This window comes from Streptomyces sp. RPA4-2 (assembly GCF_012273515.2).
GTDB classification, from domain to species: Bacteria; Actinomycetota; Actinomycetes; order Streptomycetales; family Streptomycetaceae; genus Streptomyces; species Streptomyces kaempferi.
Genome location: NZ_CP050975.2, coordinates 2,349,002 through 2,579,687, shown reverse-complemented (window position 1 = coordinate 2,579,687; position 230,686 = coordinate 2,349,002). Strand labels below are relative to the sequence as shown.

Below are 230,686 nucleotides of genomic sequence, written 5' to 3'. Positions count from 1 at the left end.
ACCCGTCACGGCGGACTTCTCCAGGAACTTCCGGCGGTTCAAAGACATGTCACAGACTCCTCGGGAATCGGTCAACGACGCGCGTAGATTCTGACCCACACATGACACTCCCGAACAGGCCCCGAAGGTTTCCATCTGATGACCGGCCACCCCACGACCCACCCCACGACCACCCTCACGATGACAGAGTGGAACGCATGACCCCCACCGCAGAAGAACCCCAACCCTCCCTGCCCTACGGCACCCCCGAAGCACCCCGCATCGCCGTCCGCGGCGAAGCCCACCTCGAAGTCGACCCCGAAATCGCCCGCATCGGCATCACCGTCGCCGCCCGCGGCACCGACCGCCGAGAAGCCCTCACCGACCTCACCCGCCGCAACACCACCGCCCTCGACCTCATCAAGTCCTACGGCGACGCCGTCGAACACGTCGAGACCGGCACCTACTCCATCAGCCCCGAACTCACCAAACACGGCCGCGGCGAACGCATCCGCGCGTACCACGGCCGCGTCCACATCACCGCCGAACTCACCGACTTCACCGCACTCGGCGAACTCACCACCCGACTGGCCGACCTCGACCTCACCCGCGTCGACGGCCCCTGGTGGGACCTCCGCCCCGACTCACCCGCACACCGACAGGCCCGCCAACAAGCCGTCCACGAAGCCGTCCAACGCGCCCGCGAATACGCCGAAGCCCTCGGCACCACCCTCGCCGCCCTCGTCGAACTCGCCGACATCGCCGCCGAGAACACCCCGCCCTACCCCGCCGCCCCCGGCCGCGCCATGCGCTCCATGTCCTTCGCCGGAGCCACCCCCGAAGAAGCCCCGGCCCTCGACCTCGAACCCCAACGCCAACACGTCCACGCCCAGGTCAACGCCCGATTCACGATGACCCCACCCCAGCTGTAGCCACCGAAACCGTCACACTCGGTGACGGAACGATCCCTCCGCGCGGTCCACCGGGCGGCCGATCCACACAGCACCACCGGGACGCGATACACCCCCGGCCCCTAATCTGCTCATAGGAGCGGCCCCACGCACAATTCAACAGTTGTCAATAGTCCTTCACGCAAAGGTTGTTGAGTAGTCATGCACGGCCAATTCTCTACCCACGGGTAAGGCCTAGGCTCAAACCATGCGCCGAGCAAAAATCGTCTGCACCCTGGGCCCCGCCACCGACTCCTACGACCAGATCAAAGCCCTGGTCGACGCCGGAATGGACGTAGCCCGCTTCAACCTCAGCCACGGCACCTACGCCGAACACGAGGACCGCTACCAGCGGGTGCGAAAGGCCGCCGACGAAACCGGCCGCAGCATCGGACTCCTCGCCGACCTTCAAGGCCCGAAGATCCGACTCGGCCGCTTCACCGAAGGTCCCGTACTCCTTGAACGCGGAGACACCTTCACCATCACCGTCGAAGAAGGCGCCGAAGGCGACCGCCACACCTGCGGCACCACCTACACCGGACTCGCCACCGACGTCACCCCCGGTGAGCGCATCCTCGTCGACGACGGCAAGGTCTGCCTCGAAGTCACCACCGTCGACGGCCCCCGCGTCCACACCACCGTCATCGAAGGAGGCATGGTCTCCGACCACAAGGGCCTCAACCTCCCCGGCGTCGCCGTCTCCGTCCCCGCCCTCTCCGACAAGGACGAAGCAGACCTCCGCTGGGCCCTGCGCATGGGCTTCGACGTCATCGCCCTCTCCTTCGTCCGCACCGGCGACGACATCCGCGACGTCCACCGCATCATGGACGAGGAAGGCCGCCGCCTCCCCGTCATCGCCAAGGTCGAGAAGCCCCAGGCCGTCGACAACATCGACGGCATCGTCGCCGCCTTCGACGGCATCATGGTCGCCCGCGGCGACCTCGGCGTCGAAATGCCCCTCGAACAGGTGCCCATCGTCCAGAAGCGCGCCATCAAGCTCGCCAGGCGCAACGCCAAACCGGTCATCGTCGCCACCCAGATGCTCGACTCGATGATCGACCACTCCCGACCCACCCGCGCCGAAGCCTCCGATGTCGCCAACGCCGTCATCGACGGCACCGACGCCGTCATGCTCTCCGGCGAGACCAGCGTCGGCAAATACCCCATCGCGACCGTCCGCACCATGGCCCGCATCGTCACCGCCGCCGAAGAGGACATCCTCGCCACCGGCCTGCCACCCCTCACCGAACGCAACAAACCCCGCACCCAGGGCGGCGCCGTCGCCCGCGCCGCGGCCGAGATGGGCGACTTCCTCGGCGCCAAGTTCCTCGTCGCCTTCACCCAGTCCGGCGACACCGTCCGCCGCCTCTCCCGCTACCGCTCCCCGATCCCGCTGCTCGCCTTCACCTCGGACCCGGCGACCCGCTCCCAGCTCAGCCTGACGTGGGGGGTGGAGACCTTCCTCGGCCCGCATGTCGGCTCCACGGACGCGATGGTCGACCAGGTGGACGAACTGCTGCTGAAGTACGGCCGCTGCCGGAAGGGCGACATCGTGGTCATCACGGCCGGCTCCCCGCCCGGCGTCTCCGGCACGACGAACCTCGTCCGCGTCCACCACGTCGGAGAGGACGACAGCCCCAAGTAGAGGGGCCTCGTCAGTACTTGGGGCCCACGTGGGCGTCCATGAGGGCGACGGAGGCCTTACGGGCGACGGAGATGTTGTACGGGTTTCCGCCGCGGGTGCAGTGCCTCCACCGGACGCCGAGCGTGTCGAGGGTGTCGGTGTAGAGCCGCCGGATGTCGTCGGACACGTTGGTGAAGAAGTACCGGGGATATTCGTAGCGCTTGCGTTCACCGCCGACCATGCGGGTGGTCCAGTTGGTGATCCGACATCCGTCGGAGTGGACGAGTCCCCGGACGAATTCCCAGGGGTGGGCGCCGACGATCTCCTGCTGCCAGGGTTCGAGGTCGATGGGGCGCTCGTGTTTCTTGCCGGGGCCGTGTTGGGGGAAGAGGCAGGGCCAGTGCCGGCTGTACCCGACGACCGATACGTACCCGACCTCCTGGACCCGGCTCGACTTCCCGCTGGGGTTGGTCGCCTCGACAGCGGCGGTGCACGTCTCGATCAGACCTGGCCAGGCGTCGGCACAGGCGATGCGGAGAAAGTAGCCCGCTCGTCGGTGTGGGCTGATGCACCCGTCACCGAGGTAGAGCCCCAAGAGGTAGCTGTAGGCCGCCGTGTCGGGAGGCGCCATGGTCATCGGGCCGCACCTGGCACACGGAGCGTTCAGCATCCGCGGGAGCGGGTCGAGGCGTGATTGCCACGAACGGATCGCGGACCGGGAGGCCCCGGTCTCCTTGCTCACGGAGTTCAGGCTGCACCCCTGAGCGATCAGCGCCAGAGCTCGTTTGCGTGTGCCCACGTCGTACATGTGGCCACTTTGTGCGAGTGTTTCCGACGGCATGCAGCAAAAAGCGGATGTTCACGAGAATGGGAACATCCGCTTTACGGTGACAACCTTGGAAATGAAGGAAAAGTGCCCCAGGTGGGATTCGAACCCACACTGTCCGCTGTTTGAGAGCGGCCTCTCTAACCGGTTGGAGTACTGGGGCCTTGGAAAGGAAGGATTAGCTCAACCCCTCGGGCCACCACCTTACCGCAGCTAGGTAGGCTCTTGGGAGCAGTACCCGCCCCTGAACGAGGAGCCCCCGTGACCGCCCCCGAGTCGCCCCAGCCCGTCGCCGACGACGACAAGTCGCACGTGCCTCCGCTGACGACCCGTGTCGTCATCGCCGAGGACGAGGCGCTGATCCGTCTCGACCTGAAAGAGATGCTCGAGGAAGAGGGCTACTCCGTCGTGGGTGAGGCGGGGGACGGTGAGCAGGCCATCGAGCTGGCCCGTGAGCACAAGCCGGACCTCGTGATCCTCGACGTGAAGATGCCGAAGCTGGACGGGATCTCGGCGGCGGAGAAGATCGCGGAGGAGGGCATCGCCCCTGTTCTGATGCTGACGGCGTTCTCGCAGCGCGATCTGGTGGAGCGGGCGCGGGACGCGGGCGCGATGGCGTACCTGGTGAAGCCGTTCAGCAAGAGTGACGTGGTGCCGGCGATCGAGATGGCCGTGTCGCGGTTCGCGGAGTTGAAGCAGCTGGAGCAGGAGGTCGCGGACCTGAGTCTGCGGCTGGAGACGCGGAAGCTGGTGGACCGGGCGAAGTCGGTGCTGCAGACGGAGTACGGCCTGACGGAGCCGGCGGCGTTCCGGTGGATCCAGAAGACGTCGATGGACCGTCGGATGTCGATGCAGCAGGTGGCGGAGGCGGTCATCGCGGACGCCGCGGAGAAGAAGGCGTCGAAGGGTTAGTCCCGTCGCGTGCGAGCGCGCGAAGAGGCCCGCGTCCCCACGAGGGGCGCGGGCCTCTTCGGCTGTGGGCGGGGTGTTAGTCCTCGCCGAGGTAGGCCTTGCGTACGGACTCGTCGTGCAGGAGGTCCTGTCCGGTTCCGGAGAGCACGATGTTGCCGACTTCCATGACGTGTCCCTGGTCGGCGAGGGAGAGCGCCGCCTGGGCGTTCTGTTCGACGAGGAGGATGGTCGTGCCGTCGGACTTGAGTTCGGCGATGGTGGCCATGATCTTCTGCATCATGATCGGTGAGAGGCCCATGGAGGGTTCGTCGAGCATGAGCAGTTTGGGCTGGGACATGAGGGCGCGGCCCATGGCGAGCATCTGCTGTTCGCCGCCGGAGAGGGTTCCCGCGGCCTGCTTGCGGCGTTCCCCGAGGATGGGGAAGAGGTCGTAGGCGCGCTGGATGTCCTTCTCGATGCCTGCCTTGTCGGTGCGGAGGAAGGCTCCGAGCTGGAGGTTCTCGGTGATCGTCAGCCGGGGGAAGATGTGGCGTCCCTCGGGGGAGTGGGCGAGGCCCAGGGAGACGATCTTGTGGGCGGGGATGCCGTCGAGGGGCTGGCCGTCGAAGGTGATGCGGCCGGAGGTCGGCTTGAGGAGGCCGGAGAGGGTGCGCAGGGTGGTGGTCTTGCCGGCGCCGTTGGTGCCGATGAGGGTGACGATCTGGCCGGCTTCGACGGAGAAGGAGATGCCCTTGACGGCTTCGATCTTGCCGTAGGCGACCTTGAGGTCTTCGACCTCGAGCAGTGCGGTCACTGGGCGTTTCCTTCCTTGCTGGTGGTGCTTTCCGCGGAGGCGTCGTCCTGGGCGGCTTCCGGGGTCTCGGTGGCGTCGGGGGTTGCCGGGGCGTCGGGGGAGTCCGGGGTTTCGCCGGGTTCCGTGGTCTCCGGCGTTTCCGTGGCCGTTGCCGGTTCGGCGGTCTCCGTGGCCGGTGCCGTTTCCGTGGTCTCCGGCGTGTCCGTCTCTGCGGCCGGTTCCGTGGCCTGTGCGGGCACGGTGGCCTCGGCCGGCGTGGCCGCCGCTGTGGTGGCGCCGCCGGCTTCGGCTGCCTCGACCTCGGCGAGTTCGTCGGCGCCGGGGGCGCCTTCGAAGGGGGTGCCGAGGTAGGCGGCGATGACGCGTTCGTCGCCCTGGACGACGTCCGAGGTGCCTTCGACGAGTTTCTCGCCCTGGACGAGGCAGGCGACGCGGTCGGAGAGGTTGAAGATGAAGCGCATGTCGTGCTCGATGACGAGGACGGCGATGCCGCGGTCGCGGATGGCGAAGACGAGGTCTTCGGTCGCGCGGGTCTCCTGGGGGTTCATGCCGGCGGTGGGCTCGTCCAGGAGGAGCAGGCCGGGTTCGCTGGCCATGGCGCGGGCGATCTCGAGCTTGCGCTGTTCGCCGTAGGGGAGGTTGCGGGAGAGGTGGTCGGCCTTGTGGGCGAGGCCGATGAACTCCAGCAGTTCCATGGCGCGTTCGCGGGAGGTGGCTTCGGCCTTGCGGAAGCCGGGGCCGCGCAGGAGGGCGGACCAGAGGCCTTCCTTGGTGCGGGTGTGGCGGCCGACGAGCACGTTTTCCAGGACGGTCATGTTGGCGAAGAGCCGGATGTTCTGGAAGGTGCGGGCGATGCCGGCGCTGGTGACGAGGTGGGGCTTGGGCGGCAGGACCGTGCCCTTGTAGGAGACCTTGCCCTCGGTGGGGACGTAGAGGCCGGTGAGGCAGTTGAAGAAGGTGGTCTTGCCGGCGCCGTTGGGGCCGATGAGGCCGACGATCTCGCCGCTGTTGACGGTGAGGTCGACGCTGCGTACGGCGGTGAGGCCGCCGAAGCGCATGGTGACGCCGCTGGCCTCGAGGACGGGGCTGGGGGCTGTGGTGGTGGTCATGTGGGTCACGCCCCTGCCTTGGTGACGCCGACGGTGGAGTCGGGCAGGCCCTGTTCGGGGATGTCGATGGTCTCGTCGGTCTCGTGGAACTCGAGTTGGCGGCGACGGTTGGCGATGATGCCTTCGGGGCGGAAGCGCATGAGGATGACGAGCGCGAGGCCGAAGGCGAAGAGCTGGTACTCCTTCAGGAAGCCGAGCTTCTCGGGGAGGAGGTAGAGCAGGGTGGCGCCGAGGATGGGGCCGTTGACGGTGCCCATGCCGCCGAGGACGACCGCGGCGAGCAGGAACGCGGAGTTCGGGGGTACGGAGCCGGCGAACTGGTACGGGGCCGGGTTGACGCTGTAGCCGACGTGGGCGCTGACGGTGCCGGCGAGGCCGGCGAGGGAGGCGCCGAGTGCGAAGGCGATGAGCTTGACGCGGAAGCCGTTGATGCCCATGGCGGTGGCGGCGGTCTCGTCCTCGCGGATGGCGATCCAGGAGCGGCCGATGCGGGAGTCCGCGGCGCGGTTGAAGACGATCACGACGATGCCGGTGATGATCAGCATCAGCAGGAAGTAGTTGGCGAAGCGGCCGAGGGTGAGCGAGCCGATCTCGTGGGCGTTGCCGAAGTTGAACCCGAAGATGTTGAGGTCCGGGATCATCGAGATGCCGTTGGGGCCGTTGGTGAGGTTGGGTCCGGAGGAGCCGTCGAGGTTGTTGACGGTGATGCGGAAGATCTCTCCGAAGCCGAGGGTGACGATGGCGAGGTAGTCGCCGCGCAGTCGCAGGGTGGGGGCGCCGATGAGGACGCCGAAGACGAGCGATGCGGCCATGCCGGTGAGCATGGCGGCCCAGAAGGGGAACTGGACGCCGGAGAAGCGGGAGAACTCGGAGCCGGAGACGAGGGCGGCGGCGTAGGCGCCGACGCCGAGGAAGGCGACGTATCCGAGGTCGAGGAGCCCGGTGAGGCCGACGACGATGTTGAGGCCGAGGGCGACGGTGGCGACGACGAGGATGTTCACGCCGAGGTTGGCGTTGTGTTCGTCGTTCTCCACGAAGGGGAAGATCGCCGCGGCGAGGAACGCCATGGAGGTGGCGAATCCCTTGTGCTGGGCGTTGAGTTGGGCGAAGCGGTCGAAGAGTCCGGCGGCCTGGAGTGCCCAGACGCCGAGGACGACGAGCAGCAGGTAGCCGATGAAGGTCTCGCTGGCGTCGGGGTCGACGCCGATGCCGTAGGTGAAGACGATCAGTGCGACGGCGGTGGCGCCGGTGATGACGAGGCGTTCGCCCCAGGCGGGGAGTGCTGTGGCGGTGGGGAGGTGTTCGGGTTTGGTGACGTAGTCCTTGAAGGTGTCACCGGGCTTGGGGAGTGCCAGGGCGCCGAGGAGGGCGATGAGGGAGGCGACGGCGGCGACGTAGGCGCCGGGGTCGAGGGCGACGAGGCCCTTGAGGTCGACGGCGATGGCGATGGCGCTGAACCAGCTGATGGCGAACGCGGAGGCGGTGGCGAGGACGACCGGTGCGGTGGCGGCGGTCGGGTTGAGCCAGCGCAGTCCGCGGATGCCGTAGTGGGTGAGCGCGAAGAGGAGGGCGAGGGCGCCCGCGACGAGGTCGAGGACCTGGAGGCCGGCGGGGGAGCCGTAGTAGGTGAGGTCGCCGGGGAAGTCGGCCGTGTAGGTCCACGACATGAAGGTGCTGGCGATGGTGCCGATGGCGCCGACGGCGATGAGGACGCGGGCGGCCGTCTGCGGGAGGGCGATCAGGCCGGCCGTGGGTGCGGTGGCCCCGGTGGTGTTCTCTGCGGTGTTCTCGGTGGTTGCCATGGTGCTCACGCCCTGTCCGCGACGCGTTCGCCGACCAGACCTTGTGGTCTGAACAGCAGTACGAGGATGAGGAGGACGAAGGCCCAGACGGAGGACCAGCCGCCGCCGCCGAGCTGCTGCATGCCGGGGATGCCGTCGATGTAGGAGGTGGCCATGGTTTCGGCGAGGCCGAGGACGAGGCCGCCGATCATGGCGCCGTAGATGTTGCCGATGCCGCCGAGGACGGCCGCGGTGAAGGCCTTGAGGCCCATCTGGAAGCCCATGTTGTACTGGATGGTGCCGTAGCGCAGGCCGTAGGCGATGGCGGCCACGGCGGCGAAGAAGCCGCCGATCGCGAAGGCGATCACGATGATCTTGTTGGTGTCGATGCCCATGAGCTGGGCGGTGTCCGGGTCCTGGGCGGTGGCCTGCATGGCGCGGCCGGTGCGGGACATGCGGACGAAGAGGGCGAGGGCCGCCATGCAGAGGGGGGCGGCGATGATGACGAAGACGGAGCCGCTCTGGACGCTGATGGAGCCGAGGTGCCAGGGGCCGAAGTCGAGTTGGGGGAACTTGCGGTCGGTCTTGGCGTTCGGGTACCAGTTGAAGACGGCCTGCTGGAGTGCGAGGGAGAGGCCGATGGCGGTGATGAGTGGTGCGAGGCGTGGTGCGCCGCGCAGTGGACGGTAGGCGAACCGTTCCGCCCCGACGGCGATCAGGACGGCGACGAGGCCACCGCCGATGAGCATCGCCGGAAGGGCTATCCACATGGATGTGCCGTCGGGCAGGACGTAGAGGTAGACCGTGAGTGCGCCGAAGCCTCCGGTCATGAAGATCTCGCCGTGGGCGAAGTTGATGAGCTGGACGATGCCGTACACCATCGTGTAGCCGATGGCGATCAGCCCGTACATCGAGCCGAGGAACAGCCCGTTGGCCAGCTGCTGCGGCAGGGTGTTCACCGCATGGCCTCCATGTGGGTGGGGAGAGTGAACGGGAGTATGGAGCGGGCCGCGCGGTGACGTGTGGTCGAGGCCGCGCGGCCCTGGGGTTGTACTAGCGGCGGATCGGATCCGATGGGATCAGATCGGGTCAGCCGTTGAACGTGCCGCTCTTCACGGCCTTCCACTTGCCGGCGACGACCTGGTAGACGGTGAGCTGCTTGTTGGTGGTGTCACCGAACTCGTCGAAGGAGACGGGGCCGGCGATGCCGTCGAACTTCGTCTTCTGGACCTCGTCGACGATCTTGGCGCGGGCGCCGTCGGGGACCTTGCCGTCCTTCACGACGTTGCCGATCGCCTTGATGATGGCGGTGGCGGCGTCGTAGGAGTAACCGCCGTAGGTGCCGTAGTCGCCCTTGAGGCCGGAGGCCTTGTACTTCTTGATGAAGTCCGCGGCGGAGGCCAGGGAGTCGACAGGCTGGCCGACCGAGGTGACGAGGTCGCCCTCGGAGGTCTTGCCGGCGGTCTGGATGTAGGTGTCGCTGAACATGCCGTCGCCACCGAACACGGGGATCTTGGCGCCGCCGTCCTTGAGCTGCTTGGTGAGCTTCTCGGACTCGTCGTACTGGCCGCCGTAGTAGACGAGGTCGGCCTTGGAGTTCTTGATCTTGGTGACGAGGGCGGAGAAGTCGGTGTCGCCGGTGTTGACGTGGTCCTCGCCCGCGACCTTGCCGCCGCCCTTGGTGAAGCCGGCCTTGAACAGCTTGGCCAGGCCGGCGCCGTAGGTCTGCTTGTCGTCGACGACGAAGACGTTCTTCTTCTTGAGCGTGGTGGTCGCGTACTCGGCCGCGAAGCCGCCCTGGAGGGCGTCGGTGGTGGCGGTGCGGAAGTACGTCTTGAACGGGCGGGACTTCGAGGTCTGCCAGTTCTTGCCCTGGGTGAGTTCGGGCGCCGTGTTGGAGGGCGAGATCTCGACCAGGTTGGCGGTCGCGAAGACCTGCTGCATCTGGGTGGCGACACCGGAGTTGAGCGGGCCGACGACGCCGAGCACCTTGTCGTTGCCGACGAGGGCGGTGGCGTTCTGCTGGCCGCTGGCGGGGATCGCCTTGTCGTCGAGCGCCTGGACCTTGAAGGTCACGCCGGGAACGGTGTTGTTCTTGTTGGCGTCGTCGACGGCGATCTGGACGCCGCCCTGGATGCCGAGGCCGGTGGCGGAGTTCTGACCGGTCAGCGGGGCGTCGACGCCGATGATGATCTCGGTCTTCTTGCCGCTGTCCTTGTTCCCACCGTCGTCGCGCGAACCGCAGGCGGTCAGCGTGAGTGCTCCCGTGGTGAGCACGGAGGTGAGTATGACCAAAGAACGCTGTCGCACGATGATTCCTCTCCCTGGCGCAGCAGCTCGGCTGAGCCGCTGTGAGTCTCGCCGGGCCGTACTGGTGTTACAGATGCCGTGCTGCAGACGCGCCCGGCGGCGCGGTGACTGGCCGTGACTCTAAGCCTGTCTGTGGGCCCCGGCATCGTGGTGGGCTGGCTTGTGACTTTCTTGTTATGACGTGCTGGTTGGTGAGCTTCGAGGAAGGGTGCTCTCGGCCGGTTTGGCGGAATTTCCGCGAAGTCCACATGTTGAGAATTCGCACTTCCGGTTGTGCGTGGGTGAGCGTCCGGGTCGGACGGCGTCGCAGGTCGCGTGGAGGAGCGCGGAAAGATCCCTGGAGTACTGGGCTTCGAGGGGGGAACTCCGGTGCTGTATTGCGCGCGTGTTACGCAGCGTTACGTCGGGCGCGGCGGGGTTCGGCGTCGAGGGGGAGTCCGGAACGCTCGGTCACGGAGGTGTGGACCGTGATCCGGTGGGTTGTCCCGGCGTGCGCGGTAAAGGGCGCGTGCGGTGGGGTCCGGGCCTGAAGTCCGGTGAAGGTGGTGGTGATCCCGTATGCGGTGGATGCGTCGCAACGGGGTTGCGGGTGGGCCGAGTCGGGTGGGGTGGCCTGTGACTCGGTCTCGTCCGGGCGGAGTTGGCGCCCGGCGTGCCCCATGTTCCTTGCGGAGGTGGCGTCTTGAGGGAGTGGCAGACGTGGAGGGGGTGGTCGCGGCAGGGGTGCGGGCGGGGCGCGGGTCCGGCTTAAGCTCCGGGGGGGAGTCGGCGGGGCGGGCGGGGTCGGGGCGGCGGGGTGAGGCTCAACTCCCGCCGTGTCGCGCCGACTCGGCCGCGGTCGCGGCTTAAACCGTACCCGTACCTGTCAGCTACGTCCGTACCTGCGTCGTGCGGGCCTCGCCGTCCACTCGTACGGCCGTCCGCCCGTACAGCCGTCCGCCCGTCCTGTCCGTCCGCCTGCCCACGCGTCCGCCGGTGCGGCGGGCGGGTGGGCAGGCGGGATCATCCGGCGTTCGTGCGCGGTCGCGCGTCAGCCCTGGGAACGCACGTGCTGTTCGTCGCCGGGCTTCACGTCCCGGAGCAGACAGGTCAGGCGTGCGGTGCACACGCGCTTGCCGTCCTCGTCCGTGATGACGATCTCGTACGTGGCCGTGGAGCGCCCCCGGTGGACGGGTGTGGCCACGCCCGTGACGAGCCCGGAGCGCGCCCCGCGGTGGTGGGTGCAGTTCAGGTCGACGCCGACGGCGATCTTGGTGCTGCCGCCGTGCAGCATGGAGCCGACGGAGCCGAGGGTCTCCGCGAGGACGGCGGACGCGCCGCCGTGCAGCAGTCCGTACGGCTGGGTGTTGCCCTCCACGGGCATGGTGCCGACGACCCGGTCCGCGGAGGCTTCGACGATCTGCACGCCCATGCGGGTGCCGAGGTGGCCCGCAGAGAAGAGGGCGGGCAGGTCGACGCCGAGCGCGGCGTACTCGTCGAGGACCTCTTGCGGGAACTTCACGTGGCTCTGCTCGCCCATGGGGGCCGGCTCCGATCGTCGTGGATCTCTCTGGCTGACTTCCTGAGCAAACGCTCAGTCGGTGGCCGATTGTTCCAGACGGACCACGACGGATTTGCTGGCCGGGGTGTTGCTGGTGTCGGCGGTGGCGTCGAGCGGGACGAGGACGTTGGTCTCCGGGTAGTAGGAGGCCGCGCAGCCGAGGGCGGTCGGGTAGTGCACGACGCGGAAGCCGGGGGCGCGCCGCTCCAGGCCGTCCTGCCACTCGCTGACCAGGTCGACGTACGAGCCGTCGGCGACGCCGAGCGAGCGTGCGTCCTCGGGGTTGACCAGGACGACCCGGCGGCCGTTCTTGATGCCCCGGTAGCGGTCGTCCAGGCCGTAGATCGTGGTGTTGTACTGGTCGTGCGAGCGCAGGGTCTGCAGCAGCAGCCGGCCCTCGGGGAGCTTCGGGTACTCGACGGGCGCGGCGGTGAAGTTGGCCTTGCCCGTGGCGGTCGGGAAGCGGCGTTCGTCGCGCGGGGCGTGCGGGAGGGCGAATCCCGCGGGGTCGGCCACGCGCGTGTTGAAGTCCTCGAAGCCGGGGATCACGCGCGCTATGCGGTCGCGAACGGTCGCGTAGTCCTTCTCGAACTCCTCCCAGGGGGTGCGGGAGTCGTCGCCGAGCACGCGGCGGGCGAGGCGGCACACGATGGCCGGTTCGGACAGCAGGTGGGTGCTCGCGGGCTGCAGGCGGCCGCGTGAGGCGTGGACCATGCCCATGGAGTCCTCGACGGTCACGAACTGCTCGCCGCCGCCCTGGAGATCGCGCTCGGTGCGGCCGAGGGTGGGCAGGATCAGCGCACGCGCGCCGGTGACCACGTGCGAGCGGTTGAGCTTCGTCGACACGTGCACGGTGAGGCGGGCGCGGCGCATGGCGGCCTCGGTGACCTCGGTGTCGGGGGAGGCGGACACGAAGTTGCCACCCATGGCGAAGAAGACCTTCGCGTCGCCGTCGCGCAGGGCGCGGATGGCCCGGACGACGTCGTAGCCGTGTTCGCGGGGCGGGGCGAAGCCGAACTCCTTCTCCAGGGCGTCCAGGAAGGCCGGGGCGGGGCGCTCGAAGATGCCCATGGTGCGGTCGCCCTGCACGTTCGAGTGGCCGCGGACCGGGCAGACGCCCGCGCCGGGGCGGCCGATGTTGCCGCGCAGCAGCAGGAAGTTGACGACTTCGCGGATCGTCGGCACGGAGTGCTTGTGCTGGGTGAGGCCCATGGCCCAGCAGACGATGGTGCGCCGTGAGGCGAGGACCATGGCCAGGGCTTCGTCGATCTTCGCGCGGGTGAGGCCGGTCGCGGTGAGCGTCTCGTCCCAGTCGGCGGCACGGGCGGTGGCCGCGAACTCCTCGTATCCGTGGGTGTGCTCGGTGACGAACTCCTGGTCGACGGCGCCCTCCGTGTCCAGGACGAGCTTGTTCAGGAGGCGGAAGAGGGCCTGGTCGCCGCCGAGGCGGATCTGCAGGAAGAGGTCGGTGAGGGCGGCGCCCTTGAGCATGCCCTGCGGGGTCTGCGGGTTCTTGAAGCGCTCCAGGCCCGCTTCGGGGAGCGGGTTCACGCTGATGATCTTCGCGCCGTTGGCCTTGGCCTTCTCCAGGGCGGAGAGCATGCGGGGGTGGTTCGTGCCGGGGTTCTGCCCGGCGACGATGATCAGGTCCGCCTGGTGGAGGTCGTCGAGCAGGACGCTGCCCTTGCCGATGCCGATGGTCTCGGAGAGCGCGGATCCCGAGGACTCGTGGCACATGTTCGAGCAGTCGGGGAGGTTGTTCGTGCCGAGTTCGCGGGCGAAGAGCTGGTAGAGGAAGGCGGCCTCGTTGCTCGTGCGTCCGGAGGTGTAGAAGAGGGCCTCGTCGGGGGAGCCGAGGGCGGTGAGCTCCTCGGCGACGATGTCGAAGGCGCGCTCCCAGGTCACCGGCTCGTAGTGGTCGGCTCCCGCGGGCAGGTACATGGGGTGGGTGAGGCGGCCCTGCTGTCCGAGCCAGTAGCCGCTGCGGCCGGCGAGGTCGGTGACGGGGTGCTCGGCGAAGAACTCGGGGGTGACCCGGCGCAGGGTCGCCTCCTCGGCCACCGCCTTCGCGCCGTTCTCGCAGAACTCCGCCGTGTGCCGGTGCTCCGGCTCGGGCCAGGCACAGCCGGGGCAGTCGAAGCCGTCCTTCTGGTTGACCCTGAGCAGGGTGAGCGCGGTGCGGCGCACGCCCATCTGCTGCTGGGCGATCCGCAGGGTGTGTCCGATCGCGGGCAGCCCGGCCGCGGCGTGCTTCGGTTCGGCGATCTGCGGCGCGTCCTGAACCGGATCGCTCTTGGGCGGCTTGCCGGCCATCGCTGAACCCCTTTCGCGTGCCTGTGTGCGGTACCTGTTCGATCCTCGCACGCGGTGGGGACAACGTGTGCGGCCGGTCCCGGACGGTCCGCGCTGTCAGTGGGGCGTGGCAGGATCGGGGGCGTGGCAGAAACAGCATCGAAGAAGACCGAGAAGCCCGCGGGTACGAGCCGTCCGCGACTGATGCTCATGGATGGGCACTCGCTGGCGTACCGCGCGTTCTTCGCGCTGCCCGCGGAGAACTTCACGACCGCGAGCGGCCAGCCGACGAACGCGATCTACGGTTTCGCGTCGATGCTGGCGAACACGCTGCGCGACGAGGCGCCCACGCATTTCGCGGTGGCGTTCGACGTCTCGCGCAAGACCTGGCGCTCCGAGGAGTTCACGGAGTACAAGGCGAACAGGTCGAAGACCCCGGACGAGTTCAAGGGCCAGGTCGAGCTGATCGGTGAGCTGCTGGACGCGATGCACGCGCAGCGTTTCGCGGTGGACGGCTTCGAGGCCGACGACATCATCGCCACGCTCGCCACGCAGGCCGAGGCGGAGGGCTTCGAGGTCCTGATCGTCACCGGCGACCGTGACTCCTTCCAACTGGTTTCGGAGCACACGACGGTCCTGTACCCGACGAAGGGTGTCTCCGAGCTGACCCGGTTCACTCCGGAGAAGGTCGTCGAGAAGTACGGGTTGACGCCGGCGCAGTACCCCGACTTCGCGGCGCTGCGCGGCGACCCGTCGGACAACCTGCCGGGCATTCCCGGTGTCGGTGAGAAGACGGCCGCGAAGTGGATCAACCAGTTCGGTTCGTTCGCGGAGCTGGTCGAGCGCGTCGACGAGGTGAAGGGCAAGGCCGGCCAGAATCTCCGTGACCACCTGGAGGCGGTGCGGCTCAACCGCCGTCTCACGGAGATGGTGAAGGACGTGGAGCTGCCGAGGGCGGTCACGGATCTGGAGCGCGCGGCGTACGACCGTACGGCCGTGACGATGGTCCTGGACACCCTGGAGATCCGTAACCCCTCGCTGCGTGAGCGCCTGTTCGCCGTCGACCCGGGGGCGCAGGAGGCCGAGGCGGCGGCGCCGGTCGCCGCCGGTGTCGAGCTGGACGGCGCGGTGCTGGGCGCGGGCGAGCTGAAGCCGTGGCTCGCCGAGCACGGCACCGCGGTCCTGGGTCTGGCCACGGTCGACGCGTGGGCGCTGGGCGCCGGCTCGGTGACGGAGATCGCGCTCGCCGCGGCGGAGGGGGCGGCAGCCTGGTTCGACCCCTCGGAGCTGGACGAGGGCGACGAGAACGCGTTCGCGAAGTGGCTCGCCGACCCCGCGAAGCCCAAGGTGCTGCACAACGCCAAGGGCGTGATGCGGGTCTTCGCCGAGCACGGCTGGAGCGTCGAGGGCGTGTCCATGGACACCGCGCTCGCCGCCTATCTGGTCAAGCCGGGTCGCCGTTCCTTCGCGCTGGACGCGCTGTCGCTGGAGTATCTGGGGCGGGAGCTGGGTCCGGCCGCCGCGGCCGACGGGCAGCTGGCCTTCGGCACGGACGACGGCGCCGAGGCCGAGGCGCTGATGGCGCAGGCCCGCACGATCCTCGACCTCGGCGAGGCGTTCGACGAGAAGCTGCCGGAGGTCGGCGCGGCCGATCTGCTGCGGGACATGGAGCTGCCCACGTCGGCGCTGCTGGCGCGCTTGGAGCGGTACGGCATCGCGGCCGACCGGGCGCACCTGGAGGCCATGGAGCAGATGTTCGGTGCCGCCGTGCAGCAGGCGGTGAAGGAGGCGCACGCCTCCGTGGGCCACGAGTTCAACCTCGGCTCGCCCAAGCAGCTCCAGGAGGTCTTCTTCGGGGAGCTCGATCTGCCCAAGACGAAGAAGACGAAGACGGGTTACACGACGGACGCGGACGCGCTGGCCTGGCTGGCCACGCAGACCGACCACGAGCTGCCCGTCATCATGCTCCGCCACCGCGAGCAGGCGAAGCTGCGCGTGACCGTCGAGGGCCTGATCAAGACGATCGCCGCGGACGGCCGGATCCACACCACCTTCAACCAGACGGTGGCGGCGACGGGCCGCCTGTCGTCGGTGGACCCGAACCTGCAGAACATCCCGGTGCGTACGGAGGAGGGCCGCGCGATCCGCCGCGGCTTCGTGGTCGGTGAGGGCTTCGAGTCGCTGATGACCGCGGACTACAGCCAGATCGAGCTGCGGGTGATGGCCCATCTGTCCGAGGACGAGGGCCTGCTCGAGGCGTTCACGTCGGGCGAGGACCTGCACACGACGGTGGCGTCCCAGGTGTTCTCGGTCGAGCGCCCGGGGGTCGACGCGGAGATGCGACGCAAGATCAAGGCCATGTCGTACGGCCTGGCGTACGGGCTGTCGGCGTTCGGTCTGTCCCAGCAGCTGAACATCGACGCGGGCGAGGCACGGGCCCTGATGGAAACGTACTTCGAGCGCTTCGGCGGTGTCCGCGACTATCTGCGCCGGGTCGTGGACGAGGCGCGTGCCACGGGGTACACGGAGACCCTCTTCGGGCGGCGTCGTTATCTGCCCGACCTGAACAGCGACAACCGTCAGCGTCGCGAGACGGCCGAGCGCATGGCACTGAACGCGCCGATCCAGGGCACGGCCGCGGACATCGTCAAGATCGCGATGCTGAACGTCGACCGGGCGCTGCGCGAGGCCGGTCTGAAGTCCCGCATGCTCCTCCAGGTCCATGACGAAATCGTCCTGGAGATCGCCCCGGGGGAGCGCGCGAAGACCGAGGAGCTCCTGCGCCGCGAGATGGCGTCCGCCGTCGATCTCCGGGCTCCGCTCGACGTCTCCGTCGGCTCGGGAGCCGACTGGGAATCGGCGGCGCACTAGCCGCTTCGGCGACCGAGGTTCCGGGTGACCGCGGACCGGGGAGCCTGCACCGTCACCGGACCGGGCCCGGCACCATCTGGTGCCGGGCCCGGTCCGTCGCGGCACCGGCCGCGTACGGCGGCCCCCCCCGGCGCCGAACCTGCCCCCGGCGGTGGCCCATGGAAGACGGCGCCCTGCGTGCCTGACCGGGGACCGGTGCCCGACGGCCAGGGCTCGGGGACCCGCAGCCCAGAGGCCCGGGAACCCGGAGGCCCGGGAACCCGGAGGCTCGTACGCGGCCGGGGCCCGGGGTCCCGGTGGCTCGGGGGACCCGGAGGCAGGGGGCACCGTGTCCCGTTCAACCCCCGGAGGGCCCGTCACTCGCGTGGCCCTCGCAAAGACGCCCCCCGCGCGGGGGGACCGCAAGGATGCGGGCATGGGTATACGCATACTCCACCGCCGCACGGCCCTCCCCGCGGGCGTCGTCCCGGCGCTGTTCGCGCCGGTGCCCGCGGTGGCCGCGAGCGCGAGCACCGCTCAGACGCCCGCGGCCCGCCGTTCCGGCCGCGCCCCCGAGCTCGCCGGGCCCGCGTCCCGTGCCATCGGGGCGGCACCGGCCGCACGCCGGGGCACCCGCGCCCTGCCGGTGCACGCCGCCGGCACCGGCCCGACCTGTGATCTCGCGAGCGAGTGTCAGTACGACACGGAGAGCTTCGCCGAGGGCACCGCCATGGAGACCATGCCGCGGCGGGCGGAGGCGCTCCGGCACACCCTTGACCGGTGGGAGCTCGCCGCCCTCCGCCCCCTGGTCACCGTCTCGGACACCGTCGCGGCCCTGCGCCTGCCGGACGTGGTCGCCGGCTCCCGTTCCTTCCTGCGGACCGGCGTCCACGGCCTGAGCCTGCTCCGCCACGTCCGCGGCGCGGCACGCCGGAGCGGGGCCGCCGGGATGCCGGGCGGTCCCGGTCCGAGGGCGCACCGGGAGAACGGCCGGCCGCCCCGGCCCGCGCGCGGCTGGCGGGTGCACAGTGTCGGCGCGTTCACGGGCACCGGCAGAACCTGCCGCATCGTCGTCCTGTCGCACGACAACCCGACGACGGCGTACGGAGCCCGCACCATCGGGCGCTTCGCCCGCGCCGTCCACCGCGGCCTGGGCCAGGGACGCGGCCGCGTCCGGCACCCCGCCCCGCGGAGCGGGGTCAGCGGGGTGCCGGACGGTTCGGCTCCGTACGCGTGGCTGCCGGGCCGGGACGAACCGGGGCGGGACGCCACACCCTGACGCCGACGGCGTACAGCGCGAGGCCGAGGACGAGACCCGCGCCCGCGCCGAAGCACAGGGCCGGGATCAGTTCCCAGGGTTTCGCGCCGGAGCCCTGGTAGGCCCACCAGCGAGCGGCCCGCTGCGTGCCGGCGACGACCGCGCAGCCGCCGACCACGGCGGCGGCGAGCCACCGGTCGGCACGCGACAGCGCCGGCACCCCCACCGGCTCGCCGTGCGGTGTCCGCCGCAGCGCGACGACCACGAAGAGCGTGATCACCACGGCCGCCGCCATCGAAGTGCCGTACTGCGCGTACGTGAACAGGGGTGTGCCCCCGACGTCCCGCCCCAGCGCGGGCAGCAGGCGCACCCCCCACCGGTCGTGGTGCGTGAACGCGTCCCACACGACGTGCGTCAGCGCGCCGAGCGCGGCCGACGCGTACCACCACAGCGCCAGGGACGGGCTGGGTTCCCGGCGGGCCGTCCCGCAGCGCAGCAGCCCCGCGGGGCGCCCCTGACGGGTCCGCGGCAGCAGGGCCACCAGCGGCTCGCGCAGGACCAGCCAGACGCCCACGAGGGCCCAGGCGATGAGCACGTCGAAGGTGAGGACACCGGTGAACGAGTGCGTGAACTCGCCGAATTCCATCGCTCCGGGTACCGCACTCGCCGCGTAATAGGTCATGTCGGGAGCGAAGGAGCCGGCCACCAGGACCGCCGGCACCAGTCGGCTCCGGCCGCTTCCGTCGCCCCGCACGGCGGGCAGTACGGCCGCGGCGTGGCTGAGAGTGAAGGGCAAAACGTCCCCCTGTGGCTGACGTCGTTCGAAGGCGTCGCCCTCGGTGATCACCGAAGGCCATTATGAGAGACGCGTGAGAAGGTGCGGACGGCCCGCGCGGGGTACGTGTCCCAGCGGACAATCGAACATGGCCAACCGGTGAAAATCGGGCACGAACGGGTGCCCGGGCGACGGAAGTTGTCGTAGGGTCACCTGCGTCACAGTGCCAGCGAACGCGCGGAGCGCGGGCGGTCGTCCACGGGAGGGGTTCACTCAATGGCGGCGCATTTCGGCAGACTGCGCAAGGGAGCGGCGTCCACCGCCGTGGCCGCGGCAGCGGTCGCGGCCCTGTCCGCTTCCCAGGCACCCGGAGTGGCCACCGCGGACCTCGGCAGACAGGCGGCCGGTGCCCAGCCCTCGGCCGACGCGAGCACCGGCGGCGAGGGCGGAGCGACCGGCAACTCGCCCTACTACACCGACCTGCCGCCGCTGAAGAGCCCGAACCCGAGCCCGAGCCCGACGCCGACCATCGGGACACCCGTCTCGGTGGGCGAGGCCGAGGCCGGCATACCGGCGACCGTGCTCGACGCCTACAAGAAGGCCGAGACCTCGCTGCGCGAGTCCAAGCCGGGCTGCAATCTGCCCTGGCAACTCCTCGCGGCCATCGGCAAGGTCGAGTCCGGGCAGGCGCGCGGCGGCCGAGTCGACGCGAACGGCACGACGTACTCGCCGATCCTCGGCCCCAAGCTCGACGGCAACGGCTTCGCGCTGATCGGTGACACCGACAACGGCGCGTACGACGGCGACAGCGCGTACGACCGCGCCGTGGGCCCCATGCAGTTCATCCCCTCCACCTGGGCGTGGGCGGGCCGTGACGGCAACGGCGACGGCAAGAAGGACCCCAACAACGTCTACGACGCGGCACTCGCGGCCGGTCACTACCTGTGCCGGGCCGGCCGTGACCTGTCCGTGCAGGCGCACATGAACGCGGCGATCCTCAGCTACAACAACTCGACGGCCTACCTCAACACGGTGCTGTCGTGGCTGGAGTACTACCGCAAGGGGACCCACGAGGTCCCGAACGGCACGGGCACCCTGCCCTCGCACAACAGCGGCGACTCCTCGGCGAGCCCGGACCCGTCGCCGTCCACTCCGTCGACGCCCGACTCGAAGCCGAGCAGCCCCAAGCCCGGCGGCGGTTCGACGAGCCCGTCCACGCCCGGTTCCCCCTCGACCTCGCCGCCGCCCAAGCCGCCCACGCCGCCCACGGCCACCGAGACGGTGGACCACCTGGAGGACGCGGGCACCGCAAAGCTCACCGCGACGGCGGGCCAGTCCTTCGGCACCAAGGTCGCGGTGCGCACCGAGACCAAGGCGGGCAAGGCGGTCGCGAAGGTCCGCGTCCGGTTCCTGATCGTCGGAGACACGGACGCCACCTTCACGGGCGGCGAGAGCGTCGCCACGCTCGTCACCGACAGCAAGGGCACGGCGACCGCTCCCGCGCTCGTGGCGGGCGAGAAGACCGGCGGCTTCACGGTCCGCGCCACCGTCGTGGGCCGCACCCTGGGCGGACTCGACTACGCGGCGACCGTCACGCCGCGGCAGGCCGACGCCCTGACCCGCACCGGCGACACCCCGCTGACCTGCGTAGCGGGCGGCGAATTCGCCGACCAGGTCCAGCTGAAGGCCACCTACAAGGGCGCCGCCGCCGGGAAGGTCGCGGCCACCGCCACGCTCGTGAAGTCGGCGGTCGACGCGACCGAGAACGACAAGGGCCCGTACTTCAAGGACGCGGACGGCAAGACGGTCCGCACCCTCACGGACCTCACGACCGACGCCGACGGCGCGCTCAAGCTCCCCAAGCTGTACGCGGACGACACGGCCGGCACGTTCCTGCTCCGCGTCACCACCACGGGCGGCGCGACGCTGACGGTCGAACTGACGGTGGCCCCGGCCGCCACGGCCACACCGTCCACCACGGCCTCACCGTCGAGCACGGCCACGCCGTAGTCCGGCACGGCCCTCGTGGTCCCGCCAGGGCCACCAGGGCCATGTGCGGCCCCGCGCCACCAGGGCGCCCCTCCGCTTCCGGCGGAGGGGCGCCCTCGTCGTGTGCGCGACGTGTTCTCATCTCGGCCCGCCGTTGCTACGGTGCCCGACCTGACGATGCATCAGCTCCAGGTTCACGGGAGGCCCCGCATGCGTGCCCTCATCGCCGCCGCGACCGGTCTTGCCGTGGCGCTCGCCCTGGTGTTCACCATCACCGCCATGGGCTCACCGGCCGGCGGGACGTCGCCGAAGCCACTGCTCACCACCGTCCCCAAGCATCCGTAACCAGCCGGGAGGGCCGTCCAGATGCGCCGCAAGGCCAGCCTGATCCTGCTCGCCCTCGCCGTGTTCTGCGCGGCGCTGTCCCCGCTGCTGCGCTGGTACGTCTTCCCGCGGGTGGCCAAGATCCCCGCCGGCCAGTACCAGGACATGGTCCTGGAGGCGAAGGACGCGACCCTGCTCGACTACGGCACCATGAAGGCGAAGAAGGTCCCCGAGGTCACCGTCGTGCAGACCCTCAAGGGCAACGTCGAGGCCTCCGACCGGATCGAGCGGACGGCGGGCCGTGACGTCGTCGTCTGGGACTCCCTGTCCTATGTGCAGGGCCCCGACGGGAAGATGGTCTCCAAGCTCCCCGAGCGCTACATCTTCGACGCCCACACCCAGGAACCCGTCCACGCGACCGGCGAGTCGGTCGACGGCGACCCCGTCCGGCGCGACGGCATCGAGTTCAAGTGGCCCTTCCGGACGGAGAAGCGGGACTACGAGTACTTCGACGCGCAGACCCGTACCTCGGCCCCCATCCACTACGAGGGCACCCGGACCTTCCGCGGCGTCGAGGTCTACTACTTCGAGCAGACGATCCCCTGGACGAAGGTCGCGTTCCCCAAGGTCATGCCCGTCCAGGGCATCACCGCGCAGTCGGTCGCCAAGACCGGTACGACACGCTGGTACACGACCGTCCGCAGGTTCTGGGTCGAACCGGTCACCGGGGCACCCGTCTACGGCGAGGAGATCCACAAGGAGGAACTGCGCGGCGGCACCCTGCTCGGCGGCCGCGCCAAGGTGACCGCCTTCTCCGGGCACGTGAAGATGCGCGAGGACTACATCGAGCACACCGTCGCCCTGGTCAAGTCCAACCGCACCCTGGTCCTGCTGATGACCTCCTACCTCCCCTGGGGCCTGCTGCTCCTGGGCGCGGCCCTGCTGTCCCTCTCCCTCTACCTGGAGGCGCGCGGCCGCCGCCCGGACGATCCCGCCCCCGACCGGGCCGAACGGTCCGAGCCGGTCAGCGCCTGAGCCGCGCGTTCGTATGACGCGTCGGCTCCGCGGCCGCCGGATCCTCGGGCCACGGATGCTTGGGGTAACGGCCGCGCAGCTCGGCCCGGACCGCCCGGTAGCCGTCCTTCCAGAAGGAGGCGAGGTCGGCGGTGACCGCGGCGGGCCGCCCCGCGGGCGACAGCAGATGGACGAGTACGGGCACCCCGGCCACGGCGGGTGACGCGTGGAGGCCGAACATCTCCTGCAACTTGACGGCGAGGACGGGCTGTTCGGGATTGCCGTAGTCGACCCGGATCCTGGACCCGCTGGGCACCTCGATCCGCTCGGGCGCGAGCTCCTCCAGCCGGGCGGCCTCACCGGTGGCCCAGGGCAGCAGCCGCGCCAGGGCCTGCCCGGCGTCGATCCGCGACAGATCGGCCCGCCGCCGCGCGCGGCTCAGCTCCGGCTCCAGCCACTCCGCCACGCGCGCGTGGAGCGCGTCGTCGCCGACATCGGGCCAGGGCGCGCCGAGATGCAGCCGCAGAAAGGCGAGCCGCCGGCGCAGCGCCTCGGCGTCCGGGGACCACCGCAGCAGCCCGAGTCCGTCCGCCCGCAGCCCCTCAAGCAGCGCCTCTCTCACGAGCCCGGGGTCGGCGTTCCTGAGCGGGCGCACCGCCAGCTCCACCGCCCCGAGCCGTTCGACCCGCCGCGCGACGACATCGCCCTCGGACCAGTGGACCTCCTCGCCCTCGGCGGCGAAGCTCGCGGCGGCGCGCCGAGCCGTCCCCTCGTCCACCACCGCTGCGAGCCGCACGCGCGCGTGCCCCGCGCCGACGGGACGGTCGGCCACGGCGACGGCCAGCCAGGGCGCGTCCCGCAGTGCGGAGCCGTCGCCGATGTCGGCGCGGGTCCCGTTCACCATCAGGTACGAGCCGCCCTGCGCCCGCGCGAGGCGCTCGGGGAACGCGAGGGCGGCGACCAGCCCGGCGACGCGGTCGTCCCCGAGGTCGGCCCGGCCACCCGCGACCGTGTCCGGCGGCAGGTTCTTGGGCGCCTTCTCCGCCGCGTCCCTGGTGCCCGAACGCAGTCGGCGCGCCTCGGTGCGCCAGCGCGCCGCGTAGGCGTCACCGCCCCGCCGGGCCGTCCGCCAGGCCGCCGCGAGATCGTCCCCGTACTCCCGCGGCGGCTCCTCGCTCAGCAGGGCGACCACGTCGGCCGCCCGGTCCGCGCCCACCTCGGGCGCCGCGTCCAGCAGCGCCCGCGCCAGCCGTGGGTGCAGGCCCAGCCGGGACATGCGGACACCCCGCGGAGTGGCCCGCCCCGCCGGGTCCACCGCGCCCACCGCCGACAGGACGGACCGCGCCGCCGCCATCGCGCCGGCCGGCGGCGGGTCCAGCAGCGCCAGCCCGGCCGCCTCCGGATCGCCCCAGCAGGCCGCCTGCAGGGCGAACGCCGTCAGATCGGCCACCTTGATCTCCGGTGCGGGAAAGCGCGGGAGACGGGCGTCCTCGGCCTCGGACCAGCAGCGGTACACCCGGCCCGGTGCCTCACGGCCGGCCCGCCCGGCCCGCTGCCGTCCGGCCGCCTGCGCGGCCCGCACCGTGGTCAGCGCGCTCAGCCCGCGCGCGTGGTCCACCCGGGGTTCGCGCGCGAGCCCCGAGTCCACGACCACCCGCACGCCGGGCACCGTCAGCGACGACTCCGCGACGGAGGTGGCCAGGACCACCCGGCGCCCGGTACCCGGCGCCAGTACCGCGTCCTGCACCGCCGCGGGCGCCCGCCCGTGCACCTGGAGCACGTCGATCCCGCCGAGGCCCCCCAACTGACCGGCGACCCGCGCGATCTCGCCCACGCCGGGCAGGAAACACAGCACGTCCCCGTCGCGCTCGGCCAGCGCCCGCCGCACCACCGACACCACGTGCGCGAGCAGAGCGGGGTCGACCCGCATGCCGTGCGGGGGGCGTACGGGCCGGGCCGGAGGCGCCCAGACCACCTCCACCGGGTACGAGACCCCCTGCGCCTCGACGACCGGCGCGCCGCCCAACAGCCGGGCCCAGCCCTCGGCGTCGGTCGTCGCGGACGCGGCCACGAGCCGCAGTTCGGGCCGGAGCGCGGCCCGGACGTCCAGGAGGAAGGCCGCCACCGTGTCGGCGTCCAGATGCCGTTCGTGGCACTCGTCGAGGACCACCACGTCGACGCCCGCGAGCTCCTGGTCCCGCTGCAGCCGCTGGAGGAGCACTCCCGTCGTGACGACCTCCACGCGCGCGCGTGGTCCCACGACCCGCTCCCCGCGCACCGTGTAGCCCACGTTCCCGCCGGTCTGCTCGCCGAGCAGCCACGCCATCCGCCGGGCCGCGGCCCGGGCCGCGATCCGTCGCGGTTCGGCGACCAGCACCCGGCGGGCCGGGCCCCCGCCGACGAGACCGGCGAGGACCAACGGCACGAGCGTCGTCTTGCCGGTGCCCGGCGGGGCGCACAACACCGCGGTGCCGTGCTCCTCCAGGGCGTCGCGCAGCGCGGGCACGGCGGAGCGGACGGGCAGCCGGTCGAGGGCGTCGGTACGGATCACGCCCCCAGTCTCGTACGAGGTCTTGTACGAGCGTCAAACACGCCTCGCGCGCGTATGCACCGCACGCGCGCGTGCGGTGCATACGGACACCTCTGTGAACGGTGCGTACGGACATCCCTGTGAACGGGGGAGCCGGGGGCGAACGGTGGGGGCGGCCTCAGTCCCGCAGGCACACGAAGATCGCGGTCCCCGGGATCAGGTTCCCGCGCAGCGGGGACCAGCCGCCCCACTCCTGGGTGTTCCAGGCGGGCCACTCCGGCTCGACGATGTCCAGGAGTCGGAAGCCGCCGGCCACCACGTCACGCACCCGGTCGCCCACCGTCCTGTGGTGTTCGACGTACACCGCGCGGCCCTCGTCGTCCTGCTCGACGTACGGAGTGCGGTCGAAGTACGAGGCGGAGACCGACAGTCCTTCCGGGCCCGGCTCGTCCGGGAACGCCCAGCGGAGCGGATGCGTCACGGAGAAGACGAAGCGCCCGCCGGGACGCAGGACGCGGCGCACCTCGCGCAGCACCCGCACGGGGTCGGCGACGAACGGCAGCGCCCCGTACGCGGAGCACGCGAGGTCGAAGGAGCCGTCCGCGAAGGGCAGCGCGCCCGCGTCGGCCTCCACCAGCGGCACCGGGCCGCCGATGCGCAGCGCGTGCTGGAGCTGGCGGTGGGAGAGGTCCAGGGCGACGGGGCGGGCGCCCTGGGCCGCCAGCCAGCGCGAGCACTGGGCCGCACCGGCGCCGATCTCCAGGACGTCCTTCCCCTTGAGGTCCTCCGGCGGGCCGAGCAGTTCGGCCTCCACCTCGTCGAGGCCCTCGGGGCCCCATACGAAGCGGTCGTCGCCGAGGAACGTGCCGTGCTCGATCTGGTAGTCGTCCGCGTTCCGGTCCCACCAGCCGCGATTGGCGCGGGAACTCTCCGTGACGTCCGCGTCGCGTCGGGTGGCTTCGGACTCGGACTGCTCGGGCTCTTGGATGATCGGCTCCCTCGTATTAATCTGCGGGCTCGGCCCTTCGGCCCGTCTCGGGGGTGTCACGGCAGGGGCCGGCGAGGGCCCGCGTGGCCTCGTGAGACAGGTCTTGTGCCGGGAATGCGGCGATCCGCCCCGGGTGTGCGCCTTCGCGCATTGACCCTGCCCGGCTGCCCCCGTATGCTACAAGTTGCGCTGCGGGCCTGCGCACCTCAGACGTAGCAGGCTGCGCTCGCATCTGTATGTATGTCCCCTCGGTTTTCGAGGCGCCACCGGTGGTGTTCGGAAGAACACGGCCCGGGTTTGGCGCTTCCTTGGCTGTCCGGCCTTCTGCAGAGCGAAACGGGCTCCTGGCGCAAGCAGTACCTACGACTCACTGTCCGTACCGGAGCCCTTTCCCACATGACGAGCAGCACCGAGACCACCTCTACCACGCCGCAGGTAGCGGTCAACGACATCGGTAACGAGGAAGCTTTCCTCGCCGCGATCGACGAGACGATCAAGTACTTCAACGACGGCGACATCGTCGACGGCGTCATCGTGAAGGTCGACCGGGACGAGGTCCTGCTCGACATCGGTTACAAGACCGAAGGTGTCATCCCGAGCCGCGAGCTCTCGATCAAGCACGACGTCGACCCCAATGAGGTCGTCGCCGTCGGTGACGAGATCGAAGCCCTTGTTCTCCAGAAGGAGGACAAGGAAGGCCGCCTGATCCTCTCGAAGAAGCGCGCCCAGTACGAGCGCGCCTGGGGCACCATCGAGAAGATCAAGGAAGAGGACGGCATCGTCACCGGTACCGTCATCGAGGTCGTCAAGGGTGGTCTCATCCTCGACATCGGCCTCCGTGGCTTCCTGCCGGCTTCCCTCGTCGAGATGCGCCGTGTCCGCGACCTCCAGCCCTACGTGGGCAAGGAGCTCGAGGCCAAGATCATCGAGCTGGACAAGAACCGCAACAACGTGGTCCTGTCCCGCCGTGCCTGGCTGGAGCAGACCCAGTCCGAGGTCCGTCAGACGTTCCTCACCACCCTCCAGAAGGGTCAGGTCCGCTCCGGCGTCGTCTCCTCGATCGTCAACTTCGGTGCCTTCGTGGACCTGGGTGGCGTCGACGGTCTGGTGCACGTCTCCGAGCTCTCCTGGAAGCACATCGACCACCCCTCCGAGGTTGTCGAGGTCGGCCAGGAAGTCACCGTCGAGGTCCTCGACGTCGACATGGACCGCGAGCGTGTCTCCCTGTCGCTCAAGGCGACGCAGGAAGACCCGTGGCAGCAGTTCGCCCGGACGCACCAGATCGGTCAGGTCGTCCCGGGTAAGGTCACGAAGCTCGTTCCGTTCGGTGCGTTCGTCCGCGTGGACGAGGGCATCGAGGGTCTGGTCCACATCTCCGAGCTGGCCGAGCGCCACGTGGAGATCCCGGAGCAGGTCGTCCAGGTCAACGACGAGATCTTCGTCAAGGTCATCGACATCGACCTCGAGCGCCGCCGCATCAGCCTCTCGCTGAAGCAGGCCAACGAGGCCTTCGGTGCCGACCCGGCCTCGGTCGAGTTCGACCCGACCCTGTACGGCATGGCCGCGTCGTACGACGACCAGGGCAACTACATCTACCCCGAGGGCTTCGACCCCGAGACCAACGACTGGCTCGAGGGCTTCGAGTCCCAGCGTGAGGTGTGGGAGACGCAGTACGCCGAGGCGCAGACCCGCTTCGAGCAGCACCAGGCTCAGGTCATCAAGTCCCGCGAGGCGGACGCCCAGGCCGAGGCCGAGGGTGCCAGCACCTCCAGCGCGGCTCCGGCCGCCTCCGGTGGCGGTTCGTACTCCTCGGAGTCGGACGACACCTCCGGCGCCCTGGCGTCGGACGAGGCCCTGGCTGCCCTGCGCGAGAAGCTCGCCGGCGGCCAGAGCTGAAAGGCTCCCCGCTAGGCAGTAGCTGAAAGAAGTGGGCCCGCACCGATTCGGTGCGGGCCCACTTCCATGGGGGGCCGGTTGTCCGGGTCGGGTCAGGGCGTCACCGTGATGTTGGTGAGCCCCTTGCCGCCCGTCACCGTGTTCGACGCATAGACGGTGGTCCTGCACGAGGAGCTGTAGTTCGTGACGTTGACCGCCAGCTGCTTGTCGCCCGACGCGCCCCGCAGGTCCGAGGTGTTGCCGCGGAACACCGTGCCGCAGCCCCAGCCGGACTGCTGGGTGTGGGTCTCGTAGCCGTCGTTCGTGGTGGCGGTGCCCCTGTTGTTCTCGACGAGGACGTCGTTGCCCTTCACGTCGACCCAGGAGTCGTCGAAGTTGGCGCCGGTCAGACCGCTGCCGTCGAAGGTGTTGCCGGTGATGCGCGCACCCGTCGTGCCCTCCTTGATGTCGACGTTCTCGCCGCCCACGTCCGGGCCGATGGTGTTGCCGCTGATCTCGACGCGGTCGCTCTTGTCCGAGGTCCCGCCGGCCGTGCCGACGTAGACGCCCTCGCCCATGCCGCGGCCGTCGTTGCCGGTGTCGTAGATCTTCGAGTTCCTGATCGCGCCGTCCGTGCTGGAGTTGCGGAAGTGGACGCCCTCCATGTCGAGCCCGTGGACGGTGACCGAGTCGACGACGACGCCCTTCGCCGAGTCGATCATGATGCCCTTCTGGCCACCGGTGACGGTGATGCCGCGGACTGTCCAGTACGAGGCGCCGTTGAGGTGCAGCCCGTAACCGCCGCCCGCCGTGAGGACGGCCTTCGAGGAGCCGGTGAGGGTGATGCGGGAGCCGGAGCCCGCGGCCGTCGTCGTCTTGAAGTTGCCGTTGTACGTGCCGTCCGCGAGGTGGATGGTGTCGCCGGGCGCGGCGGAGGTGAGCGCCGACTTCAGCTGGGCGGCCGTGGCGACCTCGATGGTCTGGGCCGCGGCCGCGGTGCGCGCTGACGCCAGCACCCCGCCCGTGGCCAGTGTCGCGCCGAGCAGGGGGAGGAGGAGCGTACGTCGGATACGCATGTGGGGGTGACCTTCCCGTCGGTCCGCAGAAGACTGATTCGTTCGTTCTTGTACGTGAACTTCGGGCGCCCATATGAACGTAAGGGGGTCATGGGTCCGCGTCAAGGTCCGTACCAGGCCGGTGTGCGGGGAGGGAAACAGGGCGGATACACGAGTAACCGCAGCGCTGTAACCGGCCGTTGCCAGGATCCCCGGGTCATTCAAGATCGAGAGGGGAGCCGAAGGCATGGCAGCACAGGAGCGATCGAGTGCGTCGAGCCGGCGCGCGTTCTTGCGCACCGTCGGTCTGACCGGCGGTGCGGGCGCGATGTTCGCCACCATGGGAGCCCTCGGCCTCGCGCCCACCGCGCAGGCCGCCCAGCGTGAACAGCCTTACCGCGCACCGAAGTCGGGGGATTTCACGCTCACCGGGAGAGGTGCCGCGAAGGTCGTGATCGTAGGCGGGGGCATCGCCGGACTCGCCTGCGCGTACGAGCTCGGCAAGGCGGGCTACGACTGTACGGTCCTGGAGGCCAGGGACCGCACCGGCGGCCGTAACTTCACCGTGCGCGGCGGGGACACGACCACCGACCTGTACGGCAACACCCAGACGGCACGGTTCGGCGACGGCCAGTACATGAACGCCGGACCGGCCCGCATCCCGCAGTGGATGGTCACCCTCGACTACTGCCGCGAACTGGGCGTCCCCGTCGAGGTGTTCACGAACACGAACGCGGACGCGTACCTGTACAACGAGTCGTCCGGTATGACCAAGCCGGTGCGCCACCGCACCGCGAAGGCCGACGTGTACGGCTACGTCGGCGAACTGCTCGCCAAGGCCACCGACAAGGGCGCGCTCGACAAGGAGCTGACCGCCACCGACCAGGACCGGCTCGTCGAATTCCTCAAGGACTTCGGTGAACTCGGCGACAGGCTCACCTACGAGGGCGGACCGCGCCGCGGCTACACCACCGTCCCCGCCGCCGCCGGAACCCCGGGCGTGCTCCTCGGCGACGTACCCACCGCCTCCGAGGTCTTCGCCAGCGGCGTCGGCCGCTACTTCTCCTTCGAGTTCGAATTCGACCAGGCCATGCTGATGTTCCAGCCGGTCGGCGGCATGGACCGGATACCGAAGGCCCTCACCCGGGCCATCGGATCCCACCGTGTCCGCACCGGAGCCGCCGTCACCCGGATCACCGACAAGGGGCACGGCGTCACCGTCACGTACACCCAGGGAGGGCGCACCAGATCCGTCGACGCCGACTTCTGCGTCGGCGCCCTGCCGCCCAACATCCTCGCCAAGGTCCCGCACAACCTCGGCTCCGGCGTCCAGAGCGCCCTGGAGGCGATCACCCCGCAGTCCGCGGGCAAGATCGGCCTCGAATACCGCTCCCGCTGGTGGGAGCTCGACCACCGCATCTACGGCGGCATCACCGAGACCGACCAGGACGTCACCCACATCTGGCACCCCTCCTACGGCTACAACGGCCGGCGCGGCGTCATGATCGGCTACTACAACTACGGTTCCGACGCGGACTCGTACGCCAGGCTCAGCCCCAAGGACCGCGAGAAGCGCGCGGTGGCCGCGGGCGTGAAGATCTACGGCGATAAGTACCGCACCGAGCTCGACTCGTCCTTCTCCCACCACTGGCGCCAGACACCCCACCTGGAAGCCGCCTGGCACGACACCCCCGGCGGACCCGACGACCCCCGCTACGCGCCCCTGAACCGGCCCACCGGACGCGTCTACTTCGCCGGCGACTGGCTCAGCTACACCGACGCCTGGCAGCACGGCGCCTTCACCTCCGCCCGCAACGCCGTCACCTCGCTCCACGCGCGCGTGCTCTCGTCGTAACGCTCCACGCGCGCGTGCCGTCCTCGTGACACGCGTGCGCTGTGCCCGTGGCTCCCGCCCGCCGTCCCGTCACCGCGGAGCACCCGGCCGCTCGTGGCGGACGGGAAGAAGCGACGAGACAGCGGTGCGGAGCGCGGGGCGGGAATGCCCGTGCTCCGCACCACGTTGTGGACTAGGAACACGAGGAGGAGCGGTCACAGTGCTTGATCCGCAGGGTTTGTACGCATGGGAGCCGAAGGGCCTGGCCGTGGTGGACATGGCGCTCGCCCAGGAGTCGGCCGGACTGGTCATGCTCTACCACTTCGACGGATACATCGACGCGGGTGAAACGGGCGACCAGATCGTCGACCGGCTGCTCGACTCGCTGCCCCACCAGGTCGTGGCCCGGTTCGACCACGACCGGCTGGTGGACTACCGGGCACGCCGCCCACTGCTGACCTTCAAGCGCGACCGGTGGACCGACTACGAAGAGCCCGCGCTCGACGTGCGGCTCGTCCAGGACGCCACGGGCGCGCCCTTCCTGCTGCTGTCCGGCCCCGAGCCGGACGTCGAGTGGGAGCGTTTCGCCGCGGCCGTCGAGCAGATCGTGGAGCGGCTCGGCGTCCGGCTGGCGGTGAACTTCCACGGCATCCCCATGGGCGTTCCGCACACCCGCCCCGTGGGCCTCACGCCGCACGGCAACCGCACCGACCTGGTGCCCGGCCACCGCAGCCCCTTCGACGAGGCACAGGTCCCCGGCAGCGCCGAGGCCCTCGTGGAGTACCGCCTCATGGAGGCCGGACACGACGTGCTGGGTGTCGCCGCGCACGTTCCGCACTACATCGCCCGCTCCCCGTACCCGGACGCCGCACTGACCGTCCTGGAGGCCATCACGGGCGCCACGGGCCTGGTGCTCCCCGGTATCGCGCACTCGCTGCGCAACGAGGCGCACCGCACCCAGACGGAGATCGACCGGCAGATCCAGGAGGGCGACGAGGAACTCGTCTCCCTCGTCCAGGGTCTTGAGCACCAGTACGACGCCGCGGCGGGCTCGGAGACGCGGGGCAACATGCTCGCGGAGCCGGTGGAGATCCCGTCGGCGGACGAGATCGGGCTGGAGTTCGAGCGCTTCCTCGCGGAGCGCGAAGGCGACTCGTAGGCCGTGTCCGACCCTTCGCACCGGATCGGCGGGCCGCGCCCGCCCGGTGGGAAGGGCCAGACACGGCCCGGCACCGAGCCGGGCCCCGGCACCGCGCCCGGCCAGGGGCGGCCTCGGCGCGTGGGGGCCGCGCCGGTGCGTGCCGGGGGCAGGCCCTAGGCTTTTGGCATGTTGAAGGTGGGCCTGACCGGCGGTATCGGCGCCGGCAAGAGCGAGGTGTCGCGACTCCTCGTCGAGCACGGCGCGGTACTGGTCGACGCGGACCGCATCGCGCGGGAGGTGGTCGAACCCGGAACTCCCGGGCTCGCGGCCGTCGTCGAGGCCTTCGGTACGGAGGTGCTCGCACCGGACGGCAGCCTGGACCGCCCCGGACTGGGCTCGATCGTCTTCGCCGACCCCGGGAAACTCGCGGTCCTGAACTCGATCGTGCACCCCCTGGTGGGGGCTCGCTCCCGCGCCCTGGAGAGCGCCGCCGCGCCCGACTCCGTGGTCGTCCACGACGTCCCCCTCCTCGCCGAGAACTCCCTCGCGGCGCTGTACGACCTCGTGATCGTCGTGGACGCGGCCCCCGGGACCCAGCTCGACCGGCTGGTGCGGCTGCGCGGCATGACCGAGGGGGACGCCCGCGCCCGCATGGCCGCCCAGGCCACCCGCGAACAGCGCCTCGCGATCGCCGACGTCGTCATCGACAACGACGTACCCCTGGAGCAGCTCGAGCGGCGCGTGGGGGAGGTATGGGCGGATCTCGTGCGCCGGGCGCACGCTCGCGAGGAATAGCAGCCCTCGGCGGGGGCGTTGAACCCGTGAAGTGAGGGAAGGACTGAGCCGTGCCCGAGACCAGCGGACCGACCGGACGTACTCCGGAGACGCATGTCATCGATTTCCGTGCCGCCGAGCATCTGCTCGCCGCGCGCGACCCGCGGGGCGCGGTGAAGCTGCTCGACCCGGTGATCGCCGCGCATCCGGAGAACACGGCGGCCCGCCTGCTGCGCGCGCGTGCCTTCTTCGCCGCCGCGCAACTGCGCCCCGCGGAGCTGGAGTTCACGATCGTGCTGGAGCGCGAGCCGGACAACGCGTTCGCGCACTTCGCGCTCGCCCGTACCTATGAGCGCCAGCTCCGCCCCGAGCAGGCCAAGCGGCACTTCAGACTGGCGGCGGCGCTCGATCCGAATCCGCAGTACCTGGAAGCCGCGCGCTTCGACTCCTAGACCGCCGCCACCCGCGGGTGGCGGGCGGGCCTACTGGCGGTGCTCCGGCGGCCGGTACGGCGGGATGTCCCGGCTCGGCTGGTAGTGCGGGCCCTGATGGATGTGCCACAGGATCACGGTCATGTCCACGGTGGCCACGAGCCACAGCACGCCGCAGGCGGCGGCCCACCCGGGCCGTCCGGCCAGCGCGAACGCGGTCGTTCCGAAGATCGCCCAGACCAGGCCCCACGCAGTCAGCCAGAAGCGCATCCGCAGGGCACTGCGCGCTGTCGTCGGTTCACTGCCTGTACGCATGGGGATCACCGTTCCCGGGCCACCATTCCTACTGGAAAACGTACTCTCGTCGTGCACGTTCACCAAAGGGACGAAGGCCGGACCGACGGGGGAGGCGACAGTGCTGCTGGAGGCGCTGCGGGCGGACGCGAGGCTCGCCGAGTGGCTGAGGGACCTGGAGAGCGAGGCCGAGCCCCGGACGGAGGCGGTGCTTCCGGACGCGGACGGGCTGGCGGACATCCTGCTCGACCTGTCCGTGGCCCACGAACACGTCAACGAGCTCGTCGCACTGCGCTCCCGGCTCGCCGCGGACCCGGAGGCGATGACGCTGCTCACGCGGTGCGTCGCCCGCTTCGTACGGGACATGGGGGAGATCGGAAAGGGATGGGAGCCGCCCGCGTTCCCCGCTTCGACGGGGTCCCTCGGGCGCTGCTTCCACCTGTACGTCTTCGTCGCCGCGCTCCCGTACGTCCGCGCCTACCACCGCGGTCGCGGCATCCCCGACGACGTGTCCCGGCGCACCCTCGCCGACCTCGGCCGGCAGGTGGCGGTGCACCGCAGACGGCTCGGCACACCGGGTCTGCTGTTCCCCTGGTGGATCGCCCTGCACTTCCACGGTGAGGTGTTCCAGCTGGGCCGGCTGCAGTTCCAGCGGGCCCGGCTCGGCCGGCGCACCGGCCGTGCCGTCGCGGCGGCGGGCCTCGGCTCCGGACCGGGCGATCCCTGCCTGAGCGTGCACATAGCCGACTTCCGCGGACCGCTGTCGCCCGCCGCCTGCGAGCGCTCGCTCGCCCTGGCGCGGGAGTTCTTCGCCCGGCACTACCCCGACGAGCGCTACGAGGTGGCGGAGTGCCACTCCTGGCTGCTGGACCCGCAGCTCGGGCGGTACCTGCCGGCGGACTCGAACATCATGCGCTTCCAGGAACGTTTCCGCGTCGCGTACCAGGAGACGACCCCGGACGACGGGGTGCCGGTCGGGTTCGTCTTCGGCGATCCCGAGCTGCTTACCGGGGACCTGCCGGGGCGGAGCGCCGTGGAGCGGGCGGTGGGGGACCACCTGCGGGGCGGCGGGCACTGGTACGTCGGGCACGGCTGGTTCGCGCTGCAAACTCCCTCGAACGAATGACGGGACGCAGGAACGAGGCGATGAGGGCTGCCCGTTGGACGGGTATGAGCAGGGAAATGCGTGAAGGACACAAGGGGACCGGACCCGGAGCGATCACACCGGACGGCTGCGCGGTCGAGTTGTACGCGCGTCTGTCCGTCGGGGAGGAGCCGGACATCATCGCCGCGGCGGCGCCCGTGGGAGCACACATCCTGGAGCTGGGCAGCGGGGTGGGCCGCATGACCCATCCGCTCCTGGAGCGCGGGTTCACCGTCACGGCGGTGGACGAGTCGGCCGAGATGCTGGAGCGGGTCCGCGGGGCGCGCACGATATGCGGCCCGATCGAGGACCTGGATCTGGGCGAGACCTTCGACGTGGTGATACTCGCGTCGTTCCTGGTGCACACCGCGGACACCGGAGTGCGGCGAGCGATGCTGGAGGTGTGCGCACGCCATGTGGCGGAGGGCGGAAGCGTGCTGATCCAGCGCGAGGGAGAGGACTGGCACAAGAACGTGCCCCGCGAGCGCGTCGACCCCGCCGGGTACACCGTACGGATCGTGTCGGCCGAGCCGTTGGGCGGCGGGGTGAACTCGGTGCACGCGGAGTACGTGTTCCCGGACACCACGTGGACGCAGACGTTCCGGTCCAGACCGCTGACGCGGGAGCGGTTCGAGGAGGCGTTGGGGGAGGCGGGGCTCCGGGTGGAGCGGTATCTGACGGAGGACGGCGTGTGGGTACGGGCGGTGCGGGCCTGAGGCTCCGCCCTCTCCGGGGTGGCGGAGCCGGTGGGCCGATCGGTCCCGCTCCACGGCGATGAGTTCCGGACACCCGCCCGGTCTATCCCTGTGACAGCACCGCGTACCGCTTCGCACAGGAGACCTCATGTCCGAGACCACCGTCCCCGCCACCCCGGCCGCGTCCACCTCCGCCGACCCGTCGCACTCCCGCGTCCTCCGCGGCCGGGGCGCGCGGATTCCGCTGGGCGCCCTGCAGATCGTGCTCGGTCTCTTCTACGTGTTCGCGAGCGCCCTGCCCAAGCTCATCGCGCACCCGTCGGCGGCCGAGTCCTTCGACAAGCTCGGCTGGGGCAGCACGGGCATGTACCTCATCGGCTCGCTCGAACTCGCGGGTGGCGTCGCCCTGTTGATCCCGCTGCTGTCCTCGGTGGCGGCGGTGGCGCTCAGCGCGCTGATGGTCGGCGCCTTCATCGTGAACGTCACTGTGCTGCACGGACCGTACGTGGCGACCCCGCTCATCCTGATCCTGCCGCTCGCGCTGATCGCGTGGGCACGCAGGAGTCACAACGCCGATCTGGTCCGGCTGGTGCGACGACGGGCGTGACCGCTGTACGTCGTGGAGGGCTCCCCGGCCGCGACGGGGAGCCCTCGACGACGTGAGGGACGGGGAGGGGGCACTCGTGCGACCGGCGACCGGCGACCGGCGCTCGGTCGCGAGTGGCCGGAGGCCGTTGCGGGAACGGGTCCCGCTCGCCAGGGGGCCGGGACCCTTGACGTCCGGGTGTCAGGGCGCCTCGGGACCGCCGAGACCCCGGAGGCGTTCCAGCTCGCGACGGTCGCGCTTGGTCGGGCGCCCCGCGCCCCGGTCGCGGACACCCGCCGGGGCGACGGCCTCGCGCGGTGGCGGCGGCGGACTGTTGTCCACGTAGCACTCGGCCGCGACGGGCGGTCCGACCCGCTTGCGGATCACGCGCTTCACCACGACGATCCGCTCCCGGCCGCCGTGCCGCAGGCGGACCTCGTCGCCCACGCGTACCGCGTACGCGGGCTTGACGCGCTCGCCGTTCACCCGGACATGACCGCCCCGGCACGCGGTCGCGCCCATCGAGCGGGTCTTGACCAGACGCACGGACCAGATCCAGCTGTCGACGCGGACGCTCTCGCCGCCCGCCGGACGCGCGGCCACGGCGGCGGCCACCGTGTCACCGGAAGCCGTTACGCCGTCGTCCGCGTTCTTCTTCTCGTCGTCCCGTTCGACGTCCGCACCCTCAGAAGCCATGCCCCGACTCTAAGGGCTGTCCCCTAATCCCCGCCGGGCGCACGACGACAGCTACGGCACTCCCCCGAGCTCTTCGAGCAGGGGGACCTCCACGCCGCGTTGTCGGATCGCCCGAATACACCCGGTATGCGGACGACCCTCCGCCTTGCGATGCACCGCATCCGACGCCGCGCGCTGATCCACCGGGGATTACGGGACAGCCCTTGGAAGACGTCGCCCGGCCGGGCCGCGTTTCCGTCGGGGGGCCCACCCCGGGCGGCGGGGAGCGCCACCTGCCGGTCGTACGGTGGGGGCATGGACAGAGGCCACACGGACAACGGCGATCTCACCGGTTTCACAGGTCGCGGCGGCCGCGGAGGCCCGGCAGGTCCCGTCGGCCCGGTCGATCCCGCCGCATCGGCCGACTTGGCGGACCTGGCGGAACTGGACGGGAGGATCACCGGGTGCCGGGCCTGTCCGCGGCTGGTGGAGTGGCGTGAGGAGGTGGCCCGCACCCGACGTGCCGCCTTCGCCGACCAGACGTACTGGGGCCGCCCCGTCCCGGGCTTCGGTCCGCCCGACGCGTCCCTGCTGATCGTCGGTCTGGCGCCCGCCGCGCACGGCGCCAACCGGACCGGCCGCATGTTCACGGGCGACCGCTCGGGCGACGTGCTCTACGCGGCGCTGCACGAGGTGGGACTGGCCTCCCAGGGGACGGCCGTGAGCGCGGACGACGGACTGTCCCTGCACGGCGTACGGATCACCTCGCCGGTGCGCTGCGCCCCTCCCGCCAACAAGCCCACCCCCGAGGAGCGGGACACCTGCCGGCCCTGGCTGGTGCGCGAACTGGAACTGCTGCGGCCGTCCCTCCGCGCGGTCGTCGTCCTGGGCGCCTTCGGCTGGCAGGCCGCGCTGCCCGCCTTCGCCCAGGCGGGGTGGGAGGTGCCGCGCCCCCGCCCGGCGTTCGCGCACGGAACCCGGGTCACCCTCACGTCACCCGCGCGGCTCGACCTCTTCGGATGTTTCCACGTCAGCCAGCGGAACACGTTCACCGGACGGCTGACCCCCGCCATGCTGCGGGAGGTGCTGCGCACGGCGGCCTCGGCGGCGGGGCTGACGACCCGGCCGTACGACGGTTAGCCTTCCGCGATGGGCCTGTATCCGGAGATCGAACCGTACGACCACGGAATGCTCGACGTCGGGGACGGCAACCGCGTCCACTGGGAGGTCTGCGGGAACCCGGACGGGAAGCCCGCGCTGATGCTGCACGGCGGTCCGGGATCCGGCTGCGGACCCTGGTTCCGGCGCTACTGCGACCCGGCCAAGTACCGGATCGTGCTGCTCGACCAGCGCGGCAGCGGACGCTCCACCCCGCACGCGAGCGCCCACGGCACGGACATGAGCGTCAACACGACCGCGCACGTGATCGGGGACCTGGAACTGCTGCGACGCCACCTGGGCATCGAACGGTGGCTGGTGTGGGGGGTGTCCTGGGGCTCGGTGCTCGGGCTGCGCTACGCGCAGACGCGTCCGGGTGTCGTCTCCGAGCTGGTGCTGACCGGGCTGGCCACCGGCTCGAACCCCGAAGTGGCCCTGCTGACCCGGGGCCTCGGGAAGATCTTCCCCGAGGCCTTCGAGCGGTTCCTGGCCGAACTGCCCGAGGACGAGCATGCGGGGAATCTCGCGGCCGCCTACAACCGGCTGCTCGAATCGCCGGATGCCGAGGTACGGGCACGGGCGGCGCGGGCCTGGACGGACTGGGAGACGGCGATCGAGCCGGCGCCGCCGCGCTCCGTGCGGCGTTACGAGGACGCGGAGTTCCGTGCGGGGTTCGCGCGGACCGTCACGCACTACTTCGGCAACGACCACTTCCTGGGCGAGGGGAACGACGAGGGCGTGGTGCTCCGGGACGCCCCTCTGCTGAAGGGCATCCCCGGCACGCTCGTCCAGGGCAGCCTGGACCTCGGGAACCTCCTGGGCGTCGTGTGGAGGCTCCACCAGGCCTGGCCCGACAGCGAGTTGACCATCGTGGACGACGTGGGGCACACCATGGGAGCGGCCGGGGTGGTGGACGCGCTGGTGGCGGCGACGGACAAGTACGCCGTCCGCTGAGCGGGTTCCGCGCCCATGGCGGGTCCCTCGCTCACCACGGCCCCTGTGCCGGCGGAGACTTCCTCGCTCACCCCCGTTCCTCCGCCCGCCGGGGTACCTCCTCGCCGCCGAAGAGCTGCCGCACCGTCGAGCGGTAGTTGGTCCGCACGTGGGTGAGGGCGTGGGCGCGGGCGCGCTCCGGGTCACCGGAGGCGATGGCCTCGTACAACTCTGTCCTTGGGACTGACGACGAGCATGGCGGGGGGTTACGCGCGGCCGCTGCCGAAGCGGCGGGACTGGGGGCGGCCGGGGGAGGAGGGGCCGGCGAGCTGACGGTCCCTCACGACAGTGCGAAGCTCAGGGGGCGGTGCTCGAACACCGGCGGGGGTTTACCCCAGAACAGGGTCGGTGGCGAGACCGGTCCGGGTGCCCTGGTCGCGGAGCGAGGCCCCTGCCAGGGCGGGGCCGCGGTGTCAGCGCGGCGTCTCCTGCTGTTCCCACTGCTCCTTGGTGATCTCGTACCGTACGCCTCCATGCTCGGAGCCCTCGACCATCTCCATGTCGGAGGGGGTCGGGATGGTGTCCGTGAGCGTCATGTCGAGCTTCTCCATGATGTTGCGCGAACCGTGGTTCACGGACATCGTCTCGGCCCAGACCGTGCGCACACCGAGCTCCGTGAACGCCTTGCCCAGCAAGGCCCGTGAGCCCTCGGTGGCGTAACCCCTGCCCCAGGCCGCCTGCCGCAGCCGATAGCCGAGTTCCACTTCGTCCAGCGGGCCCTCCGGCTCGGGACGCAGGATGAACCAGCCGATGAACGCGCCGCCGTCCTTCTCGTGCGCGGCGAACAGTCCGAGGTCACCGCCCCACTTCTCGTAGCCGGCGAGGATGTTCGGCAGGTAGCGCTCGCGGACGAGCTCCGGCGCCGTCGGATCGCCGCCGGTCAGGTAGCGCATCACCGCCGGGTCGCTGTCCAGCTCGATCAGCAGGTCCGCGTCATCGGCAGTGAAACGGCGCAGGGCCAGGCGCCCGGTCTCCAAGTAGGTGTCCACGAGCCGATCATGCCTGAATCATGTCGGCCGGCCCAACGGCTTTCCTGGCCGCCGGCTCTGGCCCGGGCACGACGGCGGTCGCCGTGATCTCCACCAACTGCCCGGTGTACCCGAGGCAGGCCACCCCCAGCAGGGTCGACGCGTGCGGGCCGATGCTGAGGCCGGACGCCTCGACGACGGCCCAGACCGCGGACAGCACCGCGGGCTCGCTGGCGACGACGTACACGTCGGTGGACACGACGTGCGCCATGTCGCTGCCGACCGCCCGCAGTTGCTCGTCGAGATTGGCGAGCACCTGCACGGTCTGGCGGACGGGGTCGCCCACCCCGACGATCTCCCCGTCGGCGTCGAGCGGCACGGCCCCGGCGAGGAAGGCGAGCTTCGCTCCGGCCTCGACGACGGACGCGTGCGAGTAGACGGGCGGTGCGAAGAGGCTGGGGACGGTGACGCGCTGGAGCATGGGGGCTCTCGCCAATCTCTCATGTGGGCGGCCGACCTGCCGATGATGCGGGCAGACGCGTCGCAACCGCATGCGAATTTCTCCGGCCGTCCCGCACCGTTCTCGGCCGGGGACGAGCGCCGTCCGACGAGGCGCAGTTCCGCCCATACCGTCTTGCCGGGCGCGGTGGGGCGTGGGGCGACACCCCATTCGTCGGCGAGGGCGTCGACGAGGAGGAGACCGCGGCCCGAGTCGCCGACCGGGCACGGCGTTCCCCGGTTCGGGAGCTTCTCGGCGCGGGTGTCGGTGACTTCGATCCGGAGCGCGCCCCGGTCTCCGTGAGGCGGAGACCGAACTCCGCAGGGCGTCACGTACGTCCGCGACTCGAAGCACAGGACCGGCCCCGCGCTGGGCCTCACCCCCACCGCCTGGACCGAGTTCATAGGATTCGCGGCCGGGGCCCGGCAGGCGGGCGCCGAATAACCCTTCGAAAAGGCCGCGTTGTCACTGCTACCGTCACCGACGTGGCGAAACTCAATCAGATCATCGCAGTGGAGAAGGGCGTCAAGTCCAAGTCCCATCAGGACCTGACGGCAGCCCATCACGGGCTGCAGAAGCCCGCGTTGCTGGCCGGTATCTCGCGGACCTACCAGCCGAAGGACGAGGAGGGCGAGCAGCTGCCGCCCGAGTCCACTCGGGTGCAGGTGCAGGCCGAGGACGTGCTCCGGAACACCGCGGGGACGCTCACGCGGCTGTTCGATGTGACCGCCACCAAGGACTGGGCCAACTGCGCGGCGCGGGCGGACGTGAAGGTGGACGGGCGGGTGCTCGTCGCCGACGTGCCCGTCTCCTACCTGCTGTTCCTCGAGAAGCAGCTCACCGACATCAACACCTTCGTCAGGAAGCTGCCGGTTCTCGACGCCTCCGAGTCCTGGGTGCAGGACCCCTCCACCGACGCGTGGAAGACCGAGCCCGTCCGCACGCTGCGGACGAAGAAGGTCCCGCGCAACCATGTGAAGGCCGAGGCCACCGAGAAGCACCCCGCGCAGGTCGAGGTGTACTACGAGGACATCCCCGTCGGGTACTGGACGACCGTGAAGTTCTCCGGCGCCCTGCCCGCCCGGCGCGTGAACGAACTCCTCGACCGGGTCGAGAAGTTGCAGCAGGCCGTCAAGTTCGCCCGTGAGGAGGCGAACGGCGTGGACGTCGTCGACCAGCGCGTCGGGGACTCCGTTTTCGGCTACCTGTTCGGGTAGCCTCTGAATCTCCCCGGCCACCACGCACCACGGCCGGGGTGCGCGAGGAGCGCAAGCTGAACCTGAAGCTTGTCGTGAATGCACGGTTCCAGTGGAGGTTCGAGCCCTCCCCGCGGCACCCAGCGGCACCTTCCACGGTGCCCACGCGCCGCGGTAGCCCAATTCGGCAGAGGCAGACCGTGATCAATCTCAGACTCTTGCTCCAGACTCAGCATTCGCCGCCGATCGCCGGATCGACCGGGCCCAGGCCCCGGGACGCCGAAATGCCGGTTCAAGTCCGGTCCGCGCAGCTCGATGCGTGGTGGTCCAAAGGCAGGACGCGGCGACATAACGACTGACCTGGGTCCTCAAGCGTGCCGGCGTGCGACATGGGTGGCATCACAGGGTCCGGGGGCCGGCTACGCCCTCGGACCCGCTTCCCTTTCCCGGGTACGCGCCCGGATCCGTTTCCCGTCACCGCGAACGGAGTTGCGTTCATAAAGAACGCCGTTCTCCCGCAAAGCGTCACATCGTCGAAACGCCCGCGCCCCTTTCCGCACGGGCGGACGATCTACCCTGGTCCGTACAGAGCCCGGCCGATGTCGCCCGAAGGCACCCCGCCCTCGCCCGACTGGAGCCCCGTGTCCCGCCTCAGCGCCGCCGTACCGCCCTGGCTCGCCCACGCCCTGCGCACGCAGCGGGGCCCCGTGCCGTGGAGCGCGGTCGTGCGAGGTGCCCTGGCCGCCGGACCCCTCCTGCTCGTGGCCGTCCTGTGCGGCCGTACCTCAGCCGGAGTCGTCGCGGCCCTCGGCGCCATGCTCGCCGGGATCAACGACCGCCCGGGAAGCCGCCGGGCCGCGGTCGGGCGGCTCGGCACCCCGGCCCTCGCGGGAGCCGGTGGGCTGCTCATGGGTTCGTACGCGGGTCAGCATGCCGGGCCGGTGTCGCTCACCCTTCTTCTCACGGTGCTCGGACTGCTCGCCGGAGCCGTCAGCGCGGTCGGCCCCGTCGCGAGCGGCGCGGGGACGCAGCTGCTCGTCGCCTCCGCCATCGGGGCCGGCATGCCGCTGCCCGAGCCCGGCTGGCAGCGGGCGCTGCTCTTCCTCGGCGGGGCCGGCTGGCTGCTCGCGCTGCGGCTCGCCCTGCCCACACCCGGAGCCACCGCCGGCGACTACCGGTTCGACGGAGAGCGGGACGCCGTCGGCGCCGTGTACGAGGCCATCGCCGCGCTCCTCGAAGCGGTCGGAGGGCCGGACGCGCCCCGCCGCCGAGTCGCGCTCACCGCCGCACTCGATCACGCCCAGGACGCGCTCGACGGACCCCGGCTGCGCCGCCGCGCCGGGTTTGCGGCCGAGCGGCGGCTGCACGCCCAGTGCGCCGCCGCACTGCCGCTCGCCGAGGCCGCGACCGCCCTCGCCTGGGCGGGTGACCCGGTACCCGCGCGGGCCGTGCGGGGGCCGCGGCGTCTCGCCGTCGCCGTGCGCACCGGCACACACACCGGCGCGTTGCCCGCGCCCGCCCGCTCCGCACCCGCCCTGCGCGCCCTCGACGACGCGCTGCTGCACGCCGCCGACACCTTCGACAGGGGAGGCCGAGAAGGCGGGGACGGCGGGTCCGGCCGAGGAGACCGGAGCGGTGCCGGAATGCGCCCGTACCTCCGGCGCCGTACCGCCATGTCCCTCGTGCGTACCGCCTTCGGCTCCGGCGGACGGGAGTACGGACTGCGCGTCGGGGTCTGCTTCGGCGCCGGCGTGGCCGTCGCCCAGGCCCTGCACCACACCCGCTGGTACGGCAGCCACCCCCACTGGTACTGGCTCCCCGCCACCGCCGTCTTCCTCGTCAAGCCCGATCTCGGACCGCTCGCCTCGCGGGTGATCTGCCGGGCCGCGGGGACGGTGCTGGGCGCCGTCGTCTTCGCCGGCCTCGCCGCGCTGCTGCCGAGGCCGGCCGGGCTGGTCGCCCTGGTGGCCCTGTGCGGCGCCCTGATCCCCGTCGCCACCCGGCACTTCGCCGCGCAGACCGCCGTCGTCACCGTCCTCGTGCTCTGCCTCGTCATGGTGGGAGGGGAACCGCAGGCCTCCTGGAACCGGATCGGTGAGACGCTGCTGGCCTGCGCGATCGTGCTGCTCGTCGGGCATCTGCCGGCGCTCGGGCAGCGCGGGGGAGGCGTACGGGCCCGGCTCACCCGCGCCGCCGAGGCCGCGCACGCCTACCTCGCCCATGTCCTGGACGACGGCACGACGGACGACCGGACGGGCCGGTGGGCGCTGCGCCGGGAGGCCTACCGCTCGCTCGCCGAGGCCCGCGCCGTGATCGACGTCGCCGCCGCCGAGCTGCCCGCCCTGGCCCGGCACGCCGACGGCACGGACGAGGTCGCGACCACCCTCGAACGGCTGGTCGACACCACCACCGCCTGCGCCGTACAGCTCGACGACACGGGGCGGCTCACCACCCGGCACACCGGACGGGTCGCCGAACTCCTCGACGAACTCGACGAACTCGCCGAACGACAGGCGGACAGAAAAATCTTGGTGGTTCGCCGATGAGTTCCGTCCCCGCCTCCGGTCACCACACCGAAGGCACCGTTCGGTAGGAGGGACACATGACGCTTCCGCGGATCGTCTCGCGCGAGGAGTGGCGCACGGCACGCGAGGAACTGCTGGTCAAGGAGAAGGCGGCCACGCGCGCGCGGGACGCGCTGGCGGCGACGCGGCGCGGCCTGCCCATGGTCACGATCGACAAGGAGTACGTGTTCGAGAGCGGCGACGGGAAGGCGACGCTGCTCGACCTCTTCGCGGGGCGCGACCAACTCGTGGTCTACCACTTCATGTTCGCCCCGGAGTGGGATGCGGGCTGTCGCAGCTGCTCGGCCTTCCTCGACCAGATCGGACATCTCGCGCATCTGCGGGCCCGCGGCACCGAGTTCGCCGCCGTCTCCCGGGCGCCGTACACGAAGATCCTGCCGTTCAAGGCCCGTATGGGCTGGACGCTGCCCTGGTATTCGTCCGGCGAGAGCGACTTCAACTACGACTTCCAGGCGTCCTTCGGGGGTGACGAGCCCTACGAGCGGCCGGGGATCAGCTGTTTCCTGCGGGAGCGCGACCGGGTGTTCCACACGTACTCGACGTACGAGCGCGGTCTCGACGGGCTCGGCTCCACGACCACTCTGCTGGATCTCACCGCGCTCGGACGGCAGGAGGAGTGGGAGGAGCCCGCGGGACGGGCGTCCGCGCTCGGGGCGCCGGCGGGCAGCGAGCGGATCCGGTACCACGACGAGTACGAGGACTGAGCCGGGTACGAGGGCCGGGACCGAGCCGGGTGCGACGGCCGGGACGGAGTCGGGTGCGACGGCCGGGACCGAGCCAGGTGCGAGGGTCGGGCCGGGTACGCGGTCGGGTCGCGTACGAGATCGCGTCGCGTACGAGAACTGACGGGAAACGCGCGTGGAAGGAGAGTTCCCTCACACAAAGCGGTGAACTGGTGTCGGCTACGTCTCAGTACCGTCACTGGGCGAGCCCTTCACCCCGCCTCTGGCGTTTAACTCTATGAGTCGCTCAACTTTTGAAGTACAGCGCTGCATGGAGGTACAGGGTGAACGGGCGAATGGTGCTGGAGCGCTTTCCGGCCGGCGGACCACGCGGTTCGTGGCCCGCCGAGGAGTTCGCGCACGCGTGCCGCCTGGAGGGTCAGGCCGCGGAGGTCGTCATGGACCTCGCGTCGGACGCGTTCCTGGTGGTCGTGCGCGGCGGGGAACTCGTCGAGTAGCGTTCCGCGCCGGATCAACCCGCCTTCGGCGCGGGCAGCTTCGAGGTGAACTGCTCCGCCTGCAGCGAGTACAGCTCGGCGTAGACGCCGCCCGAGGCGAGCAGTTCGTCAGGGCTGCCGGACTCCACGAGACGGCCCTGCTCGAGTACGTGCACAAGATCGGCGTGGCGGACCGAGGCCAGCCGGTGGGTGATGAGGATGACCGTCTGCCCGGTGCCCGCCAGCGCCCGGATCTTCTCGAACACCTCCAGCTCGGCCCGGGCGTCGAGGGCCGCGGTCGGCTCGTCCACGATCAGGATGCGGCCGCGGCGGTACGCGGCCCGCGCGATGCCCAGCCGCTGCCACTGCCCGCCCGACAGCTCGTGCCCGCCGCTGAAGCCCCGGGCGAGGAGCGTGTCCAGGCCGCGGGGCAGGTCGGCGACCACGTCCTCGGCGCCGGCCTCCGCGACCGACGAGGCGACGCGTTCGTCGGTCAGCGGGGCCGAGGCCCGTCCGACCGCGACGTTGACGCGGGCCGTGAACGGCCACCGCTTGAAGTCCTGCGCCACCATCGCGATGCGCCCGGCCAGTTGCTGCCGGTCGACGGTCACCACGTCGACGTCGTCCCACAGGATCCGGCCCCGCTCGGGCGCGTAGAGACCCGCGAGCAGCTTCACCAGGGTCGTCTTGCCCGAACCGTTCTCGCCGACGAGCGCCACGATCCTGCCCAACGGCAGCCGGAGGGTGACATCCGCGAGCGCGGGCCGGGTCGACGCGCCCGGATAGGTGAACGTGACGTTCTCGAAGCGGATCTCACGCGGATCCTCGGGGAGCGGATCGCCGCCCACCGGGATCGCGCGCTCGGCCGCCTCGACGTACAGACGCTGCAGGTCACCGACGAACAAGGCTTCCTCGTGCAGGGAGTTGACCTCCAGGACGAGGGTGTCGAGGCTCGCGGAGCCGGTGCGGATCGCGAGCACGGCCGTCCCCGCCACCGAGAGCGCCATCGCACCCGTGACCAGCAGCGCGCCGAGCGTCGCGTACGTCGCCACCGTGGCCAGCCCCGTCCAGGCCGCCGCGATCAGGCCGGTACGGGCGGACAGGCGTGCCAGCCGGGCCTGTTCCGCCTCCGCGGTCTCCGACATCGAGCGGAAGTGACGCAGCAGGAACGGGCCGACACCGTGTACGCGGATCTCCGGAGCCGCCTCGGGCTCGGTCAGCAGGTTGCTGATCAGATGACCGGCACGCGCGTGCTGCACCCAGGTGTGGAAGGACTCGTAGCGGCGCCGGGCGATGGTCAGGGAGCTCCAGGCACTCGGCAGGGTCATCGTCACGAGCAACGGCAGCAGAGCGGGATGCAGCACGGTCAGCACGCCCGCGGCCGCGGTCAGGGAGATCATCGCGTTCACGACGCGGGTGGCGATCGCGATCATGCGCCGGGCCGACGAGGCACCGTACTGCGCGGTGTCCAGCAGCTTGTGGAAGGCGTCGTCCTCGATCGCGGACAGCTCCACGGCCGCCGCGCGTTCCAGATAGAGCTCGGTCGCCACCCGCTCCACCTTGGGTTCCAGACGTCCGGTGGCGTAGGTGGAGGCCGCCCGCAGCAGCGCGGAGAGCAGCATCACGACGGCGACCGTGATCAGCGCCGGTACGGCACCGCGCAGCCGGTCCTGGACCGGGCCGCTCGTCACCAGTCTGCCCAGCACGTTGTTGACGGCCAGCAGACTCACCGCCTGCGCCGCACCCCGGGCCAGCTCGGCGACGAGCACGATACGGGCGGCGCGGCGGTCCGCCGTCCAGGCGAGCCGGAAACTGGAGGCGAGCAGCGCCGGCAGCCGGGTCACCATCGCCCGGAAGTTCAACTCCAGGAACGCGTCGGAGTGCTGGGACCATCCCATGTCGTAGCGCAGGGGGCCGCCGAAGAGCAGACGTTCCGAGGCGGAGGGCGCCGTCTTGCCGTGGTCGCGCCTCTTCTTCGGCGCCGCTCGCCGCGCCGCCCCGTGCTCCGTCTCCGGCGCCGCCCCGTGCTCCGTTTCCGGCGTCGACCCCTGCTCCGTTCCCGGCGCGCGTTCCTGTGCCGAGTCGGGTGGCGCTTCCTGTGTCGAGTCGGGTGGCGCTTCCTGTGTCGAGTCGGGTGGCGCTTCCTGTGCCGAGTCGGGTGGCGCTTCCTGTGCCGAGTCGGGCGGTGCCCGGCGTGCGGATTCGGGCGGCACTCCCCGCGCGGATTCGGGTGGCACTTCCCGTTCCGCTTCCTGCGCTGCTTCGGGCGCCGATGGGTGCGTCGTCCTCTGCACCGGCTCTCCTGCCGAACTCCCCACCGTGGGCCTCCCCCGGGTACGGACGAACGGTGCCCTCCCCAGGAACGCGCCCCTTCACGCACGGCGGCAACGGGGCGCGGGCGGCGACCGGCGCATTTCGGACCCGCCCGGAAGCCCCCGGTCGCGGCCGTCTACACGCTGATCGGGCGCGACCAGACGGGGGTCGTCCCCGTGATCCGGCACAGGGCCAGATAGAGCGGGATCGGCGGGGTGTACGGCAGGGTGCCGTGCGGTCTGTGGATGAGTCCGGGGGCGAGCGGCGCGTCCGGTACGACCGCGCCGGTGGCGTAGTGGGCGGGCGCGGGCCAGTCCAGGGCCACATCGGACTCGGAGGGCACGAGCCACCACCACTGCGCCCTGTCGGCGTACACACAACCCACGCGGGGCAGCCGCGACAGCAGCAGGGGACCGAACGAGGCGGGTACGGCCACCGCGTCGCACCCCAGCGGCACGGCCATTCCCTCGGGTACGGGGAGACGTCTGAGGGCTCCGGACGCGGCCCGCGCGCGCTTCAGGCGGACCAGTGTGTCCAGGCCCAGGACCTGAGCGGCGGGTCCTGCGGCTGACGTACCCCTCACAACCATTCGGTTCCCGTGGCCCACGACGATTCCGTCCCGGTGCCCCACGATGCCTCGGTCCCCGTGCCCCGCGACGACTCCGTCCCGGTGCCCCGCCCTTCGGACGCCGGCTTCTTCGCGGTCCAGCCGAGGTCGGACCGGGCCGATCCGGCGCCTGTCGAGGAGCAGCGCGGCAGGTCCGCCCAGACCAGCAGTCCCGGCCCGGTGTCCTGGGCGCCCCAGGCCCGGCACACGGCCGCGACGAGTGGCAGGCCCCGGCCGTGCTCCTCGTCGGGACGCTGCGGCGAGGGGCGCGGCTCGCCCGGAGCCCGGCCCTCGTCGCGTACGGCTATCCGCACCAGGTCGTCGTTGTCGTGGAGTTCGCACACCACCCGCCGGCTCGCGCTGTGCAGGATGGCGTTGGTGACCAGCTCGGACACGACGAGGACGGCCGTGTCACAGGTGTCGTCGGACACGGCCCAGCCGGCGAGCCGGGCACGCGTCAGATGCCGCGCCTGAGCGACGGAAGCCGGGTGTGCGGCCAGCTCGAAGCGGAACCGGCGCCCGCGGGCCGCGCGCGAGCGCAGCCCTGCGATGGCACGGAGACCGGAACGGTCTTCGGCGGTGTCTGTTCCTAAAGGCGCGGACGGAGTCACGCTTGCCACTATCGCCCCGCCGTGGACACTTGGCAAGTGTCACTCTGAAAAATGCAGAGTGCCGTGTGACTCCGAGAAGGGTCGTGGCACACTGCAGGCAACAGCACGCCGAGCGGCGCCAGTTGGGATCGTCGAAGAAGACGGACGAAACCCAGGACGGCGCCGCCCGTTCTGTCAGGACTCGGTGTCCGGCCCGGAAGCGGTGTCGCTCGGGGCTCAGTGTCGTTCAGGACTCACAGGACTTCAGTGGAGGTGGGACGTGAGCGAACCGCGGTCCGCGCCGACGGTCGGTCAGGTCGTCCTCGGCAGACGCCTGCTGGACCTGCGCGAACGCGCGGGCCTCAAGCGTGAGGAGGCCGCGCGCATCCTGCGTGTCGCGCCCGCCACGGTCCGCCGGATGGAGATGGCCGAGGTCTCCCTCAAGATCCCGTACCTCCAGCTGCTGCTGAAGTCGTACGGGATCTCCGACGAGGAGGCCGAGGCCTTCGTCCAACTGGCCGAGGAGGCCAACCGGCCCGGCTGGTGGCAGCGCTTCCACGACATCCTGCCGGGCTGGTTCTCGATGTACGTCAGCCTGGAGGGCGCCGCCACCCTCATCCGGTCGTACGAACCCCACTTCGTCCCCGGCATCCTGCAGACCGAGGAGTACGCCCGTGGTGTCATGAAGTCGGGCGCCGTGGGCCAGACCAGACCCGAGGACATCGAGCGCCATGTGGCGCTGCGTATGCAACGCCAGGATCTGCTCACCCGCGAGGGCGCACCCCGGATCTGGGCCGTGATGGACGAGACGGCCCTGCTCCGCGCGGTCGGCGGCCCCGAGGTGATGCGCGCCCAGGTCGACAAGCTGATCGAGGCCACGAAGCTGCCCAACGTCACGCTCCAGGTCGTCCCGTTCTCCACGGGGCCGCACCCCGGCACGTACGGGCCCTTCGTACTGTTTCGCTTTGCCATGCCGGAGCTCCCGGACATGGTCTACAGCGAATACCTGACCGGCGCCGTCTATCTGGACGAGCGTTCCGAGGTGGCGACCCACCTCGAGGTCATGGACCGCATGGCGGCTCAGGCCGCGACGGCACATCGTACGAAGGAGATCCTCCTGGATCTCCGCAAGGAGTTGTGAATGGACAACATCAAGCAGCGGATGCGCAACGAGCGGATCTACAACGGAATGCCGGCCCGTGAACTCGGCAGCGAGGGCTGGCACAAGCCCTGGAGCGGAGGCAACGGCGGCAACTGCCTGGAAGCGATGAAACTCGCCGACGGGCGGATCGCGGTGCGTCAGTCGGCGGACCCGGACGGACCCGCACTGATCTACACACCCGGTGAGATGACCGCGTTCATCCAGGGGGCCAAGGAAGGGGTGGCGGACTTCCTTCTCTCCTGACCCCCTTGCCCTCCTCATGAACTCTGTTGAATGCTGTTGAACCCCCCTAAAACAGTGCTGAATTGACCACTCATCGAGATACGAGAAGAATTCGGAGGCGTGCCGCAGAACCCGGAAGTGTGACGCAGCACCCGGAATTGTGAGGGTGCGGGGCGTGGCCGTCCCGGCGTCCCGGTGACGGCTGATGGTCAACCCGGTGGCAGCGCCTCGCACAACGCCTCCAAGGCCGCCCCGTACGCGTGTTCCGAAGGCGTCGCGTACCCCACCACCAGCCCGTCCGGCAGGGGCGTCGTCGCCCGAGGGTGCCGGAACTCGGCGAGTCCGTCCAGCGCGACGCCCTGCCACGTCGCGGCCTTGACCGCCGACCGCTCGGTCCCGGGCGGCAGTCTCAGCACCGCGTGCAGTCCGGCCGCGATCCCGGTGACCTCGATGTGCGGAGCCCGCTCGGCGAGCGCCTCGACGAGCCGGTCGCGCCGCTTCCGGTACCGCTGCCGCATACGGCGCACATGACGGTCGTACGACCCGGAGGCGAGGAAGTCCGCGAGCGCCAGCTGGTCCAGGGCGCTCGCCCATGCCTCCCGTTCGCCCTTGGCCGCGAGGACGGCGTCGACGTACCGCTCCGGAAGGACCATCCAGCCCAGCCGCAGCGCCGGCGACAGGCTCTTGCTGACCGAGCCGATGTGGACGACCCGCTCCGGGTCCATCCCCTGCAGGGCGCCGACGGGACTGCGGTCGTAGCGGAACTCCCCGTCGTAGTCGTCCTCCAGGATCAGCCCGCCGCGGGCGCGTGCCCAGTCGACCACCGCGGCCCGTCGCGCCGGATGCAGCGGGCCGCCGGTCGGGAACTGGTGCGCCGGTGTGAGCAGTACGGCCCGCTCCCGGTCCAGTCCGTCCACCTGGGCGCCGTCCTCGTCCAGGGGCAGCGGCACGGTCCGTACGGACGCGGCGGTCAGCAACTCGCGGTGGAAACCGAGGCCGTACGACTCGACGGCCAGCGGCCCGCAGGACCTGCGGGAACAGCAGCCGCAGAGCGTGCGCGAACCCGGAGCAGATCACGATCCGCCCCGGCTCGGCGCGTACGCCGCGCGTCCGTGTCAGGTATTCGGCGAGGGCCTCGCGCAGTTCGCGCCGCCCCGCCGGATCACCTGGCCCGAAGGCCTCGTTGGGCGCCTGCTGGAGGGCCCGGCGGTACGAGGCGAGCCAGGCGGAACGCGGGAACGACGACGCGTCGGGTGTGCCCTGCCGCAGATCGTGCCGGGGGCCCCGGGCAGGCGTGGGTGCCTTCTTCGGTACGCGCGCGGCGGCGCCCGGCGACACGGTGTTCCCCCACTGCCGCAAGGGCGTGGCGACCCGGGTGCCCGAGCCCTGGCGGGCGGTCAGCCAGCCCTCGGCGACGAGCTCGGCGTACGCGTCGGCGACCGTGTTGCGCGCCATGCCCAGGTCGGCGGCGAGCGAGCGGTACGGCGGCAGCCGCGTGCCCGGTGCCAGCCTTCCGCCGCGCACGGCGTCGCGCAGCGCCCGGATCAGGGCGGCCCGGCGTCCGCCCGGCCCGGACAGCTCCAAGTGCAGGTCGGCGCCGATCCGTTCCGCAGAATTGACCCATGTTTCCGCCATGGAAATGAACCCTACAACTGGTCTTTCCGCCCCATAGGTTCATGGTCATGACGACGAACACGAGCACGGGCACGAGCACGAACGCCGGCACGGAGGGTGCGGCGGGTGCGGCGGGCGTCCCCGCGGGACCGGCGCCCGCGCCCGCCGTCGCCGGGCCTCCCCGCCTCGACCTCGCGAAGTCCGCCCCGAAGGTCTTCCGGTCCCTGATCGGCTTCGACGCGGCGGCCCGGGAGGGGCTCGACCCCGCCCTCGTCGAACTGATCCAGATCCGCTCCTCGCACCTCAACCACTGCGCGTACTGCCTCCACATGCACACCAACGATGCCCGCAAGGCCGGTGAGAGCGAGGACCGGCTGCACATGGTCCCGGTGTGGCGCGAGGCCCGCCACTTCTTCACCGAACGGGAGTGTGCCGCCCTCGCCCTCACCGAGGCGGTCACCCTGGTCGCCGACGGCGGTGTCCCGGACGACGTCTACGCGCGGGCCGCCGCGGTCTTCGACGACCAGGAACTGGCCCACGTCCTCGCCCTGATCCTCACGATCAACACCTGGAACCGGGTCGCGCTGGCGACGGCCAAGGTCGCGGGGACGGACACCCGCTGAGGGGAGGCCCGGGGCCGTCGTGGGACCCCGGGTGCGGCCGGGAGAGCGCCCTGCGCCGTCGTCCGCCGGTAGCACGGATCCGCCGCCGGTCGCACGGATCCGCCCCCGGTCGTACGGACCCGCCTACGCCGTCATGGGGCGGTCGTACGGACCGATCGGCGACGGCAGGCTGGAGGCTCCGGTCAGTGCGCGGTCCACCGCGGCCGCCACCGCGCGGCCCTCGGCGATGGCCCACACGATGAGGGACTGGCCACGGGCCGCGTCCCCGGCGACGTACACCCGCGCAACATTGGTCGCGAAACCGGCGTCCCGGGTGATCGTGCCGCGCGCGTCGAGGGCCAGGCCGAGCTGGTCGATCAGACCGTCGTGCCGGTCCGGGCCCGAGAAACCGAGGGCCAGCAGCACGAGGTCGGCCGGGAGGGTCCGGCCGGAACCCGGGACGGGGCGGCGCCCCGCGTCGACCTCGACCAGATGCAGCGAGCGCACCCGTCCCCGGGCGTCCCCGGTGAAGTGGAGCGTGGACGCGGCGAAGAGCCGCGCGTCCGCGTGGGCCGTCGGCGCCGTCTCCAGGTCCCGGGCCTCCTCGTGAGCGGCCGAGAGCCGGTAGATCTTCGGATACGTGGGCCACGGCTCGATGTCGTGGTCGCGCTCGTCCTCAGGCTGCGGATAGATGTCGAGCTGGGTCACGGACGCCGCCCCCTCACGCACCGCCGTCCCCAGACAGTCCGCTCCCGTGTCGCCGCCGCCGACGATGACGACGTGCTTGCCGGCCGCGGACAGCGGCGAGACCTCCAGATCGCCCTCGCACACCCGGTCGGCGAACGGCAGATACTCCATCGCCTGATGGATGCCGCTCAACTCCCTTCCCGACACGTCCAGTTCGCGCCAGGCGGTGGCTCCCGTGGCGAGTACGACGGCGTCGTAGCGGGTCCGCAGCTCCGATGCCGTGAGGTCCCGTCCGATCGTCGTCGAGGTACGGAACTTGGTTCCCTCCGCGCGCATCTGCTCGAGGCGTCGGTCCAGGTGGCGCTTCTCCATCTTGAACGCGGGGATGCCGTACCGCAGCAGGCCGCCGATCCGGTCGGCCCGCTCGTAGACGGCGACGGTGTGACCGGCCCGGGTCAACTGCTGGGCGGCGGCGAGCCCGGTGGGCCCCGATCCGACCACCGCGACCGTCCGCCCGGAGAGCCGCTCCGGCGGGTTCGGTGGCGTGAAGCCGTCCGCCCAGGCACGGTCGGCGATGGCCACCTCGACGTTCTTGATGGTGACCGCGGGCTGGTTGATCGCGAGGACACAGCCCGCCTCGCACGGCGCCGGGCACAACCGTCCGGTGAACTCGGGGAAGTTGTTCGTCGCGTGCAGCCGGTCGCTCGCCGCACGCCAGTCCTCGCGGGAGACGAGGTCGTTCCACTCGGGGATCAGGTTGCCGAGCGGACAGGCCTCGTGACAGAAGGGGACTCCGCAGTCCATGCAGCGGTCGGCCTGACGACTGATGATCGGCAGCAGCGCACCGGGGACGTACACCTCGTTCCAGTCCCGCACCCGCTCCTCGACGGGCCGGCGCGGGTACTCCTCGCGCGGAGTGGTCATGAAACCCTTGGGATCGGCCATGGCCGTCCCCCTTGCCTGCGCGTACCGTCACGGAGCCGCACGGGCGTCGGTCACCTTCGGCCACGCCCTTCGGGCGGCACCCCTCTCCCGCCACGATACGACGCCTTCCCGGGCCCTGCCGCTCAGGTGCCGACCGGCCCGCGCCTCGGACGGGGGCCGCCGCGCGCCCCGGGCGAGAGCGCCCACGCCCGCTCGGGATGGGGGCGCCCCGACGCCCCCGCGTGCTCAGGTGAGAGCCAGCGTGTACGAGATCGCCGCGGCGGCCGACGCGACCGCGCGGACGTGGTTCCATCTCGTCCACCCGCGCACGTACGAGCGCCAGTGCACGGCGGCCTCCGGGCTGCCCGGGTCCGTCTTCAGCAGCGCGTCGTTGCGCGGGACGTTCGCGACGACCGTCACCCCGAACGACCCGAACAGATACAGAGAGCTGCCGAGCAGCAGCTCCACCGTCCCGTCCTCGGGCAGCAGCACGAAGGTGACCACACCGAGCACGGCGCACAGTCCGGCCGCCCCGACGAACAGCAGCATGAACGCCGGGCGGACCGCGGACGTGTTGATCGCGTTCATCGCCGCCACACCCTGTGCGGGGGGCAGCTCGGCCAGCCCCCGCATCACGAAGGCCGAGAACCCGTAGAACACCCCCGCCACCAAACCGCAGCCGAGCACCCCCAGCACCGTCAGCACGAGATACGGCCCATCGATCATGACAACCCCCGTGTCGTCGTTCCCCGAAGCCAAAGATCCTGCACGGCGCCCCCTGTCCCCACCAGTGAAATCCCTCGCGGCGACCGCGACCATGGCCGAGGTGCCCGGACACATGCGCGAGCGTCCACGAGCCGTCCACGAGCCGGTCACCGCCGCCGCGCACGCGGCGGAGGCCACCGTCACGCGCCCGCCGAGAGCTCGTCGCGCCACCCCTGGAGCCGTGCCTCCACGGCGGGCGCGATCCGCCGCCGCGCCTCGTGCCGCGGCACGCCACTCATCAGCAGCTGGTCGTACGGCGTGTCCACGTGCCGTACGGACGCCCGGACCGCCGAGGCCACCGCCCCCTCGGACAGCGCGCGGCCCGCCGCACTGCGCCCCACCCGCCCGCTCCCGCGCACCGAGGCGTGCGTGGCGATCTCCCGTGCCCGCTCGGCCGGACAGCCGGGGAACAGCCGGCGTATCTCCCACCCGAACGCGTCCGTGAACCGCTGGTCCTCGGCCTCCCTCCGCCGCGCGTCCCGCGCACGGCGCCGCCGCCGCGCCTCGGTGTCCTCCAGACACCACTCCTCGGCCCGGACGAGCGCCGTCTCCTCGACGAGCACGCCCTGCCGCTCGTACCGGCTCTGTCGCCGGTTGAACCGCACCACCACCGCCGACAGCGCGCTGCCCTCCCGCGATCTCCGCGTCAGCGCGGTGTCGCCGCGCGGCAGGAACACCAGATGCCCCAGGTCCACGCAGTCCACACAGCGCGGCGATCCCTCCTCCAGCACCAGCAGTGCCAGCGGTCCGGTCCGGCACTCGGCACAGTGCCGTTTCCTGAGCGGCTGGATGACGAGAAGTCCGCCGCGGGACGCGGGAGTCGCGATCGGTGCCATACGCAGTTCATTCCCCGGCCCGCCCCGGGACCCACGCCACGACCCGTCGTCTCTCCCGCGGGCCCTCGGCCCCGGGCCGGCCCGCTCACGCCGTCCGGTCCCTCCCCGGGCCCGCGAGTGCGATGCCCGGGCGCGGCATCATGGGCCTGTGCGACTCGAAGCGATCACCTGGGAACGGCTCGGCGACCTCCTCGCCGAGCGCCTGCTCGACCTGAAGCCCGACGACGGCGGTCCCTGGCCGCGGATCGCCTTCGACGGAGCCCCGGCCGCCCGCCCCGGCGACCTCGCGCACCGTGTCTCCGAGGCGCTGCGCATACGCGGCCGGTCCTCGCTGGTCGTCGGCGCCCAGGACTTCCTGCGGCCCGCGTCGCTCCGGTTCGAGTACGGTCACGAGGACGTCGACGCGTACTACGACGGCTGGTTCGACACCGGCGCCCTGTGGCGCGAGGTCTTCGGTCCCCTCGACCCCGGCGGGAACGGCCGCGTCCTGCCCGACCTCTGGGACCCGGCCACCGACCGCGCCACCCGCAGCTCCCGCGTCCAACTCCCGCCGGGCGGGCTGCTCCTGCTCCATGGCCCCTTCCTGCTGCGGCACTGGTTCCCGTTCGACCTGAGCGTCCATGTCCTCCTCTCCCCGGGTGCCCTGAGCCGCCGTACGCCGGAGCCCGAGCACTGGACCCTCCCCGCCTTCCAGCGGTACGAGACGGAAGCGACGCCGGGCACCGCGGCCGATGTGCTCGTCCGCGCGGACGATCCGCGCCACCCGGCCTGGAACGGCTGACGGCACGGCCGGCAGCGCCCTGACGGTGCCGGTTCGCCCGCCCCCGCGGAGCGCGCGCACCGACCCTCCCGGCGAGGATCTCCGGGTGCACATCGCCCGGGACGCGGCAAGAATGAGGGCGCCGGGACTAGCGGTGTGTTCCGCGCCGCGCCGGCCGTCCGGCACCGGGAGGTACTTCATGACCACTGCCGGAGACATCATGCACCGTGGTGCCCAGTGGATTCCCGCCCACGAGACCCTTGACCGCGCCGCTCAGCTGATGCGCGAACTGAACGTGGGCGCACTGCCCATCAGTGACGAGAACGAACGGCTCTGCGGCATCCTCACGGACCGCGACATCGTCATCGGCTGCGTGGCCATGGGCCGCGATCCGGCCCGGATCACCGCGGGCGAGATGGCCCAGGGCACCCCGCGCTGGATCGAGTCGGAGGCCGACGTGGGCGAGGTGCTCCAGGAGATGAAGGGGCACCAGATCCGCCGGCTCCCCGTGATCGAGAACAAACGCCTGGTCGGCATGATCAGCGAAGCCGATCTCGCCCAGCATCTGACGGATGATCAGCTGGCGGGCTGGGTCGAGAGCGTCTACGCGACGAGCATGACCCGCTGACCCTACGGAGTGTTCCCGTCACGCTTCTCGTCCGGTCGGCCGTGCCGGGCGGGAAGCATGTCAGAGCCAGCCGTTGCGCCGGAACCCCCGGTAAAGGACCAGGCAGCCCACGGTGATCACGCCTATGACGAGGGGGTAGCCGAACCGCCAGTGCAGCTCCGGCATGTTGTCGAAGTTCATGCCGTACACCCCGCAGACCATCGTCGGCACGGCGATGACCGCCGCCCACGCCGTGATCTTCCGCATGTCCTCGTTCTGCGCCACGGTGACCTGTGCCAGATGCGCCTGCAGGATCGAGTTGAGCAGTTCGTCGAACGCGGCTATCTGTTCGGTGACCCTGATCAGATGGTCGGAGACGTCCCGGAAGTACGCCTGTATCTCCGGATCGACCACACGGATCGGCCGGGTGGCGAGCTCCTGGACGGGGCGGGCGAGCGGGACCACGGCACGCTTCAGCTCCAGCAGTTCACGCTTGAGCTGGTAGATGCGGCCCGCGTCCGCCCGCGCGCCGTTCTCGGCGAACACATCGGCCTCGACCGCGTCGATGTCCTCCTGAACCGAGTCCGTGACATGTACGTAGTCGTCGACCACGTGGTCCGCGATCGCGTGCAGGACCGCGGCCGGCCCCTTGGCGAGCTGGCGGTGGTCGGCCTCCAGCTCCTCGCGCAGCGGGCCCAGGGAGCCGTGCCGTCCGTGCCGCACGGTGATCACGAAATCGGCACCGACGAAGACCATGATCTCGCCCGTGTGCACCACCTCGCTCGTCGCCGTCAGTTCTTTGTGCTCGACGTAACAGACGGTCTTGAACACCGCGAACAGCGTCTCGCCGTACCGCTCCAGCTTCGGGCGCTGGTGAGCCTCCACCGCGTCCTCGACGGCCAGCGGGTGCAGGTCGAAGAGGTCGGCGATGCCGGCGAACTCCCGGTCGGTCGGCTCGTGCAGTCCGAGCCAGACGAAACCCTCATCGCTCTTGCGGATGCGCTCCACGGTGTCGACCAGGTCGCGGCCGCCCGGAATCCTGACGCCGTCCCGGTAGGCCACGCAGTTCACCACCGCGGAGCCCAGCGGGGACCGGGCGGGGTGACTCAGGTCGACGCGGACGCGCCGCTTGGCCAATCGCGCCACCTTGCGCAGGCCGCCGACCCTGCCGAGGCTCGTGACCTTCCGCAGATTCCCTGCCATGGACATCCGGACCCCCTTGCGTGGATCTTCCCGCGCCGCACTCCGCGCCTTCGTCCGCCAGTCTGCCAGGCACGTCCGATCTCCGGGAAAGCCTGTGGGAACGGAATCTTCCGCTTCGCTTTCGGGAGATCGGGAAGCGTCGTCGATTCCGGACAAGGGGGGCAACTGGGATGATCCCTGCATGACGCGAACCGACGAGTATCTCCTCGACAACCAGCAGACCGAGGCGGGACAGCGCTTCGAGGCCTTCGCCACCCTCTTCGACCCCACGACGTTCCGGCACATCGAGCGCCTCGGCATCGGGCCCGGCTGGCGCTGCTGGGAGGTCGGTGCGGGCGGCACGTCGGTGGTGTCCTGGCTCGCCAAGAAGGTCGGCCCGACCGGAAAGATCGTCGCGACCGACATCGACACGTCCTGGGCTGCCGCGGCGGCCCGAACGCCGGTCGAGGTCCGGGTGCACGACGTGGCCGCGGAGGAACCGCCGGGGGAGGGCTTCGACCTCGTGCACGCGCGACTCGTCCTGGTCCATGTGCCGGACAGGGAGCGGGCGTTGCGGTCGATGATCAAGGCGCTGCGGCCCGGCGGCCGGCTTCTCGTCGAGGACGCCGACCCGGCGCTGCAACCCTTGCTCTGCCCCGACGAGCACGGCCCCGAGCAGCAACTCGCCAACCGGCTGCGCCAGGGCTTCCGCAAGCTGCTCGCCGAGCGCGGCGCCGACCTCGCCTACGGCCGCAAACTCCCGCGCCTGCTGCGTGAGGCGGGGCTGCGCGAGGTGGAGGCCGACGCGTACTTCCCCGTCACCTCGCCCGCCTGCGCCGCCCTCGAGACCGCGACGGTCCGGCAGATCGGGCAGCAACTCGTCACCGCGGGCCTCGCCACCCCCCAGGACATCGAGCGTCACCTGGCCAACGTGGCCACCGGCTCGATGGATCTGGCGACAGCGCCCATGATCTCGGCGTGGGGGCGCAAATAGGCCGCGCGTGTGAGGAGCCACCGGGGGCTGCCCGCGTGAGGGGCTACCGGGCCGGGGGCGCCGCTTCCGGCCTTCCTCCGACCCGCTCCACCGCCATCGCTCCCGCCTCGCACCCGCCCACCGCCGCCGCCTCGGGTTCGGCGCCCGCGAGCAGGGCGGCGAGGAACGCGCCGGTGAACGCGTCACCGGCGCCCGTGGTGTCCCGGGCCGTCGCGGGCGCCGCCGGAACGTGTGCCCGCACGGTGCCCGAGCGGGCCACGAGGGCGCCGTCGCCGCCCAGTTTCGCGACGACCAGCGGAATGCGACGGCTCAACTCGGCCGCGGCGTCCGCCGGATCGGGCAGACCGGTCAGCAGGCACGCCTCGTCGCGGCTGGGCAGCAGCAGGTCGACGTCCTCGGCGAGCGCGAGGAAACGGTCCACGCCCAGTTTCGCGAGGAAGCCCGCCGACGCCGGGTCCAGACTGACCGGTACACCCCGCGCGCGTGCCGACTCCAGGGCCGCCGAGGCCAGCGCCCGGCTCGGTTCGGAGAAGAACAGATAGCCCGACAGATGCAGCCGCGCGACACCGTCGAGCAGCGTGGACGACCAGTCGCCGGGATCGAGCCGCAGCGAGGCCCCGCTGTCCGTGAGGAACGTCCGCTCGGCCGAGGCGCCCTGGTCCACCAGACAGATCACCGTCCCGGTCGGCGCCTCGGGATCGACGACGAGCAGGGGACGTACACCGCAGGCCGACAGCTCGCGTTCGTGCCAGGCGGCGGCATCCGCCCCCACCCGGCCGAGCAGCCGTACGTCCGGACAGCCCCGATGGGCCGCCCAGCAGGCGACGTTGGCACCGGCCCCGCCCGGCAGGGTGCGGACCGCCGCGGCCGTGTCGGTGCCCGCCGCGAGCGGCCCTCGATGCCGGGCGACGACGTCCGTGATCACATCACCGACGACGAGCAGCGCCCCGGGGACATCCGGGTGCGGCCCCGCGCCGTGCCCCGCCCTACTCCGCGCACGTCTCCCCGCATCGACCGTGTTGGACCGGTCGGACCGGTCGGACCGGTCGGACCGGGGGAAGTGGTCGGCCCGGCCGGCTCGGGCGTCGGGCTGAGCGGCGCCGTCGGGACGGTCGGCATCCGGGCCCGGGTCGCCGCGATCCGTCCCGCTCACGCCCCGGCCCAGGCCGCCGCGATCCGTCCCGCGAGTCGTACGTTGCCCCGCACCGCCGCCAGATTGGCGCTGAGCGACGCACCGTCGGTGTGCCGCACCAGGTAGTCGAGCAGGAACGGCGTCACGGCCTGTCCGGTCACGCCCTCGGCCTCGCACGCGTGCAGCGCGTCGGCGAGCACGCGCGCGTGGAGCGCCGGTTCGAGCTGCTCCTCCTCAGGGACGGGGTTCGCGACGATCAGCGCCGATTCCGGTCCGTCCAGCGCGTCCTGCGCGCGCATGACGTCCGCCACCTGACCGGGAGAACCCAGCGTCCAGTCCACGGGATGGCCCGAGTCGGACAGATAGAAGCCGGGGAAGCGGTCGGTGCCGTACCCGGCCACCGCGACGCCGAGCGTCTCCAGGCGCTGCAAGGTCGCCGGCACGTCGAGGATCGACTTCACGCCCGCGCACACCACCGTGATCCGGGTACGCGCCAGCAGGCCCAGGTCGGCCGACTCGTCCTGCGTCGCGGTCCACTCCCGGTGCACGCCGCCGAGGCCACCCGTCGCGAACACCCGTACGCCCGCGAGGGCGGCCAGCAGCGCCGTCGCGGACACGGTCGTCGCCCCGCTCGCGCCCGTCGCCACCGCGAGCGGCAGATCGCGGTGCCCGAGCTTGCGGATGCCGTCCTCGTTCGCGACCCGTTCCACCTGCTCCTTGTCCAGTCCGACATGGGGCCGCCCGTCCAGCACGGCGACCGTCGCGGGTACGGCACCCTCCCGCCGTACGACGTCCTCCAGTTCCAGCGCGACCTGCAGATTGCGCGGACGCGGCAGCCCGTGCGCGATGATCGTCGACTCCAGGGCCACCACCGGCCGGCGCGCGTCGAGCGCCTCCCGCACCTCTTCGGACACCACGATCACGCGCCTGCCTCCTGTCTGTCGCCTTTCCTCATCTCTGGCGGGCGGCGCGCCCGGTCAAACCCTTGCGAGCCGCGGCACACGGCACCAGCCTGGGGGCATGACGGACAACTCGCCACGTCTCGACCATGTCGTTCTCTGGGTACGCGATCCGGTCGCGTCGGCCGACTTCTACGAGAGGTCGGTCGGCCTGGAGCCCCTGAGGGTCACCGAATACGCCGAGGGGAAGGAGTCGTTCCCCTCCGTGCGCCTCAATGAGGAGACCATTTTCGACCTCGCGCCGCTCCCTCTGGCGCCGTACATGAACATGGTCCCCGGGGGTGCGGACAGCGCAGGCCACCCCGTCAACCACGTATGTCTGTCGCTGGGAGCAGACGACTTCGACGCCTTGCGGACGCGCCTGGAGGAGAGGGCCGTCCCCGTCTCGGGCTTCTCCTACGACGCGTTCGGCGCCCGCGGCACGGCCAAGCGCAGCTTCTACTTCCGCGACCCGGACGGGAACGTCTTCGAGGCGCGGCACTACGAGTAGAACGGGAATACGGGAAAACGGGAAAGGGGTGCTTCCCGGACTCGGGGAAGCACCCCTCCCGTACGCCCCGGGTCAGACAGGCCGTACGCCGGCCAGTGCCCCGTGCGGATCGAGTACGTACTTGCGGCCGGCGCCCTGGTCGAACTCGGCGTAGCCGCGCGGTGCGTCCTCCAGGCCGATCACGGTCGCGTTGACCGCCTTGGCGATGTGCACCCGTTCGTGCAGGATCGCCTGCATCAGCCCCCGGTGGTACCGCATCACCGGGCACTGCCCCGTGCTGAGGCGATGACTCTTCGCCCACCCCAGACCGAGCCGCACCTTCAGCGTTCCGGTCCGCGCGTCCTGGTCGATCCCGCCGGGGTCGTCCGTGACGTACAGACCGGGGATGCCCAGCGCTCCACCCGCGCGGGTGATGCCCATCAGCGAGTTGAGGACGGTCGCGGGTGCCTCCTCGGCGTCGGGGCCGTGCGCGCGTGCCTCGAAGCCGACCGCGTCGACGGCCGCGTCGACCTCGGGTTCGCCGAGGATCTGCGCGATCTGGTCCTCCACCGGGCCCGCGGAGATGTCCACCGTCTCGCACCCGAAGCTCCGGGCCTGGGCGAGGCGTTCGGCGTTGAGGTCTCCGACGATGACGACCGCGGCGCCCAGGAGCTGCGCCGACGCGGCCGCTGCCAGACCGACCGGGCCCGCCCCGGCGACGTACACCGTCGAACCGACCCCGGCGCCCGCGGTGACCGCGCCGTGGAAGCCCGTCGGGAAGATGTCCGACAGCATGGTCAGGTCGAGGAGCTTCTCGCGCGCCTGGTCGCGGTCGGGGAACCTCAGCAGGTTGAAGTCCGCGTACGGGACCATGGCGTACTGGGCCTGGCCCCCGACCCAGCCGCCCATGTCGACATAACCGTAGGCGGCCCCCGGGCGGGCCGGATTGACGTTCAGGCAGATGCCGGTCCTGCGTTCCTTGCAGTTGCGGCACCGGCCGCAGGCGATGTTGAACGGTACCGAGACGATGTCCCCGACCTCGATGAACTCGACGTCCGGACCGCGTTCCAGTACCTCTCCGGTGATTTCGTGTCCGAGGACCAGCCCCTCGGGCGCGGTCGTACGGCCCCGCACCATGTGCTGGTCACTGCCACAGATGTTGCTGGCGAGCACCTTGAGAATGACTCCGTGCCGGCACTTGCGACCGACGTTCTCGGCGGCCACTCCCGGCCCGTCCTGCAGTTCAAGCGTCGGATGGTCGATGGTCCTGACCTCCACCGCACCCGGCTTGAGATATGCGACTGCCCTGTTTCCGCTCTCGCTCATGCGTGATCGCCGTCCCTTCGGCCCCCGTGTCTTCGGATGCCGGCGGCTGTGCGCAGGGCGGAGTCTGCTACCGGTCACGCGTTCCGACCACCCTCCGCGCGACGCCTTTCTCGAATGCCCTTAAGGTGACCGCTCATGACCGAGAACAGCCAGGCCACCCCGTCCTTCGCCGTCCACGTTCCCGACGCCGAGCTCGAGCCGGAGCCGCTCGACCCGGGCCAGATCGTCTCCGGCACCCCGGTCGTGACCGGCAAGGTGCTGTGGGAGTCGGCCGACGGCAAGCAGTCGCGCGGCATCTGGCAGATCACCCCCGGAGTGGTGACCGACACCGAGGCGAACGAGCTCTTTGTCGTCGTCAGCGGCCGCGCCACGATCGAGATCGAGGGTGGCGGTCCCTTCGAGGTGGGCCCGGGAGACGCGGCGATCCTGCGCGAGGGCGACCGTACGACGTGGACCGTGCACGAGACGCTCCGCAAGGCGTACCACATCAGCCTGTAGCCTCCGGCTTCTTCGGGCCGCCGCCCGGCGCCCGCCGCCCGGCCGGCCGCACCCCGGCCCGGACTCCGGAGCCCCCGTCCCTAACCCAGGGCCGTGGGCTTCTGGCCTGCGGTGTCCTGGAGGCCCTCCGAGGACCGGTCGTGCCTTCCACGGGTGAACAGCGCCAGCCCGCCCAGCGGGAGCAGCAGACACGCGGCGACGAGGTTCAACCACGCGTAACTCGCCTCCGCGACGATGAGCCCGGCGGTCGCCCCGCCCACACCGGCCGCCGTGTTCATGGTCAGGTCGGAGACCCCCTGCGCGGCGGCCCGCGCGGCCTGGGGCACGGAGTCCGTGAGGAGCGCCGACCCGGACACCAGTCCGGACGACCAGCCCAGGCCCAGGAGGAAGAGGCCCGCGGCGGTCTGTCCGTGGCTGCCGCCCGCCGTGCCCGCGAGCAGTGCGGCGCAGGCGAGCAGGCCCCCGGCGAGCGCTATCCCGGAGAGATGCCCGAAGCGGTCCGAGAGCCGTCCCATGAGGGGTGAGAACGCGTACATGCCCGCGATGTGCGCGCTGATCACCAGCCCGATCAGATCGATGCTCGCCCCGTGGTGCCCGAGGTCGACGGGGGTCATCGACATGATCGAGACCATCGCGGTGTGCGACACGGCCACGGTCACGAGTGCCAGCCGGGCCCGCGGCGAGGCGGCGACGGCGGCGAAACCGGCGCGGATCGACCGCGCGTCGGCGGACCGCTCCCCGGCCGGCGCGAGCGCCCGAGCGGTCAGCAGCGGATCCGGCCGCAGCAGGACGGCCACCAGCAGCGCCGAGAGCAGGAAGACCCCGGCCGCCCAGACGAACGGCCCGGCCGCCTGAGGTATCCCGAGCCCGGACACGCTGCGCCCCGCAGGTGCGGCGATGTTGGGCCCGAGCACCGCTCCGATCGTGGTGGCCCACACCACGTTCGAGATGGCGCGGGCGCGCCGCTGCGGTTCGGCCAGATCGGCGGCCGCGAACCGCGCCTGAAGGTTCGCCGACGAGGCCGCGCCGAACCCCGCCATGCCGAGCAGCAGCAGGGGGAAGCTCCCGACGCGCGCGGCGACCACGACGAGGCAGGCCCCCGACGCGCCGATGAGATACGCGAGGACGAGCCCGGGCCGACGCCCGCGCGCGGTCATCAGCGCGGCCAGCGGCACGGAGAGCACCGCCGTGCCGGTGACCGTCGCGGTGGGCGCGAGACCCGACAGCGACTCGGTCCCGCTGACCTGCTTGGCCAGTACGGTGGCGAGCGCGATGCCGGTGGCGACACCGAGCCCGCCGAGGATCTGGCCCGCGATCAGTACGGCGGTGATCCGGCGCCGCAGCGCCGGTATCCCCTCGATGTCCACGGGTACGGCAGCCTGCCGTCCGACGGCGGTCACCGCGACCACCCGGACGTCGAACAAGCGGAACGAGCCGGGCAGGCGGAAGCGGAGCGGGCTACTACGGGACACGCGTCAGCGGGGTATGCGGCCACGGGGCGTGCGGATGCGGTGGAACGGGCTCGGGTCACCGGCGCAGTGTCCATTCCGCGCCGTGTGCGAACAAGGCCGTGTGTGAACAAGGCCGTGTGCGAACGAGACGGAGCACGCAAGGGTGGCTCGCCGGCTGTCTCCACGGGCGCCGCCACACCCCGCCGGATGAGCGGCGGCTTCAGGAGGGCCGTTCGGGACCGCCGTTCCCGGTCTGCGTTCCTGGTCTCCGCTTCAGAACAGCGGTTCCGGCAGCACCCCTTCCAGCGCCAGCAGCCGCCGCTTCGTCTCCAGTCCGCCCCCGAACCCTCCGATGCCGCCGTCGCTCTCCACGACCCGGTGACACGGCACGACGACCGGCAGCGGGTTCGAGCCCATTGCCACGCCGACCGCCTGCGCCGCGCCCGGCTGCCCCACCCGCCGGGCGAGGTCGCCATAGCCCACGACCGCGCCGTACGCGACGCCGGACTCCAGCTCACGCAGCACCTGGCGGTTGAACCCGGAGATGAGCGACCAGTCCAGCGGCAGCTCGAAGTCACGACGCTCACCCGCGAAGTACGCCCCGACCTGGCGTATCGCTTCGGCCAGGAGCGGAGATGCCGGTGCCTCGACCGGCTCGGTGCCCAAGCGTGCGGCGAGCCGCTCGAGCGCCCTGTCGCGGACCGCGTCCGTGGCGTGGAACACCACGTTCACCAGGCCGTCGTCCGTGGCCGCCAGCAGCAGCGGACCGATGTCCGTGCCGACGACGCTCCACACGGCCCGATGCTCGTCCTGCCCATGGCTGTTCATGAGATCCACCGTACGACGCGCCACTGACAACGCCCGTGGCCCGCCCGTGGTCTCCGGGCGCGGCACGGGCACCGGTCGGCGTCCGTGCCGCGCCCCACGGCCCTCGGGTGGCCGTTAGCTCTCCTGCAGCGCGCTGCGGACCGCATCGGGTTTGTTCGTGATGACGCCGTCCACGCCGTAGCCCGCCAGGCGCTGGGCGGTGTCCGCGTCGTCGACGGTCCAGACGAAGACCTTCATCGGCCTGCCGTGCGGCCCCTTGAAGGCATGGACCGTGTAGACGTAACCGGAGGTGAGGGAGGCGCTGTCCGGGTTGATCAGGTCGGCGAACCGCGCGTACTCGCGCAACTGCGCGTACGTCGGCTTGCCCAGGAAGGCCGTCGTGATCCCGGGACGCAGATCGTGGACCGTTCGCACGCTCCGCGCGCTGAAACTCTGGACGACCAGCCGGTGCCGCAGGTGCTCCGGGTCGAGCCAGCCCTCGTTGCTCAGCAGCTTGAGGGTCTGCCGCTCGATGCCCGGATAGAGGTCGGGGTTCTTGATCTCCAGGACGAGCTTCTGGTGGTTGTGCGAGACCCGCTCCATGTACTGGCGCAGCGTCGGCACGCGCGTACCGACGTACCGACGGCCGTACCAGCTGCCCGCGTCGAGACGCGCGATCTCCGCGGCGGTGAAGTCCTTCACCTTCCAGGGAGCCCGGTGGGGATAGACCTTCTCGACATCGGTCGTGCGCGCCAGTGTGGCGTCGTGGAGGACGACGAGCTCACCGTCCTTGGTGCGCTGGACGTCGTTCTCGACCCAGTGGAAACCCATCGCGGCGGCCTTGTCGATGGAGGCCAGGGTGTTCTCGGGCGCGTACGCGGAGGCGCCGCGGTGCGCGACGATCACGACACCGCCGTCCGGGGAGCCGGCCCGCGTGTGGGGAGCGGGCAGTAATGAGGCGGTGCCCCCGAGAAGCACGGTGCCCCCGAGAATCGCTGTGGTCGTGGCGGCGGCCACGCGCGCGTGCATACGTACTCCTCGCGTCGGTCGATCACGTACAGCTCAAGAGTGACAGCAGGGAGTGACACGTGGGGGAGGTGCGCCGGGCGCGGATCGAATGGAGTTGACCAAGTCCGCTCACCGACAACGCACAAGTGCGGCGAGATCGTGATTCTTTGCCGGAACATCGTTCGACCATTCCGGTGGGGGTCATACTCTCTGCCTCACCCCCGGCCGTTGACGCGGCCTGGAGTGTGGGGGCGTTTCTGGGATTTCCGGTGCAAAAGGGCGGGAAGGACAGCCGTACATGCAGGGCACGATCGACGGCTTCAGCTACGGACTCGTCACACCGGTGGTGGCGTTCCTCATGGCCTGCCTGGGTGGAGCGCTCGGCCTTCGGTGCACCACCAGATCGATGCTGGCCACCCGTTCCTGGCGGACCGGCTGGCTCGCCCTCGGCTCGGCCGCGATCGGTTCCGGCATCTGGACCATGCACTTCATCGCCATGATGGGGTTCTCGGTCGATGGGACCCCGATCCACTACGACAGGCCCACGACGTTCGCGAGCCTGGGCGTGGCCATCGTCATGGTCGGCGTCGGGATCTTCATCGTGGGCTACCGCGGCGCCACCGGCACGGCACTGTTCACCGGGGGCACCATCACCGGTCTGGGCATCGCCTCCATGCACTATTTGGGCATGGCCGGCATGCGCCTGAACGGAAAGCTGGAGTACAACACCCTCACCGTCTCCGCCTCGGTCGTCATAGCCGTCGTCGCCGCCATCACCGCGCTGTGGGCGGCGGGCCAGGTCCGGGGATTCCTCTGGAGCGTGGGCGCCAGCCTCGTCATGGGGCTGGCTGTCAGCGGCATGCACTACACGGGTATGGCCGCCCTCAGCGTCCATCTCCACCACACCTCCAGCACCCCCGCGGGCGATTCGGCCACCTCCTTGCTCGCGCCCATGATGATCGGCCCGCTGGTCTTCCTCTGTCTGGCCGGCGCCGTCGTGCTGTTCGACCCCCTGATGGTGACGGGCGGGCCGGACCGGACCCCCGTGGAACGCATACCCGGCATTCCGGCCCACCCCGGGGGTCTTTATTCAGGTCACAGACCGCAGCGGTACCCCGGCCACGACCGTGCGCACCGGAGCGTACGCACCCCGCAGAGCCGGTGATCGGGCCCCGTTGTCAGTGCGGGGTCGTACGGTGGAACCCATGCGGCCCGTATCAAAGATCGAACGTTCGGTGGCGCCCTTCGAGGTCGTCAGTTCCTACCAGCCGAGCGGTGACCAGCCGGCGGCCATCGCCGAGCTGGAGAAGCGCGTCCGCGCGGGTGAGAAGGACGTCGTCCTGCTGGGCGCGACCGGCACCGGCAAGTCCGCCACCACCGCGTGGATGATCGAGAAGCTCCAGCGCCCCACGCTCGTCATGGCACCGAACAAGACGCTGGCCGCCCAGCTGGCCAACGAGTTCCGCGAGCTGCTCCCGAACAACGCGGTCGAGTACTTCGTCTCGTACTACGACTACTACCAGCCCGAGGCCTACGTCCCCCAGTCGGACACCTACATCGAGAAGGACTCCTCGATCAACGAGGAGGTCGAGCGGCTGCGCCACTCCGCGACCAACTCGCTGCTCACCCGACGCGACGTCGTGGTGGTCGCCTCGGTCTCCTGCATCTACGGCCTCGGTACGCCGCAGGAATACGTCGACCGGATGGTCAGCCTCAAGGTCGGCGACGAGATCGACCGTGACGACCTGCTGCGCCGCTTCGTCGACATCCAGTACACCCGTAACGACGTGGCGTTCGCCCGGGGCACCTTCCGGGTCCGCGGCGACACCATCGAGATCTTCCCGGTCTACGAGGAGCTCGCCGTCCGCATCGAGATGTTCGGCGACGAGATCGAGGCGCTCTCCACGCTGCACCCGCTCACCGGCGAGGTCATCAGCGACGACGAACAGATCTACGTGTTCCCGGCGACCCACTACGTGGCGGGTCCCGAGCGCATGGAGCGCGCCGTCAACGACATCGAGAAGGAGCTGGGCGAGCGTCTCCCCGAGCTGGAGAAGCAGGGCAAGCTCCTGGAAGCCCAGCGGCTGCGCATGCGCACCACGTACGACCTCGAGATGCTGCGCCAGATCGGCTCCTGCTCCGGCGTGGAGAACTACTCGATGCACTTCGACGGACGTGAGCCCGGCTCCCCGCCGAACACGCTCATCGACTACTTCCCGGACGACTTCCTGCTCGTCATCGACGAGTCGCACAACACGGTGCCGCAGATCGGTGCCATGTACGAAGGCGACGCCTCCCGCAAGCGCACGCTCGTCGACCACGGCTTCCGGCTTCCCTCCGCCCTGGACAACCGCCCCCTGAAGTGGGAGGAGTTCCAGGAGCGCATCGGACAGACCGTCTATCTGTCGGCGACCCCGGGCAAGTACGAGCTCTCCCGCGCGGACGGCTACGTCGAACAGATCATCCGACCCACCGGTCTGATCGACCCCGAGGTCGTCGTCAAACCCACCGAGGGCCAGATCGACGACCTGGTGCACGAGATCCGCGAGCGCACCGAGAAGGACGAACGCGTCCTGGTCACCACGCTCACCAAGAAGATGGCCGAGGACCTCACCGACTACTTCCTGGAACTCGGCATCCAGGTGCGCTATCTGCACAGCGACGTCGACACCCTGCGCCGGGTCGAGCTGCTGCGCGAGCTGCGCGCGGGCGAGTTCGACGTCCTGGTCGGCATCAACCTGCTGCGAGAGGGCCTCGACCTGCCCGAGGTGTCCCTGGTGTCGATCCTCGACGCCGACAAGGAGGGCTTCCTGCGCTCGGGCACCTCCCTGATCCAGACCATCGGCCGCGCGGCGCGCAACGTCTCCGGCCAGGTCCACATGTACGCCGACCGGATCACCCCGGCGATGGAGAAGGCCATCGACGAGACCAACCGGCGCCGCGAGAAGCAGGTCGCGTACAACGAGGAGAGGGGCATCGACCCGCAGCCCCTCCGCAAGAAGATCAACGACATCGTGGCGCAGATCGCCCGCGAGGACGTCGACACGGAGCAGCTGCTCGGCTCGGGCTACCGCAAGGCGAAGGACGGCAAGGGAGCCAAGGCCCCGGTGCCCTCGCTCGGTGGCAAGGCGGCCAAGTCCGCCAAGAGCGCCGCGAAGACCCCGACCGACCGCCCCGCGGCCGAGCTCGCCGAGCAGATCGAGGAGCTGACGGAGCGCATGCGGGCCGCCGCGGCGGACCTCCAGTTCGAGATCGCGGCCCGACTGCGCGACGAGGTGTCGGAGATGAAGAAGGAACTGCGTCAGATGAGGGAGGCGGGCCTGGCCTGACGCCCCTTCGACCGCGCCGGACCCCGGCGGATGCGCGCTGTGTTGCAAGACCGACACAAAGCGCGCCGCGGGGTTCGGCACTGTCGGTGGCGCTGCGTAGGGTTCTGGTCATCCGTGGATTCCGCGGCAACAGGGGACAGTTCGAGAGGGGATCAGCGCGTGACGGTCAACATGACCAAGGGTCAGGCCATCAGTCTGCAGAAGAACGACGGGGGCACCCTCACCGCGGTGCGCATGGGGCTCGGCTGGCAGGCGGCACCCCGGCGCGGCCTGTTCGGCTCGCGCACCCGGGAGATCGACCTCGACGCCTCGGCCGTGCTGTTCGCCGACAAGCAGCCGGTCGACGTGGTGTTCTTCCGTCACCTCGTCAGCGACGACGGCTCCGTGCGGCACACCGGCGACAATGTGGTCGGCGGCGTGGGCCAGGGCGGCGACGACGAGGCGATCCTCGTCGACCTCCAGCGCCTCCCCGTCCACATCGACCAGATCGTCTTCACCGTGAACTCCTTCACGGGCCAGACGTTCCAGGAGGTGCAGAACGCGTTCTGCCGTCTGGTCGACGAGACCAACGGCCAGGAGCTCGCCCGCTACACGCTCGCGGGCGGCGGCCAGTACACCGCCCAGATCATGGCGAAGGTGCACCGCGCCGGTCCGGGCTGGCAGATGACGGCCCTCGGCACCCCGGCCAACGGCCGTACCTTCCAGGACCTGATGCCCGCGATCCTGCCGCACCTGTAGGCAGCCCGACCGTAGGCACGAAGCGACACAGGGGGACAAGGGGATGACGGCCGAGCTGGTCCGGGGGCAGAACCACCCGCTCTCCCAGGTCCGTCTTGAGGTCCGCGTATCGGCCGGCCGGCCGGTCGTGGCCGGTGCCACGCTCAGCGACGAGCAGGGCAGGGTCCGGGGCGTCGAATGGGTGGCGCACCCGGGCGCGCCCACCCTTCCCGGGCTCGAGGTCTCCAAGCAGGCGGCGGCCGACCACCGCCTGGCGTTCGATCTCGACGCCCTGCCAGGGACCGTGCACCGGGTCAGCGTGCTGCTCGCGCTGCCGACCGGCGTCGGTCCGGTCCGGTTCGGCGCCGTGGCCGCCCCCTTCGTCGCCGTGACCGGACTCGACGGCTCCGAGGTCGCCAGCTACACCATCACCGGCCTGGACACCGAGTCGGCCGTCGTCGCCCTGGAGCTCTACCGCAGACAGGGCGCCTGGAAGGTGCGCGCGGTCGGCCAGGGGTACGCGGGCGGCCTCGCCGAACTCCTCACCGACCAGGGACTGCCCGAGGCCCGCCGGCTCGCGGACAGCATCAACGAGGCGGTGGCACAGGGGCTGGCCCGCTCGGTGTCGGCGCCCCCGCCCCGCACGCCGGACGCGGACCGCTCACGGCAGGCGGCCGCCTCGGCACCGGGACCGGATCAGCCGTACGCCGGACCGCAGGGCGCCTCAGGGACCGTACCGCCGCTCCAGCCCCCGTCCTCGTCCCCGTACGACACGCCCGGCGGTCAGGGAGCCACCGTGCCGCAGCCGGGGTACCAGGGCGGCGGCACCGCGCAGACCGATCCCTCCGCGGTCCCCCAGCCGTCCGCGGCCGCCACCGGCCCGGTCGACTACAGCCATCCGGGCTTAAGCAGACCTCGGCGCCGCCCCCGCCCCCGCCGACCGCACCGGCCCCCGCCCGGACAGCCCGCGCGGCCCGTCGCGGGCGACGCGACCGGCTGGTCCATGGAGGAGCGCCTCTACAACCAGGTGTGGGGGATGTTCGAGGACCTGGCCCGCACCACGGCCGCCTATCGCAGCGCCGTCGACTTCGCCGACTCGCGCATGGAGCAGGAACTCGACAAGGCCCTGTCCGACCCGCGCAGCCGGATCGGCGGCCAGGGCGACGCCGCCCGCGAGGCCGCCCAGGCCAAGCACGCCGACCTGGTCGACCAGGCCCGCGCGGCGCTCGACCGGGACCTCGCCCAGCTCACCGCCGAGGCGGACGTCGTCGAGCCCGCGCTGCCCGCGGCGTACGCACGCTGGGACAACCCGGTCTGGCACGGCTACCGGGTGCCCATGGAGATCCCCATGGCCGTGCGCCTCGGCGACCTCCATCTGCCCGAGAGCGAGGAGCTGAGCATTCCGATGCTGGTCCGGCTCCCGCTGGAGCGCGGCCTGTGGATCGACAGCGGACGAGCCACTCTGGAGGACTCGCTCGCCGACTCCGACGAGCTGCGCCGGCTAGCGATGGACACGGCGGTGGCGAACGCCGCGCGGCTGCTCGCCGTCTATCCCGCGGGCGAGTTCACGGTGCACGTCATCGACCCGGCCGGTTCCGCGGCGTCGTCCCTCGCACCGCTGGTGCGCTCCGGGGTGCTGGACGGCCGGCCCGCGGCCGGTGCCACAGGCGTGGCCGACGTCCTGGCCCGGCTCACCCGGCGTGTGGACCTGGTGCAGATGGCGGTGCGCGGCGGAGCCGCCGACTCGTTGCCGCCCGGCCTCGACACCGCGGAGCAGTTGCTGATCGTCAACGACTTCCCGCACGGCTTCGACGACCGCGCCGTCACCCAGCTGCGCTATCTCGCGGACGAGGGACCGGCCGTCGGCGTCCATCTGATGCTGGTGGCCGACCGGGAGGACGCCGCCGGTTACGGACCCCTGCTGGACCCTTTGTGGCGCGCGCTGTTGCGGCTCACGCCGGTGCCCGACGACCACCTCGCCGACCCGTGGGTCGGTCACGCCTGGACGTACGAGCCCGCGCTCGTCCCGTCGGGCAGCCAGGTGCTCCAGCAGGTGCTCTCCCAGGTCGCGGCGGCCCGCCGTCCGTGGAACCGCTGACCCTTCGAAGCGCTTCACCAAGTATCAGTAAAGAGCTCTGACCAGCCAACTTGGCATTTCTTTTACTAATCCCTTTACCTCTACTTGGTAATTCGGGTACTCTCGTTCTCACGGAGGGGAGTACTCCCTACCTGCTGCGGCGTACCCGTCAATACGGATCTGGCCAGATCCCGGGGCGTCGGCCCGTGACCGGAAAGCGCACCACGCGCCCGACCGGACACGGGTGGAAGAGACCTCCGGTAGCGACGACGCTGAAATCTGCCGTTACGTACTGCCGGAGGCGCAGTGGATGTTTCCTTGACCCTTTGGGTCCTCACGATCCTGGGCCTTGCCGCCCTCATCGCGGTCGACTTCTTCATCGGCCGCAAACCGCACGACGTATCGATCAAGGAAGCCGGAATCTGGACGCTCGTCTGGATCGCTCTGGCCGGACTGTTCGGACTGGGGCTGCTCGTCTTCTCCGGCGGCCAGCCGGCCGGCGAGTTCTTCGCGGGCTTCATCACCGAGAAGTCGCTGAGCGTGGACAACCTCTTCGTCTTCGTCCTGATCATGGCGAAGTTCGCGGTGCCCTCGCAGTACCAGCAGCGCGTGCTCCTCGTCGGTGTGCTCATAGCGCTCGTCCTGCGCGCGATCTTCATCGCCGCGGGCGCCGCGATCATCGCGAACTTCGCGTGGGTCTTCTACATCTTCGGCGCGTTCCTCATCTACACGGCCTGGAAGCTGATCCAGGAGGCCCGGGCCGACGAGGACGAGGAGGAGTTCGAGGAGAACCGCCTGCTCAAGGCCGCGGAGAAGCGCTTCGGCGTGGCCGACCGCTACCACGGCACCAAGCTGTGGATCCGGCAGAACGGCAAGCGCGTCATGACGCCGATGCTGGTCGTGATGCTCGCGATCGGCACCACGGACGTGCTCTTCGCGCTGGACTCCATCCCCGCGATCTTCGGTCTGACCCAGGACCCGTACATCGTCTTCACGGCCAACGCGTTCGCGCTGATGGGGCTGCGTCAGCTGTACTTCCTGATCGGCGGCCTGCTGAAGAAGCTGGTCCACCTCTCCTACGGCCTGTCGGTCATCCTCGGTTTCATCGGCGTCAAGCTCGTGCTGCACGCGCTCCACGAGTCCGGCGTCCACGTCCCCGAGATATCCATCCCGGTCTCGCTCGGTGTCATCTGCGCGGTCCTGGTCGTCACGACGATCACCAGCCTGACGGCCACCAGGAAGCAGGCGGCGCGGGAGAACTCCGAAGGCACTCGGAAGGACAGCATCGACGTCTGACCACGTCGGGCGCAGGACGAGCGCACCGGGAGGGTTGCGCGGTGAACTGCTGCGCCTCCCTCCCGGTGCTTCCGGTCGCCGGGGGCGGCGCGCCATCGGAATGCGGGGGCCGCCCCCGCCTGCGACGATCGCTGCATGATCGTTCCGCTCCGGTCGCTCGTGACACGGTGGACGGCCGTCGTCCCCGTGGTCGCGGTGGTCCTGCTCGTCCTCACCTGGGGGCGCGACCTGCCCGGCGCGATGGTCGCGCTGGTGACCGTGGTCCTCGCCGGGGCGGTGCTGGCAGCGGTCCACCACGCGGAGGTGGTGGCGCACCGGGTCGGTGAACCCTTCGGCTCTCTCGTTCTCGCCGTCGCCGTCACGATCATCGAGGTGGCGCTGATCGTCACCCTGATGGCGGACGGCGGCGCCAAGAGCTCGACCCTCGCCCGCGACACGGTGTTCGCGGCCGTGATGATCACCTGCAACGGCATCGTCGGAGTGTGTCTGCTCGTCGCCTCCCTGCGCCACGGGCTCGCCGTCTTCAACGCCGAGGGCACCGGGGCAGCCCTCGCGACCGTCGCGACGCTCGCCACACTCAGCCTGGTCTTCCCGACCTTCACCACCAGCAAGCCGGGCCCCGAGTTCTCCACGGCCCAGCTCACCTTCGCCGCGCTCGCCTCTCTCGTCCTGTACGGCCTGTTCGTGACGACCCAGACCGTGCGGCACCGCGACTACTTCCTCCCGGTCACCCGCCAGGGCCAGGTGATCGACGTGGACGACCACGCGGACGCCCCGTCCGCCCGCGCAGCGAGGATCAGCATGGCACTGCTCGCCCTCGCGCTCGTGGGCGTGGTCGGCCTCGCCAAGGGCGTCTCGCCCACCATCGAATCCGGTGTCGAGGCGGCCGGCATGCCGCAGTCCGTGGTCGGCGTGATCATCGCACTGCTCGTGCTGCTCCCCGAGACGATCGCCGCGCTCCGGTCGGCCCGTCGCGACCGCGTGCAGACCAGTCTCAACCTGGCCCTCGGCTCCGCGATGGCCAGCATCGGCCTGACGATTCCCGCGGTCGCGCTGGCGTCCGTCTGGCTCTCCGGGCCGCTTGTCCTCGGCCTCGGCCCCACCCATATGGTGCTGCTCGTGCTGACGGTGGTCGTGAGCTCCCTGACGGTCGTCCCGGGACGCGCCACGCCTCTCCAGGGAGGCGTCCATCTGGTGCTGTTCGCCGCGTACCTGGAGCTGGCGGTCACCCCTTAGCCGGCACTCGGCCGACGCCCGGTGACCGGTGTTCATTCGGTGACGGCCGAGACGGCCAGACGGGGCACCGGCCGGGTCTCCGGCAGCAGCGCGAAGCACCCCAGACTGAGCAGCGCGACCCCCGTCAGATACGCGGCCACGCCCCAGGGAACCCGTTCTCCCTCGGCCACCGCCGTCGCCACGATCGGCGTGAGCGCGCCCCCGAGGACCCCGCCCAGGTTGTAGCCCACGGCCGCTCCCGTGCAGCGCACCCGAGGCTCGTACAACTCCGGAAGATACGCGGCGATCACGGCGAACATCGTGATGAAGGCGAGCAGCGCGACCAGGAACCCGAGGAACATCAGCAGGGGTTCGCCGGTCGACAGCAGCGCGATCATCGGGAACATCCACAGCGCGGCGGCCGTGCACCCCGCCAGGCACAGCGGCCGCCGTCCGTAACGGTCTCCGAGCAGTGCGACCACGGGCGTCAGGGAGCCCTTCACCACCACGGCCGCCATGATGCAGGCCAGCATGACGGTACGGCTCACACCCAGCCGCTCGACTCCGTAGGCGAGCGCCCAGGTCGTCACCGCGTAGAAGACCGCGTAGCCGACCGCGAGCCCGCCGGCCGTCAGCAGCACGAGCCGCCAGTGGTCGCGCACCACCTCGACGATCGGCGCCCGCGAGTGGTCCCGCACCTCCAGGAACCGCGGACTCTCCGGTAGCGAGCCGCGCAGCCACAGCCCCGCCGCCGCGAGCACACCCGAGGCCCAGAACGGCACCCGCCACCCCCAGTCGGCGAACTGCGCGTCGGACAGTGCCGCCGACAGCACCAGCATCACGCCGTTGGCCAGCACGAACCCCAGCGAGGGACCCATCTGCGGGAAGCTGGACCACAGCCCGCGACGCTCGGCGGGCGCGTGCTCGGCGGTCAGCAGTACCGCCCCGCCCCACTCCCCGCCGAGCCCGAGCCCCTGCAGGAACCGCAGCACGAGAAGGAGCGCGGGAGCGGCCGCGCCGAGGGTGTCGTACGTCGGTACAAAGCCGACCGCGACCGTCGCCGCGCCGGTCAGCAGCAATGAGGCGACGAGCACCGGCCGCCGTCCGCGCCGGTCCCCGATGTGCCCGAACAGCACCGAGCCGAGAGGGCGGGCGACGAACCCGACGCCGAACGTCGCGAAGGCCGCGAGTGTTCCCGCCAGTGGCGAGAAGGTGGGGAAGAAGAGTGGCCCGAGGACGAGCGCGGCAGCGGTCCCGTAGACGAAGAAGTCGTAGAACTCGATGGCCGTCCCGACCAGCGAGGCGGCCGCGAGCCTGAGCATGGAGGGAGCCCTTACGGTGCGTACGTCGTGCATGCCGCGTCAACTACCCACAGTGACCAACGGTTACGGGGGGCGTGCGGAAGCGCAGGGTGTGTCAGCAGGTGACGGTGATGCGCCGGGGCGGGGCCGTCGACACGGATCGCTCCCCCCTGGGTGACGACCAGTCGGGGATCGTCGTGCCGCGGGTCCGCGTCGAAGCCGATCGTGGCGCCGGGAGCGTAGCCATGAGGGGAGCGTACGGACGGTCACGGAGGGGTCGCACCGTGATAGACCGGGTTGCGAGCAGCGGTCCTTGACGGGCCGGCAGACCTGGAAGGACCGGAGGAACCGTGCCCCGCACTCTCGCCACCGCCCCGATCATGATTCTCAACGGGCCCAATCTGAACCTCCTCGGGCAGCGGCAGCCGGAGATCTACGGTTCCGACACGCTCGCCGACGTCGAGGCCCTGTGCGCCAAGGCGGCGGCCGCGCACGGCGGCACGGTGGACTTCCGCCAGTCCAACCACGAGGGCGAACTGGTCGACTGGATCCACGAGGCGCGGCAGAACCACGCCGGGATCGTGATCAACCCGGCCGCCTACTCGCACACCTCCGTCGCGATCCTGGACGCGCTCAACACCTGTGACGGACTGCCGGTGGTGGAGGTCCACATCTCCAACATCCACCAGCGCGAGGAGTTCCGGCACCACTCGTACGTCTCGCTGCGGGCCGACGGGGTCATCGCCGGATGCGGTGTGCAGGGGTACGCGTTCGCGGTGGAGCGGGTCGCGGCGCTGGCGGGAACGGGGAGGACGGAGGCCTGACCGAGGCGGCCGCGGTCAGAGCCGTCCCGCCGCCACGATCCGGCGCAGGAACCGCCGGGTGCGCTCCTCACGCGGGTTCCCGAAGACCTCCTCGGCCGTGCCGCGTTCGAGGACCACACCGCCGTCCAGGAAGCACACCTGGTCGGCCACCTCGCGGGCGAAGCCCATCTCATGGGTGGCCAGCACCATGGTCATGCCCTCGTCCTTCAGGTCCCGGACGACGGCCAGGACCTCGCCCACGAGCTCCGGGTCGAGGGCGGCGGTGATCTCGTCGAGCAGCAGCAGCCGGGGACGTACGGCCAACGCGCGGACGATCGCGGCCCGTTGCTGCTGGCCGCCGCTGAGCCGGTCGGGATACTCGCCGGCCTTGGCCCCGAGGCCGAGCCGGTCGAGCAGTTCCCGGGCGTGCGCCTCCGCCTCGGCGCGGCTCGCACCGTGCACACGGCGCGGTGCCAGCGTGATGTTCTCCAGGACCGTCATGTGCGGAAAGAGGTTGTACGCCTGGAAGACCACACCGATGCGACGGCGGACGGCGTCCTGGTCGGCCCGCGGGTGGGTGATCTCCTCCTCGTCGAGCCAGATCGCGCCGTCGTCGATCTCCTCCAGGAGGTTCGCACAGCGCAGCAGGGTCGACTTGCCCGAGCCGGAGGTGCCGATCAGCGCGGTCACCGTGTGCGGGGCGACGTCCAGGTCGACGTCCCGCAGCACCACCGTCTCGCCGAAGGTCTTGCGGACGGACTCCATCCGCAGCACCGGAGTGTCGGTCATATGGCCCCTCCCTGTGCCCGCTGACGGTCCATCCGGGCCGTGACCCAGTCCGTGAAGCGGGTCATCGGGATGGTCAGTGCGACGAAGACCAGTCCCGCGACGATGTACGGCGTGTAGTTGAGACTGCGGCCCACGATGATGTCCGCGGCACGCACCGCGTCGACCGCGCCCCCGATCGACACGAGCCCGGTGTCCTTCTGGAGGGACACCAGGTCGTTGAGGAGCGGCGGGACCTGGCGGCGCACGGCCTGGGGGATGACGACGTACCGCAGGGCCTGCCGGTTGGTGAGACCGAGCGCGCGGGCCGCCGCGCGCTGCGAGGGATGGACGGACTCGATGCCGGCCCGGAACACCTCGGCGACGTAGGCCGAGTACGTCAGGGTGAGCGCCGTGCCGCCGAGCAGCACCGGGTCCACGGTGACGCCCTGCAACCGCAGCGCGGGGACGCCCAGGACCACGATCATCAGGTTGATGATCAGCGGGAGTCCGCGGAAGAAGTCCGTGTACGCGGCTGCGAGCGCGCGCACCGGGAAGAACACCGGGCCGCGCAGGGTGCGGGCGACGGCGATCAGCATGCCCAGCACGAGGACGGCGACCCCGCAGACCAGGAGCAGCCGGACGTTGAGCCAGAGCCCTTCCAGGACCTTGGGGAACGCCTCGCGCGCGTACCGGCCGTTGAAGAACGTCTCCTTCGTGCGCTGCCAGCCCGGCGCGCTGACGACGACGAGACAGAGGGCGGCGCCGGTCACCAGGGTGGAGAGCGCGGCGATCGCCGTCGCACGACGGGCACGGGCCCGCTTGTAGCGCTCCCGCTCGATGCGCCGCCGCGACGGAACGTACGCCCCGGACGGATCGCCCTCGCCGGGGTCCTCCGCCGGGCCCTCTCCCGACTCCTCCTTCGTGACGGTCACTTGAGCACCGGAGCGTCGACGGCCTCGGACAGCCACTGCTTCTCGACCGAGGCGAGCGTGCCGTCCTCGCGCAGGGCGTCCACGGCCTTCGTCACGCACGGGGTGAGCGCGCTGCCCTTGTCGAGGACGAGTCCGAACTGCTCGGGCGCGCCACCGGTGTTCTCGAACTGCCCGACGATCTTCGCGTCCGTCACCTCGGCCGCGGTGATGTAGAAGGCGGTCGGCAGATCGACCACGATGGCGTCGACCTGACCGTTCTTCAGCGCGGACTTGGCCTGGTCGTTCTTGGCGTACGCGGCGGGCTGCCGGTCCGGCTTCACCACGTCGTCAATGTAGTTCAGGCTGGTGGTGCCGACCTGGGCGCCGAGTTTCACGTGCTTGAGATCCGCGAGGCTCTTCGCCCCGGCCGCCTTGGAGCCCTTGAGCGCGATGACGGCCTGGCGGACGTCGTAGTAGCCGGACGAGAAGTCCACGGCCTTCTTGCGCTCGGCACTGATCGACACCTGGTTGATGTCGAAGTCGAAGGTCTTCTCGCCGGGCGCGAAGGCCTTGTTGAAGGGGACGCTCTGCCAGACGACCTCCGACCTGTCGTAGCCGAGCTGCTTCGCCACGGCGTACGCGACCGCCGACTCGAAGCCCTTGCCGTTGGCGGGCTTGCCGTCCTTGAACCACGGCTCGTACGCGGGTTCGTCGGTCGCGATCGTCAGTTCGCCGGACGTCCGGGTGCCCAACGCGCCCTTCGCGCAGGTCTTTCCGGATGTCCCGGTCTTTCCGGAAGCCTTCCCGGAGGCCGGGTTCTCCGGCTGCGGGGCACAGCCCACGGCGACGGCGAGCAGGGCAACGGTGGCGGTGGACGCGGCGCGGCGCAGAGCGCGTTGGGCGAGAGGCATGGCGGGAGAGTGACAGCGCACCATGCCGTCTGTCGAGGTCACAGCGGTAATTGTCCGCATAGTGGGAACGTGTGTTGCAGTCCCGTGAACGCTCGGCGAGAAGCCCGGCCGATCGGTCCGGCGGGGGCTTCGCCGGGGCCGCCGGCCGAGGGCGGGGATCGAAGGCCGGCGGCCCGTTCCACAACAGGAGCCGTCATCCTGTGCGGGGCTGCTTCCAGTGGACTGCACCACCGCGCACGCCGGGAGCGCGCGCGGGGTGCCGAAGCGTGCGTCCGATTCACACGGGGCGCGCGATCGGCGGCTTCACGCCCCCGGCCGGGATTCCGCCGGACGGTCCGCGACGATCACCAGCCGCGCGCGTGCCACTCCGGCAGGTGCGGCCGCTCGGCGCCCAGGGTCGTGTCGTTGCCGTGCCCCGGGTAGACCCAGGTCTCGTCCGGCAGCGGGCCGAAGATCTTCGTCTCCACGTCGTGGATGAGGCTGGCGAACGCCTCCGGGTCCTTGCGGGTGTTGCCCACACCACCCGGGAACAGGCAGTCCCCCGTGAACACATGAGGGTGCCCGTGCGGGTCGTCGTAGACGAGGGCGATCGAGCCCGGCGTGTGTCCCACCAGGTGGCGCGCGGTGAGCTCCACATGCCCCACCCGGATCGTGTCGCCGTCACCGACGAGGACGTCGGTGGGCACCGGGATGCCCTCCGCGTCGTCCCGGCCCGCGTAGGTGCGGGCGCCGGTGGCCGTCACGACCTCGTCGAGCGCCTGCCAGTGGTCGCCGTGCCGGTGGGTGGTGACGACGGACGCGATGCCGTCGTCACCGATCAGCGTGAGCAGCGTCGAGGCGTCGTTGGCGGCGTCGATCAGCAGCTGCTCGTCGGTGGCCCGGCAGCGCAGCAGATAGGCGTTGTTGTCCATCGGTCCGACCGCGACCTTGGAGATCATCAAATTCTGCAGCTCGTGCACTTCGGCGGGTCCGCCGACCTTCACCGCTCCGCTGTACGTCATGGCGGCCAGCCTATAGCGGGGGAGCGGGCCCGAGGTCCGTCCCGGCCTCTACAGGGGCGGAAGCGTCGGCAGCGTTCCGCCCTCGACCAGCAGCGCGGATCCGTCGCGGCGGCCGCAGAGCCAGCCGAGCAGGTCGGCGGCCGGACCGCGCAGGGCGACCGGGCCGCCCCCGGCGCCGCCGCCGGTCGTCCAGACCTGCCCCTCGGCGGAGGCCAGCCCCGTCGACGGCACGTCCTTGTGGCCGCCGAAGCGCTCCGCGAGGAAGTCGATCTCCCGCGTCACGAACTCCGCGGGCAGATCCTCCAGCTCGTACCCGATCCCGAGGTCGACATGGTGCAGCGCGACCTCGCCCCACCGCCGGAACGGCACCCGGGCCGCGGTGTCGGTGACCCCGTTGCGCAGCTCCACCGTGCGCGACCAGTCCGCGGGTGCGGCCCCGGTCTCCTGGAAACGGGCCGCGCTCTCGCGGACGTCCGCGAGCTGTATGTCCAGGGGGCGCGGGGCGTCCCGCTCGATGTCGGCGTCCCGGGCGTCCCCGGAGACGTACATGGGGCGCCCGTCGAGGACGTTCGCCAGTGCGTCCGCGTTGCGGGCGAGGTGGGCGAGCACATGGCCACGGTTCCAGCCGGGCAGCCGTGACGGCTCGGTCACGGAGGCGTTGTCCAGTTCGGCCGCCGCGCTGAGCAGCCGTTCGGTCGCGTCACGTACAGATGCCAGGTCGCGCACATGATCCATCATGACGCCGACCCTAGCCCCGCCACACGTTCGGGTGAAGGTGGTCGGCCGCCCCCGCAAATCGAATGCGCGTGCTATAAGCTCGGGCGCGGCGTCGGGCATGCTGGAGGGTCCGGGATTGTTGTGAACCAGAAGAAAGCAACCGGCGCTGTCAGTGGCTCCCCCTAGTCTGAAAACGACGGGGGCCCCGCCCCTGTCACTTCTCTCAAGAAAGGTGCGGACCGGCGTGGCCGACCGTCTCATCGTCCGTGGAGCGCGCGAGCACAATCTCAAGAATGTCTCGCTCGACCTCCCGCGCGACTCGCTCATCGTCTTCACGGGCCTGTCGGGGTCGGGCAAGTCCTCGCTGGCCTTCGACACGATCTTCGCCGAGGGTCAGCGGCGTTACGTGGAGTCGCTCTCGTCGTACGCCCGGCAGTTCCTCGGCCAGATGGACAAGCCGGACGTGGACTTCATCGAGGGCCTCTCCCCGGCGGTCTCCATCGACCAGAAGTCGACCTCACGCAACCCGCGCTCGACGGTCGGCACCATCACCGAGGTCTACGACTACCTGCGCCTGCTCTTCGCGCGCATCGGCAAGCCGCACTGCCCCGAGTGCGGCCGCCCCATCACGCGGCAGTCGCCGCAGGCCATCGTCGACAGGGTCCTGGAGCTGCCCGAGGGGAGCCGCTTCCAGGTGCTCTCGCCGCTGGTGCGCGAGCGCAAGGGGGAGTTCGTCGACCTCTTCGCCGACCTTCAGACCAAGGGGTACAGCAGGGCGAGGGTCGACGGCGAGACGATCCAGCTCACCGAGCCGCCCACGCTGAAGAAGCAGGAGAAGCACACCATCGAGGTGGTCATCGACCGCCTCACGGTCAAGGACACCGCCAAGCGTCGCCTCACCGACTCCGTGGAGACCGCCCTCGGCCTCTCCGGCGGCATGGTCGTGCTCGACTTCGTCGACCTCCCGCAGGACGACCCCGAGCGCGAGCGCATGTACTCGGAGCACCTGTACTGCCCCTACGACGACCTCTCCTTCGAGGAGCTGGAGCCCCGCTCCTTCTCCTTCAACTCGCCCTTCGGCGCCTGCCCCGAGTGCACCGGCATCGGCACGCGCATGGAGGTCGACCCCGAGCTGATCGTCCCCGACGAGGACAAGTCGCTCGACGAGGGAGCCATCCACCCCTGGTCGCACGGACACACGAAGGACTACTTCGGGCGGCTCGTCGGAGCCCTCGCCGACGCGTTGGGATTCCGGACCGACATCCCCTTCGCCGGCCTCCCGCAGCGCGCCAGGAAGGCCCTGCTCTACGGCCACAAGACGCAGATCGAAGTGCGGTACCGCAACCGGTACGGGCGCGAGCGCGTCTACACCACGCCCTTCGAAGGAGCCGTCCCCTTCATCAAGCGGCGGCACAGCGAGGCCGAGAGCGACGCCAGCCGTGAGCGCTTCGAGGGCTACATGCGCGAGGTGCCCTGTCCCACCTGTGAGGGCACGCGCCTCAAGCCCCTCATCCTCGCGGTCACCGTCATGGAGAAGTCGATCGCCGAGGTCTCCGCGATGTCGATCAGCGACTGCGCGGACTTCCTGGGCGAGCTGAAGCTCGACGCCCGCGACAAGAAGATCGCCGAACGGGTCCTGAAGGAGGTCAACGAACGGCTGCGCTTCCTGGTCGACGTGGGCCTCGACTACCTCTCGCTCAACCGCGCGGCCGGCACCCTCTCCGGCGGTGAGGCCCAGCGCATCCGCCTGGCCACCCAGATCGGCTCCGGGCTCGTCGGCGTCCTGTACGTCCTCGACGAGCCCTCCATCGGTCTGCACCAGCGCGACAACCACCGCCTGATCGAGACCCTCGTCCGGCTGCGCGACATGGGCAACACGCTCATCGTCGTCGAGCACGACGAGGACACCATCAAGGTCGCCGACTGGGTCGTCGACATCGGCCCCGGCGCGGGCGAACACGGCGGCAAGGTCGTGCACAGCGGCCCCTTGAAGGAGCTGCTCGCCAACACCGAGTCGATGACCGGCCAGTACCTGTCGGGCAAGAGGCAGATCCCGCTCCCCGACATCCGCCGCCCCGCGGACCCCGGCCGCAGCCTCACGGTGCACGGCGCCCGCGAGAACAACCTGCAGGACATCGACGTGTCCTTCCCCCTGGGCGTGCTCACGGCCGTCACGGGTGTCTCGGGTTCCGGCAAGTCCACGCTGGTGAACGACATCCTGTACACGCACCTGGCGCGCGAGCTCAACGGCGCCCGGAACGTTCCCGGGCGGCACACCCGCGTCGAGGGCGACGACCTCGTCGACAAGGTCGTGCACGTCGACCAGTCGCCGATCGGCCGCACCCCCCGCTCGAACCCGGCGACCTACACCGGAGTCTTCGACCACGTCCGCAGGCTGTTCGCCGAGACGACCGAGGCGAAGGTGCGGGGCTATCTGCCCGGCCGCTTCTCCTTCAACGTCAAGGGCGGCCGCTGCGAGAACTGCTCGGGCGACGGCACGATCAAGATCGAGATGAACTTCCTGCCGGACGTGTACGTCCCCTGCGAGGTCTGTCACGGGGCGCGGTACAACCGGGAGACCCTGGAGGTCCACTACAAGGGCAAGTCCATCTCCGAGGTCCTGGACATGCCGATCGAGGAGGCCCTCGACTTCTTCGAGGCCGTCCCCGCCATCAACCGCCACCTCAGGACGCTCAACGACGTCGGTCTCGGCTACGTCCGGCTCGGCCAGTCCGCGCCGACGCTGTCCGGCGGCGAGGCCCAGCGCGTCAAGCTCGCGAGCGAGCTGCAGAAGCGCTCCACGGGACGCACGGTGTACGTGCTGGACGAGCCGACCACCGGTCTGCACTTCGAGGACATCAGCAAGCTCATCACGGTGCTGTCCGGCCTGGTCGACAAGGGCAACACCGTCATCGTGATCGAGCACAACCTCGATGTCATCAAGACCGCCGACTGGGTCGTCGACATGGGCCCCGAGGGGGGCAACGGCGGCGGTCTCGTCGTCGCCGAGGGCACGCCCGAGGAGGTCGCCGGGGTCCCGACCAGCCACACGGGCAAGTTCCTCCGCGAGATCCTGGGCGCCGACCGGATCAGTGACGGCGCCGTCGTGAAGGCCCCCCGTAAGACGGCGGCCAAGAAGGCCGTGGCGGCCAGGACGGCGGCCCGGAAGACGACGACCACGAAGGCCGTCAACAACACGGCCACGAAGAAGGCGGCCGCGGCCACGAAGGACACGGCCACGAAGAACACGGCGGCCAAGAAGGCGACACCCGCGAAGAAGACCACGCGGGCGCGCAAGGCCTGACACGGCGGCAGGGACCGGGCCCCGCGGGAACTCCCCGCGGGGCCCGTGCACTTGACCGCCGCCCGTCGCCCGCCCGGTCGGCCCCGTTCAGAGGCCGGTTCCGGAAGGGACCTGGAGATCTCAGGGGGCGTCGAGTTCCGCGGCGTACGGCGGTTGCGCGCCCGCGCGTGAGCAGGTGATCGCCGCCGCGCGGGCCGCGAACCGCAGCAGCGCGGTCCAGTCCTCGGCGTCCAGGTCCGCCAGGGCGGCGGGAGAGAGCGCGTCCCGCGCGGCCAGGCCGTGCAGCAGGGCCGCGTTCACCGTGTCACCGGCGCCGATGGTGTCCACCACCTCGACCGGTTCACCGGGCACGGAATGGGCCGCGCCGTCCTGGGTGAACACCGTCAGGCCGTCGCCGCCCCGGGTGATCACGACGGCCGCGGGACCGGACGCCAGCCACTCCCGCGGGGTGCCGCCCAGCCACCGCGCGTCCTCCTCGGAGAGCTTGAGAAGCGAAACCGAAGGAAGCCAGCTCTTGAAACGGGCACGGTACGCGTCCGCGTCGGCGATCAGACCCGCCCGGACGTTCGGGTCGAGCGCGGTGAACACACCCCGCGCGGCAGCGGTCCGCAGCAGCTCCTCGTAGGCACTCGCGCCAGGTTCCAGGACCAGGGAGACGGTGCCGAAGGACACCGCCCGCACCGCGTCGGGAAGCCGGTCCGGTGCGGTGAACAGACGGTCCGCAGTGCCCTCCACGTAGAAGGAGTACGCGGCCGAACCGTCCGGGTCGACGGTGGCGACCGCCAGCGTCGTCGGCTCCGCGCCGCGCTGCACGGAGGACACGTCGACGCCCGCCTCGCGCAGCCCGCCCAGCAGTGCCTCGCCGAAGGCGTCGTTCGAGACACGGGAGCAGAAGACGGTGGGGGAGCCGAGGCGGCCCAGTGCCACCGCGGTGTTGTAGGGACCACCGCCTCGCGCGGGCCGCAGGTGCACGAGCGCGCCCGCGCCCTGCGGCACCAGGTCGATCAGGGCCTCACCGGCGACGACGATCACGACAGGGATCCTTTCGCGTGGTTCTCGGGAATCTCGGGGCGGACGGTCTCGGCGCAGCCGCACGAGCCGCGGTGGACGAAGACGCACGGGAGCCGGACCGTCCGGCCGGGCAGCTCCGGCGCGGCCAGCCGTTCCAGGAGCAGCCGGACGGCCTGCTCCCCGATCTCCTTGCCGGGCTGGGAGATCACGGTCAGCCGGGGTGTGAACAGGTCCGCCCAGGCGAAGTCGTCGAAGCAGCACAGCGCCAGGTCGTCCGGTACGGACAGGCCGCGCTCGCGCAGGGCGCGCAGCGCGCCGATGGTCATCGCGTTGTTCCCGGTGACGAGAGCGGTGGGCGGCGCGCCGAGGGAGAGCAGGGCTCCGGTGGCGCGCTCGGCCGCCTCCGTCACGGAGTCGCCGTGCACCACGAGCCGTTCGTCGTACGGGAGCCCGGCCCCCGCGAGGCCGTGACGGTAGCCGGAGATCCGCTCGGTGGTGGTGCTCAGGCCCGGCAGCCCGGCGACGAGTCCGATGCGCCGGTGGCCGCGCTCGGCGAGATGGGCGACCAGCCGCGCCATGGGGGCGGCGTTCTCGGTGCAGACCTGGTCGAAGGCGAAGGAGTGGCCGGCCGGGGCCTCGACCAGGCGGTCCAGGAAGACGGTCGGGACCCGGTGCCGGCCGAGATAACGCAGCAGCGCGTCGGGGTCCGCCGAGGGCGCGACGATCAGTCCGTCGACGCGCCGCTCGTGGAGCAGCTGGACGACCTTCCGCTCGTGCCGGGGGTCGTCGTGCGGGTCGGCGAGGAGCAGGCCGTAGCCCTGTTCCAGGGCGCCGGCCTCGACACCTTGGAGGATGTCCGTGAAGTACGGATTGCTGATCGCCGACACCGCGAGGCCGATGGAGCGGGTGCGCGAGGTGACCAGCGAACGCGCCAGGGCGTTGGGGGTGTAGCCGAGCGCGTCGATGGCGTCGAGGACGGCCTGACGTGTGTGGGGCAGCACAGGGCGCGTGTCGTTGAGGACATGGGAGACGGTCGCCACGGACACTCCGGCGTGCGCCGCCACGTCGACCATCGTCGCCATCGCCCAGCCCTTCTCCGCCGTGGCCCTTTCCGGGCGGGAACCTATCGCACGCGGCGGCCTGCGTAAACGCTTGCGCAAACGTTTACGTCCTCGGGAGCGCCTCAGGAGTTCCCGTCTCCCGCCCCGCTCGGGAGCGAGCGGGCCGTACCGGTATCGTCGAGTCGCATCCAGCCCCGACCAGTGGAGACGCCATGCCCGGCCGCCGTACCGTCCTGCGAGGAGCGGCGCTCGCCCCCGTCGCCGGGATCGCTCTCACCGCCTGCTCCGGCGGCAGTGGCGGCGGGTCGCCGGCGACGCCGACCGCGCCCGTCGACCTGGGCGCCGAGAGCGAGATCGCCGAGGGCGGCGCCAAGCTGTACCGGGACCGGAACGTCGTGGTCAGCCGCGCCGGGAACGGCGCCCTCAAGGCCTTCAGCACGATCTGCACGCACGCCGGGTGCGCCATCGACAAGCTGCAGGGAACGACGCTCGTCTGCCCGTGTCACGGAAGCGAGTTCGACGCGGCGACGGGCAAGGTGCTGCGGGCCCCGGCCACCGCGCCGCTGAAGGAACTGCCCGTGGAGGCGAAGGGCGGGAAGATCGTCGCGGGTCCCGGCGCCTGATCACCCCGGACGCGGGGACCGGACCCCTACCGGTCCCACCGGATCACTCCCAGTCCCAGCCGATCCCCACGATGCCCGACCGCACCCGCGGCTCGACGAGGTGCACCGAGCGGTGGTGCCCGCTCAGCGGCAGCTCCTGGCGGCCACTGCGCGGTGCCGCGGCCGAGTGCTGGGTGAAGCGGTGGCACCGCACCGGCAGCGCCTCCCCGTCGAACCCCACCTGGAGGGCGTACTGCCCGCCCGCGAAGCTGAACCCGCGCACGTACTCGCTGGACGCGCCCGCCGTGCCGTCCTCGAAGGCGTAGCGGAAGAGGAACGTGTCGCCCGCGCGAAGCCGTGTGTCGAAGAGCAGCTCGGCCACCAGCACCCCGGTGTCACGGTGCCATCGCACCCGGCCCGTACGGCAGTTCTCCAGGGCGTGGACCCCCGTACGGTCAGGAGCACAGCCCGGATCGCCATGATGGATGGCCACATAGCGGTCCACCCCGTCTCTGTGGGCGCGGACTATGTGCTGCGACTCGCGCCCCAGGAGCTCGCGGTGTGCGCCGATCCGTACGCGCTCGTGGTGGCCGATCGTGTGCAGTCCGCCGTCGAGCGTCGACTCCAGCTCGGCCAGCAGCTCCTCCAGGACGCCGGAGGCCTCCACCAGGGAGCGGTACGAGCGGCCCCCGGGGCGCTGTGGCTCGGAGCGTTCGTCGGCCCTGGTGAGAAGCCGGATCAGGGACTCGTCGGGGAGCTGGAGGATCTCCTCCAGGGCGCGTACGGCCCGTAGCGACTCGGGGCGCTGCGGGCGCCGCGCACCCTGCTGCCAGTAGCTCAGGCTGGTCACCCCGACCTTCACCCCGTACCGCGACAGATGGTGCTGGACGCGCTGCAGGGGCAGGCCGCGTGCGGTGATCGCGGCGCGCAGCGCGATATGGAAGGGGCCGCCCGCGAGGGCCGTCTCCAGTTCCGCCGTGGCGACGTCCGCGTGCTGTGTGCCGTACCGCATGCAGGGGCCTTTCTGTGGAGTTCACAACGGCTGGTCAGACCGTCGCGCGAGGGTTCCCGGGGACGCCCGGCCGGCGCGCGGTTCCGGTTCACACGCGCCTGTCGCCGTCCACGCCCCCGAGTTCCCCCGCATTGAAGCGTGTTGACCAAGTCCCGACAACACCTGATGCCCAACACGGTCGGCCCCGTGGCGCGGATGCGTTCGTCCGTCGCGCCCGCCCGTCCCGCCGACAGGGCCGGAGAGGCCGGGGGCTCCCCGGGCGCACGCCCGGCCGGAGCCGACTTCGGCGGGAACGCGCGGGCCGGGCCGGTCATGAGCGGCACCGGATGGTCGGGAGCGCGTCACGCTGGTGGTCCGGCGTCCCGGGGATACCGGGTCCGGGGCACCGTCCGGCTCCCGGGACCGGTCCCGGGCCACCGGCCCGCCCCGGCCTCGCCGTCGCGTCCCGGCGTTCCAGGCGTCCTGGGCGTCCCGGGCCTCGCAGTCCCGTCCTCGGTGTCCTCGGTGTCCTCGGTGTCCCCGGCGTCCCCGGTGTCCTCGGTGTCCTCGGTGTCCCCGGCGTCCCGCCAGGGCCCCGGACACCGCCGGACTCGTCCACGGGCGCGCCGGGAGGCCGTCACGGTGTCAGCCCGCGCCAGTAGGGTGTGTGACATGGCCGACCCCTCCAGCTACCGCCCCAAGCCGGGACAGATCCCGGACTCTCCAGGGGTGTACAAATTCCGCGACGAGCACCGCCGGGTGATCTACGTCGGGAAGGCGAAGAGCCTGCGCCAGCGCCTGGCCAGTTACTTCCAGGACCTGACGAACCTCCACCCCCGCACCCGCACCATGGTCACCACGGCGTCGTCCGTGGAGTGGACGGTGGTGTCCACGGAGGTCGAGGCGCTCCAGCTGGAATACTCCTGGATCAAGGAGTTCGACCCCCGGTTCAACGTCAAGTACCGCGACGACAAGAGCTACCCGTACCTCGCGGTGACCATGAACGAGGAGTTCCCGCGCGTCCAGGTGATGCGCGGCCACAAGCGCAAGGGCGTGCGCTACTTCGGGCCGTACGGGCACGCGTGGGCGATCCGCGACACCGTGGACCTGCTGCTGCGCGTCTTCCCCGTCCGCACCTGCTCGGCCGGCGTGTTCAAGAACGCCGCCCGCACCGGCCGCCCCTGCCTCCTCGGGTACATCGGCAAGTGCTCCGCCCCCTGCGTCGGGCGCGTCACCGCCGAGGAGCACCGTGAACTGGCCGAGGAGTTCAGCGACTTCATGGCCGGCCGCACGGGGACGTACATCCGCCGCCTGGAGAAGCGGATGACGGACGCGGCCGAGGAGATGGAGTACGAGCGGGCGGCCCGCCTGCGCGACGACATCGAGGCCCTGAAGAAGGCCATGGAGAAGAACGCGGTCGTCCTCGCCGACGCGACCGACGCCGACCTGATGGCCGTCGCCGAGGACGAGCTGGAAGCCGCCGTGCAGATCTTCCACGTACGCGGCGGCCGGGTGCGCGGACAGCGCGGCTGGGTCACCGACAAGGTCGAGGCCGTCACCACCGGTGACCTGGTCGAACACGCGCTCCAGCAGCTCTACGGGGAGGAGACGGGCGACTCCGTCCCCAAGGAGGTGCTCGTCCCGGCGCTGCCGGAACTCGTGGAGCCCGTCCAGGAGTGGCTGGCCGCGCGCCGCGGCTCGAACGTGTCCCTGCGCATCCCGCAGCGCGGCGACAAGAAGGCGCTCATGGAGACCGTGCAGCGCAACGCGCTCCAGGCGCTCGCCCTGCACAAGACCAAGCGCGCCTCCGACCTCACCACCCGCTCCCGGGCCCTGGAGGAGATCGCCGAGGCCCTCGCCCTGGACAGCGCCCCGCTCCGGATCGAGTGCTACGACATCTCGCACCTCCAGGGCGACGACGTGGTGGCGTCGATGGTGGTCTTCGAGGACGGACTGCAGCGCAAGGGCGAGTACCGCCGCTTCCAGATCAAGGGCTTCGCCGGCCAGGACGACGTCCGGTCCATGCACGAGGTGATCACCCGCCGCTTCCGGCGCTACCTCTCCGAGAAGGAGCGGACCGGCGAATGGACGGACGGCGAGGCCGAGGGGACGAGCGACGGGGAGAACGCCTTCACCGAGGACGACGGCCGCCCCAAGCGCTTCGCCTACCCCCCGCAGCTGGTCGTCGTCGACGGCGGCCGGCCGCAGGTCGCGGCCGCCCAGAAGGCCCTGGACGAACTGGGTATCGACGACATCGCCGTCTGCGGCCTGGCCAAGCGGCTGGAGGAGGTCTGGCTGCCGGACGAGGACGACCCGGTGGTCCTGCCGCGCACCAGCGAGGGCCTGTACCTGCTCCAGCGTGTCCGTGACGAGGCCCACCGCTTCGCCATCACCTACCAGCGCGCCAAACGGGCCAAGCGCTTCAAAGCGAGCCCGCTGGACGAGGTGCCCGGTCTCGGCGAGACACGCAAACAGGCGCTGATCAAGCATTTCGGTTCCGTGAAAAAGCTGCGATCCGCGACAATCGACCAGATCTGCGAAGTTCCCGGCATAGGCCGCAAGACGGCCGAGGCGATCGCCGTGGCCCTCGCCCAGGCGGCTCCGGCCGCACCCGCCGTGAACACGGCGACTGGAGAGATCATGGAAGACGAGGAGCCCGGGACGACACCGGACTCCCCGGAGGAGCCCGTGACCGCGGGCGCCTCGTACGAGCGACGGGGGCAGGAGACATGAGCGACAGCGAACGACAGGACCGACAAGAGGACGCCCCGCAGGGCGCCGAAGCGACAGAGGGAACGCAGGAAGACACGACGATGGAGACGGCCGTGGCACCCGACGCCGCCATCCCCGAACTGGTGATCATCTCCGGGATGTCCGGAGCGGGCCGGTCGACGGCCGCCAAGTGCCTGGAGGACCTCGGCTGGTTCGTCGTGGACAACCTGCCGCCCGCGCTGATCCCCACCATGGTGGAGCTCGGTGCCCGCTCCCAGGGCAACGTGGCCCGGATCGCGGTCGTCGTCGACGTACGCGGCCGCCGCTTCTTCGACAACCTCCGTGAGTCCCTCGCCGACCTGGAGTCGAAGAACGTCACCCGGCGGATCGTCTTCCTGGAATCCTCCGACGAGGTCCTGGTACGCCGCTTCGAGTCCGTGCGCCGCCCGCACCCCCTCCAGGGCGACGGCCGCATCGTCGACGGCATCGACGCCGAACGCGAGCTGCTGCGCGAGCTGCGCGGCGACGCGGACCTGGTCATCGACACCTCCAGCCTGAACGTGCACGAGCTGCGCGCCAAGATGGACGCCCAGTTCGCGGGCGAGGAGGAGCCCGAGCTGCGGGCCACCGTGATGTCCTTCGGCTTCAAGTACGGCCTTCCCGTGGACGCCGACCTGGTCGTGGACATGCGTTTCCTGCCGAACCCCCACTGGGTCCCGGAGCTGCGCCCCTACACCGGCCTCAACGAGGAGGTCGCGGCCTACGTCTTCAACCAGCCCGGCGCCAAGGAGTTCCTCGACCGCTACGCCGAGCTGCTCCAGCTGATCGCCGCCGGCTACCGCCGCGAGGGCAAGCGCTACGTGACCATCGCGGTCGGCTGCACCGGCGGCAAGCACCGCTCCGTCGCCACCTCCGAGAAGCTCGCCGCCCGCCTCGCCTCCCAGGGCGTGGAGACCGTGGTCGTCCACCGGGACATGGGCCGGGAATGACGGGACGTGCCGCACTGCGGCTCAGCAGACTGCGGAGGATCACCGCGGAGGAACAGGGCGGCAGACCCGCCGAGGCACGCGGCGCGAAGCCGCGCCGCCGCGGCGCCCAGCCCAAGGTCGTCGCCCTGGGCGGCGGCATGGGCCTGTCCGCCTCGCTCGCCGCGCTGCGCCGCATCACCGGGGACCTCACCGCCGTCGTCACCGTGGCCGACGACGGCGGCTCCAGCGGCCGCCTGCGCGACGAACTGGGCGTGCTGCCCCCCGGCGACCTGCGCAAGGCCCTGGCGGCGCTGTGCGGCGACGACGACTGGGGCCAGACCTGGGCCCGCGTCATCCAGCACCGTTTCCAGTCCAAGGGCGACCTGCACGAGCACGCGGTCGGCAATCTGCTGATCGTCGCCCTGTGGGAACAGCTCGGCGACCACGTCCAGGCCCTGGACCTGGTCGGCAGGCTGCTGGGCGCGCACGGCCGGGTGCTGCCCATGTCCGCCGTGCCCCTGGAGCTGCAGGCCCTGGTCAAGGGGCACCGGCCGGAGCGGCCCGACGATGTGGAGACGGTCCGCGGGCAGGCCACCGTGGCACTCACCCCCGGTGAGGTGCAGTCCGTGCACGTCGTGCCGCACGACCCGCCCGCCGTCCCTGAGGCCGTGGCGGCCGTCCTCGACGCGGACTGGGTGGTGCTCGGCCCCGGCTCCTGGTTCTCCTCGGTGATTCCGCACCTTCTCGTCCCCGAGCTGCTGGACGCCCTCACGCAGACGAAGGCCCGCCGGGTACTCTCCCTGAACCTCGCCCCGCAGCCCGGAGAAACCGAGGGCTTCTCTCCGCAGCGTCATTTGGAGGTTTTGGGACGACACGCCCCTAAACTCGCCCTGGACGTGGTGCTGGCCGACGAGGCCGCCGTGCCCGACCGCGACTCACTGACCGACGCTGCCAAGCGGTTCGGCGCCGCGGTCGAGCTGGCGCCGGTGGCCCGGACCGACGGATCTCCGCGGCACGACCCGGAGCTGTTGGCCGCCGCGTACGACCGTATTTTTCGGATGCATGGAAGGATCGGCCCATGGCGATGACGGCAGCGGTGAAGGATGAGATCTCCCGGCTTCCCGTCACCCGGACCTGCTGCAGAAAGGCGGAGGTCTCCGCCATTCTGCGGTTCGCGGGCGGCCTTCACCTGGTGAGCGGCCGGATCGTGATCGAGGCGGAGCTCGACACCGCGATGGCGGCACGTCGCCTGAAGCGGGACATCTTGGAGATCTTCGGCCACAGTTCCGAACTGATCGTGATGGCGCCCGGCGGGCTGCGCCGCGGCTCCCGCTATGTCGTGCGCGTCGTGGCGGGCGGCGACCAGCTGGCCCGCCAGACAGGGCTCGTGGACGGCCGTGGACGCCCGATCAGGGGCCTTCCGCCGCAGGTGGTCTCGGGGGCCACCTGCGACGCCGAGGCGGCCTGGCGGGGAGCCTTCCTCGCGCACGGCTCGCTGACCGAGCCCGGCCGCTCCTCCTCGCTGGAGGTGACCTGCCCGGGCCCGGAGGCCGCGCTCGCACTGGTCGGCGCCGCCCGCAGGCTGTCGATCGCGGCGAAGGCCCGCGAGGTGCGCGGCGTGGACCGGGTGGTCGTACGGGACGGCGACGCGATCGGCGCGCTGCTGACCCGCCTCGGCGCCCATGAGTCCGTGCTCGCCTGGGAGGAGCGGCGGATGCGCCGCGAGGTCAGGGCCACGGCCAACCGGCTCGCCAACTTCGACGACGCCAACCTGCGCCGCTCCGCCCGTGCGGCCGTCGCCGCCGGGGCACGCGTGCAACGCGCCCTGGAGATTCTCGCCGACGAGGTGCCGGAACACCTCGCCGCGGCCGGACGGCTGCGCATGGAGCACAAGCAGGCCTCCCTGGAGGAGCTGGGCGCGCTCGCCGACCCGCCGCTGACCAAGGACGCCGTCGCCGGCCGCATCCGACGGCTGCTGGCCATGGCCGACAAGCGGGCTCAGGACCTGGGGATCCCGAGTACGGAGTCCAACCTCACCGAGGAAATGGCGGACAACCTCGCGGGCTGACCGGCCCGATGAACCTCCAGAAGCCCAACACGCCGGTGCCGATGCCCACTTGGGTCATCGGCACCGGCGTTTACTTGTCCGTGAGGCGCTCTTGACTTGACCATGAAGTGTCATGAGCCTGGCATCTGTTCGCCACTGTGGCGGACACATGCAAGGGGGGCTCATGAGACGAAGAGCGAGAGCGATCCTCGCTGCGGGCGCACTCCTGCTGGGCGGTGCCGGTATGGCGCCCATCGCCCAGGCGCAGAGCGGGAGTTCGCCCGAACCCGACGCGAACGCCGTGAAGGTGTTCCACGCGGAGGTCACGAAGCAGCAGATACCCCTGCTGCTCGCGGCCGGGCAGGACGGCCACGAACTCGGCGACCGGGCCGCGAAGAACGGCAAGAGCGCGGTCGAGGTCTACCTGACCGACAAGCAGGCCCGGAAGCTGGAGAAGCAGGGCGTCGGGCTCACCGAGCACACACTTTCGGCCAGGACCGAGGCGCGCGTCGAGGGCGCGGCTCAAGGCGTGTTCCGGCCGTACAGCGGAAAGGGCAATCTCCAGGAGGAGATCGTCAGGACCGGCGCGGCCCATCCCGACCTCACCAAGGTCGTCTCCATCGGCAAGACCCTCAAGGGCCAGGACATCCTCGCGCTGAAGCTGACCAAGGGCGCGAAGAAGACGAAGGACGGCTCCAAGCCGTCCGTGCTGTACATGTCCAACCAGCACGCACGTGAGTGGATCACGCCCGAGATGACCCGGCGCCTGATGCACTACTACCTGGACAACTACTCCACGGACAAGCGCATCAAGAAGATCGTGGACTCGACCGAACTGTGGTTCGTGCTGTCGGCCAACCCGGACGGCTACGACTACACGTTCCAGGGCGAGGACGAGCGCCAGTGGCGCAAGAACCTGCGGGACGTGAACGGCGACGGTGTCGTCTCCACCGGCGACGGCGTCGACCTCAACCGCAACTTCGCCTACAAGTGGGGCTACGACGACGAGGGTTCGTCCCCGAACCCCACCAGCGAGACCTACCGCGGCGCGAGCCCCGGCTCCGAGCCCGAGACCCAGGCCCTCGACGCCTTCGAGAAGCGCGTCGACTTCACGTACGGCATCAACTACCACTCGGCCGCCGAACTGCTGCTCTACGGAGTGGGCTGGCAGGTGGCGACGCCGACCCCGGACGACGTGCTCTACAAGTCGCTCGCCGGAACCCCGGAGAACTCGGCGATCCCCGGCTACCACCCGCAGGTCTCCTCGGAGCTCTACACCACCAACGGTGAGGCGGACGGCCACGCGGGCAACGTCAACGGCATGGCGATGTTCACCCCCGAGATGTCGACCTGCCAGACCGCGTCGAACCTCGACCCGAACGACGCCTGGAACGCGGCGGACTGCGCCTCGGTCTTCACCTTCCCGGACGACGAGAAGCTGATAGAGCAGGAGTTCGAGAAGAACGTCCCGTTCGCGCTCTCCGTCGCCGAGACCGCCGCCCACCCCGACCAGCCCTCCTCCTCGGTCGGCCTCGACGCGCCCGACTTCACCCCCGCCGCCTTCACCACGTCGTACTCCCGTGGAGCGGACCAGGAGGTCTCCGTCGTCGTCCGCAAGTCCGTACGCGACAAGGAGCTCAAGTACCGGGTCAACGGCGGCCGGACGCTGGACATGGCACTCAAGCCCTGGCACGGCGGCGAGACCTACGGCGGCAAGGACAACCTCTACTTCGACGAGTACCGCGCCAAGGTCAAGGACGGCGACCGGGGCGACAAGGTCGAGGTCTGGTTCACCGGTGAGACCAGGAGCGGCAAGAAGACCTCCAGCACACACTTCACCTACACCGTGGCCGAACGCCCCGTGGCCGACACCCTCGTCGTCGCCGAGGAGGGCGCGGCCGCCACGCAGTCCCAGGCGTACGTCGACGCCCTGAAGGCCAACGGGAAGAAGCCCCTCGTCTGGGACGTGGCCACCCTCGGCGCGCCCGACGCGCTCGGCGTGCTCGACCACTTCAAAACGGTCGTCCACTACACCGGAGCCGCACGACCCGCGAACGCCACCCAGCTCCAGCTGCGCGCCTTCCTCAACGAGGGCGGGAAACTGGTCGAGGCGGGCGAGCAGGCCGGCGGCAACGTCGACCTCGGCGGAGGCAACCTCTCCAACGACTTCAGCCAGTACTACCTCGGCGCCTACTCCCGTACGTCCACCCCGGGCGCCAACGGCTTCACCGGCTCCGGCAGGCTCACCGGCTTCACGGGAGCGCTCGGGGACGCGCCCGGCAACCCGCTGAACGCCGCGGGCACTTACGGCGTCACCTCGGACACGCTGTCCGCCGCCCAGTACCCGCAGTTCGCGTCCAGCGCGGGCGCCGGCCAGTTCGCGGGCACCGTCAACCCCTACGGGCCCTACGCCGGCTCGTCGATGGCCGCCGCCGTGCACACCGACGACGCCTACAAACGCCTCACCCGCACTATCGACCTCACCGGCGTCAGCGCCGCCGACAAGCCGGCGCTGCGCACCCAACTCCTGTGGGACACCGAGCCCGGCTACGACCACGCTGTCGTCGAGATCCACACCACCGGAGCCGACGACTGGACGACGCTGCCCGAGACGGGCGGCGCCACCAGCAGCGAGGCACCCGCGGAGTGCGAGGCCGGATTCCTGGTCCACGAGCATCCCTGGCTCAAGCACTACCTGACCGTCAACGCGTCCGGCTGCGCCAACACCGGCACCAGCGGGGCCTGGAACAGCTTCACCGGCGCCTCCAGCGGCTGGCAGCAGGTCGCCTTCGACCTGAGCGCGTACGCCGGGAAGTCGGTGGAGGTGTCCCTGAGCTACATCACCGACCCGAGCTCCGGCGGCCACGGTGTCCTCGCGGACGACACCTCCCTCGTCGTCGCCGGGGCGGCCACCGGGACGGAGGGCTTCGAGACCTCCCTCGGCCCCTGGAGCGTCGCCGGACCGCCCCCGGGCAGCCCGGCCGTCCTCAAGGACTGGGCGCGCTACGGAGAGCTGTTCAAGACGTACGGAGGGATCACCACCGGTGACACCGTGCTGCTGGGCTTCGGCCTGGAACACGTCGCCAAGGCGGCCGACCGCGCGGCCCTCATCGGGAAGGCGCTCACCGCTCTGAAGAGCTGATTCGCGGCGACTGCCTCGTCAACATCGAGGGTGTTCCGTACCCCTACTGGTGGGTACGGAACACCCTGCCGTGTATGGGGCATCTCAATGTCACTCCAGACGTCTCAGGGAGGTAGGGTTCTAGGCGGTCGGGGACATCCCATACAACTCGCCGGCACGTGAGCCGGCGTACCAACGAGGAGATCGGTTCGTGACGATCCGCGTAGGCATCAACGGCTTTGGCCGCATCGGTCGTAACTACTTCCGCGCGCTGCTGGAGCAGGGTGCTGACATCGAGATCGTGGCTGTCAACGACCTGGGTGACACCGCGACCACCGCTCACCTGCTCAAGTACGACACCATCCTGGGCCGCCTCAAGGCCGAGGTGTCGCACACCGCCGACACGATCACCGTCGACGGCCACACCATCAAGGTGCTCTCCGAGCGCAACCCCGCCGACATCCCGTGGGGCGAGCTCGGCGTCGACATCGTCATCGAGTCGACGGGCATCTTCACCAAGAAGGCCGACGCCGAGAAGCACATCGCCGGCGGCGCCAAGAAGGTCCTGATCTCGGCTCCGGCCAAGGACGAGGACATCACCATCGTGATGGGCGTCAACCAGGACAAGTACGACGCGTCGAAGCACAACATCATCTCCAACGCCTCCTGCACCACCAACTGTGTGGCGCCGATGGCCAAGGTGCTCGACGAGAACTTCGGCATCGTCAAGGGCCTGATGACGACGGTCCACGCGTACACGAACGACCAGCGCATCCTGGACTTCCCGCACTCGGACCTGCGCCGCGCCCGCGCCGCCGCCGAGAACATCATCCCGACCACGACCGGTGCCGCCAAGGCCACCGCCCTGGTCCTCCCGCAGCTCAAGGGCAAGCTCGACGGCATCGCGATGCGCGTCCCGGTCCCGACCGGCTCGGCCACCGACCTGGTCGTGACGCTGCAGCGCGAGGTCACCAAGGACGAGGTCAACGCCGCGTTCAAGAAGGCCTCCGAGGACGGCGACCTCAAGGGCTACCTGGCCTACACCGAGGACCCGATCGTCTCCTCGGACATCGTCGGCGACCCGGCCTCCTGCACCTTCGACTCCTCCCTGACCATGGTCCAGGAGGGCAACTCGGTGAAGATCCTCGGCTGGTACGACAACGAGTGGGGTTACTCCAACCGTCTCGTCGACCTCACGGTCTTCGTCGGCGGCCAGCTCTAAGTCCCGGAGCCAGGCACCTCGATGTGAGCACAGGGCTCGGGCAGCGCAAGGCCGCGCTGTCCGGGCCCTGTCTCGCGTACGGATCGATCAGCCCTCTCGGATCTCAAGAGCCTTCCTAGGAGTCCCTTCATGAAGACGATCGACGAACTCATCGCCGAAGGCGTGGACGGCAAGCGGGTCTTCGTCCGCGCCGACCTGAACGTGCCGCTGGCCGACGGCCTCATCACGGACGACGGCCGCATCCGCGCCGTCCTGCCCACCGTCAAGGCGCTGGCGGAAGCGGGCGCCAAGGTGATCGTCGCCTCCCACCTGGGCCGGCCCAAGGGGGCCCCGGACCCCGCCTTCTCCCTGCTGCAGCCCGCCGAGCGCCTTGCCGAACTCCTCGGCGCCCCGGTCGCGTTCGCCCAGGACACCGTGGGCCCCGCCGCCCACGACGCCGTGAAGGGTCTGGAGCCCGGTCAGGTCGCGGTCATCGAGAACCTGCGCTTCAACGCGGGCGAGACGTCCAAGGACGACACCGAGCGCGGCGAGTTCGCCGACCAGCTCGCGGCCCTGGCCGATGTCTACGTGGGCGACGGTTTCGGCGCCGTGCACCGCAAGCACGCCTCCGTGTACGACCTCCCGGCCCGCCTGCCGCACTACGCCGGTTACCTCATCGCCACCGAGGTCGGTGTCCTGAAGAAGCTCACCGAGGACGTCAAGCGCCCGTACGTCGTCGCCCTCGGCGGCTCCAAGGTCTCCGACAAGCTCGCCGTCATCGACGAACTGCTCGGCAAGGCCGACCGGCTGCTCATCGGCGGCGGCATGGCCTTCACCTTCCTCAAGGCGAAGGGCTACGAGATCGGCGCCTCCCTCGTCCAGGACGACCAGCTGCCCGCGGTCAAGGAGTACGTCGAGCGCGCCGAGAAGAACGGCGTCGAACTGGTCGTCCCGGTCGACGTCGTGACCGCGTCGCAGTTCCCGGACCTGAAGACCAAGGCCCCGTCCCACCCCACCACCGTCGCCGCGGACGCCATCCCGGCCGACGGGATGGGCCTCGACATCGGTCCCGAGACCGGTGCCCTCTACGCCTCGAAGCTCGCCGACGCGGCCACCGTCTTCTGGAACGGTCCGATGGGCGTCTTCGAGCACCCCGACTACGCCGAGGGCACCAAGGCGGTCGCCCAGGCCCTCCTCGACTCCCCGGCCTTCACGGTGGTCGGCGGTGGCGACTCCGCCGCGGCCGTCCGCACCCTGGGCTTCGACGAGACGGCATTCGGCCACATCTCGACCGGTGGCGGCGCCTCCCTCGAATACCTCGAGGGCAAGACGCTCCCCGGCCTCGCCGCACTGGAGGACTGACCTTTTATGAGCACGCGCACGCCGCTGATGGCGGGCAACTGGAAGATGAACCTCAACCACCTCGAGGCCATCGCGCACGTCCAGAAGCTCGCCTTCGCCCTGGCCGACAAGGACTACGACGCCTGTGAGGTCGCCGTCCTGCCGCCCTTCACCGACCTGCGCTCTGTGCAGACCCTGGTCGACGGCGACAAACTCAAGATCAAGTACGGCGCCCAGGACCTCTCGGCGCACGACTCCGGTGCCTTCACCGGCGAGATCTCGGGCCCCATGCTGGCCAAGCTGAAGTGCACCTACGTGGCGGTCGGTCACTCCGAGCGACGCCAGTACCACGCGGAGACCGACGAGATCGTCAACGCCAAGGTCAAGTCCGCGTTCAAGCACGGCCTGACCCCGATCCTCTGCGTCGGCGAGGAGCTGGCGGTCCGCGAGGCGGGGAACCACGTCTCCCACACGCTCGCGCAGGTCGACGGCGGTCTCAAGGACGTCCCGGCCGAGCAGGCCGAGTCGATCGTGATCGCGTACGAGCCGGTCTGGGCCATCGGAACCGGCAAGGTCTGCGGCGCCGGCGACGCCCAGGAGGTCTGCGCGGCGATCCGCAGCCGGCTGGCCGAGCTGTACTCCCAGGAGCTGGCCGACAAGGTCCGCATCCAGTACGGCGGCTCGGTGAAGTCCGGCAACGTCGCCGAGATCATGGCGAACCCCGACATCGACGGCGCGCTCGTCGGTGGGGCGTCCCTGGACGCCGACGAGTTCGTCAAGATCGTCCGTTTCCGCGACCAGTGAGTATGCGGTAGCGACGATCCGTCGTACCCTTGCGGGGGTCTGGTGACTGTCACCGGACCCCCGTCGTCCATCCAGTTCCGAGGAAGTTGGTCCAGCCGTGGTTTTGGGGTTCTCGATCGCCCTGATCGTCTTCAGCCTGCTGCTGATGCTGCTGGTGCTGATGCACAAGGGGAAGGGCGGCGGCCTCTCCGACATGTTCGGTGGCGGCATGCAGTCGTCCGTCGGCGGCTCCTCGGTCGCCGAGCGCAACCTCGACCGCATCACCGTGGTGCTCGGTCTGCTGTGGTTCGCGTGCATTGTCGTGCTCGGCATCCTGATGAAGGTCAACAACTGATCAACGGCTGACATCGGTACGACCGCACAAACGCACAGTACGCAAGCACGATCCACACGTAAGGCCCCATGTCCGGTACGCGCCAGCAGGCGCGGCCTATCATGGGGCTTGCGTCTAGGGGTGGGGTGTAACTCCAATCACTGGACGCGCGTTGGGCCTTACGTAGACTGAGGCGCTCGCAGCGAAGCGTCACGCCGACTCGCTTCGCGGCACCATCACGCAGGGAGTTACGACCGTGGCAAGTGGCAACGCGATCCGAGGAAGCCGGGTCGGGGCGGGGCCGATGGGCGAGGCCGAGCGTGGCGAGTCCGCGCCCCGGCTGCGCATCTCCTTCTGGTGCTCCAACGGGCACGAGACGGTGCCCAGCTTCGCCAGCGACGCGCAGGTTCCCGAGACCTGGGACTGCCCGCGCTGCGGCTTTCCCGCCGGACAGGACCGGGACAACCCGCCGGACCCGCCGCGCACCGAGCCGTACAAGACGCACCTGGCGTACGTACGGGAGCGGCGCAGCGACGCGGACGGCGAGGCGATTCTCGCCGAGGCGCTCGCCAAACTGCGGGGCGAGATCTAGGAGTTGCGAACCGGCCGGACACCGAGGGGTGTCTGGCCGGAGCTGTCTCGCACGACGTCCGCGTACGGAATCGGCGTGCCCGCCACCGGGCGCCCTCCGGTCGTACGCGTCCGAACGCGTGCCCATGCCTCCGGTGGTGGGGCGGTACGCCGACGCCGGCCACGCGAGGCGGGTCACGAACAGCGCGTGGTCGGTGGGGTGCCGTCCGTGACCGCACGGTGGGCGTGGGGCCCCTGGGGGCCGTGAGGGGGGCCGCGCGCCCGGCTCGGCACCGGGCGGCCGCCGACGTCGTGCGGCCGACGGGCGTGGTTCACCTCGTACGGCGGACGGGTGTGGGTTCACCTCGTACGGCCGACCCTGCGCGGCCGACTTCGTACGGCGGATCTCGCAGGGTCGCTCCCGCGCGACGTGCGGCCGGTCTCGTGCGGAAGGGCGTACGCCGTCCCGGCCGTTCCTGTCCAGGCGGCTCTCCGCTCTGGCGCCGGGCTCGGCCGCTCCCGTCCGAGTGGCTTCCCGCTCTGGCGCCGGGCTCGGCCGTTCCTGTCCGAGTGGCTTCCTGCTCTGGCGCCGGGCTCGGACGTCCCCGTCCGGGTGGCTTCCTGTTCCGGTCTCGCCGCGTCCGGGCGGGCTTTCGTCCCGGTCGAGGCTCGTCCCGGTGGCTTCCCGTGGCGTCGGACTGTTGTTCGGGCCTGGCATCCCCGTGCGTGGCGGTCCGGTCGTGCTCGCGCCGCCTGCCCCGCCCGCTCTCCGCCCGATTGTCAGTGGTGACCTCTACGGTTGTCGAAGTGGCAGCGGTGGAGGGGGTGTTGTGACGGTGAGCGAGGCGACGGCCGTGCGGGTGCCCGCGTGGCGCGGGGGATTCGGGCGGCTGTGGAGCGCGGCGGTGGTGTCGCGCTTCGGGGACGCGCTGCGCACCGCCGCGCTGCCGCTGATCGCCGTGCGCCTCACCGACGACCCGTTCGTCATCGCGTCCGTCACCGCCTGCGGATATCTCCCGTGGCTGCTCTTCGGGCTGCTCGGCGGCGCGGTCGCGGACCGGGTGGACCAACGCCGGGCGATGTGGAGCGTGGACACCCTGCGGGGCACGCTCGTCGCCTGTTTCGGCCTCGCCGTCGGGCTCGGCCACGCCTCGATCGGGCTGCTGATCGCGCTCGCCTTCGCCCTGACCACTCTCCAGACCCTCTTCGACAACGCCTCCACGGCCCTGCTGCCGTCCCTGGTCGACAAGGAGGCCCTGGGCAGCGCCAACGCCCGGCTGATGACCGGCCAACAGCTCGCCGGCGGCTTCCTGGCCGGCCCGTTCGTGCCGCTGCTGCTCGCCGCCGGGGCCGCCGTGCCGTTCGTCGCCGACGCCGCCACCTACCTGCTGGCCGCCGTGCTCGTGGCGTCCCTGCGGATCGCGGCGCCCGAGCGGGAGCCCCGGCGGGCCGGAAGCACCCTGCGGACGGAGGTCGCCGAGGGACTGCGCGCCCTGTGGAGCGACCGGGTGCTGCGCGCCGTCTGCACGGCCACACTGCTGTGCAACATCGGAATGGGCGCCCTGATCGCCACGCTGGTCCTGCACGTGACCGGCTGGCTGCACGCGGGGAACACGGGCTTCGCCGCCGCGATGACGGCCTACTCGGCCGGAAGCCTGGCCGGCGGAGCACTGCTGGCGCAGCGTGTCGCACGCCGGTTCGGGCGCGTCCGCGGCCTGCTCCTGGGGGGAGGCGTCCAGACGGCGTCCCTCCTGCTCATCGGCACCGTCCGCCAACTGGGCGCCCTCCTGCTGGGCATGGTCCTGCTCGGAGTGATGAACATGGTGTGGAACGTCAACCAGGTCACGCTGATGCAGCAGCGCAGCCCCCAGGCCATGGTCGGCCGCATCAGCGCCGCCTTCCGTACCGCCTCCACCTCCGGAGCCCCCGTCGGCGCCCTGCTCGGTGGCGCGGTCGCCGCGGTGTACGGGCTGAACGGGCCCGCGCTGTTCGCGGCCGCGCTCTTCGCACTCGCCGTCGTTTCGCTGATACCCGCGCTCAAGCCGGACGTATCTGTTGTTGAGCCGGACGACGGCGTGACGACAGCTCACGTCAAGCCCTGATCAATTAGGTTGGGACCGGCAGCGGGGCGAGGGACGCAGCAGCACACGCAGGAGAGAAGGCGGAAGTCAGAGATGAACGCAGACACCCGTACCAGGCTCGACCGGACGCCCGAGTGGACCGCTCTGGGGGAGCACCGCGAGGAGCTCGCGGACACCCATCTGCGGGACCTGTTCGCGGCCGACCCCGGGCGCGGCTCCGGGTACACCCTCCGGGTAGGCGATCTGCACGTCGACTACTCCAAGCACCTGGTCACCGACGAGACACTGCGGCTGCTGCGTGAGCTGGCCGTGGCGACGGATGTGTTCGGGCTGCGGGACGCGATGTTCCGTGGTGAGAAGATCAATGTGACCGAGGGGCGTGCGGTTCTGCACACGGCGTTGCGTGCGCCGCGGGACGCGGTGGTCGAGGTGGACGGGGAGAACGTCGTGCCGGCGGTGCACGCGGTCCTCGACCGGATGGCGGGTTTCGCCGAGCGGGTGCGTTCGGGTGAGTGGACCGGTCATACCGGCAGGCGGATCAAGAACGTCGTGAACATCGGGATCGGTGGCTCCGACCTCGGCCCCGCGATGGCTCATGACGCGCTGCGTTCCTTCACCGACCGCGGTCTGACGGTGCGGTTCGTGTCGAACGTGGACGGCGCCGACCTCCACGAGGCCGTCCGTGACCTCGACCCGGCCGAGACACTGTTCATCATCGCGTCGAAGACGTTCACCACGATCGAGACGATCACCAACGCGACCTCGGCGCGGTCCTGGCTGCTGTCCGGGCTGAAAGCCGGTCCGGAGGCGGTGGCCCGGCATTTCGTGGCACTGTCGACCAACGCCGGGAAGGTCGCCGACTTCGGTATCGACACGGACAACATGTTCGAGTTCTGGGACTGGGTCGGCGGACGCTACTCCTACGACTCGGCGATCGGCCTGTCGCTGATGATCGCGATCGGCCCGGACCGGTTCCGGGAGATGCTGGCGGGTTTCCACCTCGTCGACGAGCACTTCCGCACCGCGCCCCCCGAGTCCAACGCACCGTTGCTGCTGGGCCTGCTGGGCATCTGGTACGGCAACTTCCACGACGCGCAGTCCCACGCCGTGCTGCCCTACTCGCACTACCTCAGCCGCTTCACCGCCTACCTCCAGCAGCTCGACATGGAGTCCAACGGCAAGTCCGTCGACCGGCAGGGCGAGCCGGTGGACTGGCAGACCGGACCGGTGGTGTGGGGCACCCCCGGCACCAACGGACAGCACGCCTACTACCAGCTCATCCACCAGGGCACCAAGCTGATCCCGGCCGACTTCATCGGCTTCGCCAACCCCGTCGCTGAACTGGAGACGGGCCTGGCCGCCCAGCACGACCTGCTGATGGCGAACTTCTTCGCCCAGACCCAGGCGCTGGCGTTCGGCAAGACACCCGACGAGGTCCGCGCCGAGGGCGTGCCCGAGGACCTGGTCGCCCACAAGACGTTCCAGGGCAACCACCCCACCACCACCATCCTCGCCCGCGAACTGACTCCCTCCGTCCTGGGCCAGCTCATCGCCCTCTACGAACACAAGGTCTTCGTCCAGGGCGCCGTCTGGAACATCGACTCCTTCGACCAATGGGGCGTCGAACTCGGCAAGGTCCTCGCCAAACGCATCGAACCCGCCCTCACCGACGGCACCGACGTACCCGGCCTCGACCCCTCCACCCAGGCGCTGGTCGCCAAGTACCGGGAGCTGCGCGGCCGTCAGGGTCTGTGAGTGCGGGACGACGGGCGGTGGGGGGCCGCCCGTCGTGGGGTGTTTCTCGGGTGCGGGTAGGCGGGGGCTGGTCGCGCAGTTCCCCGCGCCCCTTCACAGCATGGCCCGTACCCGGCATCTCCAGCCTGGCCGGAACCTTTCGGCGCGGGCCCGCACCCCAGCGCGTGCGGACCTTTCAGCGGAGGCCCGTACCCTGAGCCCGTGCGGACCATCCGGCGGAGGCCCGCACCCTGAGCCCGTCCGGCGTTTGAGGACGAGCCCTTCGGGCGATGTGGGGGTCCAGGGGGCGCAGCCCTTGAGGGTCTGGGGGCGAAGCCCCCGGAGATGAGAGAAGTCCCCCTGCTCGAGTGAAGCCGAGAAGCTTGGGGGAGGGTAGGGGCGGCGAGAGCGAGAGACGCCTCGTTCGCCCCTACCCTGCCGTCACGCCGAAGCCGGCGGATACAGCGAACGCGGCAGCTGCGAAGCGGCCGCCGCGTCGAGCAGCCACAGCGTCCGCGAGCGCCCATGGGCGCCCGCCGCCGGAGCCTGTACCTCACCCGCGCCCGACAGGGCGATCGCCGCGGCCTGCGCCTTGTCCTCGCCGGCCGCGAGCAGCCACACCTCGCGGGCCGAGCGGATCGCGGGCAGCGTGAGCGAGATCCGGGTCGGCGGGGGCTTCGGCGCGCCGTGCACACCCACCACCGTCCGCTCCGTCTCGCGCACCGCGGGCAGCTCGGGGAAGAGCGAGGCCACATGCGTGTCCGGCCCGACGCCCAGCATCAGGACGTCGAAGGCCGGGACCGAACCATGGTTCTCCGGCCCCGCGTCCTTCGCGAGTTCGGCGGCGTAGGCCTCGGCCGCCGCGTCCGCGTCCGCGCCGTGGGGGCCGTCGGACGCCGGCATCGGATGCACCCGCGCCGGGTCCAGCGGCACCGAGTCCAGCAGTGCCGCACGGGCCTGGGTGTCATTGCGTTCCGGGTCCCCCGCGGGCAGGAACCGCTCGTCGCCCCACCACAGGTCGAGCCGGCCCCAGTCGATGGCGTCCCGGGCGGGCGCGGCCGCGAGCGCCGCGAGGAGCCCGTTGCCGTTGCGGCCGCCGGTGAGGACCACCGAGGCGTAGCCGCGCGAGGCCTGCGCGTCCACGACCTTGGTGATCAGCCGGGCCGCCGCGGCCTGGGCCATCAGCTCCTTGTCGCGGTGCACGACAAGCTGCGGAGTGATCACTTGGAGGCCGCCTTCTTGGCCGGGGCCGAGGCGCCGGTCTTGGCGGCGGCCTTCTTGGCGGGGGCCTTGGCCGGTGCCTTGTCGGCGGCCTTGGCCGCCGTCCTGGCCGGAGCCGGGGTCCGGTCCGAGGACTCGTCCGACGAGGTGCTCAGCCGCTCCACCCCGTACCGCAGCGCCGAGGCGTACGTGTCGTCCGGGTCGAGCCGGCGCAGCTCCTCCGCGATCAGCTCGGACGTGTCGCGGCGCTTGAGCGCCACGGCGCGGTCGGGCTGGCCGTCGATGGACAGCGTGGCGAGGGAGCCGTCGGCACGGTCCAGGACGATCGGGCCGCAGCTGGTCTGCATCCGGACGGCCGTGAGGCCGGGGCCGGACGACTGCGAACGCCTGACCGGGACCTTCAGCCGGTCCGCGAGCCACATGGCGAGCAGCTCGCAGCTCGGGTTGAACTCCTCGCCCTCCACCTCGACCGCGCTCACGTCGCAGACGACCTGGTCCAGGGCCGCGGCCAGCATCGAACGCCACGGTGTGATGCGGGTCCAGGAGAGGTCGGTGTCCCCGGGGGCGTAGGCGTCGGCGCGGGCGTTGAGCTCCCGTACCGGCGCCTCGGCCGCGTAGGTGTCCGTGACCCGGCGTTGGGCCAGCGCGCCCAGCGGGTCCTTCGCCGGGTCGAGCGGCGAGTTCACCGGCCACCAGACGACGACCGGCGCGTCCGGCAGCAGGAGCGGCAGGACGACCGAGTCGGCGTGGTCGACCACCTCGCCGTACAGCCGCAGCACGACGGTCTCGCCGGTGCCCGCCTCCGCGCCGAGCCGCACCTCGGCGTCGAGTCGCGACTTCGTGCGGTCGCGGGGCGAGCGCGAGACACGCCTGATGACCACGAGGGTGCGCGAGGGGTGCTCGCGCGAGGCCTCGTTGGCGGCCTTCAGGGCGTCGTAGGCGTTCTCCTCGTCGGTGACGATGACGAGGGTCAGGACCATGCCCACCGCGGGGGTGCCGATGGCCCGGCGGCCCTGCACGAGCGCCTTGTTGATCTTGCTGGCAGTGGAGTCGGTGAGGTCTATCTTCATGGGCGACGCCAGCTCCGTCCGTCTCGTTCGAGCATTTCGTCGGCCTCGACGGGGCCCCAGGTGCCCGAGGGGTACTGCGCGGGCTTGCCGTGCTTGTCCCAGTACTGCTCGATCGGGTCGAGGATCTTCCAGGACAGCTCGACCTCCTCGGTGCGCGGGAAGAGGTTCGAGTCGCCGAGCAGCACGTCGAGGATCAGTCGCTCGTACGCCTCCGGGCTGGACTCGGTGAACGACTCGCCGTAGGCGAAGTCCATCGAGACGTCCCGGATCTCCATGGAGGTGCCGGGCACCTTGGAGCCGAAGCGGACCGTGACGCCCTCGTCGGGCTGGACGCGGAAGACGATCGCGTTCTGGCCCAGCTCCTCCGTCGCCGTGTGGTCGAAGGGGGAGTGCGGGGCGCGCTGGAAGACGACCGCGATCTCGGTGACCCGCCGGCCCAGACGCTTGCCGGTCCTCAGGTAGAACGGGACGCCCGCCCAGCGGCGGTTGTCCACCTCCACCTTGATCGCGGCGAAGGTGTCGGTCTTCGACTTGGGGTCGATGCCGTCTTCCTGGAGATAACCGACGGCCTTCTCGCCGCCCTGCCAGCCGGCCGCGTACTGCCCGCGGACGGTGTCGCGCCCCAGGTCCTTCGGGATCCGCACCGCGCCGAGCACCTTGGTCTTCTCGGCGGCGAGCGCGTCCGCGTCGAACGACGAGGGCTCCTCCATGGCCGTCAGGGCCATCAGCTGGAGCAGGTGGTTCTGGATGACGTCACGGGCCGCGCCGATGCCGTCGTAGTAGCCCGCCCGGCCGCCGATGCCGATGTCCTCGGCCATGGTGATCTGCACATGGTCGACGAAGGACCGGTTCCAGATCGGCTCGAACATCGTGTTGGCGAAGCGGAGCGCCAGGATGTTCTGGACGGTCTCCTTGCCGAGGTAGTGGTCGATACGGAAGACCTGGTCCGAGGCGAAGACCTCGTGCACGATCGCGTTGAGGTCCTCGGCCGACTTCAGGTCGTGACCGAAGGGCTTCTCGATGACCGCGCGCCGCCAGGAGCCGTTCGACTGGTCGGCCAGGTGGTGCTTCTTCAGCTGCTTGATGACCACCGGGAAGGCGGACGGCGGCACGGAGAGGTAGAAGGCGAAGTTGCCGCCCGTCCCCTGTGCCTTGTCGAGCTCCTCGATGGTGGCGCGCAGCCGCTCGAACGCGTCGTCGTCGTCGAAGGTGCCCTGGACGAAGCGCATCCCCTGGATGAGCTGCTGCCAGACCTCCTCGCGGAACTCCGTACGGGCGTGTTCCTTGACCGCGTCGTGGACTTCCTGGGCGAAGTCCTCGTTCTTCCACTCGCGGCGGGCGAAACCGACGAGCGAGAAGCCCGGCGGCAGCAGTCCGCGATTGGCGAGGTCGTACACGGCGGGCATCAGCTTTTTACGTGACAAATCGCCCGTGACGCCGAAGATGACCAGGCCCGACGGCCCCGCGATACGCGGGAGCCGTCGGTCTGCGGGGTCACGCAGCGGGTTGCTGCTTGACAAGGTTTCAGCCCTCCGAAGGGGCGAGGCGCTGGAGCTCCGCCTCTGTGGACTTGAGCAGGTCGTTCCAGGACGCCGCGAACTTCTCGACGCCCTCGTCCTCGAGGAGCTGGACCACGTCGTCGTACGAGATCCCGAGCTTCTCGACCGCGTCGAGTTCGGCGCGGGACTGCTCGTACGTACCGGCGATCGTGTTGCCGGTGATGCCGCCGTGGTCCTCGGTGGCCTGCAGGGTGGCCTCCGGCATGGTGTTCACCGTGTTCGGCGCCACCAGGTCGTCGACGTACAGGGTGTCCTTGTACGCCGGGTCCTTCACACCCGTCGACGCCCACAGCGGGCGCTGCTTGTTCGCCTGCGCCTTGTCGAGGGGGGCCCAGCGCTCCGAGGAGAAGACCTCCTCGTACGCCTGGTAGGCGAGCCGGGCGTTGGCCAGGGCGGCCTTGCCGCGTGCGGCCTTGGCCTCGGAGGTGCCCAGGGCGTCGAGCCGCTTGTCGATCTCGGTGTCGACCCGGGACACGAAGAAGGACGCCACCGAGTGGATCTTGGAGAGGTCCAGGCCCGCGGCCTTCGCCTTCTCCAGCCCCGCCAGGTAGGCGTCCATGACCTCGCGGTAACGCTCCAGCGAGAAGATCAGCGTGACGTTGACGCTGATGCCCTTGCCGATGACCTCGGTGATCGCGGGCAGGCCCGCCTTGGTCGCCGGGATCTTGATGAGCGTGTTCGGACGGTCCACCAGCCAGGCCAGCTGCTTGGCCTCGGCGACGGTCGCGGTGGTGTTGTGCGCCAGGCGCGGGTCGACCTCGATGGAGACCCGGCCGTCCTGGCCCTGCGTCGCCTCGAAGACCGGGCGCAGGATGTCGGCGGCGTCACGGACGTCCGCCGTCGTGATCATGCGGATGGCCTCTTCGACCGTGACCTTGCGGGCGGCGAGCTCGGTGAGCTGCTGCTCGTAGCCGTCGCCGCTGCTGATCGCCTTCTGGAAGATCGACGGGTTGGTGGTGACGCCCACGACGTGCTGCTGGTCGATCAGTTCGGCGAGGTTGCCGGACGTGATCCGCTTGCGCGACAGGTCGTCCAGCCAGATCGCGACGCCTTCCTCGGAGAGGCGCTTGAGTGCGTCTGTCATGGAAAATGCATCTCCTACGTGTCGTTTGTCAGCGTCAGAGCTGGGCTGCGGCGATCGATTCCCGGGCAGCATCGGCGACGTTCTCGGCAGTGAAGCCGTACTCGCGGAAGAGCACCTTGCCGTCGGCCGAAGCACCGAAGTGCTCCAGCGAAACAATGCGTCCCGCGTCCCCGACGAACCGGTGCCAGGTCAGACCGATACCGGCCTCGACCGAGACCCGCGCGCGCACCGACGGCGGCAGCACACTCTCCCGGTAGGCCTGGTCCTGCTCGTCGAACCACTCCACGCACGGCATGGAGACGACCCGCGTCGGCACACCCGCGGCCTGGAGCTGCTCGCGCGCCTCCACGGCCACGTGCACCTCGGAACCGGTCGCGATGAGGATGACCTGGGGCTCGCCGCCCTCCGCCTCGAACAGGACGTAGCCGCCCTTCGCGGCGTCCTCGTTGCGGTCGTACGTCGGTACGCCCTGCCGGGTCAGTGTCAGTCCGTGCGGGGCGCCCTCGCCGAACACCTTGGTGTAGCGCTTGAGGATCTCGCGCCAGGCGATCGCCGTCTCGTTGGCGTCCGCGGGACGGACGACGTTGAGGCCGGGGATGGCGCGCAGCGAGGCGATGTGCTCGACCGGCTGGTGCGTCGGACCGTCCTCACCGAGGCCGATCGAGTCGTGCGTCCAGACGTAGGTGACCGGCAGGTGCATCAGCGCGGACAGCCGCACCGAGTTGCGCATGTAGTCGGAGAACGTCAGGAAGGTGCCGCCGTAGACGCGGGTGTTGCCGTGCAGCGTGATCCCGTTCATCTCCGCGGCCATGGAGTGCTCGCGGATACCGAAGTGGATCGTTCGCCCGTACGGGTTCGCGCCCGGCAGCGGGTTGTCGGCCGGCAGGAACGAGGAGTTCTTGTCGATCGTCGTGTTGTTCGAGCCCGCGAGGTCGGCGGAGCCGCCCCACAGCTCGGGGATGACCGCGCCGAGCGCCTGGAGCACCTTGCCGGACGCGGCACGGGTCGCGAGGCTCTTGCCGGTCTCGAACGCCGGGAGCTTCTCCTCCCAGCCCTCGGGCAGCTCGCACGCGGCGATGCGGTCGAACTCGGCCGCACGCGCGGGCTGGGCGGTGCGCCACTCCTGGTAGCCCTTCTCCCACTCCGCCCGCTGCTCACGACCCCGGTCGAGTGCCTGACGGGTGTGGGCGAGGACCTCGTCGGCCACGGCGAAGGACTGCTCCGGGTCGAAGCCCAGTACCCGCTTGGTCGCCGCCACCTCGTCGTCGCCGAGCGCCGAGCCGTGCGCGGCCTCGGTGTTCTGCGCGTTCGGGGCGGGCCAGGCGATGATCGACCGCATCGCGATGAACGACGGCTTGTCGGTCACCAGCTTGGCGGCCTGGATCGCGTTGTAGATGGCGTGCGGGTCGAGGTCGCCGTCCGGCTTCGGGGCCACCCGCTGCACATGCCAGCCGTAGGCCTCGTACCGCTTGACGGTGTCCTCGGAGACCGCCGTCTCCGTGTCGCCCTCGATCGAGATGTGGTTGTCGTCCCACAGCAGGATCAGGTTGCCGAGCTCCTGGTGCCCGGCCATGGAGGACGCCTCCGCGGAGATGCCCTCCTGCAGGCAGCCGTCACCGGCGATGCAGTAGATGAAGTGGTCGAACGGAGACTCGCCCTGGGGCGCGTCCGGGTCGAACAGACCGCGCTCGTAGCGGGAGGCCATCGCGAAGCCCACCGCGTTGGCGACGCCCTGTCCCAGCGGACCCGTGGTGGTCTCCACGCCGGGGGTGTGTCCGTACTCGGGGTGGCCCGGCGTACGCGAGCCCCAGGTGCGGAAGGACTCCAGGTCGTCCAGCTCGAGGCCGAACCCGGCCAGGTAGAGCTGCGTGTAGAGGGTCAGGGACGTATGGCCCGCGGACAGCACGAAGCGGTCGCGTCCGGTCCAGTCGGGATCCGCCGGGTCGTGCCGCATCACCTTCTGGAAGAGGGTGTAGGCGGCAGGCGCCAGACTCATCGCCGTACCGGGATGGCCGTTGCCGACCTTCTGTACGGCATCGGCGGCCAGGACGCGGGCGGTGTCGACGGCCCGTTGGTCCAACTCGGTCCACTCGAGGTCTGTGGTGGTCGGCTTGGTGCTCACCCTGGGTCAGGGCTCCTCTCCACATGTCACGCATGTCGAATGCCGGTGCACTGGGCGCCCACCGGCCGTTGTCGAGCCTACCCCCGTAGGTACCTGCGTTTTTTCGAGTCATTCCAGACTGCCGGGACTCGGCGGAATCCGCCTCCCGACTGGTCCGTTCCGTCTTCGGCAACTGAATACGGAGCCGCTCGTAAGAGTGCTCAATCGAGCCCCCCGACGCCCGTTGTGCGGGCCCCGCCGAGGCGCTGGTCCGGGCGCCCCCAACACGACCCCACCCCCGCGAAGGCCGGGGTCTGGGCAACGTCTACAGTGGCGTGGTACGCGCGAGCCTTTACGGGGAGTTCACACCCGGGGGCTTGCTGGGATGTCTCTGTCAGGGGTGTGCGTGACGGCCGTCGAATCCCGTCCAGCGGGGGTGCTCGGGACGAGCAGCAGCCCGAGCCACCGGCCGTTCGGGGCCCGTGTGAAGGCGTTCGTGGCACTCACGAAGCCACGAATCATCGAACTGCTCCTGATCACCACCGTTCCGGTGATGTTCCTGGCCCAGCAGGGTGTACCGGACCTCAAACTGGTCCTGCTCACCTGTCTCGGCGGCTATCTGTCGGCGGGCGGCGCCAACGCGCTCAACATGTACATCGACCGTGACATCGACGCTCTGATGGAGCGGACCTCGCAGCGTCCACTGGTCACCGGCATGGTCAGCCCCCGTGAGTGCCTGGCCTTCGGCATCGCGCTGGCGGTCGTCTCGACGCTGCTGTTCGGTCTGGCCGTCAACTGGCTGTCCGCGTGGCTGTCACTCGGAGCGCTCCTCTTCTACGTCGTCGTCTACACGATGCTCCTCAAGCGCCGTACGTCCCAGAACATCGTCTGGGGCGGCATCGCGGGCTGCCTCCCGGTCCTCATCGGCTGGTCGTCCGTCACGAACTCCCTGTCGTGGGCGCCCGTCATCCTCTTCCTCGTCATGTTCTTCTGGACGCCGCCGCACTACTGGCCGCTGTCCATGAAGGTGAAGGACGACTACGCGCGCGTGGGCGTGCCCATGCTGCCGGTCGTCGCGTCCAACAAGGTGGTCGCCCGCCAGATCGTCATCTACAGCTGGGTGATGGTCGGCGTCTCGCTGCTCCTGACCCCGCTCGGCTACACGGGCTGGTTCTACACGGTGGTCGCGCTGGCGGCCGGCGGGTTCTGGCTGTGGGAGGCGCACGGCCTGCAGAACCGCGCCAAGGCCGAGGTGGCGGGCGGGAAGCTCAAGGAGATGCGACTGTTCCACTGGTCGATCACCTATGTGTCGATCCTCTTCGTGGCCGTCGCGGTGGACCCCTTCCTCCACTAGGGCGTACGGCGAAGTCCTGTCTGCCTGTCGACGGGCGGGGTGCGTGGTCAAGGCCACGCACCCCGCCCGTCGCCGTTCGATCTACCCGTCGGTAGCATCCTGGCCATGGCAGACACCGAGCAGACTGACGAGACCACCGGCACCGCCCGGGACACCGGCGCCGAGCGCAAGGCGGCCAGGCTCGCCCGGCAGATCCGCGCCTTCGCCGACGAGCACGGCGGGGCCGAGGGCCAGGTGGCGTACATCGGGGAGCGCGGCGCGCGCATCGTGCTCGTCGGTGAGGACGGCGACTGGGGCGATCTGGTCGCGCCCGGCTACGCGATCGCCGAGGAAGCCGTGAAGCAGGCCGGGATCACTGTTCACGAGGAGTTCGACGGGGAGTTCGCCGCGAAGGTGCGGACGGGGCCGTACGAGTGGAAGCGGATGGCGGGGATCCAGCTGGGCGGCCCGCGCAACGACTGACCCGTACGGGTGGCTCACCGCGGGCGCGACATCACCCGAACGGCCGCAGCCGGGCCCGTGGGGTCCGCGCCCCCGGCCGGCTCCCGGGCACCGCACGGACGCCCCACCGGCCTGTGTCACCGGCCCGCGCCGCCGTCGGTCGCCGAACCCCACGAACGGCCGAGCGACGCGCCTGGAACACGGGCGACCAACACCTGACGCCCGGCTCACCCGTTAGGACCTGAGAAAGAACGGTCCAGTCGCGCGGGGGAGTCCGGATGATCGAAACGCCGTCCCTGGTGGACCAGTACTGTCACGGAGTGCTGAGGACGGAGCTGGGCCTCGGCACCTTCGAGGCCCACCTCGCCAGAACCGAGGGGCCCCCGGCCCCCGGCACCACCCTCTTCGACACCCAGACCGGCTTCGCGGTACGCCGCTGGTGTCCGCCCCTGCTCGGCCTGGAACCGCACTGCCCGCCCGCCCGCTATCTCGCCCGGCGGCGCGAACTCGGCGTCCTCGAAGCGGGCCGCAGACTGCTGCGCGGCAGCGGTGTCACCACCTTTCTCGTCGACACCGGGCTGCCCGGCGACCTGACCGGGCCGGGCGAGATGGCCTCCACCGGTGCCGCCGACGCCCATGAGATCGTCCGCCTGGAGCTGCTGGCGGAACAGGTCGCGGACACCTCCGGCACCGTCGAGTCCTTCCTCGCCAATCTCGCCGAGTCGGTCCACGGGGCCGCCGCGAACGCCGTCGCCTTCACCTCCGTGGCGGGCGGACGGCACGGCCTGGCGCTCGCTCCCGAACCCCCCGGGCCCGGAGAGGTACGCGGCGCGGCGGGCAGGTGGCTCGCGGACCGCCGGGTCGGCGGGGCGCTCAGCGACCCCGTCCTGCTGCGCCATCTGCTGTGGATCGCGGTCGCCTCGGGACTGCCCCTCCAACTCCACGCGGGACTCGGCGAACCGGGCCTGCGGATCGACCGCACCGACCCCGTCCTGCTCACCGACTTCGCGCGCGCCACGGCCGGGCTCGGCACCGACCTCGTACTGCTGCACGGCTACCCGTACCACCGGCACGCGGCACACCTCGCCGGGGTCTTCCCGCACGTGTACGCCGACCTGGGCGCCGCGCTGGTGCGCACCGGAGCGCGGGCCGCGGCCGTCCTCGCCGAGATCCTGGAACTGGCTCCCTTCGGCAAGCTCCTCTTCTCCAGCGGAGCACACGGCCTGCCCGAACTGCATGTGGTCGGCGCACGTCTCTTCCGCGAGGCACTCACCCGGGTGCTCGGCACCTGGGTCGCGGAGGGTGCCTGGTCGCCCGCGGACGCGCAGCGGGTGGCGGGACTGATCGCCGCGGGGAACGCGCGCCGGGTGTACGGGGTGCAGTGAACGGCGGGGAGGCTTCCGGCGCGCCGCCCGGTGGCTCCACACTGTCCTGATGACCGACGACGCCACGGCACGTCTGCTCGACCGCTTCCTCGCCGGCCTGGACGCCTTCGCGCCCCTCGCGCTGTGGGCGCACGGATCGCTCGCCGGGGGCGACTACCAGGAGGGGCGCAGCGACCTGGACCTGATCGCGGTCCTGCCGGACCCGGTCCCGCTCGCCACCGTGCGACGGCTGGTCCGGCTGCACCACCGCCTGCGCGAGGACCAGCCCCTCGCGCGCCGGCTGCACTGCGGCTATCCGACGCCCGCCACCCTGGCCGGTGCCGAGCGGTCGTACGTCACCTGGGCCCACGACCGGCTGCTGAGACGCCCGGTCACTCCCGTCACCCGCCGCGAACTGCACGCCTTCGGACGGGTCCTGCACGGAGAGCGGCCCGAGGGTCTGCTGCCGCCGGTGCCCGACCAGGAGCTGCGCGCCTTCGTCGTGCGGGACCAGAAGGAGTTCTGGCGGCCCGCCGTGGACAAGGCCCGGCTCTGGAAGCAGGACGTGTGGGTCGACCTCGGGACGATCACCTTCGCCCGCGCGACCGTCACCCTGCGGGAAGGGCGCCTGGTGTCCAAGAGGGAGGCACTGGAACTGCTGCCGGGACTCGGGGCGCCCGCCGAGGTCGTCGAGGACGTACGGCGCAGGCGGTACGACGACTCCGTGCCCGCGCCGCCCGCCCGGGGGTGGACGGCGCGCAGGGCCGAGCTGACCAGGAGTTACCTGGGCCCCGCGATCGACGGCCTGGTGGCCGCGTACGAACCGCGCACCCGTGCGTGAGCGGCCGGTTCCACGGCTCTCACACGCGCGTGAGCGCCGATTCCGCGGCCGGCCCCGGCAGGTCCGGCACGACGGCGGGCCGCTCGCGCAGTGACAGCAGGACGCGCAGGACGCCGATCCACACCAGGCAGGAGCCGAACATGTGCAGGCCGACCAGAGCCTCGGGAAGGTCCGTGAAGTACTGGACGTAGCCGATGACCCCCTGGCCGAGCAGGATCAGGAACAGGTCGCGGGTGCGGTCCAGCGGGCCCCTGGGGGCGTCGACCGCCTTGAGGACGAACCACAGGGCGAAGGTCAGCGTGACCACGATCCACGCCAGCACGGCGTGCAGCTTGGCGACGTTCTCCCAGCTGACGTGCATACGGTCGACCTCGCTCGAGTCGCCCGCGTGCGGACCCGCGCCGGTGACGACCGTGCCGACGGCGATCAGCACCACGGCCGCGGCGACCAGACACCACACGAGCTGCTGCACCGCCTTGCCGACCAGCGGGCGCGGCGCGGCGGAGCCCTCACGGGTGCGCTGCCACATCACGGCGGCGACGGTGATGAGCGCGGTCGAGAGCAGGAAGTGCGCGGCGACCGTGTACGGGTTGAGGCCGACCAGGACGACGACGCCGCCGAGGATCGCGTTGCTCATGACGATCCAGAACTGCGCCCAGCCGAGCCGGGTGAGGTCGCGCCGCCACGGCTTCTCGGAGCGCGCGGCGATGATCGCCCAGCCGACCGCGGCGCACAGGACGTAGGTCAGCATGCGGTTGGTGAACTCGATGAACCCGTGGAAGCCCATCTCGCTCGTCGCGGTGAGCGAGTCGGCGGTGCACTTGGGCCAGGTCGGGCAGCCGAGCCCCGAACCGGTCAGCCGTACCGCGCCGCCGGTGACCACGATGACCACGGACATGACCAGCGCGGCGAGGGCCGCGCGGCGGACCGTCCGTGCGGTCGGGGTCCAGCGTTCGGCGATGAGGGCGAGCGGGTTGCGCGCGAGGGCTACGGCGTCGGCTCGGGTCACGTTTGGCACGCGCCCCATCGTAGGCGGCTGCTTGTGCACGCCTTCACGAGGGCCCCGGGCAGTCCCGCGCGTCGCAGCTCACCGGCCTCGTCGCGGGCCACGCGGGACCTCCCGCGCGGCCCGGCGCCCGGCCGGCCCGGCCGTCACTCCCAGCGGAAGAAGCGGGCCGCCGCCGCCAGCGCGACGACCGCCCAGACCGCCAGGATCCCCAGGTCGCCCCACGGCATGCCCGCACCGTGCTGGAGCACGTCCCGCAGGCCGTCCGAGAGCGCCGAGATCGGCAGCAGAGCCAGCACGTCCTGGACACCCGGGGGGAACTTGTCCAGCGGGACGATGACCCCGCCGCCCACCAGCAGCAGCAGGAAGACCAGGTTCGCGGCGGCCAGGGTCGCCTCCGCCTTCAGCGTGCCGGCCATCAGCAGGCCCAGGCCCGAGAAGGCGGCCGTGCCGAGGATCAGCAGGAGCAGGACGGCCGCCGGGTTGCCGTGCGGCGACCAGCCCAGCGCGAAGGCGATCACCGTCAGCAGGATGACCTGGAGGACCTCCGTGACCAGCACGGACACCGTCTTCGCGGTCATCAGACCCCAGCGGGGGAGCGGGGAGGCGGCGAGCCGCTTCAGCACGCCGTAGCGCCGCTCGAAGCCGGTGGCGATGGCCTGGCCGGTGAAGGCCGTCGACATCACCGCGAGTGCCAGGACGCCGGGGGTGAGGAAGTCGACCGCCGCGCCCTTGCCCGTGTCGACGATGTCCACCGAGCCGAACAGGACCAGCAGGAGCGCCGGGATGACGACCGTGAGGAGGAGCTGCTCGCCGTTGCGCAGCAGCATCCTCGTCTCGAGCGCGGCCTGCGCGCCGATCATGCGGGGCAGGGGGGCCGCCCCCGGGCTCGGGGTGTAGGTGCCGGCGGTGGTCACGAACGCAGCTCCTTGCCGGTCAGTTCCAGAAACACGTCTTCGAGGGTGTGCCGCTCGACGGAGATCCTCTCCGGCATCACCCCGTGCTGCGCGCACCAGGAGGTGACGGTGGCCAGCAGCTGCGGATCGACCTTGCCGCCCACCCGGTAGGCGCCGGGGGTCAGCTCGGCCGCCGTGCAGTCGGCCGGGAGGGCCTTCAGCAGGGAGCCGACGTCGAGGCCGGGGCGGCCGGTGAACCGCAGGGTGTTCTCGGCGCCGCCGCGGCACAGCTCCTCCGGGGAGCCCTGTGCGATGACCCGGCCGGCGTCGATGATCGCGACGTCGTCGGCGAGCTGCTCGGCCTCGTCCATGTGGTGCGTGGTGAGGATGACCGAGACCCCGTCGCTACGCAGGTCGCGGACCAGGTCCCAGGTGGCCCGGCGGGCCTGCGGGTCCAGGCCGGCGGTCGGCTCGTCGAGGAAGACCAGCTCCGGGCGGCCGACCACGGCCATCGCGAGCGCGAGGCGCTGCTGCTGGCCGCCGGACAGCCGCCGGTAGGCCGTACGGCCACAGCTGTCGAGGCCCAGGCGCGCTATGAGCGCGTCGACGTCGAGGGGGCGGGCGTGCAGTTTCGCCACGTGCCGGAGCATCTCGTCGGCCCGCGCGCCGGAGTAGACCCCACCGGACTGGAGCATCACGCCGATACGGGTGTGCAGCTCACCGGACTGTCTCACCGGGTCGAGGCCCAGGACGCGCACCGTGCCGGAATCCGGCCTCCGGTACCCCTCGCAGGTCTCGACCGTGGTCGTCTTGCCGGCCCCGTTGGGACCGAGTACGGCGGTGATGCCCGCCCTGGCCACCAGGTCGAGGCCGTCCACCGCGGTCTTCGTGCCGTACCGCTTCACCAGGGCCTGGACCTGGACCACGGGCTCGCTTCGCATGAGGAGCAAGTCTAGGGACGTCTCCGGGGCCCGCGGGCGCCGGGGGCCGCATCCGGGCCGGGCGCACCGGGGCGGTGCAGCGTGAGCCAGCGCTCCGCGTACGCCACCGCGTCGGCGACCGGGAACAGGCGTACGTCGGCCGCGCCCACCCGGCCGCGTACGACGGGGCGGTCCCGCTCGAAGTCGGAGCCCAGCTGGTCGAAGCGGTCGGAGTCGATCGCGACCTCCGTGACCACCTCCCACCGGGTGGCTCCCCGTGCCGTCCGCACCGGGCGCCCCACCTCGACGAGCGGCGCCGGTATGCGGTACTCGGCGAGATGGAAGCTGGTGCAGGTGTCGTAGCCCGTGCCGAGCAGGAGCACGCGGGCGCCGAGGGCCTCCAGCCGGGCCAGCGGGCTGCGCTCACCCAGCCGGCAGTCCGGGGCGTGGCCGTCGACGATCTCGGCCGCGCGCGGGCCGAGAGCCGCGAAGGAGGTCTGCGGGTGCGCGCTGCGCAGGGCGCCGGGCCAGGTGCGGACGGTCTCCGGGACCACGCCGAGCCCACGGGTGGGGGTGACGAGGGGGTCGTAGGCGGGCATCGTCGCCCGAATGGTCGACCACCACTCCTCGGGGACCGGCGGCCGGCTCCACAGGGCCGGGTCGGACAGCTCGCCGGACTGCGTGGGGACCACCAGCGTGCCGTCGGGGCCGAGCGCGTCGAGCAGACCTTGGACGACCGCGACCGGGCCGCCGTTGACCCAGCCGAGGGATCGGAGCGAGGAGTGCACGAGGAGCGCTTCGCCGGGCCGGACGCCGAGTGCGCGAAGCTCCGCCGCGAGGGTGCCCCGGGTGACGAGTGGGCCGGTGGGAGGGGGTGTCGACATGCTCCGGGAGTCTCCCCGAGACCACACCCCGATGCCACCGAATTGATCGATCAAAGATCGTTTCCCCAGGTCAGCTTAGGCATGCCTAAGTGATGCACCGCACCGTCCGCCTCCTGGGACGCGGCTTGTCAGGTCCTGAGGAATTACGCAACAATGGCGTTGTGAAAAACGTTGGCGAGGCTCGGGAGACCCCCACGGGGGCCCCGCAGGAGGAACTCGCGACCGGTGAGCGGTCCACCCGCAACCGGGTCGCGCGGTCCATCCTGGACCACGGCCCGTCGACGGTGGCCGACCTCGCGGGACGGCTGGGGCTGACCCAGGCCGCCGTGCGCCGCCACCTCGACGCGCTCGTCGCCGACGACGTCGTGGAAGCTCGTGAGCAGCGGGTCTACGGCGCGCGCACGCGCGGCCGTCCCGCCAAGGTGTTCGCCCTGACCGACTGCGGCCGGGACGCCTTCGACCAGTCCTACGACACGCTCGCCGCCGACGCCCTGCGATGGATCGCGGAGCGTGAGGGCGGGGACGAGGCGATCGTCGCCTTCGCCCGCGCCAGGATCGCCGCCCAGGCGGACGCGTACCGCGAGGTCATCGAGTCCGCGGCCCCCGAGGGCCGCACCGAAGCCCTGGCCAAGGCCCTGAGCGCGGACGGGTACGCTGCTACGGCGCGCAGCGCACCGGTCGGCGAGCAGCTCTGCCAGCACCACTGCCCGGTCGCGCATGTCGCCGAGCAGTTCCCGCAGCTGTGCGAGGCGGAGACCGAGTTCTTCTCCCAGCTGCTCGGCACACATGTCCAGCGACTGGCCACCATCGCCCACGGCGACGGTGTGTGCACGACGTTCATCCCCAAGATTTCCAAGTCCGATCAGCGCGATCCCAACGCATCTGCAAGCACCGCCGGGAGGAACCCCGCATGACGCTCCCCATCGAGGAGACTGCCCACCCTGAGCTCGAGGGTCTGGGTACGTACGAATACGGTTGGGCCGACTCCGACGTGGCCGGTGCCTCTGCGAAGCGCGGCATCAACGAGGACGTCGTCCGCGACATCTCCGGGAAGAAGAACGAGCCGGAGTGGATGACCAAGCTCCGCCTCAAGGGCCTGCGCCTCTTCGAGAAGAAGCCCATGCCCAACTGGGGCTCGGACCTGTCGGGCATCGACTTCGACAACATCAAGTACTTCGTGCGCTCCACGGAGAAGCAGGCGGAGTCCTGGGAGGACCTGCCCGAGGACATCAAGAACACGTACGACAAGCTCGGCATCCCGGAGGCGGAGAAGCAGCGCCTCGTCGCGGGTGTCGCGGCCCAGTACGAGTCCGAGGTCGTCTACCACCAGATCCGTGAGGACCTGGAGGAGCAGGGCGTCATCTTCCTGGACACCGACACCGCTCTCAAGCAGCACCCGGAGCTCTTCAAGGAGTACTTCGGCACGGTCATCCCGGTCGGCGACAACAAGTTCGCGTCGCTGAACACCGCGGTGTGGTCCGGCGGCTCCTTCATCTACGTGCCGAAGGGTGTGCACGTCGAGATCCCGCTCCAGGCCTACTTCCGTATCAACACGGAGAACATGGGCCAGTTCGAGCGGACGCTGATCATCGTCGACGAGGACGCCTACGTCCACTACGTCGAGGGCTGTACGGCGCCGATCTACAAGTCGGACTCCCTGCACTCCGCGGTCGTCGAGATCATCGTGAAGAAGGGCGCCCGCTGCCGCTACACGACCATCCAGAACTGGTCGAACAACGTCTACAACCTGGTCACCAAGCGCGCCGTGGCGTACGAGGGCGCGACCATGGAGTGGATCGACGGCAACATCGGCTCCAAGGTCACCATGAAGTACCCGGCCGTCTACCTGATGGGCGAGCACGCCAAGGGCGAGACCCTGTCCATCGCCTTCGCGGGCGAGGGCCAGCACCAGGACGCCGGCTCCAAGATGGTCCACATGGCGCCGAACACCTCGTCGAACATCGTCTCCAAGTCGGTGGCGCGCGGCGGTGGCCGTACCTCGTACCGCGGTCTGGTCGAGATCGGCGAGGGCGCCCACGGCTCGAAGTCCAACGTGCTGTGCGACGCGCTGCTCGTCGACACGATCTCCCGCTCGGACACGTACCCCTACGTGGACGTCCGCGAGGACGACGTGTCCATGGGCCACGAGGCGACGGTCTCCAAGGTCTCCGAGGACCAGCTCTTCTACCTGATGAGCCGAGGGATGACCGAGTTCGAGGCGATGGCGATGATCGTGCGCGGCTTCGTCGAGCCGATCGCCAAGGAACTGCCGATGGAGTACGCCCTCGAACTCAACCGGCTGATCGAACTGCAGATGGAAGGCTCGGTCGGTTAACCGCCGCCTTCCGGAAACAGCTGGTGGCCCGCCCCTCCCGGCGGGCCCGAGGATCTCCACCGACGCAGGAAAGAGAGCAGACCGACAGCCATGGCCGAGGCTCAGAACCCCCCCACCCTCAACTCCGTTCGGGCGGGGGGACCCCCACCGCTGGGTTCCACCACCGCCGGGCAGATCGCGGTGGCCGCCGAGTCGACCGTCGCCACCCGCATGAGCGCGCCCCCGTCCTTCGACGTGGCGGACTTCCCGGTCCCCCACGGCCGCGAGGAGGAATGGCGCTTCACCCCGCTGGAGCGCCTGCGCGGGCTGCACGACGGCACCGCGGTCGCCACCGGTGACGGCGTGAAGGTCGACATCCAGGCGCCCGAGGGCGTCCTCGTGGAGACCGTCGGCCGTGACGACGCCCGGCTGGGCACGGCGGGCACCCCCGTCGACCGCGTCGCCGCCCAGGCGTACTCGGCGTTCGAGAAGGCCGGTGTCATCACCGTCCCCAAGGAGACGGTGCTCACCGAGCCGATCCGCATCGCCGTGCACGGCGAGGGCGGGGTCGCCTACGGCCACCAGGTCGTCGAGCTCGGAGCCTTCGCCGAGGCCGTCGTCGTCATCGACCACACTGGCGACGCGGTGCTCGCCGCCAACGTCGACTTCGTGCTGGGCGACGGAGCCAAGCTCACCGTCGTCTCCGTCCAGGACTGGGACGACAGCGCCGTCCACGTGGGCCAGCACAACGCCCTGATCGGCCGGGACGCCACCTTCAAGTCGTTCGTGGTCACCTTCGGCGGCGACGTCGTACGCCTGCACCCGCGGGTCTCCTACGCCGGCACCGGCGGCGAGGCCGAGCTGTTCGGCCTGTACTTCACCGACGCCGGCCAGCACCAGGAGCACCGCCTCCTGGTGGACCACAACACCCCGCACTGCAAGTCCAACGTCATGTACAAGGGCGCGCTCCAGGGCGACGGCGCCCACGCGGTGTGGATCGGCGACGTCCTCATCGAGGCCAAGGCCGAGGGCACGGACACCTACGAGATGAACCGCAACCTGGTTCTGACCGACGGCGCCCGCGTCGACTCCGTGCCGAACCTGGAGATCGAGACGGGCGAGATCGTCGGCGCCGGTCACGCCTCCGCCACCGGCCGCTTCGACGACGAGCAGCTCTTCTACCTGATGGCCCGAGGGATTCCGGCCGACGAGGCCCGTCGGCTCGTGGTCCGCGGCTTCTTCGCCGGACTGGTCCAGCAGATCGGCGTCGACGACATCGAAGAGCGCCTTCTCGTGAAGATCGACGAGGAGCTGGAGGCGTCGCTCTGATGACCGCCTCGACGACGTTCGTACGCGCCTGTGGGCTGAGCGAGCTGGAGGAGGACACCCCGAAGCGGGTGGAACTCGACGGCACGCCGGTCTCGGTCGTGAAGACCGAGGGGGAGGTGTTCGCGATCAACGACATCTGCTCGCACGCGAACGTCTCGCTCTCCGAGGGCGAGGTGGAGGACTGTCAGATCGAGTGCTGGCTGCACGGCTCCGCGTTCGACCTCCGCACCGGCAAACCGTCCGGCCTGCCCGCGACGCGCCCCGTCCCCGTTTACCCCGTAAAGATCGAAGGGGACGATGTGCTCGTCTCCCTCTCCCAGGAGTCCTGAGGAACCCATGGCTACGCTTGAAATCCACGACCTGCACGTCACCGTCGAGGCCGACAACGCCACGAAGGAGATCCTCAAGGGCGTCGACCTCACCGTCCGGCAGGGCGAGACGCACGCCATCATGGGCCCCAACGGCTCGGGCAAGTCGACCCTCGCCTACTCGCTCGCGGGCCACCCGAAGTACACGATCACCGGTGGCACCGTGACCCTCGACGGCGAGGACGTCCTGGAGATGTCCGTCGACGAGCGCGCCCGCGCGGGCCTGTTCCTGGCGATGCAGTACCCGGTCGAGATCCCCGGTGTCTCCGTCTCCAACTTCCTGCGCACCTCCGCCACCGCCGTCCGCGGCGAGGCCCCCAAGCTGCGTACGTGGGTGAAGGAGGTCAAGGAGACCATGGAGCGCCTCTCCATGGACCCCGCCTTCGCCGAGCGCAACGTGAACGAGGGCTTCTCCGGCGGTGAGAAGAAGCGCCACGAGATCCTTCAGCTGGAGCTTCTCAAGCCGAAGATCGCGATCCTCGACGAGACCGACTCCGGCCTGGACGTCGACGCCCTGCGCGTCGTCTCCGAGGGCGTGAACCGCGTCCGCGAGAGCGGCGAGGTGGGCACCCTGCTCATCACGCACTACACGCGCATCCTGCGCTACATCAAGCCCGACTTCGTCCACGTCTTCTCCGCCGGTCGGATCGTCGAGTCCGGCGGTGCCGAGCTCGCCGACAAGCTGGAGAACGAGGGGTACGAGGCTTACACGAAGGGTGGCGTATCAGCGTGACGCAGCTGCCGGGCCTCCTCGACACCGAGGCGATCCGCAAGGACTTCCCCATCCTGGACCGACTGGTCCACGACGGCCGGAAGCTCGTGTACCTGGACAACGCGGCGACTTCACAGAAGCCGCGCCAGGTGCTGGACGCCCTCAGTGGTTACTACGAGCAGTACAACGCCAACGTCCACCGCGGTGTGCATGTGCTCGCCGAGGAGGCCACGGCGCTGTACGAGGGCGCGCGCGACAAGGTCGCCGCGTTCATCAACGCGCCGAGCCGCGACGAGGTGATCTTCACCAAGAACGCCTCCGAGTCGCTCAACCTCGTGGCCAACATGCTCGGCTGGGCCGACGAGCCCTACCGGGTCGACCACGAGACCGAGATCGTCATCACGGAGATGGAGCACCACTCCAACATCGTGCCGTGGCAGCTGCTCGCGCAGCGCACGGGCGCGAAGCTGAAGTGGTTCGGCCTGACCGACGACGGCCGTCTCGACCTCTCGAACATCGACGAGATCATCACCGAGAAGACGAAGATCGTCTCCTTCGTGCTGGTGTCGAACATCCTGGGCACCGTGAACCCGGTCGAGGCGATAGTGCGCCGCGCCCAGGAGGTCGGCGCGCTGGTCTGCATCGACGCCTCCCAGGCCGCTCCGCACATGCCGCTGGACGTACAGGCCCTCCAGGCCGACTTCGTGGCCTTCACCGGCCACAAGATGTGCGGCCCGACCGGCATCGGCGTCCTCTGGGGCCGCCAGGAGCTGTTGGAGGACCTGCCCCCGTTCCTGGGCGGCGGCGAGATGATCGAGACGGTGTCGATGCACTCGTCGACGTACGCCCCGGCGCCCCACAAGTTCGAGGCGGGCACCCCGCCGATCGCCCAGGCGGTCGGTCTCGGCGCGGCGATCGACTACCTGAACGCGATCGGCATGGACAAGATCCTCGCCCACGAGCACGCGCTCACCGAGTACGCGGTGAAGCGGCTCACCGAGGTCCCCGACCTGCGGATCATCGGCCCGACCACGGCCGAGGACCGCGGCGCGGCGATCTCGTTCACGCTGGGTGACATCCACCCGCACGACGTGGGCCAGGTCCTGGACGAGCAGGGCATCGCGGTCCGGGTGGGACACCACTGCGCGCGCCCGGTCTGCCTGCGCTACGGAATTCCTGCGACCACGCGAGCGTCGTTCTACCTGTACTCCACGCCGGCCGAGATCGACGCTCTGGTAGACGGCCTGGAGCACGTCCGGAACTTCTTCGGCTGAGGGGCTGGCTGGGATCGTGAAGCTGGATTCGATGTACCAGGAAGTCATCCTGGACCACTACAAGCACCCGCACGGGCGGGGCTTGCGGGATGGCGATGCCGAGGTGCACCACGTCAACCCGACGTGCGGCGACGAGATCACGCTGCGCGTGAAGTACGACGGCGAGCAGATCGCGGACATCTCGTACGAGGGGCAGGGCTGCTCCATCAGCCAGGCCTCGGCGTCCGTGCTCAACGATCTGCTCGTCGGCAAGGACGTGTCCGAGGCGCAGAAGATCCAGGAGACCTTCCTGGAGCTGATGCAGTCCAAGGGCCGGACCGAGCCGGACGAGGCGATGGAGGAGGTGCTGGAGGACGCGGTCGCGTTCGCCGGTGTCTCCAAGTACCCGGCCCGGGTCAAGTGCGCCCTCCTCAGCTGGATGGCGTGGAAGGACGCGACAGCCCAGGCTCTGGGCGAGAGCGCCGAGAGGAAGACGGCATGAGCGAGAACGAGACCCTGACGACGAAGCCGGCCTCGGAGGACGAACTCCGCGAGGCGCTGTACGACGTCGTCGACCCCGAGCTGGGCATCGACGTCGTCAACCTCGGCCTGATCTACGGCATCCACATCGACGACGCGAACATCGCGACGATCGACATGACCCTGACGTCCGCGGCCTGCCCGCTCACCGACGTCATCGAGGACCAGGCCAAGTCCGCCACGGACGGCATCGTCAACGAACTGCGCATCAACTGGGTCTGGATGCCGCCGTGGGGCCCGGACAAGATCACGGACGACGGGCGCGAGCAGCTTCGGGCACTCGGCTTCAACGTCTGACCGGTCGTCCGTTCCGGCCTCCGACCGGACGTCCACCGCGGCGTCCGGTCGTACGCCCACCCCGGCGTCGTACGTGCGTGGCCCCCGGCAGTGCGCCGGGGACCACGCACGTTTTCGCTGTTCCCGCTCCGCTGCCGGTCGCCCGGCCCCGATTCCGGGCTCAGGTCAGGCCGTCGACCACACGGAACGCCGAGTCCGCGCGGAAGAGCCGGGAGTTGTCGTACGCCTCCAGGCGGAGCCGGAAGTTGCGGTGCCGCAGATAGCGGCCCGGATAGTTCAGCGACTCCAGCATGACGGCGCCGCTGTACGCCGAGGTCCGGGGGCAGAAGGTGGCGTCCCGCTCGAAGAGGGCGGAACCGTCGTCGCGGTCGGCACGCAGGACGAAGTCCCGATGGCGGAGGTAGCCGCCGTCGGCGGTGGCGAAGGAGTAGCAGGAGGCGTTCCCGAGCCCCGCCACCACCGTGAAGTCGGCGTCCCGCCTGATGTCGGCCGGACTGTCGGCGGTGACCTCGTCGAGACGGACGTAGCCGTGGCGCAAGTGCCAGTACCGGTCCGGGTAGTTGACGGACCGGACCGATTTCGGCGAGGGCGTGGAGGAGGGCCGGGACGCGGGAGGCTTGCTGGACGGGGCCGCTTTGGACGGTCCGGTGGTGCCGGGAGCGCCCATGCTGTCGGAGCCCCGTGCCGAGGACTTGGGGGAGGCCTGGCCCGTCGGCGCGGAGCCGGAAGCCCGTGCGGAGGACGGGGTGGGCTCGCCGGCCGGGGTCGCCGCCTCGCCGGAGGCCGTGGTGAAGTCGGCGGGCGGCAAGGGCGGTTCCGTGTCGGAGACGGTCCGGTTCGCCCGGTCCCATGACGCGATGTCAGTTCGCTGGTCCAGTACGGCGATCGCGGTGGTGACGAGAACCGCCACCGCGAGTCCTCCGGCCAGCCAGAGCCGCCGCGTTCCGGGCAGCCGTTCCCCGTCCGGGGCCGCACCGCTCAGCCAGGGCGCCGGGGACCCTGTGAAGGAAGGCGGTTCCGCCGGGTGGCGGGCACCGTGGGGAGTGGGACGCCAGGCGGGTTCCTCCGCGGTGGGCGCGGGACGGTCGGGCCCTCGCTCGGGGTCCGGCGATATCTCAGGCATGCGCGTACCTCCAGCGTCGCCCGGGGCGCACGCGGATTCGTCCACTGGTTTCCGTACAAGAGGGGCGCGAGCGCCCGGATCGGCGTCGGCCGTGAAGATCGGGTGTGCGGCTGGTGAAACAGTAGTGGAAACGGTGAGTTCTGAGCAGTCGTTCGACTGAGTGATCCCTTCCGATCTCCCGCGATCTCCAGGGCTCGGCAGCCCCCGGACGCAGCCCCCACGCGAGTGGGGCGATCCGTTTATGTACAGGTGTACGCATCGATGTGTACCCTCGTACACATGGGATACCTGCTGCTCGCCGGGGCCATCGTCTCCGAGGTGGCCGCCACGACCGCCATGAAGTACAGCGAGGGCTTCAGCAGACTGTGGCCGTCACTGGTGACCGCCCTCGGATATGTCGTCGCCTTCCTCCTGCTCGCGCAGTGCCTCAAGACCGTCCAGGTCGGCACGGCCTACGCGATCTGGGCCGGCGCCGGGACCGCCGTCATCGCCGCGATCGGCATGCTCTTCCTCGGGGAGGCGCTCACCGTCACCAAGGTGGCCGGGGTACTGCTGATCATCGGCGGGGTCGTGGTGCTGAACCTGGGCGGAGCCCACTGATGGCCCCGCGCCGCTACGACCCCGAGCGACGCCAGCGCATCATCGACGCGGCGATCCGCGTGGTGGGCGGCAAGGGGCTCGCCGGGCTGAGTCACCGCTCCGTCGCCACCGAGGCCGATGTGCCGCTCGGCTCCACCACCTACCACTTCAAGACCCTCGACGAACTCATGGTCGCCGCCCTGCGCCAGACGAACGAGGGCTTCGCCGAGATGGTCGCCGCGCGTGGCGCGCTCGAGGACCCCCGCGTCGACCTCGCGGGCGAACTCGCCGGGCTCATGGGCGCATGGCTCGCCGGGGAGCGCACGGGGGTCGAGCTGGAGTACGACCTGTACCTCGCCGCCCTGCGCCGCCCCGCGCTGCGCCCCGTCGCCGCCGCCTGGGTCCAGGGACTCGTCGACCCCCTCGCCCGCCGCACCGACCCCGTCACGGCGCGGGCGCTCGTGGCCCTGCTGGACGGCATCTGCCTCCAGGTGTTGCTGACCGGGGGGACCTACGAAGAGACGTACGCGCGGGAGGTGCTGGGACGGCTGATCGGCGGGAGCGGGAGCGGAGCCGGGGGCTGAGAAGCGGTGACGCGGGTGTCCGTGCGGATGCTCGTACGGATGCCCGTGTGGCGGCCCGGGGTCGCGGCGTACGGTGCGCCGCGCGGGTGAGTCGGTGGGCGTGCGGGTCGGGTCCGGTATGTGAGGTCGGTGGGCGTGCGGGTCGGGTCCGGTATGTGGGGTCGGTGGGCGCGCGGGTCGGGTCCGGTACGTGCGAATGGCGGGCGCGGCCTGGCGGTTGGCCCGGGACATGAGACGGCGGGGGCACCGGTTGGCCCGCGCGGCCCGGGCCGCGTTAGGTTTCACCCATGACCGACACGACTGCCACGCGCACCACCGGCGCCGTCGCCGCGGGCCTCGCCACCCTCACCGCCGACGGCACCGTCCTCGACACCTGGTTCCCCGCGCCCGAACTGTCCACCGAACCCGGCCCGGCCGGCACCGAGCGGCTGTCCGCCGAGCGTGCCGTCGAACTGCTCGGTGAAGGCGCCGCGAAAGCCATCGGGCCCGACGCCCGCCGGGGCGTCGAAGTGGTCGCGGTCCGCACGGTCATCGCCTCGCTGGACGAGAAGCCGATCGACGCGCACGACGCGTACCTGCGGCTGCACCTGCTCTCGCACCGACTCGTACAGCCGCACGGCCAGAGCCTGGACGGCATCTTCGGCCACCTCGCCAATGTCGCCTGGACCTCGCTCGGCCCGGTCGCCGTCGACGACGTCGAGAAGGTACGGCTCAACGCCCGCGCCGAGGGACTGCACCTCCAGGTCACGTCCATCGACAAGTTCCCGCGCATGACGGACTACGTCGCGCCCAAGGGCGTCCGCATCGCCGACGCCGACCGCGTCCGGCTCGGCGCGCACCTCGCCGAGGGCACCACCGTGATGCACGAGGGCTTCGTGAACTTCAACGCGGGCACCCTCGGCACCTCGATGGTCGAGGGCCGCATCTCGGCCGGCGTCGTCGTCGGCGACGGCTCGGACATCGGCGGGGGCGCCTCCACCATGGGCACCCTGTCCGGCGGCGGCAACGTCCGCATCACCATCGGCGAGCGCTGCCTGGTCGGCGCCGAGGCCGGCGTCGGCATCGCCCTCGGCGACGAGTGCGTGGTCGAGGCGGGCCTGTACGTCACGGCGGGTACCCGCGTGACCATGCCCGACGGCCAGATCGTCAAGGCCCGCGAACTCTCCGGCGCGTCCAACATCCTCTTCCGCCGCAACTCGGTCACCGGAACCGTCGAGGCCCGGCCGAACAACGCGGTGTGGGGCGGACTGAACGAGATCCTGCACAGCCACAACTGATCGTCGGCGTCCGTGACGTGCGGCCGGTCACCGGAGTACCGCTCCGAACCGCCGCTGATCTGTCGGCAGTTGTCGACGCCGGTAACCATCGAGCGCCCTTCCACGGCCCCCGGACGGCCAGGGAGGGCGCTCGTGCGTCAGGGGATAGCGGCCTTGCGAGGCGGACGTGATCTGTGAGGGAGGTCCCCAGGTCACTCGGGCTGTCGTGGCAGCCCAGGTGAATCGCGCATCGACGTGGACGGTTCCGGCATGTGGTCCTCGTCGTACTCCCCCTCGCTCACCCGGGGGTCTCGGACAGCAGCCCTCCGGCCCCGGCGCCCCCCCGCAAACTTCCTTGCGGCACCACCCGCATCACCGACATCGTCAAGGACGTCCTGGTCCTGCAGCTCGGCGCGTCAGCATGAGGTCGGCGAAGCACCGGCACGGGCGAGGACGGCGCAGCCGTCGACGACATGAGGGAGCCGGTTCACCGTGGCAGACGTCAGGGTCACCTACGACAAGACCGTGAACGCAGCGTACGTGTACTTCACCGATCCACAGGCCCACGTGCACTCCGCGCACATGTATCCCTGTGATCCGGTGGACGTCGACGGCATGATCAACCTCGACTTCGACGAGCAGGGCCGCCTCATCGGTATCGAGGTGTTGGCGGCCGACTCAAAACTGCCCACGTACCTGCTCGAGTCAGCGGAGCGGCTGGACACCGAAGGCGCATGAAGGAGTGGCGCACGGCAGCCGCCGTCGCCCGGGTGCGCTCAACCGCAGGTTGGGAAGGGCTCACTGCCGCGACGAACGAGCCCTGAGCACTGCTCTGCGTCGCACCTGGGTGATTCGAACGCAACCCGCCCCAGCCGACCAGGCGGCGGCGCCAGTCCAGGGGAGTGACGGTGATGGCCCGGTCGGGGTCGTGGTCCCACTCGGCGTTGAGGCCGGCTGCTTCGAGGGCGGCCACGACCTCGTCGCCGATGGCCGTGGTCGTCTCGGACGAGCCGTCGAAGCCACCGTAGAGAAGCGTCAGTCCGTGCCCGGCCGCGGCGGAGTCCGTGCACTGAGTGTGGAAGTGGACGAAGCCGCGGGCGTCGGGCCCGCCTTCGCCGACGATCTCGGACTGACCGCAGGTGCGGCAGCAGGTGAAGTTCTCGCGGGCGGTGATACCGGCCTCCTGGAGTGCAACGAACGCGCGGGTGAGCCGCTCAGGGTCCGTCTCGCCCTGCCATGCGGCCTGCTCCGCCACGCGCTTCAGCCACATCCGGTCGGCCAGCGCGTCCCAGCCCCAAGGGATGCGCGACGCGACTCCACCGCGGCAGCCGGACCAGCCCTGATCCCGGTAACTTGGCGGTAAGGTGGCGATCTTCGGGCGGCGGAAGCCGTACGGAGTCCTCGAAGGCCGGGTCCCTCATGCATCCCGCCGACCATCCCGCACGCCGTCGCCTCAGCGCCGCTCTGGACAACCTCGCCGGCACCTTCCGCGGTATGACCGCACATCCGGACGAGTACAACTGCGACTGTCACTGGGGCAGTTCCGAGGAACTCTCCCTTCTGAAGACGCCGGACGTGGAACTGGAGCCGGATCTCCTGCGCCGGACCTGGCAGGCCGTTGACTGGACCGATCACGCGGCCGTGTTGCGCCGCATACTGCCGCAGTTCGCCACCGTGTTGGTCGCCGGTCGCGCGGAAGCCCTGTCCGGGCTGGACGAGGCCGGGTACTGCTTCGCCCGCGGTCGCTGGCAGGAGTGGTCCGACGATCAGGCAGACGCGGTACGGGATTTCCTGCACGCCTGGTGGGTGCAGAGCCTGACCGACCCGGATGCGATCGTCCCGGCGCACGAAGTCTTCCTGGTGTGTGCCGAGGCCTCCGGGACTGTCGGTCCTTGGCTGGCCGAGTGGGAGAGGCGGACCGGCCACCTCAGCGATCGACGTCTCGCCGAGGCGGCGGCGGAATGGGAGTACGAGCTCCTGGGGGACAGCCTGCCGTGGGGAGTGTGCTGGTACGAGCATGATGAGGAGGAGATGCGCGCCGAACTGGTCCGCTGGCTCCTCGAACACGCCACGGTGCGGCTCCGGGAGTCGGGCGCGTCGGTCGATCTGCGGCACCGGATACGGCTGCTCGGCCTCACCGAAGAGGACCGCTGGACGGATCCGCACTGGCCCGGCCACCGGTACTGACGTGCGGTCAGCGCGAACTCGGGCCGACTCGCTTACTCAAGAGGCCTTTTGGGACGATCTCTCCGGAGGGGTGCGAGCGGACATGCTCGAACTGATGGAGTGGCTGGCCGAGCGCGGAGTCACGACGGTTTTCAAGGTCGACGGTGACCGCATGGTCGAGCGGAGGTCGGCATGGATGGTCGTCGTCAGCGGTGGGCCGCTCGGCGAGGACGCGTTCCTCCGTGCGGACCTGCGCACGGCGGACGCGTGCCTCGACTCGTTGCTCGCTCACCTGGAGGGCCTGGGCCTGTCGCCGCTCGCATGATCAGCCCGTCCCGTACGGTCCCCGCTGCCCCTGGACGTGCACGACGGGCGGGGAGGTGGCTGAGGGAGGCCGGTCAGAAGGACAGGGAAAGGCGGTCCGCCCGGGCGGAGCAGTCGCCTCGGATCGAGGCCGGCCATTCCGCTGTCGCTGCGCGCGACCACGTCGAGGCCGTCGACGAAGAGGTACGTGTGCACGGCAGCACACGACGGCGGCCCAGGACACGTACTGACGAGGAGCGTGCTCACCGCACCGTCGCCGTGTCCATCGGACACGGTGGCCCTCAGCTCGCGGGGGGATCCGCGCGGCATCCGCAACTCCGCTACGCGGACAGCGTCGCCGCGAACTCCTCCAGGGTGGTGAAGTCCGGTGGGAGCAGGCCCCGTCGGGGGTCGACGTGGTGCAGGAGCGCGGGGGCGGGATGGTGGGCGGTCACATAGGTGTCGTCGGCCGGGGACTGTTCGTCGTCCACCCAGGCGAAGGGCCGGCCGGCCGCGTACGTCACGATCCGCTCCGTCTTCCAGTGCACGCCGTCCGGCCGCGTGGCGAACAGGGCGCCGGTGAAGTCGACGTACGGGAGCGCGGGCAGACCGATGACCGGCCCGATGTGGCGGTTGGCGGCGTCCATCCAGGTCGTCGCCCAGCACAGGTCGTAACCGAGGCCCAGGAGGGCGCGGCCGTGCTCGGGGTGGAGCCAGACACGCAGGGGCCTGCCGGGGGTCAGCGTCACCCGGATCGTCGTGTACCCCTCGGGCCGGCGCTCCGGCTGGGCCGCGTACGGGTTCAGCGGGCCGTCGACGTCGAGGAACAGCAGCGGTCGGCTCACGGGGCCCACCGTAAGGGACACCGGGTGAAGGGGACCGCGTAATTTCCCTCCGGCCGGGGGCATAGTGGCGGACGGTCCCGCGCGTCATACGGGGCAGGGGAGTGCGGCGAGGGCCGTCGGAGAAGACCCGCGGGAAAGACGAAGGTGACGATGGATGCCGAAGCACAGGAGAATTTCCGGGAGTTCGTGGCGAACCGGTCGTCCGCGCTGCTGAGGACGGCCGTCCTGCTCAGCGGCGGGGACCGCCACGCCGCCGAGGACCTGCTGCAGACCGCCCTGATCAAGGCCGCCGGGCGCTGGCACCGCATCGACGAACCCGAGGCGTACGTACGGCAGATCCTCTACCGGCAGCAGGTGAGCCGCTGGCGGCTGAAGTGGCCCCGGCGGGAGGTGAGCGTCGCCGAGCCGCCGGAGGGCGCGCACCACGGCACGGACTCCTCGGCCGCGGCCGACCTGCGCGTCGTGATGCGCGGCGCGCTGGCCCGGCTCACCGCACGCCAGCGCACCGTTCTCGTACTGCGCTACTACGAGGACCTGCCCGAGGCCGACGTGTCCCGGCTCCTCGGCTGCTCCGTCGGGACTGTGCGGTCCACGACACACCGCTCGCTCGCCCGGCTGCGCGCCCTCGCCCCTGAACTGGCCACGCTGGGAACGGGGGAGGCCGGGCAGCAGCCGTCCCGTGACTTCTCGCCCGTGGAGGTGCGATCGTGAACGTCGACCAACTGGTGCGCGACTCCCTGCGGGAGCAGGCCGCTGAACAGCCCTCCGTGGGACCGGGCTTCGCCGACCGCGTGCTGGCCGTCCGCCGGCGCCGGCGCACCCGTACGCTCGGCTCCGTCGCCGCGGCCGCCGCCGCGGTGGTCGCCGTCGCCGTGGCGGTGCCGCTCGTCTCCGGCAGGGACGACGTACGCCCCGCGAGCGTTCTGGACGGAACCGGGTTGAGCGCCCACCCGGACCAGTCGCCGCCGCGTGACCTGATCGCGGCAGGCGACGTGGCGCTGGGCGCGTACTACACCGCGAAGTCCGTGCCGCAGACGAAGGACCGCGCCGTCTACACCCGCACCTACTGGCTGCTCGACCCGAGGTCCGGACGATACGAGAAGAACAGCAAGTGGTCGTTCGTCGCCGTCGCCCCCGGTCTGCGGACCGCCGCCGTCCTGGAGAACGACCTGCCCACCCGGAGGATCGGTCTGCTCGACCTCACCACCGGCAGGATCGAGCGGTGGATCCCGGTCGACCACGGGGTGGGGGGACTCGCGTTCTCCCGGGACGGGAGCAGGCTCGTCGCGACGACCTACGACGAGAACCCGGACCTGCGCGACAAGGTGCACGGCACCTCCGGGACCGACTGGATGGCGCGCTACGGCGGGTCGAGCAGGTCCGGGTTCCTCGTCGTCGACGTGGCCTCCGGCAAGGGGACCTGGAGCGGCGTCGCACCCGGCCGCTCCACCGGCGCCCGTGAGGACTTCGCCTTCAGCCGCGACGGCAGGCTGGTGTACTCCCGGGTCGTCGTGGCGGGGGGCCGGGACGGCATGCAGCAGTTCTACGACCTGGAGGGCGCGAAGGTGCCCGCACCCGCGAACGAGTTGTACCTCCGGGCGGACGTCGGCGCGCGGCTGTCCCCGGACGGCGGCCTCGCCGCGAGCGGCCTGACGCGCGAGAAGCCCGACAAGTCGTACTCCGCGCTCCTCGATCCGCGCACCGGCAAACGGATCACCCTGGTGCGTGGAGCGGAGTTGCTCGCCTGGGTCGACGACAAGAGGCTCATCGCCTGGGAGAGGCTCCCGGGCGGGACCCTGTACCGGCCCCAGCTCGTGCTGGTGACGATCGGCAGCGACAAGGTCGTACCACTGAGCGGTGGCCCGGCACTGAACAGCGACCCGACGCGGCAGTCGTGGGAGCCCGTCTTCGCCGAGCGCTGATCAGCAGGCCACCAGTTCTTCGTACACCGCCAGCAGACCGTCGGCCACCTCCGGGCCGGCGGACCGCAGCGGCGCGCGGACCGGACCCGCGGGCAGGCCGAGCCGGCCGAGCAGGGCCTTCGCCGTGACCGCGCCGGGCAGACCGGCCGACATCATCGACTCGACCAGCGGGATCACCTGCCGCTGGCGGCGGGCCGCCTCGGCGGTGTCCCCGGAGTCGAACGCGTCGAGGATCGCGCGGAAGGCGCCCGGGGCCGCGTTCGCCACCGTGCTGACGTATCCGGCCCCGCCGATCGCCCGCAGCGCGAGCACGTACTCGTCGCACCCGGTGTAGTACGCCAACTCCGTCCGGGCCAGCACCTTCTGGGTGCCGAGCAGGTCGTACGCGCAGTCCTTGACGGCCACGATCCGGGGGTGCCCAGCGAGCCGGATCAGGGTGTCGGGCTCGATGCGGGTGCCGGTGCGGCCGGGGATGTCGTAGAGGACGAGCGGCAGCCCGGTGGCGTCGGCGACCTCCCGGAAGTGGGCCTCGACGGCGTCCTGCGGCGGCCTGCTGTAGTACGGGGTGACGGCCAACAGACCGTCCGCTCCCGCCTTCTCGGCCTCCTGGGCCAGCTCCACCGTGTGCCGTGTGTCGGCGGTGCCGACGCCCGCGAGGATCGACACACGGCTCCCGACCGCCTCCCGCACGGCCCGCACGAGCGCGGACTTCTCGGCGTCCGTCGTGGTCGGGGACTCGCCCGTGGTGCCGGACAGGACCAGACCGTCGCAGCCTCCGCGGACCAGCCGGTCGGCGAGCAGCGCCGCCCCGTCGAGGTCGAGCGCACCCGCTTCGGTGAAGGGCGTGACCATCGCGCAGAGCGCACGGCCGAAGGGAGGCGCGGGTGTGGCCGTGGCCGTGGTGCGAGGGATGTGCGTCATGTGAGCAGTCTCGGCACCCTCATGGTGAAGCTCCACTTAATTCTTCTACGACATGGTCGGAAGGGCTGCTACGAGGTGCCTCTTTCGGGGGCTTCCCGGAGGCACTGGTGCCAACTCGGGCCCCCATGGGTCACCATGACGAGGACGGAAGTCGACGGCAGATCGCGGGAGGCGTCATGAGGCTGGGCAGGGCACTCGCCACCGGAGTCGCGGAGGAGCAGGTCCGCGCGGACGAAGAGGATCTCCGGCAGGCCGAGGGGATCGCGGAGGTCGCGGAGCCGGAGACGGCCGCGCCCGAAGAGGTCCCGGTCGCCCGATGAGGCTGCGGCTCCCCGAGGAACGCCCGACGGAGCCGCCGACCGGATACAAGATCGCCCACCCGGTGCTGTCCCAGGACGGCACCCGGGCCGGGTTCACCGGCGTCTCGCTGGGTGGCGCGCTGCCGTACGGAGTGCTGGACGAGGCGCGCTGCGTCTACGGGCTGCGGCACCGTACGCCGCACCGCCGCTGCGACTGCGGCTTCCACTGCGTGCACGACCGCGCCGCCGCCGAGGCGCTGCTGTGCACCACCGAGCACCGGGCGGCCGCCCTTCTGGAGGTCACCGTCCTCGGCGCGTACATCCGCTTCGAGCAGGGTTTCCGCTACGCCCGCCAGCGGGTGCGCACCGTGACGGTCGGCCCCTGCGCGTGCGGTGCGGTGGCCACCGCGCTCGCTGACGCCGGCTGGGGGCGGCCGGGCCGGCGCGGTCTGACGGCGGCCTGCGCGGGTTGCGTACGCGGCCGCGGGTCCGTGTCGCTCGCCGGGTTCGCCCGGCTGGCGGGGGAGGGGCTGCGGGTCCGTGCCGGGAGCGGGATCGCGGTGGTGGATCCGGCCGCCGGGTTCGGGGTGTCCGAACTCGCCGCCGAGGCGGCCCTGTTGCAGGCCCGACTCGACTGGTTCCAGACCCAGCTGGCGCGACTCGGCGAGAGCGGGGAGCGGGGGTAGCGAAGCGGGACACCGGCGGCCACGCGCACCGTGCGCCCGCCGGTGCGCCGCCGCCGGCTTCGCGTACGCCCGCGCAGCCCCTTCCCTCCGCCACCCGACCGACAACTCCACCCTCCTGGACAAAAAAAGTGTTCGGTGAGACGGTAGGGGCATGTTGGATGTGACCGTCATCGAGGACGCAGAGGCCGCAGCCGTCTCGTTGGACCCGATACGGGCCCGGCTGCTGGCCGAGCTGGCCGCCGGACCCGCGTCGGCCGCCATGCTGGCCGGCAAGGTCGGGCTGCCGCGGCAGAAGGTGAACTACCACCTGAAGACGCTGGAGCGGCACGGCCTGGTCGAGCTGGCGGGCGAGCGCCGCAAGGGCAACGTCACCGAGCGGCTGATGCGGGCGACCGCGGCGTCGTACGTCATCTCGCCGCTCGCGCTCGCCGCCGTGCAGCCCGATCCGGACCGCTTCCGCGATCAGCTCTCGGCCCGCTGGCTGCTCGCGCTCGGCGCCCGGCTGGTCCGGGACGTCGGCTCGCTGATCACCGGCGCGACCAAGGCCCGCAAGCGGCTCGCCACGTTCGCGCTCGACGGCGAGGTGACCTTCGCGACCGCCGCCGACCGTGCCGCGTTCATCGAGGAGCTGACGCAGGGGGTCGGCGCGCTCATCCGCAAGTACCACGACGGGAACGCGGAGGGCGGACGGGATCACCGGATCGTCGTCGCCGTCCACCCCACGGTCAAACCGGAGTCCGTCACCGATCCTGCCGCGCCGCCCGGTGCCGCTCCCGTCGCGGCGGCTTCCTCGGCGACGTCCTCCGCCATCGCCGCCACGGCCCCTGCCCCGATCCCGCCCGCCCAGGGCTGACCCCAGGAGAATCACCGCCATGTCCAAGGAATTCGAGATCGCCCGCGAGTTCGAGGTCGACGCCACCCCGGAGCAGATGTGGGAGGCCATCACCAGTGGCATCGGTGGCTGGCTGTGGCCGATGGAGTTCGAGCCGCGCCAGGGAGGCAGCGGACCCTTCGGTTCCACACTCACCAACTGGGACCCGCCGCACCGCCTGACCAGCCGGGTCGAGGACGTCCAGGGCATCTCCCAGCAGACCCTCAACCAGATCGACGAGACCATCGAGCCGCGCGACGACGGCCGCCGTTCCTGGATGCGCTACGTGCACAGCGGCATCTTCGTCGAGGACTGGGACAACCAGTACGACGGGGCGAGCCGGCACACGGACTTCTATCTGCACACCCTGCGGGAGTACGTGACGCACTTCGCGGGCCGCCCGGTCGCCTTCGCCACCTTCGACGGACCCGAGGCGTCCATGGCGTCCGACGCCTTCACCGCGGTGGGGCGTGCGCTCGGGCTCGCCGACGACACCGAGGCGGGGGCGCGCGTACGGGCACGGGGACCCGAGGGCCAACTCCTCGACGCCGTACTCGACTTCCGTAACCCGTACTTCATCGGCCTGCGTACCGAGGACCAGTTGCTGCGTTTCTTCGGACGCAACCACTGGGGTGCCCCCGTCGGCATCAGCGTCCACGACTTCGCGGCCGACGCCGATGCCAAGCGCGACGAGACGGCCTGGCGGGGCTGGCTGAACGGCGTGTTCGCGGCCTGAGCGCCCACAGGAAAGAGCCCGGCCCCCCGGACGACGGGGCCGGGCTCTTCCGCACACGGGGTTACGGCCTGAACCTCAGCACCTGCGGGTCGTGGTCGCTGATCTGGTCGGAGAACTCCGAGTTGACGTGCACGCTGTCGTAGTCGAGGTCGCAGTCGCGGCGGATCGACGGGCTGACCAGGATCTGGTCGAGGACCTGCTCGTTGCCCTGGTAGTCGTACGTGTAACGCTCGCTCTTCGGCAGCGACTTGATCGCCGACCAGAGCTCGCCGTGACCCTCCAGGATCTTCGCGGTGTCCGAGAACTCGAAGTCGTTCAGGTCGCCGAGCGCGATCACGTCGGCGTCCTTCTGGGCCTTCAGGATCTGGTTCACGAAGGTGTTCTCCGCGGTCGCCTGGAGGTGGCGCTGGGTCTCCGAACTGCGCACCGGAGGCTGGTACTGCGCGGTCAGACCCTGGTCGCCGCCCTTGGAGGCGAAGTGGTTCGCGATCACGAAGACCGTGCGGCCGCGGAAGACGAACTCGCCGGCGAGGGGCTTGCGGCTGGACGTCCAGGCCGTGTTGCCCGGGTCGATCCGGCCCGGGGAGGCGGTCAGCCGCGCCGTGCCGTGCACCTTGGTGACGCCGACGGCGGTCGTCGAGTCGCCGCCCGCGCGGTCCGTGAAGGAGACCCGCTGCGGGTTGAACAGGAACACCTGACGGATGTTGCCGCCCGGCTCGCCGCCGTCCTGGTCGTTGACCGGGTCGATGGAACGCCATTCGTACTTCGGGCCGCCCGCCGCGACGATCGCGTCGATCAGCTTGTTCACCGTCTGGTCGGCGGCTACCGTGCCGTCGTCCGTCGCGCCGTTGTTGTCCTGGATCTCCTCCAGGGACACGATGTCGGGCGACTGGAGGTTGTTCACGATCGCGGCCGCGTGGGCGGCGAAGGTGCCGTCACCCGGGTCGAGGTTCTCCACGTTGTACGTCGCCACCGCCAGCTCGCCGCGCGACTGCCGGCGGGTCGTCTCGCGCTGCAGGCCGCCCTTGTCCAGGGTGCCCAGCCGGCTCGCGACGAGCGTGTAGCCGCCGAACTGGTTGAAGTCGAGCGGGCCCTCGGTGGTGCCGGCGAGCTCGTCACCGACGTTCGCGGCGGGGAAGTCGGCGGTCGCTCCCAGGGACTGGATCTGCAGACGCCCGGTGTTCTGCGAGGTGTACGCGCCGTAGACGGTGCCGCCGCGCCGGCCGGCGTGCTCGTGCGGCTTCACGGTGACCCACAGCTCGCTGTACGGGTCGGTCGCGGTGACCACACGGGTGTCGGCGACCTGGACGTTCATGCCCTCCAGGGACTCGTAGTAGTCCAGGGCGTACTTCTTCGGCTCCAGGGTGAGCGCGTTGACCGAGCCGCTCGCCGCCGTGTCACCGGCGGGGGTGTAGGCGTCCGGCACGGAACGGCGGTTGATCACCGTGGCGGCGGGGACCGGGTTGCCGGACGACAGCACCGTGACCACCGGCTTGGTGATCTCCGTCACCGACTGGTTACCGGTGGAGGCTCCGCCCGGCACGAACTCCGAGACGGTGCCCGAGACCGTGACCGAGTCGCCGGCCGCCACCTTCGGGGTGGAGCTGGTGAAGACGAAGACGCCCTCACTGGTGGCGGGGTCGGCGTCCGGGGTGGGGTCCTGGATCCAGAAGCCCTTGGACGAGCCGTAGGTCCGCACCCCCGTCACCACGCCCGCCACGTCCGTGACCTGCCGGCCCGCGTACGGGGACACCCGGGTCGTGCCCTGGATGTCGTGGATGCGGACGGTGTCCGCGTGGGCCGGTGCGGTGAGCACGACGGCGGAGACGGTGGAACAGACCGCGGCTACGGTCAGCGCGCCGATGCGCGCGGTTCTCTTGCTCGGCAAGGGAATCCCTCCGGGGACATACATGAGCGCCGGGACGAGGGTGAAGCGGTGGGGGGAACACGACCCGTATGCGGATCGGTGACGCGCGTAGAAAAAATCGGCGAGCCCAACCCCCGTTGAACTTCTACGCGCGTCAATCTCGTGTGTGAGCGGGGGAGTTGTCAAGGTTTCGGTGGTGTCCAGCTTTTGGCAGGGACATGAACCGGGCGGCATGGGTGGAAATCCGTCTAGGCTGAGTCGTCCACGTGGATTTCCGGGGTGGCGTCCGGGTGTGCGTGTCCAGGGCGGGCTCCTGGTCTCGACGGACCCCCTGCCGTATCCCGCCTGTCCTCGCCGTCAAGCCCACCCCTGTCCGTCATGCTTGTACCGGTCCTGTTCGTCGGGTCCTGTCCGGTCCCGTTCGTCGGGTCCTGATCGTTCGGAGGAGAACCCAGCCGATGTCAGACAGCTCCCCCTTGCCGCCGGTGCGGCTGACGTCCGAAGCGGAGCTGGCGCGGGACGCGCTCGCCACGCCGCTGCTCTCCCGCGCCGCGCGGCTGGCCCGCTGGGCCGGGCCGGACACGCGGGTCGGCGCGGGCGGTGAACTCGTCGAGGAGCAGCTCGCCGGGGCGGCCGACGCGCTCGGGCTGAGCGGTGACGACGCCGCGGCCTTCGCCAGTGAGGCCTGGCGGATCGCCGTCGACACCGGACTCGTGGAGATCGTGGACGAGGACGAGGGCACCGTCGCCGCGGGCGCGGACCTCACCCTGCTCACCTCCGGCGGGCCCCAGGACGTCCTGGGGGTGTGGCTCGTCGCCCTGGAGGCGGTGCTCGCCGACGCGAGCGTGCCCGACCTCGACGAGCTGGCCGGAGCGGTGGAGGACGGCGGGGAGCTCGACCTCTCCTCGCTGGCCTGGGACCCCGAGGCCGAGGCCGAGTTCCTGGACGGCGTGCTCGCCAATCTGTACCTGCTGACCGTGAGCGAGGGCGGGGAGGGGCCGGTGCCGCTGCCGGCCCTCGCCGCGTCGATGATCGTGCCCGATGACATGGGAGACCCCAGCAACGACGTGCTGGAACAGGTGTCGGACGCGATGATGCGGCTCGACGACCAGTTCCGGCTGCTGGAACCCGTCGGACTCGTCGACTTCCAGCCGGTCGACGAGGCGCTGATGGCGGACACCGACGAGGAGTCGGCAGGCCCCCTCGACGAGACGGACGTCTCACGGTACGGGATGGTGCAGCTGACCCCGCTCGGTCTTTACGGGCTGCGGGCCCGGCTGCTGGAGGCGGGGTTCTCCGTTCCCGCGGTGGGTGACCTGGTGGACAAGGGCGCGGACGCGCTGCTGGACGGCACCGGCGCCTTCCCGCCGGCCGCGGCGCAGGCCGAGACCGAGCAGTGGCTCGCCCGGCGTGAACCCCTCCCCGCCGCCCGGGAGTTGCTCGCCGCGGCACGCGGCGGCGACGCCGGCGCGCCGCTGCGGCGGCTGCGCTGTCAGCAGGCGCTCTCCCTCGTCGGCATGGAGGCCGAGCCCGCGCTGCGTGACGTCCTCGACGACGCCGAGCTGGGCGGCCTCGCCCGGGTCTGGCTCTCCGAGCACGGCGCCGTCGACGTGCCCCCGCCGTCCGAGGCGATGATCTTCTGGCTCACCATCGACACGGTCGCCGCGCAACTCGCGGCCGAGGGGAACTCCGCGGAGCTGCAGGGTCTCGTGGAGGGCCTGGCGCAGCAGCACGGCGGCTTCTTCGCCGCGGCCTGGCGGGTCGACCACCCCGCCACGCCCGACGTCCTGGAGGCGATGGGGCGCCTGCACCCCGACAAGAAGGTCGCCAAGGAAGCCCGCAAGGCCGCGTTCAAGGCACGGTCGCAACAAGGGGGCTGAGGGCGCCGGCCGGGATCCGCGCGCCGCGTCGGGGAGAGCGGGCGCGCGAGGGGACGGCTGAGGGCGTTTTGGGTACCTGTGGTCCAGCCCTTACGGATTCATGGAAGGGAGTCCGGTGAAGTCGCCGGGCGTTCAACTCCCGTTCAGGCCGGGGCGGGACGGTGTGCCCGCAACGCCGTCCGCGGCCCTCCGTAGCCTTCCATGGTCATCCTCACCGTCACAGGAGACACCCATGTCGCTCACCCGCAGGGACTTCGCCAGACGATCCGCGATCACCGGTGCCGGAGTGGCCCTGGCCGGCAGTGTGGGCGCCCTCGCCACCGCCCCGAACGCCCTCGCCTCCACCGACACGGAGAGTGTGGGAGAGGAGTCCGCGGACCGGCACGGCGGTGTGGGCTACGGACCGCTGGTCCCCGACCCCAAGGGCGTACTCGCGCTGCCCGCCGGATTCTCCTACCGCGTCATCACCTACAGCGGCCGGACCAAGCTGGAATCCGGTGAGTTCACGCCGTCCAACCACGACGGCACGTCCACCTTCGACGGCCCGCGCGGCGCCACCCTCCTCGTCAACAACCACGAGCTCAAGGGCACCCGCGACAACTGGAAGTACCCCGTGCCGCTCACCGAGGGCCTGGTCTACGACCCGGCCGCGTCCGGTGGCTGCACCGTCGTCGAGGTTCGCCACGACAAGGTCGCCGAGTGGGTCGGCATCGCCGGCACGTCCACCAACTGCGCGGGCGGCAACACCCCTTGGGACACCTGGCTCACCTGCGAGGAGACCGAGGACAAGGCCGGCCAGAGCGGCATGACCAAGGACCACGGCTACGTCTTCGAGGTCGACCCCGCCGACCGCCGCCGCCACCGGAACCCCGAGCCGATCAAGGCGCTCGGCCGGTACGCCCACGAGGCCGTCGTCGTCGACGCCAAGCGCGGCCGCCTCTACCTCACCGAGGACGCGGCGACGCCCAACGGCCTGCTGTACCGGTGGACCCCGCCGCAGGGCTTCGAGCACGGCCACGGACAACTGCGCACCCTCGCCGACGACGCGGGCGCCCTGCAGGCCTTCAAGTGCTTCGACTCCGGCGGCCGTTTCGTCGACGACCTGTCCCGCGCCACGAAGATCGGCACCGTGTACGGCGTCGACTGGGTGGACGTCCCCGACCGTGACGCCAGGACGGTCTCCGTACGCAAGCAGTTCGCCGCCGGTGAGGTCACCCGCGCCCGCAAGCTCGAAGGCATGTGGTGGGGCGACGGCGGCGTCTACATCGTCTCCTCGTACGCCCGCGAGGAGAGCCCCGTCCAGCACGACGGCCAGGTCTGGTTCTACGACCCCAAGCGCCGCACCCTGACCCTGAAGGTCCTGATCGGAGTGAACCCCGACCCGTCCGTGGACGGTGCCTTCGACGGTCCCGACAACATCACGGTCTCCCCGTACGGGGGTCTGGTCATCGCCGAGGACGGCGAAGGCGTCCAGCACCTGTTCGGCGCCACCGACAGCGGACGTACGTACCCGATCGCCCGCAACGAGCTCAACATCGGCACCGAAGGCGAGCCGGCCTACAGCGAGTTCACCGGCGTCACCTTCTCGCCGGACGGCCGGACGCTGTTCGCGAACATCCAGGAACCCGGAATCATGCTCGCGATCACGGGTCCCTGGAAGCGCCAGAAGCGCGGATGAACTCCGTGGAAACGCGGCTGAACTCCGCGCATTCGCCCCACGATTAATTCGCTCGCCCGTTCCGCGGTACGCCTCCTAGAGTGATGCACGTCCAGGTGCGAAGGCAGGACCTACTTCCACTCATAATGGGGCGGCCGCGGGTTCGAGTCCCGCCACCGGTACAACAGGCCGGTGTAGCTCAGGGGTTAGAGCACCTTGTCGGTTCCGCCGATCCTGAACTCTGGACACCACAATTTCATGCACCTCCCGGTGCGCGGGCTGCGGCTACTTCTCTGCAAAAGAATCCCATGCCGCCGCCGATTCTGATCTCGGGAGGCGCAGCTCAAGGTGGGTGCCCGGTGCCCGGTGCGCAGGCGACGGCTACTTCATGGGATCGGACGGTTGCGGGTTCGAGTCCCGCCGCCGGCTTCGGCCGGCGTAGCTCAATCGGTAGAGCATCTGGCTGGTCCGTCGCCGCCCTCTGAACTCGGGCACCCTCCCTTTGCCGCGCCTCCCTCCGAAACACGACGTCACCGTCGTACCGAGAATTCGGGGGAATTCATCATGGCGCGATTCAACACCAAGGCCGCGAAGGCACAGCCCACTTCGCGGGTCACCTCGACCGGCCGCGTCCTGCGGACACATCAGGGCGGCCGCGGACGGGAGCGCGACGCGCGCTCCGAGCTCTTTCTGCTCGCCGTCTCCCACTTCGTCTCGCAGCAGACCTTCTACGAGAGCGGCGCCGACCGCGACGACCGGTTCGCCACGCTGGTGCGCGAGCTCGCCGTCCACGACCCCTCGTGGACGGCCGCCCTGCTCGGCTGGCTGCGCGGCGACGGCAACCTGCGCTCCGCCTCGGTCGTGGGCGCCGCCGAGTACGTGAAGGCACGCCTCGACGCGGGCGCCACCGACGGCCCCGCCAACCGTCAGGTCGTCGCCTCCGTGCTGCGCCGCCCCGACGAGCCCGGCGAGCTGCTCGCCTACTGGACCTCCCGGTACGGCCGCAACGTGCCCAAGCCCGTCAAGCGCGGCATCGCCGACGCCGTACGACGTCTGTACAACGGCAAGTCGCTGCTGAAGTACGACACCGCGTCCAAGGGCTACCGCTTCGGCGACATCCTCAACCTGGTGCACGCGGCGCCCGACCCCGACAAGCCGTGGCAGGGCGAGCTGTTCCAGTACGCCCTGGACCGGCGCCACAACCCCGACACGGCGCTGCCGCCCGCCTCGAACCGTGTGCTCGTCGCGCACCGTGAGCTGATGGCGGTGCCCGTCGCCGAGCGGCGCGCGGTCGTGACGGCTCCGGACGGTGCCGAGCGGCTCGCGGCGGCGGGTCTCACCTGGGAGGCGCTGGCGGGCTGGCTGCAGGGTCCGATGGACAAGGCGGCCTGGGAGGCCGTGATCCCGTCCATGGGCACGATGGCGCTCGTTCGCAACCTGCGGAACTTCGACGAGGCGGGTGTCGGCGACGACGTGGCGGCCCGGGTCGCGGTGCGGATCAGCGACCCGGCGGAGGTGGCACGGTCGCGCCAGTTCCCCTTCCGCTATCTGGCCGCCTACCAGCACGCGCCCTCGCTGCGCTGGTCGTACCCGCTGGAGCAGGCGCTCGGGCACTCGCTGGCCAACGTGCCGGCGCTGCCCGGACGGACGCTCGTGCTCGTCGACCGGTCCGGCTCGATGTTCTTCTCGCGGCTGTCGGACCGCTCGGAGCTCAACCGGGCCGACGCTGCGGCGGTCTTCGGCACGGCGCTCGCCCTGCGCGCGGCGGACGCGGACCTGGTCCAGTTCGGCACCAGCAGCGACCGGGTGCGGTTCCGCGGGGGCGAGTCGGTGCTGAAGGTGCTGGAGCGCTTCGGCGACCTCGGTGGCACGAACACCAGCGAGGCGGTACGGGCGCACTACCGGGGGCACGACCGGGTGCTCATCGTCACGGACGAGCAGGCCGCGTACAGCCACCACGGCGACCCGACCGAGCAGGTCCCGGCGCACGTACCGGTCTACACCTGGAACCTCGCCGGCTACCGGGCCGGCCACGGACCGGCCGGCAAGGACAACCGGCACACGTTCGGGGGCCTGTCGGACACGGCGTTCCGGATGGTCTCCCTGCTCGAGTCCGGCAGGGACGGGCTCTGGCCGTGGATGAGTGAATGAGCGCGGGGCCGCCGGGGAAGTCATCGGGCGACGCGGTGACTTGCCCGGCCCGGGCGCGGGCGCGGTGGGGTGGAGAGGCAGGCCGGCTCCATGTCCCTTTCCTCGTACGTGCCTTACCCGCTGCTGTTCGGGCCCTCGCCGGTGCATCCGCTGGAGCGGCTGACGCGGCACCTCGGGGGGTGCCGCGCTCTGGGCCGAGCGGGAGGACTGCAACTCCGGTGTGGTGTACGGCGGGATCAATGGGATGGTCACCGACCCCGTCTACGAGGGGAAGTCGATGGCCGGGATCATCGACCTGGTGGCACGCGGCGAGATCGGGCGCGACGCCACCGTCCTGTACGCCCATCTCGGCGGCCAGCCCGCCCTGAACGCCTACAGCGTGCTCTTCTGATCCTGTCGGCGGCGCCCGGTGATGGCCAGGGCGACATTGACCACGGTGGAGTCGGCGCCGACCATGAGGCGGGCGGTGACGGTGACGAAGAGGGCGGTGCCGAGGCGGGCCGGGGGCAGGCCGGATTCGCAGGGTTGGCCGGGTTGGCCCGGCGGGCCGGGCGTGGACGGTGTGGAAGGTGGTGACGGGGTGGGCATGGGATGCTCCCTGTCTGTGTCCCCGGTGCGGGGCGTGCGGGCGGCGCGGACTGCCCGCGAGGAATGTGGGGACTTTCTCCGTTTGATGCCCGCCAAGATGCGGGGAGTGCCCCCGGTTGGCAAGGAGTAACGGAATGGCGCAGGTCAAGCCGATGCGGGCGGATGCGCGGCGGAACTATGAGCGGCTGATCGAGGAGGCGGCCGTGGCGTTCGCCGAGCACGGGGAGGGCGCGTCCCTCGACGACATCGCCAAGCGGGCCGGGGTGGGCTCCGGGACGCTGTACCGGCACTTCCCCACCCGGCAGGCGCTCCTGGAGGCCGTCTACGTCGACAGCATCGAGGCGATCGCTGTCCGCGCGGACGAGATCGCCGCGGAACTCGCGCCCGGCGAGGCGCTGGTCGAGTGGCTCAACGAGCTGAGCGGGATGATGATCCAGGTCCGCTGTCTGAAGGCGCTGCTCGGATCGGCCGTCTCGGACGGGAGCAGCGCGGTGCTGACCGCGTGCGGGACGTCCGTGAAGGGCGCGGCCGAACGGCTGGTCGAGGCCGCTCAGCGGGAGGGCACGCTGCGGGCGGACGTGGAGCCGATCGAGGTGCTGCGGCTGGCGCACGGGGTTGCCACGGCGTCGGAGCTGGCGGACGGCCAGGGGAAGTACATCCGGCGGTATCTGTCGCTGCTGACGGAGGGGCTGCGGGCCTAGCGCCGGGTGGGGCCCAGCACCGGGTGGGGCCCAGCACCGGGTGGGGCGGAGCGCCGGTGGGTGGGTCGGGGCCGTGCCGGTACATCGAGCCCGTCGCCGCTGGATCAGACGTTGCCCTGGAGGGGCTGTTTCCAGATCCGGGCGTAAGCGACGGGCTTGCGATGTACCGGCACGGCCCCTTCCGTGCGGGGCGGCCGCGGGGCGGTGGGGGGCCGGGGGTGTCCGTGGCCGCCGCGGATGGAAGGTCAGAGTGCCTGGGCCGCCGGCTTCACCATGCCGCGGACCGTGCGGGACTTCACGAAGTCGCCCATGGCCGTCATCTCCCACTCGCCGGAGAACTGCTTGATCAGCTTGGCCATCATCACGCCGGTCTGGGCTTCGGCGTTGGTGAGGTCGAAGCGGACCAGTTCCTCGCCGCTGGCCGCGTCGATCAGCCGGCAGTAGGCCTTGGCGACCTCGGTGAACTTCTGGCCGGAGAAGGAGTTGACCGTGAAGACCAGGCCGGTGACCTCCTGCGGCAGCCGGCCGAGGTCGACGACGATCACCTCGTCGTCTCCGCCGCCCTCGCCCGTCAGGTTGTCGCCGGAGTGCTTGATCGCGCCGTTCACGATGGAGAGCTTGCCGAAGTAGCAGCTGTCGATGTGGTTGCGCTGCGGGCCGTAGGCGATGACCGAGGCGTCCAGGTCGATGTCCTTGCCGCGGTACGCCGGCTCCCAGCCGAGGCCCATCTTGACCTGGGAGAGCAGCGGGCGGCCGCCCTTGACCAGGGAGACGGTCTGGTTCTTCTGGAGGCTCACCCGGCCCTTGTCGAGGTTGATCTTTCCGGAGGGCGGGGTGGAGGGCGGGGTGGGAGGTGCGGGGGGTGCGGGGGGAGCTGCCTGGGTCGACGGGGTCACGGGGGTGACGGGGGTGACAGGGGTCTGCATCGGGGGGGTCGGGGGGAGCGGCGGGGGCCTCCTCCACCGTGACGCCGAAGTCCGTGGCGATGCCCGCCAGGCCGTTCGCGTATCCCTGGCCGACCGCGCGGGCCTTCCAGGCGCCGTTGCGGAGGTAGACCTCGACGATCACCAGGGCCGTTTCGGTGCCGAGCTGGGGCGGCGTGAAACTGGCCAGTACGGCGTTGTCGTCGGCGTTGCGGATGGTGGCCGTGGGCTCGATGCCCTGGAAGGTCTGGTAGAGCGGCGTCCGGGCTCGCGGTGACGACGATCTTCTCGATACCCGGGGGGACCGCGGTCGTGTCGACCGTGATCGCGTCCGGGGAGGTGCCGCCGCCCGAGCGGTAGGTCACGCCGGGGCCGGTGGGCTGGTTGTAGAAGATGAAGTCGTCGTCGGAGCGCACCTTGCCGTCGGCGGTGAGCAGCAGGCCCGACACGTCGAGCCGCACCGGAGCGGCGACGTCCACCGTCACGCGGGTGACGGGGAGAGGGATGTTCGAGCCAGGGGTCATAGCTGTCATGACTGGGGTAACGACCGGGGGCGCTTTACCGTTCCCTTACCCAAGGGTGAGATGCCGGGGGTGGGTGCGGGCGGGAGAAAAGGGGCTTCTTCTTTCGCCCCCGCCGCCCCCAGACCCCGCTCCGGCCCCAGGGCCTTGTCCTCAATCGCCGGACGGGCTGACCTACCCAGCCCGTCCGGCGTTTGAGGACGAGCTCCTTCGGGCGAAGCGGGGGTCCAGGGGGCGCAGCCCCTTGGCGGGGGTCCGGGGGCGGAGCCCCCAGGACAGGACGGGACGGGTAGGGGCGGCGGGGCGGGAACCCCTACGGGACCACGACGATCTTGCGGCCCACGCCCGCGGCGAACTGTTCCAGCGCCTGGGGATAGTCCGCCAGCGGGATGCGGTCACTGATGAAGACGTCCGGATCGAGGACACCCCCGGCAAAGAGTTCCGCCGCACGTTCGAAGCTGTGCAGGACGGCCATGGAACCGGTGATGGTGATCTCCTGGTTGTAGACGCGGTACGGATCGATCGAGACCCGCGTGGCGTAGTCGGCGACACCGAACTGGAGGAAGGTGCCGGCCTTGGCGACCCGGTCCAGGCCGTCCTGGATCGCCGCCGCGTTCCCCGTGGCGTCGATCACCACGTCCCACCCCCGCGGCCGGTCCAGCTCGTCCGCGTTCGCCGCCGAGGCGGACGCCCCCAGCAACCGGGCCGTGGCGAGCCGCTGGGCGTTCACGTCCACCACGTCCACGCTCGCCGCACCCGTCCGCTTCGCCAGCTCCAGCATCATCAGGCCCATCGTCCCGGAGCCGTAGATCAGGACATGGGCCCCCAGCCGGGAGTTCAGCACGTCGTAGCCGCGTACCGCGCAGGAGAGCGGTTCGACGAGTGCCGCGTCCTGGGTGCGGACGTGATCGGGGAGCTTGACGCAGTTGGCCACGGGGGCGGTCGCGTACTGCGCCGCGCCGCCCGCCGTCGTGACACCGATCGCGGCCCAGCGCTCGCAGAGGTTGTTGTGGCCCGTACGGCAGTACCGGCACTCGTGGCAGTAGAGCGACGGGTCCACCGCCACCCGGTCGCCGACCGAGACCTCCGTGACCTGGGTGCCCACGCCGACCACCGTGCCGGCGAACTCGTGGCCCGGCACGATCGGCAGCTTCGGCGCGAACTCGCCCTGGAGGATGTGCAGGTCCGTGCCGCACAGCCCGCACGCCGCGACCTCGACGACGACGTCGCGCGGGCCGGGCGTCGGGTCCGGGATCTCGGTGACGACGGCGCGGCCCACGGACTCGATGACGGCGGCCTTCATTTCACGGCTCCCAGTGACAGGCCCTGGACCAGTTTGTCCTGGGCGGCGAACCCCGCGGCGAGTACCGGCAGGGAGATGACGAGCGACGCGGCGCACACCTTGGCCAGGAAGAGGCCCTGGCTGGTGATGAAGCCGGTCAGGAAGACGGGGGCGGTCTCCGCGACCACGCCCGTGAGGACCCGGGCGAACAGCAGTTCGTTCCAGCTGAAGATGAAGCAGATGAGGGCCGTGGCGGCGATGCCCGGCAGGGCGATGGGGGCCACGACCCGTGCCAGGATCGTGGGCAGCCGCGCGCCGTCGATCTGCGCCGCCTCGATCACCGCCACCGGCACCTCGGCGAGGAACGACTGCATCATCCACACCGCGATCGGCAGGTTCATCGAGGTGTAGAGGATGACCAGGAGCCAGATGTTGTCGAGCATCCCGGCGTTCTTGGCGAACAGGTAGATGGGCAGCAGGCCCGCCACCACCGGCAGCATCTTCGTCGACAGGAAGAAGAACAGGACGTCCGTCCACTTCTTCACCGGCCGGACCGAGAGCGCGTACGCCGCGGGGAGGGCGAGGAGGAGGACACAGAGGGTGGAGACCACGGACGCCACCAGCGAGTTGGCCAGCGCCGGCCAGGGGCTCGCGCCACCGCCCGAGCCGAAGAAGTCGCGGTAGCCGTCGAAGGTGAGGGCGGCGCCGAAGGACGGCGGGTTGGTCGCCGCGTCCGCCTCCGAGTGGAACGACGTCAGGGCCATCCAGGCGATGGGCAGGAAGAACAGCACACCGAGTACCCAGGCCAGCAGGCCCAGGCCCGTTCCCCGGGTGCGCCGGGGACGTACGCGGATCGTGGTGGTGCTCATGCGCGGGACGCCTCCTCGCGGAACAGGGACGAGACCACGCGCAGCGCGAAGGTCGCGATGATGATCGAACCGATGACGACCAGGACCCCGGCGGCCGAGGCCAGACCGTTCTCATGGGCCTGGTAGAAGCTCTGGTAGACGGTGTAGGGCAGGTTGGCGGTGCCGAGGCCGCCGGAGGTGATCGTGAAGACGGCGTCGAAGTTCTGCACGATGTAGATCGAGCCCAGCAGGGCGCCGAGTTCGAGGTAGCGGCGCAGGTGCGGGAGCGTGAGGTGGCGGAAGACCTGCCAGTCGCTCGCGCCGTCCACCCGGGCGGCCTCGATCTGCTGCTGGTCGCGGCTCTGCAGGCCCGCCAGCAGGATCAGCATCATGAAGGGCGTCCACTGCCAGACGAGGGAGGCCTCGACCGCCAGCAGCGGGGTGTTGGAGATCCAGTCCGGCTGGGGGCCGCCCACATAGTGCAGCAGCCCGTTGAGAAGGCCGTACTCGGGGTTGTAGAGCACATGCTTCCAGAGCAGGGCGGCGGCGACCGGGACCACCAGGAACGGCGCGATCAGGAGCGTGCGCACCACCCCCCGCCCCCGGAACCTGCGGTCCAGGAGCAGCGCGAGGGCGAGGCCGAGGACCAGGCTGACCAGGACCACGGCCGCTGTCAGGAGGATCGTCGTCCAGACCGAGTGGCGCAGGTCCGGATCGGTCAGCACGTCCGAGTAGTTGGACAGGCCGGTGAAGTGGCGGGCCTTCGGGTAGAGGGAGTTCCAGTCGAAGAAGGAGATCACCAGCGTGGCCACGAACGGGAGCTGGGTCACGGCGATCATGAAGATCAGGGCGGGGAGCAGCGGGGCGCGCGTGGCCCAGGCGCGCAGGCGGCCGGAGGGTGGCCGGGCGGCGCGGACGGGAGCGGTGGCCAGGGGGGCTGTCGTCGTGGCGGTCATCGTCCCTCGTACTCCTTGGAGATCTTCTCGGCGAGTTTCTGGGACTTCTTCAGGGCCGAGTCGACGGACTGGCGCCCGGCGATGGCCGCGCTGATCTCCTGCGAGACCTTGGTGCCGAGATCGGTGAACTCGGGGATGCCGACGAACTGGATGCCGGGCGCGGGGCGCGGCTGCACCCCGGGGTCGCGGGGGCGGGCGCCCTCGATGGCCGCGCGGGTCATCTCCTGGAAGGCCGAGGCCTCCTTGGTGTACGCGGCGTTGGTGTAGGTCGAGGCGCGTTTGCCGGCCGGCACGTTGGACCAGCCGATGGTGTCCCCGACCAGCTGCTCGTACTGCTTGCTCGAGGCCCAGGAGATGAACTTCCAGGCCTTGTCGGAGTTGTGGGAGGCCTTCTGCAGGCCCCAGGCCCAGGTGTAGAGCCAGCCGGAGGACGCGGTCTTCTCCACGGGCGCCGGTACGTAGCCCATCTTGCCCTTGACGGGGGAGTCGGACGCCTCCAGGGAACCGGCCGCGGAGGTGGCGTCGTACCACATGGCGACCTTGCCCTGGGTGATGTTGTTCAGGCACTCGGCGAAGCCGGACTGGGCGGCGCCGGACTCGCCGTGCTCGCGGACGAGGTCCACGTAGAACTTCGTCGCCTTCACGAACTCGGGGGAGTCGAGGTGCGCCTTCCAGTCCTTGTCGAACCAGGTGCCGCCGAAGGTGTTCACGACGGTCGTCAGCGGGGCCATCAGCTCGCCCCAGCCGGGCAGGCCGCGCAGGCAGATGCCCTTCATGCCGGACCGGGCGCCGTCGGCCTCGGCGGCCAGCTGTCCCACCTGGTCCCAGGTGGGATGCGCGGGCATGGTCAGGCCCTTCGCGGCGAACACGTCCTTGCGGTACATCAGGAAGGACGACTCGCCGTAGAAGGGCTGCCCGTAGAGCTTGCCGTCGTCGGCCGTCAGGGACTGCCGCATGGGCGCGAGGATGTCCTGCTCGTCGTAGCCGCTGTCCTGGCGGACGTAGGAGTCCATCTCGTGCAGCCAGCCGTTCCTGGCGTAGATCGGTATCTCGTAGTTGGACAGGGTGGCCACGTCGTACTGGCCCGCCTGGTTGGCGAAGTCCTGGCTGATCTTGTCGCGGACGTCGTTCTCCGGCAGCACGGTGAAGTTCACCTTGATGCCGGTCTCCTTGGTGAAGTGGGCCTTGGTGAGTTTCTGAAGCTCCACCATCTGCGGGTTGTTGACCATCAGGACGTTGATGGAGTCGCCTCCGGAGCCCGCCCCGCCCGCTCCGGTCCAACACCCGGAGAGCAGCGGGGTGAGCAGCGTCCCTGCGGCGACCGCGGCGAACAGCGCGCGCGGCCTCCGTCGGCTCGGGGTTCGCATGGATCACTCCTGGACTTATAGGGAGATATGGGGTGGTACCGGGTGTGGGGGCCCCTGGGAGGGTGACTGGGGAAGGGGAAGGGGAAGGGGTGGGGGTGGGGGTGGGGAGAGGTGATTGGGGACGGGAACGGTGCGGGGATGTCGGACGCGGTGCGGTTCGGATTTCAGACGCGTATGACCTGAGGTCCCTGCAAGGTGTAGCGGTGGGCCTCGGCCGTCGGGAGCAGGGTGCTCGTGACGATCGTCTCCAGGACGGTGATCTCCGCGAAGCGGCAGAAGCTGACCGCCCCGAACTTGGTGTGCACCCCGGCGAAGACCGTGCGCCGGGAGGCCCTGATCGCCTGGGCCTTGACCTCGCTGACCGCCGGGTCGGGGGTGGTGAGGCCGTGTTCGCGGGAGATGCCGTTGGCGCCGATGTAGGCCAGGTCGATGACGAAGCCGGCGAGCATCTTCGTCGTCCAGTGGTCCACGGTGGCGAGGGTGCCGGGGCGAACCCGGCCGCCGAGCAGCAGGACGCTGGTGTTGTCCGCCTCGGCGAGCGCGCCCGCCGTGGCGAGGGAGGCGGTGACCACGGTCAGCGGCCGGTCGTGGGGCAGTGCCTCGGCGATGAGCTGTGGGGTGAAGCCCTCGTCGACGAACACCGTCTCGGCGTCCCCGAGCAGTTCGGCCGCCGCGGTCGCGATCCGCCGTTTCTCGGGTACGTGGCTGGTGGCGCGGAAGGCGAGTGTCGTCTCGAATCCGGCGCTCTCGACGGGATAGGCGCCGCCGTGGGTGCGGCGTACCAGACCGTGGTCCTCCAGGGCGCGCAGGTCGCGTCGTACGGTCTCCTTGGCGACGCCCAGTTCGGCGGCGAGCGCGGTGACGTCGACCGAACCCGTACGGCGGGCGGCTCGGACGATCTCCCGCTGACGTTCTTCCGCGCTCATGGCCGGCACCCGCTTCCCGCGTCCTGTCCTCGCTGCCCGTTCGGGCCCGGTCGGGCCTTGGAGGAAGTTCTACAGCGGGCGCGCGGCACTGACCAGGCCTGTTGCACGCCCGATGATGCCCGGCTGTGCCCGTTCGGCGGTGCGGGGGAGCGCGCCGGACCTGGGGCGGAGCCGGTGCGGGGGTGGGATCGGGCAGGGTTCGTGCCCGAACACGGCAGCGGGCGGGCCCGTTCGGTGCCCGCCCGCTCCGTCGTGCCCGTGCGGCGCCGTCAGTACGGCCAGATCGGCGGGTGCGTGGTGAAGTGGCCGCCCAGGTGGGCGTGGTCCGGATTGTCCGGGTCGAGCTCGCCCTGCTCGGCGATGAGCTTCTCGGCGTACGGTTCGGAGTCGTCCTGCGGCTCGTAGCCCAGTGCCCGTGCCGTCGACAGGTCCCACCACAGACGGGTGTTGGCGGACGAGCCGTAGACGACCGTGTGGCCCACGTTCTCGGCGGTGAGCGCCGCGTGGAAGAGGCGGGCGCCGTCCCCGGGGCTCATCCACACGGAGAGCATGCGCACGCTGGTGGGCTCCGCGAAGCAGGAGCCGATGCGGACCGAGACCGTCTCCAGGCCGTGCTTGTCCCAGTAGAACTGGGCCAGGTCCTCGCCGAAGGACTTCGACAGGCCGTAGAAGGTGTCCGGCCGGCGGGGGGTGTCGACGGGGATCAGGGAGTCCTCGGCGAACGGGGCGTCCCCCGGCGGGCGCGGGGTGAAGCCGACCGCGTGGTTGGAGGAGGCGAAGACGACACGCCGTACGCCCTCCTCGCGCGCCGCCTCGTACAGGTTGTGGGTCCCCTCGATGTTCGCCTTGAGGATCTTGTCGAAGGAGGCTTCCAGGGAGATGCCGGCGAGGTGGATGATCGCGTCGACACCGCGTACCGCCTCGCGCAGCGCGGCCCGGTCGGCCAGGTCCCCGGTGATCGCGTCCGGCTCGCCCTCGACCGGGAGCAGGTCGAGCAGGCGCAGCCGGTAGCCGTGCTCCGGCAGCAGCCCCCGCATCAGGGTGCCGAGTCCGCCGGCGGCGCCGGTGAGCAGAACGGTACGGGGAGCGGGCATGCGGGTCTCTCCTCAGGGCCACACGAGCGGCCGTATGCTTGTACGGCATTCACATCCATGGACACGCTAAGGATCGTCCGCCTGTCGAGTCAAGTGTCGCGCGGAGTCGGTCAATCCGCTGCCGTGTTGCGGGTTTGCGCGCTTGACCGGCCCCAAGGTCGCGCTTTAGCGTGGTCGCGTTCAGAAATATGGACATGGATCAGAAACATGCACCCGCTGTTGTGTGCGTGAGCACCTGCCTCAGGGAGAGTCCGTGACGTCAGCCCCCCTTGCCGCTCGGCTCAGCATCCCCAGCGGGCCGCTGTTCTTCCCCGTCACGGCGTACGGCCCCGACGGCGCCCTCGATCTCGACGTCTACCGCGAGCACGTACGCCGCGGCGTCGAGGCCGGGGCCGCCGCGGTCTTCGCCTGCTGCGGCACCGGCGAGTTCCACGCGCTCGCCCCCGAGGAGTTCCAGGAGTGCGTGCGGGCGGCCGTGGAGGAGACGGCGGGACGGGTGCCGGTCGTCGCGGGCGCGGGGTACGGGACCGCGCTCGCCGTACGGTTCGCGCGCCTCGCCGAGGAGGCCGGCGCCGACGGGCTGCTCGCGATGCCGCCGTACCTCGTGGTCGCGGGACAGGAGGGGCTGCTGCGCCACTACCGGGAACTGGCCGCCGCCACCTCCCTGGACATCGTGGTGTACCAGCGCGACAACGCCGTGTTCACGCCCGAGACCGTGGTCGAACTGGCCCGCACCGAGGGGATCATCGGCTTCAAGGACGGGCTGGGCGACCTGGACCTGATGCAGCGCGTCGTCAGCGCGGTGCGCACCGAGGCCCCCGGGGACTTCCTCTACTTCAACGGGCTGCCCACCGCCGAACTGACGGGGCTCGCCTACCGGGGCATCGGCATCACGCTGTACTCGTCCGCGGTCTTCTGCTTCGCGCCCGAGATTGCGCTGGCCTTCCACGCCGCGCTGAACGCTGGGGCCGACGACATCGTGAACCGGCTGCTGGACGGGTTCTACCGGCCGTTCGTCGATCTGCGGGCACAGGGGCGCGGCTACGCCGTGTCGCTGGTCAAGGCGGGAGTGCGGCTGCGCGGACTGGACGTGGGGGAGGTACGGCCGCCGCTGCACGAGCCGACCGAGGACCATGTGAAGCAGCTCGCCGAGCTGGTCGAGCGCGGGTACGCGCTGCTGGAGCCGGCCGAGGGGGAGAGCCTGTGAAGGCGTCGGCCTTCGTCTATCCGTGGGACGTCGTCGGGGACCCGGAGGCGGCCGGGCGGATCGCCGGGCTCGGGGTGCGGCAGGCGACGCTCGCCTCCGCTTACCACTCCACCCGCGCGCTGACCCCCCGTCACCCCCGGCACCGCATCGTGACGGCGGCGCACGCGGCCGTCCTGTACCCGGTGGACGGCGCGCGCTGGGCCGGGCGTGCGCTGCGGCCGTACGAGGCCGGGGACTGGGCGCCCGGGGACGCGTACGGGACGGCCGCCGCCGCGCTCGCCGAGGCCGGGCTCGACGTGCACACCTGGGTGGTCCTCGCGCACAACTCCCGCCTGGGGGCCGAGCATCCGGACACGTCCGTCGTCAACGCGTACGGCGACCGGTACGGGTGGGCGCCGTGCGTCGCGCAGGCCGGCACCCAGGAGTACCTCGTCGACCTCGCGGTGGAGGCGGCGGTGCGGCCCGGGGCGCGGGGCACCGAGCTGGAGTCGCTCGGGTGGTACGGGATGGCGCATCTGCACGCGCACGACAAGATCGGCGGAGTGGGACTCGGCGACGCCGGGCAGTACCTGATGTCCCTGTGCTTCTGCCCGGCGTGCCGGGACGGGTACGCGGGGCACGGGCTCGACGCCGGGGAGGCCGCGGCCACCGTCCGGGAGGCCCTGGAGCCCGTGTGGAGGGGGGCCGTGCCGTCGGACGGGGGCTGGCCGGCGATCGAGAAGCTGCTCGGGAGCGAGGTGGCGGGCGCCACGCGCGCGTGGCGCGACGGGGTGGCCCGCTCGCTCCAGGAGACGACGGTCGCGGCGGTTCGGGCGGCCGCGCCCGACGGGTTCCAGGTGCTGCTGCACGCCGATCCCGTCTCGTTCCACTGCGGGGCGAACGCCGGGGTCGATCCCGCGCACATCCTCTCCGTGGCGGACGGGGTGGTGGTGCCGTGCACCGGCGGCACGGAGCTGCTGACACCGTTCGCGCGGCAGGGACGGGACGCGGCGGTCTTGGCCGCCAACTTCACGGTCGTGTCGGGGATGGGGGGCAGCCCGGACACCCTCGTGGACGACGCGGCGCGGGCGGCTTCGCTGGGAGCGGGGGAACTGCGGCTGTATCACGCGGGGTTGGCCTCGGAGGGGGATCTGGAGGCGGTGAGGGCGGTACTGACGGCCGCGTCCTGAGGGGCGGGGGGTCTTCGGGTGCGGCTGAGTGGGGGCCGGTCGCGCAGTTCCTCGCGCCCCTTAGGTACGTGGCCCGGCCCCGCGTGTTCAGCGCGGGCCGGGACCTTCAGTCCGTCCGGCGTTCGAGGACGAGGCTGTTCAGGCCGATGCGGGGGTTCGGGGCGCCGCCCCCGGGGCGTCGGCAGGTTCAGCGCCGGGTCAGCAGCGGCCGGAGCGTCAGCAGCCGGGCGAGCGCCAGCACCGGGAGCAGGAGGCGGCAGTCGACCAGCTCGACCACCCCCGCACCGACTGCCAGCCCGAGCGCGTTCGGCGCGAACATCAGGGTGTTCGCGGTGGCGGTGGCACGCCCGAGCAGCCGCCCCGGCGTCTCGCGCTGCACGGCGGTGTACGCGGCGATCAGCACGCACGGAAGCCCGGCCCCGATCGCGGCACTGCACACCAGGGCCACGCCGTCGGACGCCACCGCACGCGACCCGGCCGCGACCGCCGTCAGCGCGATCCCGTACGCGGCGAAGCGACGCTCACCCCACCGCCGCAACAGCGGGCCCGAGACCAGGCCGGTCAGTACCGAACCGGCGCCCTGGAGGGCGTAGAGGAGCCCGGCGTACGCGGGGGAGTGGCCCAGTGCCTCGACGACGGCGTAGATCAGGGCGCCGTTGAGACCCGCGAAGAGCATCGTCGTACCGCCGGCCAGGACCAGCGGCCGGAGTTCCGGGTGCCCCAGGACGTACCGCGCGCCCGTGGCCGTCCGGGACCGCCAGGTCCCGGCGTCCGGGGCGGGCGGCGCTTCCCGGACCCGCAGCAGCGCGCACACCCCGGCCGCCAGCGCGAACGTCACCGCGTCGAGAAGCGCGACCCGCGCACCGCCGTACGCCGCGTACAGGGCCGCCCCGGCCAGCGGCGCCACCAGCTTCATGCCCTCGTTGGCCGTCATGCGCAGCCCGTTGAAGTCCCCGAGAAGGCTCCGGTCGACCACCGCGGCCACCAGAGCGGACTCGGCGGCGTCATGGACGACGCCCGCCGCGCCGTAGACCAGGAGCACCGCGAACAGGATCCACAGCCGGTCCGGGGCGTCCACGGCGAGGAGAGCGGGCAGGAGCACCGCCAGGGCCAGGTTCGCGCCGATCAGCAGGGGCCGGCGACGGGTGCGGTCCGCGAACGTGCCCAGGAGGGGGCCGACGAGTGTGGGGGCCCAGAGCGCGAACACACACAGGGCCGCCAGACCGTTCGAGCCCGTCAGGTCCTTGACCCAGATCCCCGACACCAGCCACATCGCCGACGAGCCGAAGCCGGAGACCACCACCGCGGTCAGATACAGGCCCGCGTCACGGTCCCGCAGTACACGCGTCACTGTCCATGTCATGGCAGGTGATCGTGGTCCTAAGGGTGGCCGGCGGAGATCGGGCAGGTGCCCTATACCGGCGAGTCTCTCCAACCCGCGCTTCTTCGCACTGCACGCCGTCACCGGTGGCCCGCACCCCGCGCACCCGCTCCCGGGCGCCGCGCCGATGAGTTCCCGGCGCGGCGCCCGTCTACCCCACGAGCGGACTCTGTGAGAATTCGGAACCGAGGAGCAGCCGATGACCGACCCGACCCTCGACCTGGGGCCGCAGGCCCTGATCGTGGTGCGACTCGTGGCGGGGGTGACGGAGCGGCAGCTCGACGACGTCACCCCCTGCCCGGCCTACGCGGTGCACCACATGCTCGGGCATATCGGCGGACTGGCCGTCGCCTTCCGCGACGCCGGACGCAAGAACCTGGGCGCCAGGACCGACACCAGCCCCGACACGGCCGTGCCCGACATCGCCCCCGACTGGCGCGGGACCCTGCCGAAGGCACTCGACGAACTCGTGGAGGTCTGGCGCGACCCGGCCGCCTGGGAGGGGGAGACCCGAGCGGGCGGGGTGACCCTGCCGGGCGCCGTCGCCGGTGCCGTGGTCGCCGACGAACTGGTCGTGCACGGCTGGGACCTGGCCCGCGCCACCGGCCAGGAGTACGATCCCGACCCGGCCGCGCTGCACGCGTCGTACGGCTTCCTCGCCGCGGCCGCCCAGGACCCCGGCCGGGGCGGAGGCGTGTTCGGACCCGTGGTGCCGGTGCCGGACGACGCGCCGTTGCTGGACCGCCTGATCGCCCTCAGCGGCCGCGACCCCGGCTGGAAGTCCTAGGGCGTGTTGCGAAAGTCTCGCCTGCCTCGCGACGCCTGCCACGCCCTAGGGCGTGTTACGAAAGTCCCGTCTGCCTCGCGACGCCTGGCACGCACTCTCGCCGCACCGGGCGAAAACCCGAGTACGTCCAGTACGCGGGCTTCCGCCCGGCCCACCGAGAGCACGCACCAGACGCCGCGAGGCCCGCCCTCCGGGCGGCCGACGGGACTTATCGCAACACGCCCTGGTACGCCTCGGGTCCTTGGGCCCCTTCCGAAGCCCCGCACCGGGCTTCGGAAGGGGCCCTTCCGCGATTCGTCTCCCTTTCTTTTCTTTCTTCTGTCCGAAGCGTTGACGAAACACGAGCGCGCTCCTACGTTCATCGCGTCGTACTTCGTACGTCATATATGAGACGCGATACGTGAGATCCGATACGTGAGATCCGAGAGGCGCGCATGACCTCTGTGCCCACACCGATACCGTCCCGCACGCAGTTCGTGCTGGAAGGGATCAAACACCGCATCCTCACCGGGCAGTTGACGCCTGGTCAGGCCCTCGTCGAGAGCGAGCTCGCCGCGCAGTTCGGGGTGTCGAAGACGCCCGTGCGTGAGGCGCTCAAGACCCTGGCCGGTACCGGACTCGTCGTGATGAACCAGTACAAGGGCGTCACGGTGCGCATGGTGGACGCGGACATGGCGCGCGAGGTGTACGACGTCCGGCTGCTACTGGAGCCGGAGGCGCTGCGCCGGTCCGTCCTGCGCGGAGCCTCGCTCGCCGCCGCACGGGACGCGCTGACCCGCGCCGACGACGCCTCCGACACCGCCGAACGCTCCCTGGCCAACCGGGAGTTCCACCGCGCCCTGTACGTGTCCTGCGGCAACCCCCTGCTGGGCCGCATGCTCGACGAGGTCCGTGACCAGGCCGCCTTGGTCTCCGCGGTCGCCTGGGCCGCCGACCCGTCCTGGGAGCGCGAGGCCGGCGAGCACCGGGAGATCCTGCGTCTGGCCCTCGACGACGACGCGGACGGCGCGGCCCGCGCGCTGCACGCCCACATCGAGTCGTTCGTGCGACGGGCCTTCCCCCCGGCCCGGGAGGAGGACGGACAGGAATGACAGCGACGTACGAGACCGGGCGGGCGGCGCTCGCCGAGGTCGTGGCGATCCCCGTGACCCCCTTCGCGCAGGACGGGACGATCGACCGCGACACCCACCGGGCCCTGCTGCGCCGGCTGCTCGACGGCGGGGTCCGCACCCTCACGCCCAACGGCAACACCGGCGAGTTCTACGCCCTGACCCCCGAAGAGCGGCAGCTCGTCACGGAGTTGACCGTCGACGAGGCGGGTGACCGGGCCGCCGTCCTGGTCGGGGTCGGGCACGACGTACCGACCGCCGTCGCCTCCGCCCGGCACGCCCGCACGCTCGGGGCGGCGATGGTGATGGTCCATCAGCCCGTCCACCCGTACGTCTCGGAGGGCGGCTGGCTCGACTACCACCGGGCCGTCGCCGAGTCCGTGCCGGAGTTGGGCGTCGTGCCCTACATCCGCAACCCTCTGCTCCCCGGCGCCAGGCTCGCCGAACTCGCCGACGTCTGCCCGAACGTGATCGGCGTCAAGTACGCCGTCCCGGACGCCGCCCGCTTCGCCGCCTTCGCCCGGGACGCGGGACTCGAACGGTTCGTGTGGGTGGCGGGGCTCGCCGAGCCCTACGCGCCCTCCTACTTCTCGGCGGGTGCCACCGGGTTCACCTCCGGCCTGGTGAACGTCGCCCCGTCCCTCTCGCTCAACATGATCGAGGCGCTCCGCTCCGGCGACTACCCGGCCGCCATGAAGGTCTGGGAGCAGATCCGCCGCTTCGAGGAACTGCGCGCCGCCGACGCCTCCGCCAACAACGTGACCGTGGTCAAGGAGGCGCTCGCCTCCCTGGGTCTGTGCCGGCGCGAGGTGCGCCCGCCGAGCAGGGAACTGTCCGAGTCCGAGCGGTCGGAAGTCGCCGCCATCGCCGCGGGCTGGTCGCTGTGAGCACGGGACGCGGGACGGCCGCGGTGAGCACGGGACGCGGGACCGCCGCGGTGAGCACGGGGCGGGAGACGAGGCGCCCGGAGGACCTCAGGAGCCACCAGTGGTACGGCACCGACGGGCTGCGCTCCTTCAGTCACCGGGCCAGGACCCGCCAGCTCGGCTACCTGCCCGAGGAGCACCTCGGCAAGCCGGTCATCGCGATCCTGAACACCTGGTCCGACATCAACCCGTGCCACGTCCACCTCCGGGACCGGGCGCAGGCCGTGAAGCGGGGCGTGTGGCAGGCCGGGGGCTTCCCGCTGGAGTTCCCGGTGTCCACCCTCAGCGAGACCTTCCAGAAGCCGACCCCGATGCTCTACCGCAACCTGCTCGCCCTGGAGACGGAGGAGCTGCTGCGCTCCTACCCCGTGGACGGCGCGGTGCTGATGGGCGGCTGCGACAAGTCCACCCCCGCCCTGCTGATGGGCGCGGCCTCCGTCGACCTGCCGGCCGTCTTCGTGCCCGCCGGGCCGATGCTGCCCGGTCACTGGCGCGACGAGATCCTCGGCTCCGGCACCGACATGTGGAAGTACTGGGACGACAGACGCGCCGGACTCATCGGCGACTGCGAGATGACCGAACTGGAGAGCGGCCTCGCGCGGTCCCCCGGCCACTGCATGACCATGGGGACGGCGTCCACGCTCACCGCCGCCGCCGAGGCGCTCGGGGTGACGGTCCCGGGCGCGTCCAGCATCCCGGCCGTCGACTCCGGTCACGACCGGATGGCGGCCGCCGCGGGCCTGCGGATCGTCGACCTCGTGCACCGGGACCGGAAGCTGTCCGACATCCTCACCGAGGACGCCTTCGCGGACGCCGTGACGACGGTCCTCGGGCTCGGCGGCTCCACCAACGCCGTCATCCACCTGATCGCCATGGCCGGACGCGCGGGCGTCACCCTCACGCTCGACGACTTCGACCGGATCGCGCGGACCGTGCCGGTGCTCGCCAACGTACGGCCCGGCGGCCGGACGTACCTGATGGAGGACTTCCACTTCGCCGGCGGTCTGCCAGGGTTCCTGTCACGGATCACGGACCTGCTGCACCTGGACCGGCCGACGGTGTCGTACGACACCCTGCGCGAGCAGCTGGCCACCGCCCGGGTGCACAACGACGACGTCATCCGCCCCCGGGACAACCCCGTCGCCACCGAGGGAGGCGTCGCCGTCCTGCGCGGCAACCTCTGCCCCGACGGCGCGGTCATCAAGCACATCGCCGCCGAGCCGCGGCTGCTCAAGCACACCGGGCCCGCGGTCGTCTTCGACGACTACCGGACGATGCAGCGGACCATCGACGACCCGTCCCTCGGCATCACGGCGGACAGTGTGCTGGTGCTGCGCGGCTCCGGGCCCAAGGGCGGTCCCGGCATGCCCGAGTACGGCATGCTGCCCATCCCCGACCACCTGCTGAAGCAGGGCGTGCGGGACATGGTCCGGATCTCCGACGCCCGGATGAGCGGCACGAGTTACGGCGCCTGCGTGCTGCACGTGGCGCCCGAGTCGCACGTCGGCGGCCCGCTCGCCCTGGTGCGGACCGGCGACACGATCACCCTGGACGTCGAGGCGCGATCGCTCCGGCTCGACGTGGACGACGAGGAGCTGGCTCGGCGCAGGGCGTTGTGGACGGCACCGCCCGAGCGGTACGAGCGCGGCTACGGGGCGCTCTACAACGAGCAGATCACCCAGGCCGACACCGGCTGCGACTTCGCGTTCCTGGCGCGTCCGGGCAAAGTGCCGGATCCCTACGCCGGGTGAGGGCGGTCCGCGAGGACCGCGCCCCTGGCCGACCACCCGGACGGCACCTCCGAAGCGCGCGCACCCATGCGCGCGTAGCAAGCGCTTCCTGTCCCACCGGCACCGACACCGGCAGCAAGCGTTCCACGGCACCCGCAAGCAAGCGTTCCACGGCACCCGCAAGAACGGAGAACAGTCATGGCCCAAGCCGCAGCCGTGGCGAAACAGCCCGCGCCGCTCCGGCGGCGCCGCGGCTCGGCGACGCCCCGCAGGCTCCCGTATCTGCTGATCGCCCCCGCGGGGCTGCTGATGCTGGGCTTCATCGCCTACCCGGTCATCAGCGTCTTCTACTACAGCCTGCAGAACTACAACCCCACCAAGCCGTGGCGCAACGGGTTCGCGGGCTTCGACAACTTCGTGCACGCCTTCACCGCCGACCCCCAGTTCTGGGACACGCTGACCTTCAGCGCCCAGTGGGTCGTCGTCGAGGTCGGTCTGCAACTGCTGTTCGGTCTGGCGCTGGCACTGATCGTCAACCAGACCTTCGTGGGCCGCGCGGTCGGCCGGGCGCTGGTCTTCTCGCCGTGGGCCGTCTCCGGGGTGCTGACCTCCGCGATCTGGGTACTGCTCTACAACTCCCAGACCGGCATCACCCGTTACCTCGCGGACGCGGGTATCGGCCAGTACGGGACCAGCTGGCTGTCGGACACCGCCACCGTCTTCCCGGCGGCCGTCGTCGCCGACCTGTGGCGCGGAGTGCCCTTCTTCGCGATCCTCATCCTCGCGGACCTCCAGTCCGTCTCCAAGGACCTGTACGAGGCCGCCGAGGTGGACGGCGCGAGCCGCTTCCGGCAGTTCCTGCACATCACCCTGCCGCACCTGAAGGACGCCATCGTCCTGTCCACCCTGCTGCGCGCGGTCTGGGAGTTCAACAACGTCGACCTGCTCTACACCCTGACCGGTGGCGGACCCGCGGGCGAGACGACCACCCTTCCGCTCTACATCGCCAACACCAGTGTCGACGCGCACAATTTCGGCTACGCGTCCGCCCTCACCACGGTCGCGTTCGTGATTCTGCTCTTCTGCTCGATCGTCTATCTGCGGCTGAGCAAGTTCGGAGGCGGGGACAAGTGATCACCGAGGACGTCACCGTCGGCGCCCCCGCGGCACCGGCCCCCGCCGCCGAGGAACCCCGGCAGCGTCCGGGCGCGAGGCGCCGTGCCTGGGACGAGGTCCCGCGGTGGCACATCTACCTCCCGCTCGGCGTCTATCTGCTCTTCACCCTGATCCCCTTCTACTGGATCCTGCTCTTCGCGCTCCGCCCGGCCGGCTCCACCTCGCTGGTGCCGTGGCCCATGACCTTCGAGCACTTCGACAAGGTGTGGACCGAGCGCAGTTTCGGGACCTACTTCCAGAACAGCGTGCTCATCGCCGTCGCCACGCTCGTCATGACGACCGTGGTCGCCCTGGCCGGCGGATATGCCCTGGCCCGCTTCGACTTCAGGATCAAACGCGGCTTCATGCTGGCCCTGCTGTGCTCCCAGTTCGTGCCGGGCGCACTGCTGCTGGTGCCGCTGTTCCAGATCTTCGCCAAGCTCCAGATGATCAACTCGCTGGGCAGCGTCGTCATCGCCGAGACGGTGTTCCAGCTGCCGCTGTCGATGATCCTCATCAGCGGGTTCATCAGGAACGTGCCGTACTCCCTGGAAGAGGCCGCCTGGGTCGACGGCTGCGGCCGCTTCACCTCCTTCCGGATCGTCGTACTCCCGCTGCTGCGCCCGGGGTTGATCGCGGTCGGCTCCTTCGCCTTCGTGCACGCATGGAACCACTTCCTGTTCGCCCTGATGTTCCTCAGCGACCAGAGCAAGCAGACGATCCCGGTCGGCCTCAACACCCTGATGAGCGCCGACAGCGTCGACCTCGGGGCGCTGGCCGCGGGCGGCATCATCGCCGCCGTCCCCGTCGTCATCGTGTTCGCCTTCATCCAGAAGTGGCTGATCACCGGCTTCAGCGCGGGGGCGGTGAAGGGATGAGCGGGATGAACACGCCGGGCGGGCAACTCCCGCTGCCGGTCGTCCTCGCGGGGGCGCGCGGCCACGGCCGCTGGCACCTGCGCAACATCCGCCGGCTCCAGGACAAGGGGCTCGTACGGCTGGCGGGCATCTGCGAGCCGAACCCCCTCACGCCGGCCGAACTCACGGAGACATTCGGCGACTTCGAGGACTTCGGGGGCCGGCCTCCCGAGCAGTCCGCCGACTTCGGGTCCCTGCTCGACTCCACCGCCGCCGCGATCGCGGTGATCTGCACGCCCATCCCGACCCACACCGACCTGGCGCTCGTCGCCGCCGCCAGGGGCGTGCACCTCCTGCTGGAGAAGCCGCCCGCGCCCTCGTACGCCGAGTTCCGCCGGATGGCCGACGGCGTCGCGGCGGCCGGGGTCGCCTGCCAGATCGGCTTCCAGTCGCTCGGCTCGCACGCCCTGCCGGCGATCCGGGAGATGATCGCGGCGGGTGTGCTCGGCACGGTCACCGGGATCGGCGCGGCGGGTGCCTGGGCGCGCGACGAGGCCTACTACCGCAGGGCGGCGTGGGCGGGCAAGCGCCGCCTGAACGGCGTGGACGTGATCGACGGGGCCCTCACCAACCCCCTCGCGCACGCCGTCGTCACCGCCCTCGCGCTGCACGGGGCCACCCGTGCCGAGGACGTCGCCGCGATCGAGACCGAGCTGCTGCGCGCCAACGACATCGAGTCCGACGACACCTCCTGCGTACGTGTCACCACCCCCCGGGGCAGGGTCGCCGTCGCCGCCACGCTCTGCGCCGAGCGGCCCGGTGAGCCGTACGTCCTGGTGCACGGGAGCGGCGGCCGGATCACGTTCTGGTACAAGCTCGACCGCGTACTCGTACAGCGGTCGGGGCACGGCCCGGAGGAGATCGAGTACGGCCGCACGGACCTGTTGGAGAACCTGGTCGCTCATCTGACCGACGGCGACGAGCTGCTGGTTCCACCGGATTCGACGGGCGCCTTCATGAAGGTCGTCGAGGCGATCCGGCGGGCGCCCGACCCGGCCGCGCTGCCCGCGGAGGCTTGGGAGACGGTCGCCGCGGGGAACCGCCGGATCGTGCGCGGCATCGACGGACTCGTCGCGGCGGCGGCCGACACCCTCGCCCTCTACTCCGAGCTGGGCGCCTCCTGGGCGCCCCCGAACGAGGTGAGCGCCGGATGAACACCGCGCCCCACCACGAGTCGCCGGTCCTGCGCGTCGCGGGCCGTCCGGTCGGCCGGTACCACACCCGCCCCGAGCTGTCCCCCCGGCTCTCTCCTCGTCCGTATCTCCACCCGGTCACCACCCTGGCCGGCACGGCGGTCACCGAGTTCAGCCCCGCCGACCACCTCCATCACCTCGGCGTCGGTGTCGCCGTTCCCGACGTCGAGGGGCACAACTTCTGGGGCGGGCGCACCTATGTACGCGACCAGGGGCCCACCGAGCTCGCCAACCACGGCGCCCAGCGGCACGCCGGCTTCCAGCTGAGCGACCCGGACGGCTTCGTGGAGGAGCTGCGCTGGGTGGCCGCGGGCAGTGAACTGCTGCGTGAGCGCCGGACCGTCACCGCGACCCGGCTCACCGACTCCGCCTGGGCGCTGGACTTCACCTTCTCGCTCACGAACACGACCGCGAAGTCCCTCTCCATCGGCAGCCCGGCCACCAACGGGCGGCCCGGCGCGGCCTACGGCGGCTTCTTCTGGCGGGCCCGCAAGGAGCCCGGGGCGCCGCGTGTCTTCACCGCCGACACCGAGGGCGTGGAGGCGGTGCACGGCACCCGCGCCGACTGGCTGGCACTCGCGGGCGCCCGCTGGACCCTGGTCTTCGCCGGGGCCACCGAACGGACCCGCCGCGACCCGTGGTTCGTGCGCACCGCCGAGTACCCGGGCGTCGGTTCCTGCCTCGCGCACACCGAGCGGCTGCCCGTCGGGGCGGGGGACACCGTCGTACGGCGGGTCGTGACCGTCGTCGCGGACGGCACCCTCGACCGGGGCGAGGCCGCCGCGCTCGTCCGCGGGGCGGTGAGCCCCTGATGGCCCTTCCCTCCTCCGACCTGGGCGACGGCACCTACCGCAACCCCGTTCTCGACGCCGACTGGTCCGACCCCGATCTGCTCCGTGTCGGGGACGACTTCTACCTCACCGCCTCCAGCTTCGGCCGGGTGCCGGGCCTGCCGCTGCTGCACTCCCGCGACCTGGTCAACTGGACGCTCGTCGGCCACGCCCTGCAACGCCTCGAACCAGTGCGGGAGTTCAGCGTGCCCCGGCACGACTGCGGGGTGTGGGCGCCGTCCCTGCGGCACCACGACGACCGCTTCTGGATCTTCTGGGGCGACCCCGACCACGGCGTCTTCCAGGTCAACGCCCCCGAGATCCGCGGCCCTTGGACCCGGCCGCACCTGGTCAAGGAGGGCAAGGGGCTGATCGACGCCTGCCCGCTGTGGGACGAGGAGACCGGCGAGGCCTACCTCGTGCACGCCTGGGCCAGATCCCGTTCGGGCGTGAAGAACCGGCTCACCGGGCACCGGATGCGCCCCGACGGCACCGGACTGCTCGACGAGGGCGAGGTGATCATCGACGCGGACCGGATCCCCGGCTGGTTCACCCTCGAAGGGCCCAAGGCCTACCGGCACGACGGCTGGTTCTGGATCTTCGCGCCCGCCGGGGGAGTGGAGACCGGCTGGCAGGGCGTCTTCCGCTCGCGCGGCTTCTTCGGCCCGTACGAGGAGCGGGTGGTGCTGGAGCAGGGGAAGACCGCGGTCAACGGCCCGCACCAGGGCGGCTGGGTGCGCACGGCGGCCGGCGAGGACTGGTTCGCGCACTTCCAGCACCGCGGCCCGTACGGGAGGGTCGTGCACCTCCAGCCGATGCGCTGGGACGGGCCGGACGGCTGGCCCGTGCTCGGCGACGAGGGCGCCCCCGTCGCCGTGCACCGGAAGCCCGATCTGCCGCGGCAGCCGCCCTCGGCACCCGCCACCGACGACGACTTCCCGGGCGGCCGGTTCGGGCGGCAGTGGCAGTGGACCGCCAACCCGCAGGCGGGGTGGGCGACCCAGCACTCCTCCGACGGGCTGCGGCTGACCTGCGTACGGACGGCGGACGCGGACGATCTGCGCAGGCTGCCGCACGTCTTGACCCAGCGGCTGCCCGGGATCGCCGCCACGGCCGAGGTGGAGCTGCGGCTCGACAGCGAGGAACCCGGCGCGCGGGCGGGACTCGCCGTGCTCGGGGACGCGTTCAGCTGGATCGGGCTCCAGCGTCACCCCGACGGGTCGGTGCGGCTCGTGCACCGGTTCGCCGAGTCCGTCGTGGCCGGGGCGCCCGCCAGGACTCCGGGGCAGTGGGCGAGGGAACGCGACGCCGCCGCCTCCCGGGAGGCACCCGAGGGCCGGGCCCGGCTGTGGATCGAGACCGGCGCGGGGGCGCGCTGCCGTTTCTCGTACGACGTCGGCGGCGGCCGGGTGGCCTCCGGCCAGGTCTTCGCGGCCACCCCCTGGCGCTGGGTCGGCGCCCTGCTCGGGCTCTTCGCGCTCGCCCCCGCCGGCGCGGGACACGCCGGAGCGGCCTCGTTCACGCAGTTCCGCATCGCCGCGACCCCCTGAGGGTCATCCACCGCCACCCGTGAGCCTGTTGGGAGCCGCAGTGCCGCATCTCCTGAGCAAGCGCTTTCTGTTACCGCGTACCGGACATCCGGAGCCGGTGCCGCCCGCACCGGCGGACCGTGACCGACCAGACCCCGCAACCCTGTTGGAACCAGAAGAAGAGAGCCGACCAATGAAGATCAGCATCCACAGAACCAGGCGTTCCGCGCTGGCCGTCGCCCTGGGTTCCGTGCTCGCGCTCACCGCCACCGCCTGCGGCGACAACGGCAGCGGGGCGGCGGGGGACAAGGGCGACGAGGGCTCGGGCAAGGGCGAGATCACCTTCTGGGACAACAACGGCGGTGTCCGCACCGACATCTGGAAGCAGATCATCGCGGACTTCGAGAAGAAGTACCCGGACATCAAGGTCGACTACGTGGGCATTCCCGCGGCGAGCGCCCAGTCGAAGTACGACACCGCCATCCAGGGCGGCGGTCTGCCCGACGTCGGCGGTGTGGGTACCGCGATGCTCGCCGAGGTCGCCGTCCAGGGCGCGCTGGACCCACTGGACAGCCGCCTGGAGAAGAGCCCGCTGAAGGGCAGGCTGAGCCAGAATCTGCTCGACGTCAGCCGGGCCGCCGGCGGCGCGGGCAAGCTCTACCAGGTGCCGACCTCCGCGAACAACGGCACGCTGTGGTACCGCACCGACCTCTTCAAGTCGGCCGGCCTGGACGCGCCGACCACCTGGGCGAAGTTCTACGAGGCCGCCGACAAGCTCACCGACAAGGGCGGGAACCGGTTCGGCTTCACCATCCGAGGCGGCGAGGGGGCCATCGCCCCGGCCCTGGACGCGGTGTACGGCCAGACGGGCCTCACCTCGTTCTGGAACGGGGACAAGACCACCGTCAACGACCCGAAGAACGTGGCGGCCCTGGAGAAGTACATCGCCCTGTACAAGAAGGACACCCCGTCCGCCGACGTCAACAACGACTTCGCCAAGATGGTCGCCCAGTGGGACAGCGGCAGCATCGGCATGCTGAGCCACAACCTCGGCTCCTACCAGGACCACCTGAAGGCGTTGGGCGCGGGGAAGTTCAGGGGCATCCCGAACCCCACGCAGGACGACGGCACGCGGGTGCAGGTGTCCAACCCGGTCGACGGGCTGAGCCTGTTCAAGTCCGGCAAGAACAAGTCGGCGGCCTGGAAGTTCATCGAGTTCGCGGTCTCGGCCGCGGAGAACTCCAAGTTCAACGAGTCCGCGGGCCAGGTCCCGGCGAACACCGACGCCGCGAAGGACGCCTGGATCCAGCAGGCCGAGCCGACCAAGCTGGCCGCGGAGGCGCTCAACGGCGCCGACACCAAGATCGTGCAGCTGCCGTACTACCTGCCCGACTGGAACACCATCTCCAAGGCCGACAACGAACCCAACTTCCAGAAGCTGCTGCTCGGGAAGATGAGCGCGAAGGACTTCCTGGACACGCTGGCCGACCAGCTCAACAAGGCGCAGGCGGACTGGAAGGCGCATCACTAGTTCGGCCGGTCCGCCGCGCCGATCGCTCCGCCGGTTCGCCGGTTCGCCGCGCCGATCGTTCCGCCGGTCCGCCGCACCGGTCCGCTCGGCGGGTCGCCGCGCCGGGCGGTCCGTGCGGGGCCGGTCCGGGGGCGCGGGACTGCCCTGCACGGGTTGTCCCGCGGCCCACGGCCACGACGGGTCCGCGCGGATTCCCCGTACGGCCCTTTTGCCCCTCCCGCCCCCCTCCTCCCACCGGAAAGTGAGAGCCGCACCGTGATCATCAACCAATGTCATGCACGCGCCATTACCGCGCTGGCCGGATGTACCGCCCTCGTCCTGGCCGCCACCGGCACCACCGCCCAGGCCCAGACGCGGCCCCGCGACCCCGGCCGCCAGACCCTCCCCGCCGGCGACGGCTGGGGCTCCGCCACCACCGGCACCACCGGAGGTGCCGCCGCCGACGCCGCGCACGTCCACACCGTCACCAACTGGGCCGAGTTCAAGGCCGCGCTGAACGACGGCTCCACCGCTCCGAGGATCATCAGGGTGAAGGGCGTGATCGACGCCGCCGCCGAGGGCTGCGACTCCTTCGCCGTGCCGGGCTACGACTTCGACGCCTATCTGCGGAAGTACGCGCCGGAGAACTGGGGTTACGGCACCAACCTGGAAGCCGAGCCCGACGACAGCCCCGAAGGCCTGCGCCGCGCCTCCGCCGCCCGCCAGGCCACCGCCATCAAGGTGGACATCCCCGCGGACACCACCCTCATCGGCGTCGGCAGGAACGCGGGCTTCAAGGGCGCCAGCCTCCAGATCGAGGCCGTGGACAACGTCATCGTCCGCAACCTCACCTTCGAGAGCCCGCTGGACTGTTTCCCGCAGTGGGACCCGACGGACACGGCCGTCGGCAACTGGAACTCCGAGTACGACAGCGCGGTGGTCTACGGATCCACCCACGTCTGGCTGGACCACAACACCTTCACCGACGGGGACCACCCCGACAGCTCGCTGCCCTCGTACTTCGGCCGGATCTACGAGCAGCACGACGGCGAGCTGGACATCGTCAAGGGCGCGGACTACGTGACCGCCTCCTGGAACGTGTTCACCGACCACGACAAGACGATCCTGGTCGGCAACAGCGACAGCGCCTCCACGGCCGCGGTCGACCGGGGCCACCTCAAGGTGACCTTCCACCACAACCTCTTCTCGAACCTGGTCGAGCGCGCGCCGCGCGTCCGCTTCGGCCAGGTGGACTCGTACAACAACCACTTCGTCGCGGGCGACGGCTTCTCCTACAGCTACGGCATCGGCATGGAGTCCCAACTCGTCGCCGAGCACAACGCGTTCACCCTCCCCGGCGGGATCAGCGCGGCGACCGTCCTGAAGAAGTGGAAGGAGGCGCCGCTCACCGCCAGAGACAACTACGTCAACGGGGTGGCGACGGACCTGATCGCCGTGCACAACGCGGAGATCCCGTCCGAGACGCTGCAGTCCGGCGCCGGCTGGACACCGGCCCTGCGGACCCGGGTCGATCCGCCGAGGGCGGTGCCGGGGATCGTGGACCACCGCGCGGGCGCCGGCAAGGTCTGCTGACCATGGCCGAAGTCCCGTTCAGCAGAAGGACGTTCGTCGCCGCGGGCGTCGGGGCCGTACTGGCTCCGGCGCTCGCGGCACCCGCCCGCGCGGCGACCCGGTCACCGTTCGGACGCTACGGTTCGCCCTCCGCCCGCCTCACCGCCCGCACCCTGTACGTGCATCCGGGCGGGCGCGGCGACCACACCACCGTCCAGGCCGCCGTGGACGCGGCGGGCGGGAGCGGATACACGCTGGTCCTCGCCCCGGGCACCTACCGCGAGACGGTGGCCGTCGGCGCCGACCGTACGGAGATGACCTGGATCGGCGCCTCCGGGGACCCGCGGGACGTCGTCGTCGTGTACGACAACGCGGCCGGCACACCGAAGCCCGGCGGCGGCACCTACGGCACGACCGGGTCGGCCACCACGACCGTGCAGGCCGACGGCTTCACCGCCCGCCGGATCACCTTCGCCAACGACTGGCTGCGCGCCGACCACCCCGGGATCACCGGCACCCAGGCGGTCGCCGTCAAGGTGCAGGGCGACCGTTCGGCCTTCGTGGGGTGCCGGTTCCTGGGGCACCAGGACACGCTGTACGCCGACTCCATGGCGCTGGGCACCTTCGCCCGGCAGTACTACCGCGGCTGTTACGTCGAGGGTGACGTGGACTTCGTCTTCGGCCGGGCGACCGCCGTCTTCGAGCGCTGCCACTTCCGCGCCCTGAGCCGTACGGACCTGGCCGGGGCCCCGTACGGCTTCGTCTTCGCCCCCTCCACCGCGCGCGCCGACCCGCGCGGCTACCTGGTCACCCATGGCCGGGTCAGCAGCGAGGCCCCGGACGCGTACTACAAGCTGGCCCGCCCCTGGGTGCCCGGCTCGGACACCACCGCCCGGCCCATGCTCACCGTCCGCGACACCCGGCTCACCGCCGGGATCGACGCGGTCGTGCCCTACGCCAACATGTCGGACACCTACCCGTGGCAGAGCCAGCGGTTCGCCGAGTACCGCAACTCCGGACCCGGGGCGGTGATCAGCGTCCCGCCGAACCGGCCCCAACTGAGCCCCGCGGAGGCCGAGTCGGCGACCCGTGAGGCGTACCTCGGCGACTGGTGCCCGTGACGGTTCGTCTCTCTCCACATCAATGACCGCCGCCGGGACCGTGCCGTGACACGAGCGGACGAAATGCCGCCAGGGCGTCCGCGTAGTCGGACGCGGCCGGATCCCCGGTGGGCAGGGTGAGGGCCAGCGCTTCGGCCGCGCCCAGAACCGCCGAGGCGAGTTCGTCCGGCGTCGTGCGGGCGATGACGCCGTCCTCGGAGGAGACGGAGACCCCGTCCTTGTTCCGTCGGAAGGAGAGGCCGAACGAGGTGTCGACACCGGTGAAGGCGAGCGTTCTGGCACTGCCGCGCAGAAGCGCGGGGAGGCTGTCCAGCAGCTGTGTCACCGAGAGGTAGATCATCATGCCCCGGTCGGGGGTACGGCCCGCCGAGTCGGCCGTACCCAGATCCCCGGCGACGGACATGTCACCCAGGTCGAAGCCACTGGGGTCGCCCTGACCGGGCCTGACGGTGAACCGCACAGTGATCACGGGGTGTAGCTCTTTCCTACCGGGAAGAAGGTGATGATGCGGTTCCCGTCGTCCGAGTCGACGACCAGGCGGTACCGGGCCCGCATTCCGTTCACGATCATCCTCTTCTCATAGGTCTGCATCCGGCGCGCGGGATCGGAGACCCGCGTGCCCTTCTCGATCATCGTCTCCGCGGCCTTCTCCACCTGGGCGCGTGTGGTCGACGGAGGCAGGAGATCGCCGTGGCCGCCGTTCGCGGTACCCGCGATGTGACGTTCGTCGATGTGCTGCCAGCCCTCCTTGGGGTTACCGTCCTCCATCCTCGGAGCGGTGCGGCAGAGCGCCAGCCCGTAGGGGTCGATCCAGGTCAGCGGATGCGGGCCGTACCAGTACGGGTTCGGGCCGGCGTCCAGACCGAGCGGGTCGGACGAGACATACCGCGCGGTCTCCGGGTCGTAGTACCGGTGGAAGTTGTGGTGCAGGCCGGTTTCGGGGTCCGCGTACTGGCCCGGGAACCGGAGCGGGCAGTCCACGGACTCACGGTCGTCCGTGGGGGCGGGATATCGGGTTCCCCAGAGGGTGGTACGGCGCTGCCAGGCCACGTCGCCGTCGGTGGAGACGAGTTCGGCCGGGGTACCGACCGAGTCCGTGACGACGGCGTGGAAGCGGACGGTGCGGTCGGCCGTCGTGTCCTCGGCGAGCCGGGCGAGGAACGAGGCGCCCGGGGCAATCTCCGCGGGTCTGTGCGTGGTCTGGGCGAGCGGACGGTGTGTGCCGGGTGCGTAGTCCCAGGTGGCGACCCTGCCGTCAGCGGCTCGCTGTTCGGCGAGACGGGTGTCGTCCCAGGTGAAGTCCGTGCGATCGGCCTCTGTGCCGTCGTCGCCGAGACGGTACTTGGACATGCGGCGACCGAGCGGATCGTAGGCGTAGCGCCAGCGCTCGCCGTCCGGTGTGGTGGCCTCGGTGAGACGGTCCTCGGCGTTCCAGGCGAACGTCCAGACGCGCTGCTGCCCGTTGAGCAGCTTGCGGACCCTGCGTACCAGGCGGCCCTGCTCGTCGTACGCGTACGAGGTGCGGCCGGAGCGGCGGACGAGGGTCCCTTCGGACACGTGGTCGCCGGTCGCGTCGTGGGCCGGCGCCGAGGCGTGGGTGAGGTTGCCCGACGCGTCGTACGCATAGGTCTCGGTCCATCCGTGACCGCGCACGCCCGTGACCCGCCCCATGACATCGAGGTCGTAGCGGCGGGTGCCGGTGGTGAGTTCGCGGACCTCGGTGACGTAGCCGTCGGCTCGGTAGGCGTAGGCGCGGTGCTGGAGCAGGAGGTCCGCCTCCACGGCGCCCCGTGTCGTCAGCGACTGGGTGGTGAGGCGGTCGCTCGCGTCCCAGCTCTGGGAGAGGGCTGTGTCCGTGCCGATGAGGCGACGTGTCTCGCGTCCGGCCGCGTCGTAGGCGAACCGCAGCTCCCCGTCCGCGACCCGGAGCTCGGCCGGTCGCCCGGCGGGGTCGTACGTCCATCGCGAAGTGACGCCGCTCGGGGTGCGGCGCCGGGTACGCCGTCCGAGAGCGTCGTAGGCGTGCGTGGTCGTGCGGCCGTTGACGGTTTCGGCGAGAACACGGCCGAGCGCGTCGCGCTCTACGGTGAGGTCGGCATCCGCGTTGGCGGTGTGCGCGAGGTGACCGTCCGGACCGTACGTGTACCTCGTGACGGTGCCCGTGTCGTCTGCCTGCTCCGTCACCCGGCCGAGTGCGTCCCGGGTGAAGCTCAACGTCTCCCCGGCGCCGTTGGTGCGGGACAGCAGACCGCCCGCGGCGTCGTGCGTGTAGGTGAGGGTACGACCGTCGAAGTCGGTCTCCGCCGTCGGGCGGCCGGCCGCGTCGTAGGTGTACGACCAGGTCAGCCCCTGCGGGTTGGTGACGCCGGTCAGCCGTAGCTCGGTGTCGTAGGTGAACGTGTGAGCCGCACCGTCCGGGTCGGTCCGGGCGGCGGCAACGTCGAAGTGACCGGTGGTGCGGTGAGTCGTGTTCCCCGCGGTATCGGTATGGGCGAGGAGGTTGCCCTCGGCATCCCAGGTCCACGACTCCCGCGTGCCGTCCGCTTGTTCGCGCCAGGCAGGCCTGCCCTCGGTCGTCCAGCCCATGCGCGTGGTGTGGCCCAGTGGATCGGTCACCTCGACGACGCGGCCGAAGGAGTCCCGGCGCACGGACGTCGTGTGACCCAGTTCGTCGGTGAGGGCGACGGGCAGCCCGGCCGCGTCGTGGGCCGTCGTGCGGGTGTGGCCGAGCGCGTCCGTGACGGACGTCCGACGGCCCGACTCGTCGTATGTGTACCGGGTCTCGGCGCCGGCCGGGTCGGTGGTCGCCAGCAGGTTGCCGCGCTCGTCGTAGGTGTGCCGCCAGATCGCCCCACCCGGTTCGAGGACCTCCGTCGGCAGGCCGTGCGCGTCGTGGACGGCCCCGGCCACCGACCCGTCCGGAAGCGTGAGCCCGGTGAGATTCCCGGCGCCGTCGTAGGCGTACCGGGTCGTACGGCCCAGCGGATCGGTGACCGAGCGGGGCCCCGCACCCCACTCGTCCCACTCCGTGCGGGTGACGTGCCCCAGCGGGTCCGTCTCCTCGACGACCAGGCCCTCGGAGTTGAACCGATGGCCGGAGACGTGGCCGAGGGAATCGGTGTACGTCGTCGTGGAGGCGGCGTCGTCGTACGTCAGCGTGCCGGACAGGATGCCGTCGACACCCTCGGTGCGGACGACCCGCCCGCGCTCGTCGTAGACGTACGAGAACCAGGTCCCGTTGCGGTCGGTCCACCGCGTCATCCGGCCCTGGTCGTCGTAGGTGAACCGCAGCGGTTCACCGCTGGAGTCGATCACCTCGGTGAGGTTGCCGGACGGGTCGTAGCCGTACCGCATGACGAGCGTGCCGTCGCCCACCGGGCCGTCGGGGCCGTAGCGGGAGGGCGGTTCGTCGAGCAGACGCAGGGCGGTGACGCGGGGGCCCCGGGTGTCGACGGCCAGGTAGTAGCCACCGGAGTGGCGGATGCCGAACGGCACGCCCTCCTCGTCGCGTTCGACGTCGATCCGCGCGCCGTTGCGGTCGCTCCAGGAGTCCAGCGGCAGATGGACGACACCGAAGGAGCCCGAGGAGAAGGGGGTGCTGAAGGTGCGCACGACGCCGGAGCGGGGGTCGGTGATCGTCATGACGCCGTCCGGTTTGCCGTCCCAGCGCAGGGGCCAGCGCGCGCCCTTCACCGGGAGCGTCGCCACGTCCGGCTCCGGTACGGGATAGACGAGCCGCATGCCGTCCGCCGCCGCGAAGACGACACCCTCGCCGTCGATCTGCACGCACTCGTCGAGGGTCGACGTCCAGGTGGGGCCGAAGCAGACACCGCCACGGTAGGAGGACAGATGGGTGCGCTGGAAGAGGAGGGGGAGGGAGGCGGGCAGGGTCAGGTCGGTCTGGGTCATCAGCATGGCGCCCGTCGCCACGTCGATCGGCTCGCCGACGCAGGGTGTGCGGTCGGCGGTACGCGCGGCCGGTCCGAGCTCGACGAGGTCGGGGCGGAGCGACGGCGGCCGCAGCAGTAAGGGAGTGGTGTCGCTGAACGCGCCCTCCACCCCCGCCTTGAGCACGCCGCTGCCCGCGCCCAGCGCGCCGCCGAAGATCATGCCGTCCTTGGCGGCCTGGTTGACCTCGTCCAGGCTGAAGCCCTGCTGCAGTCCGGTGACCATCTTCAGAGGCTGGGCGACGGCGAGATCGACGGTGACCGACTCGATCCCGCCGAAGGAGGCAGCGACCAGGGTGCCCGCCGCTATCTCGGCGACGGTGGTGGACACGGCGACGCCCATGGTGGCGCCGAACTCGATGATGGCGTCCGCCGCCGCGACGGCGGCTCCGGAGGCGAGGCCCGCGGTGAAGAAGGCGAGTGCCACCCCGCCCGCGATCACCGCGGCGTCGATGCCGATCTGCGTCCAGAGCTTGTTGATGGCGTCGTCGATCGCGTCCGCGAACTTGTCCAGCGCCGTCGCCATCGCCCGTGCGGACCCGGCCAGGTCGCTCAGCCAGCCGGCGTCCTTGCCCTTGGCATAGCGGTCCCAGAACTTCGCGAACGCGTCTATCGATTCACCGGTGTTGTGGTGGATGAGGGAGGAGGCGCTCGTGTGCACCGGCCCCCGTACGTCGTCGACCGCGTCGGCGAAGGTACGCCACGCGGTCGCCGCGGACCGCAGGGAACCGGAGTTGGCGTCCGGCCACCACAGTCCCAGCTTCAGCAGGATCTTCTTGGCCTCGTCCTCAACGCTCACCGGCACCGTCGCTCTGCTGGTCCTTGCCCGTGACCTTCACCTCGGTGAACATCCCGGCGATCAACTGGTCGTTGTCCGCGTGTCCGTCGGCCAGGTCGTCCATGGCCTCGTGGATGCTCACCAGGCCGAGTACGAGCGTGCCCGCGGCGCTCTCGATCTTCTTCTGCAGGGGTGAGTAGGAGTCACCGAACTCGGTGCCCTGCTCGTCGTCGCCCCAGGGCTTGCCCAGACCGTCCAGGGTGGTGACGAGAGTGGTGAGCGCTTTGCTGAGGTTCTTCGCCCCTTCCTGGAAGTCGGGCGCCGCTCGCTTCAGATCGGCGGTGCGGATGTGCAGGACCATGCCGTCGCCGTTGCCCTCACCCATGCGGCTCCCCCCGTCTGACGCACCGTTCGCATATGCGTTCCGACCCTAGGAGAACCGGTTCAAGGGACGGTCAAGGACATGTCATACGTGGGTCATGAGTCGGCGCGAGTGCCGTCCGTGAGTGAGATATCGATCGGATAAAGGCTCTCGCGTGTCGTGGGTGATGCGCGTAGACAGTCGGTGGCCTGGTGCGGAACGGCCGGTTAACCAACTCACCCAGATCCGGAGAACCCATGCGGAAGTCCCTCAGAGCTGCGGCCATCGGTGCCGCCTGTGCCGTCGCCGGCGCCGCCCTCTACGGCACCGGTGTCGCCACCGCCGGGCAGTCGACGGCGAACTCGACCCACGAGCCCTACAACATCGGGGTGTTGGTCAAGGACATCGACACCTACTACGGCACCACGCTCGACAGCAACGGCGTGTACCAGGCCTCCAGCACCAGCCAGTACGCCAAGGACCTGGCGCGCCTGGAGTCGGACGCCGAGCGACACATCGACAAGGCGGCGCACAAGGCGAGGCACCGGGGCGAGAAGCCGGCGGTCGTCTTCGACATCGACGACACGCTGCTGCTCTCGCTGGACTACGAGAAGAAGACCAACTACACGTACAACGGCGCCACGTGGACGTCGTACGTGGCCCAGGCCGACCGTCCGGCCGTCTTCGGCACCCCCGAGCTCGTCGCGTACGCCAAGTCCAAGGGCGTCGAGGTCTTCTACAACTCGGGCCTGAAGGAGTCGCAGCGCGTCGACGCGGTCACGAACCTCAGGAAGGTCGGCGCCGACGTCAACCTCGACGCCGCCCACATGTTCCTCAAGGACGCCGCCAACCCGCCCGCGTACCTGAGCTCCTGCGCCACGGCCGCCGCCTGGAACTGCACCACCGTGCAGTACAAGGCCGGCACCCGTAAGCACATCGAGTCCCTCGGGTACGACATCGTCGCCAACTTCGGCGACCAGTACTCGGACCTCGACGGCGGCTACGCGGACAAGACCTACAAGCTGCCGAACCCGACGTACTTCGTCAGCTGACATGCTCTCACCGTCCCTGTGGGACAAGGCGAACGCCCCCGCCGGTCGTCACCGGCGGGGGCGTTCCTCTGACTGGCTCCGAGGGGGGCTCAGGCCAGCAGATCCATGGGGCCGGACAACGCACCGGGTTCGGCGGGGCCGGACCCGTGGAGCCGTCGACCGGTGTCCTTCCTCCACGCACTGGAGAGGACGAAGAAAACGAGCGGGCGGTTGTTCCGCGGCGCGAATCCGTGCTGCCGAGCCACCCCCGGCCGCCTGGCACGGGGCCGTTGGTCCGTGGCGCGCGCCCGCGGCGGGACGCCTGGCCGCGTATACGGTCCCCGTCCGTCACCCATGGGGAATCGGTGTCCCCATGTGACGCGATGCGTGGCCGCGGGGGCGTTCCGGCAGGGCCTCGAACGGCGTGTGGCGGGCCGCACCGGATTCCGTAACACAGGGAACACCTGAACGCGGTTCAACGCGGGAACAATCCAGCCAGCATCCGCACACCCGCCACGCAGGTTACGAGGAGTATCGCCATGTCCGAATCGCAGAAGGTGGCAGCGCCGCCAAGTTCCGTGCCACCGGCGGCGAACAGCGTCGACCGGTTTTTCAAGATCTCCGAACGGGGTTCCACGTTCGGGCGGGAGATACGCGGCGGTTTCGCCACGTTCTTCACGATGGCCTACATCCTTGTCCTGAATCCGATCATTCTCGGCAGCGCCAAGGACAAGTTCGGCCACCACCTCGACAGCGGCCAACTCGTCACGGCCACGGCCCTGGTGGCCGCGGTGATGACCGTCATCATGGGGGTGGGCGGCAACCTGCCGCTCGCGATCGCGGCGGGCCTCGGTCTGAACGCCGTCGTCGCCTTCCAGATCGCCCCGCTGATGAGCTGGCCCGACGCCATGGGCCTGGTGGTCATCGAAGGCGTGATCATCTGCGTGCTGGTCCTCACCGGGCTGCGCGAAGCGGTCATGAACGCCATCCCGCAACAGCTCAAGCACGCCATCGGCGTCGGCATCGGGCTGTTCATCGCCTTCATCGGCTTCGTGGACGCCGGCTTCGTCAGCCGCATCCCGGACGTCGCGAACACCACCGTGCCCGTGCAGCTGGGCGCGACGGGCTCGCTGACCGGCTGGCCCGTCCTGGTCTTCTGTCTCGGTGTGCTGCTCACCATCGGACTGATGGCGCGCAAGGTGAAGGGCGCCATCCTGATCAGCATCGTGACGACAACGGTGCTCGCCGTGATCATCAACTCGGCCGCCGACATCAAGAGCTGGGGCCTGACCACGCCGAAGCTCCCCTCCGACGTGGTCGCCGCCCCGGACTTCGGCCTCGTCGGTCACTTCAGCCTGTTCGGCGGCTTCGGCGAGACCGGCGCCCTGACGGTCGTCCTGCTGATCTTCACCCTCATCCTCTCGGACTTCTTCGACGCCATGGGCACGATCGTCGGCATCAGCGCCGAGGCCGGACTGCTCGACGACGAGGGCAAGGTGCCGGGCATCGGCCGGGTGCTGTTCATCGACGGTGCCGCGGCGGTCGCGGGCGGCGCGGCCTCCGCCTCGTCCAACACCGCGTACATCGAGTCCGCGGCAGGGGTCGGCGAGGGCTCGCGGACCGGCTTCTCGAACCTGGTCACGGGCGGCATGTTCGCTCTCGCCCTGTTCCTGACCCCGCTGCTCACCATCGTCCCGCTCCAGGCGGCGGCCCCCGCCCTCGTCGCGGTCGGCTTCCTGATGATGACGCAGGTCAAGCACATCGAATGGGACGACTACGAGATCGCGATTCCCGCGTTCCTCACGATCGCCGCGATGCCTTTCTCCTACTCGATCACCAACGGCATCGGCGCGGGTTTCGTCGCCTACGTCGTGATCAAGGCGGTGCTCGGCAAGCTCCGTGAGGTCCACTGGCTGCTGTGGGCCGTGTCGGCGCTGTTCCTCGTGTACTTCGCGATCGATCCGGTGAGGCAGCTGTTCGGCGTCAAGTGACGGCAGGGGAGAAGGGCCGCCCCGGGGTGCGGGGCGGCCCCGGGTCGTGCGAGGCGCCTCAGCCCTTGAGGGCCGCCTGCATCATCGCCCTGGCCACCGGGGCCGCCAGGCCGTTGCCGCTGACCTCGGAGCGCGCCGCGTCGGACTGCTCGACCATGACCGCGACGGCGACCTCCTTGCCGTTCGAGTCGGACTTCGCGTACGACGTGAACCAGGCGTAGGGCGTCTTGCTGTTGTTCTCGCCGTGCTGGGCCGTTCCCGTCTTGCCGCCCACCGTCGCGCCGGGGATCCGGGCGTTCGTGCCCGTGCCCTCCTCGACGACCGTGCGCATCGCGGACCGGAGCTGTCCGGCGGTCGACGGACTGACGATCTCCTTGGTCTCCGTAGGGTCGTCGTAGTTCCTCACCACATTGCCGCCGGCGTCACTGGTCTGCGCCACCATGTGCGGCGAGACCAGCTTGCCCCCGTTGGCAAGAGCCGCCGACACCATGGCCATCTGGAGCGGGGTGGCGGTGACGTCGTACTGGCCGATGCCCGTCAGCGCCGTGGACGACTTGTCCATGTCCGAGGGATAGACACTCGGGTACGCCCGTACCGGCACGTCCTGCGAGGTGTCGTTGAAGCCGAACTTCTCGGCCATCGCCCTCAGCTTGTCCTGGCCGAGGTCGACGGCCATCTTCGCGAAGACGTTGTTGCAGGAGTACTGCAGCGCGACCCGGATCGGGGCGTTCGCACAGGGCGCGGAGGCGCTCTCGTTCTTCAGGACGGTCGTCGTGTTCGGCAGCGTGTACGGGTTCGGGCTCTCTGTCCGCGTGTCCACGTCCGGGTACAGCCCGTCCTCCAGCGCGGCCGCGGCGACGACCAGCTTGAACGTCGACCCCGGGGGCAGCGGCTGGCGCAGCGCCCGGTTGGTCATCGGCTTGTCCGCGTCCTTCGTCAGCCTCTTCCAGGCGGCGGAGTCGCCGCTGCTCAGCAGCGAGGGGTCGTACGACGGGGTGGAGACGGCGGCGAGGATCCTGCCGGTCGTGGGGTCGATGGCGACGGCCCCGCCCTTCTTGTCGCCGAGCGCCTCGTACGCCGCCTTCTGCACGGCCGGGTCGATCGTCGTGACCACGTCACCCGGATCGGAGCGCTTGCCGGTGACCGTGTCGAGAGGGTTCTTGAGCTGGTCGTCCGTGCCGTCCAGCAGGTTCCGGTAGATGCCCTCCAGCTGGGTCGCCCCGAACACCTGCGAGCTGTAGCCCGTGACGGCCGCGTACAGGCTGCCGTCGGTGTACGTGCGCTTGTACCTGAGGTCGCTGCCCTTCGTCTGCGTGGAGCCGGTGATCGCGTCGCCGGCCACGATGATGTTCCCGAGCGGGTTCGCGTACTGCTCGATCGCGTTGCGCCGGTTGTTCTTGTCGTCCGCGAGTGCCCTGCCGTCGTAGAACTGCACCCAGGTCGCCCTGATCAGCAGGGAGAGCACGAGCAGCAGGGTGAAGACGGCGGCACGCCTGATCGTCTTGTTCATCCCGCTCAGAAGGACGAGCGGACGGGGGTGGATCGTTCCCTTCGCCCGCATTTCTCATGCGCCGTTCATGAGGGCCTGGTCAGCGCGCCAGGGTGAGAACGACCTCGTCCGTCTCCTCGCCGCGCGCGTGCGCGTACCCCCGCGCCTTCGCGGTGAGCTGGAACCCGCACTTCTCCAGGACCCGCCGCGACCCGGGGTTGTCGGCCGCCGCCCGCGCGTACAGCGGGCGCTCGGGCACCTCGGCCAGCAGGCCCCGCAGCGCGGCCGTCGCGATGCCGCGGCCCCAGTAGGCCCGGTCGATCCAGTACGTGACCTCGCGCTCGCCGGGCTCCCCGTACACCGCGGCGCTGCCCACGACGTCGCCGTCCGCGAGGACCGTGCGCGTCAGCGTGCCGGGCGAGGCGCGGACACGCTTCCAGTGGGCGTCGAACGCGTCCCGGTCGGCCGGGTCCCTGGGGGTGAACGCGGCCATCCGCAGGGACTCCGGGTCGTTCAGCTGCCGGTAGAAGACCGGCAGGTCGCTGTCGTGGACCGGGCGGAGAGCGATCTCCATGGTTCAGAGCCTCCGGGTGGCGAGCGTCAGCCGGTCGCGGGCGTCGAACAGCGCGTCCTTCACCATCTGCTCGTGCGCGGGGGTGAGCCGGGCGACCGGCACCGAGCAGCTGATCGCGTCACGGGCCGGGGTGCGGTACGGGATCGCGACGCCGAAGCAGCGCAGCCCCAGCGTGTTCTCCTCGCGGTCCACGGCGAAGCCCTGCTCCCGTACCTGGCGCAGCTCCTCGATGAGCTTCTCCCGGTCGGTGATCGTGTGCTCGGTGAGGGCGGGGAGCGTCTCCGGGAGCATCTTGCGGACCTGCTCGTCGGTGTGGGTGGCGAGCAGCGCCTTGCCCAGCGAGGTCGAGTGCGCCGGGAGGCGGCGGCCCACCCGGGTGAAGGGGCGCAGATAGTGCTGGGACTGGCGGGTGGCCAGATAGACGACGTTCGTACCGTCCAGGCGTGCCAGGTGGATGGTCTCGGTCGTGTCGTCCGACAGCCGGTCCAGGGTGGGCCGGGCCGCGGCCACCACCTCGTCGCCGTCGATGTACGAGGTACCGACCAGCAGGGCGCGTACCCCGATGCCGTACCGCGTGCCCGTCGCGTCCGTCTCCACCCAGCCGAGCTCCACGAGGGTGCGCAGCAGCATGTACAGGCTGGACTTCGGATAACCGACGGCCTCCTGGACCGCGGCCAGGGAGTGCATTCCGGGCCGGCCCGCGAAGTACTCGAGCAATTCCACGGTCCGTACCGCGGACTTGACCTGCGCTCCGCCGCCTGTCTCGCCTGCCGACATCGCCCTTGACCCCCTCGTTGGACGGGAAATAGTCTCCGCATCATATTCACCATCAGAGACAGCGTTCAGTATATCGAACGCCGCTGGTCGGTGACACAAGAACCGCGGCATCACATCTGGAGGGACCCCCGGTGGCAGCAGCACCAGTCTGGAGTGTCGACCCCCGTACCGGGAAGCAGCGCGAGCAGGTTGCGGTGGAGGCCACAGCCCAGGAGGTCGACGAGACCGTCCGCGCCGCGCACGCCGCCCGGGGAGCCCTCGTGGACCGCACCGCGCGCGCGGCCTTCCTGCGTACCGCCGCGGACCTGCTCGAAGGGGCCAAGGACCACCTCGTCGAGGCCGCCGACGCGGAGACCGCGCTCGGCCCGGTCCGGCTCACCGGCGAACTCGCCCGCACCTGCTACCAGTTGCGGGCCTTCGGGGACATCGTCGACGAGGGCGCGTTCCTCGACGTCGTGATCAACCACCCCGACGACACGGCGACCCCGCCGATCCCGGACCTGCGCCGCTACAAGGTGCCGCTGGGCGTCGTCGCCGTCTACTCGGCCTCGAACTTCCCCTTCGCCTTCTCGGTCGCCGGCGGCGACACCGCGAGCGCGCTGGCGGCCGGCTGCCCGGTCGTGGTCAAGGCGCACCCCGACCACCCGGCACTCTCCGAGCTGGTCGCGGCCGTCCTGCGCCGGGCCGCCGGCCGGCACGGCATCCCGGCGGGTGTCGTCGGCCTGGTGCACGGCTTCGAGGCGGGCGTCGAACTCGTCAGGCACCCGCTGGTCACGGCGGCCGGTTTCACCGGGTCCGTCCGTGGCGGCCGGGCACTCTTCGACGCGGCGGCCGCGCGCCCCGTGCCGATCCCGTTCCACGGCGAACTCGGCTCCCTGAACCCCGTCGTCGTCACCGAGGCCGCGGCGGCCGAGCGCGCCGAGGCGATCGGTGCCGGACTCGCGGGCTCGATGACGCTGGGCGTCGGCCAGTTCTGTGTGAAGCCGGGCCTGGTGCTGGCCCCGGCGAGCGCGGCCGGCGACCGTCTGCTCAAGTCGCTCACGGACGCCGTCAGCGACACCGACGCCGGTGTCCTCCTCGACCACCGTATGCGCGACAACTTCGTCGCCGGGGTCGCCGAGCGCGCCGGACTCCCCGGCGTGGAGGCCCCGGTGACGCCCGGCGCGGGCGGTGAGCACACGGTGAGCCCCGGCTTCCTGACCGTGCCCGCGCGGAAGCTCGCGACCGCCGGTGAGCACGACCTGCTCCTGGAGGAGTGCTTCGGCCCGCTCACGGTGATCGTCCGCTACGAGGACGAGTCCGAGGCCGGCGCGGTCCTCGCCCGTCTACCCGGCAACCTCACCGCCACCGTGCAGCTCTCCGCCGAGGAGGCGGCCGGCGAGGGGCGCGGCGCCGAGATCCTCGCCGAGCTGACGCCGCTCGCGGGGCGGGTCGTGGTCAACGGCTGGCCGACGGGCGTCGCCGTCGCCCCGGCCCAGCACCACGGTGGCCCGTATCCCGCGACGACGTCCACGTCGACCTCCGTCGGCGGTACGGCGATCGAGCGGTGGCTGCGGCCGGTGGCCTATCAGGGCGCTCCCGAGGCGCTGTTGCCCGCCGAACTGCGGGACGACAACCCGTTGGACCTGCCGCGTCGGTTCAACGGGCGGCTGGAGCGCTGAGAGCTCGGCGGGAGGCGCCCTCGGGCCCGCGGCCGCCGGTGGGCCGTGGGCCGGCCCCGGCCGGTCGCGCGGCCGCCCGCGCCCGGCGCGAGCGCGCCGCGGTGGACCTGGGAGACTTGGCGGATGGACCTGGAACTTCCTGAACTCCCCTTCTCCCTGCGCACGTACGGCCCGGACGGACACTGGTCCTACGAGGACGGGGTGCTCGCGGGCTGGGCAGGCGGTCGCCAGGACCGTTTCGTGCCGCCCACCGGCGAGGCCCTGGACCCCGCCTCGGACGCGCCCCGGCTGCTCGGCGCCCCCGAGGGGGACTTCCAGCTGATCGCCCGGGTCACGGTCGGCTTCGGTGCCTCCTTCGACGCGGGCGTGCTCTACGTCCACGTGGGGGAGCGCGCCTGGGCGAAGCTGTGCCTGGAGTACTCCCCGGACGTGCCCACCGTCTGCACCGTGGTCACCCGGGGCCATTCCGACGACGCCAACTCCTTCACGGTGGAGGGGAGTTCCGTCTGGCTGCGGATCAGCAGGACCGGCCGCGCCTTCGCCTTCCACGCCTCCCGCAACGGAACGAACTGGACCTTCATCCGGCTCTTCACGCTGGGCGACGAGAAGGAGACGTCCGACGCGCTGGTCGGCTTCATGACGCAGTCCCCGATGGGGGAGGGGTGCGTGGTCACGTACGACGGCATCGAGTTCCGCCCGCACTGGCCCCAGGACCTGAGGGACGGCAGCTGACCGCAGCCGGTTCGGCCGGACCGGAACCGGAACCCCCACCGCCACGTCCTCCGCTACGTGATCAGAACGCACCGCACCGTCGGCTCCCTCGTGATCAGGACCGCGCTGGCGGGCGAGGCCGCCGCCATCGCCGACCTGCATGTCCGCGCCCGCGCCACCTACTACCCGGACGGCCTGCCCGAGGACGGACTCGACTGGCCGGCGCTCTGGCGCGGCGCCATCGAGCGCCCGGACACCCATGTCCTGTGCGCGGTGCGCGACGGGCGACTCGTGGGCATCGCCTCCTTCCGTACGGACGAGGGCGCGCCCGCCGACTCCGTGAAGCTCTTCCAGTTCCACGTCGCCCCCGACCGCTGGCGCGACGGCATCGGCACCTCCCTGCACACGGCCTGTGTCGAGGAGTGGCAGGCCGACGGGAAGCGGACGGCCACGCTCGACGTGCACGTCGACAACGAACGCGCGCAGGCCTTCTACGCCCGCCAGGGCTGGGTGCCGGACCCGGAGAACCCGCCGGCCGAGGGTGATCACCACCTCTTCCTGCGGTACACCGTCCCCGGGGAATGAACCCGGCCGCCTGAACGTTTCCGCCCGAGGACCCGTGGAGGGTGCCGCCGTATCCCCGTACCCGTACGACCTGGAGAGAGCCGAGACATGCGCGTCGAGATCTGGAGCGACATCGCCTGCCCCTGGTGCTACGTGGGAAAGGCGCGCTTCGAGAAGGCGCTCGACGCCTTCCCGCACCGCGACGGGATCGAAGTGGTGCACCGCTCCTTCGAGCTCGACCCGGGCCGCGCCAAGGGTGACATCCAGCCCGTCCTCGCGATGCTCACCAAGAAGTACGGGATGAGTGAGGCACAGGCGCAGGCCGGCGAGGAGAACCTGGGCACGCAGGCCGCCGCCGAGGGCCTCGCCTACCGCACCCGGGACCGCGACCACGGCAACACCTTCGACATGCACCGCCTCCTGCACTTCGCCAAGGAGCAGGGCCGCCAGGACGAGCTGATCGGGCTGCTGTACCGGGCGAACTTCGCCGAGGAGCGGACCGTCTTCGGCGACGACGAGCGGCTCGTGGAGCTGGCCGTCGCGGCCGGACTCGACGCGGACGCGGCCCGCACGGTCCTCGCCGACCCGAAGGCGTACGCCGACGACGTGCGCGCCGACGAGCGCGAGGCGGCCGAGCTGGGCGCGAACGGCGTGCCGTTCTTCGTCCTGGACCGCAAGTACGGAGTCTCCGGTGCCCAGCCCGCCGAGGTGTTCACCCAGGCGCTGACCCAGGCCTGGGGAGAGCGCCCGCCGCTGCGGCTGATCCAGCAGGGTTCCACCGACGCGGAGGTCTGCGGCCCGGACGGATGCGCCGTGCCCCAGCAGTGATTTCCTGGTCGGGGCGCTTGTATAAGCGTTCTTTAGGGGAACCGGGTAAAAGTCCGCAATGGACGGGGGGTGCCCGGGGCCGCAGAGTAGGTCCCATGGAGACCTTCGAGAGCCTCGTACGCGCCGAGTTCGCCCCGAAGAACACCTATCTGAACTCCGCGAGCACCGGACTGCTGCCGGTCCGCGCGGTGGACGCCATGCGCACGGCGGTCGCGTCCGTCGCCGCCGGACGGCCCGCCGACATGTTCGCGGACGTCGAGGCCGCCCGCGCCTCGTTCGCCCGGCTGGTCCAGGTCCCGGCGACCCGGGTGGCGGCCGGGGCGTCGGTCGCCGTCTACAGCGGACTGATCGCGGCCGCGCTGCCGTCCGGCGCGGAAGTGCTCACCGCCGAGGCCGACTTCAGCTCGGTGGTGAACCCCTTCCACGTCCGCGGCGACCTCAAGGTGCGCGCCGTACCGCTGGAGCGGCTCGCCGAATCCGTACGCCCCGGCACCGCACTCGTCGCGGTCAGCGCCGCGCAGTCCGCGGACGGCCGGGTCGCCGACCTGCCCGCGATCCGCGAGGCCGCGCGGACCCATGGCGCGCGGACGTACGTCGACGCGTCGCAGGCCGCCGGCTGGCTGCCGCTGACGGCGGACGCCTACGACTACGTCTCCTCCGTCGCCTTCAAATGGCTCGTCTGCCCCCGGGGCGTGGCCTTCCTGGTCGTCCCGGAGGACTTCGGCGGGCTCACCCCGCTGTTCGCGGGCTGGGTCGCGGGGCAGGCGCCCTGGGACAGCTGCTACGGCCCGGTCGAGGAACTCGCCCACTCGGCACGGCGGTTCGACGAGAGCCCCAGCCTCTTCTCGTACGCGGGCGCCCGGCACTCGCTGGAGCTCGTCGAGAAGCTGGGTGTGGAACGCGTACACACCCACGACCTCGGCCTCGCCGACCGATTCCGCGCCGGGCTGCGGGAACTGGGCCACGAGCCGGTGCCCGCGCCGGGCTCGCCGATCGTCTCCGTACCCGGACTGGGCCGGCTGCAGCCGGAGTTGAGCAAGGCCGGAGTCGAGGTGTCCGACCGGGCGGGCAACCTTCGCGCCGCCTTCCATCTGTACAACACACCCGCCGACGTCGACCGGCTGCTGGACGCTCTGCGCCCCTGAGACCCGGCGGCTCCCGTGTTGTGCCGGGGCCGGTCAGTGGTCAGCGCACGGGGGTGAAGTCGCGGGCCCCGATGAAGTCGGGCCTGCGCACCGGCGCCGCGAAGGGCTCCACCGCCGCGTTCTCCACGCTGTTGAACACGATGAAGACGTTGCTGCGCGGGAACGGGGTGATGTTGTCGCCCGAGCCGTGCATGCAGTTGCAGTCGAACCAGGTCGCCGAACCGGCCCGGCCCGTGAAGAGCTTGATGCCGTGCCGGGTGGCGAGGTCGGTGAGCGCCTCGTCGGACGGCGTACCCGCGTCCTGCATCTGCAGCGACTGCTTGTAGTTGTCCTCCGGGGTGGAACCCGCACAGCCGAGGAACGTCCGGTGCGACCCCGGCATGATCATGAGGCCGCCGTTGGTGTCGTAGTTCTCGGTCAGCGCGATCGACACGGACACCGTCCGCATGTTCGGCAGCCCGTCCTCGGCGTGCCACGTCTCGAAGTCCGAGTGCCAGTAGAACCCGCTGGCCCCGAAACCCGGCTTGACGTTGATCCGCGACTGGTGGACGTAGACGTCCGAGCCGAGGATCTGCCGGGCCCGCCCGACCACGCGTTCGTCGCGGACGAGACGGGCGAAGATCTCGCTGATCCGGTGCACCTCGAAGACGGACCGGATCTCGAGCGACTTCGGCTCGACGATCGAGCGCTCGTCGGCCCGGATCGCGGGATCGGTGACGATCCGCTCCAACTCCTGCCGGTACACGGCGACCTCGTCCTCGCTGAGGAGCTCCTCCACGGGGAGGAAGCCGTCGCGCTCGTACGTGTGCAGTTCGGAGCCGGTGATCGGGCCGGGTTCGCCCGGGGCGCTCCAGACGACCGGGTCCTGGCGGGGTACGGACACCTCGGTGGCGCCGCGGCTGGGGTAGAGATCGGTGAGGGTGGTCATCGGCGTGTCACACCTCCTCGGTGAGCAGCGGGTAGACGCCGTTCTCGTCGTGGTCCTCGCGCCCGGTGACGGGCGGGTTGAAGACACAGATGCAGCGGAAGTCCTCCTTGATCCGCATCGTGTGCCTCTCGTGTCCGTCGAGCAGGTACGTGGTGCCGGGTGTGATCGTGTAGGTGAACCCGGTCTCGTTGTCGGTGAGTTCGGCCTCGCCCTCGACGCACACGACGGCCTCGATGTGGTTCGCGTACCACATAGACGTCTCCGTGCCCGCGTACAGGATCGTCTCGTGCACGGAGAAGCCGACCTTCTCCTTGGCGAGGACGACGCGCTTGCTCTCCCAGGTGCCCGAGGCCGACTTCACGTGCCGGTCGGTGCCTTCGATGTCCTTGAACGAACGGACTATCACGATGCTGCGATGCCTCTCTCTCGTGGCTCGGGTGCGGGGTTCGGGGTGGGTCTCAGAGGGTCTCGCGCACGGCGCGGGCGAGGGTGCGCAGGCCTTCGTCGAGTTCTTCGGGGGTGATGGTGAGCGCCGGGAGGAGCTTCACGACCTCGCTCTCCGGTCCGGATGTCTCGATGAGCAGCCCGAGTTCGAAGGCGCGCTGCGCGACGCGTCCCGCACGCTCCTTCTCGTGGAACTCCAGCCCCCAGACGAGCCCGCGCCCCCGGTACTCCCGGACGTCGGCGAGGTTCTCCTCGGTGATGGAGATCAGGCCCTGCTCGATCTGCTCGCCGCGGGTGCGGGTCTGCTTCTCCATGGCGGAGCCGTCCGACCAGTACGTCTCCAGGGTCGCGGCGGCCGTGACGAACGCGGGGTTGTTGCCGCGGAAGGTGCCGTTGTGCTCGCCGGGCTCCCAGACGTCCAGTTCGGGCTTGAACAGGCACAGCGACATGGGCAGTCCGTAGCCGCTGATGGACTTGGACACGGTCACGATGTCGGGCACGATCCCCGCCTCCTCGAAGGAGAAGAACGCTCCCGTCCGCCCGCAGCCCATCTGGATGTCGTCGACGATCAGCAGCATGTCCCGCCGCCGGCACAGGTCGGCGAGGGCGCGCAGCCACTCGGGCCGGGCGACGTTGATGCCGCCCTCACCCTGGACGGTCTCGACGATGACCGCGGCGGGCTGGTTGAGACCGGACCCCTGGTCCTCCAGCAGGCGTTCGAACCAGAGGAAGTCCGGCACCTGGCCGTCGAAGTAGTTGTCGAACGGCATCGGGGTGCCGTGCACGAGCGGGACTCCGGCGCCGGCGCGCTTGAAGGCGTTGCCGGTGACGGCCAGCGACCCGAGCGACATCCCGTGGAAGGCGTTGGTGAAGGACACGATCGCCTCGCGCCCCTTCACCTTCCGCGCCAGCTTCAGCGCGGACTCCACGGCGTTGGTGCCGGTGGGGCCCGGGAACATCACCTTGTACGGCAGATCACGCGGTCGCAGCACGATGTTCTGGAAGGTCTCCAGGAACGCGCGTTTGGCGGTCGTCGACATGTCGAGACCGTGGGTGACGCCGTCGCGTTCCAGGTAGTCGATCAGGGCGCGTTTGAGGACCGGGTTGTTGTGCCCGTAGTTGAGGGAACCGGCGCCCGCGAAGAAGTCGAGGTACGCGTGTCCGTCCTCGTCGTACATCCGGCTGCCCTGCGCCCGGTCGAAGACGGTGGGCCAGCTGCGGCAGTAGCTGCGCACCTCCGACTCCAGGGTCTCGAAGACGCTCAGGTCGGGCGGGGTGATGGTCACGGCGGAATCGCTCCTCGGTGCGTGGGGGGTCAGAGGGAGAGGGGACCGATGCGGTACAGGACTTCGGGGTCGTGGGGCCCGTCCGGGCCGTTCGGGAAGTTCCCCGACCCGAACAGCACCTCGCGCTCGACACGCGCGCCGTGGCGGGCGGCGAACGAGGTGAAGAGGCGTTCGGAGGCGATGTTGCCGGGGGTGATGGTGGTCTCGACCCCGCTGACCGTCCGCTCCCGGGCGACCCGCGCGGTCAGTCCGTCGAGCAGGGCCGCGGCCAGTCCGCGTCCGCGGTGCGAGGCGTCGACGGCGACCTGCCAGACGAGCAGGGTGTCCGGGCGCTCGGGCCGGACGTACCCGGTGACGAATCCGACGGGCAGCCCGTCCGGGTCCGCCGTGTCGCGTGCGACCACCGAGGTGCCGGCGAAGTCACGGCACCACAGCAGATAGCTGTACGAGGAGTTCAGGTCGAGGGTTCCGGAGTCCTTGGCGATGCGCCAGAGGGCGGCCCCGTCGGCCACCTCCGGACGGTCGATCCGAAGGCCCTCTGGCATTTCCAGGAATTCCGCTGGCAGGTCTGTCTGTGCGGCGGTCATGCGGATTGAATTTACCGATGGAAATTCGAAAATGCATCGTCGAGGGGGGTTACGTGCTAAGGGATCCTGTGTTATCACGTGCCCGTAAGCATTGGCTCGACGGCCACCGATAGGTACAGGTCTGTCCGTATATGAGGGGAGGAAACGGGCGGGCTGTGGAGTGTGTCACAGCGACGCAATGGCCATGAGATCTGCCCGAATCATGTCGATTGGCGTTCGCGAAATCTTTGCGTTTAGCGGCAAAGAAAGCGGGCAGAAGAATATGGGAATCTACGCATGATTAACAGCCGAATTAGCGGAGTGAATGCACGTTGTGATGAGTCCGTGGATGTGTGGCGGAATCTCGCACAGGGGCGGGCGGTGCGCACCGACGGGTGTCGGTGCGCACCGCCCGTGGGGTGCTCTGCGGCTCACAGGCCGCGGGCGGTGATGTCGCCGTAGGCGGTGGTCGCCCGGATGTCCAGGGCGGTCCCGGTGCCTCCGGTGGTGCCGAGCGCGTTGTGGATCCGGCCGTGGTCGGTGCCGGCGTCCAGGGACGCGGGGACTCCGTGGGCGGCGCCGACCGAGATGTCGCCGTGCCCGGTGCGCAGCGTGACCGTGCCGTGTACGGCCTCCGTGATGTGGAGGTCGCCCTTCTGGGTGCTGATCTCCGCGGGGCCGGCCAGCCGGCCGACCGAGATGTCGCCGGCGAGGACGGTGAGGCGGGTGCTCGCGGCCTCGTCGAGCCGGACCGTGGCCCGCCCGCCCTCGAAGGCGACGTCACCGAGCCGTCCGACGCCCCGGAGCTCGGCGTCGGCCGCCTTCGCTTCGACGCGGGAGCCGGCGGGCAGCCGGACCGTCACCTCGACGGATCCGGAGGCGCCGAGGATCCGGTTCTTCGCCGCCGCGGTCTCTATCCGCAGGACGCCGTCGCCGTAGGTGACCTCGGTCTGCTCCGCCGCCTTGACGTCGCGGGCCTTGGTGGCGTCCGCCGGCAGGATCTCGACCGTGGTGTCGGCCCGGTCGGCGGCGATGAACCGGACGCGTCCCGCGGGGATGTCGAGGACGGCCGAGACGGGGGCGGGGGTGTCGAACTTCTGCATCGCGCTCTCCTTCATCTGTGCCGCGGGCTTCCGTGGCCCGACGTTTCTGATGATGGAAACGCTACGTTGCATTCAATGATCCGGCAATACGCTCGTTGCGCAAAACCGCGAATAGTGCAGGTGACAGTCGATATTTCGTTGCAATGACCTTGAATCTAATGCAACAACCGTCACTCTGGCCGTTGCAATGAATTGGAGGTGAACGCTATGCTGGAGGCACCACGGACGACGAAGGAGACCGCGATGCCGGGAGGCAGACTCACCCAGCAGGAACGCCAGCAGGTCGCGCTGGGGCTGGCCGACGGCCTCGCCTACGCGGAGATCGCCAGACGTCTCGACCGTCCGACCTCGACCATCACCCGGGAGGTCATGCGCAACGGCGGCCCGACCGCGTACCGCGCCGACCTCGCCCATCGCGCCACCGAACGCCGCGCCCACCGCCGCAGGCAGACCGTGCCCCAGGGGGCGGAGGCGCCCCCGCAGCCCCATGGCCGGGACGCCGAGGCGGTGCGCGAGTACGAGGAGACGTTCACCACCGTCATCATGGCGTCGGGCATGTCCAGGATGATGTCCCGGGTGCTGGCCTGCCTCTGCATCAGCGACGCGGGCAGCCTCACCGCGGCCGAACTCGTCCAGCGCCTCCAGGTCAGCCCGGCGTCCGTCTCCAAGGCGATCGCGTTCCTCGAGAGCCAGGGCCTCGTCCGCCGGGAGCGCGACGAACGCCGTCGCGAGCGCTACATCGTCGACGACGACATCTGGTACCAGTCCATGATGGCCAGCGCCCGGTCCACCGCCCAGCTCGTCGAGACCACCCGGGAAGGCGTCCGCGTCCTGGGCCCGGGCACTCCGGCCGCCACCCGTCTCGAGAACATCGCGCGCTTCCTCGACTTCGTCTCCGAGAGCATCGCCCGCGCCGCCGAGCAGGCCCGCGACATCCTCCACGTGAAACCCGAACCGGCCTCCGGGCAGCCGGCCCGTCCGGCGTCCGGGGGCGAGGCCGTCGAGGCGGCACGGACGTCCGGCGGCGAGCCCTCGGAGAGCGACGGAGAAGGGTAGGCGCGGCGGAGTCAGGAGCCGGAAGTCGGGCGGAGGTGCCGCGGCCCCGCCCTCTACCTACCCCCACACCTCCGTCACCGCGCGCCGGGCCCCTTCCAGGTCCACCGCGTGTCCGGACTCGGCGAGCGCGGCGCCGACGGCGGCGAGGCAGGAGTGCACGACGCCCCGCGTCGCGTCGGGGCCGTAGTGGTTGACGCGGATCATCTCCTTCGCCAGCGCACCCCCGCCCGCGACCAGCGGCAGCACCGGATCCGCCGCCAGCGCCCTGGCGACGAGCACCGTCGCGTCGGCCCCGGCCGGCACCCGCAGGGTCGTCGCGACCGGCGCCGCGTCCTCGGCCCGGTACACATACGGCTCCAGCCCGCCGCCGAGAGCCACCGCCCCCGCCCGGGTCGCCGCCGCGGCCGAGCCGTGCCGGTCCATCACCGCGTCGAGCCCCTCGCCCTCGATCCGCTCGACACACGCCTCCAGCGCCAGCATCTCCAACTGCGCCGGCGCGTGCAGCAACGCCTTGCGCCCACCGTCGACCCACCGCTCCTTCCAGTCCAGCAAGGACAGGTAGGACCGCCGGGGCGCCCCGGGGTTGGCCGCCATCCGCGCCCACGCCCGCTCGCTCACGGACACGGCCGACACACCGGCAGGCCCGCCCATCGCCTTCTGCGCCCCGATCACGCACAGGTCGACTCCCCACGCGTCCGGCAGTACCGGCTCCGCACCGATCGACGCGACGGCGTCCAGGTAGAACAGCGCGCCGTGCTCGCGCACCACCTCGCCGATCTCCGCGACGGGGTTCGTGTTGCCGGTCGCGGCCTCCGCGTGCACCAGCGAGACGAAGTCGATCGACGGATGCTCGGCGAAGGCGTCGCGCACCTGCGCGGCCGTCACCGCGGTGTGGAACGGCACCGCGAGATCGATGACCGTGGCCCCGCAGTCCCGCAGCCAGTCCCCGAAGGTCTGACCGTACGGCCCGGTGATCACGTTGAGCGCGGTGGTGCCGGGGCCCGCGGTACCGCGGATCGCGCCCTCCAGCGGCAGCAGCGCCTCGCCCTGGGTGATCAGGACGTCCTGCTCGGTGGAGAGCAGCCGCGCCACACGGTCCTCGATCGACGCGAAGTGCGCGGCGCTCAGCGGGGCGAGGTCCAGAAAGGGGTGGGTCACGGCGTTGCTCTCTTCGCTCACGGGTTCCAATGCGCAGCTCCGAGCGTATCCGGCACCCCCGGACGGCCGGAGCACGGGCGGCGGCGCCGGTGGCACAGGTGTGCGCCGGGCACGGCGGGGCAGGTGGGGGCGGTGCCCGCCGACTTCGCGGCGGTCGTCCGACGGGCGGCCGAAGCCGAAGAAGGCACGGTCGGCCATGCCGCAGGACGCCTCGGCAGACGTGACTTCTGAGGCCGAACGGTGCAAGGACCATCGGATTGGTTTGAGTGAGTCAAACTTTTCCTTATAATCGGAAGCCTCAGTTCCCCCCACAGGAGGTCTCCGTGAACTCGGTCCCCGGACGCCGGACGCGCATGCTGGCCGCCACCACCGCGACGGCCGGGCTGCTGCTCGTGGCCGGGTGCTCCTCGGGCGGCGGAGGGGGCAAGACCACCGCCCACGGGGTTCCCCTGGTGAAGGCGGGGCAGCTCACGACGTGCACCCACCTCCCGTACCCGCCCTTCCAGTCGGAGATCGACGGCAAGGTGCAGGGCTTCGACGTCTCGCTGATCGACCTGGTCGCCAAGGACCTCGGCGTGAAGCAGGCCATCGTGGACACGCCCTTCGAGAACTTCAAGACGGGCGCGTTCCTCAACTCCGACCAGTGCGACCTCGCCGCGGCCGGCATGACGATCACCCCGGAGCGCAAGAAGAACGTCGACTTCTCGGACCCGTACTTCGAAGCCACCCAGGCCGTCCTGGTCGACAAGAAGAGCGGGATCGACTCCCTCGCGGGTGTGAAGGCCAAGGGCAAGAAGCTCGGCGCCCAGGCGCAGACCACCGGTGAGGACTACGCGCGCAAGCGGGGCTTCGACCCGGTCTCCTTCGAGTCCTCCGACGCGGTGCTCAACGGCCTGCGCACCGGCCAGGTCCAGGCCGTCATCATCGACTACCCGGTCGTCCAGGGCTGGTTGAAGGACAAGGCCAACGCCGGCGCCTTCAAGGTGGTGGACAACCTCAACACCGGTGAGCAGTACGGCTTCACGGTGAAGAAGGGCAACACCAAGCTCGTCGACGCCCTCAACGCGGCGATCAAGGACGCGAAGGCGGACGGCACGTACAAGAAGCTGTACGAGAAGTGGATCGGCCCGTACGACGAGAGCGCCGCCACGGCCTCCCCGTCCGCCTCATGAGGGACGGCGACGCACAGGTACGGCAGCCCCGCAGGTCCGGCCTGAGCCGGCGGCAGAAGCGCACGCTCTCGCGCGGCGCCCAGTACGTCGTCTTCGTCGCGGCCGTGATCGCCTTCGCCGCGACGGCCGACTGGGGACGTCTGAAGAACCAGTTCGCGCAGTGGGACCTGGTCCGGCAGATGTTCCCGGACGTCATCACACTGGCGCTGAAGAACACCGTGCTCTACACGATGTCCGGATTCGTCGTCGGTCTCGTGCTCGGCATGGTCATCGCCCTGATGCGGCTGTCCCCGGTGGGCCCCTACCGCTGGGTCGCCGGCATCTACATCGAGATCTTCCGGGGCCTGCCCGCCCTGCTGATCTTCGTCTTCGTGGGTGTCGCGGTGCCGCTGGCCTTCCCCGGCACACAGATCCCCGGCGGGACGTACGGCAAGGTGGCGCTCGCCCTCGGCCTGGTCTCGGCCGCGTACATGGCCGAGACGATCCGGGCGGGCATCCAGGCGGTCCCCAAGGGCCAGATGGAGGCGGCCCGTTCGCTGGGCTTCTCGCACGCGCGGGCCATGGTCTCGATCGTCGTCCCGCAGGCGTTCCGCATCGTGATCCCGCCGCTCACCAACGAACTGGTGCTCCTCTTCAAGGACTCCTCGCTGGTGCTCTTCCTCGGGGTCACGCTGGAGGAGCGCGAACTCACCAAGTTCGGGCGCGACCTGGCCAGCCAGACCGCCAACTCCACGCCGATCCTGGTCGCGGGCCTGTGCTATCTGCTGGTCACGATCCCGCTCGGATTCGTCGTACGCCGTCTTGAGGCGAAGGCCGGGGAGGCCAAGTGAGCAGGCCCGAGATCCAAGTGAAGGACCTGCACAAGTCCTTCGGTGACAACGAGGTGCTGCGCGGCATCGACCTGGAGATCGGCTCGGGCGAGGTCGTCTGCGTCATCGGGCCGTCCGGCTCCGGCAAGTCCACACTGCTGCGGTGCGTGAACCTCCTGGAGGAACCCACCAGGGGCCAGGTCCTCGTCGGCGGTACGGAGGTCACGGACCCCGATGTCGACATCGACGCCGTGCGCCGCCGTATCGGCATGGTCTTCCAGCAGTTCAACCTCTTCCCGCACCTGTCGGTGACCGAGAACCTCACGCTGCCGCAGCGCCGGGTGCTCGGGCGGGACAAGGAGCGGGCGGCGAAGGTGGCCGCCGAGAACCTCAGGCGGGTGGGCCTGTCGGAGAAGGCCGACGCCTACCCCGCCTCGCTCTCCGGAGGTCAGCAGCAGCGGGTGGCGATCGCCCGCGCGCTCGCCATGGGCCCCGAGGTGATGCTCTTCGACGAGCCCACCTCGGCCCTGGACCCCGAACTCGTCGGCGACGTGCTCGCGGTGATGCGCAGGCTGGCGAACGAGGGCATGACGATGATGGTCGTCACCCACGAGATGTCGTTCGCGCGCGAGGTCGCCGACCGGGTCGTCTTCATGGACGGCGGGGTGATCGTCGAGGACGGCTCCCCCGAGCAGGTCATCGGCAACCCGGACAACGAGCGCACCCGCCACTTCCTCTCCCGGCTGCTGGACCCCGCGATGGCGGACGTGGAGGAGGAGACCCCCGACCGGGAGGGACGGGGCCCGAACTAGGGTGCAGTCCATGAGCGATGGCGCGGTGCTGCACGTGAAGGGGCGGGTGCTCGTCGGGCCCGACGAGGTCCGGGACGAACTCTGGGTCGTCGGCGGGAGGATCTCCTACGAGCGCCCCGTCGGCGCCCGTGACGTCCGCGGTGTCGAGGGCTGGGTGCTGCCCGGTCTCGTCGACGCGCACTGCCACGTCGGACTCGACCAGCACGGGCCCGTTCCCGACGAGGTCTCGGAGAAGCAGGCGCTGACCGACCGGGACGCGGGCACCCTGCTCGTCCGGGACGCGGGCTCGCCCTCCGACACCCGCTGGATCGACGACCGCGCCGACCTCCCGAAGATCATCCGGGCGGGCCGCCACATCGCCCGTACCCGCCGCTACATCCGCAACTACGCGCACGAGATCGAGCCGGAGGACCTGGTCGCGTACGTCGCGCGGGAGGCCGGGCGCGGCGACGGCTGGGTGAAACTGGTCGGCGACTGGATCGACCGCGGCACGGGCGACCTGGGCGCCTGCTGGCCCCGGGACGCCGTCGAGGCCGCGATCGCCGAGGCGCACCGGCTGGGCGCCCGGGTCACCGCGCACTGCTTCGCCGAGGACTCCCTGCGCGACCTGGTCGAGGCCGGTATCGACTGCGTCGAGCACGCGACCGGGCTGACCGAGGACACCATCCCGCTGTTCGCCTCGCGCGGGGTCGCGATCGTCCCCACACTCGTGAACATCGCCACCTTCCCGCGGCTCGCCGACGGGGGAGACGCCAAGTTCCCCCGCTGGTCCGCGCACATGCGCCGGCTGTACGAACGGCGGTACGACACCGTGCGTGCCGCGTACGACGCGGGAATCCCGGTCTACGTCGGTACGGACGCGGGCGGCACGCTCCCGCACGGACTGGTCGCGGCCGAGGTCGCCGAGCTGGTCACCGCGGGCATCCCGCGGGTCGAGGCCCTCTCCGCGACGGCCTGGGGCGCCCGGCGGTGGCTCGGCAGGCCGGGGCTCGACGAGGGGGCGCCGGCGGACCTGGTGGTGTACGAGGGCGATCCGCGCGCGGACGTGCGGGTGCTGGGCGCTCCGCGTCTGGTGGTGCTGAACGGGCGGCCCGTCGGGTAGCGGGCGGTGACCTGGGTGTTCGGGGCGGCGCCCTCGATCGTGGGACGCCGGGCGCCTCCCGTGCCGTGGGATTCGAATGGATTCACGGATGCGCCACGTTGGAGTGAAGTCACGTCAGGTTGCTGACCGTTCACTCTTAGTACGTAATTCTTTCCGGGTCCCAAGCTTTCTCTCCTGGGGGTCCCACCCTTGAACACCCACTACTTCCGCATGCCCGCACGCCGGTTCACCGCCACCGCGGCGGCCACCGTCCTCGCCGCCGGTCCGGTGGTGCTGGCCGGTGCGGGCTCCGCGCACGCCACCGGCGCGCAGGGCCGGGCGAGCGCCGTGGTTCTGCGCACCGGGCTCGACGTGTCCTTGCTCAACAAGACGCTGAACGTCCCGCTCGCCGTCTCCCTCAACGAGGTGCAGGCGCCGCGGAGCGCCGAACGCACCGCGCTGACAGCCCGGCTGGACGGTGTCGCCGGCGGCCGGCCCTTCAGCGTGCTGCGCGCGGACGCCGCCACCGCGAAGGCGACGGTCTCGCCGACGAAGGCCGAGGCGTCCACGAACCTCGCGCACGCGAGAGTCCATGTACCCGGACTTCCGTTGCTCTCCCTGGTCGAGATCTCCCAGGTCACCTCCACGGCGACCTGTGAGGCGGGCCGTAAGCCGGTCGCCTCGACGAACGTGCTGGGCGCGGTGACGGTCCTCGGCAAGAAGGTCACCGTCACGGCGGGCGGTCCGACGGAGGTGAAGGTGCCGGGGGTCGGCGAGGTGCGCATCGACTTCTCCAAGGCGCAGGCCTCGTCGCGCACGGCGGCCGCGTCCGCGCTCGTCCTCAAGGTGTCCATCAACCCGTTGAAGCTGAACGTGGCCGAAGTGGAGGGGACGCTGACCCTCGCCGGCGTCTCGTGCGAGGCGCCGGCCGCGCCGGTGCGGGAGAGCGGAGGGGCGGCGCCCGTGTCTGAGGTGACGCCGCAGGGGGCGCCCGCGAAGGAGGCGGCGCCGGCAAAGGCGCCCGCGAAGACGGAGGCGGGGCTGGCCGAGACCGGGGGGTCGTCGTCCACGCCGTACATCGTGGGGAGTGGGGTGGTGCTGCTGGCCGCGGGTGCGGGGCGGTCGCCCTGGGCCGACGCCGCACCCGCCCCTGACGGGGGTTCTCTCGCCGGGTGCGGGTGAGTGGGGGCCGGTCGCGCAGTTCCCCGCGCCCCTGGAGGGACGGGGCTGCGCCCCTGTCCCCCAGGGGTGTGTTCGGGCGCGTGTCTTCAGCCCGTCCGGCGTTTGAGGACGAGGCCGTTCAGGCCGAGAATGGGGCCTGGGGGCGGAGCCCCCAGGGATGGGACGGGTAGGGGCGGCGGGGCGGAAACCCCTTGCCGCACCCCCCGTCTCAGCTCCCCGCCGCCGCCATCGCCCGGTCCAGCGCCTGCAGGAACCCGTTGACGGTGGTCCGGTCGCGTACGGCCAGGCGCAGCCATTCCTCCCCGAGCCCGGGGAACGTGTCCCCGCGCCGCACCGCGAACCCCAGCCCGCGCAGCCGGTCCCGTACCGCCGCCGCCCGGGGCAGCCGCACCAGGACGAACGGCCCGTCCGCGGGCTCCACGACCCGCAGCCCGTCGGGTTCGAACTCCCGCAGGCCCGCCACCAGATGGGCCCGGTCCGCGGCGACCCGCCGGGCGGCGTGGCCCGCCTCCGCGAGCGCCCGGGGCGACACACAGGCCTCGGCCGCGGCGAGCGCCGGCGTGGAGACCGGCCACAGCGGCTGCGCCCGCGACAGCTCCGCGATCGTCCCGGGATCGGCGAGGACGTAGCCGATCCGCAGCCCGGCCAGCCCCCACGTCTTCGTGAGGCTGCGCAGCACGACAAGGCCGGGCACGTCCGTCCGCCCGGCCAGCGCGTCGCGTTCCCCCGGCACCGCGTCCATGAACGCCTCGTCGACGACCAACGTCCGTCCGGGCCGGGCGAGTTCCACGAGGGACGCGGCGGGGTGCAGCACCGACGTCGGGTTGGTCGGATTCCCGACCACGACGAGGTCCGCGTCCTCGGGCACCGCCCCCGGATCGAGCCGGAAGCCGTCCTCCTCGCGCAGCAGCACACGGCCGACGGCGTGCCCCGCGTCCCGCAGGGCCGCCTCCGGCTCGGTGAACTGCGGATGCACCACCACGGGCTGACGGATCTTCAGGCCGCGGGCGACCAGCACGAAGGCCTCGGCGGCGCCCGCGGTCAGCAGCACCCGCTCCACCGGCAGCCCGTGCCGCGCCGCCACCGCGGCCCGCGCGGCCCGCCCGTCCGGATACGCGGCCAGCCCGCCCAGCGAGGCGGCGATCCGCTCCCGCAGCCACACCGGAGGCGTGTCCGCGCGGACGTTCACCGCGAGGTCGGTGAGCGCCGGACCGCCGTCCCGCACCTCGACGTCGCCGTGGTGCCGCAGATCGTGTCCGTCCGCCCCGGTGGTGTCCCCGTCGCGCCCCGGGTTCCCGGCGTGGTCAGTGCGCATGGGAGGGGGAGTGCGCGGGGCCACCGTGGTGGTGCCCGTGGTGACCGTCGTGGTGGTGGCCGTCGTCGTCCGGATGGAAGTGCGGCTGCTGGGGGAGCCCCACCTTGTCCTCGAAGCCGGGCAGCGCGATGCGGTAGACGCAGGAGTCGCAGTTCATCCGCAGGTCCCCCCGTACGGCCTCCCGGTACCGCTCCATGACCAGGTCGAGCAGCTCCGGCTCCGGACCGATGACGTCGGCCGAACGCACCTCGACGTCGGGGTGCGCCGCCGCCCAGCCCTCGGTCTGCTGCCGTACCCGGTCCGGCAGGATGCCCGTGAAGAGGAAGTAGGGCAGGACGACGATCCGGCGGGCGCCCAGGCGCACACAGCGGTCCAGGCCCGACGGCACGTCCGGCGCGGCCAGCGACACGAACGCCGTCTCCACCCCGGCGTATCCGCGTCCCTCCCACAGCAGCCGCGCGGCCTTGTGCACCTCGGCGTTGGCGTCCGGGTCGGTGGAGCCACGCCCGACGAGCAGCACGGTGACGTCGGCCCGGTCCGCGGGGGTGCGGACGGTGCCGCCGAGAACCTCGTCGAGCCGCCGCTCCAGGACCGCGAGCAGCGACGGATGCGGGCCCAGCGGACGGCCGTACGTGTAGGAGATCCCGGGGTGGCGCTCCTTCTCGCGGGCCAGCGCGGCCGGGATGTCGCCCTTGGCGTGCCCGGCGGACACCAGCATCAGCGGGACGGCGGCGAACCGCCGCACGCCCTGGTCCACCAGCTCGCCCACCGCTTCGGCGAGCGGGGGCGGCGACAGTTCGATGAAGCCGCCGGCGACGGGCAGTTCGGGGTGGCGGCTTCCCAACTCCCTTACGAAGGCGCGGAAGGCCTCGGCTCCGGCCGCGTCCCGGGTGCCGTGTCCGGCGATGAGCAGGGCGGGGGGCGGGGTGGTCACGGTTTCTCCTTCGGTACGGGGTGGTACAGCAGGGCGTTGAGCGCGGCGGCGGCGACCGCCGAACCGCCCTTCTCGGACACGTTGCTGACAGCGGGCAGCCCGCTCTCGCGCAGCGCGGCCTTGGACTCGGCCGCGCCGACGAAGCCGACGGGCAGACCGATGACGAGCGCCGGATCGGCGTGCAGGGTGAGGAGTTCCTCCAGTGCGGTCGGCGCGCAGCCGATCACCCAGAGCGCGCCGGGTCCCACGTCCTCGTACGCGAGCCGGATCGCGTGGGCCGAACGGGTCAGCCCCGGGCCGGACTTGGCGTCCCTGAGGCGGCAGACGGTGGTGCGGCGGGTGATGCCCGCCGCGACCATCTCCACGTCCACCACGACCGGTGCCCCGGCGTGCAGCGCGGTGTGCGCCGTGGCCAGGGCGTTCTCGTCGGTGACGAGGTCGCTCGCGTAGTCGAGGTCCGCCGCGGAGTGGACGACCCGCTCCACGACGGCACGTGTCAGCGGCGGGAAGTGCGAGGTGTCCAGGCGGGCACGCAGCCGCCGGAAGGACTCCCGCTCGATGGGATGGACGACCCGGGGCTCCGGGAAGACCTGGCTCACTCGGCTCACTTGGGCTCCTCCTGCCAGCGGTAGCCGCGGGGCGTCACCATGCGCCCGGCGATCTCGCGGGTCGCCGTGTTGCCCACGGTCACGACGGTCATCATGTCCACCGTCGCGGGATCGAGTCCCGCGAGAGTGGTGAGGCGGCTGCTCTCGTCGGGGCGCGAGGCGTTGCGGACGACGCCCACCGGCGTCGTCGGCTCCCGGTGCCCGGAGAGGATCGCGAGCGCCTTCGGGAGCTGCCAGTCGCGGCCCCGGCTGCGGGGGTTGTAGAACGTCACTACGATATCGGCCTCGGCCGCCGCCCGTACCCGCCGCTCGATGACCTCCCACGGGGTGTGGAGGTCGGAGAGGCTGATCGAGACGTGGTCGTGGCCGAGGGGCGCGCCGAGGATCGCGCCCGCCGCGAGCGCGGCGGTCACCCCGGGCACCCCGACCACGTCGATGTCGTCGGACGCCTCGGCCAGCGCGGGGGAGGCCATCGCGTACACGCCCGCGTCCCCGCTGCCGATCAGCGCGACGGCCTGCCCGCGCCGGGCCTCGGACACCGCAGTGCGCGCCCGCTCCTCCTCGGCGCCGAGCCCCGACTCCAGGATCCGGGTGCCGGGCCGCAGCAGGTCGCGGATCTGGTCGACGTACTGGTCGAGCCCGACGAGTACCGAGGCCCGCCGCAGCTCCTGCCTGGCCCGGGGGGTGAGCAGGTCACGGGCGCCGGGGCCGAGCCCGACCACCGCCAGCCGGCCGCGCGCCGGGCGGCGTACGACCGCACAGGTGGCCATCGCGGGCTGCCCGTCCGCCCGCGCCGACTTCCGTTTGGGGACCAGGAGTTCACCGCCGCGCAGCAGGGCCGCGGCCTCGGCCACGGACGGGGTGCCCAGGGCGGCGAGCGGCGCGCCGGAGGGGTTCGGCACGTCGACCGCGGCCAACTCCCCGGCGGTGTACGTGACCAGGGGCACCCCGAGCCGCTCGGCGGCCCCGACGACGCCGGGCTCCTCGGCCTTGGCGTCGACGGTGGCGAGCTCGGCGACGGACCGCGCGGACAGCCCGGCGTCCCGCAGGGCGTCCTCGACGAGCCCGAGCACTTCGTCCACGGGAGCGCCCTTCGAGGCGCCCACGCCGACGACGAGGGAGGGCGGGCGGAGGATCACCAGGCGCTCGGCGGGCGCGACGACCCGGTCGGTGACCCGGACCGTGTACGCGCCCTGTGCCGAGAGCGGCAGCGCGGGCAACGGCCAGGCCGACTCGGCGTCCAGGGCGACGGGTTCGCCGTCCAGCAGGGCCCGGGTCACCCCGGCGACGTCCCCCTCCACGGGGAGGCCCAGCGTGTCCAGTCCTGGCACCCCCACCGCGTCCGTGGCCGTCGTCACCACGGGCTCGGCGCCGAGCAACTCGCCCACCTCGCACGCCAGTTCGTTCGCCCCGCCGCCGTGCCCCCCGACTAGGGACACGGCGAACCGCCCGGCCTCGTCGACACACACGACACCGGGGTCGGTGGTCTTGTCGCCCAGCAGCGGCGCGATCAGCCGCACCACCGCGCCCGTGGCGAGGAAGCACACCAGCTGGTCGCACTCCACGAAGGCGCGCCGCACGGCGTCCCCGACGGACTCGCCGGACCCGTCGTACACGCGGGTACGGGCGGGCCAGGCCGCGGCCAGCCGGTCGCGGGCGGCCGCGCCCGCCGCCGTGGCGGAAATCAGGCCGATCACTGGGGGACTCCTTCGGTACGGGCCGGAGGCCGGACGCCCCACAGCAGGAAGACGGGATTGGTCGCCGCGAGCCGGGTGACGTTCCCCGGCAGCGGCGCGAGCCGGGAGGACTGCAGAAGCACGCCGTCGCAGGCGAACCCGGCGGCCTCGAGCGCGTCCCGGACCGCCGGGACCCGGTCCAGCGCGGCCATGGCGACGACGACGGCCCGCCGGGCGCGCCGCGCGCAGACCGTCACGATGGCGGGCAGCTCCCGCCCGCCACCGCCGATGAAGACGGCGTCCGGATCCTCCAGATCGGACAGCACGGTGGGCGCCGCCCCGTGCACGACCCGCACGTCGACCCCGTGCGCCCCGGCATTGGCCCGGATCCGGTCGCAGCCGTCCCGCGTCTTCTCGATCGCGGTGACGGCGGCACCGAACCGCGCGCACTCGACGGCGACGGACCCGGAACCCGCCCCGACGTCCCAGACCAGATCCCCGAGGCGTGGCCCGATCCGGGCCAGCGCGAGTGCCCGTACCTCGAACTTGCTGATCATCGAGTCGCGGTGCGCGAACTCGCTCTCGTCCAGGGCCCACCGGTCGGGACCGGCGGCCGGCCCGGCCACCGTCCGCACGGGAGCGAGGACACGGGACTCGTCCAGGCACAGGACGACGCTGACCGCCGTACCCCAGTCGCGGGCCGCGGCCTCGGCGGGCGTGACCCGCTCCACGCGTTCGTGCGCGGGGTCGCCGAGGGCGCTCGCCACGACGAGGACGCGCGCGCCGGAGCGGTGGGTGAGCGCGGCGCCGAGTTCGGCGGGACCGGAACCGGGCCCGGTCAGCACGGCCACCTTCGGGTGGGACCGGCAGACGTGCGCGGCCGTGCGCAGGTCACGCCCGTGGGCGCTCACCACCACCGCGTCGTCCCAGGGCAGCCCGAGCCGCGCGAAGGCGGTCGCGACGGACGAGACACCGGGCCGGACGTCCAGCCGCTCCGGCCCGAACCGCTCGGCCAGCGCCCGGACGATCCCGAAGAACCCGGGGTCGCCGGAGGCGAGCACGACGACCCGGCCGCCCTCCGCGTCCTCCCCGCCTTCCTTCTGGTTCTCCCGCGCCTTCGCCAGGTACCGCTCGACGGTGTCGAGGGCGGGGGCGAGCGGCCCGAGGACGACCTGTTCGGCGCCCGCCGGCAGCCGCGCGGCCGCCAGATGACGCCGGGCCCCCACGACCAGGTCGGCCCGCGCCACGGCGGCCTCGGCGTCCGGTGGCAGCGGCGCCCCCGTCCCCGTACCGACGACGGTGATCACGACGTACTGCCGCGCCGCGCCGCACGCAGCTCCGCGCGGGCCCGCGGGTCGGCCTTGCGGAAGCCGTGGAAGTGACCGGGGTGGTAGAGGTGCGAGCGGGTGCCGCTCGCGTCGAGCGCCGGACCGACGAGGAACAGCGTGTGCTTCCAGAGCTTGTGCTCCTTGACCGTCTCCTCCAGCGTCCCGATCGTGCACCGGACGATCAGCTCCTCCGGCCAGGTCGCCTGGTACGCGACCACGACCGGCGTCGAGGTCGGATAGCCGCCCTCCAGCAGCTCCCGTACCAGCTGGCCGCTGCGGGCCGCCGACAGGAACAGCGCCATGGTCGTCCCGTGCCGGGCGAACTCCCGCACCTCCTCCCCGGGCGGCATCGGCGTCTTGCCGCCGCCGAGCCGGGTGAGGATCACGGACTGCGCGACCTCGGGAATCGTCAGCTCGCGCCGGGCGAGCGCGGCCACCGCGGAGAAGGAGGAGACACCGGGCACGATCTCGGTCTCGACGTCCAGGTCCGCGCACCGGTCGAGCTGCTCCTGCGTGCCGCCCCACAGGGACGGGTCGCCGGAGTGGATGCGCGCGACCCTCAGGCCCTCGCGGGCGGCGCGTTCGTACACGGCCACGACGTCCTCGAGGGACATCGTCGCCGAGTCCAGGATCTCCGCACCCTCGCGCGCGTGTTCGAGGACCTCGGCCTGCACCAGGCTGGCCGCCCAGATCACGACGTCGGCCTCGGCGATCGCGCGCGCGGCGCGGAACGTCAGCAGGTCGGCGGCGCCGGGCCCGGCCCCGACGAAGGTCACCTTGCCGGTGGGGGCATCGGCCATGGGAATCGGTCCTCTCCTACGAAAACTCGGGTGCTGCGAAAAGATTTCGGTAGCCGGATCGGTGGCTACCCGCCCGTTGGACATGCGAGACCGGGGCCTGATCGGATAGCAAGGGCCTATGGCGGTCCTCGTCGCGCTCGGCGCGTTCCTGATGACGCTGGCCGGCGGCTGGACGGCTCAGCGGGTGACCGACCGCCGTCATCTGGTGCTCGGCCTGGCCGGTGGGCTGATGCTGGGCGTGGTCGGCCTGGACCTGCTGCCGGAGGCGCTGCGCACGGCGGGCGGCGAGGTCTTCGGCGTACCGGCCGCGCTGCTGCTGTTCGTCGCCGGGTTCCTCCTCGCCCATCTGGTGGAACGGCTGCTGGCCGCCCGGCAGGCCGCGCACGGCGGCGAGGAGTGCGCCGGCCGGGCGCCGGAGGTGGGCCTGACGGCCGCCGCCGCGATGGTCGGCCACAGCGCCATGGACGGCGTCGCGATCGGCGCCGCCTTCCAGGTGGGCGGCGGCATGGGCCTGGCGGTCGCCCTCGCGGTGGTCGCCCACGACTTCGCGGACGGCTTCAACACGTACACGATCACGAGCCTGTACGGGAACGCGCGCCGCAAGGCGATCACGATGCTGTTCGCCGACGCGGCGGCCCCGGTCGCCGGCGCCACCTCCACGCTCTTCCTCACCATCCCGGTGCACCTGCTCGGCGGCTATCTCGGGCTCTTCGGCGGCGTCCTGCTGTACCTCGCCGCCGCCGAGATCCTGCCCGAGGCGCACCACGAGCACCCGGCCCGCTCGACCCTGCTGTTCACGGTCGGCGGCGCGGCCTTCATCTGGCTGGTGGTGGGCCTCGCCGGAACCGGATGATCTCTCGTGACTCACAGTTTCCCGCCGCGTCCGCCGTCCCGCCGGGCGGGTGCGATGAGCGTGGAGAGGTACGGAAGCGGCTCGCCGCCGAGGTCGGCGGCGGGCCGGATGGACTCGCCCTCCAGACCGAGCGCCGAACCCCACACCGCGTCGTCGATCCGCCCGGTCTCCCGCAGCGCCCGCGCGACCTCGTGCGCCTGCCGTCCGAACTTGTACGCGACGACCGTGCCGGGCCCGCTCAGGGCGTCCTTGAGCACGGCGGCCCCGGCCGTCACCGGTACCAGGGTGAGCGGCTCGGTCCCCTCCGTGAGCACGGCCCCCGAGCGGGCGGCGAGATCCTGCATGGCGGTGATGCCGGGCACGGTCTCGATCTCCGTCCCGGGCACGAGCGCGCCGATGGTGTGCGCGAGATAGGTGAAGGTCGAGTACACGTTGGGGTCGCCGATCGTCGCGAAGGCGACGGTCGTGTGCCGCTCCAGCAGCTCCGCGACCCGCGCGCCCGCGGCGTCCCAGGCGGCCTCGCGGCGCGCGCGGTCGGTCCGCTCGTTGAGCGCGAACACGATCCGCAGGACCTTCTCCGCGGGCACGTAGTGCAGCACGGTCGCCTCGGCGCGCCCGCGTTCCCCGGTGTCCATGACGGGCACCACGACCACCTCGGCGGCACGCAGCGCGTTGACGCCCTTGACGGTCACCAGCTCCGGGTCTCCGGGGCCGACGCCGACTCCGATCAGCTTGCTGCTCATGACGTCAGGCACCTCTCCACGAACCGACGGGCGACACCGGGTACGGACGCCCAGTGCGTGTGCAGATAACTCGCGTGCACACCTTGTTGTACGAAACCCTCGACGCGCGGCCGCGGGGCGCGCACCCCCCAGGCGGGAGCCGCGCCGGCACCGGGCTCCACGACCGTCCGGTGGAACTCGTGCCCGCGCATCCGGGTACCGGCCGCGGCGAGCACGCTGTCGGACACGGCCACGGCGTCCCGGTAGCCCAGGGTGAGCCGCTCGTCCATCCGGGCCGTGACGTCGAGCACCCCGCACATCGGCTGTCCGTCGAGCTCGCGCGAGAGATAGAGCAGGCCGGCACACTCGGCGGCGACGGGCGCGCCGCCGAACGCCAGCTCGGCCACGGCCTTGCGCAACGGCTCGTTGGCGGACAACTCGGGCGCGTACACCTCGGGGAAGCCCCCGCCGATCACCAACCCGCCCGTTCCCTGCGGCAGTTGCTCGTCCCGAAGCGGATCGAAGGTGACGACGTCGGCCCCGGCGGCGGCGAGCAGCTCGGCGTGCTCGGCATAGGAGAAGGTGAAGGCGGGGCCGCCGGCGAGGGCGACGATCTTCTGGCCGCCCGGTTCCGGAACAACCGCCTCGGCCGTGTCCCAGGCCGCACCGGTCAACTCACCCGCACCACGCGCCAACGCGAACAACGCGTCCAGATCGCACCCGCGCCGCACCTGCTCGGCCATCGCCCGCACGGCGTCCACGGCGTCCGCGCGCCGCTCGGCGACGGGCACCAGCCCCAGGTGGCGGGAGGGCGTGTCCACCTGCGGGGCACGCCGCAGGGCACCGAGCACCGGCACCCCCGACGCGTCCAGCGCCTCCCGCAGCATCTGCTCGTGCCGATCGGACCCCACCTTGTTGAGGATCACCCCCGCGACCCGCACCCCGGGATCCCAGGAGGCGAACCCGTGCACCAGCGCGGCCACGGACCGGGACTGCGACGAGGCGTCGACCACCAGCACCACCGGCGCCCGCAGCAGCTTCGCCACCTGCGCCGTGGACGCCAGGTCGCCCTGCCCGGCCGCCCCGTCGTACAGCCCCATCACACCCTCGACGACGGCGAGATCGCACCCCCGCGCCCCGTGCGCGAACAGCGGCGCGATCAACTCCGCACCGCACAGGTACGCGTCGAGGTTGCGCCCCGCACGCCCGGTCGCGAGCGTGTGGTACCCGGGGTCGATGTAGTCGGGCCCCACCTTGTGCGGGGACACGGCGAGCCCCCGCGCGGCGAAGGCCGCCATCAGCCCCGTGGCGACGGTGGTCTTGCCGCTGCCCGAGGAGGGCGCGGCGATGACCAGCCGGGGGACGGACGTCACCACTCGATTCCCCTCTGGCCCTTCTGGCCGGCGTCCATCGGATGCTTGACCTTCGACATGTCGGTGACGAGATCGGCGGCTTCGACCAGCTTCTCGGGGGCGTTGCGTCCGGTGATCACGACATGCTGGGTCCCGGGCCGCTCCCGCAGCACCGAGACCACCTCCTCCACGTCCACCCACCCCCAGTGCATGGGGTACGCGAACTCGTCGAGGACGTACAGCCGGTACGTCTCGGCCGCGAGGTCCCGCTTGACCTGCTCCCAGCCCTCCCGGGCCTTCTCCTCGTTGTCCATCTGGGAGTCCCGCTGCACCCAGGACCAGCCCTCGCCCATCTTGTGCCAGTCGACGGACCCGCCCTCACCGCTGGCGCCCAGCACCCGCAGCGCGTTCTCCTCGCCGACCTTCCACTTCGCCGACTTGACGAACTGGAACACCCCGATGGGCCACCCCTGGTTCCAGGCGCGCAGCGCGAGCCCGAAGGCGGCGGTGGACTTCCCCTTGCCCACGCCCGTGTGCACCACGAGCAGTGGCCGGTTGCGCCGCTGACGTGTCGTCAGTCCGTCGTCCGGTACGACACTCGGCTGCCCCTGCGGCATTACGCGGCCCTCCTCGAAGTTCCCTGCACCTCGCGCACGAGCCCGGCGATGGAATCGGCGCGCAGCTCGTCCAGCGTCACCGCCGTCCCGCCCAGTTCGTCCGCGAGCCGCCCCGCGAGCCCGAGCCGCACCGGCCCCGCCTCGCAGTCCACGACCACGGAGGCCAGCTGGTCGGCCGCGAACAGCCGCGCCGCGCGCCCCGCGAGCGCGACCGGCTCGGGCCCGCCCGTGGCCCGTCCGTCGGTCACCACGACGACCAGCGGCCGGCGCGCCGCGTCCCGCAGCCGCTCGACCCGCAGCACCTCGTGCGCGCGCAGCAGCCCGGCCGCGAGCGGCGTCCGCCCGCCCGTGGGCAGCGACTCCAGCCGCACCGCGGCCGCGTCCACCGAGGAGGTGGGCGGCAGCGCGACCTCGGCGGCGGAGCCGCGGAAGGTCACCAGACCGACCTTGTCCCGCCGCTGGTAGGCGTCGAGCAGCAGGGACAGCACCGCACCCTTCACGGCGCCCATCCGCTGCCGCGCCGCCATCGACCCGGAGGCGTCCACCACGAACAGCACGAGGTTGCCCTCCCGCCCCTCACGGGTGGCCTGGCGCAGATCGTCCCGTCGTACGACCAGACCGGGACCCGAGCGTCCCCGCGCCCGCTGGTGCGGCGCCGCCGCCCGTACGGTCGCCGCCAGGTGCAGCTTGGTGAGCGTGCCCCGGGGCCGCCGCGAGCCGGTCGTCCGGCCGTGCTCGGTCCGCGCCCGGGAACGCCGGCCGGCCGCGCCCTCGCCGAGACCGGGCACGCTCAGCATCTTCGTGCGAAAGGGTTCGGCGGCCCGCACCGGGGACTGCTCACCGGCGCCCTGCCCGGCCGGCGCCTTTCCGTCCTGCGAGGGCTCGCCCTGTGCCGGCACGTCGCCAGAGGGGACATCGCCCTCCGGACCGTCCTGCGGCGGCTGCCCGCCCCCGCCGGGACCGTCCGGGTCGGGGTCGGGATCCGTGTCGGGGTCGGGTTCCGTGTCGGGGCCGGGGTCGTCGTCGGAACCGCCGAACTCCTCCAGCGTCTCGTCGAGTTTGTCCTCGTCGAGCCCCGGAGCGTCGAAGGGGTTGCGCCGGCGCCGGTGCGGCAGCGCGAGCAGCGCCGCCTGCCGTACGTCCTCGGGCAGCACCTCGGTGCGCCCCGCCCAGGCGGCCAGCGCGGTCGCGGTCCGCGCCATCACGATGTCGGCCCGCATCCCGTCCACCTCGAACGCGGCGCAGGTCGCCGCGATCTGGCGCAGCGCGGCGTCCCCGAGCCGCACCGACGGCAGCAGCCCGCGCGCCGCCGCGATCCGCGCCCGTACCGCGGACTCCTCGTCGGCCCATCGCGCGGCGAAGCCGTCCGGGTCGTCGTCGTAGGCGAGCCTGCGCCGGACGACCTCGACCCGCTGGTCGGGCTCCCGGGAGGCCGCGACCTCGACGGTCAGCCCGAACCGGTCGAGCAACTGCGGCCGCAGCTCGCCCTCTTCGGGGTTCATGGTGCCGACCAGCAGGAAGCGGGCCGCGTGCCGGACCGAGACGCCCTCCCGCTCGACGTACGAGGCACCCATCGCCGCCGCGTCCAGCAGCAGGTCGACCAGATGGTCGTGGAGGAGGTTGACCTCGTCCACGTACAGGATCCCGCGGTGCGCGTCGGCCAGCAGGCCCGGCTCGAAGGCCTTCACGCCCTCCGCGAGCGCCCGCTCGATGTCGAGCGCGCCGACGAGCCGGTCCTCGGAGGCACCGACGGGCAGCTCGACCGTACGGGCCGGCCGCGACACGTACGGGCCGCCGTCGTGCGGCCCGTCCGGGCACGCGGGGTCCGGCGCGTCCGGATCGCACGAGAAGCGGCACCCGGCGACGACGTCCACCTCCGGCATGAGCACGGAGAGCGCGCGCACCGCCGTGGACTTGGCGGTGCCCTTCTCGCCGCGGACCAGCACACCGCCCACCGCCGGCGAGACGGCGTTCAGCAGCAGCGCGAGCCGCAGGTCGTCCTGGCCGACCACGGCCGTGAACGGGAACGGGGTACTCACTGGTCGTCGCCCTCCAAGTCGCCTTCGAGCTCCAGATAGGTGGCGCGCAGCCGCTCCAGGGTGTCCGCGTCCGGCTCGGCCCACAGCCCCCGGTCGGCGGCCTCCAGGAGCCGTTCGGTGATCCCGCGCAGCGCCCACGGATTGGACTTCTTCATGAAGTCCTGGTTCTCCGCGTCGAAGACGTACTCCGCGCTGAGCTTCTCGTACATCCAGTCGTCCACGACCCCGGCCGTGGCGTCGTAGCCGAAGAGGTAGTCGACGGTCGCCGCCATCTCGAAGGCCCCCTTGTAGCCGTGCCGGCGCATCGCCGCCATCCAGCGCGGGTTGACCACCCGGGCGCGGAAGACACGGTGCGTCTCCTCCCCGAGCGTGCGGGTCTTCACCTGGTCGGGCACGGCCGAGTCACCGACGTACGCCTCCGGGCTCGCGCCCGTCAGATGGCGCACCATGGCCACCATGCCGCCGTGGTACTGGAAGTAGTCGTCCGCGTCGACGAGGTCGTGCTCGCGGGTGTCGACGTTCTTCGCCGCCACCGCGATGCGCCGGAACGCGGTCTCCATGTCGCCGCGTGCCGCCCGGCCGTCCAGACCGCGCCCGTAGGCGTAGCCGCCCCACACCGCGTACACCTCGGCGAGGTCCGCGTCGGAGCGCCAGTTGCGGGCGTCGATCAGCGGCAGCAGGCCGGCCCCGTAGGCACCCGGCTTGGAGCCGAAGATGCGCGAGGTGGCGCGCCGCCGGTCGCCGTGCCCGGCGGTGTCCTCGTCGGCGTGCGCGCGGACGTAGTTGAGGTCGGCCGGCTCGTCCAGCTCCGCCACCGCCCGCACCGCGTCGTCGATGAGACCGACCACGTGCGGGAACGCGTCCCTGAAGAAACCGGAGATGCGCACCGTGACGTCGATGCGGGGCCGGCCCAGCTCCTCGGGGGAGACGATCTCGAAACCGGTCACCCGGCGCGAGGCGTCGTCCCAGACCGGGCGGCAGCCCAGCAGCGCCAGGATCTCCGCGATGTCGTCGCCCTGGGTGCGCATCGCGGACGTGCCCCAGACCGTCAGACCGACCGACTTCGGGTACGCGCCGGTGTCCTGCAGGTACCGCTGCACCAGCGAGTCGGCGAGCGACTGTCCGACCTCCCAACTCAGCCTGGAGGGAATCGCCTTGGGGTCGACCGAGTAGAAGTTGCGGCCGGTCGGCAGGACGTTCACCAGGCCACGGGTCGGCGAGCCCGACGGACCGGCCGGGACGTAACCGCCGTCCAGGGCCCGCAGGATGTGGGTGATCTCGTCCGTCGTCCGGGCCAGCCGCGGCACGACCTCGCGGCAGGCGAACTCCAGCACCGCGACGGCGTCCGGGAGTTCAGTGCCCAGCACCTCGCGCACCAGAGCGGGCACGGCCGTGCCGTCCCAGCCGCGTTCCTCCATGCCCTCGGCCGCGCGGCGGCACAGCTGCTCCAGCAGATCGATCGCGTCGGCGCCCGTCCGCGCAGGGCCTGCGACGAGGTCCGTCAGCTCCACCGGCACCTTCACCGGCGCGCCGGGCTCGCTCAGCAGCTCCTTCTCGGACAGCCCGAAGTGCCCGGCGAGAGCGGCCCGCAGACCCGGCAGCGCGTTCGCGGCGCCACCCCACACCTGGGAGGCCCGCAGCACCGCCAGGACCAGGTTGACGCGCGGCTCGGCCTCCGGGCCACCGCCCAGGATGTGCAGGCCGTCCCTGATCTGCACGTCCTTGATCTCGCAGAGATAGCCGTCGATGTGCATCACGAACGCGTCGAAGTCGCCGTCGTCCGGCTGGTCGTCGACGTGCAGGTCGTGATGGAGCTCGGCCGCCTTGACCAGCGTCCAGATCTGCGCGCGGACCGCCGGGGCCTTCGTCGGGTCCAGGTCGGAGACGAGGGCGTACTCGTCGAGGAGCTGCTCCAGCTTGGCGAGGTCGCCGTAGGTGTCGGCGCGCGCCATCGGCGGCACCAGGTGGTCGACGACGGTGGCGTGCCCGCGCCGCTTGGCCTGGGTGCCCTCGCCCGGGTCGTTGACGATGAAGGGGTAGACGAGCGGGAGTTCACCGAGCACGGCGTCGGGCGCGCAGCCGCTGCTGAGCCCGAGTCCCTTGCCGGGCAGCCACTCCATCGTGCCGTGCTTGCCCATGTGCACGACGGCGTCCGCGCCGAAACTGTTCTCCAGCCAGCGGTAGGCCGCCATGTAGTGGTGCGACGGCGGCATGTCCGGGTCGTGGTAGATCGCGATCGGGTTCTCGCCGAAGCCGCGGGGCGGCTGGATCATCACGACGACGTTCCCGAACCGCAGGGACGCCAGGACGATGTCGTCGCCGTCCACGTACAGGTTGCCCGGCGGTTCGCCCCACGCCTCCAGCATGCCGTCCCGCAGCCCGGGGTCGAGCCGGTCGAACCACGCGCGGTAGTCGGCGAGCGGTACCCGCGCCGGTGCGGAGGCCAGTTGCTCCTCGGTGAGCCACTCGACGTCGTGGCCGCCGGCGGCGATGAGACGGTGGATCAACTCGTCGCCGTTGTCGGGGTATTCGGTGAGGGAGTACCCGGCGTCCCGCAGCGCGTCCAGCACCCGTACGGCGGAGGCGGGCGTGTCCAGGCCCACCGCGTTGCCGACCCGTGAGTGCTTGGTCGGGTACGCGGTGAAGACGAGCGCGAGCTTCTTCTCCGCGTTCGGCTTGTGCTTCAACCGGGCGTGCCGTACGGCGATCCCGGCGACGCGCGCGGCCCGTTCGGGATCGGCCACGTACACCGGGACGTCGTCGGGGCCCTGCTCCTTGAAGGAGAACGGCACGGTGATGAGCCGTCCGTCGAACTCCGGGATGGCGACCTGCATCGCCGCGTCCATCGGGGAGAGGGCGGCGTCCGACTCGTCCCAGGCCCGCTTCGACGAGGTCAGACAGAGCCCCTGCAGCACGGGGACGTCGAGGTCGGCGAGGGCGCCGATGTCCCAGGCCTCGTCGTCGCCGCCCGCGGACGCCTCCGAGGCGTGCGTGCCGCCCGCCGCGAGCACGGTGGCGACCAGCGCGTCGGTCCTGCCGAGGATCTCGTACAGGCCGCTGTCGGCGCCGCGCAGTGAACCGCAGTACACCGCGAGGGCGTTGGCGCCGCGCGCCTCGACCGCGTCGCACAGCGTGTCGACGAAGGCCGTGTTGCCGGCCAGCTGGTGGGCGCGGTAGAAGAGCACACCGACGGTCGGACGGCCCTCGACGAAGGCACGCTCGCCGTGGACGCCGTACTCGGGCATCTTGCGCGGCTCCTCGAAGCCCTCGCCGGTCAGCAGCACGGTGTCGGAGAGGAACCGGGCCAGCTCGGTGAGGTTCTCGGGGCCGCCCTCGACCAGATAGCGCAGCGCCTCGGCCACCACACCGGCCGGCACCGACGAGTCGGCCATCAGCTCGGCGTCGGGGACGGTCTCGCCGCCGAGCAGCACGGTGGGGACACCGGACGCCTTCAGGAAGGCCAGGCCGTCCTCCCAGGCCCGCTTGCCGCCGAGGAGCCGTACGACGGCGAGGTCGGCGCCCTCGACGAGCGCGGGGAGTTCGTCCGCGACGTCCACCCGGGTCGGATTGCCGATCCGGTAGGCGGCGCCGGAGGCCCGGGCCGCCAGCAGATCGGTGTCGGCGGTCGACAACAACAACACTGTGCTCATGCGGGCGCTCCCGGTGGAATGAAAGGCAGTCCTTGCGGCGCGCCCGACTCGATGAGCCGCCACAGCGCGTCCGTGTCCGCGTGTTCCTCGATCAGATCGCCGAGCCGGTCCAGCTGCTCCTCGCGCAGCGCCCCGAACGACGTGTCGGCGGCCGGTACGAAGCGGCGGCCCGCGGCGGCCGCCACCTCGCGCAGGAAGGCACGCCGGAAGCCGTCCGACTCCAGCGAGCCGTGCCAGTGGGTACCCCAGACGGCACCCACCCGGCAGCCGTCCAAGAAGGGCTCGCCACCGGTCACTTCGGCGACGCCGTGATGAATCTCGTACCCCTCGACGTGTTCCCCGAGCGCCTCGCCGGCCGGCCGGGTGAGGGTCTTCTCGCGCGCGAACCGCACGCGGACGGGGAGGAGTCCGAGCCCGTCGACATGCCCGGCCCGCGACTCGACCTCGTCCTCGATGTGGTCCCCGAGGAGCTGGAAGCCGCCGCAGATCCCCAGCACCGGGCGGCCCTCGGCGGCCCGCCGGGCCAGCGCGTCCGCGAGGCCCCGCTCGCGCAGCCACGTCAGCGCCTTCACGGTGCCCCGGGTCCCCGGCACGACGACCAGGTCCGCGTCGGCCAGTTCCGCGGCCCGGTCCACGAACCGCACGACGACGCCGGGTTCGGCGGCCAGCGCGTCCACGTCCGTGAAGTTGGACATCAGCGGGACCGCGCAGACCGCGACGCGCAGGACGTCCTCGCCGACGGGCTCGGCGACCGCCGACTCCCGCACGGCACCGCGCAGCGACACACGCAGGCCGTCCTCCTCGTCGATCCCGAGGCCGTGCCGGAAGGGCAGGACCCCGTACGTACGGCGTCCGGTGAGGTCCTTCAGCATGTCGAGTCCGGGCTCCAGCAGGGACACGTCGCCGCGGAACTTGTTGACCAGGAACCCGGCGACGAACTCCTGGTCCTCGCGGGACAGCAGCGCGACCGTCCCGAAGAACGAGGCGAACACGCCGCCGCGGTCGATGTCGCCGACGACGAGCACGGGCAGCCGCGCGTTGCGCGCGATCCCCATGTTCACGATGTCGGTCCGCCGCAGATTGATCTCGGCAGGACTGCCGGCCCCCTCACAGATCACCGCGTCATACGTGCCCCGCAACTCGGCGAGGCAGTCCAGCACGGTGCCCAGGAGCTGTCGCTGCCGCCCGCCGTGGTAGCCGCGGGCGGTCATCTCGCCCACCGGCCTGCCCATGAGCACGACCTGACTGCTCCGGTCGCTGCCCGGCTTGAGCAGCACGGGGTTCATGAGCGCGGTCGGTTCCACGCGGGCGGCCTGCGCCTGCATGGCCTGGGCGCGCCCGATCTCGGCGCCCTCGCGGGTCACGAAGGAGTTCAGGGACATGTTCTGCGCCTTGAAGGGCGCGACCTTGACGCCCTGGCGCACCAGCCACCGGCAGATCCCGGCGGTCACGACGCTCTTGCCGGCGTCGGAGGTGGTTCCGGCGACGAGGAGACCGCCGTTCATGTCGTACGCCCCTTCGGGAGAGGTCCGCCCGCGAGCAGCCGCCCGGCCAGCAGCCGTCCCGCGGCACTCACGCCGAGGGCGAGCCAACTGACGCGCCGCGACAGCCTCACGGCCCGTTCGATGTCGCCGACGCGCACGGCACGCCCGCCGACGTTGAGGACGGGCCGGTGCTCGACCCGGCCGGCGTAGGAGAGGGTCCCGCCGAGCCGTACCCCGAGTGATCCGGCGAACGAGGCTTCCACGGGCCCGGCGTTGGGGCTCGGATGCCGGCGGGCGTCGGTACGCCAGGCGCGCACCGCCCCGCGCGGGTCGTCGCCGGCGACGGTGGCGAGCGCCGCGGTCAGCCGTGCTCCCGGCCAGCCCGCGACGTCGTCGAGGCGCGCGGAGGCCCAGCCGTAGCGCCGGTACCTGGCGGATCTGTGCCCGACCATGGCGTCGAGCGTGTTCACGGCGCGGAACGCGACCAGTCCGGGCACACCGCCGACGGCTCCCCACACCAGGGCGCCCACCACGGCGTCGGAGGTGTTCTCGGCGACGGACTCGACGACGGCGCGCGCGATGCCGTCGCGGTCCAGTGCCAGAGGGTCGCGCCCGCACAGGTGCGGCAGCCGCGCGCGGGCGGCCTCGACGTCACCGGCGCCGAGCGCGGCACCGATCGCCCGCGCCTCGCGCCCGAGGGAGGTGCCCCCGACGACGGCCCAAGTGGCCGCGGCGGTCAGGGCGATGGAGGCGGCACGGGAACGGCGTACGCCACGGTTCGCGAGCGCGGCGAGCGCACCGGCGCCGCCGACACAGACGGTGGTGTGCAGCGCTCCCCAGCCGCGGTGGTCGCGCCACAGCATCCGCTCCACGGCTCCCGCGGTCCGCCCGAACGCGGCGACCGGATGGCCCCGGCGGGGATCGCCGAGCAGCAGGTCGCCGAGGAGGCCGGTGGCGGCGCCGTACGCGAAGACGCGATCGGCACGCACGGGGTCAGCCCGCCGTGGGGTGAAGTGGAACCCTCGTACTCATCAAGACCCGCAACGGGCAGCCGCGCATGGCGATATGTCCTCACTCAGGGTGTCCGCGCCCTGGTTCGACGAGACCGGCGGTGAGAGTTCCTGGCTCCCGGGGAGTTCCTTCCCCGGTCACAGTGGCGGGACCGCGCCGGATTCACACCGGCTTCCTCTTCTGTCGCCGTACTTGGCTCCGGCAGTCCACCACGGGTTGCAGGACCCGTCAACTTGCCGTTGACCTGCGAGGGGAGAGTGTGCGAAGGCCCACATGGCGAGGGGCGGGGGAGGACGCGTGCGGGGGGTGCGGCACGGCATACGCGTGGGGTGCGGGACGGCGATCCGTCCCGCACCCCACGTGAAGTGATGCCCGTTTCAGGCTGTTTGCCGCCGCGCGGTCACCGCCGCGGGGTCATTTGCCGACGATGAGATAGATCCCGTAGGCCACCGCCGCCGCGCACGCGGCGAAGCAGACGTACGCGCCGGTGACCGCGAGGGCGGCCGAACCGCCCTGGGCGGACGCGGACTCGCGCTTGGTGAGGCCGATGATGCCGAGGGTGAAGAGGCCGACGAGGGCCACGGTGACCACGAGGCTGACTCCGAAGACGGAGCCGAGGGCTGCCCAGTCGATGTTCATGCTGTTCCGTCCTTACACCGTGGCCGGGCGGGTGGGCTCCGCGTCCGGGGACGGGATGGTGGTCTTCAGATCGCCGGACAGGTCTCCGGTGACGGGGCCCGCGGGCGGCGGGGTGACCGCGGCCATCGCGGTGGTGACGATGCCGGCCGGCTCGGCGGCGGCGTCGTTGACGTTGTCGATGGTGACCGGCTGGCGGCGGGACAGCGTCCAGATGGTGCCGGCGCCGGCGACCAGCAGCGCGCCGGTGAGGACGATGCCCCAGGTGCCCTGCTTCGTCAGGAACTCGGCGGCGGCACCGGCCAGTCCGGCGGCCGGCAGGGTCAGGCCCCAGGCGACGAACATCCGGGTCGCGGTGGACCAGCGGACGACACCGCCCTTGCGGCCGAGGCCCGAGCCCATCACGGCACCGGAGCAGACCTGGGTGGTGGAGAGGGAGAAGCCGATGTGCGAGGAGGCCAGGATGGCCGTCGCGGCGCTGGTCTGGGCGGCGAAGCCCTGCTGCGGCGCGAGGTCGGTCAGACCCTTGCCCATCGTGCGGATGATGCGCCAGCCGCCCAGGTAGGTGCCGAGCGCTATGGCGGTACCGGCCGAGACGATGACCCAGGTGGGAGGGTTCGAGCCGGGGGCGATCACACCGCCGGTGACCAGGGCGAGGGTGATGATGCCCATCGTCTTCTGCGCGTCGTTCGTGCCGTGCGCCAGCGAGACCAGACCGGCCGAGGCGATCTGGCCGGCGCGGTAGCCCTTGGCGGTCGCCTTCTGGTCGGCGCGGTTGCTGATCCGGTACGTCAGCCGGGTGGCCAGCATCGCGGCGAGTCCGGCCACGATGGGCGCGGCGACCGCGGGGAGCAGCACCTTGGTGACGACGGTCGAGCCGTTCACCGACGACCAGCCGGCCGACATGACCGCGGCGCCGATCAGACCGCCGAACAGTGCGTGGGAGGAACTGGAGGGCAGACCCAGGAGCCAGGTCAGCAGATTCCAGAGGATGGCGCCGACGAGCGCCGCGAAGATCACTTCGGTACGTATGCCCTCTTCGTTGATGAGTCCGCCGGAGATCGTCTTGGCGACCTCCACGGAGAGGAACGCACCGACGAGATTCAGCACGGCGGACATGGCCACCGCCGTCTTGGGCTTCAGAGCGCCGGTCGAGATGGTCGTCGCCATCGCGTTGGCAGTGTCGTGGAAACCGTTCGTGAAATCGAACACGAGAGCGGTGACGATCACGATTCCGAGGAGGAGCGTGATGTGTTCCATTTACCCAGGCTTCTGTTTGACGTCAGTGGCACGTGGACCGTAGGCAACCTGAGTGAACGGAAGATGAACTGAGGCAGGCTTAGGGGTGTATCGAACCACGGATCACCCCTCCGCTTGCACCGGTGTGGATGCCGGAGGGATGACCCGTGGTTCGAACGAAGGCGGAATATCGGGCTCCGCTAGCCCTTCGCGAGCCTCTTCAGCCGTGCCGTGGATCCGTTGAAGAGATTCTGGTCACCCGGCAGGGTCCCCTTGTTGTCGTACTGCCAGAACGTCCAGGCCGACCAGCCGCCCGGCAGTGCGCCGATGTCCGCGCTGTCGTAGCGGGCCAGCCAGAGGGGGTGGTCCGCGGCGAAGGCGTGGCTGTCCCCGGTGCAGGTGTTCCACCAGTGGGCGGTCGTGTAGATCACCGGGCGGCGGCCCGTCTCCCGTTCGAGCTCGTCGCTGAAGTCCTGGATCCAGCTCACGAGCCCGGCCTTGGTCATGCCGTAACACTTGTGCTTGCTGTACGGGTTGTACTCGATGTCGAGCGCGGGCGGCAGCGTCCGTCCGTCGGCCTGCCAGGCGCCCCCGTTGCGCACGAAGTACTCGGCCTGGGTGGCACCGGACGACTTGTCCGGCACCGCGAAGTGGTAGGCGCCGCGGAGGATTCCCGCGTCGTACGCCCCGTTGTACTGCTGGTCGAAATAGGGGTTGCGGTAGGTGTGGGACTCGGTGGCCTTCACATAGACGAACCGGGCGCCCTTCGCCCTCGCCCGCTGCCAGTCGACGTACTTCTGGTGCGAGGAGACGTCATGGCCCCTGGGCGCACCGGCCGCGGCGGCCGGCCCGCCGGTGAGCGCGGTTCCGGTGACGGCGAGCGCTGCCATGGCGGCGCTCGCCGCGAGGGCGCGGGCGAGGGGGCGGGCGTGGCGACGGAACGGCTGGTGACCACGGGCCATGTTTCCCCCCGGAATGGCGTCGTGCACGGCAAATCCCCCAGAGGTTAGTGGAAGATCATTCAATACACGTCGATCACCGGCCAATAGCCTTGAAGAGGTGATGTGTCCACATATGCACCCTTACGGACGTACGCCTTCCGCCCTAAAGTGCCCTCGCGGCCACCCGGTTGACGTCCGTCCTGACAGGATCGCGGGCATGGCGGAGCAGCGGCGGGACGCGCGGGTCGGGCGGGACGTGGGGGGCGGCGCAGGCGGTGCGCATGCGCGGAAGGTGGCGGACGCGTGGGGCGAACTCGTCGCGACGGCCCGCCGGACGGTGGCCGACGGGCTGGTCGTCGGAACCTCGGGCAACGTCTCCGTACGGGTCGGCGACACGGTCCTGGTCACGCCGACCGGAGTGCCCTACGACCGGCTCACGCCCGGCGACGCCGTCGGGGTCGGCCTCGACGGCCGGCAGACCCTCGGCGCCCTCCGTCCCACCAGCGAACTGCCGATGCATCTGGCGGTCTACCGCGCCACCGACGCGCGCGCCGTCGTCCACACCCACGCCGCGCACGCGACGGCGGTGTCCACGCTCGTGACCGAGCTTCCGCTGATCCACTACATGGCGGGCGCCCTCGGCGGACCCGTCCGGGTTGCCCCTTATGCGACGTATGGAACCCCCGAGTTGGCCGAGAACATGCTTCAGGCGCTGACCCGGCGCACGGCCTGCCTCCTCCAGAACCACGGCACCGTCGCGTACGGAGACTCCCTGGACCAGGCGTACGACCGCACCGCCCAGCTGGAGTGGATGTCCCGCGTGTGGCTCCTGGCATCGTCCGTACCGGGACTGTCGCCCGCGCTGCTGTCCCGGGAACAGCTGGGGGAGGCGGGGGAGCGGCTGCGGGGGTACGGCCGGCCCGGCCCGGACGCGGACGGCGTGCCAGTCGCGTAACGGGCGCCACGGGGTCGTGTCGCTCCACCGCGGGACCGCGCGCCCGCTTCACCGCGGGACCACGCGCCCTCTTCGTCGCGGGGTTGTGCCGCTTCGCCGCCGCCCCGGGACCCCCGTCGCCGTTCCCGGACGAGGGAGCCGTCGGTCCGCGCTCCCACTGGCCGACAACGGGATACGCCGTGAGACTGAATCCGTGCGTACTGCCAAAGCGACGGCCGCGGCCGTCACCGTAGCCCTGGCCGCGAGCGCGGCCTCCGTGGCGGTGGGACGGTTCGCCAGCGACGCCGCGCTCAAGGCGTCGCCCGGCCGGCCCCTGCCCACCGAGCCGCGGCTCACCGTGCACGCCACGGCCCCGGGCCGGATCACGCTCACCCGTGCCCTGGCCTCCCGGCGACCGGGAACGTACGGACTGGCCGGCGACGGCTCGCACGCGGTCGTCGGCCCGGTCCTGGAGAACGCGCCCCACACCGCCGACACGGTCGTACGCCGCCTCGAACACGTCACCCACGGCACCCTGCGGCCCGGCGACCGGGTCTGGCTCACCCCGAACCTGTACGTCGGCAACCCGAGCACCGCGCTCGGCCTCGACCACGCCGACGTGGACGTGCCCGGCGAGCTGGGCCCGCTGCCCGCCTGGTTCGTGCCCGGTGTCCGCGACACCTGGGTGATCACCGTCCACGGCCTGGGCGCCACCCGGGAACTCCCGATGAATGTGATGCAGTTCCTGCACCGCAGCCGGCTCCCCGTCCTCGACCTCGCCTACCGGGGAGACGTCGGCGCGCCCCGTCCCCCGGACGGCCTCGGTCACCTCGGCGAGACCGAGTGGCGCGACCTGGACGCCGCGCTGCGCTACGCGGTCCGCTACGGCGCCGCGCAGGTCGTCCTGTACGGCTGGTCCACCGGCGCCACCATGGCCCTGCGCACCGCCGCCCACTCCGCCCTGCGGGACCGGATCGCCGGGCTGGTCCTGGACTCCCCCGTCCTCGACTGGGAAGCCACGCTGCGCGCCCTCGCCACCGCCCGGCACACCCCGAGGGCCCTGCTGCCGCTCGCGGTCCGGGCCGCCCAGGGCCGCACCGGACTGCACGGCGACCGCACCTGGCAGGCCGCCGATCCCGACCGGCTCACGGTGCCGACGCTGGTGGTGCACGGCCCGGACGACGTCCTCGCCCCCTGGGGACCCTCGCGCCGTCTCGCCCGCAGGCGCCCGGACCTGGTGACCCTGCACACGGTCGCGCGGGCCCCGCACGGCGCCCTGTGGAACGCCGACCCGACGGAGTACGAAGAGGTCCTGCGCCGCTTCCTGACCCCGCTGATGTAGGGGACCCGCCTGCCGCACGGGAACCGGCGACCGCATCCCCGGCACACGGCGCCACTTCTTCCGCACGGCGTCCGGGAGCGCCGTGCCGACCCTCCCGCACGGCGCCCCGGCGAAGGCACCAGCAGGCTTCCGGATCGGATCGGACCAACTCGCACGGCGCCGCCCGCACACGTGGCGAGCCCCCGCAAAACCCCGTGCATTGGCCACCCCTGTCGCCTGCTGTGACATTCCGTTTGGGTTTTCGGACCGCCAACCGGAAGACTGCACCTGTGACGTCCCGTAACCCGCGCGACTCCAGGCTCCGACTCGTCCGCCCGCGGCCCCTGGCTGCCGCCCCCCGAGCGGTGACCCAGCGCAGCTCGCGCCGACCCGCACCCCGGCCCCCGAGGGCACCCCGCCGCCGGCGGAACTCGCCCGCATGGCGCGCGGCTTACTCGCCGACGCGGCCCGCGTCGCCCGCTGGGCCGACTCCATGCTCGGCCCGGGGCGCGACGGCGCGACCCCCGACGGCAAGGGCACCCTCTCCGAAGCGACCGCCGAACGGGCCGCCGGGGAATTGGGCCTGACCCCGGTTCAGGTCCGCGCGGACTGGGACACCGCACGCCTCGCGGGCCTTGTCGAGGTGCACGGCGACATCGCCCGCCCCGGCTGGCGGCTACGCGCCTGGAACCGCGACGACAGCGCCGTCCTGCGCGGCTGGGTCGCCCTCTTCGACGCCTGGTCGCTCGCCCATCCGGAGCCCGCGGACCGTGAGGCGTCCGCCGTCGCCGAGGTCGTCTCCGCGATGCCCCAGGTGCTCTCCTTCCTTCAGCTCTCCGCCGGGCCCGTCCCCGTGGAGCAGCTCCTCGACCTCCTCGAACAGCGGGTCACGGAGCTGCGCACCGAGCGCTGCGAGATCCCCTACGGCCCCCAGCCGGAGCCCGCCCCGGAGCCCGCCCCGGAGACCGCCGCGCCCCCGGACATGGACGCCCCGCTCGCCCCTCTCCTCGACTGGGCCCTGCACGCCCTCGCCGCCGTGGGAGCGCTCACCTGCGCCGACGGACAGGCCACCCTCACCCCGCTCGGCAGCTGGGCGGTCTGGGTCAAGCTGGAGCAGATCTGCGTCGCGGCGCAGAGCCCCGCAGGGAACATCGAGCAGCCCGCCGCGGACATGCTCCGCGGCTGTGCCCAACTGCGCCCGAACGCGGCCCGCGCCGAGTACCGCGCGTGGCTCGCCGCCCGCCCCGTCGGCAGCGCCGTCACCGAACTCCTGGCGGCCGCCCGCGGCGAGGACGCCCTCACCCGCGGTCTCGCCTTCGAGGCGCTGCGGGTGGTCGGCGCCCCGGCCGAGCCCGATGTGCGCTCCGTGGCCGAGGAGAGCTGGCTGCGCCCCTACGCCCTGCTGTGGCTCGCCGAGCACGACGGCCACGACCCGGAGGACGCCCACGAGGTGCTCACCCGCGAGGAGTCCACCTGGCTGTGGGTCGACACCGCGGCGGCGGTCGCCGACCACGGCGAGGCGCCGCTCCTCGTGCGCCACCTGGAGTCCGCCGTGCAGCCGACCGTGCCCGCGCTGCTCGACGAGGTGCGCGCCGTCGGGCACCCCCGCACCGTCCAGGTCCTGGTCGCGCTCGCCGCCGCGCACCCCGACCCGGCGCTCGCGAAGGCCGTCCGCCGGGCCGCCTTCCAGGTGCACACCGGAGGGAGCTGAGCGGTCTCCTAGGGCGTGTTGCGAAAGTCCCGTCGTCCGCCCGGAGGGCGGGCCTCGCGGCGTCTGGTGCGTGCTCTCGGTGGGCCGGGCGGAAGCCCGCGTACTGGACGTACTCGGGTTTTCGCCCGGTGCGGCGAGAGTGCGTGCCCGGCGTCGCGAGGCAGGCGGGACTTTCGCAACACGCCCTAGGCGCCCGTCTCCGGCGCGTAGGTGCCGAAGCTCCAGATGTTGCCCTCGGCGTCGCGGGCCAGATAGTCCCGCGAGCCGTAGTCCTGGTCGGTCGGGGGCATCAGGATCTCGGCGCCGTGGTCCACGGCGCGCCGGTGGTGTGCGTCGACGTCGTCCACGACCACGTACACACCGGTGGGGCCGGCGTCCTTCATCGCGGTGTCGAAGACGCCGCCGCGGCCCTTGGAACCGAGCATCACCGCTCCGGTGCCCTGGACCAGCTCGGCGTGCATCACCGTGCCGTCCTCGCTCTCGTACACCGACAGCTCGGTGAAGCCGAAGGCCTCCGTGAGCTGCCTGATCGCCGCCTTCGCGTCCGCGTACAGCAGTGTCGGGTAGATGCTCGGACGTCCGCCGTCCATGCCCGCCATACCGACCACTCCTTCTCGTTCCGCCGCCGGAATGTGACCTGCCCCACAGTCTCGCACCGGCCACTGACAACGCCCCCACGGGCGGGACCGGGCCGTCAGCGGAAGGTGTTGCACTGCGCCATGTCGCCGGTGCGGTAGCCCTGGTAGAACCACTGCTGCCGCTGCGCGGCCGAGCCGTGCGTCCAGGTCTCCGGCGTCACCCGCCCCTGGAACCTCTGCTGGATCCGGTCGTCGCCGACGGCCGCCGCCGCGTCCAGCCCGTCGCGGATGTCGGCCGCGGTGAGACTGCTGAGCAGCGGCCTGCCCGTCGACGGGTCCTTCGTCGTCGTCGCGTGGTGCGCCCACACCCCGGCGTAACAGTCGGCCTGCAGTTCCACCTTCACCGAGTTGCTGGTCGCGCCCGAGACACCGTCCTGGGCCCGGCCCAGCGTCCCCATCAGGTCCTGCACATGGTGCCCGTACTCGTGCGCCACCACGTAGGCCTGTGCGAACGGACCGCCGCTGGAGCCGAACTTGGTCCGCAGGTCGTCGAAGAAGCCCAGGTCCACGTAGACCTTGCGGTCGGCGGGGCAGTAGAAGGGCCCGACGGCCGAGGTCGCGGTGCCGCAGGCGGTGGCCACCCGGTTGCTGAAGAAGACGGTCGGCGAGCGTGTGTACACACCGTCGCGCCGCGCGAACTCCTGCGCCCAGAAGTCCTGCACGCTGTTGACCACCGCCACGACGCGGCAGTCCTCCTTGGCGTTCGCGTCCCGCCCCGTCCGGCACGTCTCCTTGATCTGGTCGAGCGAGGAGGAGGTCGCCGCGGGCTGGTCGTTGCCGGAGGAGAGCCCGAGCTGGTCGGGTCCCACTCCGAAGAACAGCCCGAGCAGCAGCGCGACCAGACCGGCGATACCGCCGCCGACGGTCGCCCGGCCACCGGGGATCCGGCTGCCGCGCGCATCCTGCACCTCGGAGGTGTCCAGGTCGGCGTCGTCGTCGAACTGCATGGGCGCACCATCCTCCGCGTACGGCCGTGTACGTCGCTCCGTGCCGCCATCCTCGTACGGCCCCGGCTCCCCGGCTCCGGGCGGAGGGCCGAACGGGGGACCTCCGCCGGCCGTTCGCCGTGTCCCCGCGAAGCCCCGCCGGGACACACCTACGCTCTGCGCCGGAGCCCGGGCAGGGGCGAAGGAGGGGGCAGGGGTGGTCACTGTGCCGGTCGGGGCGACGCGGTCCGCGCGGACGGCTGGGCCTGTACGGACCATGGAGTCTGTACGGACCATGGAGTCTGCACACGCCGACGGGTCCGCTCGGCCCGACGGGTCCGTTCGGACCGTCCAGGCCGGCGACGGCCGAACGGTCCCCGGGCCGCCTCCCCCCGCGGTCCGCCGCCGTACGGCTCGCGCCCTGCTCCTCGTCGTCGTCGCGGTCGCCGTCGCGCTGCTGCTCGCCGTCGCCCACCAGGCACGTCCCGCGCCCTACGGAGACCGGCTCGTGCTCCACGCGCGCGTGGAGCACGCACAGGGCACGCCGCCGCCGTCGAGGCCCCCGCTGCGGACGACCGCCGCCGCCGTCGAGGCCTACGACGCGACGACCGGCCGCGCCCGCTGGACGTACGGGCGCGAGGGCCGCCGCCCGCTGGCCGTGCTGCCCGCGCGCGGGCACGCGATCGCGCTCTGGGACGACGGTCTGGTCACCGACACGACGCGTCGCGACGGGAGCGCCGTCCGCTGGCACCGGGCGCTGCCCCAGGCCGCCCGATGGCTCGCGGACCACGAGGCGACCGGCGTGCTGCGGCTCCTGGGCGGCGGCATGCTCGCCGTGATCACCCCCGAACGTGTCGCCGCTTACCGCGTCGCCGACGGCGACCTGCGCTGGATCCTGCCCGCCCGGCCCGGCTGCCGCTTCGCGCCCGCACGTGCCCTTCGTCACGGCGCGGTGCTCCTGATCGCCCGTCCCTGCCCCGCCGAGGACCGCTGGACGGCCGGGCTCGTCGCGGTGGACGACCTGGGCGTCGTCGCCCCGCACCGCGCCCCGCTGGGCAACGGACAGCGGGGCGAGCGTCACAGTGCCGGACACCCGCGCCCAGGAAAAGTGGTTGCACCGCCCCGTTAGACTTGGCCCATGGCCATTCTCCTCGCGCATTAGACGGCGGGAACGTCCTCAGCCGCCCACCCCGCCAACGACCCTGCCCAGGAGTCTGTCCGTGATCTCCGCCTCCGGTATCGAGCTGCGCGCCGGCGCCCGCATTCTCATCGAGTCCGCCACCTTCCGCATCACCAAGGGCGACCGCATCGGCCTGGTCGGCCGCAACGGCGCGGGCAAGACGACGCTCACCAAGGTCCTCGCGGGCGAAGGCCAGCCCGCCGCGGGCAACGTCGCCCGCTCCGGCGAGGTCGGCTACCTGCCGCAGGACCCCCGCACCGGTGACCTCGACGTGCTCGCCCGCGACCGCGTGCTGTCGGCCCGCGGCCTGGACGTCCTGATCCGCAAGATGCGCGAGAACGAACAGCGGATCGCCAACGGCTCGGGAGCCACCCGCGACAAGGCCATGCGGCAGTACGAGCGCCAGGAGACGGAGTTCCTTACCAAGGGCGGATACTCCGCCGAGGCCGAGGCCGCCACCATCGCCGCCGCGCTCAACCTGCCCGACCGTGTGCTCGGCCAGCCCCTGCACACGCTCTCCGGCGGCCAGCGGCGCCGTATCGAACTGGCCCGGATCCTGTTCTCCGACGCCGACACGCTGCTGCTCGACGAGCCCACCAACCACCTCGACGCCGACTCGATCGTCTGGCTGCGCGACTACCTGAAGACGTACCGCGGCGGGTTCATCGTGATCTCCCACGACGTCGACCTCGTCGAGACGGTCGTCAACAAGGTCTTCTACCTGGACGCCAACCGCGCCCAGATCGACGTCTACAACATGGGCTGGAAGCTCTACCAGCAGCAGCGCGAGGCCGACGAGAAGCGCCGCAAGCGCGAGCGGCAGAACGCCGAGAAGAAGGCCGCGGCGCTGAACGCGCAGGCCGACAAGATGCGCGCGAAGGCCACCAAGACCGTCGCCGCCCAGAACATGGCCAAGCGCGCCGACCGGCTGCTCGCCGGCCTGGACGCCGTCCGCGTCTCCGACAAGGTCGCCAAGCTGCGCTTCCCGGAGCCCGCTCCCTGTGGCAAGACCCCGCTCATGGCCGAGGGCTTGTCGAAGTCGTACGGCTCCCTGGAGATCTTCACCGACGTCGACCTGGCCATCGACAAGGGCTCCCGCGTCGTCATCCTCGGCCTGAACGGCGCGGGCAAGACGACCCTCCTGCGCCTCCTCGGCGGCGTCGAGACCCCCGACACCGGCGGGGTCGTCGAGGGACACGGACTCAAGCTCGGCTACTACGCGCAGGAGCACGAGACCCTCGACCCGG

General features: G+C 71.2%; 201 protein-coding genes, 1 tRNA gene, 8 pseudogenes and 1 riboswitch (2 of these 211 cut by a window edge). Of the genes and pseudogenes, 114 read left to right on the top strand and 96 right to left on the bottom strand.

Going from position 1 to position 230,686, the window contains the following annotated elements; translation table 11 throughout:
* A pseudogene (locus tag HEP85_RS11060) lies at positions 1–48 on the bottom strand (bifunctional UDP-sugar hydrolase/5'-nucleotidase); it reaches 1,766 nt to the left of the window's first position.
* 149 nt (positions 49–197) lie between these two features.
* Here HEP85_RS11060 and HEP85_RS11055 point away from each other — a divergent pair.
* Positions 198–911, top strand: a complete 714-nt coding sequence (locus HEP85_RS11055) for an SIMPL domain-containing protein (protein ID WP_168527631.1) — start codon at positions 198–200, stop codon at positions 909–911.
* Between the two features lie 226 nt (positions 912–1,137).
* A complete protein-coding gene (gene pyk, locus HEP85_RS11050; protein WP_168527630.1) occupies positions 1,138–2,574 on the top strand; it encodes a pyruvate kinase in 1,437 nt (478 codons plus the stop codon).
* 10 nt (positions 2,575–2,584) lie between these two features.
* On the opposite strand, the gene HEP85_RS11045 is transcribed toward pyk, so the two are convergent.
* Both HEP85_RS11045 and HEP85_RS11040 read right to left on the bottom strand, forming a co-directional pair.
* Positions 2,585–3,361, bottom strand: coding sequence for a helix-turn-helix domain-containing protein (locus HEP85_RS11045; RefSeq protein ID WP_168527629.1), 777 nt, complete (start codon positions 3,359–3,361; stop codon positions 2,585–2,587).
* A 106-nt stretch (positions 3,362–3,467) separates the two neighbouring features.
* Positions 3,468–3,542, bottom strand: a tRNA-Leu gene (locus HEP85_RS11040).
* Between the two features lie 98 nt (positions 3,543–3,640).
* Between HEP85_RS11040 and HEP85_RS11035 the strand changes: the two genes are divergently transcribed.
* The gene (locus tag HEP85_RS11035) at positions 3,641–4,291 is read left to right on the top strand and encodes an ANTAR domain-containing response regulator (protein WP_168527628.1); all 651 of its coding nucleotides are present in this window, start codon (positions 3,641–3,643) and stop codon (positions 4,289–4,291) included.
* Between the two features lie 76 nt (positions 4,292–4,367).
* On the opposite strand, the gene HEP85_RS11030 is transcribed toward HEP85_RS11035, so the two are convergent.
* From HEP85_RS11030 to HEP85_RS11000, 7 genes are all read right to left on the bottom strand, one after another.
* Positions 4,368–5,084 carry an ABC transporter ATP-binding protein gene (locus HEP85_RS11030; protein ID WP_153291150.1) on the bottom strand — a complete coding sequence of 239 codons (717 nt, stop codon included), beginning with the start codon at positions 5,082–5,084 and terminating at the stop codon, positions 4,368–4,370.
* Positions 5,081–6,193: an ABC transporter ATP-binding protein gene (locus HEP85_RS11025; RefSeq protein WP_168527627.1), complete on the bottom strand. Its 1,113-nt coding sequence runs from the start codon at positions 6,191–6,193 to the stop codon at positions 5,081–5,083. The genes HEP85_RS11030 and HEP85_RS11025 overlap by 4 nt, the downstream gene beginning before the upstream one ends.
* Before the next feature lie 5 nt (positions 6,194–6,198).
* Positions 6,199–7,995 (bottom strand): branched-chain amino acid ABC transporter permease, encoded by a 1,797-nt coding sequence (locus HEP85_RS11020; RefSeq protein WP_168533523.1) that lies wholly within the window; start codon positions 7,993–7,995, stop codon positions 6,199–6,201.
* 5 nt (positions 7,996–8,000) lie between these two features.
* The gene (locus HEP85_RS11015; protein ID WP_168527626.1) at positions 8,001–8,933 is read right to left on the bottom strand and encodes a branched-chain amino acid ABC transporter permease; all 933 of its coding nucleotides are present in this window, start codon (positions 8,931–8,933) and stop codon (positions 8,001–8,003) included.
* 130 nt (positions 8,934–9,063) lie between these two features.
* A complete protein-coding gene (locus HEP85_RS11010) occupies positions 9,064–10,284 on the bottom strand; it encodes a branched-chain amino acid ABC transporter substrate-binding protein (RefSeq protein WP_168527625.1) in 1,221 nt (406 codons plus the stop codon).
* 1,030 nt (positions 10,285–11,314) lie between these two features.
* Entirely contained in the window at positions 11,315–11,803 is a 489-nt protein-coding gene (locus HEP85_RS11005) for a PaaI family thioesterase (protein ID WP_168527624.1), read from the bottom strand.
* A gap of 54 nt (positions 11,804–11,857) precedes the next feature.
* Positions 11,858–14,137, bottom strand: a complete 2,280-nt coding sequence (locus tag HEP85_RS11000) for an FdhF/YdeP family oxidoreductase (protein WP_168527623.1) — start codon at positions 14,135–14,137, stop codon at positions 11,858–11,860.
* 123 nt (positions 14,138–14,260) lie between these two features.
* On the opposite strand from HEP85_RS11000, the gene polA reads away from it, so the two are divergent.
* Together polA and HEP85_RS10990 are read left to right on the top strand one after the other, a co-directional pair.
* A complete protein-coding gene (polA, locus tag HEP85_RS10995) occupies positions 14,261–16,987 on the top strand; it encodes a DNA polymerase I (protein ID WP_168527622.1) in 2,727 nt (908 codons plus the stop codon).
* 415 nt (positions 16,988–17,402) lie between these two features.
* Positions 17,403–18,245: a hypothetical protein gene (locus tag HEP85_RS10990; protein WP_369657679.1), complete on the top strand. Its 843-nt coding sequence runs from the start codon at positions 17,403–17,405 to the stop codon at positions 18,243–18,245.
* Here HEP85_RS10990 and HEP85_RS10985 read toward each other — a convergent pair.
* Positions 18,166–19,020, bottom strand: a complete 855-nt coding sequence (locus tag HEP85_RS10985; RefSeq protein ID WP_329529078.1) for a DUF4184 family protein — start codon at positions 19,018–19,020, stop codon at positions 18,166–18,168. The genes HEP85_RS10990 and HEP85_RS10985 overlap by 80 nt on opposite strands.
* Before the next feature lie 255 nt (positions 19,021–19,275).
* Here HEP85_RS10985 and HEP85_RS10980 point away from each other — a divergent pair, with 255 nt between their 5' ends.
* The 3 genes from HEP85_RS10980 to HEP85_RS10970 all read left to right on the top strand — a co-directional run bounded on the left by HEP85_RS10980 (position 19,276) and on the right by HEP85_RS10970 (position 22,347).
* Positions 19,276–21,009, top strand: coding sequence for a lytic transglycosylase domain-containing protein (locus tag HEP85_RS10980; RefSeq protein WP_168527620.1), 1,734 nt, complete (start codon positions 19,276–19,278; stop codon positions 21,007–21,009).
* Between the two features lie 189 nt (positions 21,010–21,198).
* Complete coding sequence (locus HEP85_RS10975) at positions 21,199–21,333, top strand: SPW_0924 family protein (RefSeq protein WP_168527619.1); 135 nt, start codon at positions 21,199–21,201, stop codon at positions 21,331–21,333.
* A 21-nt stretch (positions 21,334–21,354) separates the two neighbouring features.
* Positions 21,355–22,347 carry a DUF3068 domain-containing protein gene (locus tag HEP85_RS10970; RefSeq protein ID WP_168527618.1) on the top strand — a complete coding sequence of 331 codons (993 nt, stop codon included), beginning with the start codon at positions 21,355–21,357 and terminating at the stop codon, positions 22,345–22,347.
* Here the strand turns inward: HEP85_RS10970 and hrpB are convergent.
* Both hrpB and HEP85_RS10960 read right to left on the bottom strand, forming a co-directional pair.
* Entirely contained in the window at positions 22,337–24,877 is a 2,541-nt protein-coding gene (hrpB, locus tag HEP85_RS10965; RefSeq protein ID WP_329526114.1) for an ATP-dependent helicase HrpB, read from the bottom strand. The genes HEP85_RS10970 and hrpB overlap by 11 nt on opposite strands.
* 157 nt (positions 24,878–25,034) lie before the next feature.
* On the bottom strand, positions 25,035–25,904 hold the full coding sequence (locus HEP85_RS10960; RefSeq protein ID WP_168527617.1) for a class I SAM-dependent methyltransferase: 870 nt from the start codon (positions 25,902–25,904) through the stop codon (positions 25,035–25,037).
* A gap of 336 nt (positions 25,905–26,240) precedes the next feature.
* Between HEP85_RS10960 and rpsA the strand changes: the two genes are divergently transcribed.
* Positions 26,241–27,740: a 30S ribosomal protein S1 gene (rpsA, locus tag HEP85_RS10955; protein WP_168527616.1), complete on the top strand. Its 1,500-nt coding sequence runs from the start codon at positions 26,241–26,243 to the stop codon at positions 27,738–27,740.
* Between the two features lie 92 nt (positions 27,741–27,832).
* Here the strand turns inward: rpsA and HEP85_RS10950 are convergent, their stop codons facing one another.
* Positions 27,833–28,795, bottom strand: coding sequence for a right-handed parallel beta-helix repeat-containing protein (locus HEP85_RS10950; protein ID WP_168527615.1), 963 nt, complete (start codon positions 28,793–28,795; stop codon positions 27,833–27,835).
* 307 nt (positions 28,796–29,102) lie between these two features.
* Here HEP85_RS10950 and HEP85_RS10945 point away from each other — a divergent pair, with 307 nt between their 5' ends.
* The 4 genes from HEP85_RS10945 (at position 29,103) to HEP85_RS10930 (ending at position 32,975) form a co-directional block, all read left to right on the top strand.
* Positions 29,103–30,629: an FAD-dependent oxidoreductase gene (locus HEP85_RS10945; RefSeq protein ID WP_211118210.1), complete on the top strand. Its 1,527-nt coding sequence runs from the start codon at positions 29,103–29,105 to the stop codon at positions 30,627–30,629.
* 199 nt (positions 30,630–30,828) lie between these two features.
* Complete coding sequence (locus tag HEP85_RS10940) at positions 30,829–31,767, top strand: PAC2 family protein (RefSeq protein ID WP_168527613.1); 939 nt, start codon at positions 30,829–30,831, stop codon at positions 31,765–31,767.
* A 168-nt stretch (positions 31,768–31,935) separates the two neighbouring features.
* The gene (coaE, locus tag HEP85_RS10935; protein ID WP_168527612.1) at positions 31,936–32,544 is read left to right on the top strand and encodes a dephospho-CoA kinase; all 609 of its coding nucleotides are present in this window, start codon (positions 31,936–31,938) and stop codon (positions 32,542–32,544) included.
* A 50-nt stretch (positions 32,545–32,594) separates the two neighbouring features.
* Positions 32,595–32,975, top strand: coding sequence for a tetratricopeptide repeat protein (locus HEP85_RS10930; RefSeq protein ID WP_168527611.1), 381 nt, complete (start codon positions 32,595–32,597; stop codon positions 32,973–32,975).
* Positions 32,976–33,005: 30 nt separating this feature from the next.
* On the opposite strand, the gene HEP85_RS10925 is transcribed toward HEP85_RS10930, so the two are convergent.
* Positions 33,006–33,269 carry a DUF6343 family protein gene (locus HEP85_RS10925; protein WP_168527610.1) on the bottom strand — a complete coding sequence of 88 codons (264 nt, stop codon included), beginning with the start codon at positions 33,267–33,269 and terminating at the stop codon, positions 33,006–33,008.
* 100 nt (positions 33,270–33,369) lie between these two features.
* Between HEP85_RS10925 and HEP85_RS10920 the strand changes: the two genes are divergently transcribed.
* From HEP85_RS10920 to HEP85_RS10910, 3 genes are all read left to right on the top strand, one after another.
* Positions 33,370–34,374, top strand: a complete 1,005-nt coding sequence (locus tag HEP85_RS10920; protein WP_369657678.1) for an acyltransferase domain-containing protein — start codon at positions 33,370–33,372, stop codon at positions 34,372–34,374.
* 56 nt (positions 34,375–34,430) lie between these two features.
* On the top strand, positions 34,431–35,108 hold the full coding sequence (locus HEP85_RS10915) for a bifunctional 2-polyprenyl-6-hydroxyphenol methylase/3-demethylubiquinol 3-O-methyltransferase UbiG (protein WP_248001885.1): 678 nt from the start codon (positions 34,431–34,433) through the stop codon (positions 35,106–35,108).
* Positions 35,109–35,235: 127 nt separating this feature from the next.
* On the top strand, positions 35,236–35,694 hold the full coding sequence (locus HEP85_RS10910) for a DoxX family protein (protein ID WP_168527608.1): 459 nt from the start codon (positions 35,236–35,238) through the stop codon (positions 35,692–35,694).
* A 180-nt stretch (positions 35,695–35,874) separates the two neighbouring features.
* On the opposite strand, the gene HEP85_RS10905 is transcribed toward HEP85_RS10910, so the two are convergent.
* Positions 35,875–36,369, bottom strand: a complete 495-nt coding sequence (locus HEP85_RS10905; protein WP_168527607.1) for an RNA-binding S4 domain-containing protein — start codon at positions 36,367–36,369, stop codon at positions 35,875–35,877.
* 294 nt (positions 36,370–36,663) lie between these two features.
* On the opposite strand from HEP85_RS10905, the gene HEP85_RS10900 reads away from it, so the two are divergent.
* Together HEP85_RS10900 and pip are read left to right on the top strand one after the other, a co-directional pair.
* Complete coding sequence (locus HEP85_RS10900; protein ID WP_168527606.1) at positions 36,664–37,488, top strand: uracil-DNA glycosylase; 825 nt, start codon at positions 36,664–36,666, stop codon at positions 37,486–37,488.
* Between the two features lie 9 nt (positions 37,489–37,497).
* Positions 37,498–38,460, top strand: a complete 963-nt coding sequence (pip, locus tag HEP85_RS10895) for a prolyl aminopeptidase (protein WP_168527605.1) — start codon at positions 37,498–37,500, stop codon at positions 38,458–38,460.
* A gap of 67 nt (positions 38,461–38,527) precedes the next feature.
* Here the strand turns inward: pip and HEP85_RS10890 are convergent, their stop codons facing one another.
* The 4 genes and pseudogenes from HEP85_RS10890 to HEP85_RS10875 all read right to left on the bottom strand — a co-directional run.
* A complete protein-coding gene (locus tag HEP85_RS10890) occupies positions 38,528–38,668 on the bottom strand; it encodes a hypothetical protein (protein ID WP_168527604.1) in 141 nt (46 codons plus the stop codon).
* Between the two features lie 244 nt (positions 38,669–38,912).
* Positions 38,913–39,488 carry a GNAT family N-acetyltransferase gene (locus HEP85_RS10885; RefSeq protein WP_168527603.1) on the bottom strand — a complete coding sequence of 192 codons (576 nt, stop codon included), beginning with the start codon at positions 39,486–39,488 and terminating at the stop codon, positions 38,913–38,915.
* A gap of 7 nt (positions 39,489–39,495) precedes the next feature.
* Positions 39,496–39,948, bottom strand: coding sequence for a RidA family protein (locus tag HEP85_RS10880; RefSeq protein ID WP_168527602.1), 453 nt, complete (start codon positions 39,946–39,948; stop codon positions 39,496–39,498).
* A 131-nt stretch (positions 39,949–40,079) separates the two neighbouring features.
* Positions 40,080–40,247 (bottom strand): annotated as a pseudogene (locus HEP85_RS10875) (ATP-binding protein); the annotation flags it as partial.
* Positions 40,248–40,308: 61 nt separating this feature from the next.
* On the opposite strand from HEP85_RS10875, the pseudogene HEP85_RS10870 reads away from it, so the two are divergent.
* The 5 genes and pseudogenes from HEP85_RS10870 to HEP85_RS10850 form a co-directional block, all read left to right on the top strand.
* Positions 40,309–40,410, top strand: a pseudogene (locus HEP85_RS10870) (DUF397 domain-containing protein); the annotation flags it as partial.
* Positions 40,411–40,451: 41 nt separating this feature from the next.
* Positions 40,452–41,183, top strand: a complete 732-nt coding sequence (locus HEP85_RS10865; RefSeq protein WP_168527601.1) for a hypothetical protein — start codon at positions 40,452–40,454, stop codon at positions 41,181–41,183.
* Between the two features lie 620 nt (positions 41,184–41,803).
* Positions 41,804–43,708, top strand: coding sequence for an FUSC family protein (locus HEP85_RS10860; RefSeq protein ID WP_369657677.1), 1,905 nt, complete (start codon positions 41,804–41,806; stop codon positions 43,706–43,708).
* A 56-nt stretch (positions 43,709–43,764) separates the two neighbouring features.
* Positions 43,765–44,451, top strand: coding sequence for a DUF899 domain-containing protein (locus HEP85_RS10855; protein WP_168527600.1), 687 nt, complete (start codon positions 43,765–43,767; stop codon positions 44,449–44,451).
* 302 nt (positions 44,452–44,753) lie between these two features.
* Positions 44,754–44,927, top strand: a complete 174-nt coding sequence (locus tag HEP85_RS10850; protein WP_168524945.1) for a hypothetical protein — start codon at positions 44,754–44,756, stop codon at positions 44,925–44,927.
* 14 nt (positions 44,928–44,941) lie between these two features.
* On the opposite strand, the gene HEP85_RS10845 is transcribed toward HEP85_RS10850, so the two are convergent.
* The 3 genes from HEP85_RS10845 to HEP85_RS10835 all read right to left on the bottom strand — a co-directional run bounded on the left by HEP85_RS10845 (position 44,942) and on the right by HEP85_RS10835 (position 48,446).
* Positions 44,942–46,804 carry an ABC transporter ATP-binding protein gene (locus HEP85_RS10845; protein WP_168527599.1) on the bottom strand — a complete coding sequence of 621 codons (1,863 nt, stop codon included), beginning with the start codon at positions 46,802–46,804 and terminating at the stop codon, positions 44,942–44,944.
* Between the two features lie 551 nt (positions 46,805–47,355).
* Positions 47,356–47,808, bottom strand: coding sequence for a hypothetical protein (locus HEP85_RS10840; protein WP_168527598.1), 453 nt, complete (start codon positions 47,806–47,808; stop codon positions 47,356–47,358).
* Complete coding sequence (locus HEP85_RS10835; protein ID WP_168527597.1) at positions 47,799–48,446, bottom strand: ATP-binding protein; 648 nt, start codon at positions 48,444–48,446, stop codon at positions 47,799–47,801. Before HEP85_RS10835 ends, HEP85_RS10840 begins: the two co-directional genes overlap by 10 nt.
* Positions 48,447–48,696: 250 nt before the next feature.
* Here HEP85_RS10835 and HEP85_RS10830 point away from each other — a divergent pair, with 250 nt between their 5' ends.
* Both HEP85_RS10830 and HEP85_RS10825 read left to right on the top strand, forming a co-directional pair.
* On the top strand, positions 48,697–49,557 hold the full coding sequence (locus tag HEP85_RS10830; RefSeq protein ID WP_168527596.1) for a helix-turn-helix transcriptional regulator: 861 nt from the start codon (positions 48,697–48,699) through the stop codon (positions 49,555–49,557).
* A complete protein-coding gene (locus HEP85_RS10825; RefSeq protein WP_148013473.1) occupies positions 49,558–49,821 on the top strand; it encodes a DUF397 domain-containing protein in 264 nt (87 codons plus the stop codon). It begins immediately after the preceding gene.
* A 188-nt stretch (positions 49,822–50,009) separates the two neighbouring features.
* On the opposite strand, the pseudogene HEP85_RS10820 reads toward HEP85_RS10825, so the two are convergent.
* Positions 50,010–51,435: pseudogene (locus tag HEP85_RS10820) on the bottom strand (PLP-dependent aminotransferase family protein).
* A 47-nt stretch (positions 51,436–51,482) separates the two neighbouring features.
* On the opposite strand from HEP85_RS10820, the gene HEP85_RS10815 reads away from it, so the two are divergent.
* Positions 51,483–52,037, top strand: a complete 555-nt coding sequence (locus tag HEP85_RS10815; protein WP_369657676.1) for a carboxymuconolactone decarboxylase family protein — start codon at positions 51,483–51,485, stop codon at positions 52,035–52,037.
* 123 nt (positions 52,038–52,160) lie between these two features.
* Here HEP85_RS10815 and HEP85_RS10810 read toward each other — a convergent pair whose 3' ends face one another.
* The 3 genes from HEP85_RS10810 to HEP85_RS10800 form a co-directional block, all read right to left on the bottom strand.
* Entirely contained in the window at positions 52,161–53,648 is a 1,488-nt protein-coding gene (locus HEP85_RS10810; protein WP_168527595.1) for a glutamate synthase subunit beta, read from the bottom strand.
* A gap of 225 nt (positions 53,649–53,873) precedes the next feature.
* Positions 53,874–54,353 carry a DUF1772 domain-containing protein gene (locus HEP85_RS10805; RefSeq protein WP_168527594.1) on the bottom strand — a complete coding sequence of 160 codons (480 nt, stop codon included), beginning with the start codon at positions 54,351–54,353 and terminating at the stop codon, positions 53,874–53,876.
* 179 nt (positions 54,354–54,532) lie between these two features.
* The gene (locus tag HEP85_RS10800; protein WP_329287087.1) at positions 54,533–55,228 is read right to left on the bottom strand and encodes a DUF2293 domain-containing protein; all 696 of its coding nucleotides are present in this window, start codon (positions 55,226–55,228) and stop codon (positions 54,533–54,535) included.
* A 148-nt stretch (positions 55,229–55,376) separates the two neighbouring features.
* Here HEP85_RS10800 and HEP85_RS10795 point away from each other — a divergent pair, with 148 nt between their 5' ends.
* Positions 55,377–56,009, top strand: a complete 633-nt coding sequence (locus tag HEP85_RS10795; protein WP_168527593.1) for a uridine kinase — start codon at positions 55,377–55,379, stop codon at positions 56,007–56,009.
* Between the two features lie 178 nt (positions 56,010–56,187).
* Positions 56,188–56,616 (top strand): CBS domain-containing protein, encoded by a 429-nt coding sequence (locus HEP85_RS10790; RefSeq protein ID WP_168527592.1) that lies wholly within the window; start codon positions 56,188–56,190, stop codon positions 56,614–56,616.
* Positions 56,617–56,676: 60 nt separating this feature from the next.
* On the opposite strand, the gene corA is transcribed toward HEP85_RS10790, so the two are convergent.
* Complete coding sequence (gene corA / locus HEP85_RS10785) at positions 56,677–57,804, bottom strand: magnesium/cobalt transporter CorA (protein ID WP_168527591.1); 1,128 nt, start codon at positions 57,802–57,804, stop codon at positions 56,677–56,679.
* 175 nt (positions 57,805–57,979) lie between these two features.
* Here corA and HEP85_RS10780 point away from each other — a divergent pair, with 175 nt between their 5' ends.
* Positions 57,980–58,771, top strand: a complete 792-nt coding sequence (locus HEP85_RS10780; protein WP_168527590.1) for a class I SAM-dependent methyltransferase — start codon at positions 57,980–57,982, stop codon at positions 58,769–58,771.
* A gap of 43 nt (positions 58,772–58,814) precedes the next feature.
* Here HEP85_RS10780 and HEP85_RS10775 read toward each other — a convergent pair whose 3' ends face one another.
* Entirely contained in the window at positions 58,815–59,714 is a 900-nt protein-coding gene (locus tag HEP85_RS10775; RefSeq protein WP_168533517.1) for a carbohydrate kinase family protein, read from the bottom strand.
* A gap of 206 nt (positions 59,715–59,920) precedes the next feature.
* Positions 59,921–60,826 (bottom strand): pseudouridine-5'-phosphate glycosidase, encoded by a 906-nt coding sequence (locus HEP85_RS10770; protein ID WP_168527589.1) that lies wholly within the window; start codon positions 60,824–60,826, stop codon positions 59,921–59,923.
* A 97-nt stretch (positions 60,827–60,923) separates the two neighbouring features.
* Between HEP85_RS10770 and HEP85_RS10765 the strand changes: the two genes are divergently transcribed.
* Positions 60,924–61,352: a VOC family protein gene (locus tag HEP85_RS10765; RefSeq protein WP_168527588.1), complete on the top strand. Its 429-nt coding sequence runs from the start codon at positions 60,924–60,926 to the stop codon at positions 61,350–61,352.
* 72 nt (positions 61,353–61,424) lie between these two features.
* Here the strand turns inward: HEP85_RS10765 and fdhA are convergent, their stop codons facing one another.
* On the bottom strand, positions 61,425–62,657 hold the full coding sequence (fdhA, locus tag HEP85_RS10760; RefSeq protein ID WP_168527587.1) for a formaldehyde dehydrogenase, glutathione-independent: 1,233 nt from the start codon (positions 62,655–62,657) through the stop codon (positions 61,425–61,427).
* A gap of 135 nt (positions 62,658–62,792) precedes the next feature.
* Between fdhA and HEP85_RS10755 the strand changes: the two genes are divergently transcribed.
* The gene (locus tag HEP85_RS10755) at positions 62,793–63,155 is read left to right on the top strand and encodes a cupin domain-containing protein (protein WP_168527586.1); all 363 of its coding nucleotides are present in this window, start codon (positions 62,793–62,795) and stop codon (positions 63,153–63,155) included.
* Positions 63,156–63,235: 80 nt separating this feature from the next.
* Here HEP85_RS10755 and HEP85_RS10750 read toward each other — a convergent pair whose 3' ends face one another.
* From HEP85_RS10750 to HEP85_RS10740, 3 genes are all read right to left on the bottom strand, one after another.
* Positions 63,236–64,555: an MFS transporter gene (locus HEP85_RS10750; protein WP_168533515.1), complete on the bottom strand. Its 1,320-nt coding sequence runs from the start codon at positions 64,553–64,555 to the stop codon at positions 63,236–63,238.
* Between the two features lie 324 nt (positions 64,556–64,879).
* Positions 64,880–65,434: a methylated-DNA--[protein]-cysteine S-methyltransferase gene (locus HEP85_RS10745; protein WP_168527585.1), complete on the bottom strand. Its 555-nt coding sequence runs from the start codon at positions 65,432–65,434 to the stop codon at positions 64,880–64,882.
* A 114-nt stretch (positions 65,435–65,548) separates the two neighbouring features.
* Positions 65,549–66,442 carry a glycerophosphodiester phosphodiesterase gene (locus HEP85_RS10740; RefSeq protein ID WP_369657675.1) on the bottom strand — a complete coding sequence of 298 codons (894 nt, stop codon included), beginning with the start codon at positions 66,440–66,442 and terminating at the stop codon, positions 65,549–65,551.
* Positions 66,443–66,719: 277 nt separating this feature from the next.
* Between HEP85_RS10740 and HEP85_RS10735 the strand changes: the two genes are divergently transcribed.
* The 6 genes from HEP85_RS10735 to HEP85_RS10710 all read left to right on the top strand — a co-directional run bounded on the left by HEP85_RS10735 (position 66,720) and on the right by HEP85_RS10710 (position 75,076).
* The gene (locus HEP85_RS10735) at positions 66,720–67,586 is read left to right on the top strand and encodes an MHYT domain-containing protein (protein ID WP_168527583.1); all 867 of its coding nucleotides are present in this window, start codon (positions 66,720–66,722) and stop codon (positions 67,584–67,586) included.
* Between the two features lie 40 nt (positions 67,587–67,626).
* Positions 67,627–69,750 (top strand): excinuclease ABC subunit UvrB, encoded by a 2,124-nt coding sequence (gene uvrB, locus HEP85_RS10730; RefSeq protein ID WP_168527582.1) that lies wholly within the window; start codon positions 67,627–67,629, stop codon positions 69,748–69,750.
* A 159-nt stretch (positions 69,751–69,909) separates the two neighbouring features.
* On the top strand, positions 69,910–70,488 hold the full coding sequence (locus tag HEP85_RS10725; protein WP_168527581.1) for a TerD family protein: 579 nt from the start codon (positions 69,910–69,912) through the stop codon (positions 70,486–70,488).
* A gap of 43 nt (positions 70,489–70,531) precedes the next feature.
* Positions 70,532–72,565, top strand: a complete 2,034-nt coding sequence (locus HEP85_RS10720) for a TerD family protein (RefSeq protein WP_369657674.1) — start codon at positions 70,532–70,534, stop codon at positions 72,563–72,565.
* A 285-nt stretch (positions 72,566–72,850) separates the two neighbouring features.
* Complete coding sequence (locus HEP85_RS10715; protein ID WP_168527580.1) at positions 72,851–73,840, top strand: TerC/Alx family metal homeostasis membrane protein; 990 nt, start codon at positions 72,851–72,853, stop codon at positions 73,838–73,840.
* Between the two features lie 135 nt (positions 73,841–73,975).
* Positions 73,976–75,076: a calcium:proton antiporter gene (locus HEP85_RS10710; RefSeq protein ID WP_168527579.1), complete on the top strand. Its 1,101-nt coding sequence runs from the start codon at positions 73,976–73,978 to the stop codon at positions 75,074–75,076.
* Between the two features lie 32 nt (positions 75,077–75,108).
* Here the strand turns inward: HEP85_RS10710 and HEP85_RS10705 are convergent, their stop codons facing one another.
* Positions 75,109–76,377, bottom strand: coding sequence for an MFS transporter (locus HEP85_RS10705; RefSeq protein ID WP_168527578.1), 1,269 nt, complete (start codon positions 76,375–76,377; stop codon positions 75,109–75,111).
* A 329-nt stretch (positions 76,378–76,706) separates the two neighbouring features.
* Between HEP85_RS10705 and aroQ the strand changes: the two genes are divergently transcribed.
* The gene (gene aroQ, locus HEP85_RS10700; protein WP_168527577.1) at positions 76,707–77,180 is read left to right on the top strand and encodes a type II 3-dehydroquinate dehydratase; all 474 of its coding nucleotides are present in this window, start codon (positions 76,707–76,709) and stop codon (positions 77,178–77,180) included.
* 15 nt (positions 77,181–77,195) lie between these two features.
* On the opposite strand, the gene HEP85_RS10695 is transcribed toward aroQ, so the two are convergent.
* From HEP85_RS10695 to HEP85_RS10675, 5 genes are all read right to left on the bottom strand, one after another.
* Positions 77,196–77,948: an amino acid ABC transporter ATP-binding protein gene (locus HEP85_RS10695; protein ID WP_168527576.1), complete on the bottom strand. Its 753-nt coding sequence runs from the start codon at positions 77,946–77,948 to the stop codon at positions 77,196–77,198.
* On the bottom strand, positions 77,945–78,859 hold the full coding sequence (locus HEP85_RS10690) for an amino acid ABC transporter permease (protein ID WP_168527575.1): 915 nt from the start codon (positions 78,857–78,859) through the stop codon (positions 77,945–77,947). Before HEP85_RS10690 ends, HEP85_RS10695 begins: the two co-directional genes overlap by 4 nt.
* A complete protein-coding gene (locus HEP85_RS10685) occupies positions 78,856–79,749 on the bottom strand; it encodes an ABC transporter substrate-binding protein (protein WP_168527574.1) in 894 nt (297 codons plus the stop codon). The genes HEP85_RS10690 and HEP85_RS10685 overlap by 4 nt, the downstream gene beginning before the upstream one ends.
* Positions 79,750–80,093: 344 nt before the next feature.
* Complete coding sequence (locus HEP85_RS10680; protein WP_168527573.1) at positions 80,094–80,750, bottom strand: MBL fold metallo-hydrolase; 657 nt, start codon at positions 80,748–80,750, stop codon at positions 80,094–80,096.
* 48 nt (positions 80,751–80,798) lie between these two features.
* On the bottom strand, positions 80,799–81,488 hold the full coding sequence (locus HEP85_RS10675) for a maleylpyruvate isomerase family mycothiol-dependent enzyme (protein ID WP_168527572.1): 690 nt from the start codon (positions 81,486–81,488) through the stop codon (positions 80,799–80,801).
* A 223-nt stretch (positions 81,489–81,711) separates the two neighbouring features.
* Here HEP85_RS10675 and uvrA point away from each other — a divergent pair, with 223 nt between their 5' ends.
* A complete protein-coding gene (uvrA, locus tag HEP85_RS10670; protein ID WP_369657673.1) occupies positions 81,712–84,771 on the top strand; it encodes an excinuclease ABC subunit UvrA in 3,060 nt (1,019 codons plus the stop codon).
* 120 nt (positions 84,772–84,891) lie between these two features.
* Here uvrA and HEP85_RS10665 read toward each other — a convergent pair whose 3' ends face one another.
* Complete coding sequence (locus tag HEP85_RS10665) at positions 84,892–85,803, bottom strand: carbohydrate kinase (RefSeq protein WP_168527570.1); 912 nt, start codon at positions 85,801–85,803, stop codon at positions 84,892–84,894.
* A complete protein-coding gene (locus HEP85_RS10660; RefSeq protein WP_168527569.1) occupies positions 85,800–86,864 on the bottom strand; it encodes a LacI family DNA-binding transcriptional regulator in 1,065 nt (354 codons plus the stop codon). The genes HEP85_RS10665 and HEP85_RS10660 overlap by 4 nt, the downstream gene beginning before the upstream one ends.
* 191 nt (positions 86,865–87,055) lie before the next feature.
* On the opposite strand from HEP85_RS10660, the gene HEP85_RS10655 reads away from it, so the two are divergent.
* Positions 87,056–87,466, top strand: coding sequence for a Rieske (2Fe-2S) protein (locus HEP85_RS10655; RefSeq protein ID WP_168527568.1), 411 nt, complete (start codon positions 87,056–87,058; stop codon positions 87,464–87,466).
* Positions 87,467–87,509: 43 nt separating this feature from the next.
* Here HEP85_RS10655 and HEP85_RS10650 read toward each other — a convergent pair whose 3' ends face one another.
* On the bottom strand, positions 87,510–88,457 hold the full coding sequence (locus tag HEP85_RS10650; RefSeq protein ID WP_168527567.1) for a hypothetical protein: 948 nt from the start codon (positions 88,455–88,457) through the stop codon (positions 87,510–87,512).
* 651 nt (positions 88,458–89,108) lie between these two features.
* On the opposite strand from HEP85_RS10650, the gene uvrC reads away from it, so the two are divergent.
* The 12 genes from uvrC (at position 89,109) to pgi (ending at position 105,349) form a co-directional block, all read left to right on the top strand.
* Positions 89,109–91,169, top strand: coding sequence for an excinuclease ABC subunit UvrC (uvrC, locus tag HEP85_RS10645; protein WP_168527566.1), 2,061 nt, complete (start codon positions 89,109–89,111; stop codon positions 91,167–91,169).
* Complete coding sequence (rapZ, locus tag HEP85_RS10640; RefSeq protein WP_168527565.1) at positions 91,166–92,137, top strand: RNase adapter RapZ; 972 nt, start codon at positions 91,166–91,168, stop codon at positions 92,135–92,137. Before uvrC ends, rapZ begins: the two co-directional genes overlap by 4 nt.
* A complete protein-coding gene (gene yvcK, locus HEP85_RS10635; RefSeq protein WP_168527564.1) occupies positions 92,134–93,204 on the top strand; it encodes a uridine diphosphate-N-acetylglucosamine-binding protein YvcK in 1,071 nt (356 codons plus the stop codon). Before rapZ ends, yvcK begins: the two co-directional genes overlap by 4 nt.
* Complete coding sequence (gene whiA / locus HEP85_RS10630; protein ID WP_168527563.1) at positions 93,195–94,184, top strand: DNA-binding protein WhiA; 990 nt, start codon at positions 93,195–93,197, stop codon at positions 94,182–94,184. The genes yvcK and whiA overlap by 10 nt, the downstream gene beginning before the upstream one ends.
* 163 nt (positions 94,185–94,347) lie before the next feature.
* Positions 94,348–97,305, top strand: coding sequence for a M14 family metallopeptidase (locus tag HEP85_RS10625; RefSeq protein ID WP_168527562.1), 2,958 nt, complete (start codon positions 94,348–94,350; stop codon positions 97,303–97,305).
* Between the two features lie 190 nt (positions 97,306–97,495).
* Positions 97,496–98,506: a type I glyceraldehyde-3-phosphate dehydrogenase gene (gap, locus tag HEP85_RS10620; RefSeq protein WP_168527561.1), complete on the top strand. Its 1,011-nt coding sequence runs from the start codon at positions 97,496–97,498 to the stop codon at positions 98,504–98,506.
* Between the two features lie 129 nt (positions 98,507–98,635).
* Positions 98,636–99,847 carry a phosphoglycerate kinase gene (gene pgk / locus HEP85_RS10615; RefSeq protein WP_168527560.1) on the top strand — a complete coding sequence of 404 codons (1,212 nt, stop codon included), beginning with the start codon at positions 98,636–98,638 and terminating at the stop codon, positions 99,845–99,847.
* 6 nt (positions 99,848–99,853) lie between these two features.
* Positions 99,854–100,630, top strand: coding sequence for a triose-phosphate isomerase (tpiA, locus tag HEP85_RS10610; protein ID WP_168527559.1), 777 nt, complete (start codon positions 99,854–99,856; stop codon positions 100,628–100,630).
* A gap of 103 nt (positions 100,631–100,733) precedes the next feature.
* Positions 100,734–100,964, top strand: a complete 231-nt coding sequence (secG, locus tag HEP85_RS10605; RefSeq protein ID WP_055529234.1) for a preprotein translocase subunit SecG — start codon at positions 100,734–100,736, stop codon at positions 100,962–100,964.
* A gap of 235 nt (positions 100,965–101,199) precedes the next feature.
* Positions 101,200–101,535: an RNA polymerase-binding protein RbpA gene (locus tag HEP85_RS10600; protein WP_078615979.1), complete on the top strand. Its 336-nt coding sequence runs from the start codon at positions 101,200–101,202 to the stop codon at positions 101,533–101,535.
* 883 nt (positions 101,536–102,418) lie between these two features.
* Entirely contained in the window at positions 102,419–103,615 is a 1,197-nt protein-coding gene (locus HEP85_RS10595) for an MFS transporter (protein WP_248002467.1), read from the top strand.
* A gap of 72 nt (positions 103,616–103,687) precedes the next feature.
* A complete protein-coding gene (pgi, locus tag HEP85_RS10590) occupies positions 103,688–105,349 on the top strand; it encodes a glucose-6-phosphate isomerase (RefSeq protein WP_168527558.1) in 1,662 nt (553 codons plus the stop codon).
* Between the two features lie 420 nt (positions 105,350–105,769).
* Here pgi and pgl read toward each other — a convergent pair whose 3' ends face one another.
* Genes pgl through tkt form a run of 5 tightly spaced genes read right to left on the bottom strand, consistent with a single transcriptional unit; the run spans position 105,770 to position 112,384 of the window.
* Entirely contained in the window at positions 105,770–106,552 is a 783-nt protein-coding gene (gene pgl, locus HEP85_RS10585) for a 6-phosphogluconolactonase (protein WP_329287046.1), read from the bottom strand.
* Positions 106,549–107,619 carry a glucose-6-phosphate dehydrogenase assembly protein OpcA gene (gene opcA / locus HEP85_RS10580; RefSeq protein ID WP_168527557.1) on the bottom strand — a complete coding sequence of 357 codons (1,071 nt, stop codon included), beginning with the start codon at positions 107,617–107,619 and terminating at the stop codon, positions 106,549–106,551. The genes pgl and opcA overlap by 4 nt, the downstream gene beginning before the upstream one ends.
* Entirely contained in the window at positions 107,616–109,139 is a 1,524-nt protein-coding gene (gene zwf, locus HEP85_RS10575) for a glucose-6-phosphate dehydrogenase (protein ID WP_168527556.1), read from the bottom strand. Before zwf ends, opcA begins: the two co-directional genes overlap by 4 nt.
* A gap of 4 nt (positions 109,140–109,143) precedes the next feature.
* Positions 109,144–110,262: a transaldolase gene (gene tal / locus HEP85_RS10570; RefSeq protein ID WP_168527555.1), complete on the bottom strand. Its 1,119-nt coding sequence runs from the start codon at positions 110,260–110,262 to the stop codon at positions 109,144–109,146.
* 34 nt (positions 110,263–110,296) lie between these two features.
* The gene (gene tkt / locus HEP85_RS10565; RefSeq protein ID WP_168527554.1) at positions 110,297–112,384 is read right to left on the bottom strand and encodes a transketolase; all 2,088 of its coding nucleotides are present in this window, start codon (positions 112,382–112,384) and stop codon (positions 110,297–110,299) included.
* A 379-nt stretch (positions 112,385–112,763) separates the two neighbouring features.
* On the opposite strand from tkt, the gene HEP85_RS10560 reads away from it, so the two are divergent.
* The 4 genes from HEP85_RS10560 (at position 112,764) to HEP85_RS10545 (ending at position 116,363) form a co-directional block, all read left to right on the top strand.
* Complete coding sequence (locus tag HEP85_RS10560; protein WP_168533508.1) at positions 112,764–113,717, top strand: heme o synthase; 954 nt, start codon at positions 112,764–112,766, stop codon at positions 113,715–113,717.
* A 105-nt stretch (positions 113,718–113,822) separates the two neighbouring features.
* Positions 113,823–114,179, top strand: a complete 357-nt coding sequence (locus HEP85_RS10555) for a hypothetical protein (protein WP_168527553.1) — start codon at positions 113,823–113,825, stop codon at positions 114,177–114,179.
* A 257-nt stretch (positions 114,180–114,436) separates the two neighbouring features.
* Positions 114,437–115,543: an amidohydrolase family protein gene (locus tag HEP85_RS10550; RefSeq protein ID WP_168527552.1), complete on the top strand. Its 1,107-nt coding sequence runs from the start codon at positions 114,437–114,439 to the stop codon at positions 115,541–115,543.
* 49 nt (positions 115,544–115,592) lie between these two features.
* Positions 115,593–116,363 carry a nucleotidyltransferase domain-containing protein gene (locus HEP85_RS10545; protein WP_168527551.1) on the top strand — a complete coding sequence of 257 codons (771 nt, stop codon included), beginning with the start codon at positions 115,593–115,595 and terminating at the stop codon, positions 116,361–116,363.
* Between the two features lie 19 nt (positions 116,364–116,382).
* Here HEP85_RS10545 and HEP85_RS10540 read toward each other — a convergent pair whose 3' ends face one another.
* The 4 genes from HEP85_RS10540 to HEP85_RS10525 all read right to left on the bottom strand — a co-directional run bounded on the left by HEP85_RS10540 (position 116,383) and on the right by HEP85_RS10525 (position 120,069).
* Complete coding sequence (locus HEP85_RS10540; RefSeq protein ID WP_168527550.1) at positions 116,383–117,390, bottom strand: heme A synthase; 1,008 nt, start codon at positions 117,388–117,390, stop codon at positions 116,383–116,385.
* A 125-nt stretch (positions 117,391–117,515) separates the two neighbouring features.
* Positions 117,516–118,232 carry an ABC transporter permease gene (locus HEP85_RS10535; RefSeq protein ID WP_168533505.1) on the bottom strand — a complete coding sequence of 239 codons (717 nt, stop codon included), beginning with the start codon at positions 118,230–118,232 and terminating at the stop codon, positions 117,516–117,518.
* Between the two features lie 50 nt (positions 118,233–118,282).
* Complete coding sequence (locus HEP85_RS10530; RefSeq protein ID WP_168527549.1) at positions 118,283–119,206, bottom strand: ABC transporter ATP-binding protein; 924 nt, start codon at positions 119,204–119,206, stop codon at positions 118,283–118,285.
* A gap of 11 nt (positions 119,207–119,217) precedes the next feature.
* A complete protein-coding gene (locus HEP85_RS10525) occupies positions 119,218–120,069 on the bottom strand; it encodes an aminoglycoside N(3)-acetyltransferase (RefSeq protein WP_168527548.1) in 852 nt (283 codons plus the stop codon).
* Positions 120,070–120,230: 161 nt separating this feature from the next.
* On the opposite strand from HEP85_RS10525, the gene HEP85_RS10520 reads away from it, so the two are divergent.
* From HEP85_RS10520 to HEP85_RS10485, 8 genes are all read left to right on the top strand, one after another.
* Positions 120,231–120,983 carry a metalloregulator ArsR/SmtB family transcription factor gene (locus HEP85_RS10520; protein ID WP_168527547.1) on the top strand — a complete coding sequence of 251 codons (753 nt, stop codon included), beginning with the start codon at positions 120,231–120,233 and terminating at the stop codon, positions 120,981–120,983.
* Complete coding sequence (gene sufB, locus HEP85_RS10515) at positions 120,980–122,404, top strand: Fe-S cluster assembly protein SufB (protein WP_168527546.1); 1,425 nt, start codon at positions 120,980–120,982, stop codon at positions 122,402–122,404. The genes HEP85_RS10520 and sufB overlap by 4 nt, the downstream gene beginning before the upstream one ends.
* Before the next feature lie 90 nt (positions 122,405–122,494).
* Entirely contained in the window at positions 122,495–123,712 is a 1,218-nt protein-coding gene (gene sufD, locus HEP85_RS10510; protein WP_168527545.1) for a Fe-S cluster assembly protein SufD, read from the top strand.
* The gene (locus HEP85_RS10505; RefSeq protein ID WP_168527544.1) at positions 123,712–124,041 is read left to right on the top strand and encodes a bifunctional 3-phenylpropionate/cinnamic acid dioxygenase ferredoxin subunit; all 330 of its coding nucleotides are present in this window, start codon (positions 123,712–123,714) and stop codon (positions 124,039–124,041) included. Before sufD ends, HEP85_RS10505 begins: the two co-directional genes overlap by 1 nt.
* Positions 124,042–124,048: 7 nt before the next feature.
* Positions 124,049–124,813, top strand: coding sequence for a Fe-S cluster assembly ATPase SufC (gene sufC, locus HEP85_RS10500; RefSeq protein ID WP_168527543.1), 765 nt, complete (start codon positions 124,049–124,051; stop codon positions 124,811–124,813).
* On the top strand, positions 124,810–126,066 hold the full coding sequence (locus HEP85_RS10495) for a cysteine desulfurase (protein WP_168527542.1): 1,257 nt from the start codon (positions 124,810–124,812) through the stop codon (positions 126,064–126,066). The genes sufC and HEP85_RS10495 overlap by 4 nt, the downstream gene beginning before the upstream one ends.
* 16 nt (positions 126,067–126,082) lie before the next feature.
* A complete protein-coding gene (gene sufU / locus HEP85_RS10490; protein WP_168527541.1) occupies positions 126,083–126,547 on the top strand; it encodes a Fe-S cluster assembly sulfur transfer protein SufU in 465 nt (154 codons plus the stop codon).
* Positions 126,544–126,882 carry a metal-sulfur cluster assembly factor gene (locus tag HEP85_RS10485; RefSeq protein ID WP_168527540.1) on the top strand — a complete coding sequence of 113 codons (339 nt, stop codon included), beginning with the start codon at positions 126,544–126,546 and terminating at the stop codon, positions 126,880–126,882. The genes sufU and HEP85_RS10485 overlap by 4 nt, the downstream gene beginning before the upstream one ends.
* 160 nt (positions 126,883–127,042) lie before the next feature.
* Here HEP85_RS10485 and HEP85_RS10480 read toward each other — a convergent pair whose 3' ends face one another.
* The gene (locus tag HEP85_RS10480; protein WP_168527539.1) at positions 127,043–128,005 is read right to left on the bottom strand and encodes an AbfB domain-containing protein; all 963 of its coding nucleotides are present in this window, start codon (positions 128,003–128,005) and stop codon (positions 127,043–127,045) included.
* Between the two features lie 279 nt (positions 128,006–128,284).
* On the opposite strand from HEP85_RS10480, the gene HEP85_RS10475 reads away from it, so the two are divergent.
* The 4 genes from HEP85_RS10475 to HEP85_RS10460 all read left to right on the top strand — a co-directional run bounded on the left by HEP85_RS10475 (position 128,285) and on the right by HEP85_RS10460 (position 131,162).
* Positions 128,285–128,605: a multidrug efflux SMR transporter gene (locus HEP85_RS10475; protein WP_168527538.1), complete on the top strand. Its 321-nt coding sequence runs from the start codon at positions 128,285–128,287 to the stop codon at positions 128,603–128,605.
* Positions 128,605–129,168: a TetR/AcrR family transcriptional regulator gene (locus HEP85_RS10470; protein WP_168527537.1), complete on the top strand. Its 564-nt coding sequence runs from the start codon at positions 128,605–128,607 to the stop codon at positions 129,166–129,168. The genes HEP85_RS10475 and HEP85_RS10470 overlap by 1 nt, the downstream gene beginning before the upstream one ends.
* A 287-nt stretch (positions 129,169–129,455) precedes the next feature.
* Complete coding sequence (dapD, locus tag HEP85_RS10465) at positions 129,456–130,445, top strand: 2,3,4,5-tetrahydropyridine-2,6-dicarboxylate N-succinyltransferase (RefSeq protein WP_168527536.1); 990 nt, start codon at positions 129,456–129,458, stop codon at positions 130,443–130,445.
* 471 nt (positions 130,446–130,916) lie between these two features.
* The gene (locus tag HEP85_RS10460) at positions 130,917–131,162 is read left to right on the top strand and encodes a DUF2283 domain-containing protein (protein WP_168527535.1); all 246 of its coding nucleotides are present in this window, start codon (positions 130,917–130,919) and stop codon (positions 131,160–131,162) included.
* Positions 131,163–131,295: 133 nt separating this feature from the next.
* Here the strand turns inward: HEP85_RS10460 and HEP85_RS10455 are convergent.
* Positions 131,296–131,709 (bottom strand): annotated as a pseudogene (locus HEP85_RS10455) (hypothetical protein); the annotation flags it as partial.
* 134 nt (positions 131,710–131,843) lie between these two features.
* Between HEP85_RS10455 and HEP85_RS10450 the strand changes: the two are divergent.
* Both HEP85_RS10450 and HEP85_RS10445 read left to right on the top strand, forming a co-directional pair.
* Positions 131,844–132,611: a hypothetical protein gene (locus tag HEP85_RS10450; protein ID WP_168527534.1), complete on the top strand. Its 768-nt coding sequence runs from the start codon at positions 131,844–131,846 to the stop codon at positions 132,609–132,611.
* An 82-nt stretch (positions 132,612–132,693) separates the two neighbouring features.
* Positions 132,694–132,915: a hypothetical protein gene (locus tag HEP85_RS10445; protein ID WP_168527533.1), complete on the top strand. Its 222-nt coding sequence runs from the start codon at positions 132,694–132,696 to the stop codon at positions 132,913–132,915.
* Between the two features lie 319 nt (positions 132,916–133,234).
* Here the strand turns inward: HEP85_RS10445 and HEP85_RS10440 are convergent, their stop codons facing one another.
* Positions 133,235–133,738 carry a hypothetical protein gene (locus HEP85_RS10440; RefSeq protein WP_329287015.1) on the bottom strand — a complete coding sequence of 168 codons (504 nt, stop codon included), beginning with the start codon at positions 133,736–133,738 and terminating at the stop codon, positions 133,235–133,237.
* A 150-nt stretch (positions 133,739–133,888) separates the two neighbouring features.
* Between HEP85_RS10440 and HEP85_RS10435 the strand changes: the two genes are divergently transcribed.
* Together HEP85_RS10435 and HEP85_RS10430 are read left to right on the top strand one after the other, a co-directional pair.
* Positions 133,889–134,449 (top strand): SigE family RNA polymerase sigma factor, encoded by a 561-nt coding sequence (locus HEP85_RS10435; protein ID WP_369657672.1) that lies wholly within the window; start codon positions 133,889–133,891, stop codon positions 134,447–134,449.
* Positions 134,446–135,660, top strand: coding sequence for a WD40 repeat domain-containing protein (locus HEP85_RS10430; protein WP_168527530.1), 1,215 nt, complete (start codon positions 134,446–134,448; stop codon positions 135,658–135,660). Before HEP85_RS10435 ends, HEP85_RS10430 begins: the two co-directional genes overlap by 4 nt.
* Here HEP85_RS10430 and dapA read toward each other — a convergent pair whose 3' ends face one another.
* Positions 135,661–136,581, bottom strand: a complete 921-nt coding sequence (gene dapA / locus HEP85_RS10425; RefSeq protein WP_356015807.1) for a 4-hydroxy-tetrahydrodipicolinate synthase — start codon at positions 136,579–136,581, stop codon at positions 135,661–135,663.
* A gap of 176 nt (positions 136,582–136,757) precedes the next feature.
* Between dapA and HEP85_RS10420 the strand changes: the two genes are divergently transcribed.
* The 4 genes from HEP85_RS10420 to HEP85_RS10405 all read left to right on the top strand — a co-directional run bounded on the left by HEP85_RS10420 (position 136,758) and on the right by HEP85_RS10405 (position 139,173).
* Complete coding sequence (locus HEP85_RS10420; RefSeq protein WP_168527528.1) at positions 136,758–136,901, top strand: hypothetical protein; 144 nt, start codon at positions 136,758–136,760, stop codon at positions 136,899–136,901.
* A complete protein-coding gene (locus HEP85_RS10415; protein ID WP_329287006.1) occupies positions 136,898–137,566 on the top strand; it encodes a hypothetical protein in 669 nt (222 codons plus the stop codon). The genes HEP85_RS10420 and HEP85_RS10415 overlap by 4 nt, the downstream gene beginning before the upstream one ends.
* 151 nt (positions 137,567–137,717) lie before the next feature.
* Positions 137,718–138,419 carry a helix-turn-helix domain-containing protein gene (locus tag HEP85_RS10410; RefSeq protein WP_168527527.1) on the top strand — a complete coding sequence of 234 codons (702 nt, stop codon included), beginning with the start codon at positions 137,718–137,720 and terminating at the stop codon, positions 138,417–138,419.
* A 19-nt stretch (positions 138,420–138,438) separates the two neighbouring features.
* On the top strand, positions 138,439–139,173 hold the full coding sequence (locus tag HEP85_RS10405; RefSeq protein WP_168527526.1) for an SRPBCC domain-containing protein: 735 nt from the start codon (positions 138,439–138,441) through the stop codon (positions 139,171–139,173).
* A gap of 61 nt (positions 139,174–139,234) precedes the next feature.
* On the opposite strand, the gene HEP85_RS10400 is transcribed toward HEP85_RS10405, so the two are convergent.
* On the bottom strand, positions 139,235–141,061 hold the full coding sequence (locus HEP85_RS10400; protein ID WP_168527525.1) for an endonuclease/exonuclease/phosphatase family protein: 1,827 nt from the start codon (positions 141,059–141,061) through the stop codon (positions 139,235–139,237).
* A gap of 437 nt (positions 141,062–141,498) precedes the next feature.
* On the opposite strand from HEP85_RS10400, the gene HEP85_RS10395 reads away from it, so the two are divergent.
* The 4 genes and pseudogenes from HEP85_RS10395 to HEP85_RS10380 form a co-directional block, all read left to right on the top strand.
* Positions 141,499–142,920 (top strand): hypothetical protein, encoded by a 1,422-nt coding sequence (locus HEP85_RS10395; protein WP_369657671.1) that lies wholly within the window; start codon positions 141,499–141,501, stop codon positions 142,918–142,920.
* 232 nt (positions 142,921–143,152) lie between these two features.
* Entirely contained in the window at positions 143,153–144,598 is a 1,446-nt protein-coding gene (locus HEP85_RS10390) for an alkaline phosphatase PhoX (protein WP_168527524.1), read from the top strand.
* Between the two features lie 543 nt (positions 144,599–145,141).
* Positions 145,142–146,728 carry a TROVE domain-containing protein gene (locus HEP85_RS10385; protein WP_329286996.1) on the top strand — a complete coding sequence of 529 codons (1,587 nt, stop codon included), beginning with the start codon at positions 145,142–145,144 and terminating at the stop codon, positions 146,726–146,728.
* Between the two features lie 241 nt (positions 146,729–146,969).
* Positions 146,970–147,119, top strand: a pseudogene (locus tag HEP85_RS10380) (aminocyclopropane-1-carboxylate deaminase/D-cysteine desulfhydrase family protein); the annotation flags it as partial.
* Here the strand turns inward: HEP85_RS10380 and HEP85_RS10375 are convergent.
* Positions 147,101–147,316, bottom strand: a complete 216-nt coding sequence (locus HEP85_RS10375; RefSeq protein WP_168524944.1) for a hypothetical protein — start codon at positions 147,314–147,316, stop codon at positions 147,101–147,103. The pseudogene HEP85_RS10380 and the gene HEP85_RS10375 sit on opposite strands and share 19 nt — an antisense overlap.
* Positions 147,317–147,450: 134 nt before the next feature.
* On the opposite strand from HEP85_RS10375, the gene HEP85_RS10370 reads away from it, so the two are divergent.
* Complete coding sequence (locus HEP85_RS10370) at positions 147,451–148,017, top strand: TetR/AcrR family transcriptional regulator (protein ID WP_168527523.1); 567 nt, start codon at positions 147,451–147,453, stop codon at positions 148,015–148,017.
* A gap of 245 nt (positions 148,018–148,262) precedes the next feature.
* Here HEP85_RS10370 and HEP85_RS10365 read toward each other — a convergent pair.
* The 7 genes and pseudogenes from HEP85_RS10365 to HEP85_RS10335 all read right to left on the bottom strand — a co-directional run bounded on the left by HEP85_RS10365 (position 148,263) and on the right by HEP85_RS10335 (position 155,934).
* Positions 148,263–149,464, bottom strand: a pseudogene (locus HEP85_RS10365) (TerD family protein).
* Between the two features lie 310 nt (positions 149,465–149,774).
* Entirely contained in the window at positions 149,775–150,764 is a 990-nt protein-coding gene (locus HEP85_RS10360) for a zinc-dependent alcohol dehydrogenase family protein (protein WP_168527521.1), read from the bottom strand.
* Positions 150,761–151,612 carry a carbohydrate ABC transporter permease gene (locus HEP85_RS10355; protein WP_168527520.1) on the bottom strand — a complete coding sequence of 284 codons (852 nt, stop codon included), beginning with the start codon at positions 151,610–151,612 and terminating at the stop codon, positions 150,761–150,763. The genes HEP85_RS10360 and HEP85_RS10355 overlap by 4 nt, the downstream gene beginning before the upstream one ends.
* Complete coding sequence (locus tag HEP85_RS10350) at positions 151,609–152,547, bottom strand: carbohydrate ABC transporter permease (protein WP_168527519.1); 939 nt, start codon at positions 152,545–152,547, stop codon at positions 151,609–151,611. Before HEP85_RS10350 ends, HEP85_RS10355 begins: the two co-directional genes overlap by 4 nt.
* Positions 152,544–153,914, bottom strand: coding sequence for a sugar ABC transporter substrate-binding protein (locus HEP85_RS10345; protein ID WP_329286985.1), 1,371 nt, complete (start codon positions 153,912–153,914; stop codon positions 152,544–152,546). Before HEP85_RS10345 ends, HEP85_RS10350 begins: the two co-directional genes overlap by 4 nt.
* Positions 153,915–154,078: 164 nt before the next feature.
* The gene (locus HEP85_RS10340) at positions 154,079–154,849 is read right to left on the bottom strand and encodes a DeoR/GlpR family DNA-binding transcription regulator (protein WP_168527518.1); all 771 of its coding nucleotides are present in this window, start codon (positions 154,847–154,849) and stop codon (positions 154,079–154,081) included.
* Positions 154,850–155,109: 260 nt separating this feature from the next.
* Positions 155,110–155,934 carry an NAD(P)-dependent oxidoreductase gene (locus tag HEP85_RS10335; protein ID WP_168527517.1) on the bottom strand — a complete coding sequence of 275 codons (825 nt, stop codon included), beginning with the start codon at positions 155,932–155,934 and terminating at the stop codon, positions 155,110–155,112.
* Positions 155,935–156,187: 253 nt separating this feature from the next.
* On the opposite strand from HEP85_RS10335, the gene HEP85_RS10330 reads away from it, so the two are divergent.
* Both HEP85_RS10330 and HEP85_RS10325 read left to right on the top strand, forming a co-directional pair.
* Positions 156,188–157,141 (top strand): 5-dehydro-4-deoxyglucarate dehydratase, encoded by a 954-nt coding sequence (locus HEP85_RS10330; protein ID WP_168527516.1) that lies wholly within the window; start codon positions 156,188–156,190, stop codon positions 157,139–157,141.
* The gene (locus HEP85_RS10325; RefSeq protein WP_168527515.1) at positions 157,138–158,310 is read left to right on the top strand and encodes a hypothetical protein; all 1,173 of its coding nucleotides are present in this window, start codon (positions 157,138–157,140) and stop codon (positions 158,308–158,310) included. Before HEP85_RS10330 ends, HEP85_RS10325 begins: the two co-directional genes overlap by 4 nt.
* A gap of 187 nt (positions 158,311–158,497) precedes the next feature.
* Here the strand turns inward: HEP85_RS10325 and HEP85_RS10320 are convergent, their stop codons facing one another.
* Positions 158,498–159,673, bottom strand: coding sequence for an MFS transporter (locus HEP85_RS10320; RefSeq protein ID WP_168527514.1), 1,176 nt, complete (start codon positions 159,671–159,673; stop codon positions 158,498–158,500).
* Between the two features lie 217 nt (positions 159,674–159,890).
* On the opposite strand from HEP85_RS10320, the gene HEP85_RS10315 reads away from it, so the two are divergent.
* From HEP85_RS10315 to HEP85_RS10260, 12 genes are all read left to right on the top strand, one after another.
* Positions 159,891–160,478, top strand: coding sequence for a TIGR03086 family metal-binding protein (locus HEP85_RS10315; protein WP_168527513.1), 588 nt, complete (start codon positions 159,891–159,893; stop codon positions 160,476–160,478).
* A gap of 434 nt (positions 160,479–160,912) precedes the next feature.
* Complete coding sequence (locus HEP85_RS10310) at positions 160,913–161,569, top strand: GntR family transcriptional regulator (RefSeq protein ID WP_168527512.1); 657 nt, start codon at positions 160,913–160,915, stop codon at positions 161,567–161,569.
* On the top strand, positions 161,566–162,474 hold the full coding sequence (locus HEP85_RS10305) for a dihydrodipicolinate synthase family protein (protein ID WP_168527511.1): 909 nt from the start codon (positions 161,566–161,568) through the stop codon (positions 162,472–162,474). The genes HEP85_RS10310 and HEP85_RS10305 overlap by 4 nt, the downstream gene beginning before the upstream one ends.
* Positions 162,475–162,524: 50 nt before the next feature.
* Positions 162,525–164,264, top strand: a complete 1,740-nt coding sequence (gene araD / locus HEP85_RS10300; RefSeq protein ID WP_168533503.1) for an L-arabinonate dehydratase — start codon at positions 162,525–162,527, stop codon at positions 164,262–164,264.
* Between the two features lie 177 nt (positions 164,265–164,441).
* The gene (locus tag HEP85_RS10295; RefSeq protein WP_168527510.1) at positions 164,442–165,377 is read left to right on the top strand and encodes a carbohydrate ABC transporter permease; all 936 of its coding nucleotides are present in this window, start codon (positions 164,442–164,444) and stop codon (positions 165,375–165,377) included.
* Positions 165,374–166,276, top strand: a complete 903-nt coding sequence (locus HEP85_RS10290) for a carbohydrate ABC transporter permease (RefSeq protein ID WP_168527509.1) — start codon at positions 165,374–165,376, stop codon at positions 166,274–166,276. The genes HEP85_RS10295 and HEP85_RS10290 overlap by 4 nt, the downstream gene beginning before the upstream one ends.
* Before the next feature lie 5 nt (positions 166,277–166,281).
* The gene (locus HEP85_RS10285; protein ID WP_248001884.1) at positions 166,282–167,469 is read left to right on the top strand and encodes a Gfo/Idh/MocA family protein; all 1,188 of its coding nucleotides are present in this window, start codon (positions 166,282–166,284) and stop codon (positions 167,467–167,469) included.
* Positions 167,466–168,320 (top strand): PmoA family protein, encoded by an 855-nt coding sequence (locus HEP85_RS10280; protein ID WP_168527507.1) that lies wholly within the window; start codon positions 167,466–167,468, stop codon positions 168,318–168,320. Before HEP85_RS10285 ends, HEP85_RS10280 begins: the two co-directional genes overlap by 4 nt.
* A complete protein-coding gene (locus HEP85_RS10275) occupies positions 168,320–169,888 on the top strand; it encodes a glycoside hydrolase 43 family protein (protein WP_168527506.1) in 1,569 nt (522 codons plus the stop codon). Before HEP85_RS10280 ends, HEP85_RS10275 begins: the two co-directional genes overlap by 1 nt.
* A 172-nt stretch (positions 169,889–170,060) precedes the next feature.
* The gene (locus tag HEP85_RS10270; protein WP_168527505.1) at positions 170,061–171,398 is read left to right on the top strand and encodes a sugar ABC transporter substrate-binding protein; all 1,338 of its coding nucleotides are present in this window, start codon (positions 170,061–170,063) and stop codon (positions 171,396–171,398) included.
* A 255-nt stretch (positions 171,399–171,653) separates the two neighbouring features.
* Positions 171,654–172,970, top strand: a complete 1,317-nt coding sequence (locus HEP85_RS10265) for a polysaccharide lyase family 1 protein (RefSeq protein WP_168527504.1) — start codon at positions 171,654–171,656, stop codon at positions 172,968–172,970.
* A gap of 2 nt (positions 172,971–172,972) precedes the next feature.
* Positions 172,973–174,070, top strand: a complete 1,098-nt coding sequence (locus HEP85_RS10260) for a pectinesterase family protein (protein ID WP_168527503.1) — start codon at positions 172,973–172,975, stop codon at positions 174,068–174,070.
* A 19-nt stretch (positions 174,071–174,089) separates the two neighbouring features.
* Here the strand turns inward: HEP85_RS10260 and HEP85_RS10255 are convergent, their stop codons facing one another.
* Genes HEP85_RS10255 through HEP85_RS10245 form a run of 3 tightly spaced genes read right to left on the bottom strand, consistent with a single transcriptional unit; the run spans position 174,090 to position 179,180 of the window.
* On the bottom strand, positions 174,090–174,539 hold the full coding sequence (locus tag HEP85_RS10255) for a hypothetical protein (RefSeq protein ID WP_168527502.1): 450 nt from the start codon (positions 174,537–174,539) through the stop codon (positions 174,090–174,092).
* Positions 174,536–178,816 carry a DUF6531 domain-containing protein gene (locus HEP85_RS10250; protein WP_211117903.1) on the bottom strand — a complete coding sequence of 1,427 codons (4,281 nt, stop codon included), beginning with the start codon at positions 178,814–178,816 and terminating at the stop codon, positions 174,536–174,538. Before HEP85_RS10250 ends, HEP85_RS10255 begins: the two co-directional genes overlap by 4 nt.
* On the bottom strand, positions 178,806–179,180 hold the full coding sequence (locus HEP85_RS10245) for a hypothetical protein (RefSeq protein ID WP_168527501.1): 375 nt from the start codon (positions 179,178–179,180) through the stop codon (positions 178,806–178,808). The genes HEP85_RS10250 and HEP85_RS10245 overlap by 11 nt, the downstream gene beginning before the upstream one ends.
* A gap of 233 nt (positions 179,181–179,413) precedes the next feature.
* Between HEP85_RS10245 and HEP85_RS10240 the strand changes: the two genes are divergently transcribed.
* Both HEP85_RS10240 and HEP85_RS10235 read left to right on the top strand, forming a co-directional pair.
* Positions 179,414–180,208, top strand: a complete 795-nt coding sequence (locus HEP85_RS10240; RefSeq protein ID WP_168527500.1) for an HAD family acid phosphatase — start codon at positions 179,414–179,416, stop codon at positions 180,206–180,208.
* 518 nt (positions 180,209–180,726) lie between these two features.
* Positions 180,727–182,178 (top strand): NCS2 family permease, encoded by a 1,452-nt coding sequence (locus HEP85_RS10235; RefSeq protein WP_168527499.1) that lies wholly within the window; start codon positions 180,727–180,729, stop codon positions 182,176–182,178.
* Between the two features lie 58 nt (positions 182,179–182,236).
* Here HEP85_RS10235 and HEP85_RS10230 read toward each other — a convergent pair whose 3' ends face one another.
* The 3 genes from HEP85_RS10230 to HEP85_RS10220 form a co-directional block, all read right to left on the bottom strand.
* Positions 182,237–183,688 (bottom strand): penicillin-binding protein 2, encoded by a 1,452-nt coding sequence (locus HEP85_RS10230; RefSeq protein WP_168527498.1) that lies wholly within the window; start codon positions 183,686–183,688, stop codon positions 182,237–182,239.
* A 79-nt stretch (positions 183,689–183,767) separates the two neighbouring features.
* Complete coding sequence (locus HEP85_RS10225; RefSeq protein WP_168527497.1) at positions 183,768–184,241, bottom strand: GNAT family N-acetyltransferase; 474 nt, start codon at positions 184,239–184,241, stop codon at positions 183,768–183,770.
* Between the two features lie 3 nt (positions 184,242–184,244).
* Complete coding sequence (locus tag HEP85_RS10220) at positions 184,245–185,018, bottom strand: IclR family transcriptional regulator (protein ID WP_081223720.1); 774 nt, start codon at positions 185,016–185,018, stop codon at positions 184,245–184,247.
* Positions 185,019–185,149: 131 nt separating this feature from the next.
* Between HEP85_RS10220 and HEP85_RS10215 the strand changes: the two genes are divergently transcribed.
* The 5 genes from HEP85_RS10215 (at position 185,150) to HEP85_RS10195 (ending at position 189,927) form a co-directional block, all read left to right on the top strand.
* Complete coding sequence (locus HEP85_RS10215; RefSeq protein ID WP_329286939.1) at positions 185,150–186,679, top strand: aldehyde dehydrogenase (NADP(+)); 1,530 nt, start codon at positions 185,150–185,152, stop codon at positions 186,677–186,679.
* A 123-nt stretch (positions 186,680–186,802) separates the two neighbouring features.
* Entirely contained in the window at positions 186,803–187,411 is a 609-nt protein-coding gene (locus tag HEP85_RS10210) for a DUF1349 domain-containing protein (RefSeq protein WP_168527495.1), read from the top strand.
* Positions 187,412–187,501: 90 nt separating this feature from the next.
* Complete coding sequence (locus tag HEP85_RS10205; RefSeq protein ID WP_168533499.1) at positions 187,502–187,975, top strand: GNAT family N-acetyltransferase; 474 nt, start codon at positions 187,502–187,504, stop codon at positions 187,973–187,975.
* 87 nt (positions 187,976–188,062) lie between these two features.
* Positions 188,063–188,782 carry a DsbA family oxidoreductase gene (locus tag HEP85_RS10200; RefSeq protein WP_168527494.1) on the top strand — a complete coding sequence of 240 codons (720 nt, stop codon included), beginning with the start codon at positions 188,063–188,065 and terminating at the stop codon, positions 188,780–188,782.
* Between the two features lie 95 nt (positions 188,783–188,877).
* Positions 188,878–189,927, top strand: coding sequence for an aminotransferase class V-fold PLP-dependent enzyme (locus tag HEP85_RS10195; RefSeq protein WP_168527493.1), 1,050 nt, complete (start codon positions 188,878–188,880; stop codon positions 189,925–189,927).
* 40 nt (positions 189,928–189,967) lie between these two features.
* Here HEP85_RS10195 and thpD read toward each other — a convergent pair whose 3' ends face one another.
* The 5 genes from thpD to HEP85_RS10170 all read right to left on the bottom strand — a co-directional run bounded on the left by thpD (position 189,968) and on the right by HEP85_RS10170 (position 194,254).
* Positions 189,968–190,855: an ectoine hydroxylase gene (thpD, locus tag HEP85_RS10190; protein ID WP_168527492.1), complete on the bottom strand. Its 888-nt coding sequence runs from the start codon at positions 190,853–190,855 to the stop codon at positions 189,968–189,970.
* Between the two features lie 7 nt (positions 190,856–190,862).
* A complete protein-coding gene (locus HEP85_RS10185; protein ID WP_168527491.1) occupies positions 190,863–191,261 on the bottom strand; it encodes an ectoine synthase in 399 nt (132 codons plus the stop codon).
* A 52-nt stretch (positions 191,262–191,313) separates the two neighbouring features.
* Positions 191,314–192,585, bottom strand: a complete 1,272-nt coding sequence (ectB, locus tag HEP85_RS10180) for a diaminobutyrate--2-oxoglutarate transaminase (protein ID WP_168527490.1) — start codon at positions 192,583–192,585, stop codon at positions 191,314–191,316.
* A 29-nt stretch (positions 192,586–192,614) separates the two neighbouring features.
* Complete coding sequence (gene ectA, locus HEP85_RS10175; RefSeq protein ID WP_168527489.1) at positions 192,615–193,172, bottom strand: diaminobutyrate acetyltransferase; 558 nt, start codon at positions 193,170–193,172, stop codon at positions 192,615–192,617.
* A 410-nt stretch (positions 193,173–193,582) separates the two neighbouring features.
* The gene (locus HEP85_RS10170; protein WP_329286931.1) at positions 193,583–194,254 is read right to left on the bottom strand and encodes a DUF4097 family beta strand repeat-containing protein; all 672 of its coding nucleotides are present in this window, start codon (positions 194,252–194,254) and stop codon (positions 193,583–193,585) included.
* A 243-nt stretch (positions 194,255–194,497) separates the two neighbouring features.
* Between HEP85_RS10170 and HEP85_RS10165 the strand changes: the two genes are divergently transcribed.
* A complete protein-coding gene (locus HEP85_RS10165) occupies positions 194,498–195,310 on the top strand; it encodes a helix-turn-helix domain-containing protein (protein ID WP_168527487.1) in 813 nt (270 codons plus the stop codon).
* A gap of 57 nt (positions 195,311–195,367) precedes the next feature.
* Here the strand turns inward: HEP85_RS10165 and HEP85_RS10160 are convergent, their stop codons facing one another.
* Positions 195,368–196,489 (bottom strand): aminotransferase class V-fold PLP-dependent enzyme, encoded by a 1,122-nt coding sequence (locus tag HEP85_RS10160; protein WP_329526047.1) that lies wholly within the window; start codon positions 196,487–196,489, stop codon positions 195,368–195,370.
* Between the two features lie 302 nt (positions 196,490–196,791).
* On the opposite strand from HEP85_RS10160, the gene HEP85_RS10155 reads away from it, so the two are divergent.
* The 5 genes from HEP85_RS10155 to HEP85_RS10135 all read left to right on the top strand — a co-directional run bounded on the left by HEP85_RS10155 (position 196,792) and on the right by HEP85_RS10135 (position 201,524).
* Positions 196,792–197,640 carry a transporter substrate-binding domain-containing protein gene (locus tag HEP85_RS10155; RefSeq protein WP_168527486.1) on the top strand — a complete coding sequence of 283 codons (849 nt, stop codon included), beginning with the start codon at positions 196,792–196,794 and terminating at the stop codon, positions 197,638–197,640.
* Complete coding sequence (locus tag HEP85_RS10150) at positions 197,637–198,470, top strand: amino acid ABC transporter permease (RefSeq protein WP_168527485.1); 834 nt, start codon at positions 197,637–197,639, stop codon at positions 198,468–198,470. The genes HEP85_RS10155 and HEP85_RS10150 overlap by 4 nt, the downstream gene beginning before the upstream one ends.
* A complete protein-coding gene (locus HEP85_RS10145; protein WP_168527484.1) occupies positions 198,467–199,261 on the top strand; it encodes an amino acid ABC transporter ATP-binding protein in 795 nt (264 codons plus the stop codon). Before HEP85_RS10150 ends, HEP85_RS10145 begins: the two co-directional genes overlap by 4 nt.
* A gap of 10 nt (positions 199,262–199,271) precedes the next feature.
* On the top strand, positions 199,272–200,363 hold the full coding sequence (locus HEP85_RS10140; RefSeq protein ID WP_168527483.1) for an amidohydrolase family protein: 1,092 nt from the start codon (positions 199,272–199,274) through the stop codon (positions 200,361–200,363).
* A gap of 189 nt (positions 200,364–200,552) precedes the next feature.
* Entirely contained in the window at positions 200,553–201,524 is a 972-nt protein-coding gene (locus HEP85_RS10135) for an SCO1860 family LAETG-anchored protein (protein ID WP_369657670.1), read from the top strand.
* Between the two features lie 208 nt (positions 201,525–201,732).
* On the opposite strand, the gene cobC is transcribed toward HEP85_RS10135, so the two are convergent.
* From cobC to cobM, 6 genes are read right to left on the bottom strand one after another with little or no spacing between them, the layout of a single operon-like run.
* Positions 201,733–202,839 (bottom strand): Rv2231c family pyridoxal phosphate-dependent protein CobC, encoded by a 1,107-nt coding sequence (gene cobC / locus HEP85_RS10130; RefSeq protein WP_168527482.1) that lies wholly within the window; start codon positions 202,837–202,839, stop codon positions 201,733–201,735.
* Positions 202,829–203,773: a sirohydrochlorin chelatase gene (locus tag HEP85_RS10125; protein WP_168527481.1), complete on the bottom strand. Its 945-nt coding sequence runs from the start codon at positions 203,771–203,773 to the stop codon at positions 202,829–202,831. Before HEP85_RS10125 ends, cobC begins: the two co-directional genes overlap by 11 nt.
* Positions 203,770–204,372 carry a precorrin-8X methylmutase gene (locus tag HEP85_RS10120; protein WP_168533497.1) on the bottom strand — a complete coding sequence of 201 codons (603 nt, stop codon included), beginning with the start codon at positions 204,370–204,372 and terminating at the stop codon, positions 203,770–203,772. Before HEP85_RS10120 ends, HEP85_RS10125 begins: the two co-directional genes overlap by 4 nt.
* 5 nt (positions 204,373–204,377) lie before the next feature.
* Positions 204,378–206,078, bottom strand: coding sequence for a precorrin-3B C(17)-methyltransferase (gene cobJ / locus HEP85_RS10115; RefSeq protein WP_329286917.1), 1,701 nt, complete (start codon positions 206,076–206,078; stop codon positions 204,378–204,380).
* Entirely contained in the window at positions 206,075–207,364 is a 1,290-nt protein-coding gene (gene cbiE / locus HEP85_RS10110; RefSeq protein ID WP_168527479.1) for a precorrin-6y C5,15-methyltransferase (decarboxylating) subunit CbiE, read from the bottom strand. Before cbiE ends, cobJ begins: the two co-directional genes overlap by 4 nt.
* Positions 207,361–208,185, bottom strand: coding sequence for a precorrin-4 C(11)-methyltransferase (gene cobM / locus HEP85_RS10105; protein WP_168527478.1), 825 nt, complete (start codon positions 208,183–208,185; stop codon positions 207,361–207,363). Before cobM ends, cbiE begins: the two co-directional genes overlap by 4 nt.
* 118 nt (positions 208,186–208,303) lie before the next feature.
* Here cobM and HEP85_RS10100 point away from each other — a divergent pair, with 118 nt between their 5' ends.
* Positions 208,304–209,038 (top strand): ZIP family metal transporter, encoded by a 735-nt coding sequence (locus tag HEP85_RS10100; RefSeq protein ID WP_329286911.1) that lies wholly within the window; start codon positions 208,304–208,306, stop codon positions 209,036–209,038.
* A gap of 11 nt (positions 209,039–209,049) precedes the next feature.
* Here HEP85_RS10100 and cobI read toward each other — a convergent pair whose 3' ends face one another.
* The 10 genes from cobI to HEP85_RS10050 form a co-directional block, all read right to left on the bottom strand.
* Entirely contained in the window at positions 209,050–209,781 is a 732-nt protein-coding gene (gene cobI, locus HEP85_RS10095; RefSeq protein ID WP_211117902.1) for a precorrin-2 C(20)-methyltransferase, read from the bottom strand.
* Positions 209,778–211,136 (bottom strand): cobyrinate a,c-diamide synthase, encoded by a 1,359-nt coding sequence (locus HEP85_RS10090; protein ID WP_168527475.1) that lies wholly within the window; start codon positions 211,134–211,136, stop codon positions 209,778–209,780. Before HEP85_RS10090 ends, cobI begins: the two co-directional genes overlap by 4 nt.
* Positions 211,130–211,729: a cob(I)yrinic acid a,c-diamide adenosyltransferase gene (gene cobO, locus HEP85_RS10085; RefSeq protein ID WP_168527474.1), complete on the bottom strand. Its 600-nt coding sequence runs from the start codon at positions 211,727–211,729 to the stop codon at positions 211,130–211,132. Before cobO ends, HEP85_RS10090 begins: the two co-directional genes overlap by 7 nt.
* Positions 211,729–213,768, bottom strand: a complete 2,040-nt coding sequence (locus tag HEP85_RS10080; RefSeq protein ID WP_369657669.1) for a putative cobaltochelatase — start codon at positions 213,766–213,768, stop codon at positions 211,729–211,731. The genes cobO and HEP85_RS10080 overlap by 1 nt, the downstream gene beginning before the upstream one ends.
* On the bottom strand, positions 213,765–217,418 hold the full coding sequence (gene cobN, locus HEP85_RS10075) for a cobaltochelatase subunit CobN (RefSeq protein ID WP_168527472.1): 3,654 nt from the start codon (positions 217,416–217,418) through the stop codon (positions 213,765–213,767). The genes HEP85_RS10080 and cobN overlap by 4 nt, the downstream gene beginning before the upstream one ends.
* Complete coding sequence (locus tag HEP85_RS10070; RefSeq protein WP_168527471.1) at positions 217,415–218,923, bottom strand: cobyric acid synthase; 1,509 nt, start codon at positions 218,921–218,923, stop codon at positions 217,415–217,417. The genes cobN and HEP85_RS10070 overlap by 4 nt, the downstream gene beginning before the upstream one ends.
* Positions 218,920–219,891 carry a cobalamin biosynthesis protein gene (locus tag HEP85_RS10065; RefSeq protein ID WP_365768886.1) on the bottom strand — a complete coding sequence of 324 codons (972 nt, stop codon included), beginning with the start codon at positions 219,889–219,891 and terminating at the stop codon, positions 218,920–218,922. The genes HEP85_RS10070 and HEP85_RS10065 overlap by 4 nt, the downstream gene beginning before the upstream one ends.
* 105 nt (positions 219,892–219,996) lie before the next feature.
* Positions 219,997–220,140, bottom strand: a riboswitch (cobalamin riboswitch).
* A 187-nt stretch (positions 220,141–220,327) separates the two neighbouring features.
* On the bottom strand, positions 220,328–220,552 hold the full coding sequence (locus HEP85_RS10060) for a hypothetical protein (protein WP_168527469.1): 225 nt from the start codon (positions 220,550–220,552) through the stop codon (positions 220,328–220,330).
* Between the two features lie 12 nt (positions 220,553–220,564).
* A complete protein-coding gene (locus tag HEP85_RS10055) occupies positions 220,565–221,809 on the bottom strand; it encodes an inorganic phosphate transporter (protein ID WP_329286898.1) in 1,245 nt (414 codons plus the stop codon).
* Between the two features lie 179 nt (positions 221,810–221,988).
* A complete protein-coding gene (locus HEP85_RS10050) occupies positions 221,989–222,750 on the bottom strand; it encodes a lysozyme (protein WP_168533495.1) in 762 nt (253 codons plus the stop codon).
* A 196-nt stretch (positions 222,751–222,946) separates the two neighbouring features.
* Here HEP85_RS10050 and HEP85_RS10045 point away from each other — a divergent pair, with 196 nt between their 5' ends.
* The 3 genes and pseudogenes from HEP85_RS10045 (at position 222,947) to HEP85_RS10035 (ending at position 226,695) form a co-directional block, all read left to right on the top strand.
* Positions 222,947–223,684, top strand: coding sequence for a class II aldolase/adducin family protein (locus HEP85_RS10045; protein ID WP_168527468.1), 738 nt, complete (start codon positions 222,947–222,949; stop codon positions 223,682–223,684).
* Between the two features lie 193 nt (positions 223,685–223,877).
* Positions 223,878–225,005, top strand: a complete 1,128-nt coding sequence (locus tag HEP85_RS10040; RefSeq protein WP_329286891.1) for an alpha/beta fold hydrolase — start codon at positions 223,878–223,880, stop codon at positions 225,003–225,005.
* Between the two features lie 269 nt (positions 225,006–225,274).
* Positions 225,275–226,695 (top strand): annotated as a pseudogene (locus HEP85_RS10035) (hypothetical protein).
* A gap of 185 nt (positions 226,696–226,880) precedes the next feature.
* On the opposite strand, the gene HEP85_RS10030 reads toward HEP85_RS10035, so the two are convergent.
* Both HEP85_RS10030 and HEP85_RS10025 read right to left on the bottom strand, forming a co-directional pair.
* Positions 226,881–227,294, bottom strand: coding sequence for a VOC family protein (locus HEP85_RS10030; RefSeq protein WP_168527465.1), 414 nt, complete (start codon positions 227,292–227,294; stop codon positions 226,881–226,883).
* Positions 227,295–227,389: 95 nt separating this feature from the next.
* Positions 227,390–228,280 carry a neutral zinc metallopeptidase gene (locus HEP85_RS10025; protein WP_168527464.1) on the bottom strand — a complete coding sequence of 297 codons (891 nt, stop codon included), beginning with the start codon at positions 228,278–228,280 and terminating at the stop codon, positions 227,390–227,392.
* Positions 228,281–228,554: 274 nt separating this feature from the next.
* Between HEP85_RS10025 and HEP85_RS10020 the strand changes: the two genes are divergently transcribed.
* Entirely contained in the window at positions 228,555–229,388 is an 834-nt protein-coding gene (locus HEP85_RS10020; protein WP_211117899.1) for a hypothetical protein, read from the top strand.
* A 91-nt stretch (positions 229,389–229,479) separates the two neighbouring features.
* Positions 229,480–230,686, top strand: the 5' portion of a protein-coding gene (locus HEP85_RS10015) for an ABC-F family ATP-binding cassette domain-containing protein (RefSeq protein ID WP_168527463.1). 392 nt of this gene lie beyond the right edge of the window; only the first 1,207 of its 1,599 coding nucleotides appear in the window; the start codon lies at positions 229,480–229,482; its stop codon lies beyond the right edge, outside the window.

Coding starts and splice junctions, on each gene's coding strand:
- HEP85_RS10800 (WP_329287087.1), bottom strand. CDS start 55,228: ATGGCACCGATCGCGACTCCCGCGTCCCGCGGCGGACTTCTCGTCATC.
- HEP85_RS10335 (WP_168527517.1), bottom strand. CDS start 155,934: ATGCCCGCTCCCCGTACCGTTCTGCTCACCGGCGCCGCCGGCGGACTC.
- HEP85_RS10140 (WP_168527483.1), top strand. CDS start 199,272: ATGAGCGATGGCGCGGTGCTGCACGTGAAGGGGCGGGTGCTCGTCGGG.
- HEP85_RS10280 (WP_168527507.1), top strand. CDS start 167,466: ATGAACACCGCGCCCCACCACGAGTCGCCGGTCCTGCGCGTCGCGGGC.
- HEP85_RS10235 (WP_168527499.1), top strand. CDS start 180,727: ATGTCCGAATCGCAGAAGGTGGCAGCGCCGCCAAGTTCCGTGCCACCG.
- HEP85_RS10925 (WP_168527610.1), bottom strand. CDS start 33,269: ATGCGTACAGGCAGTGAACCGACGACAGCGCGCAGTGCCCTGCGGATG.
- HEP85_RS10320 (WP_168527514.1), bottom strand. CDS start 159,673: ATGACATGGACAGTGACGCGTGTACTGCGGGACCGTGACGCGGGCCTG.
- HEP85_RS10045 (WP_168527468.1), top strand. CDS start 222,947: ATGGCGGAGCAGCGGCGGGACGCGCGGGTCGGGCGGGACGTGGGGGGC.
- HEP85_RS10305 (WP_168527511.1), top strand. CDS start 161,566: ATGACAGCGACGTACGAGACCGGGCGGGCGGCGCTCGCCGAGGTCGTG.
- HEP85_RS10685 (WP_168527574.1), bottom strand. CDS start 79,749: ATGCCTCTCGCCCAACGCGCTCTGCGCCGCGCCGCGTCCACCGCCACC.
- HEP85_RS10905 (WP_168527607.1), bottom strand. CDS start 36,369: ATGGCTTCTGAGGGTGCGGACGTCGAACGGGACGACGAGAAGAAGAAC.
- cobO (WP_168527474.1), bottom strand. CDS start 211,729: ATGCCGCAGGGGCAGCCGAGTGTCGTACCGGACGACGGACTGACGACA.
- HEP85_RS10710 (WP_168527579.1), top strand. CDS start 73,976: ATGATCGTTCCGCTCCGGTCGCTCGTGACACGGTGGACGGCCGTCGTC.
- HEP85_RS10200 (WP_168527494.1), top strand. CDS start 188,063: ATGCGCGTCGAGATCTGGAGCGACATCGCCTGCCCCTGGTGCTACGTG.
- HEP85_RS10950 (WP_168527615.1), bottom strand. CDS start 28,795: ATGCGTATCCGACGTACGCTCCTCCTCCCCCTGCTCGGCGCGACACTG.
- HEP85_RS10170 (WP_329286931.1), bottom strand. CDS start 194,254: ATGCAGAAGTTCGACACCCCCGCCCCCGTCTCGGCCGTCCTCGACATC.
- HEP85_RS10050 (WP_168533495.1), bottom strand. CDS start 222,750: ATGGCCCGTGGTCACCAGCCGTTCCGTCGCCACGCCCGCCCCCTCGCC.
- HEP85_RS10445 (WP_168527533.1), top strand. CDS start 132,694: ATGCTCGAACTGATGGAGTGGCTGGCCGAGCGCGGAGTCACGACGGTT.
- pyk (WP_168527630.1), top strand. CDS start 1,138: ATGCGCCGAGCAAAAATCGTCTGCACCCTGGGCCCCGCCACCGACTCC.
- HEP85_RS10660 (WP_168527569.1), bottom strand. CDS start 86,864: ATGGCGACGATGGTCGACGTGGCGGCGCACGCCGGAGTGTCCGTGGCG.
- HEP85_RS10650 (WP_168527567.1), bottom strand. CDS start 88,457: ATGCGGTACGGCACACAGCACGCGGACGTCGCCACGGCGGAACTGGAG.
- HEP85_RS10900 (WP_168527606.1), top strand. CDS start 36,664: ATGGACAGAGGCCACACGGACAACGGCGATCTCACCGGTTTCACAGGT.
- HEP85_RS10405 (WP_168527526.1), top strand. CDS start 138,439: ATGTCCAAGGAATTCGAGATCGCCCGCGAGTTCGAGGTCGACGCCACC.
- HEP85_RS10415 (WP_329287006.1), top strand. CDS start 136,898: ATGAGGCTGCGGCTCCCCGAGGAACGCCCGACGGAGCCGCCGACCGGA.
- HEP85_RS10450 (WP_168527534.1), top strand. CDS start 131,844: ATGCATCCCGCCGACCATCCCGCACGCCGTCGCCTCAGCGCCGCTCTG.
- HEP85_RS10790 (WP_168527592.1), top strand. CDS start 56,188: ATGACCACTGCCGGAGACATCATGCACCGTGGTGCCCAGTGGATTCCC.
- HEP85_RS10260 (WP_168527503.1), top strand. CDS start 172,973: ATGGCCGAAGTCCCGTTCAGCAGAAGGACGTTCGTCGCCGCGGGCGTC.
- HEP85_RS10480 (WP_168527539.1), bottom strand. CDS start 128,005: ATGCCTGAGATATCGCCGGACCCCGAGCGAGGGCCCGACCGTCCCGCG.
- HEP85_RS10815 (WP_369657676.1), top strand. CDS start 51,483: ATGACGACGAACACGAGCACGGGCACGAGCACGAACGCCGGCACGGAG.
- HEP85_RS10535 (WP_168533505.1), bottom strand. CDS start 118,232: ATGATCGGCGCGCAGGCCGCGCTCGAGACGAGGATGCTGCTGCGCAAC.
- HEP85_RS10530 (WP_168527549.1), bottom strand. CDS start 119,206: ATGCGAAGCGAGCCCGTGGTCCAGGTCCAGGCCCTGGTGAAGCGGTAC.
- HEP85_RS10395 (WP_369657671.1), top strand. CDS start 141,499: ATGTCAGACAGCTCCCCCTTGCCGCCGGTGCGGCTGACGTCCGAAGCG.
- HEP85_RS10845 (WP_168527599.1), bottom strand. CDS start 46,804: ATGGGATGGTCCCAGCACTCCGACGCGTTCCTGGAGTTGAACTTCCGG.
- HEP85_RS10505 (WP_168527544.1), top strand. CDS start 123,712: ATGACCGCCTCGACGACGTTCGTACGCGCCTGTGGGCTGAGCGAGCTG.
- HEP85_RS10540 (WP_168527550.1), bottom strand. CDS start 117,390: ATGGGGCGCGTGCCAAACGTGACCCGAGCCGACGCCGTAGCCCTCGCG.
- HEP85_RS10025 (WP_168527464.1), bottom strand. CDS start 228,280: ATGCAGTTCGACGACGACGCCGACCTGGACACCTCCGAGGTGCAGGAT.
- HEP85_RS10310 (WP_168527512.1), top strand. CDS start 160,913: ATGACCTCTGTGCCCACACCGATACCGTCCCGCACGCAGTTCGTGCTG.
- HEP85_RS10910 (WP_168527608.1), top strand. CDS start 35,236: ATGTCCGAGACCACCGTCCCCGCCACCCCGGCCGCGTCCACCTCCGCC.
- HEP85_RS10420 (WP_168527528.1), top strand. CDS start 136,758: ATGAGGCTGGGCAGGGCACTCGCCACCGGAGTCGCGGAGGAGCAGGTC.
- pgi (WP_168527558.1), top strand. CDS start 103,688: ATGAACGCAGACACCCGTACCAGGCTCGACCGGACGCCCGAGTGGACC.
- HEP85_RS10970 (WP_168527618.1), top strand. CDS start 21,355: ATGCGCCGCAAGGCCAGCCTGATCCTGCTCGCCCTCGCCGTGTTCTGC.
- tal (WP_168527555.1), bottom strand. CDS start 110,262: ATGACAGACGCACTCAAGCGCCTCTCCGAGGAAGGCGTCGCGATCTGG.
- HEP85_RS10315 (WP_168527513.1), top strand. CDS start 159,891: ATGACCGACCCGACCCTCGACCTGGGGCCGCAGGCCCTGATCGTGGTG.
- HEP85_RS10240 (WP_168527500.1), top strand. CDS start 179,414: ATGCGGAAGTCCCTCAGAGCTGCGGCCATCGGTGCCGCCTGTGCCGTC.
- HEP85_RS10345 (WP_329286985.1), bottom strand. CDS start 153,914: ATGCGAACCCCGAGCCGACGGAGGCCGCGCGCGCTGTTCGCCGCGGTC.
- HEP85_RS10360 (WP_168527521.1), bottom strand. CDS start 150,764: ATGAAGGCCGCCGTCATCGAGTCCGTGGGCCGCGCCGTCGTCACCGAG.
- HEP85_RS10980 (WP_168527620.1), top strand. CDS start 19,276: ATGGCGGCGCATTTCGGCAGACTGCGCAAGGGAGCGGCGTCCACCGCC.
- HEP85_RS10855 (WP_168527600.1), top strand. CDS start 43,765: ATGACGCTTCCGCGGATCGTCTCGCGCGAGGAGTGGCGCACGGCACGC.
- tpiA (WP_168527559.1), top strand. CDS start 99,854: ATGAGCACGCGCACGCCGCTGATGGCGGGCAACTGGAAGATGAACCTC.
- HEP85_RS10070 (WP_168527471.1), bottom strand. CDS start 218,923: ATGAACGGCGGTCTCCTCGTCGCCGGAACCACCTCCGACGCCGGCAAG.
- HEP85_RS10915 (WP_248001885.1), top strand. CDS start 34,431: ATGCGTGAAGGACACAAGGGGACCGGACCCGGAGCGATCACACCGGAC.
- HEP85_RS10680 (WP_168527573.1), bottom strand. CDS start 80,750: ATGACGTACAGCGGAGCGGTGAAGGTCGGCGGACCCGCCGAAGTGCAC.
- HEP85_RS10805 (WP_168527594.1), bottom strand. CDS start 54,353: ATGATCGATGGGCCGTATCTCGTGCTGACGGTGCTGGGGGTGCTCGGC.
- HEP85_RS10230 (WP_168527498.1), bottom strand. CDS start 183,688: ATGAACAAGACGATCAGGCGTGCCGCCGTCTTCACCCTGCTGCTCGTG.
- HEP85_RS10765 (WP_168527588.1), top strand. CDS start 60,924: ATGACGGACAACTCGCCACGTCTCGACCATGTCGTTCTCTGGGTACGC.
- sufD (WP_168527545.1), top strand. CDS start 122,495: ATGGCCGAGGCTCAGAACCCCCCCACCCTCAACTCCGTTCGGGCGGGG.
- pip (WP_168527605.1), top strand. CDS start 37,498: ATGGGCCTGTATCCGGAGATCGAACCGTACGACCACGGAATGCTCGAC.
- HEP85_RS11005 (WP_168527624.1), bottom strand. CDS start 11,803: ATGGGCGAGCAGAGCCACGTGAAGTTCCCGCAAGAGGTCCTCGACGAG.
- HEP85_RS10350 (WP_168527519.1), bottom strand. CDS start 152,547: ATGACCGCCACGACGACAGCCCCCCTGGCCACCGCTCCCGTCCGCGCC.
- HEP85_RS10410 (WP_168527527.1), top strand. CDS start 137,718: ATGTTGGATGTGACCGTCATCGAGGACGCAGAGGCCGCAGCCGTCTCG.
- HEP85_RS10880 (WP_168527602.1), bottom strand. CDS start 39,948: ATGCTCCAGCGCGTCACCGTCCCCAGCCTCTTCGCACCGCCCGTCTAC.
- HEP85_RS10695 (WP_168527576.1), bottom strand. CDS start 77,948: ATGACCGACACTCCGGTGCTGCGGATGGAGTCCGTCCGCAAGACCTTC.
- HEP85_RS10485 (WP_168527540.1), top strand. CDS start 126,544: ATGAGCGAGAACGAGACCCTGACGACGAAGCCGGCCTCGGAGGACGAA.
- HEP85_RS10275 (WP_168527506.1), top strand. CDS start 168,320: ATGGCCCTTCCCTCCTCCGACCTGGGCGACGGCACCTACCGCAACCCC.
- HEP85_RS11000 (WP_168527623.1), bottom strand. CDS start 14,137: ATGGCCGGCAAGCCGCCCAAGAGCGATCCGGTTCAGGACGCGCCGCAG.
- HEP85_RS10740 (WP_369657675.1), bottom strand. CDS start 66,442: ATGCACGCGCGCGTGGCCGCCGCCACGACCACAGCGATTCTCGGGGGC.
- HEP85_RS10705 (WP_168527578.1), bottom strand. CDS start 76,377: ATGCTCAGGCTCGCGGCCGCCTCGCTGGTCGGGACGGCCATCGAGTTC.
- HEP85_RS10555 (WP_168527553.1), top strand. CDS start 113,823: ATGGCAGACACCGAGCAGACTGACGAGACCACCGGCACCGCCCGGGAC.
- HEP85_RS10435 (WP_369657672.1), top strand. CDS start 133,889: ATGGATGCCGAAGCACAGGAGAATTTCCGGGAGTTCGTGGCGAACCGG.
- HEP85_RS11025 (WP_168527627.1), bottom strand. CDS start 6,193: ATGACCACCACCACAGCCCCCAGCCCCGTCCTCGAGGCCAGCGGCGTC.
- HEP85_RS10735 (WP_168527583.1), top strand. CDS start 66,720: ATGCAGGGCACGATCGACGGCTTCAGCTACGGACTCGTCACACCGGTG.
- HEP85_RS10675 (WP_168527572.1), bottom strand. CDS start 81,488: ATGATGGATCATGTGCGCGACCTGGCATCTGTACGTGACGCGACCGAA.
- HEP85_RS10810 (WP_168527595.1), bottom strand. CDS start 53,648: ATGGCCGATCCCAAGGGTTTCATGACCACTCCGCGCGAGGAGTACCCG.
- ectA (WP_168527489.1), bottom strand. CDS start 193,172: ATGACCGCCGCACAGACAGACCTGCCAGCGGAATTCCTGGAAATGCCA.
- HEP85_RS10990 (WP_369657679.1), top strand. CDS start 17,403: ATGGGTATACGCATACTCCACCGCCGCACGGCCCTCCCCGCGGGCGTC.
- opcA (WP_168527557.1), bottom strand. CDS start 107,619: ATGAAGATAGACCTCACCGACTCCACTGCCAGCAAGATCAACAAGGCG.
- HEP85_RS10825 (WP_148013473.1), top strand. CDS start 49,558: ATGGACAACATCAAGCAGCGGATGCGCAACGAGCGGATCTACAACGGA.
- dapD (WP_168527536.1), top strand. CDS start 129,456: ATGACCGACACGACTGCCACGCGCACCACCGGCGCCGTCGCCGCGGGC.
- HEP85_RS10385 (WP_329286996.1), top strand. CDS start 145,142: ATGGCGCGATTCAACACCAAGGCCGCGAAGGCACAGCCCACTTCGCGG.
- HEP85_RS10550 (WP_168527552.1), top strand. CDS start 114,437: ATGATCGAAACGCCGTCCCTGGTGGACCAGTACTGTCACGGAGTGCTG.
- HEP85_RS10390 (WP_168527524.1), top strand. CDS start 143,153: ATGTCGCTCACCCGCAGGGACTTCGCCAGACGATCCGCGATCACCGGT.
- uvrC (WP_168527566.1), top strand. CDS start 89,109: ATGGCCGACCCCTCCAGCTACCGCCCCAAGCCGGGACAGATCCCGGAC.
- HEP85_RS10270 (WP_168527505.1), top strand. CDS start 170,061: ATGAAGATCAGCATCCACAGAACCAGGCGTTCCGCGCTGGCCGTCGCC.
- HEP85_RS10055 (WP_329286898.1), bottom strand. CDS start 221,809: ATGGAACACATCACGCTCCTCCTCGGAATCGTGATCGTCACCGCTCTC.
- fdhA (WP_168527587.1), bottom strand. CDS start 62,657: ATGAGCGAGAGCGGAAACAGGGCAGTCGCATATCTCAAGCCGGGTGCG.
- whiA (WP_168527563.1), top strand. CDS start 93,195: ATGGCGATGACGGCAGCGGTGAAGGATGAGATCTCCCGGCTTCCCGTC.
- sufC (WP_168527543.1), top strand. CDS start 124,049: ATGGCTACGCTTGAAATCCACGACCTGCACGTCACCGTCGAGGCCGAC.
- cobI (WP_211117902.1), bottom strand. CDS start 209,781: ATGAGCAGCAAGCTGATCGGAGTCGGCGTCGGCCCCGGAGACCCGGAG.
- HEP85_RS10355 (WP_168527520.1), bottom strand. CDS start 151,612: ATGAGCACCACCACGATCCGCGTACGTCCCCGGCGCACCCGGGGAACG.
- cobM (WP_168527478.1), bottom strand. CDS start 208,185: ATGGCCGATGCCCCCACCGGCAAGGTGACCTTCGTCGGGGCCGGGCCC.
- HEP85_RS10655 (WP_168527568.1), top strand. CDS start 87,056: ATGCCCGGCCGCCGTACCGTCCTGCGAGGAGCGGCGCTCGCCCCCGTC.
- HEP85_RS10060 (WP_168527469.1), bottom strand. CDS start 220,552: ATGAACATCGACTGGGCAGCCCTCGGCTCCGTCTTCGGAGTCAGCCTC.
- HEP85_RS11020 (WP_168533523.1), bottom strand. CDS start 7,995: ATGGCAACCACCGAGAACACCGCAGAGAACACCACCGGGGCCACCGCA.
- HEP85_RS10150 (WP_168527485.1), top strand. CDS start 197,637: ATGAGGGACGGCGACGCACAGGTACGGCAGCCCCGCAGGTCCGGCCTG.
- HEP85_RS10220 (WP_081223720.1), bottom strand. CDS start 185,018: ATGTCGGCAGGCGAGACAGGCGGCGGAGCGCAGGTCAAGTCCGCGGTA.
- HEP85_RS10020 (WP_211117899.1), top strand. CDS start 228,555: ATGGAGTCTGCACACGCCGACGGGTCCGCTCGGCCCGACGGGTCCGTT.
- HEP85_RS10295 (WP_168527510.1), top strand. CDS start 164,442: ATGGCCCAAGCCGCAGCCGTGGCGAAACAGCCCGCGCCGCTCCGGCGG.
- HEP85_RS10375 (WP_168524944.1), bottom strand. CDS start 147,316: ATGCCCACCCCGTCACCACCTTCCACACCGTCCACGCCCGGCCCGCCG.
- HEP85_RS10755 (WP_168527586.1), top strand. CDS start 62,793: ATGACCGAGAACAGCCAGGCCACCCCGTCCTTCGCCGTCCACGTTCCC.
- HEP85_RS10840 (WP_168527598.1), bottom strand. CDS start 47,808: ATGGTTGTGAGGGGTACGTCAGCCGCAGGACCCGCCGCTCAGGTCCTG.
- HEP85_RS10370 (WP_168527523.1), top strand. CDS start 147,451: ATGGCGCAGGTCAAGCCGATGCGGGCGGATGCGCGGCGGAACTATGAG.
- HEP85_RS10545 (WP_168527551.1), top strand. CDS start 115,593: ATGACCGACGACGCCACGGCACGTCTGCTCGACCGCTTCCTCGCCGGC.
- cobC (WP_168527482.1), bottom strand. CDS start 202,839: ATGCGCACTGACCACGCCGGGAACCCGGGGCGCGACGGGGACACCACC.
- HEP85_RS10720 (WP_369657674.1), top strand. CDS start 70,532: ATGACGGCCGAGCTGGTCCGGGGGCAGAACCACCCGCTCTCCCAGGTC.
- corA (WP_168527591.1), bottom strand. CDS start 57,804: ATGTCCATGGCAGGGAATCTGCGGAAGGTCACGAGCCTCGGCAGGGTC.
- HEP85_RS10975 (WP_168527619.1), top strand. CDS start 21,199: ATGCGTGCCCTCATCGCCGCCGCGACCGGTCTTGCCGTGGCGCTCGCC.
- HEP85_RS10475 (WP_168527538.1), top strand. CDS start 128,285: ATGGGATACCTGCTGCTCGCCGGGGCCATCGTCTCCGAGGTGGCCGCC.
- HEP85_RS10165 (WP_168527487.1), top strand. CDS start 194,498: ATGCCGGGAGGCAGACTCACCCAGCAGGAACGCCAGCAGGTCGCGCTG.
- sufB (WP_168527546.1), top strand. CDS start 120,980: ATGACGCTCCCCATCGAGGAGACTGCCCACCCTGAGCTCGAGGGTCTG.
- pgk (WP_168527560.1), top strand. CDS start 98,636: ATGAAGACGATCGACGAACTCATCGCCGAAGGCGTGGACGGCAAGCGG.
- HEP85_RS10285 (WP_248001884.1), top strand. CDS start 166,282: ATGAACACGCCGGGCGGGCAACTCCCGCTGCCGGTCGTCCTCGCGGGG.
- uvrB (WP_168527582.1), top strand. CDS start 67,627: ATGCGGCCCGTATCAAAGATCGAACGTTCGGTGGCGCCCTTCGAGGTC.
- HEP85_RS10225 (WP_168527497.1), bottom strand. CDS start 184,241: ATGGAGATCGCTCTCCGCCCGGTCCACGACAGCGACCTGCCGGTCTTC.
- HEP85_RS10780 (WP_168527590.1), top strand. CDS start 57,980: ATGACGCGAACCGACGAGTATCTCCTCGACAACCAGCAGACCGAGGCG.
- dapA (WP_356015807.1), bottom strand. CDS start 136,581: ATGACGCACATCCCTCGCACCACGGCCACGGCCACACCCGCGCCTCCC.
- HEP85_RS10470 (WP_168527537.1), top strand. CDS start 128,605: ATGGCCCCGCGCCGCTACGACCCCGAGCGACGCCAGCGCATCATCGAC.
- coaE (WP_168527612.1), top strand. CDS start 31,936: ATGTTGAAGGTGGGCCTGACCGGCGGTATCGGCGCCGGCAAGAGCGAG.
- yvcK (WP_168527564.1), top strand. CDS start 92,134: ATGACGGGACGTGCCGCACTGCGGCTCAGCAGACTGCGGAGGATCACC.
- HEP85_RS10100 (WP_329286911.1), top strand. CDS start 208,304: ATGGCGGTCCTCGTCGCGCTCGGCGCGTTCCTGATGACGCTGGCCGGC.
- HEP85_RS10195 (WP_168527493.1), top strand. CDS start 188,878: ATGGAGACCTTCGAGAGCCTCGTACGCGCCGAGTTCGCCCCGAAGAAC.
- HEP85_RS10030 (WP_168527465.1), bottom strand. CDS start 227,294: ATGGCGGGCATGGACGGCGGACGTCCGAGCATCTACCCGACACTGCTG.
- thpD (WP_168527492.1), bottom strand. CDS start 190,855: ATGACCACCCTCACCGATCTCTACCCCAGCCGCGGCGCCACCGAGGTG.
- HEP85_RS11045 (WP_168527629.1), bottom strand. CDS start 3,361: ATGTACGACGTGGGCACACGCAAACGAGCTCTGGCGCTGATCGCTCAG.
- HEP85_RS10945 (WP_211118210.1), top strand. CDS start 29,103: ATGTTCGCCACCATGGGAGCCCTCGGCCTCGCGCCCACCGCGCAGGCC.
- HEP85_RS10210 (WP_168527495.1), top strand. CDS start 186,803: ATGGACCTGGAACTTCCTGAACTCCCCTTCTCCCTGCGCACGTACGGC.
- rpsA (WP_168527616.1), top strand. CDS start 26,241: ATGACGAGCAGCACCGAGACCACCTCTACCACGCCGCAGGTAGCGGTC.
- HEP85_RS10625 (WP_168527562.1), top strand. CDS start 94,348: ATGAGACGAAGAGCGAGAGCGATCCTCGCTGCGGGCGCACTCCTGCTG.
- HEP85_RS10245 (WP_168527501.1), bottom strand. CDS start 179,180: ATGGGTGAGGGCAACGGCGACGGCATGGTCCTGCACATCCGCACCGCC.
- HEP85_RS10745 (WP_168527585.1), bottom strand. CDS start 65,434: ATGAACAGCCATGGGCAGGACGAGCATCGGGCCGTGTGGAGCGTCGTC.
- HEP85_RS11055 (WP_168527631.1), top strand. CDS start 198: ATGACCCCCACCGCAGAAGAACCCCAACCCTCCCTGCCCTACGGCACC.
- cobN (WP_168527472.1), bottom strand. CDS start 217,418: ATGAGCACAGTGTTGTTGTTGTCGACCGCCGACACCGATCTGCTGGCG.
- HEP85_RS10525 (WP_168527548.1), bottom strand. CDS start 120,069: ATGTCGACACCCCCTCCCACCGGCCCACTCGTCACCCGGGGCACCCTC.
- rapZ (WP_168527565.1), top strand. CDS start 91,166: ATGAGCGACAGCGAACGACAGGACCGACAAGAGGACGCCCCGCAGGGC.